The sequence below is a fragment of the Sphingomonas sp. M6A6_1c genome (assembly GCF_053345135.1).
The window spans coordinates 331,275-514,607 of sequence record NZ_JBKEZO010000004.1 but is presented as its reverse complement, the minus strand read 5'-3'; the positions used below and the strand labels follow the sequence as shown (position 1 = coordinate 514,607).

General features: G+C 67.3%; 183 protein-coding genes, 2 tRNA genes, 1 pseudogene and 1 riboswitch (1 of these 187 cut by a window edge). Of the genes and pseudogenes, 114 read left to right on the top strand and 72 right to left on the bottom strand.

The genetic code is table 11. The annotated features are described in order from the left end of the window. Both ACLBWH_RS11130 and ACLBWH_RS11125 read right to left on the bottom strand, forming a co-directional pair. Positions 1 to 320: pseudogene (locus ACLBWH_RS11130) on the bottom strand (TonB-dependent receptor); the annotation flags it as partial. 506 nt (positions 321 to 826) lie between these two features. Next, on the bottom strand, positions 827 to 1,576 hold the full coding sequence (locus ACLBWH_RS11125) for a FadR/GntR family transcriptional regulator (RefSeq protein ID WP_447798800.1): 750 nt from the start codon (positions 1,574 to 1,576) through the stop codon (positions 827 to 829). A 304-nt stretch (positions 1,577 to 1,880) separates the two neighbouring features. Between ACLBWH_RS11125 and ACLBWH_RS11120 the strand changes: the two genes are divergently transcribed. The 3 genes from ACLBWH_RS11120 (at position 1,881) to ACLBWH_RS11110 (ending at position 5,774) form a co-directional block, all read left to right on the top strand. Beyond that, positions 1,881 to 3,116, top strand: coding sequence for an MFS transporter (locus ACLBWH_RS11120; protein WP_447798798.1), 1,236 nt, complete (start codon positions 1,881 to 1,883; stop codon positions 3,114 to 3,116). Positions 3,117 to 3,156: 40 nt separating this feature from the next. Further along, on the top strand, positions 3,157 to 4,317 hold the full coding sequence (gene uxuA / locus ACLBWH_RS11115; protein ID WP_447798797.1) for a mannonate dehydratase: 1,161 nt from the start codon (positions 3,157 to 3,159) through the stop codon (positions 4,315 to 4,317). Positions 4,318 to 4,562: 245 nt separating this feature from the next. Further along, on the top strand, positions 4,563 to 5,774 hold the full coding sequence (locus ACLBWH_RS11110) for an IS256 family transposase (protein WP_447798795.1): 1,212 nt from the start codon (positions 4,563 to 4,565) through the stop codon (positions 5,772 to 5,774). Positions 5,775 to 5,902: 128 nt separating this feature from the next. On the opposite strand, the gene ACLBWH_RS11105 is transcribed toward ACLBWH_RS11110, so the two are convergent. Then, positions 5,903 to 6,712 (bottom strand): FadR/GntR family transcriptional regulator, encoded by an 810-nt coding sequence (locus ACLBWH_RS11105; protein ID WP_447798793.1) that lies wholly within the window; start codon positions 6,710 to 6,712, stop codon positions 5,903 to 5,905. A 731-nt stretch (positions 6,713 to 7,443) separates the two neighbouring features. Between ACLBWH_RS11105 and ACLBWH_RS11100 the strand changes: the two genes are divergently transcribed. From ACLBWH_RS11100 to nhaA, 5 genes are all read left to right on the top strand, one after another. Beyond that, complete coding sequence (locus tag ACLBWH_RS11100) at positions 7,444 to 10,374, top strand: TonB-dependent receptor (protein ID WP_447798791.1); 2,931 nt, start codon at positions 7,444 to 7,446, stop codon at positions 10,372 to 10,374. Positions 10,375 to 10,436: 62 nt separating this feature from the next. Next, entirely contained in the window at positions 10,437 to 10,745 is a 309-nt protein-coding gene (locus ACLBWH_RS11095; RefSeq protein ID WP_447798789.1) for a hypothetical protein, read from the top strand. A 408-nt stretch (positions 10,746 to 11,153) separates the two neighbouring features. Beyond that, positions 11,154 to 11,648 carry a hypothetical protein gene (locus ACLBWH_RS11090; protein WP_447798787.1) on the top strand — a complete coding sequence of 165 codons (495 nt, stop codon included), beginning with the start codon at positions 11,154 to 11,156 and terminating at the stop codon, positions 11,646 to 11,648. Positions 11,649 to 11,911: 263 nt separating this feature from the next. After that, entirely contained in the window at positions 11,912 to 12,352 is a 441-nt protein-coding gene (locus ACLBWH_RS11085) for a hypothetical protein (RefSeq protein WP_447798785.1), read from the top strand. An 891-nt stretch (positions 12,353 to 13,243) separates the two neighbouring features. Further along, positions 13,244 to 14,425 carry a Na+/H+ antiporter NhaA gene (nhaA, locus tag ACLBWH_RS11080; protein ID WP_447798783.1) on the top strand — a complete coding sequence of 394 codons (1,182 nt, stop codon included), beginning with the start codon at positions 13,244 to 13,246 and terminating at the stop codon, positions 14,423 to 14,425. Positions 14,426 to 14,427: 2 nt separating this feature from the next. Here nhaA and ACLBWH_RS11075 read toward each other — a convergent pair whose 3' ends face one another. Together ACLBWH_RS11075 and ACLBWH_RS11070 are read right to left on the bottom strand one after the other, a co-directional pair. Continuing rightward, the gene (locus ACLBWH_RS11075; RefSeq protein ID WP_322850248.1) at positions 14,428 to 14,634 is read right to left on the bottom strand and encodes a hypothetical protein; all 207 of its coding nucleotides are present in this window, start codon (positions 14,632 to 14,634) and stop codon (positions 14,428 to 14,430) included. 74 nt (positions 14,635 to 14,708) lie between these two features. After that, positions 14,709 to 16,868, bottom strand: coding sequence for a TonB-dependent siderophore receptor (locus ACLBWH_RS11070; RefSeq protein ID WP_447798781.1), 2,160 nt, complete (start codon positions 16,866 to 16,868; stop codon positions 14,709 to 14,711). 247 nt (positions 16,869 to 17,115) lie between these two features. Here ACLBWH_RS11070 and ACLBWH_RS11065 point away from each other — a divergent pair, with 247 nt between their 5' ends. From ACLBWH_RS11065 to ACLBWH_RS11040, 6 genes are all read left to right on the top strand, one after another. Beyond that, positions 17,116 to 20,199 (top strand): TonB-dependent receptor, encoded by a 3,084-nt coding sequence (locus ACLBWH_RS11065; RefSeq protein ID WP_447798779.1) that lies wholly within the window; start codon positions 17,116 to 17,118, stop codon positions 20,197 to 20,199. Between the two features lie 67 nt (positions 20,200 to 20,266). Then, entirely contained in the window at positions 20,267 to 21,847 is a 1,581-nt protein-coding gene (locus ACLBWH_RS11060) for a GH39 family glycosyl hydrolase (protein ID WP_447798777.1), read from the top strand. A gap of 53 nt (positions 21,848 to 21,900) precedes the next feature. Continuing rightward, the gene (locus ACLBWH_RS11055) at positions 21,901 to 24,066 is read left to right on the top strand and encodes a WD40/YVTN/BNR-like repeat-containing protein (protein ID WP_447798775.1); all 2,166 of its coding nucleotides are present in this window, start codon (positions 21,901 to 21,903) and stop codon (positions 24,064 to 24,066) included. Between the two features lie 61 nt (positions 24,067 to 24,127). Then, positions 24,128 to 24,928: an SDR family oxidoreductase gene (locus ACLBWH_RS11050; protein ID WP_322850243.1), complete on the top strand. Its 801-nt coding sequence runs from the start codon at positions 24,128 to 24,130 to the stop codon at positions 24,926 to 24,928. Further along, positions 24,921 to 26,744, top strand: a complete 1,824-nt coding sequence (locus ACLBWH_RS11045) for a glycoside hydrolase family 15 protein (RefSeq protein ID WP_447798773.1) — start codon at positions 24,921 to 24,923, stop codon at positions 26,742 to 26,744. The genes ACLBWH_RS11050 and ACLBWH_RS11045 overlap by 8 nt, the downstream gene beginning before the upstream one ends. Before the next feature lie 86 nt (positions 26,745 to 26,830). Beyond that, positions 26,831 to 28,114, top strand: coding sequence for a hypothetical protein (locus ACLBWH_RS11040; protein ID WP_447798771.1), 1,284 nt, complete (start codon positions 26,831 to 26,833; stop codon positions 28,112 to 28,114). Here the strand turns inward: ACLBWH_RS11040 and ACLBWH_RS11035 are convergent. Beyond that, on the bottom strand, positions 28,086 to 28,256 hold the full coding sequence (locus ACLBWH_RS11035) for a hypothetical protein (RefSeq protein WP_447798770.1): 171 nt from the start codon (positions 28,254 to 28,256) through the stop codon (positions 28,086 to 28,088). The genes ACLBWH_RS11040 and ACLBWH_RS11035 overlap by 29 nt on opposite strands. Before the next feature lie 56 nt (positions 28,257 to 28,312). Between ACLBWH_RS11035 and ACLBWH_RS11030 the strand changes: the two genes are divergently transcribed. Further along, positions 28,313 to 30,979 (top strand): bifunctional [glutamine synthetase] adenylyltransferase/[glutamine synthetase]-adenylyl-L-tyrosine phosphorylase, encoded by a 2,667-nt coding sequence (locus ACLBWH_RS11030; RefSeq protein WP_447798768.1) that lies wholly within the window; start codon positions 28,313 to 28,315, stop codon positions 30,977 to 30,979. Next, entirely contained in the window at positions 30,972 to 31,436 is a 465-nt protein-coding gene (locus ACLBWH_RS11025) for a peroxiredoxin (RefSeq protein WP_447798767.1), read from the top strand. The genes ACLBWH_RS11030 and ACLBWH_RS11025 overlap by 8 nt, the downstream gene beginning before the upstream one ends. Positions 31,437 to 31,471: 35 nt before the next feature. Here the strand turns inward: ACLBWH_RS11025 and ACLBWH_RS11020 are convergent, their stop codons facing one another. Continuing rightward, entirely contained in the window at positions 31,472 to 31,957 is a 486-nt protein-coding gene (locus ACLBWH_RS11020; RefSeq protein ID WP_447798765.1) for a hypothetical protein, read from the bottom strand. Positions 31,958 to 32,060: 103 nt separating this feature from the next. Between ACLBWH_RS11020 and ACLBWH_RS11015 the strand changes: the two genes are divergently transcribed. The 5 genes from ACLBWH_RS11015 to ACLBWH_RS10995 all read left to right on the top strand — a co-directional run bounded on the left by ACLBWH_RS11015 (position 32,061) and on the right by ACLBWH_RS10995 (position 35,433). Further along, the gene (locus ACLBWH_RS11015; RefSeq protein WP_322850236.1) at positions 32,061 to 33,341 is read left to right on the top strand and encodes a multidrug effflux MFS transporter; all 1,281 of its coding nucleotides are present in this window, start codon (positions 32,061 to 32,063) and stop codon (positions 33,339 to 33,341) included. Between the two features lie 62 nt (positions 33,342 to 33,403). Beyond that, positions 33,404 to 33,745, top strand: a complete 342-nt coding sequence (locus ACLBWH_RS11010) for a DNA primase (protein ID WP_322850235.1) — start codon at positions 33,404 to 33,406, stop codon at positions 33,743 to 33,745. A gap of 91 nt (positions 33,746 to 33,836) precedes the next feature. After that, on the top strand, positions 33,837 to 34,070 hold the full coding sequence (locus tag ACLBWH_RS11005) for a hypothetical protein (RefSeq protein ID WP_447798762.1): 234 nt from the start codon (positions 33,837 to 33,839) through the stop codon (positions 34,068 to 34,070). 268 nt (positions 34,071 to 34,338) lie between these two features. Next, positions 34,339 to 34,992 carry an outer membrane protein gene (locus tag ACLBWH_RS11000; protein ID WP_038663583.1) on the top strand — a complete coding sequence of 218 codons (654 nt, stop codon included), beginning with the start codon at positions 34,339 to 34,341 and terminating at the stop codon, positions 34,990 to 34,992. Positions 34,993 to 35,097: 105 nt separating this feature from the next. Continuing rightward, complete coding sequence (locus tag ACLBWH_RS10995; RefSeq protein ID WP_447798760.1) at positions 35,098 to 35,433, top strand: HNH endonuclease; 336 nt, start codon at positions 35,098 to 35,100, stop codon at positions 35,431 to 35,433. A 297-nt stretch (positions 35,434 to 35,730) separates the two neighbouring features. Here ACLBWH_RS10995 and ACLBWH_RS10990 read toward each other — a convergent pair whose 3' ends face one another. The 4 genes from ACLBWH_RS10990 to ACLBWH_RS10975 all read right to left on the bottom strand — a co-directional run bounded on the left by ACLBWH_RS10990 (position 35,731) and on the right by ACLBWH_RS10975 (position 38,821). Further along, positions 35,731 to 35,925: a hypothetical protein gene (locus tag ACLBWH_RS10990; RefSeq protein ID WP_447798758.1), complete on the bottom strand. Its 195-nt coding sequence runs from the start codon at positions 35,923 to 35,925 to the stop codon at positions 35,731 to 35,733. 130 nt (positions 35,926 to 36,055) lie between these two features. After that, positions 36,056 to 37,456 (bottom strand): hypothetical protein, encoded by a 1,401-nt coding sequence (locus ACLBWH_RS10985; RefSeq protein ID WP_447798756.1) that lies wholly within the window; start codon positions 37,454 to 37,456, stop codon positions 36,056 to 36,058. Between the two features lie 56 nt (positions 37,457 to 37,512). After that, positions 37,513 to 38,571, bottom strand: a complete 1,059-nt coding sequence (locus ACLBWH_RS10980) for a ribonucleotide-diphosphate reductase subunit beta (RefSeq protein ID WP_322850228.1) — start codon at positions 38,569 to 38,571, stop codon at positions 37,513 to 37,515. A 49-nt stretch (positions 38,572 to 38,620) separates the two neighbouring features. Further along, positions 38,621 to 38,821 carry a hypothetical protein gene (locus tag ACLBWH_RS10975; protein ID WP_322850227.1) on the bottom strand — a complete coding sequence of 67 codons (201 nt, stop codon included), beginning with the start codon at positions 38,819 to 38,821 and terminating at the stop codon, positions 38,621 to 38,623. Positions 38,822 to 38,907: 86 nt separating this feature from the next. Here ACLBWH_RS10975 and ACLBWH_RS10970 point away from each other — a divergent pair, with 86 nt between their 5' ends. Next, positions 38,908 to 39,159 (top strand): DUF2171 domain-containing protein, encoded by a 252-nt coding sequence (locus ACLBWH_RS10970; RefSeq protein ID WP_322850226.1) that lies wholly within the window; start codon positions 38,908 to 38,910, stop codon positions 39,157 to 39,159. A gap of 74 nt (positions 39,160 to 39,233) precedes the next feature. Here ACLBWH_RS10970 and ACLBWH_RS10965 read toward each other — a convergent pair whose 3' ends face one another. From ACLBWH_RS10965 to ACLBWH_RS10955, 3 genes are all read right to left on the bottom strand, one after another. Further along, positions 39,234 to 39,674 (bottom strand): endonuclease domain-containing protein, encoded by a 441-nt coding sequence (locus ACLBWH_RS10965; RefSeq protein WP_447798754.1) that lies wholly within the window; start codon positions 39,672 to 39,674, stop codon positions 39,234 to 39,236. Between the two features lie 144 nt (positions 39,675 to 39,818). After that, positions 39,819 to 41,750, bottom strand: a complete 1,932-nt coding sequence (locus ACLBWH_RS10960) for a ribonucleoside-diphosphate reductase subunit alpha (RefSeq protein ID WP_322850224.1) — start codon at positions 41,748 to 41,750, stop codon at positions 39,819 to 39,821. A 398-nt stretch (positions 41,751 to 42,148) separates the two neighbouring features. Next, on the bottom strand, positions 42,149 to 44,800 hold the full coding sequence (locus ACLBWH_RS10955; protein WP_447798752.1) for an EAL domain-containing protein: 2,652 nt from the start codon (positions 44,798 to 44,800) through the stop codon (positions 42,149 to 42,151). A 309-nt stretch (positions 44,801 to 45,109) separates the two neighbouring features. Here ACLBWH_RS10955 and ACLBWH_RS10950 point away from each other — a divergent pair, with 309 nt between their 5' ends. Together ACLBWH_RS10950 and ACLBWH_RS10945 are read left to right on the top strand one after the other, a co-directional pair. Further along, entirely contained in the window at positions 45,110 to 46,645 is a 1,536-nt protein-coding gene (locus ACLBWH_RS10950; protein ID WP_322850222.1) for a fumarate hydratase, read from the top strand. A gap of 106 nt (positions 46,646 to 46,751) precedes the next feature. Next, a complete protein-coding gene (locus ACLBWH_RS10945; RefSeq protein ID WP_447798750.1) occupies positions 46,752 to 47,186 on the top strand; it encodes a DUF2501 domain-containing protein in 435 nt (144 codons plus the stop codon). On the opposite strand, the gene ACLBWH_RS10940 is transcribed toward ACLBWH_RS10945, so the two are convergent. Both ACLBWH_RS10940 and ACLBWH_RS10935 read right to left on the bottom strand, forming a co-directional pair. After that, positions 47,161 to 47,715: a GNAT family N-acetyltransferase gene (locus ACLBWH_RS10940; RefSeq protein ID WP_447798748.1), complete on the bottom strand. Its 555-nt coding sequence runs from the start codon at positions 47,713 to 47,715 to the stop codon at positions 47,161 to 47,163. The two genes, ACLBWH_RS10945 and ACLBWH_RS10940, sit on opposite strands and share 26 nt — an antisense overlap. 428 nt (positions 47,716 to 48,143) lie before the next feature. Beyond that, positions 48,144 to 48,668, bottom strand: coding sequence for a hypothetical protein (locus ACLBWH_RS10935; RefSeq protein WP_447798746.1), 525 nt, complete (start codon positions 48,666 to 48,668; stop codon positions 48,144 to 48,146). A 101-nt stretch (positions 48,669 to 48,769) separates the two neighbouring features. On the opposite strand from ACLBWH_RS10935, the gene ACLBWH_RS10930 reads away from it, so the two are divergent. Further along, positions 48,770 to 49,150, top strand: coding sequence for a PRC-barrel domain-containing protein (locus tag ACLBWH_RS10930; RefSeq protein ID WP_322850217.1), 381 nt, complete (start codon positions 48,770 to 48,772; stop codon positions 49,148 to 49,150). On the opposite strand, the gene ACLBWH_RS10925 is transcribed toward ACLBWH_RS10930, so the two are convergent. From ACLBWH_RS10925 to uvrB, 3 genes are all read right to left on the bottom strand, one after another. Further along, positions 49,147 to 49,467: a HigA family addiction module antitoxin gene (locus tag ACLBWH_RS10925; RefSeq protein ID WP_447798744.1), complete on the bottom strand. Its 321-nt coding sequence runs from the start codon at positions 49,465 to 49,467 to the stop codon at positions 49,147 to 49,149. The genes ACLBWH_RS10930 and ACLBWH_RS10925 overlap by 4 nt on opposite strands. Next, positions 49,439 to 49,723: a type II toxin-antitoxin system RelE/ParE family toxin gene (locus ACLBWH_RS10920; protein ID WP_447798742.1), complete on the bottom strand. Its 285-nt coding sequence runs from the start codon at positions 49,721 to 49,723 to the stop codon at positions 49,439 to 49,441. The genes ACLBWH_RS10925 and ACLBWH_RS10920 overlap by 29 nt, the downstream gene beginning before the upstream one ends. Positions 49,724 to 49,788: 65 nt before the next feature. Further along, positions 49,789 to 51,987 (bottom strand): excinuclease ABC subunit UvrB, encoded by a 2,199-nt coding sequence (uvrB, locus tag ACLBWH_RS10915; protein ID WP_447798740.1) that lies wholly within the window; start codon positions 51,985 to 51,987, stop codon positions 49,789 to 49,791. Between the two features lie 136 nt (positions 51,988 to 52,123). Here uvrB and ACLBWH_RS10910 point away from each other — a divergent pair, with 136 nt between their 5' ends. Continuing rightward, positions 52,124 to 52,945 (top strand): ferredoxin--NADP reductase, encoded by an 822-nt coding sequence (locus tag ACLBWH_RS10910; RefSeq protein WP_322850213.1) that lies wholly within the window; start codon positions 52,124 to 52,126, stop codon positions 52,943 to 52,945. A gap of 212 nt (positions 52,946 to 53,157) precedes the next feature. Here the strand turns inward: ACLBWH_RS10910 and ACLBWH_RS10905 are convergent, their stop codons facing one another. Next, positions 53,158 to 54,396 carry an MBL fold metallo-hydrolase gene (locus ACLBWH_RS10905; protein WP_447798738.1) on the bottom strand — a complete coding sequence of 413 codons (1,239 nt, stop codon included), beginning with the start codon at positions 54,394 to 54,396 and terminating at the stop codon, positions 53,158 to 53,160. A gap of 120 nt (positions 54,397 to 54,516) precedes the next feature. Here ACLBWH_RS10905 and ACLBWH_RS10900 point away from each other — a divergent pair, with 120 nt between their 5' ends. Then, the gene (locus ACLBWH_RS10900) at positions 54,517 to 56,103 is read left to right on the top strand and encodes an amidase (RefSeq protein WP_447798736.1); all 1,587 of its coding nucleotides are present in this window, start codon (positions 54,517 to 54,519) and stop codon (positions 56,101 to 56,103) included. A gap of 141 nt (positions 56,104 to 56,244) precedes the next feature. Further along, entirely contained in the window at positions 56,245 to 57,144 is a 900-nt protein-coding gene (gene argB / locus ACLBWH_RS10895) for an acetylglutamate kinase (RefSeq protein WP_137899096.1), read from the top strand. An 18-nt stretch (positions 57,145 to 57,162) separates the two neighbouring features. Here the strand turns inward: argB and ACLBWH_RS10890 are convergent, their stop codons facing one another. Further along, entirely contained in the window at positions 57,163 to 57,570 is a 408-nt protein-coding gene (locus ACLBWH_RS10890) for a DUF4345 domain-containing protein (RefSeq protein WP_447798734.1), read from the bottom strand. Next, positions 57,567 to 58,019 (bottom strand): DUF2721 domain-containing protein, encoded by a 453-nt coding sequence (locus ACLBWH_RS10885; RefSeq protein ID WP_322850209.1) that lies wholly within the window; start codon positions 58,017 to 58,019, stop codon positions 57,567 to 57,569. The genes ACLBWH_RS10890 and ACLBWH_RS10885 overlap by 4 nt, the downstream gene beginning before the upstream one ends. Positions 58,020 to 58,114: 95 nt before the next feature. On the opposite strand from ACLBWH_RS10885, the gene ACLBWH_RS10880 reads away from it, so the two are divergent. The 3 genes from ACLBWH_RS10880 to ACLBWH_RS10870 all read left to right on the top strand — a co-directional run bounded on the left by ACLBWH_RS10880 (position 58,115) and on the right by ACLBWH_RS10870 (position 60,126). Beyond that, a complete protein-coding gene (locus ACLBWH_RS10880; protein WP_447798732.1) occupies positions 58,115 to 59,203 on the top strand; it encodes a GNAT family N-acetyltransferase in 1,089 nt (362 codons plus the stop codon). A 36-nt stretch (positions 59,204 to 59,239) separates the two neighbouring features. After that, positions 59,240 to 59,785 carry a 3'-5' exonuclease gene (locus ACLBWH_RS10875; protein ID WP_447798730.1) on the top strand — a complete coding sequence of 182 codons (546 nt, stop codon included), beginning with the start codon at positions 59,240 to 59,242 and terminating at the stop codon, positions 59,783 to 59,785. A gap of 164 nt (positions 59,786 to 59,949) precedes the next feature. Beyond that, complete coding sequence (locus ACLBWH_RS10870) at positions 59,950 to 60,126, top strand: DUF4169 family protein (protein WP_447798728.1); 177 nt, start codon at positions 59,950 to 59,952, stop codon at positions 60,124 to 60,126. 6 nt (positions 60,127 to 60,132) lie between these two features. On the opposite strand, the gene ACLBWH_RS10865 is transcribed toward ACLBWH_RS10870, so the two are convergent. The 5 genes from ACLBWH_RS10865 to cyoA are packed head-to-tail and all read right to left on the bottom strand — an operon-like array spanning position 60,133 to position 65,059. Next, entirely contained in the window at positions 60,133 to 60,777 is a 645-nt protein-coding gene (locus ACLBWH_RS10865; protein WP_447798828.1) for an SURF1 family protein, read from the bottom strand. Between the two features lie 38 nt (positions 60,778 to 60,815). After that, positions 60,816 to 61,223 (bottom strand): cytochrome o ubiquinol oxidase subunit IV, encoded by a 408-nt coding sequence (gene cyoD, locus ACLBWH_RS10860; protein WP_447798726.1) that lies wholly within the window; start codon positions 61,221 to 61,223, stop codon positions 60,816 to 60,818. Further along, positions 61,220 to 61,849 (bottom strand): cytochrome o ubiquinol oxidase subunit III, encoded by a 630-nt coding sequence (gene cyoC, locus ACLBWH_RS10855; RefSeq protein WP_322850204.1) that lies wholly within the window; start codon positions 61,847 to 61,849, stop codon positions 61,220 to 61,222. Before cyoC ends, cyoD begins: the two co-directional genes overlap by 4 nt. A 5-nt stretch (positions 61,850 to 61,854) precedes the next feature. Next, complete coding sequence (gene cyoB, locus ACLBWH_RS10850) at positions 61,855 to 63,867, bottom strand: cytochrome o ubiquinol oxidase subunit I (protein WP_322850203.1); 2,013 nt, start codon at positions 63,865 to 63,867, stop codon at positions 61,855 to 61,857. A gap of 10 nt (positions 63,868 to 63,877) precedes the next feature. After that, positions 63,878 to 65,059: a ubiquinol oxidase subunit II gene (gene cyoA, locus ACLBWH_RS10845; RefSeq protein ID WP_447798723.1), complete on the bottom strand. Its 1,182-nt coding sequence runs from the start codon at positions 65,057 to 65,059 to the stop codon at positions 63,878 to 63,880. A gap of 168 nt (positions 65,060 to 65,227) precedes the next feature. Between cyoA and ACLBWH_RS10840 the strand changes: the two genes are divergently transcribed. Further along, positions 65,228 to 66,556 (top strand): MFS transporter, encoded by a 1,329-nt coding sequence (locus ACLBWH_RS10840; RefSeq protein WP_322850201.1) that lies wholly within the window; start codon positions 65,228 to 65,230, stop codon positions 66,554 to 66,556. Positions 66,557 to 66,817: 261 nt separating this feature from the next. Here ACLBWH_RS10840 and ACLBWH_RS10835 read toward each other — a convergent pair whose 3' ends face one another. Further along, a complete protein-coding gene (locus ACLBWH_RS10835) occupies positions 66,818 to 67,561 on the bottom strand; it encodes a hypothetical protein (RefSeq protein ID WP_447798721.1) in 744 nt (247 codons plus the stop codon). Positions 67,562 to 67,686: 125 nt separating this feature from the next. Here ACLBWH_RS10835 and ACLBWH_RS10830 point away from each other — a divergent pair, with 125 nt between their 5' ends. Continuing rightward, the gene (locus ACLBWH_RS10830) at positions 67,687 to 68,418 is read left to right on the top strand and encodes a response regulator (protein WP_416222429.1); all 732 of its coding nucleotides are present in this window, start codon (positions 67,687 to 67,689) and stop codon (positions 68,416 to 68,418) included. Continuing rightward, the gene (locus tag ACLBWH_RS10825; protein WP_322850198.1) at positions 68,415 to 69,761 is read left to right on the top strand and encodes a sensor histidine kinase; all 1,347 of its coding nucleotides are present in this window, start codon (positions 68,415 to 68,417) and stop codon (positions 69,759 to 69,761) included. Before ACLBWH_RS10830 ends, ACLBWH_RS10825 begins: the two co-directional genes overlap by 4 nt. A 27-nt stretch (positions 69,762 to 69,788) precedes the next feature. Here the strand turns inward: ACLBWH_RS10825 and ACLBWH_RS10820 are convergent, their stop codons facing one another. Together ACLBWH_RS10820 and ACLBWH_RS10815 are read right to left on the bottom strand one after the other, a co-directional pair. After that, a complete protein-coding gene (locus ACLBWH_RS10820; protein WP_156143830.1) occupies positions 69,789 to 69,956 on the bottom strand; it encodes a hypothetical protein in 168 nt (55 codons plus the stop codon). Positions 69,957 to 70,164: 208 nt separating this feature from the next. Then, on the bottom strand, positions 70,165 to 70,638 hold the full coding sequence (locus ACLBWH_RS10815; RefSeq protein ID WP_322850197.1) for a GreA/GreB family elongation factor: 474 nt from the start codon (positions 70,636 to 70,638) through the stop codon (positions 70,165 to 70,167). Between the two features lie 99 nt (positions 70,639 to 70,737). Between ACLBWH_RS10815 and ACLBWH_RS10810 the strand changes: the two genes are divergently transcribed. Continuing rightward, complete coding sequence (locus ACLBWH_RS10810; RefSeq protein WP_322850196.1) at positions 70,738 to 70,905, top strand: hypothetical protein; 168 nt, start codon at positions 70,738 to 70,740, stop codon at positions 70,903 to 70,905. A gap of 7 nt (positions 70,906 to 70,912) precedes the next feature. Here ACLBWH_RS10810 and ACLBWH_RS10805 read toward each other — a convergent pair whose 3' ends face one another. Continuing rightward, the gene (locus ACLBWH_RS10805; RefSeq protein WP_447798718.1) at positions 70,913 to 72,202 is read right to left on the bottom strand and encodes an MFS transporter; all 1,290 of its coding nucleotides are present in this window, start codon (positions 72,200 to 72,202) and stop codon (positions 70,913 to 70,915) included. A gap of 293 nt (positions 72,203 to 72,495) precedes the next feature. Here ACLBWH_RS10805 and pgsA point away from each other — a divergent pair, with 293 nt between their 5' ends. From pgsA to ACLBWH_RS10790, 3 genes are read left to right on the top strand one after another with little or no spacing between them, the layout of a single operon-like run. Further along, on the top strand, positions 72,496 to 73,062 hold the full coding sequence (gene pgsA / locus ACLBWH_RS10800; RefSeq protein ID WP_038663498.1) for a CDP-diacylglycerol--glycerol-3-phosphate 3-phosphatidyltransferase: 567 nt from the start codon (positions 72,496 to 72,498) through the stop codon (positions 73,060 to 73,062). 3 nt (positions 73,063 to 73,065) lie between these two features. Further along, the gene (moaD, locus tag ACLBWH_RS10795) at positions 73,066 to 73,323 is read left to right on the top strand and encodes a molybdopterin converting factor subunit 1 (protein WP_447798717.1); all 258 of its coding nucleotides are present in this window, start codon (positions 73,066 to 73,068) and stop codon (positions 73,321 to 73,323) included. Continuing rightward, positions 73,320 to 73,778: a molybdenum cofactor biosynthesis protein MoaE gene (locus tag ACLBWH_RS10790; RefSeq protein WP_447798715.1), complete on the top strand. Its 459-nt coding sequence runs from the start codon at positions 73,320 to 73,322 to the stop codon at positions 73,776 to 73,778. The genes moaD and ACLBWH_RS10790 overlap by 4 nt, the downstream gene beginning before the upstream one ends. A gap of 149 nt (positions 73,779 to 73,927) precedes the next feature. On the opposite strand, the gene ACLBWH_RS10785 is transcribed toward ACLBWH_RS10790, so the two are convergent. The 5 genes from ACLBWH_RS10785 to ACLBWH_RS10765 all read right to left on the bottom strand — a co-directional run bounded on the left by ACLBWH_RS10785 (position 73,928) and on the right by ACLBWH_RS10765 (position 78,842). Then, the gene (locus ACLBWH_RS10785; RefSeq protein WP_447798713.1) at positions 73,928 to 74,542 is read right to left on the bottom strand and encodes a fasciclin domain-containing protein; all 615 of its coding nucleotides are present in this window, start codon (positions 74,540 to 74,542) and stop codon (positions 73,928 to 73,930) included. Positions 74,543 to 74,558: 16 nt separating this feature from the next. After that, on the bottom strand, positions 74,559 to 75,461 hold the full coding sequence (locus ACLBWH_RS10780; RefSeq protein WP_447798711.1) for a hydrogen peroxide-inducible genes activator: 903 nt from the start codon (positions 75,459 to 75,461) through the stop codon (positions 74,559 to 74,561). A gap of 201 nt (positions 75,462 to 75,662) precedes the next feature. Continuing rightward, positions 75,663 to 77,249: an alkyl hydroperoxide reductase subunit F gene (gene ahpF, locus ACLBWH_RS10775; protein WP_447798709.1), complete on the bottom strand. Its 1,587-nt coding sequence runs from the start codon at positions 77,247 to 77,249 to the stop codon at positions 75,663 to 75,665. 103 nt (positions 77,250 to 77,352) lie between these two features. Further along, the gene (gene ahpC / locus ACLBWH_RS10770; RefSeq protein ID WP_322850189.1) at positions 77,353 to 77,916 is read right to left on the bottom strand and encodes an alkyl hydroperoxide reductase subunit C; all 564 of its coding nucleotides are present in this window, start codon (positions 77,914 to 77,916) and stop codon (positions 77,353 to 77,355) included. Between the two features lie 152 nt (positions 77,917 to 78,068). Beyond that, a complete protein-coding gene (locus ACLBWH_RS10765; RefSeq protein ID WP_447798706.1) occupies positions 78,069 to 78,842 on the bottom strand; it encodes a sulfite exporter TauE/SafE family protein in 774 nt (257 codons plus the stop codon). A 183-nt stretch (positions 78,843 to 79,025) separates the two neighbouring features. Between ACLBWH_RS10765 and epsC the strand changes: the two genes are divergently transcribed. Both epsC and ACLBWH_RS10755 read left to right on the top strand, forming a co-directional pair. Then, a complete protein-coding gene (gene epsC / locus ACLBWH_RS10760) occupies positions 79,026 to 79,718 on the top strand; it encodes a serine O-acetyltransferase EpsC (RefSeq protein ID WP_447798704.1) in 693 nt (230 codons plus the stop codon). Beyond that, positions 79,718 to 80,056: a DUF2794 domain-containing protein gene (locus ACLBWH_RS10755; protein WP_447798702.1), complete on the top strand. Its 339-nt coding sequence runs from the start codon at positions 79,718 to 79,720 to the stop codon at positions 80,054 to 80,056. The genes epsC and ACLBWH_RS10755 overlap by 1 nt, the downstream gene beginning before the upstream one ends. A 39-nt stretch (positions 80,057 to 80,095) precedes the next feature. Here ACLBWH_RS10755 and ACLBWH_RS10750 read toward each other — a convergent pair whose 3' ends face one another. From ACLBWH_RS10750 to ACLBWH_RS10705, 10 genes are all read right to left on the bottom strand, one after another. Then, the gene (locus tag ACLBWH_RS10750; RefSeq protein WP_447798701.1) at positions 80,096 to 81,121 is read right to left on the bottom strand and encodes a hypothetical protein; all 1,026 of its coding nucleotides are present in this window, start codon (positions 81,119 to 81,121) and stop codon (positions 80,096 to 80,098) included. A gap of 194 nt (positions 81,122 to 81,315) precedes the next feature. Beyond that, complete coding sequence (locus ACLBWH_RS10745) at positions 81,316 to 82,218, bottom strand: SDR family NAD(P)-dependent oxidoreductase (protein WP_322850184.1); 903 nt, start codon at positions 82,216 to 82,218, stop codon at positions 81,316 to 81,318. A gap of 88 nt (positions 82,219 to 82,306) precedes the next feature. Beyond that, positions 82,307 to 82,732, bottom strand: a complete 426-nt coding sequence (locus tag ACLBWH_RS10740; RefSeq protein WP_447798700.1) for a hypothetical protein — start codon at positions 82,730 to 82,732, stop codon at positions 82,307 to 82,309. 175 nt (positions 82,733 to 82,907) lie between these two features. Then, on the bottom strand, positions 82,908 to 83,600 hold the full coding sequence (phoB, locus tag ACLBWH_RS10735; protein ID WP_322850182.1) for a phosphate regulon transcriptional regulator PhoB: 693 nt from the start codon (positions 83,598 to 83,600) through the stop codon (positions 82,908 to 82,910). Then, positions 83,600 to 84,304, bottom strand: a complete 705-nt coding sequence (gene phoU, locus ACLBWH_RS10730; RefSeq protein WP_322850181.1) for a phosphate signaling complex protein PhoU — start codon at positions 84,302 to 84,304, stop codon at positions 83,600 to 83,602. The genes phoB and phoU overlap by 1 nt, the downstream gene beginning before the upstream one ends. Positions 84,305 to 84,320: 16 nt before the next feature. Then, positions 84,321 to 85,082: a phosphate ABC transporter ATP-binding protein PstB gene (gene pstB / locus ACLBWH_RS10725; protein WP_447798827.1), complete on the bottom strand. Its 762-nt coding sequence runs from the start codon at positions 85,080 to 85,082 to the stop codon at positions 84,321 to 84,323. After that, positions 85,076 to 86,332: a phosphate ABC transporter permease PstA gene (pstA, locus tag ACLBWH_RS10720; protein WP_447798699.1), complete on the bottom strand. Its 1,257-nt coding sequence runs from the start codon at positions 86,330 to 86,332 to the stop codon at positions 85,076 to 85,078. Before pstA ends, pstB begins: the two co-directional genes overlap by 7 nt. Then, the gene (pstC, locus tag ACLBWH_RS10715; protein ID WP_322850178.1) at positions 86,325 to 87,701 is read right to left on the bottom strand and encodes a phosphate ABC transporter permease subunit PstC; all 1,377 of its coding nucleotides are present in this window, start codon (positions 87,699 to 87,701) and stop codon (positions 86,325 to 86,327) included. The genes pstA and pstC overlap by 8 nt, the downstream gene beginning before the upstream one ends. A 229-nt stretch (positions 87,702 to 87,930) precedes the next feature. Continuing rightward, on the bottom strand, positions 87,931 to 88,998 hold the full coding sequence (locus ACLBWH_RS10710) for a substrate-binding domain-containing protein (protein ID WP_447798697.1): 1,068 nt from the start codon (positions 88,996 to 88,998) through the stop codon (positions 87,931 to 87,933). Positions 88,999 to 89,052: 54 nt separating this feature from the next. Further along, positions 89,053 to 90,279: a sensor histidine kinase gene (locus ACLBWH_RS10705; RefSeq protein ID WP_447798695.1), complete on the bottom strand. Its 1,227-nt coding sequence runs from the start codon at positions 90,277 to 90,279 to the stop codon at positions 89,053 to 89,055. A gap of 351 nt (positions 90,280 to 90,630) precedes the next feature. Here ACLBWH_RS10705 and ACLBWH_RS10700 point away from each other — a divergent pair, with 351 nt between their 5' ends. Genes ACLBWH_RS10700 through ACLBWH_RS10685 form a run of 4 tightly spaced genes read left to right on the top strand, consistent with a single transcriptional unit; the run spans position 90,631 to position 93,164 of the window. Then, positions 90,631 to 91,068, top strand: a complete 438-nt coding sequence (locus ACLBWH_RS10700) for a hypothetical protein (protein WP_322850175.1) — start codon at positions 90,631 to 90,633, stop codon at positions 91,066 to 91,068. Positions 91,069 to 91,072: 4 nt separating this feature from the next. Continuing rightward, a complete protein-coding gene (locus tag ACLBWH_RS10695; RefSeq protein ID WP_322850174.1) occupies positions 91,073 to 91,339 on the top strand; it encodes an HPr-rel-A system PqqD family peptide chaperone in 267 nt (88 codons plus the stop codon). After that, positions 91,336 to 92,190 (top strand): HprK-related kinase A, encoded by an 855-nt coding sequence (locus ACLBWH_RS10690; RefSeq protein WP_447798693.1) that lies wholly within the window; start codon positions 91,336 to 91,338, stop codon positions 92,188 to 92,190. Before ACLBWH_RS10695 ends, ACLBWH_RS10690 begins: the two co-directional genes overlap by 4 nt. After that, positions 92,175 to 93,164: a nucleotidyltransferase domain-containing protein gene (locus ACLBWH_RS10685; protein WP_447798691.1), complete on the top strand. Its 990-nt coding sequence runs from the start codon at positions 92,175 to 92,177 to the stop codon at positions 93,162 to 93,164. The genes ACLBWH_RS10690 and ACLBWH_RS10685 overlap by 16 nt, the downstream gene beginning before the upstream one ends. Here the strand turns inward: ACLBWH_RS10685 and ACLBWH_RS10680 are convergent. Further along, entirely contained in the window at positions 93,161 to 93,874 is a 714-nt protein-coding gene (locus ACLBWH_RS10680; RefSeq protein WP_447798689.1) for an HAD-IA family hydrolase, read from the bottom strand. The genes ACLBWH_RS10685 and ACLBWH_RS10680 overlap by 4 nt on opposite strands. Before the next feature lie 61 nt (positions 93,875 to 93,935). On the opposite strand from ACLBWH_RS10680, the gene glmU reads away from it, so the two are divergent. From glmU to ACLBWH_RS10630, 10 genes are all read left to right on the top strand, one after another. After that, positions 93,936 to 95,288, top strand: coding sequence for a bifunctional UDP-N-acetylglucosamine diphosphorylase/glucosamine-1-phosphate N-acetyltransferase GlmU (glmU, locus tag ACLBWH_RS10675; RefSeq protein ID WP_447798687.1), 1,353 nt, complete (start codon positions 93,936 to 93,938; stop codon positions 95,286 to 95,288). A gap of 25 nt (positions 95,289 to 95,313) precedes the next feature. Continuing rightward, positions 95,314 to 95,664 carry a ribbon-helix-helix protein, CopG family gene (locus tag ACLBWH_RS10670; protein WP_322850169.1) on the top strand — a complete coding sequence of 117 codons (351 nt, stop codon included), beginning with the start codon at positions 95,314 to 95,316 and terminating at the stop codon, positions 95,662 to 95,664. Further along, positions 95,661 to 96,029, top strand: coding sequence for a PIN domain-containing protein (locus ACLBWH_RS10665; RefSeq protein ID WP_322850168.1), 369 nt, complete (start codon positions 95,661 to 95,663; stop codon positions 96,027 to 96,029). The genes ACLBWH_RS10670 and ACLBWH_RS10665 overlap by 4 nt, the downstream gene beginning before the upstream one ends. Positions 96,030 to 96,044: 15 nt before the next feature. After that, positions 96,045 to 97,868, top strand: coding sequence for a glutamine--fructose-6-phosphate transaminase (isomerizing) (glmS, locus tag ACLBWH_RS10660; RefSeq protein ID WP_447798685.1), 1,824 nt, complete (start codon positions 96,045 to 96,047; stop codon positions 97,866 to 97,868). 65 nt (positions 97,869 to 97,933) lie between these two features. Further along, positions 97,934 to 98,113 (top strand): hypothetical protein, encoded by a 180-nt coding sequence (locus ACLBWH_RS10655; protein ID WP_447798683.1) that lies wholly within the window; start codon positions 97,934 to 97,936, stop codon positions 98,111 to 98,113. Between the two features lie 44 nt (positions 98,114 to 98,157). Then, entirely contained in the window at positions 98,158 to 99,072 is a 915-nt protein-coding gene (locus tag ACLBWH_RS10650; RefSeq protein WP_447798681.1) for an ROK family protein, read from the top strand. A gap of 48 nt (positions 99,073 to 99,120) precedes the next feature. Then, the gene (locus tag ACLBWH_RS10645; RefSeq protein ID WP_447798825.1) at positions 99,121 to 101,031 is read left to right on the top strand and encodes a putative bifunctional diguanylate cyclase/phosphodiesterase; all 1,911 of its coding nucleotides are present in this window, start codon (positions 99,121 to 99,123) and stop codon (positions 101,029 to 101,031) included. Positions 101,032 to 101,084: 53 nt separating this feature from the next. Continuing rightward, positions 101,085 to 102,908, top strand: coding sequence for an ATP-binding protein (locus tag ACLBWH_RS10640; RefSeq protein ID WP_447798679.1), 1,824 nt, complete (start codon positions 101,085 to 101,087; stop codon positions 102,906 to 102,908). A gap of 165 nt (positions 102,909 to 103,073) precedes the next feature. Next, positions 103,074 to 105,689, top strand: coding sequence for a TonB-dependent receptor (locus tag ACLBWH_RS10635; protein WP_447798677.1), 2,616 nt, complete (start codon positions 103,074 to 103,076; stop codon positions 105,687 to 105,689). A gap of 73 nt (positions 105,690 to 105,762) precedes the next feature. Continuing rightward, positions 105,763 to 106,965, top strand: coding sequence for a histidine-type phosphatase (locus tag ACLBWH_RS10630; RefSeq protein ID WP_447798675.1), 1,203 nt, complete (start codon positions 105,763 to 105,765; stop codon positions 106,963 to 106,965). Here ACLBWH_RS10630 and ACLBWH_RS10625 read toward each other — a convergent pair. Together ACLBWH_RS10625 and ACLBWH_RS10620 are read right to left on the bottom strand one after the other, a co-directional pair. Beyond that, positions 106,962 to 107,279 carry a hypothetical protein gene (locus ACLBWH_RS10625; protein ID WP_447798673.1) on the bottom strand — a complete coding sequence of 106 codons (318 nt, stop codon included), beginning with the start codon at positions 107,277 to 107,279 and terminating at the stop codon, positions 106,962 to 106,964. The two genes, ACLBWH_RS10630 and ACLBWH_RS10625, sit on opposite strands and share 4 nt — an antisense overlap. A gap of 60 nt (positions 107,280 to 107,339) precedes the next feature. Further along, positions 107,340 to 109,304 (bottom strand): beta-N-acetylhexosaminidase family protein, encoded by a 1,965-nt coding sequence (locus tag ACLBWH_RS10620; RefSeq protein WP_447798671.1) that lies wholly within the window; start codon positions 109,302 to 109,304, stop codon positions 107,340 to 107,342. Between the two features lie 139 nt (positions 109,305 to 109,443). Beyond that, a riboswitch (SAM-I-IV-variant riboswitch) is annotated at positions 109,444 to 109,553 on the top strand. A 50-nt stretch (positions 109,554 to 109,603) separates the two neighbouring features. Between ACLBWH_RS10620 and ACLBWH_RS10615 the strand changes: the two genes are divergently transcribed. Further along, positions 109,604 to 110,668 carry a threonine aldolase family protein gene (locus ACLBWH_RS10615; protein WP_447798669.1) on the top strand — a complete coding sequence of 355 codons (1,065 nt, stop codon included), beginning with the start codon at positions 109,604 to 109,606 and terminating at the stop codon, positions 110,666 to 110,668. A gap of 134 nt (positions 110,669 to 110,802) precedes the next feature. Here ACLBWH_RS10615 and nusG read toward each other — a convergent pair whose 3' ends face one another. From nusG to ACLBWH_RS10595, 4 genes are all read right to left on the bottom strand, one after another. Then, a complete protein-coding gene (nusG, locus tag ACLBWH_RS10610; protein WP_322850158.1) occupies positions 110,803 to 111,339 on the bottom strand; it encodes a transcription termination/antitermination protein NusG in 537 nt (178 codons plus the stop codon). 10 nt (positions 111,340 to 111,349) lie between these two features. Continuing rightward, positions 111,350 to 111,547, bottom strand: coding sequence for a preprotein translocase subunit SecE (gene secE, locus ACLBWH_RS10605; protein WP_322850157.1), 198 nt, complete (start codon positions 111,545 to 111,547; stop codon positions 111,350 to 111,352). A 192-nt stretch (positions 111,548 to 111,739) separates the two neighbouring features. Beyond that, positions 111,740 to 111,883, bottom strand: coding sequence for an LPXTG cell wall anchor domain-containing protein (locus ACLBWH_RS10600; RefSeq protein WP_322850156.1), 144 nt, complete (start codon positions 111,881 to 111,883; stop codon positions 111,740 to 111,742). 98 nt (positions 111,884 to 111,981) lie between these two features. Then, positions 111,982 to 112,057, bottom strand: a tRNA-Trp gene (locus ACLBWH_RS10595). Between the two features lie 129 nt (positions 112,058 to 112,186). On the opposite strand from ACLBWH_RS10595, the gene ACLBWH_RS10590 reads away from it, so the two are divergent. The 37 genes from ACLBWH_RS10590 (at position 112,187) to guaA (ending at position 138,950) form a co-directional block, all read left to right on the top strand. Then, on the top strand, positions 112,187 to 113,203 hold the full coding sequence (locus ACLBWH_RS10590; RefSeq protein ID WP_447798666.1) for an alpha/beta fold hydrolase: 1,017 nt from the start codon (positions 112,187 to 112,189) through the stop codon (positions 113,201 to 113,203). A 218-nt stretch (positions 113,204 to 113,421) separates the two neighbouring features. Then, entirely contained in the window at positions 113,422 to 113,793 is a 372-nt protein-coding gene (rpsL, locus tag ACLBWH_RS10585) for a 30S ribosomal protein S12 (RefSeq protein WP_010185487.1), read from the top strand. Positions 113,794 to 113,853: 60 nt separating this feature from the next. Continuing rightward, positions 113,854 to 114,324 carry a 30S ribosomal protein S7 gene (gene rpsG / locus ACLBWH_RS10580; protein ID WP_322850154.1) on the top strand — a complete coding sequence of 157 codons (471 nt, stop codon included), beginning with the start codon at positions 113,854 to 113,856 and terminating at the stop codon, positions 114,322 to 114,324. Between the two features lie 30 nt (positions 114,325 to 114,354). Next, positions 114,355 to 114,612, top strand: a complete 258-nt coding sequence (locus tag ACLBWH_RS10575; RefSeq protein ID WP_322850153.1) for a hypothetical protein — start codon at positions 114,355 to 114,357, stop codon at positions 114,610 to 114,612. A gap of 45 nt (positions 114,613 to 114,657) precedes the next feature. Continuing rightward, complete coding sequence (fusA, locus tag ACLBWH_RS10570; protein WP_322850152.1) at positions 114,658 to 116,754, top strand: elongation factor G; 2,097 nt, start codon at positions 114,658 to 114,660, stop codon at positions 116,752 to 116,754. 180 nt (positions 116,755 to 116,934) lie between these two features. Continuing rightward, the gene (gene tuf / locus ACLBWH_RS10565) at positions 116,935 to 118,128 is read left to right on the top strand and encodes an elongation factor Tu (RefSeq protein WP_262828828.1); all 1,194 of its coding nucleotides are present in this window, start codon (positions 116,935 to 116,937) and stop codon (positions 118,126 to 118,128) included. A 270-nt stretch (positions 118,129 to 118,398) separates the two neighbouring features. Beyond that, positions 118,399 to 118,707: a 30S ribosomal protein S10 gene (gene rpsJ, locus ACLBWH_RS10560; protein WP_007406109.1), complete on the top strand. Its 309-nt coding sequence runs from the start codon at positions 118,399 to 118,401 to the stop codon at positions 118,705 to 118,707. Between the two features lie 358 nt (positions 118,708 to 119,065). Beyond that, positions 119,066 to 119,815 (top strand): 50S ribosomal protein L3, encoded by a 750-nt coding sequence (rplC, locus tag ACLBWH_RS10555; protein WP_322850151.1) that lies wholly within the window; start codon positions 119,066 to 119,068, stop codon positions 119,813 to 119,815. 2 nt (positions 119,816 to 119,817) lie between these two features. Further along, positions 119,818 to 120,444: a 50S ribosomal protein L4 gene (rplD, locus tag ACLBWH_RS10550; RefSeq protein WP_322850150.1), complete on the top strand. Its 627-nt coding sequence runs from the start codon at positions 119,818 to 119,820 to the stop codon at positions 120,442 to 120,444. After that, on the top strand, positions 120,437 to 120,748 hold the full coding sequence (locus tag ACLBWH_RS10545) for a 50S ribosomal protein L23 (protein ID WP_038663397.1): 312 nt from the start codon (positions 120,437 to 120,439) through the stop codon (positions 120,746 to 120,748). The genes rplD and ACLBWH_RS10545 overlap by 8 nt, the downstream gene beginning before the upstream one ends. Before the next feature lie 5 nt (positions 120,749 to 120,753). Next, on the top strand, positions 120,754 to 121,593 hold the full coding sequence (gene rplB / locus ACLBWH_RS10540) for a 50S ribosomal protein L2 (protein WP_037534170.1): 840 nt from the start codon (positions 120,754 to 120,756) through the stop codon (positions 121,591 to 121,593). Positions 121,594 to 121,595: 2 nt separating this feature from the next. After that, positions 121,596 to 121,871 carry a 30S ribosomal protein S19 gene (gene rpsS / locus ACLBWH_RS10535; RefSeq protein WP_017979490.1) on the top strand — a complete coding sequence of 92 codons (276 nt, stop codon included), beginning with the start codon at positions 121,596 to 121,598 and terminating at the stop codon, positions 121,869 to 121,871. Further along, complete coding sequence (gene rplV, locus ACLBWH_RS10530) at positions 121,871 to 122,248, top strand: 50S ribosomal protein L22 (RefSeq protein ID WP_038663392.1); 378 nt, start codon at positions 121,871 to 121,873, stop codon at positions 122,246 to 122,248. Before rpsS ends, rplV begins: the two co-directional genes overlap by 1 nt. Further along, positions 122,248 to 122,955, top strand: coding sequence for a 30S ribosomal protein S3 (gene rpsC / locus ACLBWH_RS10525; protein ID WP_037534164.1), 708 nt, complete (start codon positions 122,248 to 122,250; stop codon positions 122,953 to 122,955). Before rplV ends, rpsC begins: the two co-directional genes overlap by 1 nt. Positions 122,956 to 122,968: 13 nt before the next feature. Then, the gene (gene rplP, locus ACLBWH_RS10520; protein WP_037534163.1) at positions 122,969 to 123,403 is read left to right on the top strand and encodes a 50S ribosomal protein L16; all 435 of its coding nucleotides are present in this window, start codon (positions 122,969 to 122,971) and stop codon (positions 123,401 to 123,403) included. Positions 123,404 to 123,405: 2 nt separating this feature from the next. Then, entirely contained in the window at positions 123,406 to 123,609 is a 204-nt protein-coding gene (rpmC, locus tag ACLBWH_RS10515) for a 50S ribosomal protein L29 (RefSeq protein ID WP_447798662.1), read from the top strand. 10 nt (positions 123,610 to 123,619) lie between these two features. Then, on the top strand, positions 123,620 to 123,892 hold the full coding sequence (gene rpsQ / locus ACLBWH_RS10510; protein ID WP_037534161.1) for a 30S ribosomal protein S17: 273 nt from the start codon (positions 123,620 to 123,622) through the stop codon (positions 123,890 to 123,892). A 164-nt stretch (positions 123,893 to 124,056) separates the two neighbouring features. Then, complete coding sequence (gene rplN / locus ACLBWH_RS10505; protein WP_037534160.1) at positions 124,057 to 124,425, top strand: 50S ribosomal protein L14; 369 nt, start codon at positions 124,057 to 124,059, stop codon at positions 124,423 to 124,425. Beyond that, positions 124,425 to 124,742: a 50S ribosomal protein L24 gene (rplX, locus tag ACLBWH_RS10500; RefSeq protein ID WP_038663384.1), complete on the top strand. Its 318-nt coding sequence runs from the start codon at positions 124,425 to 124,427 to the stop codon at positions 124,740 to 124,742. The genes rplN and rplX overlap by 1 nt, the downstream gene beginning before the upstream one ends. After that, positions 124,735 to 125,322: a 50S ribosomal protein L5 gene (gene rplE, locus ACLBWH_RS10495; protein ID WP_038663381.1), complete on the top strand. Its 588-nt coding sequence runs from the start codon at positions 124,735 to 124,737 to the stop codon at positions 125,320 to 125,322. Before rplX ends, rplE begins: the two co-directional genes overlap by 8 nt. Positions 125,323 to 125,363: 41 nt before the next feature. Continuing rightward, a complete protein-coding gene (rpsN, locus tag ACLBWH_RS10490; RefSeq protein WP_038663377.1) occupies positions 125,364 to 125,669 on the top strand; it encodes a 30S ribosomal protein S14 in 306 nt (101 codons plus the stop codon). A gap of 9 nt (positions 125,670 to 125,678) precedes the next feature. Then, the gene (gene rpsH, locus ACLBWH_RS10485) at positions 125,679 to 126,074 is read left to right on the top strand and encodes a 30S ribosomal protein S8 (RefSeq protein WP_037534152.1); all 396 of its coding nucleotides are present in this window, start codon (positions 125,679 to 125,681) and stop codon (positions 126,072 to 126,074) included. Continuing rightward, entirely contained in the window at positions 126,074 to 126,607 is a 534-nt protein-coding gene (gene rplF / locus ACLBWH_RS10480; protein ID WP_038663374.1) for a 50S ribosomal protein L6, read from the top strand. Before rpsH ends, rplF begins: the two co-directional genes overlap by 1 nt. Further along, positions 126,607 to 126,963 (top strand): 50S ribosomal protein L18, encoded by a 357-nt coding sequence (gene rplR / locus ACLBWH_RS10475; RefSeq protein ID WP_038663371.1) that lies wholly within the window; start codon positions 126,607 to 126,609, stop codon positions 126,961 to 126,963. The genes rplF and rplR overlap by 1 nt, the downstream gene beginning before the upstream one ends. A gap of 1 nt (position 126,964) precedes the next feature. Next, positions 126,965 to 127,744, top strand: coding sequence for a 30S ribosomal protein S5 (rpsE, locus tag ACLBWH_RS10470; RefSeq protein ID WP_038663369.1), 780 nt, complete (start codon positions 126,965 to 126,967; stop codon positions 127,742 to 127,744). Between the two features lie 5 nt (positions 127,745 to 127,749). Next, positions 127,750 to 127,926 (top strand): 50S ribosomal protein L30, encoded by a 177-nt coding sequence (gene rpmD, locus ACLBWH_RS10465; RefSeq protein ID WP_038663366.1) that lies wholly within the window; start codon positions 127,750 to 127,752, stop codon positions 127,924 to 127,926. Positions 127,927 to 128,117: 191 nt separating this feature from the next. Next, positions 128,118 to 128,660 (top strand): 50S ribosomal protein L15, encoded by a 543-nt coding sequence (gene rplO / locus ACLBWH_RS10460; protein ID WP_322850149.1) that lies wholly within the window; start codon positions 128,118 to 128,120, stop codon positions 128,658 to 128,660. 128 nt (positions 128,661 to 128,788) lie between these two features. Then, complete coding sequence (secY, locus tag ACLBWH_RS10455; protein ID WP_322850148.1) at positions 128,789 to 130,153, top strand: preprotein translocase subunit SecY; 1,365 nt, start codon at positions 128,789 to 128,791, stop codon at positions 130,151 to 130,153. A 39-nt stretch (positions 130,154 to 130,192) separates the two neighbouring features. Further along, the gene (locus tag ACLBWH_RS10450) at positions 130,193 to 130,837 is read left to right on the top strand and encodes an adenylate kinase (RefSeq protein ID WP_447798656.1); all 645 of its coding nucleotides are present in this window, start codon (positions 130,193 to 130,195) and stop codon (positions 130,835 to 130,837) included. Positions 130,838 to 131,202: 365 nt separating this feature from the next. Next, complete coding sequence (locus ACLBWH_RS10445) at positions 131,203 to 131,898, top strand: winged helix-turn-helix domain-containing protein (protein ID WP_038663357.1); 696 nt, start codon at positions 131,203 to 131,205, stop codon at positions 131,896 to 131,898. A 40-nt stretch (positions 131,899 to 131,938) separates the two neighbouring features. Continuing rightward, the gene (locus ACLBWH_RS10440; protein WP_322850145.1) at positions 131,939 to 133,279 is read left to right on the top strand and encodes a sensor histidine kinase; all 1,341 of its coding nucleotides are present in this window, start codon (positions 131,939 to 131,941) and stop codon (positions 133,277 to 133,279) included. Positions 133,280 to 133,508: 229 nt separating this feature from the next. Further along, on the top strand, positions 133,509 to 133,709 hold the full coding sequence (locus tag ACLBWH_RS10435; RefSeq protein ID WP_322850144.1) for a hypothetical protein: 201 nt from the start codon (positions 133,509 to 133,511) through the stop codon (positions 133,707 to 133,709). A 453-nt stretch (positions 133,710 to 134,162) separates the two neighbouring features. Beyond that, entirely contained in the window at positions 134,163 to 134,531 is a 369-nt protein-coding gene (rpsM, locus tag ACLBWH_RS10430) for a 30S ribosomal protein S13 (RefSeq protein WP_038663341.1), read from the top strand. A gap of 87 nt (positions 134,532 to 134,618) precedes the next feature. After that, positions 134,619 to 135,008, top strand: coding sequence for a 30S ribosomal protein S11 (rpsK, locus tag ACLBWH_RS10425; RefSeq protein ID WP_037534130.1), 390 nt, complete (start codon positions 134,619 to 134,621; stop codon positions 135,006 to 135,008). An 83-nt stretch (positions 135,009 to 135,091) separates the two neighbouring features. Beyond that, the gene (locus ACLBWH_RS10420; protein WP_322850143.1) at positions 135,092 to 136,159 is read left to right on the top strand and encodes a DNA-directed RNA polymerase subunit alpha; all 1,068 of its coding nucleotides are present in this window, start codon (positions 135,092 to 135,094) and stop codon (positions 136,157 to 136,159) included. Positions 136,160 to 136,400: 241 nt separating this feature from the next. Beyond that, positions 136,401 to 136,823 carry a 50S ribosomal protein L17 gene (gene rplQ / locus ACLBWH_RS10415; protein WP_322850142.1) on the top strand — a complete coding sequence of 141 codons (423 nt, stop codon included), beginning with the start codon at positions 136,401 to 136,403 and terminating at the stop codon, positions 136,821 to 136,823. A gap of 570 nt (positions 136,824 to 137,393) precedes the next feature. Continuing rightward, positions 137,394 to 138,950 (top strand): glutamine-hydrolyzing GMP synthase, encoded by a 1,557-nt coding sequence (gene guaA / locus ACLBWH_RS10410; protein WP_447798652.1) that lies wholly within the window; start codon positions 137,394 to 137,396, stop codon positions 138,948 to 138,950. A 46-nt stretch (positions 138,951 to 138,996) separates the two neighbouring features. Here guaA and ACLBWH_RS10405 read toward each other — a convergent pair whose 3' ends face one another. The 7 genes from ACLBWH_RS10405 to ACLBWH_RS10375 all read right to left on the bottom strand — a co-directional run bounded on the left by ACLBWH_RS10405 (position 138,997) and on the right by ACLBWH_RS10375 (position 149,429). Continuing rightward, positions 138,997 to 141,465, bottom strand: coding sequence for a TonB-dependent receptor domain-containing protein (locus ACLBWH_RS10405; RefSeq protein ID WP_447798650.1), 2,469 nt, complete (start codon positions 141,463 to 141,465; stop codon positions 138,997 to 138,999). A gap of 346 nt (positions 141,466 to 141,811) precedes the next feature. Continuing rightward, positions 141,812 to 142,888 carry a VWA domain-containing protein gene (locus ACLBWH_RS10400; protein ID WP_447798649.1) on the bottom strand — a complete coding sequence of 359 codons (1,077 nt, stop codon included), beginning with the start codon at positions 142,886 to 142,888 and terminating at the stop codon, positions 141,812 to 141,814. 88 nt (positions 142,889 to 142,976) lie between these two features. Then, on the bottom strand, positions 142,977 to 145,217 hold the full coding sequence (locus ACLBWH_RS10395; protein ID WP_447798647.1) for a DUF5682 family protein: 2,241 nt from the start codon (positions 145,215 to 145,217) through the stop codon (positions 142,977 to 142,979). 4 nt (positions 145,218 to 145,221) lie between these two features. Next, a complete protein-coding gene (locus tag ACLBWH_RS10390; protein WP_447798645.1) occupies positions 145,222 to 146,301 on the bottom strand; it encodes an ATP-binding protein in 1,080 nt (359 codons plus the stop codon). Beyond that, on the bottom strand, positions 146,298 to 147,704 hold the full coding sequence (locus ACLBWH_RS10385; RefSeq protein ID WP_447798643.1) for a DUF5691 domain-containing protein: 1,407 nt from the start codon (positions 147,702 to 147,704) through the stop codon (positions 146,298 to 146,300). The genes ACLBWH_RS10390 and ACLBWH_RS10385 overlap by 4 nt, the downstream gene beginning before the upstream one ends. Further along, on the bottom strand, positions 147,697 to 149,058 hold the full coding sequence (locus ACLBWH_RS10380; protein ID WP_447798641.1) for an SWIM zinc finger family protein: 1,362 nt from the start codon (positions 149,056 to 149,058) through the stop codon (positions 147,697 to 147,699). The genes ACLBWH_RS10385 and ACLBWH_RS10380 overlap by 8 nt, the downstream gene beginning before the upstream one ends. A gap of 294 nt (positions 149,059 to 149,352) precedes the next feature. After that, positions 149,353 to 149,429: transfer RNA gene (locus ACLBWH_RS10375), tRNA-Arg, on the bottom strand. A 60-nt stretch (positions 149,430 to 149,489) separates the two neighbouring features. On the opposite strand from ACLBWH_RS10375, the gene ACLBWH_RS10370 reads away from it, so the two are divergent. Beyond that, positions 149,490 to 150,230: a queuosine precursor transporter gene (locus tag ACLBWH_RS10370; protein WP_447798639.1), complete on the top strand. Its 741-nt coding sequence runs from the start codon at positions 149,490 to 149,492 to the stop codon at positions 150,228 to 150,230. 290 nt (positions 150,231 to 150,520) lie between these two features. Here the strand turns inward: ACLBWH_RS10370 and purQ are convergent, their stop codons facing one another. Genes purQ through purC form a run of 3 tightly spaced genes read right to left on the bottom strand, consistent with a single transcriptional unit; the run spans position 150,521 to position 152,202 of the window. Further along, the gene (gene purQ / locus ACLBWH_RS10365; RefSeq protein ID WP_447798637.1) at positions 150,521 to 151,189 is read right to left on the bottom strand and encodes a phosphoribosylformylglycinamidine synthase subunit PurQ; all 669 of its coding nucleotides are present in this window, start codon (positions 151,187 to 151,189) and stop codon (positions 150,521 to 150,523) included. A gap of 1 nt (position 151,190) precedes the next feature. Then, positions 151,191 to 151,421, bottom strand: a complete 231-nt coding sequence (gene purS, locus ACLBWH_RS10360; RefSeq protein WP_447798635.1) for a phosphoribosylformylglycinamidine synthase subunit PurS — start codon at positions 151,419 to 151,421, stop codon at positions 151,191 to 151,193. Between the two features lies 1 nt (position 151,422). Next, complete coding sequence (gene purC / locus ACLBWH_RS10355; protein WP_038663332.1) at positions 151,423 to 152,202, bottom strand: phosphoribosylaminoimidazolesuccinocarboxamide synthase; 780 nt, start codon at positions 152,200 to 152,202, stop codon at positions 151,423 to 151,425. A gap of 167 nt (positions 152,203 to 152,369) precedes the next feature. Between purC and ACLBWH_RS10350 the strand changes: the two genes are divergently transcribed. Genes ACLBWH_RS10350 through ACLBWH_RS10340 form a run of 3 tightly spaced genes read left to right on the top strand, consistent with a single transcriptional unit; the run spans position 152,370 to position 153,508 of the window. Beyond that, positions 152,370 to 152,552, top strand: coding sequence for a hypothetical protein (locus ACLBWH_RS10350; RefSeq protein ID WP_447798633.1), 183 nt, complete (start codon positions 152,370 to 152,372; stop codon positions 152,550 to 152,552). A gap of 18 nt (positions 152,553 to 152,570) precedes the next feature. Continuing rightward, complete coding sequence (locus ACLBWH_RS10345) at positions 152,571 to 152,840, top strand: hypothetical protein (protein ID WP_447798631.1); 270 nt, start codon at positions 152,571 to 152,573, stop codon at positions 152,838 to 152,840. A gap of 5 nt (positions 152,841 to 152,845) precedes the next feature. Next, the gene (locus ACLBWH_RS10340; RefSeq protein WP_447798630.1) at positions 152,846 to 153,508 is read left to right on the top strand and encodes a DUF2490 domain-containing protein; all 663 of its coding nucleotides are present in this window, start codon (positions 152,846 to 152,848) and stop codon (positions 153,506 to 153,508) included. Positions 153,509 to 153,553: 45 nt separating this feature from the next. Here the strand turns inward: ACLBWH_RS10340 and kynU are convergent, their stop codons facing one another. Continuing rightward, positions 153,554 to 154,768, bottom strand: coding sequence for a kynureninase (kynU, locus tag ACLBWH_RS10335; protein ID WP_447798628.1), 1,215 nt, complete (start codon positions 154,766 to 154,768; stop codon positions 153,554 to 153,556). Further along, the gene (locus ACLBWH_RS10330) at positions 154,765 to 155,592 is read right to left on the bottom strand and encodes an alpha/beta hydrolase (protein ID WP_447798626.1); all 828 of its coding nucleotides are present in this window, start codon (positions 155,590 to 155,592) and stop codon (positions 154,765 to 154,767) included. Before ACLBWH_RS10330 ends, kynU begins: the two co-directional genes overlap by 4 nt. 331 nt (positions 155,593 to 155,923) lie before the next feature. Here ACLBWH_RS10330 and ACLBWH_RS10325 point away from each other — a divergent pair, with 331 nt between their 5' ends. From ACLBWH_RS10325 to ACLBWH_RS10315, 3 genes are all read left to right on the top strand, one after another. Further along, on the top strand, positions 155,924 to 157,096 hold the full coding sequence (locus tag ACLBWH_RS10325; RefSeq protein WP_447798625.1) for a glycosyltransferase: 1,173 nt from the start codon (positions 155,924 to 155,926) through the stop codon (positions 157,094 to 157,096). Between the two features lie 213 nt (positions 157,097 to 157,309). After that, positions 157,310 to 159,562, top strand: a complete 2,253-nt coding sequence (parC, locus tag ACLBWH_RS10320; RefSeq protein ID WP_447798623.1) for a DNA topoisomerase IV subunit A — start codon at positions 157,310 to 157,312, stop codon at positions 159,560 to 159,562. A 96-nt stretch (positions 159,563 to 159,658) separates the two neighbouring features. Further along, positions 159,659 to 161,344 (top strand): putative bifunctional diguanylate cyclase/phosphodiesterase, encoded by a 1,686-nt coding sequence (locus ACLBWH_RS10315; RefSeq protein WP_447798621.1) that lies wholly within the window; start codon positions 159,659 to 159,661, stop codon positions 161,342 to 161,344. On the opposite strand, the gene ACLBWH_RS10310 is transcribed toward ACLBWH_RS10315, so the two are convergent. The 4 genes from ACLBWH_RS10310 to ACLBWH_RS10295 are packed head-to-tail and all read right to left on the bottom strand — an operon-like array spanning position 161,269 to position 164,201. Then, positions 161,269 to 162,483 carry a CCA tRNA nucleotidyltransferase gene (locus tag ACLBWH_RS10310; RefSeq protein WP_447798619.1) on the bottom strand — a complete coding sequence of 405 codons (1,215 nt, stop codon included), beginning with the start codon at positions 162,481 to 162,483 and terminating at the stop codon, positions 161,269 to 161,271. The genes ACLBWH_RS10315 and ACLBWH_RS10310 overlap by 76 nt on opposite strands. Then, a complete protein-coding gene (locus ACLBWH_RS10305; protein ID WP_322850122.1) occupies positions 162,477 to 163,070 on the bottom strand; it encodes a CoA pyrophosphatase in 594 nt (197 codons plus the stop codon). The genes ACLBWH_RS10310 and ACLBWH_RS10305 overlap by 7 nt, the downstream gene beginning before the upstream one ends. Further along, complete coding sequence (locus tag ACLBWH_RS10300; RefSeq protein WP_447798618.1) at positions 163,067 to 163,633, bottom strand: DUF1285 domain-containing protein; 567 nt, start codon at positions 163,631 to 163,633, stop codon at positions 163,067 to 163,069. Before ACLBWH_RS10300 ends, ACLBWH_RS10305 begins: the two co-directional genes overlap by 4 nt. Positions 163,634 to 163,673: 40 nt before the next feature. Continuing rightward, complete coding sequence (locus ACLBWH_RS10295; protein WP_447798823.1) at positions 163,674 to 164,201, bottom strand: GNAT family N-acetyltransferase; 528 nt, start codon at positions 164,199 to 164,201, stop codon at positions 163,674 to 163,676. A gap of 121 nt (positions 164,202 to 164,322) precedes the next feature. Between ACLBWH_RS10295 and ACLBWH_RS10290 the strand changes: the two genes are divergently transcribed. Next, the gene (locus tag ACLBWH_RS10290; RefSeq protein WP_447798616.1) at positions 164,323 to 164,694 is read left to right on the top strand and encodes a dihydroneopterin aldolase; all 372 of its coding nucleotides are present in this window, start codon (positions 164,323 to 164,325) and stop codon (positions 164,692 to 164,694) included. Between the two features lie 36 nt (positions 164,695 to 164,730). Here ACLBWH_RS10290 and ACLBWH_RS10285 read toward each other — a convergent pair whose 3' ends face one another. Next, complete coding sequence (locus tag ACLBWH_RS10285) at positions 164,731 to 165,603, bottom strand: hypothetical protein (RefSeq protein WP_447798614.1); 873 nt, start codon at positions 165,601 to 165,603, stop codon at positions 164,731 to 164,733. Positions 165,604 to 165,820: 217 nt separating this feature from the next. Between ACLBWH_RS10285 and ACLBWH_RS10280 the strand changes: the two genes are divergently transcribed. From ACLBWH_RS10280 to ACLBWH_RS10255, 6 genes are all read left to right on the top strand, one after another. Continuing rightward, the gene (locus ACLBWH_RS10280) at positions 165,821 to 166,495 is read left to right on the top strand and encodes an energy transducer TonB (RefSeq protein ID WP_447798612.1); all 675 of its coding nucleotides are present in this window, start codon (positions 165,821 to 165,823) and stop codon (positions 166,493 to 166,495) included. Between the two features lie 75 nt (positions 166,496 to 166,570). Continuing rightward, entirely contained in the window at positions 166,571 to 167,365 is a 795-nt protein-coding gene (locus ACLBWH_RS10275) for a MotA/TolQ/ExbB proton channel family protein (RefSeq protein WP_322850117.1), read from the top strand. A gap of 92 nt (positions 167,366 to 167,457) precedes the next feature. Further along, on the top strand, positions 167,458 to 167,937 hold the full coding sequence (locus ACLBWH_RS10270; protein WP_038663274.1) for an ExbD/TolR family protein: 480 nt from the start codon (positions 167,458 to 167,460) through the stop codon (positions 167,935 to 167,937). A gap of 30 nt (positions 167,938 to 167,967) precedes the next feature. Continuing rightward, a complete protein-coding gene (locus tag ACLBWH_RS10265; RefSeq protein WP_038663270.1) occupies positions 167,968 to 168,396 on the top strand; it encodes an ExbD/TolR family protein in 429 nt (142 codons plus the stop codon). Between the two features lie 1,181 nt (positions 168,397 to 169,577). Then, positions 169,578 to 171,437 (top strand): ABC transporter ATP-binding protein, encoded by a 1,860-nt coding sequence (locus ACLBWH_RS10260; RefSeq protein ID WP_322850115.1) that lies wholly within the window; start codon positions 169,578 to 169,580, stop codon positions 171,435 to 171,437. An 88-nt stretch (positions 171,438 to 171,525) separates the two neighbouring features. Beyond that, the gene (locus ACLBWH_RS10255) at positions 171,526 to 171,870 is read left to right on the top strand and encodes a tetratricopeptide repeat protein (RefSeq protein ID WP_447798609.1); all 345 of its coding nucleotides are present in this window, start codon (positions 171,526 to 171,528) and stop codon (positions 171,868 to 171,870) included. 245 nt (positions 171,871 to 172,115) lie between these two features. On the opposite strand, the gene dcd is transcribed toward ACLBWH_RS10255, so the two are convergent. After that, the gene (gene dcd / locus ACLBWH_RS10250) at positions 172,116 to 172,670 is read right to left on the bottom strand and encodes a dCTP deaminase (protein WP_322850113.1); all 555 of its coding nucleotides are present in this window, start codon (positions 172,668 to 172,670) and stop codon (positions 172,116 to 172,118) included. 87 nt (positions 172,671 to 172,757) lie between these two features. On the opposite strand from dcd, the gene ACLBWH_RS10245 reads away from it, so the two are divergent. The 6 genes from ACLBWH_RS10245 (at position 172,758) to ACLBWH_RS10220 (ending at position 179,499) form a co-directional block, all read left to right on the top strand. Further along, positions 172,758 to 173,219, top strand: coding sequence for an NUDIX domain-containing protein (locus ACLBWH_RS10245; RefSeq protein ID WP_447798607.1), 462 nt, complete (start codon positions 172,758 to 172,760; stop codon positions 173,217 to 173,219). 59 nt (positions 173,220 to 173,278) lie between these two features. After that, complete coding sequence (locus tag ACLBWH_RS10240) at positions 173,279 to 173,578, top strand: putative quinol monooxygenase (RefSeq protein WP_447798606.1); 300 nt, start codon at positions 173,279 to 173,281, stop codon at positions 173,576 to 173,578. A gap of 383 nt (positions 173,579 to 173,961) precedes the next feature. Then, the gene (locus tag ACLBWH_RS10235; protein ID WP_447798604.1) at positions 173,962 to 175,611 is read left to right on the top strand and encodes an NAD(P)/FAD-dependent oxidoreductase; all 1,650 of its coding nucleotides are present in this window, start codon (positions 173,962 to 173,964) and stop codon (positions 175,609 to 175,611) included. 176 nt (positions 175,612 to 175,787) lie between these two features. After that, entirely contained in the window at positions 175,788 to 176,414 is a 627-nt protein-coding gene (locus ACLBWH_RS10230; protein ID WP_322850276.1) for a TetR/AcrR family transcriptional regulator, read from the top strand. A 5-nt stretch (positions 176,415 to 176,419) separates the two neighbouring features. Further along, positions 176,420 to 178,180, top strand: coding sequence for a sensor histidine kinase (locus ACLBWH_RS10225; protein ID WP_447798602.1), 1,761 nt, complete (start codon positions 176,420 to 176,422; stop codon positions 178,178 to 178,180). Continuing rightward, a complete protein-coding gene (locus tag ACLBWH_RS10220; protein ID WP_447798600.1) occupies positions 178,177 to 179,499 on the top strand; it encodes a sigma-54-dependent transcriptional regulator in 1,323 nt (440 codons plus the stop codon). Before ACLBWH_RS10225 ends, ACLBWH_RS10220 begins: the two co-directional genes overlap by 4 nt. Positions 179,500 to 179,501: 2 nt before the next feature. On the opposite strand, the gene ACLBWH_RS10215 is transcribed toward ACLBWH_RS10220, so the two are convergent. Further along, positions 179,502 to 180,092, bottom strand: a complete 591-nt coding sequence (locus ACLBWH_RS10215) for a TetR/AcrR family transcriptional regulator (protein ID WP_322850107.1) — start codon at positions 180,090 to 180,092, stop codon at positions 179,502 to 179,504. A gap of 144 nt (positions 180,093 to 180,236) precedes the next feature. Between ACLBWH_RS10215 and ACLBWH_RS10210 the strand changes: the two genes are divergently transcribed. Beyond that, positions 180,237 to 181,427: an efflux RND transporter periplasmic adaptor subunit gene (locus ACLBWH_RS10210; RefSeq protein ID WP_322850106.1), complete on the top strand. Its 1,191-nt coding sequence runs from the start codon at positions 180,237 to 180,239 to the stop codon at positions 181,425 to 181,427. Positions 181,428 to 181,433: 6 nt separating this feature from the next. Next, positions 181,434 to 183,333, top strand: partial view of an efflux RND transporter permease subunit gene (locus ACLBWH_RS10205; protein WP_322850105.1) — the 5' portion only. 1,319 nt of this gene lie beyond the right edge of the window; only the first 1,900 of its 3,219 coding nucleotides appear in the window; its start codon is at positions 181,434 to 181,436; its stop codon lies beyond the right edge, outside the window.

The following is a 183,333-nucleotide window of genomic DNA, read 5'->3' as shown; positions in this document are numbered from 1 at the left end:
ATGTTGGTGTCGGGGAACTTGCCGATGTCCTCGGCGAAGATCGAATCGGTAAAGCCGGTCGAGGCGCGCTTGGACTCGGTCGACTTGGCAAGGCTCGAACGATAGCCGGTGACGACGATGTCCTCACCCGGCGCGCCCTGGCTCTGGTCGGTCTGCGGCACGGGCGCGACGGCAGGGCCGTTGTCCTGGCCATCGGCGGGGGTCTGCTCCTGCGGCGGCGGCACGGCCTGCGCCGCGGCCATCGACGCGCCGAGCGAGCCGAGCGTGGTAGCGCACAACAAGGCGATGCGGCGCAGACGGAGGGTACGAACGGTGCTCAACTTCAGGTTCCTCTCTGGTGACACGCTGCCGTCGTCGCGGCATACGCAATAGCGTCGAATTGGTCTTAACTGCGGCCGACCTTTTTGTGCGCGCGCCGGCAGGAATCGCATGCGAGGCCTAGCCGCAGAAACTATGGGCTGGAGGCGAATTGCTTGCTACGAGAGCTGCCGGTGAAGGCATTCGCAGTGCCTTGTTCAACCGCGACCATTCATTTGGGTATGAAGATGTCAAAGCCATGCCGCTCCTCACCGGTTGTCTAGGCAGCCGTGATATCGCTACCCTTCGCGGCTATTGGTAAAAGAGTCAACCGGATTTCGGACTGGCCAGTGACTGATGTCAATCTTCCTAAGGGCTGCTGGCGGAGCGCCCCGTGCGGAGGGCTGTGGCGTCTAAAGTTGATGCGCATCATGTTCGCGGAATGCCTCCTGACGAATAAGTTAAAATAGCTACTTCTTATTCGCTCTCACAGAGGAGGTTGCTCCGAATCTATGTTGTATGCCGAAGATCAAATGACCTTTTTAAGATCATCGTACCTTTGTTTGATTGCTGCGGTTGAACGTCGAGCCTCATCCATCTCCGAGCGTTCGTGAAAGTCAAGCAGGCGCAACATAGATTGAAGAAGATGGTTTCGCATTGCCGTTCTGGCTTTGGCGCTATCCCTTAACTTAAGAGAATCTAAAATAGTTCTATGCTCAAAATCCAAAGTATAATGATTAGAATCACTATTGTGGAGATCTAAATATGAAAAGCCCTGTGATACGAGCCTTGAGTTCCAAAGATCTGCAACCATTTTCTTGACGATTATGTTCCTGGTAGCGGAGGCTATCCCTAGGTGAAAATCTCTATCCGCCACCTCGGTTGCTTTTGATCTAACGCCCTCAATCGACGTTAGTGCGACAAGATCCTCTAGCTGGTTGACCTCTTGAGATGTGATGCACGTCGCCGCAAGCGCCGCAGCCTCACCTTCGATCATCATGCGCGCTTGCGTCAATTCGTATATATGCTCGGACGCTTGAGGTAGGCTATCTACATTTGGAAGACGACGAACAAACGTTCCTGATCCTACTCGAACATCTACAAAGCCTTGCACCTCTAATGATATTAGAGCCTCACGCACAATGGAGCGACTGGAATCATATTCAACGGCAAGGTCGCGCTCGGCAGGTAGTCGGTCTCCTACAGAGTAGCAACCAGACCTAAGCTGCTGCAGTATCTTGTTAGCAACATGTTGATAATAACGGTGATCTGCCGTCATATCACGCTGTCCGGAGCAGCGTTCTGACTTGTCGACTAACGGGCGACGCACAAGACTACTTCGTATTGGCAAAAACCTAATTCGACAGCTGGAATGTTTCTACGATAGTCGTTAAGGCCGATGTGGTCCTTGCACGGGCGCCGTTCTGTTTTTAACATCGTATCTTTCATGCTGGCCATCCTTACCATGGTGATTTGCCCGCTGGTCAGACCGGTTTGCCCACATTATCATAGCGGATCAAGAGGAGAGGAACGCATGCAAGTACGAGGGCGGCCTGCCGATATTTCGGCCGAGATGCTATAGGGTGGGGCGCGCCATACCGTTGCGCTGGCGGCTGATAGGCTTGGTCACGTTGGGGACGATCCTCAACTATCTCGCGCGATCGACGCTGTCGGTCGCGGCACCGCAGCTGAAGACTGAATTCGGCATGACGACTGAAGACTACAGCTGGGTCGTGCTCGCGTTCCAAGCAAGCTACACGGTGATGCAGACGGTGGCGGGCAGCGTGCTCGACGCGCTGGGCACGCGGCTCGGCTTCTTCCTTTTCGCGATCGGCTGGGCGCTTGCCAACATGGCGCACGCGCTGGCGACGGGCTGGCCGAGCCTCGCCGCGTTCCGCGCCTTGCTAGGAGCCAGCGAGGCGGCGGCGATTCCCGCTGGCGCGAAGACGGTGTCAGAATGGTTTCCACCGCGCGAACGTTCGCTGGCGACCAGCGTGTTCCAGATGGGCACCAGCGTCGGCAACATGATCGCGCCGCCGCTCGTCGCGTTCTGCATCCTGGCGTGGAATTGGCAGGCGGCCTTCCTCGTCACTGGCGCGCTCAGCCTCGTCTGGGCGTTCCTGTGGTATTGGACCTACCGCAGTCCGGCGGATCATCCCGCGCTCGATGCAGCGGACCGTGCCGCCATGGAGTCAGCGGGTGGCGAGGATCTCGGCACCAAGCCGGCGACACGCCGCGATCTGCTGAGAAGTAGGGCCTTCTGGGGGATCGCGGTGCCGCGCTTCTTCGCCGAGCCGGCGTGGCAGACATTCAACTTCTTCATCCCGCTTTACCTCGCGTCAGTCTGGCAACTCGACCTCAAGAGCATCGCCCTTTGGGCATGGATGCCGTTTCTCGCCGCCGACTTCGGAAGCCTTGCCGCCGGGTTGCTGCCGAGCTGGCTAATGCAACGCGGGGTGCCGCTCGTCGCCTCGCGCAAGATCACCATGACAATCGGCGCGTTGTGCATGATCGGCCCGGCGGGCATCGGGCTGGCCGGCTCCTCGGGAGTCGCGATTCTGTTGTTCTGCGTCGGCGGCTTCGCACATCAGATGCTGAGTGGTGCTCTGATTACGTTGTGCGCGGACATGTTCGACAGCCGCACCGTCGGCACCGCTAGCGGCATGGCGGGCACCTCCGCATGGGTCGGCGGCATGCTGTTCACGCTGCTGATCGGCCAGAGCGCCGACGCCTGGGGCTATGATCCTTTGTTTGCAGCACTCGCCGCGCTCGACCTGTTGGCGGCGGCGGTGCTGTGGAGCCTGCTGCGCGGCCGATAGCGCGGCCATGATACATTCGAGGAAGGTCAGTGACGTGTTGATGACGCAAACGATGCGGTGGTTCGGTCCGGCGGATCCGGTTCGCCTCCATGAGATACGACAGGCGGGCGCGACCGGGATCGTGACCGCGCTGCACGAACTGCCGAACGGTGCCGTCTGGGAGCGAGATGCGATCGCCGCACGCAAGGCGATGATCGAGGCAGCCGGCCTCGACTGGCGGGTGGTGGAAAGCCTGCCTGTAGACGAGCGGTTGAAGACGCGCTCGGTCGACTGGGATCGCCTGATCGCCAACTATCGTAAAAGCCTGACGAACCTCGCCGCCTACGGCATCGACGTGGTGACGTACAACTTCATGCCGCTCCTTGATTGGACGCGGACGGATCTGGCTTGGGAACTGCCCGACGGCGCCCGCGCGCTGCGCTACGAAGCGATTGCGGTGGCGGCCTACGATCTGTTCATCCTGCGACGTCCCGGTGCGGCGGCGAGCTACGATGCCGCTACCCAAGCCGCCGCCGAAGCGCGATATTCGACAATGACAGCCGCCGACCGGCACCGACTCGAGCGTACGATCATCGCCGGGCTGCCGGGAAGCGAGGAAGGTTTCACCTCCGCCCAGTTCCTCCACGCGATCGACAGCTATGCGGACATCGACGCCGCCCGACTTCGCGACAATCACGTCGCGTTCCTCGAGGCGGTATGTCCTCTGGCGGACAATCTCGGTATCCGGCTGGTGGTCCACCCGGACGACCCGCCCTTTCCGATCTTCGGTCTACCACGGGTCGTGAGCACCGAGGCGGATGTCGTCGACCTTTTCACGCGCGTGCCGAATGCTTCCAACGGGCTGTGCCTGTGTACTGGGTCTTTCGGCGTCAGGGCGGACAACGATCTGCCCGGCATGGTGACGCGTCTTGGCAACCGCATCGGCTTCCTTCACCTTCGGTCCGTGCAGCGGGAAGCCGACGGGGCCTTCCACGAGGCCGAGCATCTGGGCGGAAACGCCGACATGGCAGCCATCGTCGCTGCGGTTCACCGCCTCTCCCTGAAGGAAGGGCGCAGTATTCCCATGCGGCCTGACCATGGCCATCAGATGCTCGATGATTTAATGCGGTCGACCAATCCCGGCTATTCGCTGCTTGGAAGGATGCGCGGGCTTGCGGAATTGCGCGGTCTCGAAAGGGGGCTCGCGCACGCCGGCGAATGATGACCACGGACATCGTGAGCCGTAGGCAACCGGAAATCGATCTTGCCCCTGTATGATCGTGTGGAACACTAAATGGCCACAATAGGGTAGCGTCCGCGCTCGTGGTGTAATTTCCCGGTGTAGATGACGGTGTATGCCGGGGTGGGGCCGAGGCCCCACCCCGGCTTCGGCGCCTCGGTGGCCACCGGGCTCATCGGTTAAGGTGGAAGTGTCGAGCTTCACCAACATCCGAGGAGTTTTTCCCGATGACCGACGACAGACTACCGCTTGCCGAGTTGATGGCGAAGACCGGAGACGGCGATTTCCTGCGCAGCGTTGCCGAGAGCGTGCTGCAGATCATCATGGAGGCCGACGTCGACGGCCTCATCGGCGCCGGCCGCCACGAGCGGTCCGGCGAGCGTAGCACGTGGCGCAACGGCTACCGTGACCGCAGCCTGGATACCCGGCTGGGCACGCTCAACCTGAAGATCCCCAAGCTGCGCACCGGCGCCTACTTTCCCGGCTTCCTGGAGCCGAGGAAGACGGTCGAGAAGGCGCTGGTCAGCGTCATCCAGGAGGCCTGGATCGCCGGCGTCAGTACGCGGCGCGTCGACGATCTGGTCCAGGCGATGGGGATGAGCGGCATCTCGAAGTCGAGCGTGTCGAAACTGTGCAAGGACATCGACGAACGGGTGAACGCCTTCCTGAAGCGCCCGCTCGCCGGCGAGTGGCCGTACCTCTGGCTCGACGCCACCTACCTCAAGGTCCGCGAGGGCGGCCGCATCGTCAGCGTCGCCGCCATAATCGCTGTCGCCGTCACCACCGAGGGCAAGCGCGAGATCGTCGGCCTGCACATCGGCCCGAGCGAGGCCGAGCCGTTCTGGTCGACCTTCCTGCGCGATCTCGTCCGGCGCGGGCTCAAGGGCGTGAAGCTGGTCATTTCCGACGCGCACGAGGGGCTGAAGGCCGCCGTCACCCGCGTCGTCGGCGCCACCTGGCAGCGCTGCCGCGTCCACTTCATGCGCAACGCGCTGGCGCACGTCCCCAAGGGCCACAACACCATGGTCGCCGCCGCGATCCGGCAGGTCTTCCTCCAGCCGGACCATGCCGCCGCCACCCGAACCTGGCGCCATGTCGCCGACCAGCTCCGCGCCAGATGGCCGAAACTCGGCGCCTGCATGGACAACGCCGAGCACGACGTGCTCGCCTACATGACCTTTCCCGAGCAGCACCGGGTGAAGCTGCACAGCACCAACCCGCTCGAACGGCTCAACAAGGAGGTGAAGCGCCGGGCTGACGTGGTGGGCATCTTCCCCAACGAGGACAGCATCACCCGGCTCATTGGCGCCGTGCTCCTCGAGCAGAACGACGAGTACCAGCTCCAGAACCGCTACATGCAGATCGAGGGCATGGTCGCTCTCGCCACACCACAGATCGAGGAGGTGACGCCGCTACAGATTACACCCAAGGCCGCCTGAACGATGCAGCCCGGGGCCACACCCCAAATTACACCACGTTGACGGACACGACCCACAATAGACCGGCGGGGGCGGTATGCCTTGAGCTTCGGCCGTCGAGGCCGGCGTAGTTAGCCGAACCGACTTGCTCAGACCGGAAGGGCCCCGCCGTAACGGCGTCGTGCGCTTGCAACGGAGCGCCGAGCCTCTTCTATTGCCAGTTCCTCGGTCGTGAATAGTAGGTGATCCATGACAGCTGTCAGGTGCGCGCGCATTGCCGTCCGTGCACGGCTGACGTCTCGGGCACGCAATGCATCGACGATCGCCGCATGTTCCGCGATGACCGGTCGGACCTTCGCATGACGTGCCTTGGCATGTAGGAGGGCGCATTCCGGAGAGGTGGATCTAAGATGCCATAGATCTTCTATGGTGCGAAGCACGCCTGCATTCCGCGTCGCGGCCGCGATGGTGAGATGAAAATCCCGGTCTGCCTCCTCGGTGACTTCCGGCTGAAGGTTTTCCGCAGCGATTGCGTCCACTAGAGCGTCAAGACGGGAAATCTGCTCTTCAGTGATGTGGACGGCAGCCAACGCTGCTGCTTCGCCTTCAAAGAGAAGGCGTGCCTCAGTCAGCTCGAACGCTGTAATCGCGAATGCTGGCTCCTCATCCTGGCCAGGTATCCGGCTAACATAGGCGCCGGATCCGACGCGAACCTCAATGAATCCTTGAACCTCCAACGCGATGAGGGCTTCCCGTATAACCGGGCGGCTTACGTTGTAGATCGTTGCGAGCTCACGTTCGGCTGGCAGCCGTTCGCCCATCGCGAATACGCCGGATGCGATTTGCTCGAAAATCGTCCGAGCCAAGCGCTGGTACATACGATCATTGATTGGCGTTTCACGTAAAGCACCCGAGCTAATCAGGTGACGCGTCGCGTGTCTTGCCATCGGCGTCTTCAACCCCATCACTATTCAAGCTCGCAAGAATTATAATAGCCGTCGAAGCCAGCACGGTCGTTTTTTCCGTGACCGTTCAGCTCCTAGGATCATCAACCCATCGTAGGGCTTCCGACGTTAATAGACCAAGCAGGAAATATGCGACGTCAAAATGTAAAATTGGTGCGCCGCACAATCATTCGGGCCGCGCTTGCCCATGTCGAGGTCTGCCATGCCTTACGTCCGGTAAGGCATTAAAGCGCAGCAGATGTCGTCCTCGAAGCACGCCGACTTAAGCACTTAAGTGGCGGCCGCAGCCCACCCGATCTTTTTTGCGGATGTGCCTTGCGTTATGTAGGAGTAAAATGCACGATCCTAGTCGAGCCAATTAGAAAAACTGGCCATACAGGAGAGGGAATATGCGTAGGGGAATTACACTTGGCAGCTCTTGCAGCCATTGGTTGGCAGCTTCGAGTTCGAGCGTTCTCGCGATAATGGTAGCCCAAAGCGCTGAAGCGCAGAGTGCCAGTTTGCTCGACGGAAGTTCGGGTCAGTCTCGCGTGCAAGCCGATCCGCCAGCTACGACCAGCCGAACAAAACCGGGCGTGCAGCATGGTGGGAGCTCCATTACGCCGGAAACGGACGCATCAACTCAGTCTGTGACGGGCGCATCGCCGGGTGGGGGCACGGCTCAGGAGGATGGCGGCGTGGGCCGGCAGGTTGCGTCAGGCGACTCGCAACCCGGGGATATCGTCGTGACCGGATATCGCCGCTCGTTGGAAGACTCAGCCAACGCCAAGAAGAACGCGACCAACTTCATTGACTCGATCTACGCCGAGGACATCGGTAAGTTTCCGGATCTCAACCTCGCCGAATCGTTGCAGCGACTGCCCGGCGTGCAGCTCAATCGCGACAACACTGGTGAGGGCACTACGATTAACGTTCGTGGCCTAAGCGCGGGATTCACCGTGACCACGCTCAATGGGTTCAACGTCACCACCTCCAGCCAGGGCGTCAACGAAGGGCGCGGATCGAGCCTCGACATCCTTCCGTCCGAACTATTCCGCCGCGTCACACTGAGCAAGTCGCCGACCGCGAGTACGGTGGAGGGCGGCACCGCCGGCGTCGTCGACCTGCAGCCGGTTCGCGCCTTCGACCAGAAGGGCTTCAGCGTCAGCGTCCAGGGGCAGGGCCAGTATCAGGACGCTAATGGTACGACGACGCCGCGCGGCGCGGTGATCGTCAGCGACCGGTGGAGAACCTCGATCGGCGAGTTCGGTCTTCTACTGGGGGGCGCCTATGCGCAGCGCGACTACCGCAGCGAGATATTCAACACGGTCGGCTATACGACACTGAACGTCAATCCGTTCTGTCCGGCGACGCGATCCGGGTGCAACACCGGCAATATCGCGACGGGGGGCTATGGCCGCGGCGCGGGCGCGCTGCTGACGACGGTTCCCGGCAATGTGCCTTCCGAACTGGGGCTCGGAGCGGCGGGCTCCCCGCTGTCGATCTGCGGCAACGGCGCGCCCGGCGGGACGTCGGGGCTGAGCTGTCAGGACCTCAGTAACGCGATCGTGCCGCGGCTCGTCCGGGCCGAGCAGATCGTCGGCAACCGCACTCGCAAGACCGGCATGGTCAATTTCGAATATCGCCCTACAGAGGCGATCCGCTTCCGCGTCGACGCGATCAAGAGCCAGTCGAACAACGACTTCGGCCAGTACGACGTGATGCTGGCGGTGCGCAGCTACAACAACACCATTCCGATCGGGTTCACGCTCGATAAGGACAAAGTGCTGACCGACGGCACGTTCGGCAACGCCTATTTCCTCAACCAGAGCACCGATCAGCAGAACAGCACCTCGCTGTTCTATCGGTCACTGGCGGCGGAATGGGACATCGCCGACAATTTCCGATTCTCTGCGCAGGTGATGAAGAACAGCGGGCGGTTCAAGGATTCGCAGCTGCAATATACGATGCAATCGGCCGCACCGCGGATCGCTCCCGCAGTGTACCCTTCCGGCGTGCCGTCACCAGCGACGCAGCCGGCGTCCGACCTCACCCCGGTCAACACCGGGCAATATGCGCAATATAGCTATAAGCCGGGGGACATCACGCCCTCGATCTCGACCAATATCGATCTGCCGACGTTCACCAACTGGTCGTGGAACAGCATCTTTCTCGCCGAAAATCGGCAGAAGCTCGATCAGGATGCCTATCGCTTCGACCTCGTTGGCGGCGACGTACAGCGCCTGCAATTGTCGACCGGCGTCATGAAGCAGCGATTCCGACGCACGATCGCAGGTTGGCAGGCGCTCGACTGCGCGAGCCGCGGTGCGTGCACCAGCACCTTCACCTCGACCGAGCCGTCGATTCAGGAGGTGATCCCCAACGCGGCGATCCCGCAATATCTCACCGAGCTGCCCTCGATGCAGCTGTTCAAGGGCGCACCGTTTAACGCAGGCCTCAACAACGGCTGGCTGGTGCCGGACTTCGCCAAGATCCGGCAGGCGGTGAACCTCGACTATTTCCGCTACGAGCTCAATCCGGGAACGCAGCCCGCCAACTACCTCAACACCTATTCACCGCGCGTGCTTGAAGAGGACACGGTCGCCGGCTACCTCATGGCAGACGGACGGCTGCAGCTATTCCGACGCGACCTGCGCTTCAACGCAGGCATCCGCTACACTAGCAATCAGCAGGCGGTGGCGGGTTTGGTTAACGACTTTATTTTGATCGGCGGGGCGGGGACCCGAAGCGTGCCGCGGTTCACATCCAAATCTTCTAACTGGCTGCCGAGTCTAAATCTGTCCTACTTCCTCACGGACACGCTGATCGTGCGCGGTGCAGGGGCGCGGACGGTTACGCGTGCTAACCCCGCGGATCTATCGCCACGCTACGAACTCAGTCTCGACGCCGACTCCTACACGATTGGTAACCCCGCGCTGCGGCCCTTCTATGCCGACAATTACGATTTTGGCGTCGAATGGTATCCCCGCTCGCGCTCGGTCCTGACGTTCAACGGCTGGTTCAAGAAGATCTACGATTATCCGTTCGTCCTCCCGACGCAGATGCCGTTCTCGCAGTTGGGCATCGACCTGACACGCTTATCGGACCGTCAGCGGACGGGCCTCGCCAACCTTGGCGGCGGCAACACCGACAACGCGGTGATCAACGTGCTGCAGCGGCTGAACTCGGATACGGTGATCAACCTTTTCGGTCAGGAATTCCAGTGGATCCAGCCGCTCGACTTCCTAGTGAAGGGCGTCGGCTTCAACGCCAACGTCACCCACATCAAGCAGTGGCTGAGCGGCGCCGCCGTGCCGGCCGGATTCAATCCGAATGCGTTGCTGTCGGGGCTCGCACCGTGGACGTATAACGGTACGATCTATTACGAAACTAAGGATTTTCAAATCCGCGTGTCCTACACTCACCGCGACGCCAACATCTCAAACGTCTGCCCGTGTAATAATATACCGGGCGACCTCTACACGACGGCGACAGACTACATGGATGCCCAGATCTCGTTTCCGCTTCCTTGGTACAAGCGCCTACAATTCACTATTCAGGCGCAAAATCTGCTGAAGCAAGTACAATACAATCAATATGAGAACCGCGAATCTCAGCCCGACGGGGCGACCTATGCCGGACGCAACTTCGTTGTCGGGCTACGCGCAAACTTCTAAGTTCCACAGCTAGGGCGGCGTCTAAGGGCGCCGCCATCCTTGCGTGGACAGCGTCAATCGTCATGCGATACCCGCTGTTCACCGCTTCTGTGAAGAAAATTGCCGTAACATTGCCACTCTTTAATTCGGGCCCCGAGAACTCGATCGATCAGACCTGCCTCACCGTCGATCCTGCTCCGATGGTCAATGGCGGCATGGTCTATGGCTACGCCCGCTACCAGGAGAATGACGCCGACGAGTTCAAGGGACCCCGCGGAGTCAAAAGCTTTGGCTGCGTGATGCTGGGGCAGGGGGGCCGGGGGAGCGCCTCGTGCTCGCAAGCCAGTCATGCCGCTACTTCAACTCTTCTCCCGAGGTCATCGGGCTCGTGATGTTGATGTACGTCCGCCTCCGAATGTCGTTGCGGAACGTGGAAGACCTGCTGTTCGGACGGGGATCAGCATCTGCCTCGAGATGTCACGGCTCTGTAGCAGCCCGTTTTGGACCGTTCTTCACCTGCGACATTCACCGCCAGCGGGTAAGTTGAAAGCTTCCGTCCACGTTAACGCGCAAAGCCAATTCAACCTGAAGCGTAACCTCATCGTTCGAGAAGCCTACAAGGAACGACGCTCCACCGCGCTCGGGTGCCGGCAGGGTGCGCCAGCTAGGTAGGTAAGCTCGAAGGCCGACATGCTCTACGTGGACCCCTAATCCCCTGCCGGCTGACCGATGCGGCCGTTGCCGGCAAGCGGATTTGCGAGGCGGAGGCGACCTGTCTGATCCTGGATGCCGATTTCGTCGTGGCCCACAACAGCGCCTTCGATCGACCGTTCGTCGAAGCACGGCTGCCCGGCGCGGTAGGCCGACCTTGGATCTGCTCGATGCAGGACGTGGAATGGCGCGCACTGGGCTTCGAGGGGCGCTCGCTGTCGCACCTCCTGACCCAGGTGGGCTTGTTCTACGACGCACATCGAGCGGACATCGACGTCGCGGCGCTTCTACACCTGCTGGACCATCAACCGGTCGGTCGCTGCCGTACGATCCTCGGTGATGCCTTGGGCAATGGCTCCAAGCCTAAGTGGCGCGTGGAAGCCACGTCCGCTCCGTTCCGAGCGAAGGATTGCCTTAAGGCGCGAGGCTACCGTTGGGACGCACAGCAGAGGCACTGGTGGCGTGAGGTGGTGCCCGAGATGTTCGATGATGAACTCCGGTGGTGCGCCGAAGAGGTCTATGGCGGCGATGGCGAGCCGCGGTGTCGCCTGGTCGACTGGACCGAACGGTACGCCGCGGCCTGAGCGGCCTCGCTGTCGATGAGGTTTGGAGAGCGGTGGTGCATGGTGAGGGTCGAGACGAACGCCCAGCACGGGGATTGTACGTCGTTAAGCTGACGGTGGGTAGAGCCCAATCTGAGGTCGCCCTTGCCCAAGTCCGTGGACCCTCTTCCGATGAAGGCGGAACGCGGGTGGTCTGGAGCCACGACTTCAACAATCAGGAGAGTGCCAGGATCGTCGCTAGTCTCATGATGCGGCTGTCGGATCGTTGGCCGACGTGGGCACGCATGGCGACGCTTCTGGGCGCAGACTTCCTGACGGGTGTGTTGGAAAACGAGGTTTTCCGGGCTGCGGAGGAACAACTGAACGGTGAGATCGACGACGGCGTCGAGGCGGAGTCTGAGGCACAGGCCCATCGTGCAGACCCGGTGTACTTCTCGCTCGTGCTCAAGGGGCATCCGCGTCTCGTGGGCATCCGCAGGGGCCGGCGGTTTCTCGTGCTGGAACTTGATACCGCACTCGCTGCGTTGCGTGTCTGGGATTGGGTCAGGTGGCAGTCGCCGGCCTTCGCAGGGTGGTATGCATTCGCCGAAGCAAAGGGACCCATCGCTCTCGAGATCATGATCCTGGACTCGACCCGACTGGCGGAAGAGCGCGCGAGGTTAGAGGGATACGCCGCAGACGGTGCCAGACCCTTGCGGAACTGGCGTCCTGATCTGCGAGATTGATTCTAAAGCCGAGATGCTCGCACGCGGAGCGTCAGGCGAAAGGCTCGGATCGAGCCTTACCAGAAAATTTACGTAGTGCTGATTTCCGAGGGCCGGAGAATCCCAACGCTAACGGGCGAGGCTAGGGCTGCGCTCGTCAATCTCAAAATCTGCGTCATGGCCACATCTCTCCTGTCAGATAGCGAGAGCGGAGCGCGGCTTTGCTCACAGCGAAGACGGGGGACAACTATGTGGGACTCCGTTTGAGACCAATCGACAATCGAGTCAGCACGATCCGGTGCAAGACCCATCACCGATCAGTTCACGGACCAATCGGGCGCACATAACCCACTGGTGCAGACGTGCTGATCGAGTAGCGAGCAGTGTGCGAATGCCCACGAGGCGGCATGACCGGCGATAGCGGCGCGGACGCAGTCCCTGCCCAGCTTGTCATCTATTTTTAGGTGCTCGTGGCCACGCCGATGGTGATTGGCAGTCCGGCATCAGCCGGCCACTCGCCGTCTGCTTTACCCAAAAGAGCCCGGTTTCGGCTTGCGTGAAACTTGCGTGTATTCGGCGCTCCTAACCGTTCTGTTCTTACGGTGTTGTCGTTCTTGAAAGGGAGAAAAGCGCAGCAAAGTAGGATTTTCGCCCTTTTGCACTGCGTTGACATCGCAGGGGTCGCAAGTTCAATCCTTGCCACGCCCACCATTCTGATTTGGCTCTATCCGTCACAGGACCCTCCACCCCAGAGGGATCGGATAGAGCCACTTCGGCCTCCCGGTGCCGCGGCATCGGGTCTTCGCATCTCATAAACGCGACAATCGGCTTGGTTACGGCGGCGTGCCGGTCCAGAAGCGGGCAGGGTTTCGCGTCGGGCGGACCTGCCGCCCGCCTTCGGACGATGATCGCATGACCTCTATCACACGTGCGCGGACCAGCGCGATCCGCGCCTTCCTCGCCGCGCAATCCTCCGCCGGGCTGGTGCTGATGGCGGCCGCGGTCGTCGCATTGGGCATCGCCAATTCGCCGCTCGGGCCGGGCTATGCCGCGCTGCTGCATGCCGGCATCGGCCCACTGTCGCTCGGCCATTGGATCAACGATGCGCTGATGGCCGTCTTCTTCCTGCTCGTCGGGCTGGAGATCAAGCGCGAGATGGTCGACGGGCAATTGTCGACCTGGCCGCGCCGCGTGCTGCCCGGCATCGCCGCCGCGGGCGGGATGATCGTGCCCGCCTTGCTGTTCCTCGCGGTCAACCGCGGGCCGACGGCATCGGGCTGGGCGATCCCCGCGGCGACCGACATCGCCTTTGCGCTGGGCGTCATCGCGCTGCTCGGCGAGCGCGTGCCGGCGTCGCTGCGCGTGTTCCTCGCGGCGCTGGCGATCCTCGACGATCTCGGCGCGGTGCTGATCATCGCGATCTTCTATACCGCCGGCCTGTCGTGGCCCGATCTTGCCGGCGCGGCGGTAGCGGTCGCGCTGCTGGTCGGCTGCAACCGGTACGGGGTGCAGCGATTGTCGATCTATCTGGCGATCGGCGTGGTCCTCTGGGTGTTCGTGCTGCGCTCGGGTGTGCATGCGACGCTGGCCGGGGTGGTGCTGGCGCTGACCATCCCGATGCGGCCCACCCAGGGACGGTCCGACGCGGACGATCCCAGCCCGCTGCACCGGCTCGAACACGCGCTGCACCGGCCGGTGGCGTTTCTGGTGGTGCCGGTGTTCGCGCTGGCCAATGCCGCGGTGCCGCTGCTCGGGCTGCCCGCGGGGGCGCTGACCGCACCGGTGACGCTCGGGGTGCTGGGCGGGCTGGTGATCGGCAAGGTCGCCGGCGTGTTCGGCTGCGCGATGCTGGCGATCCGGCTCGGCCTCGCCGACATGCCCGCGCATGCCGGGCGGGGTCAGCTGTTCGGCGTCGCCTTGTTGTGCGGGATCGGCTTTACGATGAGTATCTTCATCACGCTGCTCGCCTTTGCCGATGCGCCGCTGCTGCAGAGCGAGGCGAAGCTGGGCGTGCTACTCGGCTCGCTGCTGTCGGGGATCGCGGGCTATACGGTGCTGCGAGTGGCGCGGCGTCAGGACGCCGCGCCGGAATAAGGTCAGTCGCGCGGGACGCCGCGGCCGGCGACCTTCTCATAGCCAGACAGTTCGTCGCCGATCGCCACCTTCGCGGCGAGATCGTCGGCGCGGGCCTGATCCTTGGCGGCGCGCTTGGGATCGTCGGGGTCGCCGTCGGGATCGGCGGCGCCGACATTGGGGCTGTCGGGCATGTAAAGGACGGGCTTTTCGTGGTTTTCATCGGGCAATGCACATCTCCTTTGCTGCTGATGAAAACGTCCGGGGGCGAGGGCGGTGCCATCGCCCGCCTGCGCCCCGTCGCTCAATAGCGTAGGCTGATCGTGCCGAGGATCGCACGCGGCGCGGCGTAGCGGCTCTGGTCGAAGGTCAGCGCGGTGAGGTATTTGGCGTTGGTGACGTTCTGCAGATTGACGCCGACCGAGACATTCTCGGTGAGCGCGTAGCGGCCGAACAGGTCGACCGTCGCCACCCCGCCTTGCGTGATGCGGATCGGCTGGCCGGTGGTCGAGGACAGCGAGCCGGGCTCGAAATAGAAGCGGCCCTGATATTGCACCGAAGCGCCGAGCTTGAGCGCCTTCAGACCCTGCGGCGTGTAGGAGAGGTTGAGGCGGCCGGTGTTGCGCGGCACGAAGGTGCGCACCGGCTGGTCGTCGTCGCCGCGCACGCGCATCACGGTGAAGCCGCCGGTCACCTGCACGCCGGGGACGGGCTGGCCGCTCGCCTCGATCTCGATACCCTGCGACGTGGCGTCGACCGCGTCATAGGTCTGCCGGCCGTTGAGGAAGGCGCCGGCCTGCGCGGTGTTGTTCTGACGCGCTTGGAAGACGGCGGCGCTGGCGTTGAATCGGCCGCCGAACCACGCGCCCTTCAGCCCCGCCTCCAGATTGTCGCCGGTGATCGGCGCGAGCTGGCGGAGGTTGGCATCGAATTCGGTCTGCGGATTGAAGATCGTCGCATAGCTCGCATAGGCGCTGATCGTCGACGTCAGGTCGTAGGTGGCGCCGACGAACGGCAGGAAGCGCGTGCGGTCGAAGTCGGTCGCTTCGCCATAGGAGGTGCCGTTACTCTGCGCGTGCGTGTAATTGCCGCCGAGCATCACCTTGAACGGATCGGCGAGGTTGAGGCGGACGAGGCCATAGACCGTCTCGCGCTGCCGATGCTGGTCAAGGCTTAGGTCGTAGGGCGTGGGGAAGGTCGTCTTCGGGAAATTTCCGTCGAAGAAGGTGTCGAGCGGCAGCAGCAAGCCGACTTGGCTATAGTCATAGCTGGAATATTGCCGGTAGCGTTCGGCACCGCGCATGACGCCGACCATGACGTCGTGCTGGCGCCCGCCGACCGATACCGGGCCACCGATATAGGCGTCGAGCGTCAGATTGCGCGCCTCGCCCTTGAATGCGCCGGGATAGCTGCGGATACCGATGTCGTCCGCCGTGGTCGCCGTGCCGAGCGTGTCGATGCCGCCCGGCGCGCCGCGCACCGGATTGCCATAGACGTAGAAGAGCGTGTCGTTCTCGCTCGTCGCCTTGCGCAGCACCGACACCTTGCCGGTCCAGCCGTTGCCGAAATCGTGCGTGAGGTCGCCGAAGATCTGGCGGTCGATGACGTTCCAGCCCGACCAGCGCGGCGCGTAATTGGCGGAGCGGGCGAAATCGATGCGCGAGCCGTCGGTGTAATAGAGCGGCGTCGCGCCCCACATCGCGCCGCGGCTCTGATGGTCCTGGTGGCCGTAGCCGGCGCTGATCACGGTGTTGGCGCCGAGATCGGCCTCGACGATGCCATAGCCGGTCCAGCGCCGCAGGCTGTAGCGATCGAGATAGCTGTCGGTATCGAGCAACGCGCCGACCGCGCGGGCGCGGATGCTGCCGTCGGTGGTGAGCGGTATGCTGACGTCGCCGTCGATCCGCTTGTTGTCGAACGAGCCATATTGCGCGCTCGCCGAGACTTTGAGCTCGTGATACGGGCGCTTGCGGATGAAGTTGATCACCGCCGAGGGGTTGCCGGTCGGCGACAGCAGCCCCGGCGCGCCACGCACCACCTCGACCCGGTCGTAGATCGCGGTGTCGATCGACCCGGTCTGGATACCGAACGAGAAGGGCTGGCCGATCCCGTCGATCTGGAAGGTCTGGATGTCGAAGCCGCGCGCCGAGAAATAGACGCGATCGGTCTCGCCGGCGAGCACGTTGATGCCCGGCACCGTCGCGAGCAGCGCGTTGACGTCGTTGAGCTGAAGATCGTCGATCTGCGCGCGGGTGACGACACTGACCGATTGCGGCGTTTCGCGCTGGCTGAGCGGCAGGCGGGTCGCGGTGCGTTGCGTCTTGACGCCGTAATCGTCGCTGCCTTCGCTGCGCTGGCCGGTGACGATGATGTCGTCGCTGCTGCGCTGCGGATCGGCGGCGCCCGTGTCGCTCGCCGGCGTCACTGCAGCGGTGGCCGCCATCAGCGCCATGAAAGCCGTCATCTCTCTAACTCCTTGAACTCACTGGCCGCATAGCGTGACGCTCTGCTGTTGCAAGTGACTATCAATATCGCAGAGGGAAATTGTTGCCGGCACTGTTACACAATTGTCACAGAGCGACCGTCTCGGAGTCGATGTGCCAAAATGGTAATTGCTGCTGATAGCAAAATCCACTAATGAAAATGCTAGCGCTAACATAAAGCGTGAATTCAAGGTTTATCGCCATTTGGGCGACGGAGAGGGTCTGGGGATGACGAACATCGCGAGCACGGACGGATATCGTCCGGCATTCAACGCCGCCCTTCGGGCAGGCGTATCGGGTCTCGTGCTGGGGATGATCGCGGTATCATCGCCGGCAGCGGCGGCCGGCATCGGCCAGGCCGACACCAGCGCCATCCCCCAGACCACCGGCCAGCCGGCGACCACCGCCGGTGACCAGAGCAGCGACCAGCCGGGCGGCGAAGAAATCGTCGTCACCGGCCGCCGCGCCGCGTTGCAGGCCGCCGACGAGCGCAAGCGCCGCAGCGAGACGATCATCGATTCGGTCGTCGCCGACGAGGCGGGCAAGCTGCCCGACAACAGCATCACCGAAGTGCTCCAGCGCGTCTCGGGCGTGTCGATCGTGCGCTTTGCGGCGCTCGGCGATCCCGACCACTTCTCGGTGCAGGGTTCGGGCGTGCAGGTGCGCGGTCTGACCGGCGTCGCCTCGCGCCTCAACGGCCGCGAGATCTTCAGCGCCAACAACGGCCGCGCGATCCTGTGGAGCGACGTCACCCCCGAGCTGATGGCAGCGGTCGACGTCTACAAGGCGTCCACCGCCGACCTGATCGAGGGCGGCACCGGCGGCCAGATCGATCTGCGCACCAAGATGCCGTTCGACTTCAACGGCAAGTTCCACATGGCCGCGACCGGCGAACTCGGCATGGGCGACATGGCGCAGAAGGCCGATCCCGTCGCCTCGGTGCTCGCGACCAAGACCTTCGACACGCCGATCGGCAAGATCGGCATCCTCGCCGACGTGGCGTACAGCCAGTTCAGCTCGCTGTCGCAGTTCATCCGCACCGAGCCGTATTTCAAGACGAACATCAGCGGCAAGGATTACTATATCCCCGGCGGCTTCACCTATGGCGACGAGGCGTTCCAGTATCGCCGTTACGGCATCTATGGCGCGGTGCAGTGGGCACCGACCGACGATTTGACGTTCAGCGGCACCTTCTTCCAGTCGCGCTACAAGAGCCAGTCCAGCGATTACGGCGCGCAGGTCAGCTCGCAGACGCTGGCGGTCGATCCGGCGAGCAGCAGCTTCGACAGCAATGGCGTGCTGACCAAGACCAGCTCGCTGTTCAACCGCGACACCACCACCTTCCTTCCCAGCGCCAACACCGTGACCAGCTCGGGCAACAAGGGCTTCGTCGACAGCAACACCCGCACCCGCGACTATTCGCTGGCGTTCAATTATGCGCCGACGGACAGTCATCTGTCGCTCAAGGGCGCATTGCAGCGCGTCGATTCGCGCCAGATCTACGATCGTCTCGACATCTTCCGCGACGTCAGCTTCGGTACCGGCTTCGGCATGGACCTGACCAACGACCTGCCGCAGATCACCACGACTGCCGCCGCACAGGCGGGCTTCGCCAATCCCGCCAGCTATTTTTGGTCGGCGTCGATGCCGCATAACGAGCGCAACAAGGGGCGGCTCGATTCGGCTAATCTCGACGCCGAATATTCGTTCGACGACAGCTTCCTGAAGGCGATCAAGGTCGGCGCGCGTGCGGCGGAGCGGACCGAGCGCGACCTGGGCAACGGTTACAATTGGAGCGCGCTGGGCCGCGGCTGGAACGGCGATCCGCAGCTGACCTATGCCAATGCCGCCCCGGGCGACACGACCTATCACGCGTTCAAGGACTTCTTCCGCGGCGAGACGGTGCTGCCGGGCAATCTGATGTTCGCGAGCGAGGATCTGGCGAAGCGCTTCGTGGCGAATCGCACCGGGCTGGTGGCGTCGCCGCCGGCGGGCTTCTGCCCCGCCACCGCGCAGTTCGACTGTTCGGTCGCGGGCCCGCTCCCGGCCGGCAGCGGATATGGCGGTGGTTCGGCGATCACGCGGCCTGCCGGCTTCGTGCTGCCGGGCGATCAGGTCGACAACAAGACGATCACCAAGGCGGCCTATGCGCTGGCGCGCTTCGGCCGGCCGGAGGGCGGCATCTCGGGCAACGTCGGCGTCCGCGTCGTCAATATCCAGAACGAGGGCAGCGGCTACATCCAGCAGAACGCCAATACGTTCATCCGCAACGGCCAGACGCAGACGCTGGGGCAGACGTTCCTGGCCCGTGGCGGCAAGGCGGAGTTCACCCGCTGGCTGCCGTCGATCAACGTCGACTATGCGCCGAACGAGAAGATCAAGATCCGCGGCGGTTACAACATCACCATGGATCTGCCGACGTTCAACGCGCTGCGTGCGTCGGGCAGCATCGGCGTCGCGACGACGAGCAACCCCGGCAACGTCAACGGCGGCAGCAGCCTGCCGAACATCTTCACCAACTTCACCGCGGACACGGGCAATCCGTTGCTCAAGCCGACGATGTCGAACAACTTCGATCTGTCGTTCGAATATTATGCGCGTCCCGGTACCGCCTTCCACCTCGCGCCGTTCTACAAGCGGCTGACCGATCTGCCGATCTACTCGCTGACCCAGCGCCAGGTGACCGTGGTCTATACCGACGGCACCAGCGAGAACGTCAGTGCGGCGGCGACCGATTACATCAACGCCACCAAGGCGGCGACGGTGAAGGGCGTCGAGGTCGGCGGTCGTGCCTTCCTCGACATGCTGCCGGGCGTGCTGTCGGGTCTCGGCTTCGAGGCGAACTATACGTTCATCGACAGCAAGAACCCGGGCGATCTGTATCGCGACATCAACGGCGTCCAGCGTGCCGACGCGCCGCTGATCGGCCTGTCGAAGCATAATGCCAACGTCACCTTGCTCTACGAGAAGCAGGCGGTGTCGTTCCGCGTCGCGTATTCGTGGCGCTCGCGCTACCTGCAGACGACCAACAGCAACGGCACCAACCCGACCTATACTTACTATTCAGCGCCGGGTGCGACCGGACAGGCGATCCAGATCGCGCTGCCGGTCTATGGCGACGCCTATGGCACGGTCGATGGCGGGGCGCGGTTCAAGGTCACCGACAATTTCTCCTTCGGTGTCCAGTTCACCAACATCCTCGGCGCGACGCAACGCACGCTGATGGGCGGCTATCCGGGCGGCAAGCTGTACGGCCGTAGCTGGTTCCAGAGCGATCGCCGCATCTCGACCGGGATCAGCCTCGCTTTCTAGTGACCCAGCGCCCCGCTCGCCGACCGGCGGGCGGGGCGTCTGCCATTTCCCGATCCGAAGGACCGCCATGACCACGCTCCCGTTCCGTTTCGGCGCCGGTGCGCTGCTCTGTCTTGCTGCCGCAGCGTCCGCGGCACCTGCGCCCGAGCCGGTCCGGGCGATCGAGGTCGACGTCGCGCGGGCGGCTGCGCCGATCGATCGCGCCTTCGATCTGTCGGTGGGATCGGACTTCGCCGGGACGCTGATCCGCCCGGACAGCCTCGCGCAGCTCGACACCGCGGTGCGCGAGCTCGGCTTCCGTTACGTCCGCTTCCACGACGTGTTCACCGATGCGCTCGGCACGGTGAAGATGCGCGACGGCCGCATCGTCTACGACTGGACGAAGATCGACCAGCTCTACGACGCGTTGCTCGCGCGCAAGATCAAGCCGTTCGTCGAACTGGGCTTCACGCCGGACGCGCTCAAGACCTCGAACCAGACGATCTTCTACTGGAAGGGCAATACCTCGCACCCGCAGGCCGAGGGCTGGGCCAGGCTGATCGACGCCTATGTCCGCCACCTGCGCCAGCGTTATGGCGCCGAGGAGGTGCGCAGCTGGTATTTCGAGGTGTGGAACGAGCCCAATCTCGCCGGCTTCTGGGAGAAGGGCGACAAAGCGGCGTATCTCAGCCTGTACGAATCGAGCGCACGAACGATCAAGGCGATCGACCCGGCATTGCGCGTCGGCGGGCCGGCGACGGCGGGGGCGGCGTGGGTGCCCGACCTGCTCGATTATGCCGCGGCGCGTAAGGTGCCGATCGATTTCGTCACGACGCACACCTATGGCGTCGACGGCGGTTTCCTCGACGAGAAGGGCGAGGACGACAATCGCCTGTCGACCAATCCCGATGCGATCGTCGGCGACGTCCGGCGCGTCCGCGCGGAGATCGCGGCGTCGAAATTCCCGGGCTTGCCGCTGTACTTCACCGAATGGAGCGCGAGCTACAATCCGCGCGACCCGGTGCACGATTCCTACGTCAGCGCGCCCTATATCCTGACCAAGCTGCTCGCCACGCGCGGGATCGCGCAGGGGATGAGCTATTGGACCTATAGCGACCTGTTCGAGGAGGCCGGGCCGCCGCCGACGCCGTTCCACGGCGGCTTCGGGCTGATGAACCGCGAGGGCGTCCGCAAGCCGGCGTGGTTCGCATATAAATATCTCCACGCGCTCAGCGGGCCGGAGATCGCGCTCGCCGACGCGCAGGCGCTGGCGACGACCGAGGGCGGGCGGACCAATGTGCTGGTCTGGAACTGGCAGCAGCCTAAGCAGACGCTGAGCAACCGGCCGTTCTTCACCCGGCAATTGCCGGCGACGGCGGCCGCGGCGGCGGACCTGCATCTGACCCATCTAGCGCCGGGGCGCTATCGGCTGACGGTGCACCGGACCGGCTATCAGAAGAACGATGCGCATTCGCGCTATCTGGCGATGGGATCGCCCAAGACGCTGACACCGGCGCAGATCGCCGAATTGCAGGCGCTCACCACCGACACGCCGGAGATCGCGCGCGTCGTGCAGGTCGGTCGCGACGGCGGCTATACGCTGCGGCTGCCGATGCGCAGCAACGATGTGGTGCTGGCGACGCTGCAACCGGTGGCGTCGGGGAATTGAGCGGGTTGCGCCAACGGGCTGGGAGACGAAGCCGCGTCGGACGGGCGCTGCTGATGGCCTTGGCGGTGCTGGCGATGCCGGCGGCGTCGCCTGCGCAGCCGGCGGCGCGCTATCGCTGGACCAACGTCACCGTCGGCGCGGGCGGCTATGCGCCCGATATCGTGTTCAGCCCGGTCGAGCGCGGCCTTGCCTATCTGCGCACCGACATGGGCGGCGCCTATCGCTGGGATGCCGCGGCGGCGCGCTGGTTGCCGCTGCAGGATGGCAACGCCGTCTCCAGTTATATGGGGATCGAGAGCATCGCGGCCGATCCGGTCGATGCGGACGTCGTCTATCTGGCGGCGGGGATGAACGCCGGCGCGCCCGCGGCGATCCTGCGCTCGGGCGATCGCGGGCGGACGTGGCGGGTGGTGCCGGTGCCGTTCGCGATGGGCGGCAACGAAGCGGGGCGCGGCCTCGGCGAGCGGCTGGCGATCGACCCCAACGACCATCGGCGGCTGTTCTTCGGGTCGCGGCACGACGGCCTGTGGCAGAGCCGCGATGCGGGGCAGAGCTGGTCGCCGGTGGCGGGTTTCCCGCACAAGGGGCTGGGCCAGCCGCCGCGGCGCACCAGCCACGGTGGCGTCTCCTTCGTCGCGATCGATCCGACCAGCGGCAGGGCAGGCGCTTCGCAGCGCATCTGGGCCGGGATCGCCGATCCGGGCGGGCCGGCGCTGTATCGCTCCGACGACGGCGGGGTGCATTGGATCGCGGTGGCGGGGCCGGCGCTGTTCGCCGCCAAGGGCGTGGTCGACGCACGCGGCGTGCTGTGGGTTGGCTTCGCCAGCGGGATCGGCCCCAGCGACGTCAAGACCGGCGCGGTTTGGCGCTACGACCCGCAGGGGCATGGCCGCGACGTCACGCCGCCGGCGTGGCGGGCCGCGGGGGCCGAGGGCGGCTTCCTCGGCGTCGCGGTGGCGCGCTCGGCGCCGGGCACCGTCGCGGTCTCGACGATCGATCGCTATCGTGCGGGCGATTCGCTGTGGCTGAGCCGCGACGACGGTGTGCATTGGGACGACGTCGGCGCCCGTAGCCGCCGCGACGTCTCGACGACGCCGTTCCTGCTCCACGAGGGCAAGGGCGCCGATTTCGGCCATTGGATCTCGGGCCTGGCGATCGACCCGTTCGACGCGGGGCATATCGCTTATACCACCGGCGCCACCGTCTATGCGGCGCAGCGCCTGCCGGCACGCGGCACGGTGGATTGGGCGCCGTGGGTGCGCGGGATCGAGCAGACCGCGGTGATCACGTTGATCTCGCCGACCGGTGGCGCACCGGTCGTGTCGGGGTTCGGCGACCTCGCCGGCTTCGTCCACGACGATCTCGATCGCTCGCCGCAGCCGACGTTCGCGAACCCGTATCTCTCCAACACCAACATGCTCGATTATGCCGGCAAGGCGCCGAACGTGATCGTCCGCAGCGGCAGCCTGTATCTCGACCGCCCCCGCGACGCGAGCCTCGCCCGATCCGAGGACGGCGGCCGCCACTGGACGCCGGTGCGATTGCCGCCGCAGGGCGATCCGCCGGCGCGCGACGACCTCAACGGCGAGGCGGCGATCACGGTATCGGCCGACGGCGCGACGATGATCGTTGCGGCGCGGCTGCCGCAGGTGACGCGCGACCGCGGCCGGACGTGGTCGCCGGTGCGCGGCCTGCCGCCGCGGACGCGCGCGGTGTCCGACAAGCTCGATCCGGCGGTCTTCTACGCGGTCGACGCGGCGGGCGGGCGACTGCTGGTATCGCGCGATGCCGGGGCGAGCTTCGCGCCGGTGGCGGGACGCGGCCTGCCGCGCGACCTCACCGCGGCGCAGGCGCGCAACCGCGAATCGCAAAGCGCGCTCGTCGCTGCGCCCGACGCGACGGGGCGGCTGTGGCTGCAGGTCGGCAGCGCGCTGTTCCGCAGCGAGGATGCGGGCGCGTCGTTCGTGCCGGCGAGCGGCGGACTGGCGGTCGAGCTGTTCGGGCTCGGCAAGGATGCGGTGTTCGCGATCGGCAGCCGGGCCGGCGTGCGCGGCGTCTGGCGTTCGACCGATCGCGGTGCGTCATGGCGGCGGATCGACGATGCCGCGCATCTTTGGGGCGGGCGCTATCGCGTGGTCGCCGGCGATCCGCGCCGTGCCGGGCGCGTCTATGTCGGCACCGACGGGCGCGGGCTGTTCTACGGCGATCCGATCGACTGATACGCATCCCCTGGCGCGCTCGACCGTTCAGGAGCGATTCGAAGCCATTGGAGATGCGTCCTTGTCCGTCCTTGCAGGTCATACTGCCATCGTCACCGGCGCCAGCTCGGGGATCGGCCATGCCGTCGCGGTGGGGCTCGCCGATGCCGGCGCAGCGGTCGTCGTCAACTATCGCTCCGACGAGGAGAGCGCCGAGGAACTGGCGCAGCGGATCACCGGCGCCGGCGGCAAGGCGATCGCGGTACAGGCCGACGTGTCGCAGGAGCCGGACGTCGCCCGCCTGTTCGACGCCGCGGCGGCCGCGTTCGGCCGGATCGACGTGCTCGTCTCCAATTCGGGCGTGCAGAAGGACGCGCCGGTCGCCGACCTGACGCTCGCCGACTGGAATACGGTCATCGACATCAACCTGACCGGCCAGTTCCTCTGCGCGCGCGAGGCGATCCGCCGCTTCCGCGCGCAGCCGCAGGACGGCCGGCCCGCACGCAGCGCCGGCACGATCATCGCGATGAGCTCTGTCCACGAGCTGATCCCCTGGGCCGGCCACGTCAATTACGCCACCGCCAAGGGCGGGGTGCGGATGCTGACGCGCACGCTGGCGCAGGAGGTCGCGGCGGACGGCATCCGCGTCAATGCGATCGCGCCCGGTGCGATCCGCACGCCGATCAACAAGGAGGCGTGGGAGACGGAGGCGGCATTGACCAAATTGCTGAAGCTGATCCCGTACGGCCGGATCGGCGAACCCGAGGACGTCGCGCGCGCCGCGGTGTGGCTCGCCTCCGATGCCGCCGACTACGTCACCGGCACCACCGTGTTCGTCGATGGCGGCATGTCGCTCTATCCCGAATTCCGCGACAATGGATGATGCGGGGGGCGGGCCGCTCCGGCGCATCGGCGATCACGGCATCATCGGCGACATGGAGACCGCGGCGCTGGTCGCCGCCGACGGGACGATCGACTATCTATGCTGGCCGTCGCTCGATAGCCCCAGCGTGTTCGCCGAGCTGCTCGACGCCGAGCGCGGCGGCGCGTTCGAGATCCGGCCGGCGCTCGACGCGGCCCGGGTAATCCAGATCTACGTGCCCGATACCAACGTGCTGACGACGCGCTGGATGGCGACGGACGGCAGCGTCGAGATCGTCGACCTGATGCCGCACCCCGACGCGCGCGTGCATCCGGAGCATCGGGCACGCTGCCTGATCCGCCGGGTCACGGTGACGCGCGGCACGGTCGCCTTCGCCGCACGCTGTCGGCCGCGCTTCGATTACGCCCGCGAGGTGCCGCAGGCGGCGGCGGCGGACGGCGGCGTGCGCTTTGTCGGCCGCGACCTGACGCTCCGCCTGCATGCCTCGGTGTCGCTGACCTGCGGCAACGGCACGGCGGACGCCGACTTCACCCTCGGCGAGGGCGAAAGCGCGTGGTTCGTGTTCGGCGAGGAGGCTCTGGAGCGTCCCGACGACGCGACCGTCGCCGCCGAGATCGCCGCGACCACGGCCGCCTGGCGCGGCTGGCTGTCGCGCACGAGCTATCGGGGTCGCTGGCGCGAGGAGATGATGCGCTCGGCGCTCGCCCTCAAGCTGCTCACCTCGAACCGCCACGGCTCGATCGCCGCGGCGGCGACCTTTTCGCTGCCCGAGGCGGTGGGGGCGGGGCGCAACTGGGATTATCGCGCGACCTGGATCCGTGACGCGTCGTTCACCGTCTACGCCTTCATGCGATTGGGCTTCATCGACGAGGCCGAGCATTTCCGCCGCTGGGCCAGCGAGCGGGTGATGGCCGCCGACCGCGAGCATCCGATCCGCATCATGTATGCGATCGACGGATCGGAGGCGGCGGACGAAGAGGAACTGCCGCATCTCGCCGGTTATGCCGACAGCAGGCCGGTGCGGATCGGCAACGGCGCCCACGCGCAGAGCCAGCTCGATATCTTCGGCGAGCTGATGGACAGCGTCTATCTTTCGAACAAATACGGCGCGGCGATCGATCACGCCGGCTGGCAGCACGTCCGCGGCGTCATCGACTATGTCATCGCCAATTGGGACCAGCCCGATGCCGGCATCTGGGAGATGCGCTCGGAACCGCGTCACTTCCTCCATTCGCGGCTGATGTGCTGGGTGGCGCTCGATCGCGCCATCCGGCTAGCCAAGAAGCGCTCGCTGCCCGCGCCGCTGGTCGCGTGGAGCGAGGCGCGCGACGCGATCGTCGAGGATATCTGGAGCAACTTCCGTCATCCCGACCACGGCTATTTCGTCCAGGATCGCGGCGGCACCGAACTCGACGCGGCGTTGCTGATGATGCCGCTGGTGCGGTTCGTCTCCTCGACCGATCCGGTATGGCTCAAGACGCTCGATGCGATCGGCACGCATCTGCGCGACGACGGCCTCGTCTATCGGTACCGCGGCGACGACGGGCTGGAGGGGACGGAAGGCGCGTTCACCACCTGCACCTTCTGGTACGCCGAATGCCTCGCGCGCGCCGGCCGGCTCGACGAGGCGCAGATGATCCTCGCCAAGGGCATCGCTTATGCCAACCCGCTCGGCCTGTTCTCGGAAGAACTCGACCTGCGCGGCGAGCCGATCGGCAATTTCCCACAGGCACTCACCCACCTCGCCTTCATCAGCGCCGCCTATTTCACCGACCGCCGCCTGGACCCGAGTTACCGGCCGAACTGGCAGCCGTAAGTTTTTTGCGTCGCCTGCGCATGATCATTCATCGACAAGCCAGTTTGTCGCCTTAGAAGGATCATGTGGGGCGATTTCGGCGGGTCTTGCTGTGGGCGTTTATGCTGGGGGCGGGTGGTCCTGCGGTGGCGCAGTCGCTCGCGCCGCCGCCACCGCCACCGGTTGTTGCCGCGGCGGCGGTGCAGTCGCCCGAGGCGGCGCGGGCGCAGGATGCGGCGGCGGTGGCCGAGCGGCTCGGCGTGACGGTGGAGGAGGCGATCCGCCATCTCCGCTTGCAGGAGGCGAGCGTGCCGGTGACCGATGCGATCGCCGATCGCTTCGCCGATCGGTTGACGGGAATCGCGGTCGAGCATCGCCCCGATTTCGAGATCGTCGTGACGCTGACCGGCGACGCGCCGGTCGCCGAACAGATCGTCGATCTGGACGGCAGTGCGGTGCGCGTGACCTTCCGGACCGGCGCGGCGGTCGATCATACCGGGCTGGTGCAGGCGATCACCGCCTATCAGGCGACGATCCGCGCTAGCCTGATCGCGCCGCCGGGCCTCGGCATCGACCAGCGTAGTGGTGAGCTGGTCGCGGTCGTCTCGGGTCGCGACGTGGCGCGCGAGGGCGCAGGGCCGCTCGCCGAGCGGCTTGCGGCGCTGACGCATGTGCCGGTGCGGCTGCGCGTGGTCGATCAGCCGGCGCTTGACATGGGGGGCATCCAGGGCGGCGCGCGGGTGGTCGGGCAGGTGCCGGGCGATACGCATCGCTATCTGTGCACCGCCGGTTTCGTCGTCACCGACGGCTTGCGCACCGGGCTCGCCACCGCGGCGCATTGTCCGGACGAACTGACCGGGCGCGACGCCGACGGGCACGAGCAGGCGCTGCCGTTCGTCGGGCAATGGGGCTGGGGGCATCAGGACGTGCAGATCAATGCGAGCGCGTCGCCGCTGGCGCCGCTGTTCTTCGCCGATACCGCCAAGACGATCAGCCGGCCGGTCGTCGGCGCGCGCGGGCGTGCGGGGATGCGCGCCGGCGACGTCGTCTGCCATCGCGGTGAGCGGACCGGCTATAGCTGCTCGCAGGTCGAGCTGACCGATTTCGCGCCGGCGGGCGATCTGTGCGGCGGCGCGTGCCTGCCGACGTGGACGACGGTGGCGGGGCCGGTGTGCAAGAGCGGCGACAGCGGCAGTCCGGTGTTCCTCGGCGATACCGCTTACGGCATCCTCAAGGGGGGCAGCTATCGGCCTGACGGCAGTTGTGCCTTCTATTTCTATATGTCGACGGACTACCTTCCCAGCGGCTGGCGGTTGCTGACGGCCAATCCCGCAGGGCACGAAACCATGCCGGCGCCGTCGCTTAGTGGGTTGGTCGGTCGAGTCGGTTGAGCAGCGCCTGCAGATCGTCGGGCATCGGCGTTTCGCCGAACACGCCGCGTAGCGCATTGCCCAGCGGGTCCGCCGGACGCGGAAGGCGGACGACATAGTCGCCGCTGCGGCCCTTCCCAGACGTGTGCATGGCGGTATTCATGAAGGCTAGAACGATCGTCCGGCGGAAACGTTGCGCCCGACAGCAAGGATGAGCCGATGCCGCCGCCCGTCACCGATGTTCTGGACCGCGCCCGCGCCAATGCGCCGTTCCTCGCGCTGTTGCTCGATCGCGAGCCGGTGCTGGCGGAGCGGCTCGCGGCGGGGCGGTTCGACCTCGGCTATACGACGGCGACGCCGGATATGGCGGTCGCGCGGCAGTTGCGCCTCGACCGGCGGGCGCTGGCGCTGACGGTCGCGATCGGCGACCTCGCCGGAATGATGGACCTCACCGCGGTGACGCAGGCGCTGAGCGACTTTGCCGACCGCGCGCTCGACCGCGCGATCCGCGCGGCGATCGAAGAGCGGACTCCCGGCGCCGAGCCGCGCGGCTTCGCGGCGATCGCGCTCGGCAAACAGGGCAGTCGCGAGCTCAATTATTCCTCCGACATCGATCCGATCCTGATCTTCGATCCGCGGACGCTGCCGCACCGGGCGCGCGAGGAGCCCGAGGCGGCGGCGGTGCGGATCGCCAAGCGCGTCGTCGAGCTGCTCCAGGCGCGCGACGGCGATGGCTATGTGCTGCGCGTCGACCTGCGGCTGCGGCCTTCGCCCGAGGCGACGCCGATCGCGTTGCCGGTCGACGGCGCGATCGGTTACTATGAATCGCAGGCGCTGACCTGGGAGCGGGCGGCGTTCATCCGGGCGCGGGCGGCGGCGGGTGACCTCGAACTCGGCCGGTATTTCCTCGACGCGATCCGGCCTTTCGTCTGGCGGCGCGGGCTGGATTTCGGCGCGATCGGCGAGATCCGCGACCTCTCTCGACGCATCCGCGACCATTATGCGAGCGGTCAGGCGTTCGGTCCCGGCTACGACCTCAAGCGCGGGCGCGGCGGCATCCGCGAGGCGGAGTTCTTCGCGCAGATCCACCAGCTCATCCATGGCGGCCGCGACCCGGCATTGCGCGCGCCGGCGACGCGCGATGCGCTTGCCCGGCTCGCCGAGGCGGGGTGGATCGGCGCGGACGAGGCGGCGGCGCTGACCAGCTCTTATGCCTTGCTGCGGACGATCGAGCATCGCGTCCAGATGATCGACGATCGCCAGACGCATAGCCTGCCGACCGGCGACGCGCTCGACCGGGTGGCGCGATTGCACGGACTGGACGAGGGCGGCGCGCTGATCGACCTGCTGCGCGGGCCGGTGGAGCGGGCGGGGCGTATCTACGACGCGCTCGACGACGGGCGCGAGACGGGCCTGCCGCACGAGCCGCAGGCGCTCGCCGAACGGCTGCGCGAGGCGGGCTTTCCCGACGGCGAGGCGGCGGCCGTGCGGATCGCGGGCTGGCGCGCCGGCCGCTATCCTGCGCTGCGCAGCCCGGCGGCGCGCGCGGCGCTGGAGGCGGTGCTGCCGGTGCTGATGCCCGCGCTTGCCGGTGCGCCCGATCCCGCCGCGGCGCTGCTGCGGCTCGACGTGTTGCTCGAACGGCTGGCGAGCGCGATCAACATCCTGCGACTGCTCGAGGCGCGGCCCGGCCTGGCGAGTTTGCTCGCGACGATCCTCAGCCATGCCGCGCCGCTCGCCGAGGCGCTGGCGACGCGGCCCGAGCTGATCGACTGGCTGATCGATCCCGGCGCGTTCGAGCCGCTCGGCGACGTCGCGACGCTCGCCGCCGAGATGACGCGCGGCGAGGGGCGCGACTATCAGGCGCTGCTCGATCATGTCCGCCGCATCGTCGGCGAGAAACGCTTCGCTCTGGGATCGCAGGTGGTGGCGGGGGCGGCCGATCCGCTGGATGCGGCGGCGGGCTATGCGCGGCTCGCCGAAGCAGCGATCGCGGTGCTCGCCGAGGCGACCGTCGCCGAATTCGCGCAGGCGCATGGCCGGGTGCCGGGCAGCGAGCTGCTGATCCTCGCCTTCGGACGGCTCGGCGGCGGCGCGCTGACGCATGCCAGCGACCTCGACCTCGTCTATCTGTTCACCGGCGATTTCACCGCGGAATCGGATGGCGCGAAGCCGCTGGGCGCGACGCTTTACTACAATCGTCTGGCGCAGCGGGTGACCGCGGCGCTGTCGGTGCCGACCGCGGCAGGGCCGCTCTATCCGGTCGACACGCGGCTGCGGCCGTCGGGGACGCAGGGGCCGCTGGTCGTGTCGCTCGATTCCTTCGCGCGGTATCAGCGCGAGGAGGCGTGGACCTGGGAGCATATGGCGCTGACCCGTGCGCGGCCGGTGTTCGGATCGGCGGCGGCGCGGGCGGCGGCGGCGGCGGTGGTCGCCGAGGTGCTCGCCGGCGCGCGACCGGCGCGCGATCTCGCCGGCGAGGCGGTGGCGATGCGCGCCGAGATGGCGCGGCACAAGCCGCCGACCGGACCGCTCGACGCCAAGCTGCTGCCGGGCGGGCTGGTCGATCTGGAATTCACCGTGCATCTGACGCAGCTGCGGCATCGCACCGGGCTCGATCCGCATCTCGACACGGCGATCGCCGCGCTGGTGGGCGAGGGGCTGTTGCCCGCCGGGCTGGCGGCGGCGAACGATCTGCTGACGCGGTTGCTGGTCGTGCTGCGCCTCGTCGCGCCGGATGCCGCCGAGCCGCCGCCGGCGACGCGCGAGCTGATCGCGCGGGCGCTACGCCGGGAGGATTGGGCCGCGGTGCTTGCCGCGCTGACCGCGACGCGGCAGGAGGTCGGGGCGGCATGGACCCACGCGACAGGAGACGGACATGGATGACGGCGCGACGATCCCGGCGGTGACGGTGATCGCCCCCGACGGCTCGCCGGTGCGGCTGGACGCGCTGGCGTTGCCGGCGGTGATCTATTTCTATCCCAAGGACGATACGTCCGGGTGCACGCGGGAGGCACAGGACTTTTCGGCGCTGTCGGCGGATTTCGCGGCGGCCGGGGTGAGCGTGCTCGGGATCAGCAAGGACCCGCCCGCCAAGCATGGCAAGTTCATCGCCAAATACGACCTCACCGTCGGACTGGCGAGCGACGAGGACGGCAGCGCCTGCGATGCATTCGGCGTGTGGGGCGAGAAGCAGACGTACGGCAAGACCTATATGGGGATCGAGCGGGCGACTTTCCTGTTCGGTGCCGACGGCCGGCTGGCGCAGGCGTGGCGCAAGGTGAAGGTGCCCGGCCATGCCGAGGCGGTGCTGGTGGCGGCGCGGGAGCGTAGCGCAACCTGATCCCTCCCCCGCTAACGCAGGGGAGGAATTGGCGGTCAGCTCCCCACCATGATCGTGCCCTTGGCGCGGGCGCCGTCGTTGGCGAGGTCGAGGTGGAAGGGCTGGTGGTCGTCGGTGGTGCCGGTGAGGCCGGCGCCGTCCTGCTTGAGCGTGAAGCCGGCCTTGGCGAGCCGGTCTTGGAACCAGCCGCGGACCTGATCGGCGGGGGCGGGGCTGGTGAAGCGGACGCGCAGGCTGCCCGCCTCGTCCTTGCCGGCGACGTCGAGCTTGTCGATCGTCGAGCCGGGATAGAGGTGGACGCCGTTGAGATCGAAATTGTCGGCGTCGAGCTGGATTTTGGGCAGCTTGATCTGGCCGGAGAAGCCGGGGACGGCGATCTTCACCTGACCCGACTTGGCGTCGACCGCGCCGAGGACGTTGCCGCCGTCGGCGTTGATCGACACCGACGTGCCCTCGCCCGAACGGTCGCAGGCGGTGAGCGGCAACGCAAGCAAAGCGGCGCAAAGCAGCAGGCGGGTCATGGCTAGCCTCGTGTGTTGATCGGGCAATACACGTAGGCCGTCGCGCGGCGGCGATCAAGCAGGGTTCCGAGGGCTGCCGCTTGCGGGTAGGGGAGGCGCCATCGTGACCCGCTCCATCCCCACCTCCGCGCCGGCGCTCGACGGCGCTGCCCCTGCTCCTGCCCCTTATGTCGCCGGCGAGCCGGCGGGCGCGCCGATCGGCTTCGTCGAGTTCGTCGCCTTGGTCGCGGCGCTGATGTCGCTCGCCGCGCTCGGCATCGATTCGATGCTGCCCGCGCTGCCGGCGATCGGGCGGTCGCTGGGCATCGCCACCGAGAACCAGCGGCAGTTCATCGTCACCGCCTTCGTGCTCGGCTTCGGCATCGCGCAGCTCGCGCACGGGCCGCTCGCCGACCGGTTCGGGCGGCGGACGGTGCTGTTGTGGGCGATCGGCGGCTATGTGATCGCCAACATCGCCTGCGCGGTGTCGGCGAGCTTCGTGCTGCTGCTCGCCGCGCGGGTGTTCGGCGGGGCGATGGTCGCCGCGACCCGCGTCGCCACCGTCGCGATGGTGCGCGACTGCTATCACGGCCGGCCGATGGCGCGGGTGATGTCGATCGCGTTCATGGTGTTCATGATCGTCCCCGTGCTCGCCCCCGCGTTCGGCCAGACGGTGCTGCTGTTCGCCAATTGGCGCGGCATCTTCTGGGTCGTCGCCGGGCTGAGCCTGGTGATCTGGACGTGGTTCTTCGTGCGCATGCCCGAGACGCTCCACCCCGATGCGCAGCAGCCGCTGTCGGTGCGGCGCGTCGCCGGCGGGTGGAAGCAGACGCTGAGCGATCGCTGGTCGCTGGGCTATACGCTCGCCTCGACCTCGCTGATGGGGGCGCTCTACGGCTATCTCAATTCCGTCCAGCAGATCATGTTCGATACGTTCCGGCACCCGCAGCTGCTCGCGGTGATGTTCGCGGTGACCGCGGCGCTGATGGCGGGTGCCAATCTGACCAACGCGCGGCTGGTGATGCGGCTCGGCACGCGGCTGATCAGCCACAGCGCGGTGATCGGGCTGGTCGTGCTGAGCGCGATCCATCTCGCCGTCGCGCTCGCCGGTTACGAGACGCTGGTCGGCTTCGTCGTCCTCCAGGCGCTGACGATGGGCTGTTTCGGGCTCGCCACCTCCAATTTCTCGTCAATGGCGATGGAGAATATGGGCGGCATCGCCGGCACCGCCTCCAGCGTCCAGGGCTTCACCAGCGTCACCTTCGGCGCGGTGATCGGCGTCGTCATCGGCCAGGCGTTCGACGGCAGCACCGCGCCGCTCGCCGCGGGCTTCCTGATCTGCGGCGTGGTCGCGCTGAGCGTCGTCGCGGTCACCGAGCGCGGCCGGCTGTTCCGCGCCGCCTGACCGACATGGCGGAACCGCCGCCGCCCCCCGCCGTTCGCACCGGGTAACACGAGGAGGTTTCGATGGGTGGACATCAGGTCACGGGTCATGGTTCGGGCGACGACGGCTATGACGAAGAGGGCTATGACGAGAGCCAGCGCGCCGAGATCCTGGAGGCGACGCGCAACGGCCCCAGCGACGGGCTGGTGCTGACCGACCTCAACCCCGATCTCGGCGACGACGACGAGGAGGACGAGCCGATCGACGAGCTCGACATGGATTCGGAAGAGGTCGGCGAGAGCGACCCGACCGTCGATATGGACGAGGCCGACATCGACGAGGACGACGCCCAGGACGATTTCGATGCCGGCACCACGCCGGACGAGGATCTGGACGACGCCGACGACGTGGCGTTGCGCCCCTGACCCCGAGCCGGCATCTTTCCCCAGTGCCTGCGCCGGGGGAACGATGCCGGCGGGGCGGCGTTGGCGGTCCCCCTGAGTAATCGGACGAGTTATGCGTATCCTGCTGCTGCTGCCCCTGTCGGGGGCGATGAGCCTGACCGCCTGTTCGCGCCCGGCGGCCCATCAGCCCGGCAATGCGGTCGACGTCGAAGCGGCGGCGTCGCGGGCGCAATCCGACATCGCCAATTACGCCGCCGGTAGCGGCCATCGTACCGTACGGACGGCGGCGCGGCCGTCGCCGCGGCCGAGTGGGGCGCTGGCCAAAATAGCGCCGCGCGCGCCCTGACCGGATCGACTGTGCTCCCGGCCTTCGCACTGGCGGGATGAACGCGCGCGCGCCCGCGCCGGGCCGCCGTCGACCCGCCGCCGCAGAACGCCGTGGGTTCGTTCATCCGGGTGACAGGAAGTGTGACGCGAAAGCCACAGCGGCGGACGTTCCCGCCAAAAGTGACTTCGCGGTGCAACAAAGGTCCAAAATCGCAGTTTGGACGGACCTGGGTTGCACGACGCTGCGGTGTCGTCGCCCGAGTTGAGGCAACACAAGGTACATTCATATGCGTAAGCTCGCCCTCGCGGCCGCCGTTGCGGCAGCGTCCTTCGCCGTCCCCGCCTTCGCGCAGGACATGTCGACCACCGGCACGACCGACACGACCGTCGCCACCGACGCGCAGGTCGACACCGCGCCCAAGGCTCCGGACGGCACGCGCGCATTCGGCATCGAGCCCTATGTCGCCGTGATGGGCGGCTGGGAGCAGTTCGACCGCCAAGCCGTCGCCGGCATCCCCGCGCAGCCCAAGGGCTACAACCTCGACGGCGCGCTGGTCGAAGGCATCGTCGGCTTCAACGTGCCGCTCGGCCCGGTGTTCGTCGGCGCCGAAGGTGCGGTCGCCAAGGGCGTGTCGGGTGACATCGACTGGCAGTATGGCGCATACGGCCGCTTCGGCTTCCGCGCCGGCGACAGCGGCCTGTTCTACGGCAAGGTCGGCTACCGCTGGAACAACTTCGACAAGTTCGCTCCGGGCGTGGCCGGCGACCTGAACCGCGACTATCACGCGACCGTGTACGGCATCGGCGCCGAAGTCGGCCCGAAGGACATCGGCCTCGGCGGCCTGACCGGCAATTCGGGCCTGCGCCTGCGTATGGAGGTTTCGACCTTCGACGACGCGCACAGCTTCCGCCCGATGGCGGGTGTGGTCGCACACTTCTAATCGTTCGACGGAACGGTTCGAACGGGGCGGGTCTGCTGATGCAGGCCCGCCCTTTTTCGTTGTGGCGGCGGTGGTTGCCCGCCGGCGCCTGCCTATATCGGCGACATGGTCGGACGGGTGAAGCGCAAGGCGGGACTGGCGGAGGCCGAGGCGCGCGCCGCGCGCGAGGCGCCGTCGCCGCCTTGCCCGATCTGCGGCCGGCCGCTCGGCGCCAAGGTGGAATGGCACCATCTCGTCCCCAAATCCGAAGGCGGGCGCGTCACCGCCGCGGTCCATCCGATCTGCCACCGCACCGTCCATGCGCTGATTCCGAATGCCGATCTGGCGCGGACCTATGCCGATCCGGCCGCGCTCGCCGCGCATCCGGGGATCGCGCGCTTCGCCCGCTGGATCGCCGACAAGCCCGCCGACTTCCACGCACCGACCCGCCGCAGCCGCTGAGCGTGCTGGAGGGGCATAGCGTGGCCGTTCAGGTGGTTGGACGCCGAACATGGACAAGTTGGACACCTTAATCGAAACGATCGCCTCCCATCGTTTCCGTTTCTGCACCAATGGCAAAGAGCGTCGCGTTGCCCGGCATTGGCGATCGGCGAGGACGGCAGCCTAGCCGGCGGCGATGCGTGTAGGACAGCGCGGATCGGCATGGCGGGAGGATCGGCGTGCGTTCAATGGCTTGGCGGCGTTATGGACGGAGGCCGGGGGATCGCGATCCTATTGCGACGCGGCGGCGCGCGCGACTCACTCGCCGATAAGGTTGGCGACCGCGGCGAGATCGGCGGCATTGGCGACGTCTCCCGACGCGTCGGTGATCGCGGTGTTGCCGTCGGCGCTGTTCGATGCGGATCCGGCATAATCGACCGCCGCCCAGACGATCCCCCCGGCCCAGAGCAGCGCCGCCCAGCGGCTGCGGAAGATGCGCGGGGTGGGGAGCATAATTGCTCTGTAACGGCAGGGCGTTGCCGCCGGGTTGCGCAACAGGGTTAAGCGCGACGCGCAGACTTGACGTTGGTCAGCGAGCTGGGATTTTGCGTGGAACGAGACAATGGTGGGGTAAGGCGCGAGGTTATGCTTTACTAGCTGAAGCGCGAATTTTTGCGTCGATTAGGATAAGTTCTGGGGCCGAACCTAGAGCGGCGATTTGTGCTAAACGGGCAGCTTCGACCTGATGAAATCTTTTGCCCATTCCACCTACGTCTAAGACAATATATTTGCTTGCAACGGCTTTCTCGGTGGAATTGTATATTTGGATTTGCTTAGTATAGCCCTGCAGCATTTTCGGATTTTTTGATAGTTTTAGTTCGACCAAAACTCGATCGTTGGCGCCGGTCGAAAATTTAAAGTCGACCGGTCCGCGTCCGGTATCTGCTTCGGGGGTAATATCAAGGTTATTAGCTTCGCAATATGACAGGGCAGTCATATAGAATAAGCGTTGTGCCGCCTTTTCCACTCGTGGCTGGCCATTTTCCGTATGGAACTCCCGCCATAAGTCTCTATTTTCAACTAAGTGTTGAAATTGAGATACGATCTTATCGACGATATCTATCGTTGAAGCGGCGTTATTAACTATCGGCCTCTGGATAGGAAAAGGGTGTTGCGTAATAAGCCGGTCAGCGAACGTTCTCCAGACAAACTCACCTAGTCTATCATTAACAAAATCATATGGCTTTCCATCCATGCCATGGATCATGTCCAGCAGGTCGCCGAATGCCTCTTTGCCAGAAATTGCCCACTGCTTCAGATGTGATTTGCTTTCCAGAGTCTTTCTAGACCACAAGCTGGATACGCTAGAATTTAGGCTGTCACGAAAGCGTTTATTATCTTCGCTGACAGTTTGAATGCCCGCCCAATCTAATGCTACGGGAAGTTCTCGCAAAACGTCAAGAGGCATAAGAATAACTGGAATGCGGCGATTCTGAAACAAGGGATTAACGGCAAAATGGCCTTCATATCGAAGGCCATTTTTTAGCATGATGTCAAAGTGTTCTGTTGGAACATTAATAGCGTTATATATTCGTGAATTGAATTTTGCGATTTCTCCAAAACATACATTGGTGAACATGTCACCAATCATATCTGGCCCGAAATCTTCTTCAAATAAACCAACCGCCATGAATAAGTCGGGATCATCAATGCCCATCTGTGCGACCTGAAGACCAGTTGTGGCTAGCCTTCCTGTCATTTTCGGGCCGGAACCCGATCCCGAAATGGAGCCTGAGCCGTAGCCTAAGCATGTGCCTTGTATCTCAGGAAATGAAAGTCTTTGAAACGCCGCCTTCCAAGCGGCGTGGTCTTTTTGACCGTTGCTATGCAGGAGAAGACGTCTAACCTGTTCGAAATAATTATCGAATGTCGTTCGCGCTTCCCGCATCTCAGAATGATCGCTGGCATCAAGCAAAATCGGATCAGGAAACAATTTCGTGTCAATGTTGAGCGTTGGGTCAAAGACGCCGGCAGCTGCTAACACTGACGGGCTAACGCCGAAGTGCTTACTGAAGAGATGAGGCTTGATACCGCTTTGTTTCACTCCGCCGCGACGCCAGCTTGCGAGAACATATCCCCGCTGGCCTCGCCTGCATCCTCGTTCGCCGGGCGGCCGATCTTCGCCTTCTGGCGCTTGTCGAACGAATCCCAGACGTCGTTCCACTGGCCCTTGGTCGCGGCCTTCGAATATTCGGTCGCGCGCTGTTCGAAGAAATTGGCGTGCTCGACGCCGTTCAGCATCGGCGCCAGCCACGGCAGCGGGTGTTCGTCGATCATGTAGATCGGCTTGAGGCCGAGCTGCCCCATCCGCCAGTCGGCGATATAGCGGATGTACTTCTTGATCTCCTTGGGTGTCATGCCGTTGACCGGGCCCATCTCGAACGCGAGGTCGATGAAATTGTCCTCGAGCCGGATCGTCGTCTGGCAGACGTCGGCGATGTCGTCCTTCACCGCCTTGGTCAGGCACTGGCGCTCGTGGCAGAAGGTGTGGAACATCTTGATGATGCCCTCGCAATGCAGGCTCTCGTCGCGGATCGACCAGGTGACGATCTGGCCCATGCCCTTCATCTTGTTGAAGCGCGGGAAGTTCATCAGCATCGCGAAGCTGGCGAAGAGCTGCACGCCCTCGGTGAAGCCGCCGAACATGGCGAGCGTGCGCGCGATGTCCTCGTCGCTGTCGACGCCGAAGTTCTGCATGTAGTCATGCTTCTCCTTCATCTCGGCATATTCGAGGAAGGCGCCATATTCGCTCTCGGGCATGCCGATCGTGTCGAGCAGATGGCTGTAGGCGGCGATGTGCACCGTCTCCATGTTGCTGAACGAGGTCAGCATCATCTTGATCTCGGTCGGCTTGAACACGCGGCCGTATTTCTCGTGGTAGCAATCCTGCACCTCGACGTCGGCCTGGGTGAAGAAGCGGAAGATCTGGGTCAGCAAATTGCGCTCGTGATCGGTCAGCTTCTGCGCCCAGTCGCGGCAATCCTCGCCGAGCGGGACCTCCTCGGGGAGCCAGTGCAGCTGCTGCTGGCGCTTCCAGAATTCGAACGCCCAGGGGTATTCGAACGGCTTGTACTGCTTCGATGCGTGAAGGAGGGACATGGGGGCTACTCCGTGGGATCTGTAGAAATAGGGTGTGTTGCGAAAGAGGTTAGGGCTGGCCGCTCCATTGCCACATCGCATGCGCCGAAAAGGCGAGGACGATGGCGAGGCTGACGGCCATGATGCCGGCCATGCGGTAGACGTAGACGCGCGCCGGCCCCTGCGGGCGGCGCAGCTCGAACAGCATCCACGCGCCGCCGAGGCCGAACACCGCGGCGACCGCGAACATGATGAGGCTCTGCAGCGGCATCAGCGCGGGTATCCGGGGTTTGCGCGCGATGCATCCAATTCGGGATCGGCTCGTTGGACCGCCGAACCCCTTGCAGGAGCATTGTCATGCACGATCACAGCAACATCAAAGAGCATATGAAGGTCATCGGCGCCGACGGCGTCCATGTCGGCACCGTCGACCACGTCCAGGGCGAGCGCATCAAGCTCACCAAGAACGATTCGCCGAGCACCCAGGACGGGCAGGGCGGCAAGCACCATTACCTGCCGGCCGGCCTCGTCGCCGAGATCGAGGGCGATACGGTGCGGCTGAGCGCGACCGCCGCCAATGCGGTGGACATGTTCGAAGAGGCGGAGTGATCCGCACTTTCCCTCTCCCAGCGGGAGAGGGAGGGAGCCGCCGCTAGGCGGCGGAAGGGTGAGGGCGGTGCCGGTCATGCGGTGCCGCCCTTTTCTTGTGCGTGGTCACCCTCATCCTTCCCAAACGGCTTTGCCGTGCGGGGCGCCGTGCACCCAACGCTCTTCTCCCGGAGGAAAAGGGAGATTTGAGTCAGAACGCCGTCGAGGTTCGTCATCACATCAGGGTTGGCGAAGCGGATCACGGAAAAGCCTTGGCGTTGGATGAAGCGGGTACGGATGGCGTCGGCTTCCGGCGTGTCGGCGTGGGTGTCGCCGTCGACCTCGATGACGAGACGTTCGGAGAAGCACAGGATGTCGGCACGGTAAGGTCCGATGGGTGTCTGATGGCGCCATTTCAGCGCCGGAAAGGCCTCGCGCAATCCATACAACAGACGACGCTCGGGTTCCGATGCGGCACGGCGGAGTTGCCGGGCATGCTGGACCGTACCGGAAGGTTGGTTTTTGTAGAGACGCATCTCACCCTCACCCTTCCGCCGCTGCGCGGCTCCCTCCCTCTCCCGATGGGAGAGGGAATGGTGGCCGCCTCACCCCTCTCCCTCCGGGAGAGGGAGGGGCCCGCCCGAAGCAGTCGGGTGGGAAGGTGAGGGCGACCTATGCGTTTACTGACACGCCAGACATTCGTCATAATCCGTCGTCTCGCCGATCTCGAACTTGGGTGCGGCGATCGTATTGTCCGCCTCGACCCCGCCCGACCCTGCGAAACCCGCGCGCTGTACCGACTTGGAGCGCAGGTAATAGAGCGACTTGATGCCCAATTCCCAGGCGCGGAAGTGGAGCATCAGCAGGTCCCACTTTTCGACGTCGGCGGGGATGAACAGGTTCAGCGACTGCGCCTGGTCGATATAGGGCGTGCGGTCGCCGGCGAGTTCGAGCAGCCAGCGCTGGTCGATCTCGAAGCTGGTCTTGTAGCAATCCTTCTCCTCGGTCGACAGGAAGTCGAGGTGCTGGACCGACCCGCCGTGTTCGAGGATCGAACTCCACACCGCCTCGCTGTTCTTCGATTTCTCGATGAGCAGCTTTTCGAGATAGGGGTTCTTGACCGAGAAGCTGCCCGACAGCGTCTTGTGCGTGTAGATGTTCGCCGGGATCGGCTCGATGCACGCGCTGGTGCCGCCGCAGATGATGCTGATCGACGCGGTCGGCGCGATCGCCATCTTGCAGCTGAACCGCTCCATCGCGCCGGTGTCGGCGGCGTCGGGGCAGGGGCCGCGCTCGATCGCGAGCTGCATCGAGGCTTCGTCGGCCTGACCCTTGATGTGCTTGAACATCCTCAGGTTCCACGACTTCGCCATCGCCCCCTCGAACGGCAGGCCGCGCGCCTGGAGGAAGGAGTGGAAGCCCATCACGCCGAGCCCGACCGAACGTTCGCGGCCCGCGCTATAGGCGGCGCGCTCCATGCCCGGCTCGTGGCGCTCGATATAGTCCTGCAGGACGTTGTCGAGGAAGCGCATCACGTCCTCGATGAAGCCTTTCTCGTCCTTCCACTGGTCCCACGTCTCGAGGTTGAGGCTCGACAGGCAGCAGACCGCGGTACGGTCGTTGCCGAGATGGTCGACGCCGGTCGGCAGCGTGATCTCGCTGCACAGGTTCGAGGTCGACACCTTGAGGCCCAGCTCGCGGTGATGCTTGGGCATGTTCGAATTCACGTGGTCGGCGAAGACGATATAGGGCTCGCCGGTCTGCAGACGGGTCTCGACCAGCTTCTGGAACAGCGAGCGCGCGTCGACCGTCTGGCGGATCGTCTGATCCTTGGGGCTGCGCAGGTGCCATTCCTCGCCGTTGCGCACCGCCTCCATGAACGCGTCGGTGATGAGCACGCCGTGGTGGAGGTTGAGCGCCTTGCGGTTGAAGTCGCCGCTCGGCTTGCGGATCTCGAGGAACTCCTCGATCTCCGGGTGGCTGATGTCGAGATAGCAGGCGGCCGAACCGCGGCGCAGCGAACCCTGCGAGATCGCGAGCGTCAGGCTGTCCATCACGCGGACGAAGGGGATGATGCCGCTGGTCTTGCCGTTGAGGCCGACCGGCTCGCCGATGCCGCGCACGTTGCCCCAATAGGTGCCGATGCCGCCGCCGCGGCTGGCGAGCCAGACGTTCTCGTTCCAGGTGTCGACGATGCCGTTGAGGCTGTCGGGGACCGAGTTGAGATAGCAAGAGATCGGCAGGCCGCGCCCGGTGCCGCCGTTGGACAGCACCGGCGTCGCCGGCATGAACCACAGACGCGAGATATAATCGTACAGGCGCTGCGCATGCGCGGCATCGTCGGCATAGGCCGAGGCGACGCGGACGAAGAGGTCCTGATAGCTTTCGCCCGGCAGCAGATAGCGGTCGTTGAGCGTCTCCTTGCCGAAGTCGGTGAGGAGCGCGTCGCGGCTATGGTCGACCTCGACCGGATAGGGGCGCGCGCGGACCGCCTTGCTGCCGGTGCCGACCGCCTCGGTCGCGGGGGAGGCGGTGGTGGTGCCGGTTTCGCCCATCGTCGCTTCGATCGTGTCGCTGGTCATTGCTTCACCCTGCGTGTCCCTGAAATCCATCGAAACCGATCCTTCGTTCTCTAAGTGTTCGAATCGGCGGCGCATTTTCTTGTACCACCAAGGCGGCCCGAGGAAGAGAACAAAATGAGCACATCGCGATGCCGCGGCTTGCCCGGTGTCGATGCCCGATATGGGGATCGACGGTGTTCTCTACCAGCAATTGGGTCCGCCCCCGAACTCAACCCCCACAAGTTGTGGCAAACCGGCGCGGCAGGCAAGGGGGTAATGCGGCGGAGCGAGGCCGGTTCCACCCCGCCGCTGCGCCCCGGCGGCGGGCGATGCCGCACGACGCGCGGACTTCCGCGGGTTACGGAAAGCGCAAGGGAACGATGCGGGAACGAAAATTTTTAGTCGGCCGATTCCGGACATGAATCGCGGGAGTCGTGGGTGTGACGGACCTATGTCGCGCGGCGGGCGATGCGGCCGGGCTGGGGTTGCTGGAGACGATCGAGGTTGAAGCTTTCGGCGAAATGCAGCCCCGCCTTGCCATCCTGCGCCCAGGCGACGCGCGCGGCGAACATCTGGTTCTCGACCAGTTCGATCAGCACGTCGAGCCCGACCGCCTCGTCGTCGATCGCGACGCCGTCGATCATCGCGCCGCTCGCCGAGATGTTGCGGATGCGCACGTCGCCCTGCGTGCGGCCGACCGCGAGCCGCGCCGAGCGCAGCATCTTGGTGCGCGGCGCGCGGCTGACCTTGTGGCCGACCGGCGCGGCCTGCACCGCGCCGCCGAGCTGCGTCACCACATCCGCATCGGCGATGCCGGCGCCGTAGACGAAGCCCTGGATATGGCTGCAACCCAGCGCGCGGACGAGTTCGATCTCGTCCTGGATCTCGACGCCCTCCGCGGTCGTCTCCATGTCGAGCGTGTCGGCGAGCGTGACGATGGCGCGGATGATCGCCGCGTTGCGGTTGCCCGGCTGCGCGGCGCCGCGGACGAAGCTCTGGTCGATCTTGATCTTGTCGAACGGCGCGGTGCGCAGATAGCCGAGGCTGGAATAGCCGGTGCCGAAATCGTCGAGCGCGAGGCGGACGCCGAGTGCCTTCAGCGACCGGAACATCGCATCGGTGGCGCCGGATTCGTCGAGGAACACGCCCTCGGTGATCTCCAGCTCGAGCCGCGAGGCGGGCAGGCCGCTGCGCGCCAGCGCCGAGGTGACGATCGCCGGGAAGGCGGGGTTGGCGAACTGGATCGGCGAGACGTTGACCGCGACCCGCACCGCGCGCGGCCAGCGCGCCGCGGCGTCGCAGGCGGTGCGCAGCACCCATTCGCCCAGCGCCTCGATCAGCCCGCATTCCTCCGCCACCGGAATGAAATCGGCGGGCGAGATGCGGCCGCGCACCGGATGCTGCCAGCGCAGCAGCGCCTCGTAGCCGGTGATCGCCTCGGTCGCGGTCGAGACCACGGGCTGATAATGAAGGTGGAAGCCGCCCTCCGCCAGCGCGGTGCGCATGTCGTCCTCCAGCGCCTTGCGGCTCTTCGCCCCCGACAGCATCTCCTCGGAGAAGAAGCGGTGGACGCCGCGGCCGTCGGCCTTGGCGGCATAAAGCGCGAGATCGGCGTTGCGGACCAGCTCCTCGGCATTGTCGCCGTGCTGGGGGGCGATGGCGATGCCGATCGAACAGCCGATCGTCACCGTCGCGCCGGCGATGAAATAGGGCTGCGACAGCGAGGCGATCAGCTCCCTGGCGAGCGTCGTCAGCGTGTCGCGATGGTCGATCGCGGGCAGCAGCACCTTGAATTCGTCGCCGCCCAGCCGGCCGACCAGCCCGACCGCACCGACGCCGCGTTCGAGCCGCTGCGCCACCTGCTTGAGCAACGCGTCGCCGGCCTGGTGGCCGAGCGTGTCGTTGACCGCCTTGAACCGGTCGAGGTCCATCAGGAACAGCGAGGCGGGGCGCAGCACGCCGCCCTGCGGTTGCAGCGTCTTGTCGAGGCTCTGGCGCATGCGCTGGCGGTTGGCGAGGCCGGTGAGGCCGTCGAACAGCGCGAGGCGGGTGATCTCGGCATCCGACTTGCGCTTCTCGGTGAGGTCGCTGCCCGAGCCGATGAAGCCCTGGAAGCGGCCGAGATCGTCGATCACCGGCCGGCCCGAGATCGACCACCAGCGATCGGGCTCGGCGCCGTCGGCGCTGCCGGTGGCGCAGACGGTGTAATCGGCGAACGAGGTGCGCGACGAGATGTGGAAGGCGAGCGTGCGCTCGGTGCCCGGCGAGGCGCTGTCCATCCGGAACACGTCGGTGAGCAGGCAGCCGATGGGATCGCGATAATGCGGGGCGAGCGCCGCGGCGACCTTGGCGGACAGATAGGTGATACGGCCCTGGCGGTCGGCTTCCCAGAACCAGCCGGTGCCATGGCCTTCGAATTCGGCGATCATCTTGACCGCGAGGCTGCCCTCGCGCGCGGCGGAGACGCGGCGCTGCACCGCGAGGCCGTCGAGCCGGGCGAGCCGCGCGGTGGCGACCGCGAGGCAGAAGAGGAAGGCGAGCGCGACCAGCGCCGGCAGCACGCTGTCGGACAGCAGCGCCAGCATCAGCACCAGCCCGGCACCGAAGCCGAGCGTCGCGGCGCGGACCGGGTGGAGGGCGATGCTGGTCATGCCGATCGCGCCGGCGAGGCCGACGAAGCAGCCGAGCTGGACCGGGCTGATCGGCAGCCGCGTCGACGCCCAGAGCAGCCAGAGCAAGGCGGCGGCGGTGACGGTGGCGCTCGCGACGAGGCAGCGGGTGCGGACGTGCGGCGGCCAGCCGCGCGGTCGCGACGCGGCGAGCACCGCATAGACGGCGAGCGAGGGCAGCAGCAGCGCCGCGATCGCGACGACGATGCCGACCGGCGCGCCGTTGCTCGCGACATCGCCGAGTGCGGCCCCCAGCAGCACCGCGCTGGCGATTCCCTGCGCGGCGAGCGCGAACGGCCAGATCGTGCGGACATGCGCGAGATGGCCGGCGTGCATCTGTGCTTCGTGATCGCTCTGCTCGCTGCCCAGGCCGAGCAGGCGCAGCACCGGGACGGCGGGGGGCTGATCGGGCGTGGGGGAGGGTAGCGACATGGCGCGGGAAATAACGTGTGATGGTTGAGAAAGCTTTGCGATGGTTGGGGTTTTGGTGCTCTCGGTACCGGCTTTCGTCGCCTTGGGTCAGAGGCATAACCGCGCATTTGCGTGGCCACGTCGACGCCGTCACACCGCCTTTGCGAGACGGCTGTAAAGCCGGCACGGTTCTCCCAAGCCTGTACCCCGGCCTCCGCCGGGGTACACGAGGCGTCTTGCAGGACTCTTGGCCGGTGCCGTCCGCCGTCCGAAACGTGCCTTGGCGGCCATCCCTCCGGTCTTTAAGGCGGGCGCAAAGGAGCCCGCCCCGTGATCACGACCATCCGCGCCACCGACCTGATCGACAGCGTCGCCGATGCGCTGCAGTTCATCAGTTACTATCATCCGATGGATTACATCCGCGCGCTCGGCGACGCCTATCGGGCCGAGCGCAGCCCGGCGGCGAAGGATGCGATCGCGCAGATCCTCACCAACAGCCGGATGTGCGCCGAGGGGCATCGGCCGATCTGTCAGGATACCGGCATCGTCACCGTCTTCGTCAAATGGGGCCAGGATTGCCGGCTCGACGGCGACCAATCGTTGCAGGAGGTGATCGACGAAGGCGTGCGGCGTGCGTACCTCCACCCCGAGAACAAGCTGCGCGCCTCGATCCTCGCCGATCCGGCGTTCACCCGGCGCAACACGCGCGACAACACGCCCTCGGTGCTCCACGTCGAGATGGTGCCGGGGTCGCGCGTGTCGGTCGACGTCGCCGCCAAGGGCGGCGGGTCGGAAAACAAGTCCAAGTTCAAGATGATGAACCCGAGCGACAGCATCGTCGACTGGGTGGTCGAGACGGTGCCGCAGATGGGTGCGGGCTGGTGCCCGCCGGGGATGCTCGGCATCGGCATCGGCGGCACCGCGGAAAAGGCGATGGTGCTCGCCAAGGAATCGCTGATGGGCGCGATCGACATGGGGCAGCTCAAGGCGCGCGGGCCGAAGAACGATCTCGAAGCGCTGCGCATCGAATTGTTCGACAAGGTCAATGCGCTCGGCATCGGCGCGCAGGGGCTGGGCGGGCTGTCGACGATCCTCGACGTCAAGATCCTCGACTGGCCGACGCATGCCGCGTCCAAGCCGGTCGCGATGATCCCCAATTGCGCCGCGACGCGCCACGCGCATTTCACGCTCGACGGGACGGGGCCGTCCTATCTGGAGGCGCCGAACCTCGCCGACTGGCCGCAGGTCGACTGGCAGCCGGACAGCGCCGCGATCCGCGTCGACCTCGACACGCTGACGCCCGAGGTGGTGGCGCAGTGGAAGCACGGCGACCGGCTGCTCCTGAACGGCAAGATGCTGACCGGGCGCGATGCCGCGCACAAGCGCATCGCCGACATGCTGGCTGCCAAGGAACAAGGGGGGGGCGAGCCGCTGCCGGTCGATTTCCGCGGGCGCGTGATCTATTACGTCGGGCCGGTCGATCCGGTCGGCGCGGAGGTCGTGGGACCCGCGGGGCCGACGACGGCGACGCGGATGGACAAATTCACCCGCATGATGCTCGACCAGGGGCTGCTCGCGATGGTCGGCAAGGCCGAGCGCGGCCCGGCGGCGACCGAGGCGATCCGCGATGCGAAGAGCGCGTATCTGATGGCGGTCGGCGGCGCGGCGTATCTCGTCGCGCGGGCGATCAAGGGGTCTAAGGTGGTCGGCTTCGAGGACCTCGGCATGGAGGCGATCTACGAATTCGAGGTCAGCGACTTCCCGGTCACCGTCGCGGTCGACAGCGAAGGGCAGAACGTCCACCAGCTCGCACCCTTGGTGTGGCGCGAGAAGATCGCGCGCGAGGGTCTGCTGACGCCGGCATAAGTGGAGGTGGCGTGAGCGGGACGGGGCGAGCCATCCCCGCGGGCACCGGCGGAACGGTGCGCGCGGCGGGTGGTTGGTTCGCCATCATGACGATGGGAGCCCTGCCATGAAGACGATCCTTGCCGCCGCGCTGATCCTCGCGCCGACGCTGGCGATCGCGCAGACCGCCGATCCCGCCCCCGCGACGACGGAACGTGGCGGTGGGTTGCTCGGTCAGATGGGCGGATTGCTCGGCGGCGGCGGCGCGGCCGGGGCGCTGCCGCGGATCGGCTCGATCGGCGCGGGCAATGCCGCCGGGCTGCTGGGCTATTGCGTCAAGAACCGGCTGCTCGGCACGGGTGGCGGGACGTCGGGCGCGGCGGGCGTGCTCGGGCGGCTGACCGGGCAGAAGGACGTGCAGAGCCAGCCGGGTTATGCCGCTGGACAGGCGGGGCAGGTGCAGGCGCCGGGCGGGCAGGCGCTGTCGCTCGACGGGCTGCGCGGGCAGGTGAAGAACCAGGTGTGCAACCTGGTGCTCAACCGGGCGAAGGCGTTCCTCTGACCCGGCCGCGGCCGCCGGCTCCGGCGGTCGTCGCCGTCTGGGGGACCGCGAGATGGAAGAATTTGCGGTCCACCATCATCACCGGGAAATTCACCGGCAGCCCCATCCGCGAGATCTCGCGAAAGCCGCTCTTCTTGTAGAAACGGTGCGCGGCGAGGAATTCCCGCGCGGTGCCGAGATAGATGTTCTGCATCCCGGCCAGCCGGGCATGCTGCACCAGCGCTTCGAGTAGCCCCACCGCGACCCGATGCTCGCGGCCGCGGGCATGCGCGGCGACGAACATCTTGCGCAACGCGCCGTTCCGCCTCGCGATGTCCTTGAGGCCGATCGTGCCGACGATCTCGTCGTCGCGCTCCGCCACCCAGAAGCCGCCGGCGCCGGTCTGATAATAATCGTCGATCGTCAGCAGGTCGGGCTGATCCTCCGCGGTGACGGGGATGCCGAACTCGACCTGCTGGATCGGCAGGATCAGTGCCGGGATCCTATCCCTATCCGGCGCGGCATAGGGGCGGATGATCGTTGCAGCCATGATCCCGTTATAGGATGGCGCGCGATCATGCGATCGTTCGGCGCGCGAACGGCCTTGTGCCGTTGCACCTGCCCCAGATGTGAGAAGAGGGTGCCGTGCGCCTCCCGGCAGCCCGACACCCTCCAAACATGGTCAGCGGCCGGAGAGCTCCAGCCCGGGAAACCATGGGACCTCTTTCATCCTCGTCATGCCGTTGATTGGGGGAGGATACCCCCCGACACGATTCAAACAGACGTTAGAAGCCGGTCCCCCGAACGAACCGAACCGAACTCACTGCTGAACCATGAGACATCGGATCACCTCCTTTCGCTTGTTGATAGCCATGTGACCGGACCCGGCCACGTCCGCAATGTGCACATGCTCCGCGGCGGAAACAAGTCTTGTAATGCAGGGGATTTTACGCGACGATTCGAACCCTCGCCGCCGCGTCAGCCGCGGCAGTCCTCGGTCACCCGCTCGATCTCCGCCCAGGCCGGCACGACCAGCGTCGGCGCGCCCGGCCGCTCGATCACGAACCGGCCGCGGCTGAACCCCATCGCATCGAGCAGACCGTCGTTGGTCGCCAGCGTCGCGGCGAGCGACGGCGGATTGCCGCCGTTCGGCTGCACCGGAAGCGCGCGCGCGATGCTGGTGGTGCGCACGGTGAGCGTGGTCGCGGTGCTGCCGTCGACCGACAGGATGATCTGACGCCGGTCGCGGTCGCAGCGCAGCGCGAGGCGCGCGGGGCCGCCGGCGGGGGCGAAGCGCGCGATGCTGCCGCGCGCGTCGCGCTGCCAGCTCCAGTCGCCCGGGGTCAGCGGCCAGTCGCGCCAGTCGGCGCCGCGCGGCACGGCGGTGACCGGCGGCGCGGGCAGCGCGACCACCGGCTTGGGTGCGGGGGCGGGCGGCGCCACCGGCTGGGGCACGCAGGCGCTGGCGGCGAGCAGCAGGGCGGTGGCGGAAAGGATGCGCATCCGGCGGCTTATGCGGGAAGGGCGGCGATGCCTCAAGCGGCGCGCGCGTGGAACCGGCGCGGGCAACGGGCGGTTCACCCGTCAACAACCAGGAGCATCCGATGTCGACCGACGGCCAGTCCACCACCGCTACCCAATTGCTCGTCCAGGCGAACGTCGCCCACACGCTGAAGGTGGAGAGCCGCGACGGCGATCAGGTCGGTTCGGTCTATGCGCTGATGGTGCACAAGGGGACGGGCCGGTCGACGCATGCGGTGCTCAGCCTCGGCGGCTTCCTCGGCATGGGCAAGAGCTTCTATCCGCTGCCGTTCGAGCTGCTGCAGTTCGATCCGGTACGCGATCTCTACGTGGTGACGATCGACCGCCGCCTGCTCGAGGGCGGGCCGAGCTGGTCCAACAACGCGCCGGTGTTCGACCAGGCCTATGCCGACCGCGTCGCGAGCTATTACGGGGTAAGCGCGGCGAATTTGACGACCGGCTAAGCCGCGCGGCGTACGATCCGATCGAGCTCGGCCCGGTAAGCTGACCGGGCCTCTTCGAGATCATGGTCGTTCTGCAAGCCGAGGAAGAACGTCTCACCCATACCGAAATAGCGCGCGAGGCGAAGCGCAGATTCGGCATCGACCGGTGCTCGCTCGTCCAACAGCGCCTCAAGTTTTTCAAGCGCGATGCCGGCTCCCGCGGCCACCTCGGCGACCGGTATCGCGCTGCCGATCAGGAAGTCCTCGCGGAGGATCTCACCGGGATGGATGTTCGGCAGCCGTTCGGTATCATCGATGATAATCCTCGATGCGGACATCGATTGCGCTCCCACCCTCCCAGCGGAAGGTAATCCTCCACTGATCGTTGACCCGGATACTATATGTCCCCTTACGATCGCCCTTCAACTCCTCGAATCGGTTTCCGGGCGGGACCAGCAGGTCGAGAGGCTTGTCGATGCGGTTGAGCTGACGCAATTTACGAAGCCCCGGGCGCTGGATGTCCGGCGGCAGCTTGCGACTACGCTCGCGGTTCCAGATACGTTCGGTTTCGACGTCGGCGAAGCTGCGGATCATGGGGCCATCCTTTCACCCGATCCGTAGCCACTTCCCACACCTCTATTACGGCTGATCGACGCCGATCACCGGCCGCCGCGCTTGCCGCCCATCCGCATCGCCTGCGCCTTGCCATAGCGGGTCTTGCGCGTCCCCGGCTTGCCTTCGTTCGAGCGGCCCATCACCGGCGCCTTGTGTTCGGCGGCGGGCAGTCCGAGCTCCTCGTTCTCCAGCTGGCGGATCTCGTCGCGCAGGCGCCCGGCCTCCTCGAATTCGAGGTCGCTCGCCGCCTTGCGCATCCGCTTTTCGAGATCCTCGATATAGGCGCGCAGATTGTGGCCGACCATGTGCGGCCGATCCTCGTCGATGGGCACGGTGACCTGATCGCCCTGGCTCACGTGCGCGATGATGTCGCCGATGTTGCGGCGGATCGTCGTCGGCGTGATGCCGTGTTCGCGGTTATATTCCTCCTGCTTCTCACGGCGGCGCGCGGTCTCGTTCATCGCCCGCTCCATCGAGCCGGTGATGCGGTCGGCGTAGAGGATGACGCGGCCGTCGACGTTGCGCGCGGCGCGGCCGATCGTCTGGATCAGCGACGTCTCGGAGCGCAGGAAGCCTTCCTTGTCGGCGTCGAGGATCGCGACCAGCCCGCATTCGGGAATGTCCAATCCCTCGCGCAGCAGGTTGATGCCGATCAGCACGTCGTAGACGCCGAGGCGCAGATCCCGGATCAGCTCGATACGCTCCAGCGTCTCGACGTCGCTATGCATGTAGCGGACCTTGATCCCCGCCTCGTGCATATATTCGGTCAGATCCTCCGACATGCGCTTGGTCAGCGTCGTCACCAGCGTGCGATAGCCGGCGGCGGTGGTCTTGTGGCATTCCTGGATCAGGTCCTGGACCTGTTCCTCGACCGGCTTGATCTCGACGGGCGGATCGATGAGGCCGGTGGGGCGGATGACCTGTTCGGCGAAGACGCCGCCGGTCTGCTCCATCTCCCAATTGCCCGGCGTCGCCGAGACGCTGACCGTTTGCGGGCGCATCGCGTCCCATTCGTTGAAGCGCAACGGCCGGTTGTCGATGCACGACGGCAGGCGGAAGCCATATTCGGCGAGCGTGATCTTGCGACGGTGATCGCCGCGCGCCATCGCGCCGATCTGCGGCACCGTCTGGTGGCTCTCGTCGACGAACAGCAACGCATTCTCGGGGAGATATTCGAACAGGGTGGGCGGCGGCTCGCCGGGCAGGCGGCCGGTGAGGAAGCGGCTGTAATTCTCGATCCCCGCGCACGAGCCGGTGGCGGCGATCATCTCGAGGTCGAAATTGGTGCGCTGCTCCAGCCGTTGCGCCTCGAGCAATTTGCCCTCGGCGACCAGTTCCTTGAGCCGCTCGGCGAGTTCGTGCTTGATCGCGTCGCCCGCCTGTTTGAGCGTCGGGCCGGGCGTGACGTAATGGCTGTTGGCGTAGACGCGCACGCTGTTGAGGCTGGCGACCTTCTTGCCGGTGAGCGGGTCGAATTCGATGATGTCTTCGATGTCGTTGCCGAAGAAGCTGATCCGCCACGCGCTGTCTTCGTAATGCGACGGGAAGATTTCCAGCGTGTCGCCTTTCACGCGGAAATTGCCGCGCGCGAAGCCGGCGTCGTTGCGCTTGTACTGGAGTGCGACGAGCTTGCGGACGATCTCGCGCTGGTCGACGGAGGCGCCCTTCTTGAGGTCGAAGATCATCGCCGAATAGGTTTCGACCGAGCCGATACCGTACAGGCACGACACCGAGGCGACGATAATGCAATCGTCGCGTTCGAGCAGCGACCGCGTCGCCGAATGGCGCATCCGGTCGATCGATTCGTTGGTCGACGATTCCTTCTCGATATAGGTGTCCGAGCGCGCGACATAGGCCTCGGGCTGGTAGTAATCGTAGTAACTGACGAAATATTCGACGGCATTGTCGGGGAAGAAGCTCTTGAACTCGCCGTAGAGCTGTGCCGCGAGGATCTTGTTGGGGGCGAGGATCAGCGCCGGGCGCTGCAATTCCTCGATCACCTTGGCCATGGTGAAGGTCTTGCCCGAGCCGGTGACGCCGAGCAGCACCTGATCCTTCTCGCCGGCGCGCGCGGTCGAGGTCAGTTCGGCGATCGCGGTCGGCTGATCGCCGCTCGGGCTGTATTCGCTGACCAGCGTGAACCGCTTGCCGCCCTCGACCTTGTCGGGCCGGGCGGGGCGATGCGGGACGAAGGTCTCGCCGGTTTCGGGTTCGGCGAGGCTGGTGCGGATCTGGATGGCCATATCGGGAACGGATATGGGGTAGCGGCGCAGGCTCGGCAATGACCGCGCAGGGGCGTCACAAGCTTTGCTTTGGTTGACCCGGCGGCGCAGGGTTCATAATGCGATCCCTTCGCAAACAACCCGAAGCCCGTCGCGCATGACCGATCTCCGTTCCCCCAAGACCCTGCCCGAAACCAAGGCGTTCGTGAACGTTAAGGTCCTGTGGGTGCGCCACTGGAACGACCGGCTGTTCAGCTTCGCGGTCGAGCGGCCGGCGAGCTTCCGCTTCCGCTCGGGCGAGTTCGTGATGATCGGCCTGCCCGGCGACGGTGAGAATGCGAAGCCGATCATGCGCGCATATTCGATCGCCAGCCCGCATTATGCCGAGGAGATCGAATTCCTGTCGATCAAGGTCGAGGACGGGCCGCTGACCTCCAAGCTCCAGCTGATCGAGCCGGGCGACGAGGTATATATGGGCAAGAAGCCGACCGGTACCCTGGTCACCGACGCGCTGGTCGGCGGCAAGCGCCTGTTCTTCTTCTCGACCGGCACCGGGCTGGCGCCGTTCCTCAGCCTGGCGCGCGATCCTGACGTATACAGCATGTTCGATCAGGTGATCCTGGTCCATTCGGTGCGGCAGGTCAGCGACCTCGCCTATCACGACGAATTGCACGCGCGGCTGGCCGAGGACCCGCTGGTGTCGGACGAAGCGGCGACGCAATTCCATTATATCCCGACGGTGACGCGCGAGCCGTTCCGCACCACCGGCCGGATCGGCGACCTGATCGAGAGCGCGGCGCTGTTCGGCGATCCGGTGCAGGGGGCGAAGCGGCTCGACCCCGAGACCGACCGGATCATGCTGTGCGGATCGATGGCGATGATCCGCGAGACCGCGGCGATGCTCGACGGGCTGGGGTTCGAGGAAGGCTCGAACGCCAAGGCCGGGACGTATGTGATCGAGCGCGCGTTCGTGGATTGAGCTAAAAATCCTCCCTCGCTTTAGCGGGAGTGCAGGGTCGATCATGCCCCCGGCATGATCTTGGATTGCCGGGGGCCATCCAACCCTGCGCTGGGGACCGCCCGCGTAGCGGGTGGTGGAGGGGGCGTTCCCGCATACGGCGAACTCACCGTATCCTCCCCCTCCGTCACGCCCTTCGGGCGCGCCACCTCCCCCTGGCGGGGGAGGAATGTTCAACGTAGCGCCCTCACCTGCGGCGTATCGAGGCAGCGCATCATCTCGGGCGCGGTCATCGGCTTGCCCGTCACCGGCTTCGCATAAGGCGCCACCTCGAACGGCACGCCGAGCCGCTCCGCCGCGAAGCCGCGGCCGCCGGTGCAGCGCATCGCCGCGGTGAGCAGTTTCGGCGGCGTGTCATAGCCTTCGTACGACAGGCGGAACGTGCCCCAATGGATCGGCAGCGAGCGCGCCGCGCCGAGCCGCTGATGGATCAGCGCCGCCTCGGCCGGGCCGACGTGGCTGCCCGAGCGCATCTCGCCGGGCTGGAAGCGGAAGGCGCCGATCGGGATCATCGCGAAACGGACCGGGCCGTAGGCCGCGGCCTCGGCGGGCCACAGACCGTCGCCGAAGCCGGTGTCGCCGGCGAAGAAGATGTTGCCGCCGCTCGGCAGGCGGACAACGAAGCTCGACCAGAGCGCGCGGTTGCGATCGGTGAACCAGCGGCTGCCCCAATGATGGTTGCGGGTGACGAACACCTGCGCGCGGTCGCCCGGGCACCAGCTGTCGGGATCGCAGCGGATGTCGCGGCTGGTGTCGCGCAGCCCCGCCGCGGTCAGCGTCGCGCTGCCGCCCCAGTCGAGCGCCAGCGCCCTGGCGCCGACCTGCCCGATGACGCTGTCGTTGCCGAGGCTGGTGACGATCCCCGGCCGGTCGCGCTGCCACAGCCGGCGCAGCGCCGCCTGGTCGAGATGGTCGTAATGATCGTGGCTGACGAGGACGAGGTCGATCCTGGGCAGATCCTCAAACCGCACGCCGGGGGCGGCGACGCGGCGCGGCCCGAAGCCGAGCGGACCGGCATGGTCGGCGTAGATCGGGTCGGTGAGGATGTTGAGGCCCTGCGTCTGGATCAAGACGGTGGCATGGCCGATCCACGTCACCACCATCCGCTCGCCCATCACGCGGGCGGCGGGTCGCGACGGGGCGACGGGCACCTGCGCCGGCCATGGCGGGCGTCCGTCGCGACCGGTCAACTGGCGCCACAGGAAACCGGCGCGGCTGCCGCCGCCGGGCAGGCGCTGCGTGTCCTGGTCGCCGTCCGGATTGTAGAAGCGCGCGCCGTCGTAATGATCGCTCGCCGGGCCTTCGTAATACAGGCGGTCGAGGAAGCGCGGGACGATCGTCACCGCGAGGCCGACGACGACGATCAGCAGCACCAGGATCGCGGCGGCCGATCTTGCTATGCGCGCTGTCATCGTCCTGATCCCGATCAATATGGCGGAGGCGTGGGGTGAAACGGTGGATAGTCGGCGTTGCGGAGTGCTTGCGCGCCGCCGCTACGGCCCTAGCATCGCTCGAAAAGCACAGGGGGTTCCATGTATCGGCTCTTTTCAGCGGTTCTGCTCGCCGCAACCGCGCTGCCCGCAACGACGCTGCCCGCCGCGGCCAGGACGCCGCGGGTCGAGGAGGCGTCGCTCGAACAGGTCCAGGCGCTGATGACCGCGGGCAAGGCGTCGAGCGTCGAGGTGACGCACGCCTATCTCGACCGGATCGCCGCGATGGATCGCAAGGGGCCGACGCTGCGCAGCGTGATCGCGGTCAACCCGGACGCCCTGGCGCAGGCCAAGGTGCTCGACGCCGAGCGCAAGGCGGGGCGCATCCGCGGCCCGCTGCACGGCGTGCCGGTGCTGATCAAGGACAATATCGAAACCGCCGACCCGATCGCGACGACCGCGGGCAGCCTCGCGCTCAAGGACAATGTCACGCGGCGCGACGCACCGGTGGTGGCGGCGCTGCGCGCGGCGGGTGCGGTGATCCTCGGCAAGACCAACCTGAGCGAATGGGCCAATATCCGGTCGAGCCATGCGATGAGCGGGTGGAGCGCGGTCGGCGGGCTGGTGCGCAATCCCTATGCGCTCGACCGCACCGCGTGCGGATCGTCGTCGGGATCGGGCGCGGCGGTGGCGGCGAGCTTCGCCGCGGCGGCGGTGGGGACGGAGACCGACGGGTCGGTGGTCTGTCCGTCGTCGATCAACGGGCTGGTCGGGCTGAAGCCGTCGATCGGGCTGGTCAGTCGCACGCATGTCGTGCCGATCAGCCATTCGCAGGACACGCCGGGGCCGATGGCGCGCAGCGTGCGCGACGCGGCGATCCTGCTGTCGGCGATGGTCGCCGCCGATCCCGCCGATCCCGCGACCGCGGGGGCGGTGCGCCGCGACTATGCCGCGGGGCTGTCGGTGAGCGCGCTGTCGGGCGTGCGCGTCGCCGTGGTGCGGCCGGAGGGACTGTCGGTCGAGGTGACGGCGACGTTCGATGCCGCGCTCGCGGTGCTGAAGGCGGCGGGGGCGGTGCTGGTGCCGGTCGATCCGCCCAAGCTCGACGGGATCGGCGACGCCGAATTCACCGTGCTCAAGACCGAGCTGAAGGCCGATCTCGACGCCTATCTGGCGACCACCCCGCCGGCGGTGACCGCGCGGACGCTCGACCAGCTCATCGCCTTCAACCGCGCGCATGCCGCCGAGGAAATGCCGTTCTTCCAGCAGGAGACGTTCGAGGCGGCGGCGCAGACCAAGGGGCTCGGCGATCCCGCCTACAAGACGGCGCGGGCGACCTCGCTGCGCCAGGCGAGCGAGGCGATCGACGGCATGCTGCGCCGCGCCGGCGCGCGGCTGCTGGTCGAGCCGACCTATGCGCAGGCGTGGCTGAGCGATCCGGTGCACGGCGACCAATATGGCGGGCCGTCGTCGTCGGAACTGCCGGCGATCGCGGGCTATCCCAATCTCACCGTGCCGATGGGGCTCGCCAAGGGGCTGCCGGTCGGGCTGTCGTTCATCGCCACCAAGGGCGGCGAGGCAACGGTGCTGGGCGCGGGCTATGCCTATGAGCAGCGCGCGCAGGCGCGGGTGGCGCCGCGCTATCTCGCGCAGGCGGATGTGGGGGAAGGGCTGGAGGGGCGGCGGTAGCGCGCTGCCGTCCTCACCCATCATCGCCTTCGGCGTCTCTCCCTCTCCCGATGGGAGAGCGCATCAGGTGAATATGATCTACATCGAAGCACTTGCCACAGAGGCTTTGAAGCCGCGCGATCCGCGGGTAAAGGCGCGCGCATGACCGACTCGATCGCCACTGCCGCGCTGCTCGCCAAGGCCGAAACGCTGACCGACGCGTTGCCCTATCTGCAGCGCTATGCGGGCAAGACGTTCGTGGTGAAATACGGCGGCCATGCAATGGGCGATCCCGAGCTGGCGCGGGACTTTGCCGAGGATGTCGTGCTGCTCAAGGCGGTCGGCATCAACCCGGTCGTCGTCCATGGCGGCGGGCCGCAAATCGGCGCGATGCTCAAGCGGCTGGGCGTCGAATCGCGGTTCGTCGACGGGTTGCGCGTCACCGATGCCGAGACGGCGCGGATCGCGGAGATGGTGCTCGCCGGGTCGATCAACAAGGAAATTGTCGCCTGGATCGGCCAGGCCGGCGGCCGTGCGGTCGGCATCTCGGGCAAGGACGCCAATCTGGTCACTGCCAAGAAAGTCGGCCGCGAGACGCCGGACACGTTGCAGGGGATCGAGCGGCACGTCGATCTGGGCTTCGTCGGCGAACCGGTCGCGGTCGACCGGACGATCATCGACACGCTGTCGGCGAGCGGCATCATCCCGGTGATCGCACCGATCGCGATGGGCGCCGACGGCCAGACCTACAATATCAACGCCGATACGATGGCGGGGGCGATCGCCGGCGCGCTCGGCGCGGCGCGTTTCTTCCTGCTGACCGACGTCGCCGGCGTGCTCGACAAGCAGAAGACGCTGCTGACCGATCTCGATCCGGCGCGGATCGCTGCGCTCAAGGCGGACGGCACGATCTCCGGCGGGATGATCCCCAAGGTGGAGACCTGCGTCGCCGCGGTCGAGGCCGGGGTCGATGCCGCGGTGATCCTCGACGGCCGCGTGCCGCATGCGATGCTGCTGGAAATCTTCACCTCGGAAGGCGCGGGGACGCTCGTCCACGCCTGACCCCGGCAGGCGGCTGGATCAGTGCGCCGCGCGCCAGCGCCGCGCGAACGCCGCCTGCCAGAGCATCAGCAGCGGCACCGCGCCCAATTCCATCGCGAAGCCGAACAGATGGCCCGGCGATGGCGGGCCGACCGCGATCAGCGAGACGACGCGCGACAGGCCGCCCGCGACGACGAGCGCGCCGAGCAGGCGGAAGCGCGGGCCGGTCGCCTCGATCCGCGGCACGCAGCTCGCGAAGGCGATGCCGACGCCGAGGAAGATGCCCGAGATATAGCGGAAATGGCTATCGAGATCGTTGGGGATCACCGGCGGATGGCCGAGGAAGCCGGGACCGTGCAGCACGCTCTGCCCGCCGACCGACAGCGGCACCAGGCAGGCGAGCGCCACCACCGCCTGCAACAGGCGGCGCTCGACGGCGTGGCTCACGACAGGATCTCCTTGCGGACGTGGATCGCGCGCAGCGACACGCGCACCTCCCACATGAAGGCGGTGAGGCAGCAGATCAGCAGCGCCACCGCGACGATGAAGACCAGGGCGATCCAGGTGCCGATATGGAATTTGGCGATATTGGCGATGAACAGCAACGCGATGACGACGCAGGCCATCACCGCGCTGGACACCGACAGGAACAAGGCCGCGTTGATGATCGACATGCGTTCGTCGAGCAATTTGAGTTCCCAGACGTCGCGCGCGCGGTCCGCGCCGCTCTCGGTGCCGAGCACGCGCTCTTCGAGGATGCGGGCGCGGTCGATGACGCGGGCGAGCCGTCCGGCGAGGACGTTGAGGATCTGGCCGATCGCCGCCAGCATGAACACCGGCGCGAGCGACAGCTGGATCGTCTGGGCGATCGTCGAAACCTGGAAGAACACTGGCATGGCCCCATCATAGGGCGCGTCGCGCGAGGCGAAAGGGTGCACGGCTCGCCGCAATCTGCACCGATTGGTAAGGCGTGGCGATTAGATGCGCCGGGGTGACCGAAGCGATGCTCCTTGCCGAATTCCAGCGGCTGCCCCCGGTGGCGCGCGCCACCGTCGGCGACGGGCTGTCCGCGGGGATCGACGACGTCGCCGCGCGTGCCGCGGCGAGCCACGGTTTCCTGCGCTACGGCTGGTTCGCCGCGGCGCTCGGCGCTTACGGCGGGCGGGCGCGGACGCTGCTGGTCGAGGAGGACGGCGTGCCGACCTGCGCGCTGCCGTTCGTCGGCGTCGGGCCGGGCTGGGCGCGGCTGGCGGCGGTGCCGGGGAGTTATTGGCCGTTCCGCAGCTTTCCGCTCGCTACCGGGGCGGGCGAGGCGACGCTGCGCGCGGCGCTGGCGACGCTCGCCGGGGCGGTCAACGGATTGCGGATCGGCCCGGTCTATGACGACGATGCGGCGGCGGCACCGCTGATCGCGGCGGCGCGGGCGAGCGGCTGGGCGGTGCTCGACCGGTTCGTCGCCGACAGCTGGCTGCTCGACATGGCGGCGCTGCAGGCGGAGGGCTGGCCGCGCGGATCGACGCTGCGCAAGAACCGCTTCCACGAGAAGCATCTCGCCAGCCACGGCGCAACGGACTGGCGCTTCCTCAGCGGCGCGGACTGGCCCGCGGCGTTCGACATGCTCACGCAGATAGAGGCGGTGAGCTGGATCGCAGCGCGCACCGACGGCTCCGACGCCAAATTCACCACCACCGGCCACGGTGCGTTCTGGCGTGCGGCGGCGGCGGACCCGGTGATCGCCGGCATGCTGCGTGCGGCGTTGCTGACGATCGACGGCAAGCCCGCCGCCTTCTCGTTCGACATCGATGCGGGCGACCTCAAATATGCGATCGCCAACAGCTACGATCCCGCGTTCGCCAAACATTCGCCGGGCAAGTTGCTCTATTATCGCAATCTCGTCGAGGCGCTGGGGCGGGGCATCGCCCGCGTCGACTGGGGCGCGGGGGACAGCGGCTACAAACAGGTGATCGGCGCCGACAAGGGGCCGGCGATCCGCGACTGGCTGCTGCTGCGGCCCGGACTGCCGGCGCTGGTCGGGCGATGGGCGCGCGGCGCGTGGCGGCGATCGGGGCAGGGCGGCTAGACGCACCCCTTCCGCCCGCTTAGGCGTTGGCGGATCATGCTCGTATTCCTCGATTTCGAAGCCTCGTCGCTCGCCAAGCTGAGCTATCCGATCGAGGTCGCCTGGGTGTTCGAGGACGGGCGCGAGGAAAGCCATCTGATCCGCCCGGCGACGCAATGGACCGATTGGGACGCGGCCGCCGAGGCGATCCACCATATCCCGCGCGCGCGGCTGGAGGCGGAGGGGACGCCGCACGATGTCGTCGCGCGGCGGATGATCGAGACGCTCACCGGGCATGAGCTGTTCGCGAGCGCGCCGTCGTGGGACGGCAAATGGCTGAGCGCGCTGCTCCGCGCGGCGAAGCTGCCGCGCCACGCGTTGCGACTGCGCGACACCGAGGAGGCGCAGCGCGACACGGCGACCGCGATCCTGCGCGACGTCGTGCCGACGGAGCTGCTCGGGCGCGCGGTGGCGGAGGTGGTGACGCTCGCCGAGGTGCGCGACCGCGACGTGCCCGCGCATCGCGCGCTGGCGGATGCACGCGACGAATGGGAGCGCTGGTGTGTGGTGAAGAAGGCAGCGGAAGCGCGGGCGGCGGCTTAAATCCTCCCCGCAAGGGGGAGGGGGACCGTTCGGCGTCAGCCGAATGGTGGAGGGGGAGGATAGGGTGGAAGCTTTGTGACGAGGCTCCCGCCCTGTTCTCCCCCTCCGTCACGGCTTCGCCGTGCCACCTCCCCCTGGCGGGGGAGGAGTGGTATGGGTCGTCTATGGCCGAGATCATCAATCTGCGTCTGGCGCGCAAGGCGCGCGATCGGGCTGCGGCGGCGCGGATCGCCGAGGCCAATCGCGCCAAGTTCGGGCGGAGCAAGGCCGAGCGCGCGGCCGATGCCGCCGAGCGCGACCGGGCCGAGCGGATCGTCGACGGCGCGAAGCTGGACGACTGACGCGGGTCAGCGCGGACGGCGGACCCGCCATGCCATCAGCGCGACCAGTGCCGCCATTCCGAACCAGGTCAGCGCATAGACCAGATGGCTGTTGTGGAAGCGGACGACGGTGAGGCCACCGCGCGGCCAGCCGGTCTTGGGTTCGCTGGCGTCAATGAAATAGGGGGCGACCGGGCCGAGATGCTTGGCCGCGGCGATGCCGGCGACGTCGCGCGAATACCAGCGGTCGGCGGCGGGATCGTTGCTGCGCAGGAAGCCGCCGCCGGGTTCGCCGAGACGGAGCAGGCCGCGGACGGTCTGCGGCGCGGCGGAGGGGGCGACGCGGCCGCGCTGCTCGCCGGGGACGAAGCCGCGGTTGATCAGCACGGTGAAGCCGCGATCCGTGACGAAGGGGGTGAGTATCCAGATCCCGCCGCCAAGATCGGTGACCGCCTGCACATAGGTGTCGGCGCCGGTGCGGTAACGGCCGGTCGCGAGGACCGGGCGATAGGCGTCGTCGTTGCCGACGCCCGGCCAAGCCGCCGGCCCCGGTGCGGGGAGGGGCGGGCTGGCGAGTTGCGCTTCGGTGTGCGCGATCAGCGCGAGCTTCCACGTCCGCCGTTCGAGCTGCCAGATGCCGAGGCCGATCAGCAGCGCGATGACGACCAGCATCGCGCCGGTCGCCCATCCACGGCGGGACGCGGGATGGCTCACATCGCGCTCGCGTCCATGCTCGGCATCATGTTCGTGTTCATGTGATACATGACCCAGAGCGAGCCGGCGAGACAGATCGTCAGGACGATGATCGTGAAGATCAGCGCCATCAGCGTCCAGCCATTCTCCGACTTGGAGTTCATGTGCAGGAAGTAGATCATGTGGACGACGATCTGCACCAGCGCGAACACCATGACGACGCCCGCGGTGATCCGCGCGTCGGCGATGACGCCGCTCATCACCAGCCCGAAGGGAATCGCGGTGAGGATCACCGACAGGACGAAGCCGATCACATAATCCCTGCGGCTGCCGTGCGCGCCTTCGGACGAACGGCCGTGGCCATGCGCATTGTCGTGCGCATCGTGACCGTGCGCGTCGTGACCGTGATGCGTGTCCGCGCTCATCGCAGCACTCCCAGCAAATAGACGAAGGTGAAGACGCCGATCCAGATCACGTCGAGGAAGTGCCAGAACAGCGACAGGCATTGCAGGCGGCGCTGGTTGGCGGCGATCAGCCCCTTGCGGCCGACCTGCACCATCAGCGTCACCAGCCAGATCAGGCCGAAGGTGACGTGCAGACCGTGCGTGCCGACGAGGGTGAAGAAGGACGACAGGAAGGCGCTGCGCTGCGGCCCGGCGCCTTCGTGGATCAGCGTCGAGAATTCGTAGAGCTCGATGCAGAGGAAGGCGAGGCCGAACAGGCCGGTGATCGCCAGCCAGCCCTGCGTCGCACGCACCTTGCCGTCGTTCATCGCCAGCATGGCGAAGCCGTAGGTGATCGACGACAGCAGCAGCATCGAGGTGTTCAGCGCCACCAGCGGCAGCTCGAAGATCTCGTGCGGCTGCGGGCCGCCGGCATAGCTGCCGCCGTAGACGCCATAAGCCGCGAACAGCATGGCGAAGATCAGGCAGTCGCTCATCAGGTACAGCCAGAAGCCCAGCATCGTGCTGCCGCCGGCGTCGTGATGATGTTCGTCGGTCTCGTAGAAGACCGGGGCCTGTGTGCCCGGTGGGATGGTTGCTTCGCTCATGGTCCTCAGGCCCCCGCGACCGCTGCGTGCGTGGTCAGCTGCCGGGTATGTTCGTCCTCGGCGGCGGTGACTTCGGCGGCGGTGATGTAGAAATCGCGGTCATAGTTGAAGGTGTGGCCGATCGCGACCGCCAGCAATCCGACGAACGCCAGCGCGGCGAGCCACCAGATGTACCAGATCATCGCCAGTCCGATGACCATCGAGAAACCGGCCAGGATGATGCCGGCGCCGGTGTTGCGCGGCATGTGGATGTCGCGGAACCCGGTGATCGGCCGTTCGGCGCCGTTCGACTTCATGTCGTACCAGGCGTCCAGATCGCGGACGACGGGCGTGAAGGCGAAATTGTACGCCGGCGGCGGCGACGAGGTCGCCCATTCGAGGCTGCGGGCGTTCCACGGATCACCGGTGAAGTCGCGCAGCGCCTCGCGGTTGCGGAAGCTGACGTAGAACTGGATCAGGAAGGCGGCGATGCCGACCGCGATCATCGCGGCACCGATCGCGGCGATGATGAACCAGATCTGCAGCGACGGGTCCTCGAAGTGGCGCAGACGACGTGTCACACCCATCAGGCCGAGCACGTAGAGCGGCATGAACGCGACGTAGAAGCCGATGACCCAGAACCAAAAGCTGATCGTGCCCCACTTCTTGTCGAGCTTGAAGCCGAACGCCTTCGGGAACCAGTAATTGATCCCCGCGAACATGCCGAACAGCACGCCGCCGATGATCACGTTGTGGAAGTGCGCGATCAGGAACAGCGAATTGTGCAGCACGAAGTCGGCGGGCGGTACGGCGAGCAGCACGCCGGTCATGCCGCCGATGACGAAGGTGATCATGAACGCGATCGTCCACATCATCGGCAGTTCGAAGCGGATGCGGCCCTTGTACATGGTGAACAGCCAGTTGAAGATCTTGGCCCCGGTCGGGATCGAGATGATCATCGTGGTGATGCCGAAGAACGAATTGACGCTCGCCCCCGACCCCATGGTGAAGAAATGGTGCAGCCAGACGAGATAGGCGAGGATGGTGATGACCAGCAGCGCGTAGACCATCGACGTATAGCCGAAGAGCCGCTTGCCGCAGAAGGTCGAGGTGACCTCGCTGAACACGCCGAACGCCGGCAGGATCAGGATGTAGACCTCCGGGTGGCCCCAGATCCAGATCATGTTGACGTACATCATGGGGTTGCCGCCCATGGTGTTGGTGAAGAAGTGCGTGCCGATGTTACGGTCGAGGCTGAGCATCGCGAGCACCGCGGTCAGGACCGGGAAAGCAGCGACGATCAGCACGTTGGTGGCGAGCGCCGACCAGGTGAAGATCGGCATCTTCATCAGGCTCATGCCCGGTGCACGCATCTTGATGATCGTCGCGAGCAGGTTGACGCCCGACAGCAATGTCCCGACGCCGGCGATCTGCAACGACCAGATGTAATAATCGACACCGACATCGGGCGAATAATCGAGCCCCGAGAGCGGCGCCATCGCCAGCCAGCCGGTGCGGGCGAACTCGCCGACGAACAGGCTGGCCATGACGATCGCGGCACCCGCGGCGGTCATCCAGAAGCTGAAATTGTTGAGGAACGGGAAGGAGACGTCGCGCGCGCCGATCTGGAGCGGGACGACATAGTTCATCAGACCGGTGACGAAGGGCATCGCCACGAAGAAGATCATGATGACGCCGTGCGCGGTGAACACCTGGTCGTAATGGTGCGCGGGCAGGAAGCCCTCGTTCGGGCCGAACGCCATCGCCTGTTGCGCGCGCATCATGAGCGCATCGGAAAAGCCACGCAGCAGCATGACGATGCCGAGGATCATATACATGATCCCGATCTTCTTGTGATCTACCGAGGTGAACCATTCCTTCCACAGATAGCCCCAGACCTTGAAATAGGTCAGCGCGGCGATCAGCGCGGCACCACCCATCGCCACGACGGCGAAGGTGCCGATCAGGATCGGTTCGTGAATGGGGAAACTCTCGAGCGTCAGGCGCCCGAAAATCGTCTTGAGCAAAGCATCGGACATCAGGTCGGTCCTAGGAACGGGCGGCGGCGGTGAGGCCGGTCAGCATGGCGGGCAGCGGGGCGGCGGAGGTCATCGAGCGATTGTCTTCGGCGCCGGGTTTGTTGCTGCCGGGCGGGGCGGGACGGGGGGCGTTACGGTGCGGGCTGCTGCCCTTCTCCTCGGGAGCCTTCTCCAGGGCGCCCTTCGATTCGCTGCCGCGCATATGGCCGCTGTCGTTGACCGGGGCGCCATGGCCGCTGTCGCGATGCGGGTCCCTGGCGCCGTCCTTCATCATCGTCGCCTGCATGCAGGTCTCGCCCGGCTTGGTGCACATGCCGAGGATGCGGTCGAACAATTGCGGCTGGAACGCGGCGTAGCGGATCGCCGGCACCTTCTCGCTCGGCTTTTCGAGCTGGACATAGGTCGGCATGTCGAGCTTCGCCGGCGCGCTGCGTGCCTCGGAGGCCCATTTGGCGAAGCCGGCATCGTCGACGCTGTCGACGGTGAAGTGCATGTCGGAGAAGCCGGCGCCGCTGTAATTGGCGGACAGGCCCTCGAACCGGCCCGGCTTGTTGAGCACGGCGTGCAGCCGCGTCTCCATGCCCGGCATCGAATAGATCATGCCGGCCATCGCGGGGACGTAGAAGGTGTTCATCACCGACGACGAGGTGATCCGGAAGCGAACCTGGCGGTTCATCGGCAGGACCAGCTCGTTGACCGTCGCCACGCCCTGTTCGGGGTAGATGAACAGCCATTTCCAGTCGAGCGACACCACCTGGATCTCCAGCGGCTTGTCGTTCTTCGCCAGCACCTTGCCCGGCTCCAGCCGTGCCAGCGGGCGATAGGGATCGAGCGCGTGGGTGCTGATCCAGGTCAGCGCACCAAGCGCGATTACGATCATCAGCGGCGCCGACCAGATGATCAGCTCCAGCCCAGTCGAATGGTCCCAATGCGGCTCGTAATCCGCCTCCTCGTTGGTGTGGCGATATTTCCACGCGAACAGGATGGTGAGCGCGATCACCGGCACGATGATGAGCAGCATCAGGCCGGTCGACCACAGGATCAGATTGGCCTGTTGCCGCGCGACGTCGCCGGACGGGTTCATCACCACCCAATTGCACCCGCCCAGCAGGGCAGGCGCCAGAAGCGCGGCGGCGGTGCGCAGGGCACGCGCTGAACGGGGCGGGAGAGGGGAGAACGGGAAGGTTCGCATCGTCAGGTCCGGTACGCCTGTGTGCCGCACCGCAAAATAGGACATTTTGTCCTATCCCCGTGCGCGACCGGCTGCGGTAAGGGGTCATGCTGGCGCTGCGTCCGAAACCGGGTGCGGCGCGTTGATGACCGACGGCCCTCGGGCTGCGAGACGACAGGACTGCGATACATGTCAGTGGCTTCCGCCCATTCCGGATCGCTCGAACGCGATGCACGTGCCGTCAACACACGGGGAGACCATGAGGTCCGCCCGGGTGAGATCGCGATCGGCGTCATCATCGGGCGCACGTCGGAATTCTTCGACTTCTTCTGCTACGCGATCGCCTCGGTCATCGTCTTCCCGGCGCTGGTATTCCCCTACGTCGACCGGCTGACGGGGACTCTCTATTCGTTCGCGCTGTTCCCGCTGGCGTTCATCGCGCGGCCGATCGGCACGCAGATCTTCATGTGGGTCGATCGCGAGCACGGCCGCGGCACCAAGCTGACCATCGCGTTGTTCCTGCTCGGCACCTCGACCGTGTCGCTCGCCTTCCTGCCCGGCTATGCCGAGGTGGGGATATGGTCGGCGATCCTGCTCGCCGCCTTCCGCATCGGCCAGGGCCTCGCGCTCGGTGGTGCCTGGGACGGGCTCGCCTCGCTGCTGGCCTTGAATGCGCCGCCGGAGAAACGCGGCTGGTATGCGATGGTGCCGCAGCTCGGCGCGCCGCTCGGCCTGATCGTGGCGAGCGCATTGTTCGCCTTCCTGCTCGCCAATATGGAGGGCGTCGACTTCCTGTCGTGGGGCTGGCGCTATCCGTTCTTCGTCGCCTTCGCGCTCAACGTCGTGGCGCTGTTCGCCCGACTGCGCATCGTCGTGACGCCGGAATACAGCCGGCTGTTCGAGACCCGCGAGCTGACCCCGTCGCGCGTGTCGGCGACGGTCAAGGCGCAGTGGCGCAACATCATCATCGGCGCCTTCGCACCCCTCGCCAGCTTCGCGCTGTTCCATATGGTGACGGTGTTCCCGCTGTCGTGGATCGCGCTCTACACCAACGAGGATATCGCGCGCTTCCTGGGGATCGAGATCATCGGCGCCTTCTTCGGATTGGGCGCGGTGGTGATCTCGGGCCTGCTCGCCGACCGGATCGGGCGACGTTCGGTGCTCGGCTATACCGCGGCGGCGATCGCGGTGTTCAGCGGCTTCGCGCCGCAGCTGCTCGCCGGCGGCGATGCGGGCGAGCTGGCGTTCATGATCGGCGGCTTCGTGCTGCTCGGCCTGTCGTTCGGCCAGTCGTCGGGCGCGGTGACCAACAATTTTCCCAAGCGCGCGCGCTACACCGGCGCGGCGCTGACCTCGGATCTGGCATGGCTGTTCGGTGCGGGCTTCGCGCCGCTCGCCGCGCTGGTGCTGGCGAGCCAGTTCGGGCTGCTGGCGGCGGGCGGGTATCTGCTGTCGGGCGCGTTCGCCACGCTGGTGGCGCTGGGGCTCAACAAGGAGCTGGCGCGGCGGCTGGATTGATCCGTCGGCGGGGGTGACCGTCGACGCCGTTCTCCGGCGGCTTTGCGGGGCGCTACCTTAATTCCTCCCCGCCGGGGGGAGGTGGCAGGCCGAAGGCCTGACGGAGGGGGAGGATACGGTGCGCTTACCGTATGCGGAGACGCCCCCTCCACCACCCGGCTGCGCCGGGCGGTCCCCAGCGCAGGGTTGGATTGCCCCCGGCAATCCAAGATCATGCCGGGGGCATGATCGACCCTGCACTCCCGCTTCGCGAGGGAGGATTTAGTCTCTGCCCAAGCCGGTCATGTCGCCGCCGGGGCCCGTACCGGCGCCGCCGAAGCCGCTGCCGGCGCCGCCCATGCCGCCACCGCGGCGGCCGCCGCCACGATGGCCACCACCGCCACCGCCGCTACGCCCGCCGCCACCGCCGCGGCTCATCGCGGCCGCGCGGCCGGTGACGTGGGGCAGTTCGTCCCAGCTCAATTTGCCGTCGTGGTTCTTGTCGAGCGAGGCGAAGCGCTTGTCGGCGGCGTCGGCGAATTCGCGCGCATCGACGCCGCGGTTGAAGTTGCGGTCGGCGGCGGTGACCGGCTCGGGGAGCTGGAAATAGCTGAAGCGCGCCGCGCCGAGCTTGCCGGCGTCATAGGCGGGCGCCTTGCCGCCGCCGTCCGAATCGGAACCGCTGGCGATCACTCCCGGCCCGCCGCTGCCCGATCGCACCTCCGGCGCGATCGTGCTCTCGTAATAATCGATGTCGTCGGGGTCGATCTCGCCGTCGTGCTTGCGGTCGAGCGTCGCGAAGAAGCGGCTGGCGTCGGCCTGGAATTCGACTCGGGTGATCGCGCCGTCCTTGTTGGCGTCCGCCGCGTCGAACCACGCGCGTTCGGGGTCGGGCGCGGCGTCGTCGCCGTGGAAGGGCTGGCCCATCGGGCTGATGAAGGTGCGGTGGTTGCCGTGCGCGGGCGGCTGCTGGGCGGCGGCCGGTACGGAGCAGGCGAGCAGGGCGATGACGATGGTGCGGTTCATGGCTGTTCCCCGAGTGATCGACGTTGTGAACCAGCTCAATGTTGCGGTTGGATGTCCACGACCGCCGCAACCCGGTATCATGCGGTTATCCGGCGGAAACAATTCGACGCCATGAGAGGGCGATGATGAGCCAACAGCATAATGCAGGGGCATCGGGGGACGAACCGGCGGCGATCCTGGTGGTCGACGACGATCGCGAGATCCGCACCCTGCTGACCCAGAGCCTCGGCGCGCGTGGCTATCGCGTGCAGGCGGCGGCCAATACCCGCGAAATGGACGCGGTGCTGGAGCGCGACCGGATCGACGCGGTGCTGCTCGACGTGATGATGCCGGGCGAGGACGGTATCTCGGCCTGCCGCCGCATCACCCGCGACGGTGGCCCGGCGGTCATCATGCTGAGCGCCTTGGGCGAGGAGCGCGACCGCATCGTCGGGCTGGAGATTGGCGCGAGCCATTATCTGACCAAGCCGTGCAGCGCGCGCGAGGTGATCGCCACGGTCCGCGCGGCGCTGCGCAGCCGCCAGCAGGCGGAGCCCGCCGACCGCTCGCGGCTGAGCTTCGACGGCTGGACGATGGACCTGATGGCGCACGAATTGTTCGATGCGCAGGGCGTGCTGGTCGGGCTGACCGACGGCGAATTCGCCCTGCTGCGCGTCTTCGCCGAGCGGCCGCGGCGGGTGCTGTCGCGCGAATGGCTGCTCGAGGCGGCGCGCGGCCCCAACAGCGAGGCGTTCGATCGCGCGATCGACGTGCAGATCAGCCGGCTGCGGCGCAAGCTGCGCAGCGGCGGCGACGACATCATCCGCACCATCCGCAACGAAGGCTATCTGTTCGTGCCCGCGGTGGCGCGGGCATGAGCTGGCGGCCGGCGTCCCGGCTGGGGATAAGCTGGGTCGCCAAGTCGCTGTTCTGGCGCGTCTTCCTCGTGATGCTGCTGAGCGTCGCGACGGTGCAGGCGCTCAACGTCGCGCTGGTCGTGTTCATCACCCCGCCGACGCCGCGCATCTTCTCGGTGCCGCAGGTCGCCACCGCGCTGCGCACCGGCCGCGACGCGACCGGCGAGGTGCTGGTGACGCGCGAGGCGAGCAACCCCGCGCCATACGATGCGCGCAGCGTCCGCATCCGCCGGCTGATGGCGGCGCAGCTCGAACTGCCGCTCGACCTCGTCCATGTCCATTTCGGCGGGCCGCCGCCGATCGTCTTCGGGCCGATGCCGCGGCGCGAGGGCTATCCCGAACGGGCGCGCTCGCCCGATGCGCGCAACCAGATCCTGTTCGGGCGCTTCACCGTCTCGGTGCATCAGCCCGACGGGAGCTGGCGGATCGCGCGCGCGGCGCGCACCGGTTTCGAGAGCTGGCGGTGGCGGGCGTTCCTGTGGCTGCTCGCGGCCCTGGTCGCGATCGCGCCCTTCGCCTGGCTGCTGGCGCGGCGGCTGACCAAGCCGATCGCCGCGTTCGGCGCGGCGGCGGAGCGGCTCGGCCGCGATCCGCGCGCGGCGCCGTTGCCGCTCGGCGGGCCGGCGGAGATCGCCGACGCGGCGGCGGCGTTCAACCGCATGCAGGCGCGGCTCAACCGCTATGTCGAGGATCGCACGATGATGATCGCGGCGATCGCGCACGATCTGCGCACGCCGCTGATGCGGCTCGGCCTGCGGCTGGAGCGCGCGCCCGAGCCGCTGCGCAGCGCCAGCGAGGCGGACATCCGCGACATGCAGGCGATGATCCAGGCGGCGCTCGCCTTCTTCCGCGACGGCAACCAGATCGGCGAGCGGCGCCGGCTCGACCTGCGCTCGCTGGTCGAGAGCGTCACCGACGAGCTGGAGGACCGCGGCGAGCCGGTGACGCTGCACGAGGGCGAGCCGCTGGTGATCGAGGGCGATGCGGCGGGGCTGAAGTCGCTGATCGCCAACCTCGTCGGCAACGCGTTGAAATATGGCGGCGATGCCGAGGTGATGCTGAGCCGGATCGACGGCCATGCGCTGATCGCGGTGCGCGATCACGGCCCCGGCATCGCGCCCGAGGACCTGCATCGATTGTTCGAACCCTTCTTCCGTGGCGAACGCTCGCGCAACCGTGATACCGGCGGGATCGGTCTGGGGCTGAGCAGCGTGCGCGGCGTCGCGCGGGCGCATGGCGGCGACGCGACGATCGCCAACCATCCCGACGGCGGCGCGATCGCGCGGGTGACGTTGCCGGTGTGACGGGGGCGGGCGGCCCCCGTGCCTCCGTCACCCCAATTGGTCGGCGATGATCCAGCGGCGGCTGATCGCGGTGCGCATCAATTGCATGCCGCAGCAGACGCAGCGCGCGCGGCGGACGCCACCGATCTCGCTCTGTTTGCGGCCGGGGCGGTGGCGGGTCGCAAGGCAGGTGGCGATCATCGGCGATGCCGGCATGGGCTGGGCTCCTTCTCGCGCGGTCATCACGCCGGCGCATTGCCTGCGGATGTCTCGAACGGTCCAAAGCGGAAATATCGCCGCAATATGGCGTGGCTAGCGATGCGCGCGTCGGTGGCGTTCTCTCCCACACTCGACCCACCGACATCCGGGCGCTCCCCGGTGCCCGACGGGCGAGCTACGGGATCCCCCCGGTCCCGTAGCTCGCCTAATCCTCCGGCGGATCGATCGGTTCGACCGCGAGCACCTCGATCGCCGCGTCGCGACCATTGAAGGCGAGGACGTCGTCGGGCTCGGCGCCGATCAGCGCATGCGCCAGCGGCGCGCCGTAGGCGAGCCGGTCGGCGTGCGGGTCGGCCTCGTCGTCGCCGACGATCGCGATCGTCCGGGTCTTGCCGGCGAGGCGGATCGTCACCCGCGTGCCGAAGCCGGCGCTGCCGTCGGCGGGCGCGGCGGTGGGCACGGCGGTGGTGCGGCGCGTCTGCCAATAGCGCAGGTCGCGGCGCAGCGCATCCAGCGCCGCCGCATCCGCCGCCGCGATCGCCGCCTCCAGCGTGGCGATCCGCTCCTCGATCAGCCGCTTGCCGGTGGCGGTGACGAGGTTGGGCGCGCTGGGGATGGGCAGCTCGAACTTGGGCTCCAGATGCTCCTCGTCGCTCTCGCGGCGGAACGCGACACTCATCACACGGTCCTCATCGTTAACGTCCCATCCGTGGACAGGTCGGGTTTAACCACCTTTGGCGCTGGTCGATATCGTAAACGAGGCGTTAACACCCTCGCCATGACCAGACGCCTCGTCCTCACCAATGAATCGGCCCGACACCCGTTCCGGCGGACGCTGCCGCCGCCGGTGCTGCCCGACATCAGGAAAAGCGACGACGAGGATTGGAAGCTGTTCCTGCTCAGCTTCGCCGCCTTCTTCACCTGCTTCTACACATTCCTGTTCTAGCGCCGGCTCAATCGCAGGCGCGGTGCAGCCGCTGTGCGATCCAGGCCGAGATCAGGCACATCGCGGCGACGAGGAACAGCATGTCGACCGGCTGGACGCCGGCGATGTTGATCCCGATCGCGGCGATCGACCCCAGCGTCATCGCGCCGGAATTGACGACGTTGTTCGCCGCGACGGTGCGCGCGGTCTGGTCCTTTTCCACCGTGGTGGTGAGGAAGGCGTAGAGCGGCACGACGAACATGCCGCCGGTGGTGGCGATCGCCAGCAGGCACAGCATGATCGGGATCGCGCGCGGCTGCGCGACGAAGTCGGTCCAGTCGTAATATTGGCCTGCCGCCGCCGGCACCCAGGTACGGCAGAGCAGCGAGAAGACGACGACGAAGCCGCCCATCGCGATCACCGACAGCGGCGAGTAGCGCGCGCTGATCCGCCCTTTGAGCATTGTATTGATCACCACCGATCCGATCGCGACGCCGACCGAAAAGACCGCGATCGCGCCGCTCGCCACCATCTTGTCGGCGGTGAGCACGTTCTTGACCAGCGGCGGGAAGATGATGATCAGCACCGCGCCGATCGTCCAGAAGAAGCTGATCGCGCAGATCGCCAGGAACAGCCGCGGGATGTGCATCGTCGTGCGGATCAGCCGCCACGATGCGGTGAACGGATTGTAGTTGAGCTTGAGCCGCGGCCCCTCGCGCGGCGCCGGCGGGATCTGGCGCGCGGCGAACCAGCCGATGACCGCGACGACGAGCACGAGGATCGCCGCACCCTCGATCGGCACATAGCCGGCGACGATCGTACCGAGCAGGATCGCCAGATAGGTGCCCGCCTCGACCAGCCCGGTGCCGCCGAGCACGTCGTGCGCTTTCAGATGCTGCGGCAGGATGGCGTATTTGATCGGCCCGAAGAAGGTCGAATGGACGCCGAGGAACAGCACCGCGCCCAGCATCAGCCCGACGCCGAGCGTCGGCAGGCCAGCACGCGCGACCATCAGGCCGGCCGCGCCGAGCAGCATGATGCCGATCTCGGCGGTCTTGACGATACGGATGATCCGCGCCTTGTCGTGGCTGTCGGCCAATTGCCCGGCGAGCGCCGAGAACAGGAAGAACGGCAGGATCGCGATGCCGGTCGCCAGCGCGTTGAAATTCGTCTCCATGTGCGGATCGTTGAAGATCGCATAGGTCGCGAACAGCACCATCGACGTCTTGAACAGATTGTCGTTGAAGGCGCCGAGGAACTGGGTGGTGAAAAGGGGCAGGAAGCGGCGCTGCTTCAGCAACCCCATGGCATTCAACATGCGATTAACGGCCTTCGATCGTGGCGGTATTCCCCGCGGCATAGCGGTTTGCGCAGAGCGCGCCAACGGGGAAGGTGGCCGCGCATCGCCCCTCCCTTGCCGGGGCAGTCGCATACGACCGATCGGCGTGTCGCAACGGCGCCTATGGCTTCCGTCATGCCGGCCTCGATCCGGCATCCCGCGTTTTTGCGCCATCCAGAGAAGCGGGACCCCGGCGCAAGGCCGGGGTGACGGAGTGGGGTCAGGGAGGGGAGGGGTTCCGCCCGCTCCCGCGCCGGGGTAGGAAGGCGGCGATGCTGACCTTGCCCAACCTCCTGACGCTGTCGCGGATCGTCGCGGTGCCGCTGCTCGTCGCCTTCTTGTGGTGGCCGCGGTGGGAGGCGGGGTTCGGGATCGCCTTCGCGCTCTATTGCCTGATGGGGATCACCGATTATTTCGACGGCTATCTCGCCCGCGCGCAGGGCGCCGTGTCGAAGCTCGGCGTGTTCCTCGATCCGATCGCCGACAAGATCATGGTCGCCGCGGTGATCCTGATGCTGGTCGGTACGCGGCACGACGACAGCGCGCTGATCACCGGCGTCCATCTGATCGCCGCGCTGATCATCCTGCTGCGCGAAATCGCGGTGTCGGGGCTGCGCGAATTTCTCGCTGGCCTGCAGGTGTCGCTGCCGGTGTCGAAGCTCGCCAAGTGGAAGACGACGCTGCAGCTCGTCGCGTTCGGTGCGCTGATCCTGGCGGGTGCGCTGCCTGCGCAGGCGTGGATCAAGGTGACCGGGCTCGGCTGTCTGTGGGCGGCGGCGGCGCTGACGCTGGTGACGGGCTGGGATTATCTGCGCGTCGGCCTGAAGCATATGGACTGACCGATGCGACTCGAGATGCTCTATTTCGCCTGGGTGCGCGAGCGCATGGGCCGGTCGCAGGAAACGGTCGACGTCCCGGCGGCGGTGACGACGGTGGCGGCGCTGGTCGACTGGCTGGCGGCGCGCGACGCGGTCGGCGCCGAGGCGCTGGCCGATCGCGGCCGGCTGCGCGCGGCGGTCGATCAGGCGTTCGTGGCGATGGACGCGACGATCGTCGGCGCGCGCGAGGTGGCGCTGTTCCCGCCGGTGACCGGCGGATGATCCGTATCGTCGTCACGCCCGAGGCGATCGACATCGCCGCCGAAATGGCCCTCGCCGAGGCGGCGGCGGGGACCGGCGCGGTGGCGACCTTCACCGGGCTGGTCCGCGCCGACGAGGACGAGGCGGGGGGCGTCGGCACGCTGGAACTGGAACATTATCCCGGCGCCACCGAGGCGGCGCTGTTCCGTGTCGCCGCCGGGGCGGTGGAGCGCTGGTCGCTCGGCGGCGCGACGATCGTGCATCGCGTCGGGCCGATGACGCCGGGCACGCGGATCGTCTTCGTCGCGGCCTCGTCCGCGCATCGCGCCGCGGCGCTGGAGGCGTGCGCCTATCTGATCGACCGGCTCAAGACCGACGCACCGTTCTGGAAGCGCGAAACGCGCGCCGGCGAAACACGCTGGGTCGAGGCGCGCGACACGGACACGGATGCGGCGAAGCGCTGGGAAGACACTTAGTTCCTCCCTCGCTTTAGCGGGGGAGGGGGACCGCCCGGCGCAGCCGGGTGGTGGAGGGGGCGTTTCCACAAACGCGAAGCTCGCCGTATCCTCCCCCTCCGTCACGCCCTCCGGGCGCGCCACCTCCCCCTGGCGGGGGAGGAATTCAATTACTGCGGCAGGTTCGGCACCAGCACGCCGTTCACCACATGGATTACGCCATTGGCCTGCGCGACGTCGGCCGCCTCCACGTAGCTGCGGTTCCCCGTCACGCTGGTCAGCGTGATCACGTCGCCGGTCAGCGTCGCGGTGATCGGCTGGCCGCCGAGCGTGGTCAGCATCGTGCGGCCACCGCCGGCGCGGATGCGGGCGGTGAGCTGTTCGGTGGTCATCGTTCCCGGCACGATATGATAGCGCAGCAGCGCAACCAGCGCCGCGCGATTTTCCGGCGCGAGCAGGTCGCGCGCGATCCCCGGCGCGAGCCGGGTGAACGCCGTGTCGGTCGGTGCGAACAATGTGTACGGGCCGTTGCCGGCGAGCAGCGCATCCAGCTCCGCGGTATGCAGTTCGGCCGCCAGCGTGCCCAGCCCCGGCGTCGCGGCGATCGAGGTGGCGATCATCGCATCGGATTCGATGTGCGAGGGGTCGACCGGCACGACGGCGGCGGCGGGCGATGGCGGCGGTGCGCTCACCGGCGCGGTCGCCGGCGGCACGCAGCCGGCAAGGCCTGCGGCGAGGAGCAGGACGGCGGCACGCCGTGCGGAGGTCTGCAAGGATCGGATCACATCGGCTCCTATGGGGTCACCGCGCTTCGGCGAGCGCCTCGGCAAGCAATTGGAAGTCCTTTTCGCGCGGCGATGCGCGACGCCAGACCAGCGCGATCCGCCGCACCGCATTGTCGGCGTCGAGCGGCCGCGCGACGATATTGGTATGGTCGAGGATACCGGCCTTCAGCGCCATCTCCGGCAGCATCGTCATGCCGAGGCCGTTATCGACCATCTGCACGATCGTGTGCAGCGAGGTGCCGAGCATCGTCGCCTCGGCGCGCAATTCGGGGCGGTTGCACGCGGACAGCGCATGATCCTTGAGGCAATGGCCGTCCTCGAGCAGCAGCAGCCGCGTCTCGTCGATCAGCGATGCCGGGATCATCGGCGGGTCGCTCGGCATGTCCTGCGGCTGATAGGCGACGAACAACCGATCGTCGAACAAAGCGTGGCTAGCGACGTCGCCGCAGGCGAAGGGGAGGGCGAGCAGCACACAATCGGTGCGGCCGTTGTGCAGCCCCTCGCAGGCGGCGCCCGAGGGCTCCTCGCGCAGGAACAGCTTGAGATCGGGATAGTCGCGGCGCAGCCGCGGCAGGATATGCGGCAGCATGAACGGCGCGATCGTCGGGATGACGCTCATCCGCATCTCGCCCGACAGCGGCCGGCCGGCGGCGCGGGCGATGTCGCCAAGCTCCTCCGCCTCGCGCAGCACGCGCCGCGCCTTATCGGCGATCCGGTCGCCCAAAGGCGTGAAGCGGACGACGCGGCGGGTGCGCTCGACCAGGGTCACGCCAATCAGCGTTTCGAGTTCGCGCAGCCCTGCGGACAGCGTCGACTGGGTGACGAAGCACGCGTCGGCTGCACGGCCGAAATGGCCCGCGTCCTTCAGCGCAACGAGATATTGCAGCTGTTTCAGCGTCGGGAGGTAGGTCGCTGCCATGGGGGCGGGAGATAGGGGGGCGCGGCGGAGGGCGCTACCCCCTTATCCCTTAAGTCCTCCCCCGCCAGGGGGAGGTGGCACCGCGAAGCGGTGACGGAGGGGGAGGATACGGCACGTTCGCCGTATGCGGAAACGCCCCCTCCACCACCGGCTGCGCCGGCGGTCCCCCTCCCCCGCTAAAGCGAGGGAGGATTTAGGCGGTTACTCCGCCGCTTCTTCCCAGTCGTGCGTCTCTTCCGCAGGCAGGCGGATGAGGTGGTCGAACGCGGCCAGTGCCGATTTCGAGCCGTCGCCCATCGCGATCACGATCTGCTTGAACGGCACCGTGGTCGCGTCGCCGGCGGCGAAGATGCCGGGCTGCGAGGTGTGGCCGCGGTCGTCGACCTCGATCTCGCCGCGCGGGGACAATGCGATCGATCCCGCCAGCCATTCGGTGTTCGGCACCAGCCCGATCTGGACGAAGATCCCCTCCAGCTCGACGCGGTGCATCGTACCGTGGGCGCGATCGCGATAGGAGAGCGCGGTCACCTTGTCGCCGTCGCCATGCACTTCGGTGGTCAACGCCGAGGTGATGACGCGCACGTTGCTCAGGCTGGCGAGCTTGCGCTGGAGCACCGCATCGGCGCGCAGATCGGTGTCATATTCGATCAGCGTGACGTGCGCGACCAGCCCGGCGAGGTCGATCGCCGCCTCGACGCCTGAATTGCCGCCGCCGATCACCGCGACGCGCTTGCCCTTGAACAGCGGACCATCGCAATGCGGGCAATAGGCGACGCCCTTGTTCTTATAGGCGTCCTCGCCCGGGACGTTCATCTGCCGCCAGCGCGCGCCGGTCGACAGGATAACGGTCCGCGCCTTGAGCGACGCGCCATTCTCCAGCACCAGCTCGTGCAGGCCGCCCTCGGGTGCCGGGATCAGCTTCTCGGCACGCTGCAGGTTCATGATGTCGACGTCGTACTCGCGGACGTGGCGTTCGAGGTCGGCGACCAGCTTCGGCCCCTCGGTGTGCGGCACCGAGACGAGATTCTCGATCGCCATCGTGTCGGCGACCTGACCGCCGAACCGCTCGGCGAGGATGCCGGTGCGGATGCCCTTGCGCGCGGTGTAGATCGCCGCCGCGGCACCGGCGGGGCCACCGCCGACGACGAGCACGTCGAACGCATCCTTGGCGGCGATCGACTTTGCGGCGCGTGCCGAGGCGCCGGTGTCGAGCTTGGCGACGATCTGCTCCAGCTCCATCCGGCCCTGGCCGAACACCTCGCCGTTGAGGAAGACGGTGGGCACCGCCATCACCTTGCGGTCGGCGACCTCGTCCTGGAACAGCGCGCCGTCGATCGCGGTGTGCGTCACGCCCGGGTTGAGGACCGCCATCAGGTTGAGCGCCTGCACGACGTCGGGGCAATTGGCGCAGGACAGCGAGAAATAGGTCTCGAAGCGATACTCGCCGTCGAGGTTGCGGACCTGGTCGAGCAGCTCCTGCGCCGCCTTCGACGGATGGCCGCCGACCTGGAGCAGCGCCAGCACCAGCGAGGTGAATTCATGGCCCATCGGCAGGCCGGCGAAGCGCACGCCGATGTCGGTGCCGGCGCGGCGGATGAGGAAGCTGGGGCGGCGCGCATTGTCGCCGGTGGTCGTGGTGATCTGGTCGGAGAGCGCGGCGATCTCGTCGATCAGCTCGCGCATCTGCCGCGACTTGGCGTCGTCGCCCAGGCTGGCGACCAGTTCGATGGGCTGGCGGATGTTGACCAGATAGGCCTTCAACTGCTGCGTCAGATTGGCGTCGAGCATGGGGGCACTCCGAAAAATATGCGTCTTCGAAAACAAGCGGCCCGGGGCGGAGGGAACCACCCCGGGCCGCGATCACCTGCCACGGGGAGGGGCAGGGATTCGCTTAGATCTTGCCGACGAGGTCGAGGCTGGGGGCGAGCGTTTCCTCACCCTCTTCCCACTTCGCCGGGCAGACTTCGCCCGGATGCGCGGCGATATATTGCGCGGCCTTGATCTTGCGGAGCAGCTCGGCGGCGTTGCGGCCGACGCCTTCCGAGGTCACTTCGATCAGCTGGATCACGCCCTCGGGATCGACCACGAAGGTGCCGCGATCGGCGAGGCCCTGGCCTTCGCGCAGGATCTCGAAATTATTGCTGATGCTGTGGTTCTGGTCGCCCAGCATGAAATAGTTGATCTTGCCGATCGCCGGCGAGCTGTCGTGCCACGCCTTGTGGCTGAAGTGCGTGTCGGTCGAGACGCTGTACACTTCGACGCCCATCTTCTGAAGCGTCGGATAGACGTCGGCGAGGTCTTCCAGCTCGGTCGGGCAGACGAAGGTGAAGTCGGCCGGGTAGAAGAAGAAGACTGCCCACTTGCCCAGCACGTCGGTGTCGCTGACGCTGACGAACTTGCCTTCCTTATAGGCCTGCGTGGTGAACGGCTTCAGTTTGCTGCCGATGAGGGCCATGTCGGGTCTCCGGTTGAATGACGTGGACCGGATATAGGCGCTCATGCCGCAGTGCAAAATCAATCTGTTCGCATCCTGTGATCGAATGGGCCGATCAAAGGGCAAAAGCCGCGTGTTTGTGCGTATTTAATCGTGCTGCGGTCGCGTCGGATTTATTTCGCGAGTGCGGCGTAGATCGACCAGGCGCTGGTCAGGGTCAGCAGAACGCCGACCATCGCCATCAGTCCGCGAGTCGGTACGCGCTTGGCGAGGATGCCGCCGAGCGGCGCGGCGACGAGCCCGCCAATCAGGATGCCGAGCGTGTGCAGCGTGAACGCCGACCAGCCGAGCGCGATGAAGAAGGTGATCGAGGCGGTCGCGGTGAGGAAGAATTCCGCGGTGTTGACGGTGCCGATCGTATGCCGCGGCGTCGCGCCCTGGATCAGCAGGTTGGAGGTGACGACCGGCCCCCAGCCGCCGCCACCCGCCGCATCGAGGAAACCACCGACGAGGCCGAGCGGCGCGATCACCTTGGGCGTCCGCGGCTCGATCCGGCCCTTCACCGCGCGGAACAGCAGATAGAGGCCGATACAGGCGAGATAGGCCATCACGAACGGCTTGGCGATCGAGGCGTCGACGTTGCTGAGCAACGTCGCGCCGAGCGCCGCACCGATCACGCCGGGGATCACCAGCCGGCGGAACAGCTTCCAGTCGACGTTGCGATGCGCGATGTGGCTGATCCCGGAGGCGGCGGTGGTGAAGGTCTCGACCGCATGGACGCTGGCGGAGGCGACCGCCGGCGGCACGCCCATCACCGTCACCAGCAAGGTCGAATTGATCACGCCGAACGCCATGCCGAGGGCGCCGTCGACCACCTGCGCCGCGAAGCCGATCGCGATGAACGGCAGCACCTGGGTCCAGTCGATGGCGAGGAGGAAGTCGGGCATCGGCAATCGTCTCTCCGGCAGAATGTCGGGTTCGAGATTACCCGCTATCGCTCTCATCGTGCACGGTGGCGCCAAATCCTACAACAAAGCTGGGCTTTGTCGCACCCAAGCTTCGCGGGCCGGGCATGGCAATTTGCCCAACGAGAGGCTACATTCGCGCATCTGCTCGGGAGACGTTGGCGCATGTTCGGACGCTTGGCCGCCTATCTGGATTCGATCAAGGCCCGCGATCCGGCTCCGCATTCGCGCGCCGAAATCCTGCTTTATCCCGGCGTTTGGGCAGTCGGGCTTCATCGCATTGCGCATGCCCTCTACCGGCGCCGCCTGTTCTTCCTCGCCCGGCTGGTCAACCACATCGCCCGCGCCTGGACCGCGATCGACATCCATCCCGGTGCGACCATCGGCCGCAACTTCTTCATCGACCACGGTTTCGTCGTGATCGGCGAAACGGCGGAGATCGGCGACGACGTCACCATCTACCAATGCGTGACGCTCGGCGGGACCAGTCCCGACAATGGCGTCGCCGGCAAGCGCCACCCGACACTGGCCGATGGCGTGATCATCGGATCGGGCGCGCAGGTGCTCGGCCCGATCCTGGTCGCGACCCGCGCGCGCGTCGGCGCGAATGCGGTGGTGACGCGCGACGTGCCCGAAGGCGCGGTGATGGTCGGCATCCCCGCGCGCGCGACGATGGTGGAGGGCGGCGCCGCGACGACGCCGGCGCGGTTCGTCCCTTATGGCACGCCGTGCAGCGACATGTTCGATCCCGCGACGCAGAAGATGGAGATCATGCGCTGCGAGCTGGAATCGTTGCGCAAGCGGCTCGATGCGCTGCTTGGGGAACAATTGCCCGAAGCGGAGCGTGATCGCGCCTGATGGGTATCGTCACTCCGTTTCCGCATGCCGGCAAGCCGTCGCAAATCGGCTTCGAGCGGCTCGAACTCAACCGCATCCTCGATCTCTACGGCCGGATGGTCGCCGCGGGTCATTGGAAGGACTATGCGCTGGAACTCGGCAAGGACGCCGCGGTCTTCGCCGCCTTCCGCCGTGCCGCCGAACGTCCCGAGTTCCGCATCGAGAAACGCCCGGCGTTGCGCGGCAAACAGGGGATGTGGGCGCTGATCGGCGAACAGGGCGTGGTGCTGAAGCGCGGCCACGAGCTTGGCCCGGTGCTGGCCCCGGTCGAGCGCCGGCTGATGAAGCTGGTGGAGTGACGCCACGGGCGGCCTGACGGCCGCCCCGTTCTTCCCCCGTCAGGCGGCGTGCACCGGCGGCAATCGCAGGCGCAGCGACTCCGGCAGGCGGTCGACCAGCGCGCGTCGCATCGGCTGCCAGAAGGCCGACAGGCTGAGCAGCGCCGAACCGATGACGAAGGCGGTCAGCGCCGCGCCCAATTCGATCGCGCCGGCGCTGCGGAACAGCGCGTAGAGCGCCGCCAGCACGTAGGCGAGGCCCGACACCAGCAGCGCGCGGCGGTCCACCGCGAGCGCGATGCCGGCGAAGCCGACGTAGAGCGCCAGCACCACGATCGCCATGCCCGCGCCGATGTCGCCGCGGAATACGCCGAGCATCTGGAAGATCGAATGCGCGATCATCGGCGCCGCGGTGAGATGCAGCCAGAAGGCGACGTCGGCGCGGCGCGTCCGGCGTTCGGTGTCGCTCATGTCCCAGCGCATCGCGAAGGCGAAGACCGCGATGCCGCCGACGAGGAGCAGCGGCCATTTCGCCGCCTCGATATCGGGAAAGGCCGCGAGCACCAGGGCAATGCCGGTGCCGGTCAGTGCCGCCGCCCCCGCCGCGACCGTGATCGGCACCATGAACCGCCGCCAGTGCAGCCACGCGCCGCCCGCCATGCACGATGCGACTCCCGCCGCGACCAGCGCGGTGGCGCGATCGCCGAGGTGCGGCGCGACGGTCATCATCACGCCGACCAGCGCCCAGCCGATGCCGCCGACGAAGGTGAGCAACAGCAGGATGCTCGGCAGCGCCATGCGGCGGCGCGCGGTGAAATATTCCGCCAGGCCCCAGGACGCCGCGGCGAGCAACAGCCCGCCGAACGGCTTGGCGATCGATCCGCCGATCTGGCCAAGCGCGACGAGCAGCAGGACGAGCGCGATCGACACGAAGATGTCGTTGAAGCCGGTGAGCAGCCGGAAATGCTCCTCGTCCACCGCCGGCGTCGCGTGGCGCGCGGCAACATGCGCGCGCAGCGCCGCGGCCGCCGCCGGCGTGATCGCGCCCGCGCTCACCGCCGCGTCTATGTCGCTTTCGCTGTACATGGTCGTTCCCCCCGTTGCGGATGTGGAACGTATCAGGCGTGTGTTATCTATTCAATACACGCACGTCACTTCATCCTGCGAGCCTTCTGCGAAAGCCGGCCGGTACGCACGAACATGTACCCCGGCGGAGGCCGGGGTACATCAGGAGTGTTGGGGAGGTCCCGCGTTCGCCCGAATGGCGGATGGACGAGCCCTCATCTGCCCTGCAGCAAGGCGCCGATCGTCATCGCCTGTTCAGCGCCGGTCTTCGGCACGATCTCGCCGGTGCGGTCGGTGATCGCCGCCCAGTGCGCGGCGACGCCTTCGGGGGACAGATCGTCGCCGGTGAGCAACGCGCCGGGGGTCAGCGTCACGTACGAGGCCTGGAACGCGCCCGCGCCGGCGCCGAGAATGACATTGGTCGGCGCGTCCTCGCTGACGAGATAGAGCGCGCCCGGCGCGACCTTTTCGGGGGCGAAGGCCTGGAAGGCCGCGGCGGGGAACAGGTCCTCGGTCATCCGCGTGCCGGCGGTGGGGGCGAGCGTGTTGACGCGGATGTCGTGCTTCGCGCCCTCGATCGCCAGCGTCTTGGTCAGGCCGGCGAGGCCGAGCTTTGCCGCGCCGTAATTCGCCTGGCCGAAATTGCCGAACAGGCCGCTCGACGACGAGGTCATCAGCACGCGGCCGTAATTCTGTTCGCGGAACGTCTCCCAGCAGGCCTTGGTGGCGAAGGCGGAACCGAGCAGGTGGACGCGGACGACGAATTCGAAATCCGCCGGCTCCATCTTGGCAAAGGTTTTGTCGCGCAGGACGCCGGCATTGTTGATCAGGATATGGACACCGCCCCAGGCCGCCTTCGCCTGCGTCACCATATCGGCCATCTGCTCGTATTCGGCGACGTTGCCGCCGTTGGACATCGCCTCGCCGCCGGCGGCGCGGATCTCCTCGACCACGGCGAGCGCGGCGTCGCTATGGCCGGTGCCGTCCCGCGCCCCGCCGAGGTCGTTGACCACGACGCGCGCGCCGCGCCGGGCGAGGTCGAGCGCATAATGGCGACCGAGGCCGCCGCCGGCGCCGGTGACGATGGCCACGCGGCCGTCGAAGCGGATGGGGGACATGGAAAAGGCGCTCCTCGTGGTGATGGAGCGCCTTTCCCTAAACGTTAAGTGGCATCTGGCAACCGGTCATGCCAGCCGCCGCACCGGCTTACTTCTTGCCGCCGCGCTGGATGCACTGATCGTATTGGCCCTTCTTGCAGACCGGATATTTGGCGAGCGGCGCGGGCGCCGGGAAGGCCTGGTCGGGGCTCGGCGCGGGACGGAACACCGGCGGCAGGCTGGCACCGGGCGTACCGCCGCTGACTGCCGAACCGCTCGGCGCATAGCCGCCGGCCGGGGTCGCGCCGCCGGTCGAAGCGGGGGCGGGCGTGCTCGCCTGCGGCGTGGGCGCGGGGGCTGCAGCGGGATCGGTGGGCGCCGGCGCGGCCGCAGGATCGGCAGGAGCCGCGGCGGGATCGGCTGGGGCGGCGGGATCAGCCGGCGCGGTCGTCTGGGCGTCGGTCGGCGCCGGGGTGGTCTGCGCCAGGACGGGGGCAGCGATCAGGGCCGTGGCGGCCAGCAGAATGAGCTTCATCGCGGGATCTCCTATCGAATCTCATGCGTCATCTTGTGTCAACGCCTGCGCCCAACGTCCCAATGCGGACTTTTATCCATCGTTTCGCGTCCGATTCTATTTCGGGCGACGCGGGGCTATGGAGAATCGACTGCAACGGCATCAGTCGCACGTCACTCCAGCATCGTTCCCCCCGTCAGGCCCCCGAATCGAGCGAATAGCCCGCCGAGCGGACGGTGCGGATCAGGTCGGGACGGTTGCCGATGTTGATCGCCTTGCGCAGGCGGCGGATGTGGACGTCGACGGTGCGGCTCTCGATGTCGCTGTCGTGGCCCCAGACCGCGTCGAGCAGGCGCTCGCGGCTGAACACCCAGCCGGGATGCTCGAGGAAATGCTTGAGCAGCCGGAATTCGGTCGGCCCCAGCGGCACGACCTCGCCCGAGCGGCGGACCTTGTGGCCGACCGTGTCCATCTCGATGTCGTCATAGGTCAGCGCCTCGCCGGCCAGCGCGGGCCGCACGCGGCGCAGCACCGCGCTGACCCGCGCGACGAGTTCGCGCGGGGAGAAGGGCTTGGTGACGTAATCGTCGGCGCCCGTCTCCAGCCCGCGGATGCGGTCCTCCTCCTCGCCGCGTGCGGTCAGCATGATGATCGGCACGTTCTGCGTTTCGGTCATCCGGCGCAGGCGGCGGCAGACCTCGATGCCCGAGAGCCCCTCGACCATCCAGTCGAGCAGGACGATGTCGGGCGCCTTCTCCTTGGCGAGCAGCAGCGCCTCCTCGCCGTCGGGGGTATGCGCGACGTCGAAATCCTCGCGCTTGAAGTGATAGATGAGCAATTCGGCGAGGGCAGCATCGTCCTCGACCAGCAGCATGGAGGCGCGGGCCATCAGCGTATGTCCTTGTCCGGGCCGCCGCGGTCGCGGTCGGCCATCTGGGTGCCGGTTGCGGCGAAATAGACCATTTCGGCGACGTTGGTCGCGTGGTCGCCGATCCTCTCCAGGTTCTTGGCGACGAACAGCAGGTGCGCGACCTGGCTGATCGTGCGCGGGTTCTCGACCATGTAGGTGACGAGGGTGCGGAAGATGCTGTCGTAGAAATCGTCGAGCGCGGCATCGCTGTGGACGACGCGCACCGCCGCCTCCGCATCGCGCGCGGCGAAGGCGTCGAGCGCGTTGCGGACCATGTCGCTCGCCATCCGCGCCATGGACGGCAACAGCGAGATCGGCTCGATGCGATGCCCGCCGCCCTCGTTGGCGGCCTCGATCAGCGGCACGCGCTTGGCGATGTTCTTGGCATAGTCGCCGATCCGCTCGACCACCGCGGCGATCTTGAGCGCGGCGACGACCTCGCGCAGGTCGACCGCCATCGGCGCGCGCAGCGCGATGATCCGCACCGCGAGCCGCTCGACCTCCGCCTCGATCGCGTCGATCGCCTTGTCGTCGGCGCGGACGCGCGCGGCGAGCGCGGGATCGGGGCGGGCGAGCGCCTGCATCGCCTGCGCGATGGCATCCTCGGCCAGACCGCCCATCTGCGAGATCATACCCCGCAGCTGGCCGATATCGGCATCGAATGCCTTGACGGTATGATCCATTGGCATGTCCGTCCTCTCAGCCGTAGCGGCCGGTGATGTAATCGCGGGTGCGCTCTTCCCGCGGATTGGTGAAGATGTCGCTGGTCGCGCCGAATTCGACCAACTGGCCGAGGTGGAAGAAGGCGGTCTGTTGCGAGACGCGCGCCGCCTGCTGCATGTTGTGCGTGACGATCACGATCGCATAGCGGCCCTTCAGTTCGTGGATCAGCTCCTCGATCTTGGCGGTGGCGATCGGGTCGAGCGCGCTGCACGGCTCGTCCATCAGGATCACCTCGGGTTCAACCGCGATCGCGCGGGCGATGCACAGGCGCTGCTGCTGGCCGCCCGACAGCGCGGTGCCGCTGTCCGACAGGCGGTCCTTGACCTCGTCCCACAGGCCCGCGCGGCGCAGCGATTGCTCGACCAGCGCATCGAGATCGGCGCGCGCGGTGGCGAGACCGTGGATGCGCGGGCCGTAGGCGACGTTCTCGTAGATCGACTTGGGGAAGGGATTGGGCTTCTGGAACACCATGCCGACGCGCGCGCGCAGCTGCACGACGTCCATGCCGCTGGCGTAGATGTCCTCGCCGTCGAGCAGGATCTCGCCGGTGACGCGCGCCGACGCGACGGTGTCGTTCATCCGGTTGAGCGTGCGCAGGAAGGTCGACTTGCCGCAGCCCGACGGGCCGATGAAGGCGAGGACATTGTCCTGGTCGACGTCGATCGAGACGTGGTCGATCGCCTGTTTGGCGCCGTAGAAGACGCTGATGTCACGGGCGGAAATCTTCGGGGTCACCAGCGGGTCTCGAATCTGTTGCGGAGATAGATGGCGAGCCCGTTCATCGCGAGCAGCACGACGAGCAGCACGATGATCGCCGCCGAGGTCTTCTCGACGAAGCCGCGGTCGATATCGTCCGACCACAGGAAGATCTGCACCGGCAACACGGTGGCGGGATCGGTGAGCCGCGACGGCGGTGCGGCGATGAAGGCACGCATGCCGATCATCAGCAGCGGCGCGGTCTCGCCGAGCGCGCGTGCCATGCCGATGATCGTGCCGGTCAGGATGCCGGGCAGCGCGAGCGGCAGCACATGGTCGAACACCACCTGCACCGGCGAGGCGCCGACCGCGAGCGCGGCGTCGCGGATCGACGGCGGCACTGCCTTGATCGCGTTCCTGCCGGTGATGACGATCACCGGCATCGTCATCAGCGCCAGCGTCAGCCCGCCGACCAGCGGCGCCGAGCGGGGGAGATGGAAGGTGCCGAGGAACACCGCGAGGCCGAGCAGGCCGAAGATGATCGACGGCACCGCGGCGAGATTGTTGATCGACACCTCGATGAGGTCGGTCCAGCGGTTCCGCGGCGCATATTCCTCGAGATACAGCGCGGCGAGCACGCCGATCGGGAAAGCGAGGACGATCGTGACGGCCATCGTCAGCAGCGAACCCTTGAGCGCGCCCCAGATGCCGACGCGGGTCGGATCGGTCGAATCGGCGGCGGTGAGGAAGCCGCCGCTCCAGCTGGTGGTCAGCAGCCCGCGTGCCTGCAACCGCGCCACCGCGGCCTCCGCGGCGGGGGTGCCGTCGTGCTTGGCGGCGACATCGATCGCGCTCGCCACCGGCACCGCGATCGTCGTGCGGCCGCGCAGCAGCGCCGGATCGCGCTTTACCGCATCGCGCACCACCAGCCAGGCGCCGTCCGAGATCAGGTCCGCGCCACCCGGCCCGAACGCACGCGTCGCGGCGCCGTCGACCGCGTTTTCCAGCCCCGCGCCGGCGAGCGCGAGATCGGCGCCGCGGCCGTGCAATTGCGCCGGCGTCACCGCCAGTTTCGCGGCGGCGAAGTCGATCGGCAGCGCGATCCGCGTCTGGCGGAATCCGCTCAGCCCCTCCCACACCATGCTCGCGAGCAGGAAGGCGAGGAACGCCGCCGACAGCCACACCGCGGCAAGGCCCATCAGCCGGAACCGCCGCTCGGCCGCATAGCGTCGCCGGGTGCGCCGCTGCACCGCCGTCGCCGTCCAGTCGGTGGGCAGGCGCGACTTATTCATAGGCTTCCCGATAGCGTTTGACGACGGTCAGCGCGACGATGTTGAGCGCCAGCGTGATGACGAACAAGGTGAGGCCGAGCGCGAAGGCGGCGAGGGTCTTGGCGCTGTCGAACTCCGCCTCGCCGGTGAGCAGATCGACGATCTGCTTGGTGACCGTCGTCGTGCTGGCGAAGGGATTGGCGGTGAGCGTCGCGACGCCGCTTGCCGCCATGACGACGATCATCGTCTCGCCGATCGCTCGGGAGACCGCGAGCAATATGCCGCCGACGACGCCGGGCAGCGCGGCGGGCAGGATGACGCGGCGGATCGTCTCCGACTGGGTCGCACCCATCGCCAGGCTGCCGTCGCGCATCGCGGCGGGGACGGCGGCGATCGAATCGTCCGCCATCGACGAGACGAAGGGGATGATCATGATCCCCATCACCGCGCCCGCCGCCAGCGCGCTCTCCGAGGAGGCATTGGCCACGCCGAGCGCGACGCCGAGCTGGCGCACCGCCGGGGCGACGGTGAGCGCCGCGAAATAGCCGTAGACGACGGTCGGCACGCCGGCGAGCATCTCCAGCACCGGTTTCATCCAGGCGCGGGTGCGGACATGCGCATATTGGGTGAGATAGATCGCGCTCATCAGCCCGAACGGGATCGCCACCGCCATCGCGATCACCGCGCCGATGAAGAAGGTGCCCCAGAACAAGGGCACCGCGCCGAGGCTGGCGCCGGGATCGCGCGCGTCGATTACCTGCGGGCTCCAGTGCATGCCGAACAGGAAGTCGCCGATCGGCACGATGCGGAAGAAACGCGCCGATTCGTAGAGCAACGACGCGACGATACCCACCGTGGTGAGGATCGCGATCAGCGACGCGGCGAGCAGCAGCAGCATGACGACGCGCTCGACCTGCGTCCGCGCGGCGAAATCGGGGCGCACCCGCGTGAAGGCGAGGCCGCCGCCGGCGAAGGCGAGCAGCAAGGCGATGACGGTGGCGATCCAGTCGTAGCGGGTCTGCGCGGTCGCATAAGCGGGGGCGAGCGTGGCGGAGAGGTCGTGGAACGCGCCATAGCCGCGCCCCGCGCCGAGCTCGCGCGCTTCCGACAGGATCGAGGCGCGCTCGAAGCCCGGTGGCGGCAGTGCCGCCGCGGCGGGGGTGGCGAGCACCGCGTCGGTGACCAGCGCCGGTGCGGTCAGGCTCCATATCGCGAGGAAGACGAGCGGCGGAACGAGCGCGCAGACGGCGACGAAATAGCCGTAATGCACGGGCAGGGCGGTGAACCGCGCGCGTCCCGGCGTGCGGAACGTCGCGGCGCGCATCCGCGCGGCAAGCCAGCCGATCAGCGCGAGCCCGAACACGACGATGGCGACGGCAAGCGCGCTCATGACACCCGGCCCGCCACATCCATCCCGTCGCCCCGGACGTGATCGAGACCTGTCCAAAACTCCCCAAGTGCTCCTGCGAAAGCAGGAGCCCAGGAGTCCCGAGCGCCAGACGTTGGTTTGCTCCTGCTTTCGCAGGAGCATCGCGCTGCTCGTACGGTGCTCCTTGCCGCGGCGCGGACCCAGGAACGAGTCCGGGGCGACGGCGTGGGTGGGGGAAGCATAGTGCGCATCACGACGGCAGCTCCGCCGGATCGAGCGGCGTTTCGTGCGCGACCACCGCGGCGGCCTTCGCGCGGATCGCCGGCGGCGCGGCGATCAGGCCGCGGCGGACGAGCGGACCCTCCGGTCCCCAGGCGCGGGTATAGCTTTGCAGGAAATCCTTGAGGCCGGGGATCGCCTTGAGATGCGCGATCTTGACGTAGAGGTACAGGGCGCGCGACCCCGGATAGGCGCCGGCGGCGATCGTCGCATAGCTCGGCTTGACCCCGTCGATCGCGACGCCGTCCACCGTGCCGGCATTCTGTTCGAGATAGCTGTAGCCGAAGACGCCGATCGCATCGGGATTGGCGGCCAGTTTCTGGACGATCAGATTGTCGTTCTCGCCGGCGTCGACATAGGCGCCGTCCTCGCGCACCCGCGTGCACAGGATTTTGTGCGCCTCCGGATCGCTGCGGGCGAGCGCCTTGGCACGCGGATCGATCGCCTCGCAACCGCGGGTCAGGATCAGTTCGGCGAGCGCGTCGCGCGTGCCGCTGGTCGCGGGCGGGCCATAGACCTGGATCGGCGTCGCTGGCAGCGCCGGATTGACGTCGCGCCAGACGCGCGCGCGGTTGGCGACGCCGCCCGGCGCCGCGGCGAGCGCGCGATAGAGATCGGCGGGGGTCAGCATCATCCCCGGTCCGCTCCCCGCGGGTCGCCGTGCCTCGGCGAAGGCGATGCCGTCGATGCCGATCTGCACCTCCATGATCGGGCCGACGCCATTGTGCGCGCAGATGCGATATTCGCTGCGCTTCATCCGTCGCGAGGCATCCTCGATATCGGGATGCGCCGCGCCGAGCCCCGCGCAGAACAGCCGCATCCCCGCGCCGGTGCCGGTCGATTCGATCACCGGCGCCTTGGCATCGGGCTGGTTGGCGACGAAGGTCTCGGCGACGAGCGTGGTGAACGGATAGACGGTCGACGATCCCACCGCGGTGATCTGGTCGCGCGCACCGCCGCCGCCGCCGTTCGCCTGATCCTGGCAGCCGGCGAGGCAGAGCGCCCACATCAGCAGCGGGCCAAGAATTCGAACGCGCATCATGTCCCCGCGAGCGACTCGACGTCGCCACGATCCGCCTGTGTGACGGTTACGTTACCCTTTGATGACACCGGCTTCGGCGAGCGCATCCGCCGGCGGCAAGGCGACGGTGACGCTGGTGCCGATTCCGACCCGGCTGACGATGTCGAGCCGGCCGCGATGCCGTTCGACGATATGCTTGACGATCGCGAGGCCGAGCCCGGTGCCGCCGACGCTGCGGCTGCGGCCGGGATCGACGCGATAGAAACGCTCGGTCAGCCGCGGGATGTGCTGCGGCGCGATGCCCTCGCCCTCGTCGCTGACGGTGAGGCGCAGCAGGTTCGACGGATCGAGCCCCAGCACCACCGTCACCGGCGACCCCGCCCGGCCGTATTTCATCGCATTGCCGATCAGATTGTGCAGCAACTGCGACAGTTGCGCCTCGTCGCCGACGACCTCGGGCAGGTCCGGCTCGATGGTCACGCCGACGTCCTGCGCGCGCGGGCTGTGCGCGGCGGCGATCTCGGCGGCGACATCCTCGAGCAATTCGCTCAGCGACAGCCGTTCGCCGGGCAGCCGGTATTTTTCCGCCTCGATCCGGGAGAGCGAGATCAGATCCTCGACCAGCCGCTGCATCCGCCGCGCCTCGGCGAACATCACGTCGAGGAAGCGACGGCGCAGACCCGGGTCCTCGCCCGCCTCTTCGTTGAGCGTCTCGATGAAGCCGAGGATCGAGGCGAGCGGGGTGCGCAATTCGTGGCTGGCGTTGGCGACGAAATCGACGCGCATCTTCTCGGCGGCGTAATTGCCCGATTGGTCGACGAGATGGACGATGCGCGCACCGTCGGCGGTTTCGCCGGTGCGCATTTCCCAGCGCTGGTCGGGGGTGCCGAGGCCGACCAGTTCGACCGGCCGGCCGGGCAATGCCGCGCCCGAGGTCAGCCGGTCGGCGGCGGCGGGATGGCGGATCGCGACACGCACGTCCTCGCCGACGATATGGCGGCCGAGCAGCGCGCGCGCCGCGGTGTTGGCGCAGGTGACGACGCCGCCGCGGACCAGCAGCACCGGCTCGGCGATGACGTCGAGCACCTCGCCGAGCAGCACATTGGCATCCGGCCCGGCATGGCGCGCGGCGGCGATCCCCTGGTCGCCGCGCCCCATCGCCGCCAGCGCCGCCGCCACCGCGCCGACGCAGGCGATCGTGGCGCCGTCGGGCCGCCCGTCGACGAGGAACACGCCCGCACCGGTGCCGAAGGCGATTCCCAGCGCGCCGCTGAGCCGTTGGACGAATCGGGAAGCCATGACGCGTGGCTAGCCGAGCTTGGCCGCGGCGGGGAGGGGGGATGTGGTCCCAGACCTCGGGATGATCGAGCCGCCGGGCTCCCGCCCCATCCTCCCCCTCCACCACTCGGCTGACGCCGAGCGGTCCCCGTCCCCTTGGCGGGGGAGGTATGAGGCGGACGTAATTCCTCCCCCGCCAGGGGGAGGTGGCGCGGCGAAGCCGTGACGGAGGGGGAGGGCAGGGCGGGAGCCCCGCGACGTCATCAACCCCGACCGTCGCACCGGAATTCCCCCTTCGTCCCGGCACCGCACATTTCCTGCGCTTGCCAGTGGTTAGCGAATGTGAAAGGCAGTGGCGGTAGCAGGGGTGCCATGAGTGACGAAACGCCGGTCGACGGCTACAATCCAGCGCAGGCGGGACCGGCGGAGCCGGACGATGCCGCCGTCGCCACCCGGCGCCGCGTCCTGATGCTCGGCGCGGTGACCGCCGGTGCGGTGGTCTCGATCCGTCCGGCGCTCGCGCAGACCGCAGGTTCGGTGATGACCTGCGAGATCCCGGTGCCCGATCTGGGGCGCGCCGGCCGCTTCATCGATCCGGCGGGCAACGTCGTCGCGCCCGGCACCAAGGGCGCGTTCCCGCCCGCCTCGCGCCCGTTCAAGGGCGAAGAGGTCAAGCGTGCGCTCGCCGGCGCGCAACTGCCCGGCACGACATATGAGAGCAACCGCGCCTATGTGAGCTATATCCGCAGGTTGCAGCGCGGGCAGGGCGGCTTCACCTGCTTTGCCTCGTTGCAGATGCCGCGCGGCTGACGCCTTGCGCTACCGCGCCCCGGCCGACGCGGCGCTGCTGACCGCCGAACTCGACGCCTTCACCGCCGTCTTCCATCGTCCGTCCGGGATCACGCATCTGCTGGTCAGCCCCGCGCCCGAGATCGTCGCGTTGCTCGCCGACACGCCGCTCGATCTCGATACGCTGCTGGTCCGATTGGGCGAGCGCTACGATCTCGCCGACGCCAGCCGCGATGCGCTGGCGGCGCGGCTCGACGAGCTGGTCGCGGCGGGGCTGGTCGAGGCTCTATGAGGCACGTCTTCACCGTGCGGATCGGCCCAATCGGCTTTCGCGTCGGCAGCGACTGGCGGGCGCCGATCGACGCCTTGCGCGAACTCTATCGTTATTATCCCTCGCCCAATCTGCCCGATTTCACCGTACGGCTGGAGGCGACGCATTGGTGGCGGCGCTGGCTGCGCCCGTCGATCCGCATCGCCGGCGACTATACGCTGCCGGAGGCGGCGCCGCTGCCGCTCGCGCAGGGGCTGCTCGCCGCCGAAATGGCGATGAACCTGCAACTGGCGCTGGGTGGCCGCCGCTATCTGCTGCTCCACGCCGCCTGCGTCGAGCGCGACGGGCGCGCGCTGCTGCTCACCGGCGAATCGGCTGCGGGCAAGTCGACGCTGGCGACGCTGCTGGCGGCGCGCGGCTGGCGGTTCATGAGCGACGAATTCGCGCTGATCGATCCCGAGACCGGACTCGTCCACCCGTTCCCGCGCCTCATCAGCCTCAAGAACGAAGCGATCGCCGCCGCGATCGCCGCGCGGCCCGATGCCAAATTGGGGCCGCTGCTCACCGGCACGCCCAAGGGCGACATCCGCCATATGGTGCCCGACGCGCTCGCGGTCGGCGCGATGGACGAGCCCGCGGCGCCGGTGATGCTGCTCTACCCGCGCCACGGCTTCGCGGCGGAGACGCGCGGCGTGCGGCCGTCGGAATCGTTCGTCCGGCTGACCCAGGCGTCGACCAATTACGTCGCGCTCGGCGAGGCGGGGTTCGGCGCGCTGACCCGGCTGGTGCGCGCGACGCCGGCACACGCGATCGACTATCCCGACGGCGCGGCGGCGATCGCGCAGGTGGAGGCGTTGTGGCGGACGCTCTGATCCTCGCGCGCGCGCTCGCCGACCCGCAGTCGCTGGCGCTCGACACCGACTGGATCGGCCTCGTCACGACGGCGCGCGCGGAGCAATTGCTCGGCACGCTCGCCTATCGCCTCGATGGCCTGCCGCTGCCCGAGGATGTCGCGCTGCTGCTCGCCGATGCCCGTGCCGCCGCCGAAAACGGCCGCCGCGCCGCTTTGTGGGAGGCGGATATGGCGCGGCGTGCGCTCGCCGGACTGGAATGTCCGGTGGTGCTGCTCAAGGGGACGGCGTTCGTCGCCGCCGGCCTGCTCGCCGGGCGCGGCCGCTCGATCGGCGATCTCGACATCCTCGTGCCGCGCGAGTCGCTCGACGCGGTCGAGGCGGCGCTGCTCGCGGCGGGGTGGGAATGGGTCAAGCCCGATCCCTATGACGACAGCTATTACCGGCGGTGGATGCACGAGCTGCCGCCGCTGATCCATCGCACGCGCGACCGGATGATCGACGTCCACCATACCATCCTGCCGCTCACCGCGCGGATCACACCCGATGCGGCGGCGCTGCTGGCGCAGGCGCGGCCGCTCGGCAACGGCCTTGCCGTGCTGTCGCCCGACGACATGCTGGTTCACGCCGCCGCGCATCTGTTCGCCGATGGCGACCTGGCGGGTGGCCTGCGCAACCTGTGGGATATCCACTGCCTGATCGACGATCACGGCAGCGAGGGCGCGCGGGCGCGGGCGGCGGAGCACGGCCTTTCGCGCGAGGTCGCACGCGCGTTGCGGCTCACGCACCGGGTGTTCGCGACGCCGGTCGATCCGGCCTATCGTACGCTGGCGCGGGGCGACGCGCTCTACCTGCGCCGGCTGCTCGCGCGCGACGACTGGGGCCGGCCGATCCGCCCGGCGACGCGGCTGGCCTTCTACGTCCGCTCGCACTGGCTGCGCATGCCGCCGGCGATGCTCGCGCGCCACCTCTGGGCGAAGTGGCGGCGGGGCTAGCCGCCGAGTCGGTGTCCCAGCCGCTCCAGCGTCGGGATCAGTTCGTCATAGCCGTCGATGATCGCATCCGCGCCGAGGTCCGCAACCGGCTGCATCAGGAAGCCGAACGAACAGGCGACCGTCGGCAGGCCCGCCGCCTTGCCCGCCTCGATATCGAAGATCGAATCGCCGACGAACGCCGCGGTGCCGCCGCCGCAGCGCGCCAGCATCTCGTAGATCGGCTTGGGGCTGGGCTTGGCGTTGCCCGGCCCCATCGTGTCGCCGCCGATGATGCAGGCGAAGCGGCCGGTGAGATCGAGCGCGCCGAGCAGCTTGCGGGCCAGCCCCTCCAGCTTGTTGGTCACCACCGCCAGCCGCGCGCCGCGTGCGGCGAGCGCATCCAGCGCCTCGAGCACGCCCGGATAGGGCTGGGTCAGATCGGCGATATGCGCCTCGTAATGGTCGAGCAGCCGCCGGTGCAGCACGTCGAGCGTCGCCTCGTCGCAGCCGCCGGTCGCCGTCATGCCCTGCGCGAGCATGCGGCGCGCGCCGCCGCCGATCATCGGCTTGACCTGCGCGACGCCGAGCGGTGCCCGCCCGACCGAGGCGAGCGCATGGTTGACCGCCGCGGCGAGGTCGCCGCTGGTATCGAGCAGCGTCCCGTCGAGATCGAATCCGACGATGTCGAACGGAGCGTCGGGAGACGGACGGGGCGGTGAATTCGACGTCATATCCGTGCGCCGGTGACGCGTCGGTATGGAATTGGCAAGTCTTCCGTGGCAGCAGGACGGCATGACCACATCTCTCGCCGTCATCATCCTCGCCGCGGGCAAGGGCACGCGGATGAAGTCCGATTTGCACAAGGTGCTGCATCCCATCGCCGGGCGGCCGATGCTGCTCCACCTGATCGACAGCCTCAATCGCGCCGGCGCGACGCGCCGCGTCGTCGTGGTCGGCGCCTCGGGCGAGCAGGTCGAATCGGCGGTGGCGTCGACCGGGGTGGAGATCGCGTGGCAGCGCGAGCAGCTCGGCACCGCGCATGCCGCGTTGCAGGCGAAGGCGGCGCTGGCCGATTTCGACGGCATCGCGATCGTCTGCTTCGGCGACACGCCGCTGCTCGGCAGCGACACCGTCGCGCGGCTCGCGGCGCGGCTCGAGGCGCCCGACGCGCCGATCGTCGCGGTGCTCGGCTTCCGCCCCGCCGATGCGCGCGCTTATGGCCGGATCATCGCGGCGAGCGACGGCACGATCCGCAAGATGGTGGAATATAAGGACGCCAGCCCCGCCGAGCGCGCCGTCGAATTGTGCAATTCGGGCGTCACGGCGGTGCGCACGCGCGACCTGTGGCGGCTGCTCGAAGCCGTCGGCAACGACAATGCGGCGGGCGAATATTACCTCCCCGACGTGGTGACGCTGGCGATCGCCGGCGGCGGCCGCGCGGTGTGTATCGAGACGGGTGAGGACGAGGTCGCCGGCATCAACAGCCGCGGCGAGCTGGCGGCGGTCGAGGCGGGTTGGCAGGCGGCGCGGCGGGCGCAGGCGATGGCCGACGGCGCGACGCTGATCGCGCCCGAGACGGTGTGGTTCAGCCACGACACCGTCGTCGGTCGCGACGTGGTGATCGAGCCCAATGTCGTCTTCGGCCCCGGCGTCACGATCGCCGACGGCGTCGTCATCCACGCCTTCAGCCATATCGAGGGCGCGACGATCGGCGCGAAGGCGGAGGTGGGACCCTATGCCCGGCTGCGTCCCGGCGCGACGCTGGGCGTCAAATCGAAGGTCGGCAATTTCGTCGAGATCAAGAAGGCGGTGCTCGGCGAGGGCGCCAAGGTCAACCATCTCTCCTATATCGGCGATGCCGAGATCGGCGCGGCGGCGAACATCGGCGCGGGCACGATCACCTGCAATTACGACGGCTTCTTCAAATACAAGACACAGATCGGCGCCGGCGCGTTCATCGGCTCCAACTCGGCGCTGGTCGCGCCGGTGTCGGTCGGCGACGGCGCGATCGTCGCGGCGGGATCGGTGCTGACGCAGGACGTGGAGGCCGGCGCGCTGGCGCTGGTCCGTCCGCCGCAGGTGGCGAAGCAAGGCTGGGCGACGCGCTTCCGCGAGCGGATGGCGGCGCGCAAGGCTGGCCAGTGATATCGGCGTGTGATATCATCGGGGCATGACTCGCATCCTTGCCGATCTGCCCGACGACGACGTCAAATGGCTCGATGCGCGTGCCGCCGAGCAGGGCAAGTCGCGCGCCTCGCTGCTGCGCGAGGCGGTCGCCAGCTATCGTGCCGAAACGCCGCCGTCGAAAGATACGAGCTGGCTCGACGATGCCTTCGGCCTGTGGAAGGACCGGACCGACATCGGCGATGCGGTCGAATGGCAGCGCCGCGAGCGGGCGTCCTGGACCCGCCCGTGGGATGACGATTACGAGGACGTGAAAGCCGAATTTCCGGACCTGTTCGATGCGGAGGACGATCGTCAGCGCCAGATTTATCTGGATATGAAAAACGGTCGTTTGTGATCGCGCGCTCGTTCGACAGCAATATTCTGATCGACGCATTGAACGGGCACGAGCCGGCGCATGCCGAGATCGCTTCCGCGACCTATCTGCACATCAGCCGCGTGACGTGGATCGAGGTGCTGTCGAAGGTCGAGGAAGATCAGCTGCCGGTGGTGCATCGCTTCCTCAACCGCTTTGAGATCGACGAACTCGACCTCGTTATCGCACAGCGCGCGGCCGCGCTCCGCCGGGAACGGCGGCGACTGAAGCTTGCCGACGCGGTCATCCTCGCCTCGGCGCAGGAACACGGCCGCATCCTCGTTACTCGAAACATCAAGGATTTCCCGGCGACCATGCCGGGCATCCGTGTTCCCTACCTCCTCTGAAGGCAGACCCCGATCATGTGTGGAATCGTTGGAATCGTCGGCGCGGAAGACGTCGCGGATCGCCTGCTCGACGGGCTCAAGCGCCTCGAATATCGCGGCTACGATTCAGCCGGCATCGCCACCGATCATGACGGCGCGATCGAGCGCCGGCGTGCCTCGGGCAAGCTCGTCAACCTCGCGCGCGAGCTTGCCGCGCATCCGCTGCCCGGCACCACCGGCATCGCGCACACGCGCTGGGCGACGCATGGCGGTCCGACCACCAACAACGCGCATCCGCATGCGACCGAGGAGGTCGCGGTGGTCCACAACGGCATCATCGAGAATTTCAAGCCGCTGCGCGACGAACTGATCGCCCGCGGCCGCGTCTTCACCAGCGAGACGGATACCGAGGTCGTCGCGCACCTCATCAGCGAGAAGGTCGAGGCGGGGATCGATCCCGTCGGTGCGGTGCGCGAGGTGCTGCCGCGCCTGCACGGCGCCTTCGCGCTCGCCATCCTGTTCCGCAAGCATCCCGAATTGCTGATCGGCGCGCGGCTCGGCTCGCCGCTCGTCGTCGGCCATGGCGACGGCGAGACCTATCTCGGCTCCGACGCGCTGGCGCTGGCGCCGCTGACCCAGCGCATCGCCTATCTCGACGAGGGCGATTGGGTCGTCTGCACCGCGGAGGGCGCGCAGGTCTACGATCGTGAGAACCATCCGGTCGAGCGTGCGATCACCATCTCCGGCGTCACCGGCGAGCTGATCAGCAAGGGCAATCACCGCCATTACATGCTGAAAGAGATTTACGAGCAGCCGATCGTCGTCGCCCAGACGTTGCGCTCGTACCTCCAGCGGATGGAGGAGCGCGTCACGCTGCCGATCCCCGAATTCGACCTGTCGAGCATCAAGCGCGTCACCATCGTCGCCTGCGGCACCAGTTTCTACGCCGGCATGGTCGCCAAATATTGGTTCGAGCAATTCGCCCGCGTCCCCGTCGACCTCGATGTCGCGTCCGAATTCCGCTACCGCGCGCCCGTGATGGAGCCGGGCGGGCTCGCGCTGTTCATCAGCCAGTCGGGCGAGACCGCCGACACGCTCGCCGCGCTGCGCCACGCGCGTTCCGAAGCGCAGACGATCGCGGTCGTTGTCAACGTGCCGACCAGCAGCATGGCGCGCGAGGCCGACCTTTTGCTGCCGACGCATGCCGGTCCGGAGATCGGCGTCGCCAGCACCAAGGCGTTCACCTGCCAGCTTGCGGTGCTCGCCGCGCTCGCCGCCAATCTCGCCCGCGCCAAGGGCAAGCTCAAGCCGGGCGAGGAGCGCGACATCGTCCGCCACCTCGCCGAGGCGCCCGCCGCCCTGAATGGCGCGCTCGCCTATGACGAGGCTATCCAGGCGATGGCCGGCGTGATCGCGAGCGCACGCGACGTCCTCTATCTCGGCCGCGGCACCGATTATCCGCTGGCGCTGGAAGGGGCGCTCAAGCTCAAGGAGATCAGCTACATCCACGCCGAAGGCTATGCCGCCGGCGAGATGAAGCACGGCCCGATCGCACTGATCGACGAGAACGTGCCGGTGATCGTCATCGCCCCCTCCGGCCCGCTGTTCGACAAGACGGTGAGCAACATGCAGGAGGTGCAGGCGCGCGGCGGCAAGGTCGTCCTCATCAGCGATTACGACGGTATCCAGGCGGCAGGCGAGAATTGCGTCGCGACGATCACGATGCCGAAAGTCCATCCGCTGATCGCGCCGCTCGTCTATGCGGTGCCGGTGCAGCTGCTCGCCTATCATGTCGCGGTGGCGAAGGGGACGGACGTCGACCAGCCCCGCAACCTCGCCAAATCGGTGACGGTGGAATAGCCGCGCCCCGGGACATCGCGGTCGCCGGTTGCGGGCCGGCGGGGCTCGCCGCGGTACTGCTACCGGTGCGCGATGGCCACCGCGTTACTCCGGTCTACCAATCCGACAGCCGCGTCCTGCCGTTCGTGCGCGACCGGCTGGTCGGGCTATCGTCCGGGCGCTGGCGGGCAAGTCGCATACAGGCGGCGATGGCCGGCGGTCTGATCGGGCGGTTGCTTGCGTCGCTTGCGCTGGCCCTCGCCTAACCTGCTGTTGTCGGCTAACGCCCGCGCCCTAAGGAGAAACGATCGTGGTTAGCGTCCCCCCTCTGGTAGCCGGTATCGAATTGGGTGGGACCAAGATCGTCTGCCTGCTGGCGCGCGGGCCCGATGCGATCGAGGATCGCGTGCAATTGCCGACCACGCGGCCCGAAGAAACGCTGGCGGCGATCGAGCATGTCCTCGACGGCTGGGGCAAGTTCGATGCGCTCGGCATCGCCAGCTTCGGCCCGATCTCGATCGACCGGCACGCCGCCGATTACGGCCATGTCACCTCGACCCCCAAGCCGCATTGGGCGGGGACCGACGTCGCCAAGCGGCTCGCCGCGCGCTACGAGGTGCCGACCGGTTTCCATACCGATGTCGTCGGCGCGGCGCTGGCGGAGGCGCGCTGGGGCGCCGCCGAGGGGCTCCGCGATGTCGCTTACGTGACGGTCGGCACCGGCATCGGCGTCGGCCTGATCGCCGGCGGCGTGCCGGTGGACGGCCTCACCCATAGCGAATTGGGGCATGTCCGTCCCGACCGGCTGGCCGGCGACGACTGGATCGGCATCTGCCCGTTCCACGGCGGCTGCCTCGAGGGGCTCGCCGCCGGTCCCGCGATCGGTGCGCGCGCCGGCAAGAAGGGCGAGGACATCGCCGCCGACGATCCGGTCTGGGAGCCGGTCGGCCATGTCCTTGCACAGCTCTGCCACACGCTGGTGCTCACCGGCGTGCCGCGGCGGATCGTGATGGGCGGCGGCGTGATGGTCGGCAACGACCATCTCTTCCCGCGTATCCGTGCCGCGATGGTCAAGAGCCTCGCCGGATATATCGCCTTGCCCGAGATTTCAGAGCCCGCGTTCGTCGTCCCGCCGGCGCTCGGCGGCAATGCGGGGCCGCTCGGCGCGATCGTGCTCGGCGGCCAGGCGCTCGAAGATCAGTTAAAGTCGTTCACGGCCCTTTAACCGTATTTGCTTACCTCTCCGCCAACGAGGAGAGGGAAGTTCGTGTCGATGACTGCCGCCGCACCCGAACGCCTGCCGCGCAAGCGCCTGCTCGTCGTCGACGACGAACCGGCGATGCACGACAGCTACGTGCGCAGCTTCGCCCGCCGGCGCGGCGCGGACGAGGATGCGCTCGGCGTGATGGCGGCGGATCTGTTCGGCGCCGATGCCGCGCGCGATCCGGACGAGCCCGAGCCGTTCGAACTCACCTTCTGCCACCAGGGGCATGAGGCGGTCGCCGCGGTCGAGGCGGCGCAGGCGGCCGGCGCGCCTTATACCGTCGCCTTCATCGACATCCGCATGCCCCCCGGCATCGACGGGCGCGAGACCGCGCGGCGCATCCGCGCGATCGATCCCGAGATCAACCTGTGCATCGTCACCGGTTTCTCCGATTTCTCGCCGATCGAGATCAGCAAGGTCGCCGGTCCCGCCGACAAGATCTTCTACATCGCCAAACCCTTCGAGGTCGCCGAGATCATCCAGACCGCGACCGCGCTGGCGCGCCGGTGGGAGGTGGACCGCGAACTCGCCGCCGCGCGGACGCAGCTCGCGCAGCAGATCGTCCAGCTCGAGGAACAGGCGGCCGAACTCGCCGCCAACGAGAGCCGCGCGCTCCACATGGCGACGCACGATTCGCTCACCGATGCCCCCAACCGGCTCGCCTTCCTGCGCGCGCTCGGCGATCGCGCCCGTCGCCCGGGCCTGTTCGCGACCGCGATGTTCGATCTCGACCGGTTCAAGATCGTCAACGACACGCTCGGCCATCTTGCCGGCGACGCGCTGATCCGCGACGTCTACGCCATCCTTCAGGCGCATGCGCCCGAGGCGGCGGTGGTCGCGCGGCTCGGCGGCGACGAATTCGGCGTGCTGTTCGATGCCGCCGGCGAGGAGGCCGCGGTGATGGCGTGCGACCGCATCGTCGCCGCCTGCGCGGGCACGCATCAGGTGTTCGGCAATTCGGTGCAGAGCGGCGCCTCCGCCGGCGTCGTCGTCGTCGAGGGCAGCGGCTGCGACCCGATCGACGCGCTGCGCCGCGCCGACCTCGCGCTCAACGACGCCAAGCGCGCCGGCCGCAGCATCACCCGCCTGTTCGACGAGAGCATGGACGAGGGCATCCGCTTCCGCCGCCGCGTCGAACAGGGCCTCGCCGCCGCGATCGAGCGCGGCGAGCTCAGCCTCGTCTATCAGCCGATCGTCGGCCGCAGCGATCTGGAGGTGATCGGCTTCGAGGCGCTGGTGCGCTGGAATACCGAGGAATATGGCCCGATCAGCCCGGCGATCTTCATCCCGATCGCCGAGGAATCGAACGTCATCCACGACCTCGGCGACTGGATCCTCGACGAGGCGCTGAAGACGGTGCAGCGCTTCCCCGGCCAATATGTCTCGGTCAATTTCTCGCCGCGCCAGTTCCGCCGCCACAATTTCGTCGGCCACGTCATGGAGAGCGTCCAGCGTGCCGGCGTGCTGCCGGGCCGCGTGCAGATCGAGATCACCGAAACCGCGATCTTCGACGATGCCGAGCGCGCCGCCGAGACGCTCTATCGCCTGCGCCAGATGGGTTTCCGCATCGCGCTCGACGATTTCGGCACCGGCTATTCCTCGCTCTACAACATCCGCAAATTCGCGCTCGACAGCCTCAAGATCGATCGCAGCTTCATCGACGGCATGGGCCGCGAGCGCGAGAGTGCGGCGATCGTCCATTCGATCATCCACCTCGGCCGCGCGCTCGGGCTGGAGGTGATCGCCGAGGGTGTCGAGACCCCCGCGCAGGTACAGGCGCTGCGCCTCGCCGGCACCAGCCATCTGCAGGGCTTCTTCTTCTCGCCGCCGGTGCCCGCCGATCTCGCGATCGCGCTCGCCGAGCGGCGGGTGATAAGCGGCGCGCTGGGCGACCGGGCGGATACCGGAACCGGCAGCTGATGCGCGCGCCCGGGCTCGCCACGCGATCCCTGCGCGCGCGATCCGGCCGGGCGATGTCGCTTGGCGCCAAATTGGTGCTGATCCTCACATTGGTCGGCGTCGCCGGCGCACTTGGCATCACCGTGCTGCTCGCCGGCATCATCACGCCCAGCTTCGATGCGCTGGAGGCGAAGGCGGTGCAGGGACATGTCGACCGCACCCGCGCCGCACTTTCCGACTATGCCGCCAAGGTCGAGACCGCCGTGCGCGATTACGGCAATTGGACGCAGGGCTATGACTATATGACGACACCGCCCCCGGCGTCGCCGGCCGCGGCGGCGTTCGAGCGCAACGGCGTCTCGCGGCTCGCGCTGCGCGATCTCGGCGTCCAGGGCATCGCCTATGTCGCTGCCGACGGCGGCGTCCGGGTCGCGCGCTGGCGCGATGCGTCCCCGGCGCCCACCCGCCGCGCGATGCAGGCGGCGCTGGCGCAGGTCGCCACCCGCACCGATCTCGCCCGCATCCTCGGCAACAGTATGTCGGCGCATTTCTACGCGCGCGTCGGCCCCGCCATCGCGGCGATCGGCGTCGCGCGGGTGCGCCGTTCCGACGGCAGCGGCGATCCGCACGGCTATGTGCTGATGGCGCGCGAACTGACGTCGCGCCAGCTCTCCGACCTGCTGCGGCTCGACGCGCGGATCGGTCCGGCCGCGGACGCCGGCGGGCGCGTCGCCTCGGCGCACGGCCGGATGACGATCGCGGTGCCGATCCGCACGCCCGACGGTCGCGCGATCGCCACCGCGCGCTTCGACGTCACCCGCGACGCCACCTCGCTCGGCCGGCGCATGCTGCTGTTCGCCGCCGCCGGATCGACCTTGCTGCTGCTGATCGTGCTCGTCGTGCTGCGCCGGGTGATCGCGCGGCTGGTGCTGGCGCCGCTGCAGCGCGTCGAGCGTCACATGCAGCGCGTTCGCGCCTCGGGATCGATCGCTTTGTTCGAGGGCGACGGCCGCCGCGACGAATTCGGCTCGCTCGGCCGCAGCCTCAACGCGATGCTGTCGCAGCTCAAGGACCTGCGCGAGCAGATCGAGGTGCAGAGCTTCGCGCTCGGCCGCAGCGAAAGCGCGGTCGCGGTGATGCACAACGTCCGCAACGCGCTCACCCCGATCAGCACCATCCTGACCCAGGGCATCGCCCAGCCGCCGCCGATCGATCGCGCCACCGTCGAGCGCGCGCTCGCCGAACTCGCGCTCGATACCCTCCCGCCCGATCGTCGCGCGCGGCTCGCCGCCTTCGTCACCGCCGCCTTCGCCGCCGAGGTCGCCGGGCGCGAGACGATGCGCGGCGAGCTGCGCGTCGGTCGCGAGGCGATGGCGCACGTGCTGGAGATCATCGGCCAGCAGCAGCAGCAGGCGCACGACCGCCCGCATCTCGAAAGCTGCGACCTCAGCGACATCGTCGCGCGCAACGCCGCGATCGCGCGTTATGCCGATGCCGCCTCGATCGCGTTCAGCTTTCCCGCCGGGCCGCATTACGTCCGCGCCAATCGCGTCATCCTCAGCCAGGTGATCGGCAACCTGCTCGGCAACGCCGCCGAGGCGGTCGCCGCCACCGGCAGCGACAGCGGCAGCATCGGCGTGTCGATCCACCAGTCGGGCGACGTCGTCACCGTCCATATCCGCGACGACGGCGAAGGCTTCGACGCGGCCACCGGCACGACCGTGTTCCAGCGCGGCTTTTCGACCCGCGCGCACAAATCCGGTGGCCTCGGCCTGCACTGGTGCGCCAATTCGATGACCGCGATGGGCGGCACGCTGCGCCTGGAGAGCGAGGGCCGGGGCAGGGGCGCGGTCGCCATCCTGACGCTGCGCGCCGCCACGCCGGATCGCGCGGCATGAATCCGAGCGTATCTGTTTGATCTTCGACGCGGATTGTCGCTGCTCCACGTCCTGTTGCAGACGGGCAACGTAACAGAACGGTTACGCCAATGCCGCCATTCTGTCATTCGGCCTGCCTAGCCCGCCCGCTTGGACGCTCCCCGGGAGCGCGAGGGGGACGTGGTGATGAAGAATGTTGCACTGATGGCGGGCGTTTCCGCGCTCGGCCTGTTCGCGGTGCCCGCGGCGGCGCAGAGCAGCGATGCGGCGCACGACACCGCGACCGCGCAGGAGGCTGCGCAGGCCGACGTGCAGACCGACGCCGATATCGTCGTCGTCGGCACCGCGCAGGGCGAGAAGAAGGCGATCGAGACCAAGCGCCGCGCCGACAATTTCGTCGAGGCGCTCTACGCCAACGATGTCGGCAAACTGCCCGACCAGAATGTCGCCGAGGCGGTGCGCCGCCTGCCCGGCCTGTCGGTCGCCAACGACCAGGGCGAGGGCCGCTATGTCATCATCCGCGGCATCAACCCCAATCTCGTCAACGTGGTGCTCAACGGCCTGACGTTGCCGGCGCCCGAGCCCGATGGCCGTCAGGTCAAGCTCGACGACATCCCCTCGGCGCTGATCAACTCGATCGTCGTCACCAAGTCGCTGACCGCGGATCAGGACGCCAATGCGATCGGCGGCGAGGTCAACATCCGCACGCTGACCGCGTTCGACCGCAACAAGCCGCTCTTCGCCGACGCGCGCATCCAATATGGCGCCTATCACATCAACGGCGGCCATCCGTGGGAGGGCGACGCGCAGGTCGGCGGCCTGTTCGGCCACGATGGCCAGTTCGGCGCGGTGCTCTCGGTCAATTATTCGAAGCGGCCGATCGAATCGGAGAATTTCCAGGGTTCGACGAGCTGGCGAGTGCCGGCATCGTCTACCGGCGCGAACCAGAGCTACGTTCTGCCCGACCAGCTCGGCCTGCGCGATTACAATCTGACGCGGACCCGCAAGGGCGTCGTCCTCAATCTCGACTGGCGGCCGAGCGACGCGGTCAAGCTGTTCCTGCGCGGCACGCTGTCGCGCTTCGACGACAATGAGACGCGCGACCAGTTCATCATCGATAACCAGTCCGCCTTCGCCAATCAGACCGCGACCACCGGCACCTTCCGCGGCCGCGGCAGCGTTCGCGTCCGCCGCCGGCAGGAGACGGACAACACCAAGTCGGTGCAGGGCGGCGGCAGCCTCGCGCTCGGCGGCGATGCGACGCTCGATCTCGCCGGCGGCTGGACCCGCGCGCAGAAGCGCGATCCGCTGCGCTCGGAATATAATTTCCGCACCGGTGGTACTGCGCTGACCGTCAATTACGACGTCTCCGACACGCCGTATGTCTTCACGCCGACGGTGCAGCCCAACGCCAACCAGAGCGCCTATGGCTTCAACAGCGTCAATTACGAGACGCGCAATGCGGTGGAGACCTTGTGGCAGGGGCGGGCCGACGTCACCGTGCCACTAGGCCTCGGCAGCGACAGCAGCATCAAGGTCGGCGCTAAATATCTCGATCGCCACAAGACCAATGCGCGCGACGTGCTCAATTACGGTCTCACGACCGGCCGCAGCTTCACGCTCGCCAACGTTTCCTATCTCGGCGACACCAGCTTCTACGATGGCGCCTATCCCTTTCCGGTGCGCATCGGCTACGATCGGGCGCAGGCGTTCCTCGCCGCCAATCCCGGCACGATCGCGGTCAACGTCGCATCGAGCCGCACCAACAGCCTCGCCAACGACTATGACGTGCGCGAGAGCATCGCGGCGGGCTATGCGATGGCGACGCTCCACCTCGGCACGCTGACGTTGGTGCCCGGCGTCCGCGTCGAGAACACCCGCGACCGGACCAAGGGCAAGCTGATCACCGCCGCCTCGGCGCTCGACGCCGATTACAACGCCTTCGGCCGCAAGAGCTACACCGACGTCTTCCCGGGCCTCAACGCGAAATGGGAGGTGACCGACGGCCTGATCGTCCGCGGTGCCGCGACCACCGCGATCGGCCGCCCGAACTACCCCGACCTGTCGCCCTATGTCGCGGTCGACACGACCACCTCGCCGACGACGGTCACGCTCGGCAACCCCGATCTCAAGCCGTACAAGGCGGTCAATCTCGACGGCGCGGTCGAATATTATCTGCCGGGGCAGGGGCTTTTGTCGGTCGGCTATTTCTACAAACATATCGACGATCCGATCTACACGGGCACGCGGATCGGCCAGACGGGGACCTATGCCGGCCAGGCGCTGACCGGCGTCAGCGTCGTCCAGCCGCTCAACCTCGACAAGGCGGAGGTGCAGGGGATCGAGGCGAACGCGCAGGTCCGCTTCACCTTCCTGCCCGGCGCGCTCGACGGCTTCGGCTTCGCGGTCAATTACGCGCATATCACCGGTCATGGCAGCGGCACCGTTCCCGGCCAGCCGCCGCGCACCGGCGACCTGCCGCTGTTCCTCCAGTCGCGCGACGTCGGCACCGCGCAAATCTTCTACGAGAAATACGGCGTCGCGATCCGCGCCGCTTATTCCTATCGTTCGCCCTATCTCGACACGATCGGCACCAGCGCCGCGACCGACCAATATACCGACAGCAACGGCCAGCTCGACGTCAACCTCAGCTATGAGGTAACGCCGCAGCTCACCTTCTTCGGTCAGGCGCTCAACCTCACCGACGCGGCCTGGCGCCGCTATATCGGATCGAAGCCGCAATTGATCGAGCGCGAACGCTACGGCTACAGCTTCCGTTGGGGCGCCCAGCTCCATTTCTAGGCGGCGGTGGACGGTGCTGCGACAGGTGCGGCACCCGACGGGTAGCGTTCGCTGCCTCAGGAGGGGACAAGACATGAAACGCCTGCTCATCGCCGCGCTGATCGCCGGTACCGCCGCGCCGGCCGCGGCGAGCGAACCCGCCCCTCCGGCGGGCCTCACGCTCGACCGCGTCGTGCTGCTGATGCGCCACGGCGTCCGCCCGCCGACCAAGTCGCCGCCACTGCCCGAGGGCAGCGCGCGCGGCGCATGGCCGCAATGGCCCGTCGCTCCCGGCTATCTCACCCCGCACGGCCGCGCCGCGCTGGCCCGCGTTGCGACCTACGACCGCGCGCGCTGGACCGCCGCCGGTCTGCTCCCGCGCCGGGGCTGCGCGCGCATCCGCATCGTCGCCGACAGCGACCAGCGGACGATCGAAACCGCGCGCACCTACGCCGCCGGTCTCGCCCCCGGCTGTCCGGTCGCCCCCGAGCACAAGCCGCAGGACGTCGCCGATCCCTTGTTCTCGCCGATCGACGCAGGCGCGGCGCCGTTCGATGCGGAGCAGGCGCGCGCCGCGGTGCTCGCCGCCGCCGGTCCCGACGGCATCGCTGCCGAGGAACGCCGCCTCGCCCCGTTGTTGACGCGGCTCGACGTCATCCTCTGCGGCAAGCCCACGCCCGGTTGCGGCATCGCCGCCACGCCGACCGGCCTCGCCCCCGCCCGGCCCGGCAAGCGCCCCAAGCTCACCGGCGCGCTCGACCGCGCCTCGACCGCGGCGCAGGTGCTGCTGCTCGAATATGCCGACGGCAAACCGATGCCCGAAGTCGGTTGGGGTCGCGCGACGCCCGCCGACATCGGCCGCCTGTCGGCGCTGCACAGCAGCGAATTCCGCCTGCTCGCCCGCCCGCGCTACGTCGCCCGCGCCAATCTCGCGCTGCTCGCGCCGCTGATCGCCGATTCGCTCGCCGGCGACGATGGCGCGGCGGTGACGATGATCTCGGGCCACGACACCAATATCGCCAGCCTCGGCGGGTTGCTCGACCTGCACTGGCGCGTCCCCGGCCTTGCCGCCGACGATCCGTCGCCGGGCGGCGCGATCGTCCTCGAACGGCTGCGCGACGCCAGCGGCGGCCGCTACGTCCGCGCGCTCTACCGATCGCAGACGCTCGCCCAGATCCGCAGCGCCGCGCCGCTCACCGCACCTTATGTCGCGATACTGCCGATCCCCGGCTGCACGACGCGCGGCGTCGCCGGCCTGTGCACCCTGGCGGACTTCCGCAAGACGCTGCTGCGCTAGCGCCCGGTCGCCCGATCGCCCGGCGTGCGCAGCGTCGCGAGGAAGCGCGGCAGCAGTCCGGTCACGCGCAATGCCGGCAGATAGGCCGCCGACTCGCAAGACGCGCGACTGCGTTCGATATTGTCGCAGCGCGCAATCCCGCCCCCAGCCGAGCGCGGCAATGCCCGGTCGAGCCGCCGCCGCTCCGCCGCGGGCAGCGAATCGCGGAAGTCGTCGAGCCGTTGCAACCGCTCGCCCGCGGGCAAGGCGACGAATCGCGCCGGCACCGCCGGGACGGCCGGCGCCGCGAGCAGCAGGGACCATAGAAAAGCCAAATCCGCCTCCATGTTCGCTCCCGGACCGCAACGATAACACGATCCGGGGCGGCGAACAGGTCAGTCGGCGGCGGCGTGTGTCGGCGGCGTCGCGATCAGCCCAGGCGCCTCGGCGACGAACCGGTCGAGCACGCCATCGGCGATCTTGATCGGGCCATCGAACCGGGTCGCGCCGGGGATCGACGGGATCGCCGCCGCTTCGGCTGCCAGCCGCTTGGCATCGGCGAAATAGCGCGTTGCCGCGCCGCTGCCGCGATTCGCCGCATCGAGCCCCGCCGCGGTCAGCTGCAGCGCGCGGCCCCAGCGTTGCAGCGCATCGAGCCACGGCCGCGCCTGCGCGGCGAAGGCGGGATCGACCGTGCCCGAACGGATGATGTCCGACGCACCCGCCAGCGCATCGGCGCGCTGCGCCAGGTCGGCGATCGCCGCCTGCCGTGCCGCCGCGTCGCCCTCGGCCAGCGTCTCGCGCACGCCGTCGAGCAGCGCCTTGAGCTGCGGCGCCTGCGGCTGCCACGGCTGACTGCCGAACGTCGGCGCCATATGCTGCGTGTCGAAGAACAGCAGCAGCGCCGCGGTCGCCTGCTCGTCGCCGCCGGCGAGGTCGCGCGCCGCGGCATGCCAGGTCAGCGTCGGGTCGTAATCCCGGTCGTTCCACGCGAAGGCGGCGACGCCGGTCACCGCGACGCGGCTCGGCGCTTCCTGGTTCATCGGGTTGGACAGGATGCCGGTCAGCTCGCCCGATAGCCCCGCCTCGCGCCGGTCATAGGGCGCGAGCAGCAGCCGCCCGGTGGTCTGGGCGTAATCGTTGACCGGGTAATTGTCCCACAGCAGCGTCTTGCGGCCGAACGCCTTGGTCGCCGCCTTGGCGTCGGGGATCGAAATGGCGGGCGGCACCACGTCGGTGCCGGTCCATTGCACGACGATGCGCGGGTCGAGGTGCTGGCGTAGCGCCGCCTTGTACGGCGTTTCCTTCGCATCGTAATATTCGGTCGGCACCATGATCAGCGGCCGCGCCTTGGAATCCTTGGCGGTCAGGTCCTTCTGCACGATGTTGAGCAATTGCGCCTGCGCGACGCCTGCCGCCTGCGCGCCGGACGGGCCGAAGGCGGCGGTGTCGCGCGCACAATTCCACTTGGTATATTCGATGTCGTCGAGCGCGACGTAGAAGCTGTCGATGCCGATCGCGCGCAACGCGTCGAACTTGCGCTCCAGCGCCTGCGCGTCGGCGGGGTCGGAGAAGCAGACGCTCGGCCCCGGCGAGATCGCATAGACGAAGTCGACGTGATTGCGCCGCGCCGTCGCCGCCAGCGTGCCGAGCGCGCTCAGCGTCGCGGCGGGGTAGGGCTCGCGCCAGCGCGCGCGTGCGAACGGATCGTCCTTGGGGCTGTAGACATAGGTGTTCGCCTTGACGCTGGCGAGGAAGGCGAGGTGCTTGGTGCGATCCGCCATCGTCCACGGCGCGCCGTAGAAGCCCTCGATCGTGCCGCGGATCGGCATCGCCGGATGATCCTGGATCACCAAGGTCGGTACGCTGGGCCGTCGGGCGAGCTGGCGGAAGGTCTGCGCCGCGTGGAACAGGCCGTCGGCGTCATGACCGGCAAGCGTGATCAGACTGCCCCTGCCGATCGCGAGGCTGGCGATCGTATAGCCCTCGGCATAGCCGTCGAGCGTCGTGCCGCTGCGCGCGAGCGCGGCGCGGATCACGCCGGCGTCGCCGGTGCCGAGGACGACATAGGTCCGGTCGAGCGCCGCCGGCACGGCGCGGGCGGTAGCGATCGTGGTGACGCCGGCGGCGGTGAGGATGCCGCGGATCAGCGCGACCGTCTCGCCCAGCGTCCCCGGCGCGACCACCAGCACCACCGAATCGCCCAACGTCACCGTGCCGCTGCCGAGCGCGATCGACGCGGGCGCGGGGAAGATCGCCGGCAGCGTCGCCGGCTCGGCCGCGCCCGCCGCGGTGGCGAGCCCCGCCAGCGTGGCGGCCAAGGCGGCATATCGGCCGATCCCACCCCTGCGTCGCGTCATCCTGTGCCTCCGGTATCCAATTGGTATTACGCAGGCTTAGGCAGATGTCGTGACGGCGGCAAGCCGCACGCCGTGCCGTCCCGCGTCGGGAAACGCTTCGTCACCCTCTTGATCGTATACGCTGCTGTCGCTAAGGGCGCGACAGCATCAAGAGTCGGGACGACGCCCGACACCAACCTGCTCCCGAGCAAGGTGGTGCCTCCATGCAGATGGAGGGATGTGGCCGGACCGGCAACCAACGGGATCACGCCACACGTCGCTTCGTCTCTGGTGCATCGAACCGGAAGAAGGACAGCGACGTGACCGACGCCCAGCAATTCGCCAGCGACAATTATGCCGGGATCTGCCCCGAAGCGTGGCAGGCCATGGACCTGGCGAATCGCGGCTCCGCCAGCGCATATGGCGACGACGACTGGACGCAGCGCGCCTCCGACGCCTTCCGCGACCTGTTCGAGACCGAGTGCGAGGTGTTCTTCGCGTTCAACGGCACCGCCGCCAATTCGCTCGCGCTCGCCTCGCTCTGCCAATCCTATCACAGCGTGATCTGCTCGGCGCAGGCGCATGTCGAGACCGACGAATGCGGCGCGCCCGAATTCTTCTCGAACGGCTCCAAGCTGCTCGTCGCGCCGACCGACAGCGGCAAGCTCGATCCGCAGGCGATCCGCAAGCTCGCGACGGGGCGCGCCGACATCCACTTCCCCAAGCCGCGCGTCGTGACGATCACCCAGCCGACCGAGACGGGGCAGGTCTATACGATCGACGAGGTCGCGGCGCTGTCGGCGGTCTGCCGCGAACTCGGGCTGCGTCTGCACATGGACGGCGCGCGGTTCGCGCATGCCTGCGCGACCTTGGGGTGCAGCCCGGCGGACATCACGTGGCGCGCCGGCGTCGACGTATTGTGTTTCGGCGGCACCAAGAACGGCATGGCGGTCGGCGAGGCGGTGCTGTTCTTCGATCCCGCGCTGGCGCAGGATTTCGACTATCGCTGCAAACAGGCGGGGCAGCTCGCCTCGAAGATGCGCTTCCTGTCCGCGCCCTGGGTCGGGCTGCTGGAAAGCGGCGCGTGGCTGAGCAACGCCGAACACGGCAACGCCTGCGCCCGGAGGGTCGCCGCCGCCGTCGCCGACCTGCCCGATATCGTGCCGATGTTCCCGGTCGACGCCAATGCCGTCTTCCTCACCGCGCCCGAAGCGGTGCTCGACGGGCTGCGCGCGCGGGGCTGGCGTTTCTATACGTTCATCGGCGGCGGCGCCCGCTTCATGTTCGCCTGGGATGCCGATCCGGCACGCGTCGACGCACTGATCGCCGATCTGCGCACCGTCGCGGGGGCATCCGCGAGCACATATGCCTGCGCGGCGGCTTAGGGGGATCGATCTGCAATCAAATTCCTCCCCCTGGCGGGGGAGGAATTTGTTTGTCGCTCTGCCCTTTGGCGCGGACACAACAAGGGCCGAAGCGTCGCCGCTCCGGCCCTTCGTGTCTCTGCGGCGATCCGCGATTACTTCGAGCGTTCGACCTGTTCGAAGTCCAGCTCGACCGGGGTGGCGCGGCCGAAGATCGACACCGACACCTTGACCTTCGACTTGTCGAAATCGAGTTCCTCGACGATGCCGTTGAAGCTCGCGAACGGACCTTCGAGCACCTTGACCGCGTCGCCGATCTCGTAATCGACCTTGACCTTGGTCTTCGGCGCCGCGGCGGCCTCTTCCTTGCTGTTGAGCATGCGCGCGGCCTCGGCCTCGCTGATCGCCTGCGGCTTGCCCATGCTGCCGAGGAAGCCGGTCACCTTGGGCGTGTTCTTGACGAGGTGGTAGACGTCGTCGTTCATGTTGAGCTTGGCGAGCACGTAGCCGGGCATGAACTTGCGTTCGACCGCGATCTTCTTGCCGCGGCGGGCCTCGGTCACCGTCTCGGTCGGCACCTCGATCTGCTCGACGAGCTGATCGAGGCCGAGCCGGGTCGCCTCGGCCATGATCGCGTCGCGGACCTTGCCCTCGAAGCCCGAATAGGCGTGAATGATGTACCAGCGCGCCATTGGAAAACCCTTACTTCGCGAGCTTGAGCAGCGCCTGGACGACCGCGTTGAAGAACGTGTCGACGCCCAGGAAGAACAGCGCGAGGATCGTGGTCATGATGACCACCATGATGCCCGTCATGACCGTCTCGCGCCGGGTCGGCCAGACGACCTTCTTGGTCTCGGCCTGCACCTGACGGATGAATTCGATGGGGGTCGTCTTCGCCACTGTTTTTTCTCAAAACCCGCTGGAATCACGAAAAATCCGTGTCGCTGAAGGCATAAGGCCGCTGCCGCTTCCCTCATGTGGGGAACCGGCGTGGCCCGTCCTCAGCTGTCGGATGGCCTGCGCAGATAGCCGCACGGGCCGGTAAAGGCAAGTCCGCCGGGATGCGGGACGCCGAGGCGCCCGCAGCGCCGGTCAATGACCGTAGGTCTTGATTCCGCGCCGCCGCAGCTTCTCACGCTTGCGCTTGCGCAAATATACGATCAGCGCCGGTACGCCGATCAGCAGCAACACGCCGATAATGGCATAAACAAGCGTAAATCGTGTGGCCTCGTCCATGGTCGCTTTATAGCAGGACGATTGTCGGCGTCACCGCCAATATGACAAAAAATTCATTGCGATGGGTCAAGGTCCGGCCGGCGCATCGCGGGCGGGACTGGCAGGAGTGCACGGACTCGAACCGTGGGCCCTCGGTTTTGGAGACCGATGCTCTACCAACTGAGCTACACTCCTGCAGCGCCGCGCCCTCTACCGCCTTGCGGAAAAAAGGGCAAGACGATCCTGCGCGATCGTCATCGCATGGGTGACGGCCGGCCGTCATCTCATTATGGGACGGTAACGAACGGTCACGGGAGACGACGGTTGGCGAAGATCATGGCGGCGGGTGCGGCACTGGCGCTGGCATGCCTGCCCGCGGTCGGCATCGCCGCCGATCCGGTCGCGGCGCCCGAGCTGGGGGCCAATCTCGAACGCTTCACCTATCCCTGGCCGGTGCAGACGATGACCTTCGACGTCGTCGGCCAGCCCGCGACGATGGCCTTCATGGACATCGCGCCGGCACGCCCGAACGGCCGCAGCGTGGTGCTGCTCCACGGCAAGAACTTCTGCGGCGCGACGTGGGAAAGCAGCGCGCGGGCGCTCGCCAACGCCGGCTATCGCGTCCTCGTCCCCGACCAGATCGGCTTCTGCAAATCCGCCAAGCCGCGCGCCGCGCAATATAGCTTCGAGATGCTGGCCTCGTTCACCCGCCGTCTGATGGAGGCGCGGGGCATCCCCCGCGCTGCCATCGTCGGCCATTCCTTCGGCGGCATGCTCGCGATGCGCTTCGCGATCCTCTATCCCGACGCGGTCGAGCGGCTGGTGCTGATCAATCCGCTCGGCCTCAAGGACCGGTCGGAGGAGGGGCTGCCGTACGTCGACGTCGACACTTTGTGGGCGGGCGAGCGCAAGGCGAGCTATGCCTCGATCAAGGCCTATCAGCAGCAGAATTACTATCACGGCACCTGGAAGCCCGCCTACGACCGCTGGGTATGGATGCTCGCGGGCATGTACCAGGGGGCAGGGCGTGACGCCGTGGCGCTCGCCCAGGCCAAGACCAGCGAGATGATCAAGACGCAGCCGGTCGCGCACGAATTGTATCGCCTGAAGCCGCCGACGACGCTGCTCATCGGCACGCTCGATCGCACCGCTTTCGGACGGGCGCAGACGCCGTCCAATTTGCGCCAGTTCCTCGAGGCGATCCCGGTCGTCGCCCGCAAGGCGGTGACGCAGATGCCCAACGCGACGCTGATCCCGCTCGACGGGCTCGGCCATTCGCCGCAGGTCGAGGATCCCGCGCGATTCGAGAAGGTGCTGCTCGCCACGCTCGCCCGGCGCTAGCCGGCGCGGGTGCGGAAGGGGCGCCCCGTTGACCCGCGCCCCGACTCTGCGTATAGGCCCGCCCCGTCTGTCGGAGCGATCCGGCGGACATGCTTGAACATTGCTGGATGCAAAGTTGTGGGGCCGGGGTGGTGCATGCGCCGCCATCCGTCCCTTTTTGTATTCCGAAGTGCTGTGAAGGCTCCAGCAAAGTAACCCACATACGAGGTGAAGGCTTCATGCCGACGATCAACCAGCTGGTCCGCAAGGGCCGCGACCCGCAGAAGGCCAAGTCGAAGGTCCCTGCGATGGAGCAGAACCCGCAGAAGCGCGGCGTCTGCACCCGCGTCTACACGACGACCCCGAAGAAGCCGAACTCGGCGCTGCGCAAGGTGGCCAAGGTCCGCCTGACCAACAGCCGCGAAGTCATCAGCTACATTCCGGGCGAAGGCCACAACCTTCAGGAGCACTCTGTGGTCCTGATCCGCGGCGGCCGTGTGCGCGATCTTCCCGGCGTCCGCTACCACGTCCTGCGCGGCGTGCTCGATACGCAGGGCGTCAAGGATCGCCGTCAGTCCCGCTCCAAGTACGGCGCCAAGCGTCCGAAGTAAGCCGGTTGGCCCCGTCGCTCGGGGCTCGACCATCAGGCTGAAGTTAGAAAGGTTTTTGAAATGGCACGTCGTCGTCGTCCCGAAAAGCGGGTCATCCTGCCTGATCCCAAGTTCGGGGATGAGGTTCTCTCCAAGTTCATGAATTCGGTCATGCTCGACGGCAAGAAGTCCGTCGCCGAACTGATCGTCTACGGTGCGCTCGAAACCGTCGAAAGCCGCGCCAAGCGCGAGCCGATCGGCGTGTTCCACGACGCGCTCAACAACATCAAGCCGGGCATCGAAGTGCGCTCGCGCCGCGTCGGTGGTGCGACCTACCAGGTCCCCGTCGAGGTCCGTCCGGAGCGCGCCCAGGCGCTGGCGATCCGCTGGCTGATCACTGCCGCCCGTGCGCGCAGCGAGAACACCATGTCGGCACGCCTGTCGGGCGAGCTGATGGATGCCGCCAACAACCGCGGCAACGCGGTGAAGAAGCGCGAAGACACGCACCGCATGGCCGAAGCCAACCGCGCCTTCTCGCATTATCGCTGGTAGGTGATTATATAGGCGGCGAGGAGGCGGCGGATGGCGACGATACCCGATACATCGGACGACGACATCCGCCGCCTTAATCGCGATTCTGCGAAGCTCGAAGCCGAAACGCGAAAGCTGATGGCGGAAGCCGGCAAGCGCACCGCCGAAGAATACAAACTTCTGGCGGAGCGCTTGAAGCTGGAGCGGGATAGAATGATTTCGCCCTGGCTGCTTCTCGCCCAGGGTCTGGTGGCAGGCGCCGCGCTCGTGGGGGCCGGCGCCGCGCTTGCCAAAATGCTGATCGGCTAGACAGCCGGCCTGCCTACTACCACTCAAGTCCGAAGGACCACGATCATGGCCCGCAGCCATCCGCTCGACCGCTACCGCAACATCGGCATCATGGCGCACATCGACGCCGGCAAGACGACCACGACCGAGCGCATCCTCTATTACACCGGCAAGTCCTACAAGATCGGCGAAGTGCACGAAGGCACCGCGACGATGGACTGGATGGAGCAGGAGCAGGAGCGCGGGATCACGATCACGTCCGCCGCAACGACGTGCTTCTGGTCGGCTGAAGAGGGCAAGGGCCCCGAGCACCGCATCAACATCATCGACACCCCCGGCCACGTCGACTTCACCATCGAAGTCGAGCGTTCGCTGCGCGTGCTCGACGGTGCGGTCGCCTGCTTCGACGGCGTCGCCGGCGTCGAGCCGCAGTCCGAGACCGTGTGGCGCCAGGCCGACAAATACGGCGTGCCGCGCATGTGCTTCGTCAACAAGCTCGACCGCACCGGTGCCGATTTCTACTTCTGCGTCGATTCGATCATCGAGCGCCTCGGCGCGCGTCCGGCCGTGCTCTATCTGCCGATCGGCATCGAGGGTGGCTTCAAGGGCCTCGTTGACCTGGTCGAGAATCGCGCGATCGTCTGGCTCGAGGAGAGCCTGGGCGCCAAGTTCGAATATCAGGACATCCCTGCAGACATGGCCGACAAGGCCGCCAAGTATCGCAGCGAGCTGATCGAGATGGCCGTCGAGCAGGACGATGACCTCATGGAGGCGTATCTCGAGGGCAACGAGCCGTCGGTCGCCGACCTCAAGAAGCTGATCCGCAAGGGTACGCTCGGCATGGCATTCGTGCCGGTCGTCTGCGGCTCGGCGTTCAAGAACAAGGGCGTGCAGCCCCTGCTCGACGCGGTCGTCGACTATCTGCCGTCGCCGCTCGACGTGCCGGCGATCAAGGGCGTCAAGCTCGACGGCGAGACGCCGGACGAGCGTCCCTCGGACGACACCGCGCCGTTCTCGGCGCTGGCATTCAAGATCATGAACGATCCCTTCGTCGGCACGCTCACCTTCGCGCGCATCTATTCGGGCAAGCTCGAGGCGGCGTCGCAGGTGACCAACTCGGTCAAGGACAAGAAGGAAAAGGTCGGCCGCATGCTGCTGATGCATGCGAACGACCGCGAGGACATCCAGGTGGCCTATGCCGGCGACATCGTCGCGCTGGCGGGTCTCAAGGATACCACGACCGGTGACACGCTCTGCGCGATCAACGCCCCGATCATCCTCGAGCGGATGGAATTCCCCGAGCCCGTGATCGAGCTGTCGGTGGAGCCGAAGACCAAGGCCGACCAGGAGAAGATGGGCGTCGCGCTCAATCGTCTCGCCCGCGAGGACCCCTCGTTCCGCGTCTCGTCGGACGCCGAATCGGGCCAGACGATCATCAAGGGGATGGGCGAGCTCCACCTCGAGATCCTCGTCGACCGCATGAAGCGCGAGTTCAAGGTCGAGGCCAACGTCGGCGCGCCGCAGGTGGCCTATCGCGAATATCTCGCGAAGAAGGTCGACATCGACTACACCCACAAGAAGCAGTCGGGTGGTTCGGGTCAGTTCGGTCGCGTCAAGCTGACGGTCGTCCCCGGCGAGCGTGGCTCGGGCTTCCAGTTCTTCGACGAGGTCAAGGGCGGCAACATCCCGAAGGAGTATATCCCCTCCGTCGAGAAGGGCATGCGCGAGACTGCCGAGACGGGTTCGCTGATCGGCTTCCCGATCATCGACTTCGAGGTGCATCTGTATGACGGCGCCTACCATGACGTCGATTCGTCGGCGCTGGCGTTCGAAATCTGCGCGCGTGGCGCGATGCGCGAAGCGGCCCAGAAGGCCGGCATCAAACTGCTCGAGCCGATCATGAAGGTCGAGGTCGTCACCCCCGAGGATTATCTCGGCGACGTCATCGGCGACATGAACAGCCGTCGTGGCCAGATCCAGGGCACCGACAGCCGCGGCAACGCCCAGACGGTCGAGGCGATGGTGCCGCTGGCCAACATGTTCGGCTACGTGAACCAGCTCCGCTCGTTCACCCAGGGCCGCGCGCAGTACAGCATGCAGTTCTCGCACTACGACGAGGTTCCGACCAACGTCGCCGACGAGATCAAGGCGAAGATGGCCTAAGGCACACGGGGTCAAGGTGACTTGACCCCGAGATGCCGAAAGGGTCTCCCACTGGCGCTTAACGCCGGCGAGAGCCGGGCTTAGGCTGCGGGCAGGGGCTGGCGTTACCAATCATCTACCGCTAAAGGGCCGCGTTCGCGTGGCCCCGGCGGCACCGAATTCGAATCAGAAGGTAGGAAAATGGCTAAGGCAAAATTCGAGCGGAACAAGCCGCATCTCAACATCGGTACCATCGGCCACGTCGACCATGGCAAGACGTCGCTGACCGCCGCGATCACCAAGGTGCTGGCAGAGACGACCGGCGGCACCGCGGTCGACTTCGCGAACATCGACAAGGCTCCGGAAGAGCGTGAGCGCGGCATCACCATCTCGACCGCGCACGTCGAGTATGAGACGACCAACCGCCACTATGCACACGTCGATTGCCCGGGCCACGCCGATTATGTGAAGAACATGATCACCGGCGCCGCGCAGATGGACGGCGCGATCCTGGTCGTGTCGGCTACCGACGGCCCGATGCCGCAAACCCGCGAGCACATCCTGCTCGCCCGTCAGGTCGGCGTGCCGGCGATGGTCGTGTTCATGAACAAGGTCGATCTGGTCGACGACGAGGAAATCCTCGAGCTGGTCGAGCTGGAAATCCGCGAGCTGCTCAGCTCGTACGAATTCCCGGGCGACGATATCCCCATCATCAAGGGTTCGGCGACCTGCGCGCTGTCGGGTTCGAACGACACGTTCGGCAAGGACGCCGTGCTCGAGCTGATGAAGCAGGTCGACGAATATATCCCGCAGCCGGAGCGTCCGCTCGACAAGCCGTTCATGATGCCGATCGAGGACGTGTTCTCGATCTCGGGTCGCGGCACGGTCGTCACGGGCCGCGTCGAGACGGGCATCGTCAAGGTCGGTGAGGAAGTCGAGATCGTCGGTATCCACCCGACCGTCCGCAAGACCACCGTCACCGGCGTCGAGATGTTCCGCAAGCTGCTCGACCAGGGCCAGGCCGGCGATAACGTCGGTGCGCTGATCCGTGGCGTTGCGCGCGACGAAGTCGAGCGTGGCCAGGTGCTCTGCAAGCCCGGCTCGATCAAGCCGCACACCGACTTCCAGTCGGAAGTGTACGTGCTGTCGAAGGAAGAGGGTGGCCGTCACACGCCGTTCTTCGCCAACTATCGTCCGCAGTTCTACTTCCGCACGACGGACGTGACCGGCACCGTCGAGCTGCCCGAGGGCACCGAGATGGTCATGCCCGGCGACAACATCTCGCTCGGCATCAAGCTGATCGCGCCGATCGCCATGGACGTCGGCCAGCGCTTCACCATCCGTGAGGGCGGTCGTACCGTCGGCGCGGGCGTGGTGAGCGAAATCGCCAAGTAAGATCCGGTCCGGCGCCCCGGCGCCGGTCCGATCGAAAACAGCGGCCCGGCTCTCCAAAAAAGGAGAGTCGGGCCGTTGCTATTTAATGAGGGCTCCTTTAAGGGCGCTCCTCCAAGTTTTACTGAGTTACGGCTCTTTCTCGTCGTCGTGCTGCATCCGTCATAACGGGCAGCCGATCTCATCCCGCCGGTCCAGCACCAGCGGCACGAGTCCTCCGCCTACCGGCGGTGGAGACGGCCGGGGTCGTGCTCCTTCGCATCGGTAGGGATCATGGACAGCAATATCCGCATTCGCCTCAAGGCGTTCGATCATCGTGTGCTCGACCAGGCGACCGGCGACATCGCCGACACCGCGCGCCGCACCGGCGCGCTCATCCGCGGTCCGATTCCGCTTCCGACCCGCATCGAGAAGTTCACCGTCAACCGCGGTCCGCACATCGACAAGAAGTCGCGCGAGCAGTTCGAGGTCCGCACCTACAAGCGCATGCTCGACATCGTGCAGCCCACCCCGCAGACCGTCGACGCGCTGATGAAGCTCGACCTCGCCGCAGGCGTTGACGTCGAGATCAAGCTGGCCTGATTCAGGCCAGCGCGCCTTTAGCCCCCGCGAAGGCCGGGGTCCCTGTTGACGCAGTCAACAGGTTGGCGTAATGGCCCGCATCCCGCGGTCGACGTGAGTCCCGCGGGTTTGCTGTTTTCCGCCCAGGCGGAGCAGCGGTTCGGGCCCTTCGCCACGGCGGAGTACCTGACAGACACGAGATACCGCCGGCCGCTTCGGTTGCCGGGCCAGCGTCTCCCGTCATGTTCCCGGCAACGGGGGCGACCAGCCCGGGACGGGGCGACGTAGCTACAATCGGGTTGGATGGCGCCTTTAGCGAGGCGCCGCACGCACGTACGGGAATGGTCCCGGGCGTGCCTCTGTAATGGAGTAATGGATCATGCGCACTGGCGTGATCGCGAAGAAAATGGGTATGACCCGCCTGTTCCAGGATGATGGCCGCCACGTGCCGGTCACCGTCCTGCAGCTCGAAGGCCTCCAGGTCATTGCCCGTCGCGAACAAGATCGTGATGGCTACACTGCCGTTCAGCTCGGTGCTGGCGTCGCAAAAGCCAAGAATGTCGCCAAGCCGCAGCGCGGCCACTTCGGCAAGGCCGAAGTCGAGCCCAAGGCGGTCGTCGCCGAATTCCGCGTCAGCGAGGACAACCTCCTCGACGTCGGTGCGGAAATCTCGGCCGAGCATTTCGTCGCCGGTCAGCTGGTCGATATCCAGGGTCGTACCCAGGGTAAGGGCTTCGCCGGCGGCATGAAGCGCTGGAACTTCAAGGGTCTGCGCGCGACGCACGGCGTCTCGGTCTCGCACCGTTCGCTCGGTTCGACCGGTCAGCGCCAGGATCCGGGCAAGGTCTTCAAGAACAAGAAGATGGCCGGCCACATGGGCGACCGCAACCGCACGCAGCAGAACCTCGAGATCGTCGGCACCGACGCCGAGCGCGGCCTCATCTTCGTCAAGGGTTCGGTCCCTGGGTCGAAGGGCGGCTGGCTGTTCGTCAAGGACGCGGTCAAGGTCAAGGCGCATGCCGAGGCTCCCTATCCCGCCAGCCTGAAGCAGGCTGCCAACAGCAACACCGTAGCCGACACGCCCGCCGAGACGAGCGCGCCGGAAGCTACCGACGGCCAGGAGGGCTGAACGTGAAGGTCAAGGTTCAATCCTTCGCCGGCACCGCTGCGGCGGACGTCGAGCTCAACGACGAGGTCTTCGGCCTCGATCCGCGCGCCGATATCCTGCACCGCGTGGTCACCTGGCAGCTCGAGAAGCGTCGCGAGACGGCTCGTGGCACCCGCGAGCGCGCGGACGTCGCGCGCACCGGCAAGAAGTTCGGTCGCCAGAAGGGCGGCGGTACGGCACGTCACGGCGATCGCCGCGCTCCCGTCTTCATCGGCGGTGGTAAGGCTCACGGCGCCCGCGTCCGCGACTTCAACCCGGGTCTGAACAAGAAGATTCGCGCGCTCGGTCTCAAGATGGCTCTGTCGAGCCATGCCAAGGCCGGCTCGCTGATCATCATGGACAGCATCGTGGTCGAGAACAACAAGACCAAGACGCTGGTCGGCGATCTCGCCAAGGTCGGCTTCGGCAAGTCGGCGCTGGTCATCGACGGTGACACCGTCGAGACGAGCTTTGCCCTCGCTGCCGGCAACCTGCACGAGATCAACGTCCTGCCGGCGGCTGGTGCCAACGTCTATGACATCCTGAAGGCTGACACGCTGGTCCTGACCCGCGCGGCGGTCGAGAAGCTGGAGGCTCGCTTCAATGGCTAAGCAGCAGAAGGCCGTCGACAACCGTCACTATGACGTGATCGTCGCGCCGCACATCACCGAAAAGGCGACCTTGCTCTCCGAGCATAACGCCGTTGTGTTCAAGGTCGCGAACGACGCGACCAAGCCCGAGATCAAGGCTGCCGTCGAGGCTCTCTTCGACGTCACCGTGACCGGCGTGAACACGATCGTCCAGAAGGGCAAGACCAAGAAGTGGAAGGGCGCTCCTTACCAGCGCTCCGACATGAAGAAGGCCATTGTCACCCTGAAGGACGGCCAGTCCATCGACGTGACGACGGGGATCTAAGGGTCATGGCACTCAAGCATTACAACCCGACGAGCCCGGCCCGCCGCGGCCTGATCCTCGTCGACAAATCCGCGCTCTACAAGGGCAAGCCGGTCAAGGCGCTTACCGAAGGCAAGCGCAAGACCGGTGGTCGCAACAACAAGGGTCATGTGACCAGCCGCGGCATCGCCGGCGGCCACAAGCAGAAGTATCGCTACGTCGACTTCAAGCGTCGCAAGTGGGACGTCGAAGGCACCGTCGAGCGTCTGGAATACGACCCCAACCGCACCGCGTTCATCGCGCTGGTGAAGTATGCCGACGAAGAGCTGGCCTACATCATCGCGCCGCAGCGTCTGGCGCCGGGCGACAAGGTCCTCGCGGCCAAGAAGACCGACACCAAGCCGGGCAACGCCATGGAGCTGGGCCAGGTGCCCGTCGGCACCATCGTCCACAACGTGGAGATGAAGCCGGGCAAGGGTGGTCAGATCGCCCGTTCGGCCGGCACCTATGTGCAGGTCGTCGGTCGTGACCGCGGCATGGTCATCGTCCGCCTCAACTCGGGCGAGCAGCGCTACATCCGTGGCGAATGCATGGCGACGGTCGGTGCGGTGTCGAACCCGGACAACCAGAACCAGAACCTCGGCAAGGCCGGGCGTTCGCGCTGGATGGGCAAGCGTCCGCTGACCCGCGGCGTCGCCAAGAACCCGGTCGACCATCCGCACGGCGGTGGTGAAGGCCGGACCTCGGGCGGCCGTCATCCGGTTACGCCTTGGGGCAAGCCGACCAAGGGTGCTCGCACCCGTCACAATAAGTCGACCGACAAGATGATCATCCGGTCGCGTCATTCGACTAAGAGGAAGGGCTAACCATGGCTCGTTCAGTCTGGAAGGGCCCGTTCGTTGAACTGAGCCTTCTGAAGAAGGCGGAAACCGCGCAGGATGCCGGTGGCCGCGCGCCGATCAAGACCTGGTCGCGTCGTTCCACCATCCTGCCGTCGTTCGTCGGCCTCACGTTCAACGTCTACAACGGCCGCAAGTTCGTGCCGGTGTCGGTCAATGAAGACATGGTCGGCATGAAGCTGGGTGAGTTCGCGCCGACGCGCTACTTCCCCGGCCACGCCGCTGACAAGAAGGGCAAGCGCTGATGAGCAAGCCTGTATCCCCCCGCAAGGTCGGCGAGAAGGAAGCGCTTGCCGTCGCGACGCAGATCCGTGGTTCGGCGCAGAAGCTGAACCTGGTCGCGGCGCTGATCCGCAACAAGCCCGTCGGCGATGCGATGAGCATCCTTCAGTTTTCGACCAAGGCGATGGCGATCGACGCGCGCAAGGTGCTGGCCTCGGCCATCGCCAACGCCGAGAACAACCACAACCTCGACGTCGACGCGCTCGTCGTCGCCGAGGCCTCGGTCGGCAAGTCGATCACCATGAAGCGCTTCGCGACCCGCGGCCGTGGCAAGTCCACCCGCATCCTGAAGCCGTTCAGCCGTCTGCGCATCGTCGTGCGCGAGCAGGAAGAAGCATAATGGGTCACAAGAGCAACCCCATCGGCATGCGGCTCCAGATCAACCGGACCTGGGACAGCCGCTGGTTCGCCGAAGGCCATGATTATGGCCAGCTGCTGCTGGAGGATCTGAAGATCCGCGCCTTCATCATGAAGACGCTGCCGCAGGCCGCCATTTCCAAGGTCGTCATCGAGCGTCCGGCCAAGCTGTGCCGCATCTCGATCTTCGCTGCCCGTCCCGGTGTCATCATCGGCAAGAAGGGCTCGGACATCGAGAAGCTGCGCAAGACCATCGGCGCGATGACCAAGTCCGACGTGTCGCTGAACATCGTCGAGATCCGCAAGCCGGAGATCGACGCCAAGCTCGTCGCGCAGGGCATCGCCGACCAGCTCGAGCGTCGTATCGCCTTCCGCCGCGCCATGAAGCGTGCGGTGCAGTCGGCGATGCGCCTGGGTGCCGACGGCATCCGCGTCGCCTGCGGCGGCCGTCTCGGCGGCGCCGAGATCGCGCGTTCGGAGAGCTATCGCGAAGGTCGGGTTCCGCTGCACACGCTGCGCGCGAACATCGATTATGCCGAGGCCCAGGCCCACACGTCCTACGGCGTGTGCGGCGTGAAGGTCTGGGTCTTCAAGGGCGAGATCCTCGGCCATGACCCGATGGCGCAGGACCGGCTGATGATGGAGGCTCAGACCTCCGGCGTCCGCCCGGCCCGCGACGACCGTCGTTAAGGACTGACACGACATGTTGCAGCCAAAGCGCACCAAATTCCGCAAGGCCTTCAAGGGCCGCATCCATGGCGACGCCAAGGGTGGCACCAGCCTCAACTTCGGGTCGTACGGCCTGAAGGCGATGGAGCCGGACCGGATCACCGCACGCCAGATCGAGGCGGCCCGCCGCGCGATCACGCGTCACATCAAGCGCCAGGGGCGTTTGTGGATCCGTATCTTCCCGGACGTCCCCGTCTCGTCGAAGCCGGCCGAAGTCCGCATGGGCTCGGGCAAGGGTTCGCCCGAGTTTTGGGCCGCCCGCGTCAAGCCGGGCCGGATCCTGTTCGAGCTCGACGGCGTCGAAGGCAAGATTGCCGCAGAGGCATTCGAGCGCGCCGCGATGAAGCTCCCGATCAAAGTCAAGGTCGTCGCCCGCCTGGGTGACACCAGCCACCTCGGAGGCGAGTGATAATGGCCAAATCCGATTTTCTTAGCCAGAGCGACGATCAGCTGTCCGAAAGCCTCGGCCAGCTGAAGCGCGAGCAGTTCAACCTCCGCTTCCAGGCGGCGACGAACCAGCTCGAGAAGCCGAGCCGCGTCAAGGTAGTCCGTCGCGACATCGCGCGGATCAAGACCCTCCAGGCGCAGCGCACCAGCGCCGCGGCTGCCAAGTAAGGAACATCAGATGCCGAAGCGCGTGCTGACCGGACTGATCGTGTCCGACAAGGGCGACAAGACGGTGGTCGTGAACGTGGAGCGCAAGGTCAAGCACCCGCTCTACGGCAAGATCATCCGTCGCTCGAAGAAGTACCACGCCCATGACGAGGCGAACGAGTACAAGCAGGGCGAAACCGTGCGGATCGAAGAGACCGCACCGATCTCCAAGCTGAAGACCTGGAAGGTCGTCGATCGGGTGAACACCCATGCGACGCCCGAGCGGGTCGACGTCGACGCATAATTCGCCGCCGGCCTCGGCCGGCGGATGAAGATGGCGGGGCTTGCGTCCTGCCAGCGGAGTGGTTACAGGGCCGCTCCCCCGGTGCAGTCCGCTGCGCCGGGGTCGTTATTTTAGGCGGGGCTGGGTCGGTATCCACCCCATGAGCAGAGAAGGAAGATGGATCGATGATCCAGATGCAATCCAATCTCGACGTCGCTGACAACAGCGGCGCGAAGCGGGTGCAGTGCATCAAGGTGCTGGGCGGTTCGAAGCGTCGTACCGCCACGGTCGGCGACATCATCGTCGTCAGCATCAAGGAAGCACAGCCCCGCGGCAAGGTGAAGAAGGGTGACGTGCATCGCGCCGTCATCGTCCGCACCGCCAAGGACATTCACCGTGCCGATGGCTCGACCATCCGCTTCGACGGCAACGCCGCCGTCCTGGTCAACAAGAACGAGGAGCCGATCGGCACCCGTATCTTCGGCCCGGTCGTGCGCGAGCTGCGTGGCAAGAAGCACATGAAGATCATCTCTCTCGCTCCCGAGGTGCTGTAATGGCCGCCGCGAAGATCAAGAAGGGTGACCAGGTCATCGTCCTGTCCGGCAAGGACAAGGGCAAGACCGGCACCGTGACCCTGGCGATGCCGAAGGACGGCAAGGTCGTCGTCGGCGGCGTCAACGTCGCGACGCGTCACCGCAAGCCGACCCAGGCGAATCCGCAGGGCGGTCTCGAGAAGATCGAGGCGCCGCTGCACATCTCGAAGGTCGCGCACGTGACCGCCGACGGCAAGCCCACCCGCGTTCGTTTCGAAACGCAGGACGGCAAGAAGGTCCGCGTGGCCGTGAAGACGGGGGACAAGATCGATGGCTGATGCAGCCTACAAGCCCCGCATGAAGGGCATCTACGAGGACACGATCGTTAAGGCGATGGTCGAGAAGTTCGGCTATAAGAACGTCAACGAGATCCCCCGGATCGAGAAGATCGTCCTCAACATGGGCGTCGGCGAGGCCACCCAGGACAAGAAGCGCGTCGATCAGGCCGCTTCCGAAATGGAGCTGATCGCCGGCCAGAAGCCCGTGATTACCAAGGCGAAGAAGTCGATCGCGCAGTTCAAGCTGCGTGAAGGCATGCCGATCGGCGTGAAGGTCACCCTTCGCCGCGAGCGCATGTACGAATTCCTCGACCGTTTCATCACGATCGCTCTTCCCCGCGTCCGCGATTTCCGCGGCCTCAACCCGAAGAGCTTCGACGGCCGTGGCAATTATGCCTGCGGCATCAAGGAGCAGATCGTGTTCCCCGAGATCAACTATGACCGCATCGACAAGGTGCGCGGCATGGACGTGATCGTCACCACCACGGCGAAGACCGACGACGAGGCGCGCGAGCTGCTCCGTCTTTTCGGTTTCCCGTTCCCTCAGCCCGAGGCTGAGCAGCAGAAGCAGGCTGCGTGAGCAGCCTCGCTTTCCTGAAGTAAGGAAGAGAGCTTAAGTCCATGGCGAAACTGAGTTCGATCAACAAGAATGAGCGTCGCAAGAAGCTTGTGAAGCAATATGCTCCCAAGCTCGCGAAGCTGAAGGCGATGGCGAATGACCAGAGCCTCGACGAGAGCGAGCGTCTGATCGCTCGCCTCAAGATGGCGGAACTGCCGCGCAACGCGAACCCGACCCGCATCCGTAACCGGTGCGAGATCACGGGCCGCCCGCGCGCGTACTACCGCAAGTTCCGTCTCGCCCGCGTGATGCTCCGTGATCTGGCCAATAAGGGCATGATCCCCGGTCTCACCAAGTCGAGCTGGTAAGGATTCATCATGGCAGTGACCGATCCCCTGGGTGATTTGCTCACCCGCATCCGCAACGGCCAGCGCGCGAAGAAGGACTCCGTCCTTTCGCCGGCGTCGAAGCTGCGCATCCGCGTGCTCGACGTGCTGCAGCGCGAGGGTTATATCCGTGGCTATAGCGACGAGCAGATGGGCCCCGCAGCGGGCGTCCGCATCGAGCTGAAGTATTTCGAGGGCCAGCCGGCGATCAAGCACGTCGCCCGCGTCTCGAAGCCCGGCCGCCGCGTCTATTCCGGCTCGCAGGAACTTCCCCGCGTCCGCAACGGCCTCGGCATCACCATCGTCTCGACGCCGCGTGGCGTTCTGTCCGACGCGGAAGCGCGCGAGCAGAATGTCGGCGGCGAAGTGCTCGCGGAGGTCTTCTGATGAGCCGCATTGGTAAGAAGCCGATCGCTTTGCCGGCCGGCGTGACCCCGACGATCAACGACGGCATCATCAGCGTGAAGGGCCCCAAGGGCACCCTCACCATGCCGCTCCGCGACGAGATCAGCTACACGCTCGAGGACGGCGGCATCCAGGTGCAGCCGGCCAACGACACCAAGCGCGCTCGCGCGTTCTGGGGCATGCAGCGGACCATGGTGCAGAACCTGGTCACCGGCGTGACCGACGGCTTCACCAAGAAGCTGCTGATCACCGGCGTCGGCTATCGCGCCGCCGCGCAGGGTCGTAACCTCAAGCTGCAGCTCGGCTACAGCCACGACGTCAACATCGACGTGCCGGAAGGCATCGAGGTCAAGACGCCGGACGCGACGACCGTCGAGATCAGCGGTTCCGACAAGCAGAAGGTCGGCCAGTTGGCCGCCGAGATCCGTCAGTGGCGCAAGCCCGAGCCGTACAAGGGCAAGGGCATCAAGTACGACGGCGAGTTCATCTTCCGCAAGGAAGGGAAGAAGAAGTAATGACCAAGGGTCTCTCTCTTTTCGCGAAGCGCCGTCGGCGCAATCGTACCGCGCTGAAGGCACGTTCGGGCACCCGTCCGCGGCTGTCGATCCATCGCTCGGGCAAGCACATGTATGCCCAGGTGATCGACGACGTCGCCGGCAAGACCGTCGCTTCGGCCTCGACGCTGGAAAAGGACGTGCGCGACACGTCCGGCGCCAACATCGCGGCGGCGACCGCAGTCGGCACCCGCGTGGCGGAAGCGGCGAAGGCCGCCGGCGTGACGCAGGTCGTGTTCGATCGTGGCGGCTTCCTGTTCCACGGCCGCGTCAAGGCGCTGGCTGAAGCGGCGCGTGCCGCCGGATTGGAGTTCTAATATGGCTGACGAGAACAACGTGCAGCCCGCAGCGGCTGAAGGCGCTCCCCAGGAGGCCAATTCGGCGCCGCAGGGCGGCCAGCAGGGCGGCTTCGGCGGTCCGGGTGGCGGTCGCGGCGGCCCGCCGCGCGGCGGTCGTGGTGGCGGCGGCGGTGGCCGTGGCCCCGGCGGCCCCGGTGGCAATCGCGGTGGTCGTGACGGCGGTCGCGGTCGCGACAACCGTGGCGGTCGTCCCGGTCAGGACGACGGCGGCGAAGAGCTGATCGAGAAGCTGGTTCACATCAACCGCGTCTCGAAGACGGTGAAGGGCGGCAAGCGCTTCGGCTTCGCAGCACTCGTCGTCGTCGGCGACGGCAAGGGCCGCGTCGGCTTCGGTCACGGCAAGGCGCGCGAAGTGCCGGAAGCCATCTCCAAGGCCACTGCGGCCGCGAAGAAGGCGATGGTTCGCGTTCCCCTGAAGGACGGTCGTACGCTGCATCACGACGGCAACGGTCACTTCGGTGCCGGTCGCGTGACGCTCCGTTCGGCGCCGCAGGGCACCGGCATCATCGCGGGTGGCCCGATGCGCGCCATCTTCGAGAGCCTCGGCGTTGCCGACGTGGTGACCAAGTCGGTCGGCACGTCCAATCCCTACAACATGATCCGCGCCACGTTCGAGGCACTGGGTGAGCAGACTTCGCCGAAGTCGGTCGCGCAGCGTCGTGGCAAGAAGATCGCCGACCTGCTCGGCCGCGGTGGTTCGCAGACCGCCGAGGCGGACGCAGCGGCCGTCGTGGAGTAACTGACATGGCGACGATCAAGATCAAGCAGACCGGTTCGCCGATCCGCCGCACCAAGGATCAGCGCGCGACGCTGATCGGCCTCGGCCTCAACAAGATGCACAAGGTCTCGGAGCTGGAAGACAGCCCCGAGGTCCGCGGGATGATCCGCAAGGTTGCACATATGATCGAGGTCCAGGGCTGATACGTCGTCCGTCACCCCGGACTTGATCCGGGGTCCCGCTCCTTTCGTTTTGGAAGAAGCGGGACCCCGGCTCTTCGTCCGGGGTGACGGAACGGTGGCGGTCCCGACCTAGTGACAAATACGGGGAAGGGGGCTAAGCGGCCCCCTTCCTTTTTCCATCAGCGCGACAAAAGCGAAAGCGAGTGCATATCATGAAGCTCAACGAACTCCGCGACAACCAGGGTGCCCGCAAGTCCAAGATCCGCGTCGGACGCGGCATCGGCTCGGGCAAGGGCAAGACCGCCGGCCGCGGCCAGAAGGGTCAGAAGAGCCGCGAGGGCGTCAGCATCGCCGGCTTCGAAGGCGGCCAGATGCCGCTCCACATGCGTCTGCCCAAGCGCGGCTTCAACAACATCTTCGCCAAGGACTACGCCGAGGTGAACACCGGCGCGATCCAGAAGGCGATCGACGCGGGCAAGCTGTCGACCGACGGCACGATCGACCAGGCGGCGCTGAAGGCGGCCGGTCTCGTTCGTGGCGGCAAGGACGGCGTCCGTCTGCTCGCCAAGGGTGAGCTGACCACCAAGCTCGCCTTCCATGTCGCCGGCGCTTCGGCGGGTGCGCGCGCGCAGGTCGAGAAGACCGGCGGCTCGCTCGACATCCCGACGGTCGTCCCGGCCGCCGAGAAGGCCGCCGCCAAGAAGGGCGTGCAGTACAAGGCGCGCCAGGAGAAGAAGGCGTCGTTCAAGGCGTAACTTTGGGTGCCCCCGCCGCGCGCGGGGGTACAAAGCGCCGGACCGATTAGACAAGGCGCGCCTAGCGCCTATATGAGCGGCGGGGCGGTTCAAACGCATCCCGCCGTTTTTGTTTCCAGGACACACGCATGGCATCCGCAGCCGATCAGATGGCGCAAAGCATCAGCCTCGCGAAATTCGCGCAGGCGACCGACCTCAAGAAGCGCTTGTGGTTCACGATCGGCGCGCTGATCGTCTTCCGGCTGCTGAGCTACGTGCCGCTGCCGGGCATCGATCCGACCGCCCTCGGCCTGCTTAGCCAGCGCACCACGGGCGGCGTGCTCGACTTCTTCAACACCTTCTCGGGCGGTTCGCTCAGCCGCATGTCGCTGATCGCGCTCGGCGTGATGCCCTATATCACCGCCTCGATCGTCGTGCAGCTGTCGACCTCGCTGTCGCCGCAGCTTGCCGCGATCAAGAAGGAAGGCGAATCGGGCCGCAAGAAGCTCAACCAATACACCCGCTACGGCACGGTCGCGCTGACCGCGATCCAGGGCTATTTCATCGCCGTCGGGCTGGAAGCGCTGAGCGCCAGCAACGGCCTCGCCGCGGTGATTGAGCCGGGCATGACCTTCCGCATCGCCGCGGTCGTCTCGCTGATCGGCGGCACGATGTTCCTGATGTGGCTAGGCGAGCAGATCACCAGCCGCGGCATCGGCAACGGCGTCAGCCTCATCATCATGGCCGGCATCGTGGCGCATCTGCCGACGACGCTCGTCAACCTGCTCGAAGGCGGCCGGTCGGGTTCGATCGACGCGGTGCGGCTGATCGGCATCATCATCGCGGTCGTCGCGCTGATCCTGTTCATCTGCTTCATGGAGCGCGCGCAGCGCCGCATCCTGATCCAATATCCCAAGCGCCAGACGCAGCGCGGCATGCAGGCCGACCGCAGCCATCTACCGCTGAAGATCAACACCGCGGGCGTGATCCCGCCGATCTTCGCCTCGTCGCTGCTGCTGATGCCCCTGACGATCAGCCAGTTCGCCGGCCAGCGCGTCGCCGGCCAGTCGAAATGGGGTGACTTCATCATCACCCTCAACCAATATCTGGCGCACGGCCAGCCGGTGTACATGGCGCTCTACGCCGCCGGCATCATCTTCTTCTCGTTCTTCTACACCGCCGTCGTCTTCAATCCCGAAGAGACCGCGGACAACCTCAAGCGCTATGGCGGGTTCATCCCCGGCATCCGCCCGGGCAAGAATACCGAGAATTACTTCGACTATGTGCTGACCCGCATCACCGTGATCGGCGCGGCCTATCTGACGATCATCTGCCTGTTGCCCGAATATCTGGTGTCGGCGCTGTCGATTCCCTTCTATCTCGGCGGCACCAGCCTGCTGATCGTCGTCAACGTGACGATGGATACGGTGACGCAGATCCAGAGCCATCTGCTCGCGCATCAATATGGCGATCTCATCAAGAAGGCGAAGCTGAAGGGCGGGCGTCTCCGCTAACTTCGGTCCAGGTCCACGAGCCAAACAGGGAGAGCTCGCGTGAACATCATCCTTCTCGGACCGCCAGGGGCGGGCAAGGGCACCCAGGCGCAGCGGCTGATGGCGGTGCGCGGGATGCAGCAATTGTCGACCGGCGACATGCTGCGTGCCGCGGTCAAGGCGGGGACGCCGGTCGGCCAGCAGGCCAAGGCGGTGATGGAGGCGGGCGAGCTCGTCTCGGACGCGATCGTCTCCGCCTTGATCGGCGAGCGGCTCGACCAGGGCGTCGGCGGCGGCGCGATCTTCGACGGCTATCCGCGCACCGCCGCGCAGGCCGCCGCACTCGACGAACTGCTCGAAGCGCGCGGCCTGACGCTCGACCATGTCATCGAGCTGGAGGTCGACGAGGCCGCGCTGATCGAGCGCGTCGAGGGCCGCTACACCTGCGCCAATTGCGGCGAGGGCTATCACGACCGCTTCAAGCGCCCGAAGGTCGAGGGCGTCTGCGACGTCTGCGGCTCGACCGCGTTCAAGCGCCGCCCCGACGACAATGCCGAGACGGTGCAGACGCGCATGGCCGAATATCGCGCCAAGACCGCCCCGATCCTGCCGATCTATCAGGCGCGTGGATTGGTCGAGCGCGTCAACGGCATGGCCGACATCGACCACGTCTCGCAAGCGATCGCGGCGATCCTCGACGGATGAGGGGGGGGGGCGTGCGCCCACCCATTCATCGTCATCCCGGCGCAGGCCGGGACCCATGGTCGCGATGCGCGTGCGGTGGCGCGCTGTCATCGGCCACGCGTGTCCATGGGTCCCGGCCTACGCCGGGATGACGAACGGTGGTGCAGCCGCACATTGACATAACCCGTTACAAGCATGACGCTTTTGTCATCTGACGGTCACCGCATCGCTACCACCGCTCCGCTACACCGTAACCCACGGTCGCAGCGGCGATCGGCAGGTTTGTCGAGATCGGTACCCGTCACTCCCGGGGGTGCCGTAGGGGCCGGCGGAAGGGATGCTTTCCGCCGGCCTTTCCTGTAGTGAGGAAGCGTGAGCAAGACACCGTGAGCCGCAAGATCCTGATCGTCGAGGATGACAGCTCGACCGCCGCCTATCTCGCCAAGGGCCTGTCCGAGGGCGGCTATTCCGTCGAATCGGCACGCGACGGCCGCGACGGCCTCTTCCTCGCCAGCGAGGGCATCTTCGATCTCATCATCGCCGACCGCATGCTGCCGGGGCTCGATGGCCTCTCGATGGTCAGCGCGATCCGCGCCGCGGGCATCGCGACGCCGGTGCTCGTCCTCTCCGCGCTCGCCGCGGTCGACGATCGCGTCGACGGGCTCAAGGCCGGCGCCGACGATTATCTCTGCAAGCCCTTCTCCTTCGCCGAACTCTCCGCGCGGATCGAGGCTTTGGTCCGCCGCAGCGACCGCGTCGCGACCGAACCGACCAAGACCAAGCTCGCGGTCGGCGATCTCGAGATCGACCTGCTCGCCCGCCACGTTACTCGCGCCGGCCGCAACATTCCGCTCGGCGCGCGCGAATTCAACCTGCTCGAATTCCTCGCCCGCCACGCGGGACAGGTGGTGACGCGGACGATGATGCTCGAAAAGATCTGGAACTACCATTTCGATCCGGGCTCGAACGTCGTCGACGTCCATATCGGTCGCCTGCGTCGCAAGCTCGAAGACGGCTTCGCCTCGCCGATCCTCCACACGGTTCGGGGCGCCGGCTATCGGCTTGCCGCCGATCCGGTCTGATCCGGATTCGCATTTGGTGGTTGGTCGGCTAGGACGGGCCATGCGTCTGTCCGTCACCGCCCGCATCGCCCTGTTGTCGATCGCGCTCGCGCTGATCTCCAATCTGGTGCTCGTCGGCTTCGTCTGGAAACAGACCGATGCCGCGGTGGTCGGCACCGTCCGGCGCGAGACGATCGAGCAATCCGACGCGATGCGTGCGATCTATCGCGCCGACGGCCTCGCCGCGGTGATCGAGGCGATCGAGCACGCCCGCGTCGCCGGCGACACGGCGCTGCTGCTCGCGGTGCTCGACGGCAAGGGCGATCGCATCGCCGGTTATGCCCCCGCCCACGTCGGCATCCCGCTCGTCTCCAGCCAGTTCCGCATCGCCGATTTCGACACCAGCGAGGCGACCAACGACATCGGCTATACGCTGCGCCCGATCGGCGATCACTGGCTGCTGACCGGCCGCCGTCTCGATCTGGTCGAGGCGGAGCGCAACGCGATCGAGGGCGCGCTCGCCGTCGCGGTGCTGCTGTCGCTGATCCTCGGCGTCGGCGCCGGGCTGGTGCTCGCGCGCTACGTCGGCTTGCGCCTCAACCGCATCGCCGCGGTGATCGAGGCGGCGGGGGAGGGCGACCTGTCGCGGCGCGTGCCCGTCGCCCCCGCGCGTCGCGATGCGTTCGACCGGCTCGGCCATCAGCTCAACCTGATGCTCGGCAAGCTCGAACGGCTGATGGTCGAATTGCGCGTCGTCACCGACAGTATGGCGCACGACCTGCGGTCGCCGCTCACCCGGTTGCGCACCAAGACCGAACAGGCGGTGCTGATCGCCGATCCCGCCGCGCGCGAGGCGGCGCTCGGCGGCCTGCTGGTCGAGACCGACCTCGTCATGCGCATGCTGACGATGGTGATCGAAATCAGCCGTTCCGAGTCGGTGTCGCGCGACCGTTTCATCCTCGTCGAGCCCGCCGAGCTGGTCGAGGAGATCGCCGAACTCTACGAACCGGTGGCGGAGGAGGCTGGCCTCGACTTCACCGTCGCGATCGATGCCTCCGCCCCGGCGATGCCGCTTCATCGCGAATTGCTCAGCCAGGCGATCACCAACCTGATCGACAATGCGCTCAAACATGCCGCCAGCGGGGGCGTACTGACGTTGCGCCTCGTCTGCCACGCGCAGGAGATCGCGATCCAGGTCGAGGATCGCGGCACCGGTATCGCCGAAGCCGACCGTGCACAGGCGCTCAAACGCTTCGGCCGACTCGACGCGGCGCGGACGACGCCCGGCGCCGGCCTCGGCATGGCGCTGATCGAGGCGGTCGCCCGGCTCCACAATGGCCGGTTCGAACTCGCCGACAACGTCCCGGGCCTCGTCGCGCGCATCGTGCTGCCGGTACATTGACCGCCTAAAGAGGCGGGACCTCTGAAGAGCGCCCGACGTCACGCGCCGCGCACAGGACGTGCTGGCGCCTGCAACCGACGCTCGTCGCATTTCCCGCCCGGCCGACGGTTAACCTCTTGTCAGCCCCGGGCCGATAGGGTGACGGCGCAAGGAGCGGCCGGGGGGCCGCGTCGAACAGGCGGCGTCGCGCCGCGGGGGCTTTGCGCCGGAAACGGCAAGAAGGAGCATTATGCTGGGCTCGATCGTCTTTACGTATGGCATGCTCACGAGCTTCGTGTTGCAGGGCGCAACCCGCAACGCGCGGCTCGCGCGGCCCAATCCGCCGATGCTGCAATATATCGGCTACGTCCTGTGCGGCCTGTCCGCCGGCCTGTCGATCTTGCTGCTGATCATGGCGGTCACGGCCAGGGCGCCCTTCCCGCTGATGTGACGCGCCTCCTGCTGGAAGGGGAGGGGGATCGGATATGGTTGATTGGGTCGTGGCGACGGCTCTTCCATCGCCGTCGTGCCGGACGTGATCCGGCATCCTGCTTCTTCCCGCCGATCGAAGAAGCGGGACCCCGGCGCAAGGCCGGGGTGACGGAACGGGTTTGGCGACACGTCCGATTCCCATGGATGCCGGCATGCGCTAATCCTGCCCTGAAGTAGGAACGTGACCCGGACCCGGGCCCCCGCTGACCCGCCGGGAACCAGTCGCTTGACACGGCGTTTGCGCCCGCCTACCTGCACTCCTCTCCGAAATACCGGCTTCCGGCGACGCTCGTTTGCGCTCGTCGCGCTTTGCGTAGATGCAAGGTCTTGGAAGGCGGTGTTGGGTCGGAGGATGCGACGAGATGGGGGCGTGCGGCCATGCCGTTCCCCGTGGAGCTAGGAGAAACATTTCATGGCACGTATCGCGGGTGTTAATATCCCGACCAACAAGCGCGTGGTGATCGCGCTGACCTACATCCACGGCATTGGCCTGACCAAGTCCAAGGAAATCATCGCCAAGCTGAACATCGCGCCGGAACGCCGCGTGCAGGACCTGACCGATCAGGAAGTGCTGCAGATCCGCGAAACGATCGACGCCGACCACACGGTCGAGGGCGATCTGCGTCGTGAGACGGCGATGAACATCAAGCGCCTGATGGATCTCGCCTGCTATCGTGGCCTGCGTCACCGCAAAGGCCTGCCGGTCCGCGGCCAGCGCACGCATACCAATGCGCGCACCCGCAAGGGCAAGGCGAAGCCGATCGCAGGCAAGAAGAAGTAATTCGTCCGGGGGACGAATTACTCCGCCGGAGGCAGGCTCGAGGCCGATTGCCCGGCGATTTCCGTATTAGGGTCAGGATTTCAACCAATGGCACGTGAACCGCAGCGTATTCGCCGTCGCGAACGCAAGAACATCACCGCCGGCGTCGCCCATGTGAACGCCAGCTTCAACAACACCATGATCACCATCACCGACGCGCAGGGCAATGCCATTTCGTGGTCGTCGGCCGGTGCGATGGGCTTCAAGGGCAGCCGCAAGTCGACCCCGTATGCCGCTCAGGTGGCCGCGGAAGACGCCGGCAAGAAGGCCGCCGAGCACGGCGTCCGTACCCTCGAAGTCGAAGTCAAGGGTCCGGGTTCGGGCCGCGAATCGGCGCTTCGCGCGCTGCAGGCGGTCGGGTTCCAGATCACTTCGATCCGCGACGTCACCTCGATCCCGCACAACGGTGTGCGTCCGTCGAAGCGTCGCCGCGTCTGATCTTCCACGTGCCGGCTGACGAGTCGGCGCGTTTTTCTCCCGGCTGGAGCTGCCCCCGTTCCGGCCCAAATTAGGGGACACCTGTGTCTGTCAATGCAAAGAACTGGCAGGAACTGAAGAAGCCCAACGGCCTTGAGAAAAAGGGCGGCGACGGCAAGCGGAAGGCGACCTTCGTGGCCGAGCCGCTGGAGCGTGGCTTCGGCCTGACGCTCGGCAACGCGCTGCGTCGCGTGCTGCTCTCCTCGCTGCAGGGCGCGGCCGTGACCTCGATCAAGATCGAGAACGTGCTGCACGAATTCTCCAGCCTGGCGGGCGTCCGCGAGGACGTCACCGACATCGTTCTGAACGTCAAGCAGATCGCGATCCGCATGCAGGGCGAGGGGCCGAAGCGCCTCCAGCTTTCGGCGACCGGCCCCGGCGAAGTCAAGGCCGGCGACATCGCCGTGTCCGGCGACATCGAGGTGATGAACCCCGAGCTGGTGCTGTGCCATCTCGACGAAGGCGCGACGCTCAACATGGAGCTGACCGCCGACATCGGGAAGGGCTACGTCCCTGCGACCGCCAACCGTCCGGCCGATGCCCCGATCGGCTTGATCCCGGTCGACGCGCTCTACTCGCCGGTGCGCCAGGTGTCGTACAAGGTTGACCCGACGCGCGTCGGTCAGGACCTCGATTACGACAAGCTGACGCTGACGATCGAGACCGACGGCACCGTGACGCCCGAGGATGCGGTGGCCTATGCCGGTCGTATCCTGCAGGACCAGCTCGCGCTGTTCGTCCACTTCGACGATTCGGCGATCGCCCGTTCGTCCGCTCCGATCGGCCAGGCGGCCGCTCCGGCGGCTGGCGGCGATGCGGCCGGCGATACGCAGCAGATCAATCGTTACCTTCTCAAGAAGGTCGACGAGCTCGAACTGTCGGTGCGTTCGGCGAATTGCCTCAAGAACGACAACATCATCTACATCGGTGATCTCGTCGGCAAGACCGAGGCCGAGATGCTCCGGACCCCGAACTTCGGCCGCAAGTCGTTGAACGAGATCAAGGAAGTTCTCTCGTCCATGGGCCTGCGCCTCGGCATGGAAATCCCGGGCTGGCCGCCCGAGAACATCGAAGAGATGGCAAAGAAGCTCGAGCAGGAAATCATGGGTTGATCGCAGCGGATTAGCGCAAGCTAATCCGCGCCTCGGCGATCAACTCGGCCGACGGGCGGGGGAAGCGACGCAGTCGCGACACCGTCCCGTTCGACGTGACCGGTGCGGCTTCGCCGCACCGCCACCCGGCCAGCTTTCTACGACTTTCCTCCAAGGGGCCGATGGCGGTGGCCCCGTTCTCAACACCGCCTGGTCTGGGGATCTCCGTAAAACGGCCCCTTAACGAACGAAGGAAGTTACCATGCGTCATCGCGTCGGCGGCCGTAAGCTGCAACGTACCTCGGCCCATCGTATTGCGCTGTTCCGCAACATGTCGGCCGCGCTCATCAAGCATGAGCAGATCACCACCACCGTCGCCAAGGCGAAGGAACTGCGTCCCTACGTCGAAAAGCTGATCACGCTGGCCAAGAAAGGCGGCCTGTCGAACCGTCGTCTCGCCCATGCGCGTCTGCTCGACGATGCGCAGCTCGTGAAGCTGTTCGACGTCCTCGCCGCGCGCTACGCCGACCGCAACGGCGGCTACACCCGCATCATCAAGGCCGGCATCCGCGCCTCGGACGCTTCGCCGATGGCGATCATCGAGTTCGTCGACCGCGACGTCTCGGCCAAGGGCCAGGATTCGGGCCCCGTCCAGTCGGACGAGGATTTCGACGAAGCCGCCTGATCGGCATCGTCGGGAAACGATCGAGGGGCGTGCCGGCGACGGCGCGCCCCTTTTTCGTGGCGTTCAGAATCATGTCAGCATCGGACTTATATATCAGACTGCGCAATGCGACTCCAGAGGGAGACGATTAATGCGGGGCGTCCGGATCATCGCGATATTGGCTCTGGCTGCTTCGGCGACCGCGCGGGAGCGGCATCCGCAGCATAGGGTGATCTCGACCCCGACGTCGGAAGCACTGGAGTTGGAGCGTCGTCGCGTGCGGCCAGATGCTTTTGGCGGAGCCTTGCTAGCTGGCGCGGCTGGAGCGCTGGCGCTGGGCTGGCGACCCGCTTCTTCGCGCGCCAAGCGCGAGGAGACGCGGCTTATCCGCCCCGGAGCGTATGAAGATGTACGCCGGACCGACGACAGCGCGGTCCCGCTCACCGCGTCCAGGCCTTCCCCATCGGCAACGGCATATCGACCGTCGCCGCCGGCCCCGCTCGAGGTGAAGCTGCCCACGCCTTGATCCTCGCTCTCAAGCCGCGCGGAAATCGACTGGCATGGCGCGCCGGCTTTGCTATGCGGGCGGCCATGCAGCATACCGACACCATCCTGATCGTCGACTTCGGCAGCCAGGTGACCCAGCTCATCGCCCGCCGCGTCCGCGAAGCCGGCGTCTATAGCGAGGTCGCCCCCTTCCAGTCCGCCGAGGCGGCGTTCGACCGGCTCAAGCCCGCCGGCATCATCCTCTCGGGCGGCCCAGCCTCGGTGACGCTCGCCACCAGCCCCCGGGCGCCGCAGCGCTTCTTCGAGGCGGGCATCCCGATCCTCGGCATCTGCTACGGCCAGCAGCTGATGAGCGCGCAGCTCGGCGGCAACGTCGTCGTCTCGGGCGATGGTGGCGAGTTCGGCAAGGCCTATGTCGAAGTGAAGACCCCTTGCGCGTTGTTCGACGGGCTGTGGGCCGAGGGCGAGCGCCATCAGGTATGGATGAGCCACGGCGACAAGGTCGATGCGATCCCGCCCGGCTTCACCCCGGTCGCGACATCGGAAGGCGCGCCTTATGCGATCGTCGCCGACGAGGCGCGCCGCTTCTACGGCGTCCAGTTCCACCCCGAGGTCGTCCACACGCCCGACGGCGGCAAGCTGATCGCCAATTTCGCCCGCCACGTCTGCGGCCTCGCCGGCGACTGGACGATGGCGGAGTTCCGCGAGGCGAAGATCGCCGAGATCCGCGCGCAGGTCGGCAGCGGCAAGGTGATCTGCGGCCTGTCGGGCGGCGTCGATTCATCGGTCGCCGCCTTGCTGATCCACGAGGCGATCGGCGACCAGCTCACCTGCGTCTTCGTCGACGGCGGCATCCTGCGGGCAGGGGAGGCCGAACAGGTCGTCAGCCTGTTCCGCGGCCATTACAATATCCCGCTCGTCCATGTGGAGGCGCAGGATCTGTTCATGGACGGCCTCGCCGGCGTCACCGACCCCGAGGCGAAGCGCAAGTTCATCGGCAAGACCTTCATCGACGTGTTCGAGGCGGAGGCGAAGAAGATCGGCGGGGCGGCGTTCCTCGCGCAGGGCACGCTCTATCCCGACGTGATCGAGAGCGTCAGCTTCACCGGCGGCCCGTCCGTGACGATCAAGAGCCACCACAATGTCGGCGGGTTGCCCGAGCGGATGAACATGAAGCTGGTCGAGCCGTTGCGCGAGCTGTTCAAGGACGAGGTGCGCGCTTTGGGGCGCGAACTCGGCCTGCCCGACGTCTTCGTCGGCCGCCATCCCTTCCCCGGACCCGGCCTCGCGATCCGCATCCCCGGCGAGGTGACGCGCGAGCGCTGCGACATCCTGCGCAAGGCGGATGCGGTCTATCTCGAGGAGATTCGCAACGCCGGCCTGTACGATGCGATCTGGCAGGCGTTCGCGGTGCTGCTGCCGGTGCGGACCGTCGGCGTGATGGGCGACGGCCGTACCTATGACCATGTGCTGGCGCTGCGTGCGGTGACCTCGACCGACGGCATGACGGCCGAGGTGTTCGATTTCCCCAGCGACTTCCTGCCGCGCGTCGCCACCCGGATCGTCAACGAGGTCAAGGGCGTCAACCGCGTGGTCTACGACTATACGTCGAAGCCGCCCGGCACGATCGAATGGGAATGACCGGGCGCTGAAACGGCGCGGGCAGCGATGCCCGCGCCGTTCGCGTTCAGAGGCCGACGCGCAGCGACAGCGAGGTGGTGCGGCCGTTGATCGAGCGGGCGCGGACGATGCCGTTGGCGGGGATCGTGCCGTCTTCGGCCTCGGTGAAGCCGCGTACGTCGAACAGATTGTTGGCGTTCAGCGAGAGCAGCAGCCGGTCGGTGCAATGCCATTGCGCGAAGCCGTTGACCTGGGTGAAGCCGGGCAGTCGCAGGTCGCCGACGTCCTGCGCGTAGCTGCTCGTCGTGCCGACGACATTGGCGCCGATGCTGAACCGTTCGATGGTGACCTGCGGCGTCGCCTGGAAGATCAGCGCGGCCTGCCGCCGCGGCGTGCGGCCGACGCTCTGCGGGCTGAGCGCGTCCTCGGTGACTTTGGCATCGGTATAGGTCGCGCCGACGGTGAGATTGAAGGGTCCGTAGCCATAGCCGCCATCGAATTCGAGGCCATAGGCGCGATATTTGCGGTCGATGAAGGTCTGGCGCGTCGCCTCGAAATTCTGCTCCTCGGTGCCGGCCCAGAAGCCGGTCAGATTGGCGGTGAGGCCGTCTTGGCGATATTTCAGGCCGGCTTCCGCCTGACGGACATAATCGACGCCGGCATCGCGGTTGGTCAGCGATCCGTCGACGGTGCTGACCTGCGGACCGAACAGCAGGCGGTCGGCGTTGGCGCGGGCGCCGCGGCTGTAGCGGGCGAAGACGGCGAAGGGTTCGGACACGCGGAAGTTGATGCCCGCCGAATAGGACAGGTAGTGCCAGGTGTAATCGACCGGTGCCGGGCTGGCCAGCGGGATCACCGCCACCCGTCGCTCGGCCGCGGAGAGGGTGCCGTCGCGATTGAAATCGAAGCCCGTCGTGCCGATGCGGTTACCGCCGAGGTCGGCGCCGAAGATCGACCCGCGCGCGCTGCCGTAATCGTAGCGGAGGCTGGCGCCGAGCGCGATCCGGCCGATCTTGTAGTTGAGCGAGCCGAACGGCGCGTTGATGCCGTAATCGACGCGATAGCTGCGCCGGCAGCAGTCGCCGAACCACGCCGCGCCGAAACCGTAATAGCCGTTCTGCGTGACGGCGCGACCGCGGCCGTCGAACACGTCGACCAGGGCCGCGCGTCCGTCGCCGCGCACGTCCATCAGCGTAGAGGTCCACAGCCAGTCGGTGTCGATCGTCTGGCGCGCGGCGTAGAAGCCGGCGGTGGTGGTCAGGTCGCCCTTGCCGATATGGTCGACGCGGCTGACGCGCAGATCGTTGGTGACGTTGTTGAGGCTGTTGAGCTTGGTGTCGAACACGACGACGCGGGCGAGCAGGCCGTTGCCGTTGAGGCCCAACGGGTTGGTGATCGTCTCGCCGGCGGCCGGGCCGGTGGCGTAGCGCAGCGTCGCGCCGGTGCCGCCGAGGTCGGTCGCGGTCGCCGCCGCGCCGTCGACCGCCGACGGGAAGTTCGAAATATACCGGCCCGAAATGTCAGCGTACCGGAAGCGTTCGGTCAGCGTCCAGCCCGACAGATCGGCCTGCGTCTCGAAACCGATCGCCTTGACCACCGGATGCTGGCCATCGCGCAGGTCGTCGACGACCGGGTTGTTATGGCCGTCGAGCGTGACGTTGCTGGTGATATAGCGCGAGAGCAACGCATCGTGCGCGATCGAGAAGCCGGGGACATCCTCGTAATGCGGATTGGCGTCGCTGCCGGTGACGCGCACCGGATTGGGCAGATAGCCCGCCGACCGGTCGTCGAGCAGCTTGCCGTACAGGCGGACGTAGCCGCCGGCGAAGGTCTTGGTGACGTTGAGCTTGATCTGGCCGCCCTTGGTGCCGTCGTAGCCGACGCGGCGCGGTCCTTCGCCCTGATGGTAGAAGCCGCCGACCTGGAAGCGGGTGCCCTCGGCGACCGTGCCGCCGTAGGTGAAGTCGACGCGATGCTCGTTATAGTCGAGCCCGGTCGTCGCCTGGATCGCGCCGCCGGTCACCTCGCCGGTCCTGGAGATCAGGTTGACGACGCCCCCGGGCGAGTTGGACGAGAAGGTCGAGGCGGACCCGCCGCGGATCGCCTCGACCGAGGCGAGGTTGAGGTCGGCGCGCAGGAAGATGTCGGCATTGCCGAAGGTGATGTCGCCGAATTCGAGGACGGGCAGGCCGTCCTCCTGCAATTGCAGGAACTTGGCGCCGCCGGTCGCGATCGGCAGGCCGCGGATCGAGATGTTGGCATTGCCGTCGCCACCCGAGCTTTCCGACCGGATGCCGGGGATGTTGCGGAAGATCTCGGCGGTCGAGCGCGGCGCGATCTTGAGGATCTCGGTCTCGTGCAGCGAGCTGGTCGAGATCGCGCTGTCGAGCCGGTCGCGGCCGCGTGCGACCGCGGTGACGATGATGTCGCTATTGCCCCTGTGCGCATCCGTCTTGTCGGCCGCGACGGTGCCGGCTTTGGCCGGCTCTTCCTGCGCACTGGCCGCCTGCGGCAGGAAATTCGCCAAGGAAATCATCGTCAAGCTTAGGCGCGCAAAAAACACGAGGACCTCCATTTTGTACGAGTATATGGAGGCATCTTAGGGAATAATTCGAAATAGCGGCCCGCGCGCGCGAAATTCTTAAAAGCATGTAAAGCGTTCGTAACATGACTATGGTGAGAACAAGCTGCCGCTATACTGGCGCGTCGCGCAAATGACTGCACCAGCATGCCATTTTATCGGCGGCAACGGTCTACAGGGTGCGACGTGGTGCCTCGGGCGGGTGACGGCAGCTTTGCGGTGATCCGCCAGAGTAGCGCCCGCTCCGCGCGGAGGACGGCGGGCGTGCGCGAGATCGTTCACCGGCATATCGTCGCCCGCCTCATCCATCCGAACGAACGAGCTTGATATCGCGATCGGCGGCCCAGCCATGTACGTCCTCGCAGCGCAGTGCCGTGGCCATCAGTTCGGGAAACTGGTCGGGCGTGCAGGCGAACACAGGAATGCCCAGCGATGCCACCCGCGCCGAAAGATGCGGATCATAGGACGGCCGCCCCGTATCGGTGAGCGCAAGCAGGACGATGACGTTGACGCCCGACACCGTTATCCGTGCAAGCCGGTCGACCAGCGCTTCGGCATCGCCGCCTTCGTAAAGGTCGGTGATGAGCAATAGATGCGCCTTGCCGGGCCGTTCGATCCGGTCCTCGCAATAGGCGACCGCCCGGTTGATGTCGGTACCTCCGCCGAGTTGGACGCCGAACAGGACCTCGACTGGATCGGTCAGTTCCTCGGTCAGATCGACGATCGCGGTGTCGAAGCAGACGAGCTTGGTGGCGATCACCGGCAGCGACGCCATCACGGCCGCGAAGATCGAGGCATAGACCACCGAACTGGCCATCGATCCTGACTGGTCGACGCACAGGATCACCTCGTCCAGATCGACGATGCGCCGTTGCTGGCGCATGAAGCCGATCAGGCGTTCGGGGACCACCGTGCGATGCTCGGGCTGATAATGACCGAGATTGGCGCGAATGGTGCGCGGCCAGTCGATGTCGGCGAAACGCGGGCGACTGGTCCGGCGCGACCGATCGAGCGCGCCGCGGATCGCATCCGCCACGCGCGCCTCCAATCGTGCCAGCAATGCCGCGACGACCTTCGCGATCACGACGCGCGCCGTCTCCTTCGTCTTTTCCGGCATGACCCCGCGCAGGGCGATCAGATCGGCGACGAGGCCCACGTCCGCCTCGACCGTCGCCAGGAACTCCGGCTCCAACAGCATCTGGCGCAAGCCCTTGCGGTCGAACGCATCCTTCTGGATCACCTGGACGACCGGCGCGGGGAAGAATTCGCGGATGTCGCCCAGCCATCTGGCGACGCGCGGCGCCGATCCGCCGAGGCCGCCGCGTCCCTTCTTCCCCTCTTCACCGTCGCCATAGAGCGCGGAGAGCGCTGTCGACATGCGGTGATCGCGGTCGGACAGCGGGACGCCTTCTCCGTCGGCACCTTCGGCCCCCAAAGCGAGCGTCCAGCGCCGTCCGCGTTGATCCTCATCCATCGCCGCCCCCCGTCATCAGCGCGATCACGCGGGCTTCGTGCGCGGGCCAGATCGCGGCGGCACCCGGCAACAGCCGATAGCCGCGTGCTCCGTCACCGGACCGCCCGAGCGCCGCGTCCATCAACCGGCGGCGCTCGTTGCGGTCGAGGGCGGAAAAGACCCTGCGGAACAGCGGCAGGTTGGCGACGAACGCCTCTTCGTCCAGCGCCGACAGCCAGGCATCGACGGCCTCGCGCAACGCGGTGTCATGGATCAGCCGCTGTCCCGCGCCTTCCAGAAAGCCTTCAAAATAACCGGCAGCCTCGCCGACCGGCGTTCCCGGCGACAGCATCCGGGCGAGCAAAGCGGCGGCTTCGTCGGCGGACAGTTCCTCCGCCTCGTAGAGCAGGCGCGCGGCAGACCCGGCGATCAGGCGCGTCGTCTGCTCGTCGTCGAACAGCTTGCGCAAACCCTCGTGCCAGGTCGCGACCACGTCCGGCGCCAGCTCTGCCAGCTGGATCGCCCCTTCTGCCGCCAGGATCACGCCACGCAACGCCCCGGCCGCGTCGGCATCCAGGTTCCGCGCGGCATAAGGGAAGGCCAGCGCCGCCTGCACCACGATCCGCGGCATCAGCCCGGCGAGATGCTCGACCGTTCCGCTGCGCGCCTCGCCATAGCGGAGGATATCGGCCATCGGCGGGAGCGCAGCGAGCAGCGCCTGGCAGTCGCTGGTAAGGGCAGCCCGGTCTTCGAGCCGGGCGATACCGGTTCGGGTCGCGCGTGGCAGGTCGGCGATCATGGCACGGCGCACCAGCTCTGCCAGCGCGCCGAGCTCGGTCTCCACCCGCATCGCGTCACGCAGCCGCCCATCGGCCGCTTCCGCGATGGTCGACCCATGAACGAGATTCTCGACCAACCGGACGGCGAATTCGGGCTGCCACGCCAACACCCAATTCTCGCGGAACGTGCCCCGACTGCGCCCGACATCGGCCAGACGACCCCATGGCACGTCGAGTGCGTCGAGCCGGTGAAGCAGCGTCGAGCGCGCCAGTCCGCTGTCGCTGCGCAGGTCCAGCGTCAACGCACGTTCCAGTGCTTCGGGTTTCAGCCGCATGGCCTTCTGCTGGCGTTGGAGATCCTCCAGCAGTGGCGCCAGCGGCGTGTCGGCAGGGATCACCCCAACCGCAGACCCGATCAGCAGTTCGGCGGCGATATCGTCCCATATCGCGCGTTCGCCCAGGCACAGGCAGGCGATCGCCGCATCGCGCAATTCCTCGAAGCCGGGATGTGGCCGCTCGCGCAAGGCAGCCAGCGCATGTCCCAGCCGCTGCGCTTCGATCACCGATGCCGTCGAGACGAAATGACCGCATTCGCGCATCGTCCGCGCGATGCGGGCGAGCCAGATCGTATCGCGGTCGGTGGCGTGGCGCGTGTCCCACAGATGCGCAAACCACCCCGGTGCGACGACTCCCGCGCCATAGCCGCTCGCACGGGCGAGACGGGGCGCGGTCCAGGGTGCCCAGGTCGCTTTCGTCTTTGTCTTGGGGCGTCCCTTCAGCAAGGCACGATCGGCGGACAGGCTTGGCCCGGCGGCGAGGGCGGGGACGTGCCACGCGCCGCACACCACGGCGACCGGGCCATCACTCTCCTTGGCGGCGCGTGCGATCTCGATCCGCATATGCGCCTCGCGCGCCGCCTCGCGCGCGGAGGGGGGACAGGCTTCGCCGCGCAGCGCGGTCATCGCATCGGCCACCGCGGCGAACACCGGCGTCGAGGCGGGGTTCTCCTCGATGACGTCGGCCCACCAGGATTCGCCATCGTCATAACCCGCCGCCATGGCCAGCGTGCCGATCGGATCGCGGGCGATCGGATCGTCGTCGGCAACGACCTCCAGCGCCTCGTCGTCCGCGGTGCTCCGCTCGCCCTGCCGCTCGCCCAGCCGGTCTGAGGCGGGCAGGTCGATGAAGCGCACCGCTGCGCCATGCGCCACCGCCCAGCGCACCGCCTGATATTCGGGAGAATAGTCCGCAAAGGGGAAGAAGCTGGCATCCGCGGGATCGTCCTCGGCATAGGTCAGCAGCGCCACCGGCGTCGCCATCGCCGGATCGGCGAGCATCGGCAGCAGGTGCGAGGCATCCGCCGGTCCCTCGATCAGCACCGTCGCCGGCCGGAGCGCGTCGAGCGCCTCCACCAGCCGGCGCGCCGAACCGGGGCCGTGGTGGCGAATGCCGAACAGCGATACCGCGGCCGCCATCGCGTCAGATCAGCCCGGTCAGCGAGGCGTAATAACCCTCGAACCCGCGTCGCTTCTTGAGCACGGTTTCCAGATATTCGCCCAGTACCGCTTTGTCCTGCACCGGGTCCTTCACCACCGCGCCGATGATGTTGGCGGCCAGCATGTCGGGTGTGAGCTGCCCGTCGTTGAAGAAGGTCGCCTGGCTGATGCCGCCGATCATCACGCCGATCGCCTCGGCAGTCGAGAGCCCGCCCGAGGGGGATTTGAGCGCGACCTTCCCGTCCTCGGTCGCGCCGGAGCGCAATTCGCGGAAGATCGCGACGACCCGCGCCACTTCCTCGGCAACGTTCTTCGGCGCGGGCAGGTCAAGACTGTGCGCCATCTCGCCGACACGCTTGACGATGATCGCCACTTCCTCGTCGGCATCGGCCGGCAGCGGCAGGACGACGACGTTGAAGCGCCGCTTGAGCGCGGAACTCAGTTCGTTGACACCCTTGTCGCGATTGTTGGCGGTGGCGATGATGTTGAACCCGCGTTGCGCATAGACCGCGCCGTTCAACTCGGGGATCGGCATCATCTTTTCTGACAGGACGGTGATCAGCGTGTCCTGCACGTCCGATCCCATGCGGGTCAGCTCCTCCATGCGGCACAGCTTGCCCGTCTCCATCGCGCGCATCAGCGGGGTCGGGACCAGCGCCTCGCGGCTCGGCCCGTGGGCGAGCAGTTGCGCATAGTTCCAGCCATAGCGGACCTGGTTCTCGTCGGTGCCGGCGGTGCACTGGATCACCATCGTCGAATCACCCGTGATCGCCGCCGACAGATGCTCGGACACCCACGATTTGGCGGTGCCGGGCACGCCGAGCAGCAGCAGCGCCCGATCGGTGGCGAGCGTCGCCGCCGCCGTCTCGATCAGCCTCCGGTCGCCGACATATTTGGGCGTGATCGCGGTGCCGTCGGGTGCGGTGCCGCCCATCAGATAGGTCACGACGCGCTTCGGCGACAGCGCCCAGCCGGATGGGCGGCGGTCGACATCGCCCACCGCGAGCGCGGCGAGCTCACCGGCATAGATGGCCTCGGCGGGCATGCGCAGCTTCTCGCTCATTCGGTCGGTCTCCTGTTTTCGAGTGCGGCATTGAGCCGCAGCATGTCGAGCCGCGGATCGGAGGCGATCAGCCCCGTCGCCGCCAGCTGGTCGAGGGCCTGGCGGGCAGCGCTGCGCGAGGCGATCAGGCCCAGCACCAGCAACTCGTCCGCTCGATCCCCGGACCGCACATCCTCCGCCTTCAGCGCGTCGAGCAACGCCCTGCCGGCGGGCGTCAGGATCGCATCGTCGATCCCGCCGTCGCCGCCGGCGATCAACCGCACCGTCGCAAAGCTGGCGTTCGGCGCGTCCAACAGGCGCGTCGCGACCTGACGGCGGCGCGACGGAGACAGACGGGGTAGAAGCTGGACCAATATGTGGCTGTCGATCGACCTGCCGGTGGTGGGCGCGTCCGCTATCGCGTCGAGGATCGCATCGCTGGCGGAGCGGGCCGCCATGGCCGCCAATTGGTAATCGCCGGCGATATCCTGACCCCAGGGCCACGCGGCAACCAGTTCCGTCGAGGCGAGACCAAGCGCCTGCGCAAGCCGGTCGAAGGCAAGCGCCTGGAACAAGGTGTCGCGGCGATGCCGCTGGGCGGTGGTCTTCGCCGCCTGCGGCACGATTACGCGGGTGCGGCGCAACAGCCCTGTGGTCTGGACGGAGTAGAAGGCGGCGAGTTCCGCGGCATCCTCATCGTCGCGCCCGCCATAGCCCAGGCGCGCCAGCAGCGCGGTGGCCAGCGCCTTGACGCGCGGCGCCCGATCGCCGGTCAGCCCTTCCAGCAGCGGCCGATCGGCATCAGACAGCCCCGTCGCCAGCATGTCGAGCAGGCGCAGGCGACGGTCGGCGGGTTCACCGGCGATCTTGTCCGCCAGCATGATGCTTGCCTGTGCGGGGTGCCGCCGTCGCAAGGCGGCGAATGCGGCATGCCGGGCGGCGGGGGGAAAGTCGTCCCAAGTGTCGGCGCTCAGCGCGTCAGGGGCCGCCGATGGCGATCCCGATGCGGCGGCCCAGTCCGGCCACGCCGCATACATCTCCGGCACTGCCAAATCACCACCGGGCATCCAGTCGCCAGGGTGCAGCGTCCAGCCGCGCGCATCGATGAAATCGAGCAGATGCCGTCGCGTCTGCGCGTCGCGCATCTGCTGGAGCAGGCGCCGCACGCGAGGCCGGAGGGCGTCGGGAAGCGGCGGCTGGGCCAGCGCCGGAATGTCGCCACGGGAACGAACCTCGCCCGTCGGCTGCGGAACCGCGAGCGTGCCGAGCAAGTGGCCGGACAGCGCCAATAGCCGCAGTTCCGCTTCACGCGCATCGCTGCCCAGCGCATCGCGCCAGGCAACGGGGGCATGAGAGGCCGCGCTGCCGCCCATGGTCCAGCGCGTCAGCACCGGGCCGAGCGCGTCGAGGATCGCGTCAGCCATGACCGATACGCCCCCATGCCGTCTGCATGGCCAGCAGCTCCAGCCGGTTGCCCGACCATAAGGCGGCGGTGCGGGTCAGGTCGGTTCCGGTGGCCAGCCCTTCGACATCGCCCGCCAGTGGCAAGAGCGCGGCCCCCTCACGCGGTTGCCACCACGATGCGCCCGCCCGATCGAAACCGATGCGTCCCGGCGGAAGCAGAACCGGCCGCTCGGCGGCCCATGGCTCGGCGAGCAAAGGTGTGGTCAGCGCCCTCTCCAGCGATTCGGCAGTCGGCGGCCAGTCGAGCGGTGGTCCGTCGACGAGCGCCGCTTCCCGCTGGATCAGCAAGGCGCGCAGCGGCATTCGTGCCGGATAGAAGATGAGTTCGCCGACGAATTGTTCGCCCGACCGGAACGCGGAGTTGCGCCGCCCGGCGCTGGCCGGGAAGAAATCGAGCAGCATCGCAAAGCGCGGCCCCGCGGTCAGGTTCAGCAGCCAGGTCGTCTGCGACACCAATCCGTCGCGGCGCGTGCGAACGCGCTCCGCGAGCACTTCCCAGGCGGCACTCACCCGCGGCGCCGACGGATCGGCGAGCAGCGTCTCGCGATTTTCGACCGAGGCGACCGCGCGGCGTATTTCGGGGTCGCGCGGGTCGCCCCGGAAGGCACGGACGAGCAAGACCAGTCGCGCCAGTTCCACCGTCGCGCCGCGGACCCTGTCGCCGCTCGGCAAAGCCAGCAATCGCGCGGGCATCTCATCGACATGGCCCGCCAGGGCGGCGGCCTTGCCATCGACCAACCGCGCGCCGATCCTGCGACAGCGCGCGGTCACATCATCGACAAAACCGCCGAGCCCCAGGCGAAGTTGATCGCTGACCCATTGCTCCAGCGCGTCGAGTGCGTCGAGGATCAGGCGCTCGGTGTCTTCAGCCCGTTTCGCGCTGGCCGCGTTGCGTCGCGCCACAGCCTTGGCATCGTCGACCGGCTCGGCTTCGGCGGACCGGGCAGCGTGCAGATCCTTGTCCGCGTTCGGCTTTGCCGAAATGGGCGCAACACCGGTCGGGCGTCGACGCGCCAGCCATTCGCCCACCCATGCCGGTGCCTCCGAAACGGCGAAAGGAACGATCGCCTCCGCCCTCAGCCAAAACAGCGCAAGGGCATGTTTGCACGGGAATTTGCGCGAAGGGCAGCTACACTTGCTGCCCATGTCGCGCAGGTCGGCCATCACCCGATAGGGATTGGCTCCGGACCCCGCGCATTCGCCCCAGATCAGCGCCCCGTCATCGCTGATGCCGACTCCCGACCATTTTCCGGGCTTCGCGAGTCCGGCGGCGGCCTTGAGCGATGCCTGGTCGGTGGCGAGATTTTCCACCACCGCTAAATCGATCGCCACACAGCCCCCGAACCACCGTCCCCGATCCGATGATATGGGCCGATAAGAAAAGTTCAACTCGCTTCGCGTCCTTCAGGACAGATAAGCGTCGGGACATTTGGCAAGGTCATGAAATCAAAGGGCGCGGTATGTCTCTTCTTATCAGCCAACACTATTTGTGGGTCGCACACGATGAAAGCAGGCGGCGCGACAAAACTCGGGCGAAGCAAAGTCGGCACCCGTATTTGCTCCAAGCGTGGAATAGGGAGCGGCCGAAGATCAGCGTCTTACGGCGATTGGCGCGCCCGGCTGGATTCGAACCAGCGACCACAAGCTTAGAAGGCTCGTGCTCTATCCATCTGAGCTACGGGCGCGCGCGGCAGACCGATTAGCGCGGTTTGCGCGGGACGGGAACCGCCATATAGTGCGCCGCCATGGGCGAGCGGAGCGAACGGGCGATCGATGCCGCGGCGATGCGCGGACAGGCGTTCCGCTATTACGACTTCGTGATGGCGGCGTTCGTCGCGATCCTGTTGCTCTCCAACGTGATCGGCGCGGGCAAGGTGGCGCAGATCGTGCTGCCCGGGATCGGGCCGTGGCCGTTCGGCGCGGGCATCCTGTTCTTTCCGGTGAGCTACGTCATCGGCGACGTGCTGACCGAGGTCTATGGCTATGCGCGGGCACGGCGGGTGATCTGGGCGGGCACCGCCGCGGTGGTTTTCATGGCGTTCATGAGCTGGGTGGTCGTCGCGCTGCCACCGGCGCCGAGCTGGGGCAATCAGGCCGCCTATGCGACGATCTTCGGCCAGGTGCCGCGGATCGTGCTGGCGAGCGTCTGCGCCTTCTGGGCGGGCGAGTTCGTCAATTCCTACGTCATGGCGCGGATGAAGGTGCGCACCGCGGGCAGGCATCTGTGGATGCGGACGATCGGGTCGACGGTGCTGGGCGAGGGGGTGGACAGCCTGATCTTCTACCCACTCGCCTTCCTCGGCGCGGTGGGGTTCACGCCCGCGCTGGTGGTGACGGTGATGCTGACGCAATGGGCGCTGAAGGTGGCGTGGGAGGTGATCCTGACGCCCGTCACCTATGTGGTCGTCGCGGCGCTGAAGCGCGCCGAGGGGGTCGACGTGTTCGACCGGGCGACCGACTTTACGCCGTTCAGGACGGGGGTGTGACGGCGCGCCTGTCGGTCGACATGGACAACATGGACACCTTAACGGAAACGATCCACTCCTATCGTTTCCGTTTTGGGGGTGATGGATCGACGATGCGAAAGAGCCGTCGGCAGCAATAGCAGGTGGGGGGCGTGTAGGACAGGCGATCGGGGCGATCGGCGGTAAGGTGCGGAGTGCGGGCGTGATTCCCGGAGTGCCTATTCCTCCCCCTCCGTCACCGCTTCGCGGCGCCACCGCCCCCTGGCGGGGGAGGAATTGCGGGAATTCGCGATCCGCGTCGGCTGTCGCGCTTACGCTCCGATCGTCTCCAGCACGCCTTCGAACAGGCGCAGGCCGTCGGTGCCGCCGTGGGCGGTTTCGATCTTGCGTTCGGGATGGGGCATCATGCCGAGCACGTTGCCCGCGGCGTTGAGCACGCCGGCGATGTCGCGCGCCGAGCCGTTGACCGATTCGCCGTAGCGGAAGGCGACGCGGCCTTCGCCTTCGAGCCGGTCGAGCGTGTCGGCGTCAGCGAAATAATTGCCGTCGTGGTGGGCGACGGGGACGCGGATCGTCTCGCCGGCGTCATAGCGCGCGGTGAAGGCGGACTGCGCATTGTCGATCGTCAGCGCGACGTCGCGGCAGACGAAGTCGAGCCCGGCGTTGCGCATCAGCGCGCCGGGCAGCAGCCCCGCCTCGGTCAGGACCTGGAAGCCGTTGCACACGCCGAGCACGGGCAGGCCGCGGCCCGCCTGCTCGACGATCGCGCGCATGATCGGCGAGCGCGCCGCGATCGCGCCCGAGCGCAGGTAATCGCCGTAGGAGAAGCCGCCGGGTACCGCGACGAGGCCGACGCCGTCGGGCAGTTCGCTGTCGCCGTGCCAGACCATCGCCGGCTTGCTGCCGGTCACCTGTTCCAGCGCCACCGCGAGATCGCGGTCGCAATTGGAGCCCGGAAAGACGACGACCGCGGTTTTCATGTCAGACGCGCTCCACGCGGAAATTCTCGATGACGGTGTTGGCGAGCAACTGGCGGCACATGCCGTCGACCGAGTCGTCGGTCGTCGCATCGGCGACCTCGAGTTCGAACATCTTGCCGGCGCGGACGTCCTCGACGCCTTCGAAGCCGAGCGACCCGAGCGCGTGATGGATGGCGCGGCCCTGCGGGTCGAGCACGCCGGGCTTGAGCGTCACGAAGATACGCAGCTTCATCTTACTTACCCCGGCGCTTGCGATGGCTGTCGAGGTCGAGCACGGCGCCGTCCTCGCCCTCGGGCATCAGGCCGAGGCGACGTGCGACCTCCTGATAGGCCTCCGCCTCGCCGCCGAGATCGCGGCGGAAGCGGTCCTTGTCCATCTTCTCGTTGGTGTCCATGTCCCACAGGCGGCAGCCGTCGGGGCTGATCTCGTCGGCGAGGATGATCCGGCCGAAATCATTGTCCCAGATGCGGCCGAATTCGAGCTTGAAGTCGACCAGCCGGATGCCGACGCCGGCGAACAAGCCGCTGAGGAAGTCGTTCACGCGGATCGCGAGGTCGGCGATGTCGTGCATCTCCTCCTGGCTCGCCCAGCCGAAGGCGGCGATATGCTCGTCGGTGATCATCGGATCGCCGAGCGCATCGTCCTTGTAATAATATTCGATGATCGTGCGCGGGAGCTTGACGCCCTCCTCGATCCCGAGCCGCTTCGACAGCGAGCCGGCGGCGACGTTGCGCACGACGACCTCGATCGGCACGATCTCGACCTGGCGGATCAGCTGTTCGCGCATGTTGAGCCGGCGGATGAAGTGGGTCGGCACGCCGATCGCGTCGAGCATCGTGAAGATATGCTCGGAAATCCGGTTGTTGAGCACGCCCTTGCCGTTGATCGTGCCCTTCTTCTGGGCGTTGAACGCGGTGGCGTCGTCCTTGAAATACTGGATCAGCGTGCCCGGCTCGGGACCCTCGTACAGGATCTTGGCCTTGCCTTCGTAGATCTGGCGGCGCCGAGCCATGCGCGTGTCCCCTGAAATAGAGCAGCCCCGGCGGCGCGATGGATCGCGGGCCGGGGCCGGAATGGTCGCGCCTATAGGGGAAGGGGGGCGGGGGTGCAATCGGCAGGGATCATGCGGGTTCGTCGTCGGCAAATTGCGTTTTGCCGATTCGCGGCTACATTACGGACATGGCTACGGGACGCATCAACTCGCCGGAATCGATCCGCACCGCGACGGAGGTCCTCAGGGCCTTCGGTGGGAGTTGGCAGGCGGTGGAACGCGCCGCACGGGTCAACGCCGATGGTGTCCATGTCATCCGACGCAGCGATATCGAGCGCGCCCGTCGGGGTGAGATCGTCGAACGCAATTGATCGTTCGGCAATAGGTTGATGGGTCTGACCTTGCTTGCAGTGCTGGTAACGGCATTGCTGTTGCCGGGGATCATCGCCGCCAAAGCCTTCTATCAAGCCGCGCAGACCAAAGAGGTGGAACCTGCCGTTCCGCCGCTGACCAGTGTCGATGGAATTGCGCAGGTCGGTCTGTTCAGCGTTGCCCAATATCGCGTTCAAGGTCTTCAAGGTCGACAACGAAGAGGGGAATATGGGGGATGGCGAAGCGATCGACGCGGAACAGGCGGACTGAGTCGTACGCGGCGCTAAGCCTGGTGCCGCTGCTCGCCGTCGCCACGCCCGCGGCCGCGCAGCAGCAGGATGCGCAGCTGTGGACGCAGATCAACACCAACGTGCCGCTGACCGACGAGGTGCGCGTCACGCTGGAGCAGATCGCGCGGTTCAGCGATCGGCAGGACGGATTGTACCAGACCGAATTCGGCGCGCTGCTCGGGGTCAGGGCGACCAAGGGCATCGAACTCGGCTTCGGCTATCGCAAGGTCGGCGCGCATAACGGCAATAGCGCCGCCGACGAGGATCGCATCCGGCAGCAGGTGGTGGCGACGTTCGGCGGCTTCACCTCGCGCTTCCGCGTCGACGAACGGTTCAATCCAGGCGGGCGGGAGATCGGGTTCCGCATCCGGCCGCTGCTGCGCTACAACCAGCGGCTGGGGACAGGAAGATGGGCGCTGTTCGTCAGCCACGAAAGCTTCTTCCTGCCCAACAGCACGCGCTGGGGACAGCGCAGCGGTTACGAGCGGATGCGCAACATCGTCGGCTTCGTCGTGCCGATCGGGCGGCTGATGACGGCGGACGTGGGCTATCTCAACCAGTTCCGTCCCGGACGCAGCGCGACGCGGGCGCAGATGGATCATGCGCTCAATCTGCAGTTGACGATCAACCTGCAAGGGCAGGTGTTCCCGCATCTCAACGACTGACGGCGTCGGCGGGACGTGTCCCGCGGTGACGGAGTGGACGGCCGGTCAGGTCACCGCATTGCGTTCGGCATAAGCTGGGTCGCGCCATGCCTCGGTCGCGATGACGTCGCGGAGGTGTTCGCCGGCCTGCCAGACGTCCTCGTGGCTGAGGTAGAGCGGGGTCAGGCCGAGGCGCAGCACGTCAGGCGCGCGGAAATCGCCGATGACGCCGCGGGCGATCAAGGCCTGCGTCACCTCATAGGCGTGGTCGTGGCGGAAGCTTATGTGGCTGCCGCGTCGGGCCGGGTCGGTCGGGCTGACGCAGGGGAGGCCGGCGGCGGCGCCTGCCTCGGCGAGGATCGCGAAGAGCGCGGCGCTCTTGGCGGCGATCCGGGTCAGGTCGATGTCCTGCCAGAGGTCGAGCGCGGCCTCCAGGCTCGCCATCGCGAGGATCGAGGGGGTGCCGACCAGCCAGCGCTTCATCCCAGCGGCGGGGCGATAGGCGTCGGTGAAGGCAAAGGGCTCGGCATGGCCCATCCAGCCGCTGACCGGATTGGCGAGCGCGTCGTGCAGCCGGCGCGGGACGTAGAGGAAGGCGGGGGCGCCGGGACCGCCGTTGAGATATTTGTAGGTGCAGCCGACCGCCATGTCGGCGCCGGCGGCGGTGACGTCGATCGGGACGGCGCCGACGCTGTGGCTGAAGTCCCACAGGACCAGCGCGCCCGCGGCGTGTGCGCGCGCGGTCCAGCCGGCGAGGTCGAAGCGCTCGGCGGTCTTGTAATGGACGTGGGTGAGCAGCAGCACCGCGGTATCGTCGTCGAGCGCGGCGGCGAGGTCGGCGCGCGCGACGACCTTCAGCCGCGCGTCCGGGACGCAGGCGACCGCGCCCTCGGCGATGTGGAGGTCGGTGGGGAAATTGCCTGCCTCGCTGACGATGGTGCGGCGGGCGGGATCGTGGCGCAGCGCGGCGACCAGCGCCTTGAACAGATGCGTCGAGGTCGTGTCGCCGACGATCACCTCGTCCGCGGCGGCGCCGATCAGCGGCGCAATCTTCGCGCCGAGGCGCTGGGGCGCGTCGATCCAGCCTTCGTTCCAGCTGCGGATCAGCCGCTCGCCCCATTGCCGCTGGACGGTGTCGGCGAGCGCCGGAGCGACCGCGCGCGGCAGCACGCCGAGCGAATTGCCGTCGAGGTAGAGGAGGCCTTCAGGCAGCGCGAAGCGGTCGCGGACGCCGGCGAGCGGATCGGTGCGGTCGAGGGTGCGGGCGTCGTCGCGGGTCATGCGGTCTCTCGGATCAGGGCGGACTTCACCAGGCTGCGGGCGTGCGCCCAGGCGGGGGTGCCGGGGGCGATCAGCTCGACGTGGCCGGTGTCGGCGATGGTGTGGAGGCGGATCGCGTCGCCGGCGGCACGGGCGCGGGCGACGTAATCCTCGGCGAAGCGATAGGGGACGATGCGGTCCTCGCGGCCGTTGACGAGGTCCTGCACCGTGCCGAGCGGGAGGAGCGGCGGGACCGAGGTGTCGGCATAGGGGCTGGGCCGATGCGGGTCGGTGAGCTGCGCGATCACCGCGGTGCCGCAGCCATTGTCGGGGCTGGCGGCGACCGCGGCGAGATCGGGCAGGCCGCCGAGGCAGACGACATGGTCGAGGCGCAGGGGGTCGGGATCGTGGAGCGGGCTGTCGGCGGCGATGCGGTGTCGCGCGGCGAGCCACAAAGCGAGATGCCCGCCCGCCGAATGGCCGAGCGCGACGCGGCGGGTGAGGTCGAGGCCATGCGCGGCGGCGTCGCTGCGCAGCCGGTCGGCGGCGGCGGCGACGTCGCGGAAGGTGCCGGGATAGCCGCCGCCGGCGCGGTCGACGCCGCGATAGTCGATGTTCCACGCCGCGATGCCGTGTTCGCGCAGGTCGGCGGCGACCCAGTCCATCAGCCGGCGGTCGGCGATGCTCGTCTGCCAGCAGCCGCCGTGCACGATCAGCACCACCGGATGCGGCCCGGCGCCGACGGGCCGCCAGAGGTCGATCACCTGCAACGGGTCGGGTCCGTAGGCGATGGTCGCATCGGGCGTGTCGCGCGGGCGGCTGGTGAGGTCGGGCCAGGTGAGCATGCGGGGGTAACGCTAGCGGGGGGCAGATGGGCGCGCGATCCCCGGTGTCGGCGCAAGGGAATCGCCTATGGCTGCGGTGATGAGGCTCGATCGGTCTTTTCATCGGATTCGTCACCCCGGCCCTACGCCGGGGTCCCGCTTCTTCTCGACGGCGATAAGAAGCGGGATGCCGGATCAGGTCCGGCATGACGGGAGCCGGGGGGCGTTGTCACGCCGCCGCCGCATCCCACTCACCGGAGTGTGCGGAACTGGGGCAGGGGTGGCCGCGCGCGGCATGGCCAGATCGGCCGCAGCCGGTTAGGGCGATGTTTCCTTAGCGGTCGGGGGGCGCGTGAAGATCCTGGTGCTGTCCAGCCTGTACCCCAATGCCGCGCAGCCGCGGCACGGCATCTTCATCGAGCATCGCGTCGCGCATCTCGCCCGGCCGGGCGACGAGATCCGCGTCGTCGCGCCGGTGCCGTGGTTCCCCAGCGCGCATCCGATGTTCGGCCGCTATGCGGAGTTCGGCCGCGCGCCGCAGGTCGCGACGCGGCGGGGACTGGCGATCAGCCATCCGCGCTATCCCGTGCTGCCCAAGATCGGGATGGCGGCGGCGCCGTGGCTAATGGCGACGGCGCTGTACCCGCATATCGCCCGGCTGCGGCGGACGTTCGATTTCGACGCGATCGACAGTTATTATCTCTACCCCGACGGGGTGGCGGCGGGGCTGCTGGCGCGGATGTTCGGACGGCCGTTCCTGATGAGCGCGCTCGGCACCGACGTCAGCCTGATCCCGCAGCATCGCGCCGAACGGCGGATGATCCTCGCCGCGGTCGCCCGCGCCGCGGCGGTGACGACGGTGTGCGGCGCGCTGCGCGACGAATTGCTCGCGCTCGGCGCGGCGCCGGACAAGGTGCGCGTCGTGGAGCATGGCGTCGACCTGATGCTGTTCCGGCCGCCGGCCGATCGCGACGCGCTGCGCCGGTCGCTGGGGCTGGACGGGCCGGTGGTGCTGTCGGTCGGGCATCTGATCGATCGCAAGGGCCATGATCTGGTGATCCGCGCGGTTGCGGCGCTGCCGGGGGTGACGCTGATGATCGCCGGCGACGGGCCGCGCGAGGCGGCGCTGCGCGCGCTGGCGGCGGCGCTGGGCGTGGCGGCGCGGGTGCGCTTCCTCGGCCATGTCGATCAGGCGCGGCTGCCCGATCTCTACGGCGCGGCGGACGTGGCGGTGAACGGCGCGGATCGCGAGGGGATCGCCAACGTGCTGCTCGAGGCGCTGGCCTGCGGGACGCCGCTGGTCGCGACGCCGGTCTGGGGCTCGCCCGAGGTGGTGCGGGTGCCCGAGGCGGGGCTGCTGAGCGCGGACCGGTCGGCCGGCGCGATCGGCGCGGCGATCGCACGATTGCTCGCCGCGCTGCCGGAGCGGGCGGCGACGCGGCGTTACGCGGAACGCTACGACTGGCGCGAGACGGGGCGGCTGCATCGCGCGCTGTTGGCGGCGGCGGTATCCGCGCGAGAATAGTGGCTTGGCACGAGGCGGCCGTGTCCGTCATGCCGGACCCGATCCGGCATCCCGCTTCTTCGACGGCGGGCGAAGCGGGACCCCGGCTCGAGGCCGGGGTGACGGAAGGTATGCACCCGATGCAAGCGGGTGCGACACCTGCCCGTGCCGCCCGCGTCAGCTCTTCACCCCCGCCCGTTGCCGTTTAGACCCCCACGGACTAGTGTTCCCGATATGGCCACCGACTTTCAGGAACCCCCGATCGGCATCCTCGATGCGCCGTTCGATACCGCGCTGTCCGATCGCTATCTGGTCTATGCGCTGTCGACGATCACCGCGCGGTCGCTGCCCGACGTGCGCGACGGGCTGAAGCCCGTCCACCGGCGGCTGCTGTGGGCGATGCGGCTGCTGAAACTCGATCCGAGTCAGGGCTATAAGAAATGCGCGCGGGTCGTCGGCGACGTCATCGGCAAATATCACCCGCATGGCGACCAGTCGGTCTACGACGCGATGGTCCGCCTCGCGCAGACCTTCTCGCTGCGCTATCCGCTCGTCGACGGGCAGGGCAATTTCGGCAATATCGACGGCGATAACGCCGCCGCCTATCGCTATACCGAGGCGCGGCTGACGCAGGTCGCGATCGACCTGATGGACGGGCTCGACGAGGATGCCGTCGCCTATCGGCCGACGTATAACGGCGAGGATCAGGAGCCCGAGCTGTTCCCCGGCCTGTTCCCCAACCTCCTCGCCAACGGCGCGAGCGGGATCGCGGTGGGCATGGCGACGAGCATCCCGCCGCACAATGCCGCCGAATTGCTCGATGCGGCGATCATGCTGGTCGACAAGCCCGACGCGCCCGACACCGCGGTGCTCGACTTCGTCAGGGGGCCCGATTTCCCGACCGGCGGGCTGGTGGTCGATCCGGCGGCGGTGATCGCGGAAAGCTATGCGACGGGCCGCGGCAGCTTCCGCGTCCGCGCGCGCTGGGACATCGAGCGCGAAAAGGGCGGCGGCTGGCAGTTGGTGGTCAGCGAGATTCCGTATGGCGTGCAGAAGGGCAAGTTGATCGAGCAGATCGCGGGCCTGATCAACGACAAGAAGTTCCCGATCCTCGCCGACGTGCGTGACGAATCGGACGCCGAGGTGCGGATCGTGCTCGAACCGCGCAGTCGCACCGTCGATCCGCAGGTGCTGATGGACGGCCTGTTTCGCTTCTCCGATCTGGAGACGCGGATCAGCCTCAACCTCAACGTGCTCGACAAGGATCGCACGCCGCGGGTGATGTCGCTCGGCGGCGCGCTCAAGGCCTGGGTCGAGCATCAGTTCGTCGTCCTCGAACGGCGCACCCGCCACCGGCTCGGCAAGATCGCCGACCGGATCGAATTGCTCGACGGCTATCTCATCGCCTATCTCAACCTCGACCGGGTGATCGAGATCATCCGCACCGAGGACGAGCCCAAGGCGGTGATGATGGAGGAATTCCGCCTGACCGACCGGCAGGCGGAGGCGATCCTCAACATGCGGCTGCGCAGCCTGCGCCGGCTGGAAGAGTTCGAAATCCGCGGCGAGCGCGACAAGCTCGACAAGGAGCAGGCCGAGCTGGAAGGGTTGCTCGCCGATCCCGCCAAGCAGAAACGGCGGATGAAGCGCGACCTCAAGAAGGTGCGCGACCGCTACGGCCCCGAGACGGCGCTCGGCGCGCGGCGGACGACGATCGAGGAGGCGGCGCCGACCCGCGACATCCCGCTGGAGGCGATGATCGAGCGCGAGCCGATCACCGTGATCCTGTCGCAGCGTGGCTGGATCCGCGCGATGAAGGGCCATGGCGATCTGGCGTCAGCCGAGACGCTCAAGTTCAAGGAAGGCGACGGCCCCGCCTTCGCCTTCCACGCGCAGACCACCGACAAATTGCTGCTGGCGGCGGAGAACGGGCGGTTCTTCACGCTGGCGGCGGACAAATTGCCCGGCGGGCGCGGCTTCGGCGAGCCGGTGCGCGCGATGATCGACCTCGACGGATCGATCGGCGTCGTCGCCTTCCTCAACGCGCGGGGGCAGGAGCAATTGCTGATCGCTGCCACCGACGGCCGCGGCTTCCGCGTGCCGGTGGCGGAGGTGATCGCCGAGACGCGCAAGGGCAAGACGGTGATGACGCCCAAGGTCGGCGCCAAGCTGCTGATCGTCCGCCCGGTCGCGCCCGATGCGGATTATGTCGCGGCGATCGGCGACAATCGCAAATTCCTCGTCTTCCCGATCGCCGAGCTGCCGGTGATGACGCGCGGGCAGGGCGTGCAATTGCAGCGCTTCCGCGAAGGCAATCTGTCCGACGCCACCACCTTCGTCTTCGCGGAAGGGATGAGCTGGCCAATGGGCGGCGATTCGGGGCGGACGCGCACGGAAAGCGACCTGTCGCTCTGGCGCACCGCGCGCGGCGCCGCAGGTCGAACGCCGCCGACCGGCTTCCCGCGGGACAATCGGTTCGGGGGGTAGAAACCGATTTTCATCTACGGATGATACGTGCTGATATATATCAATATGAACGTATACTTTCAGGGCGCTTTAACGAACGGCGTCTAAAACATGGATATGGCCACCGCTTCGCCTGACCTGTCGTCCATCACGCGCGCCGCGCGGGAGCTGTTCGAGCGCGATCTCGAGCTGATCCCGATTCCGACGGTGCAGGTCGTGCGCGATGGCGACGGGTTCGACTTTCTCGCGGTCAATCGCGCCTATCGGCTGGCCGGGCTGGGGGTGATCGCCGACCGGTCGCCGATGCTGGCGCTGCTCGGCAGCCGCATCGACGCCTTCCTGCGCACCACCGACCTGCGGATCGATTTCGACTGGTCGATCGGCCAGGTGATCGATTCGCGTTACTATCGCGTCACCATCGCGCGGCCGACGCCGACGCTGCGCGACCGGTGCCAGATCGCGTTCATCGACCTCACCGCGCAAATCCACACCGAACGCTCGCTGCGCCGCGAGATGACCACCGACAGCCTGACCGGCCTGCCCAATCGGGAAGGCTTCAGCGACATGATCGAGGCGGTGCAGGCGGAGCGGAGCTGCCATGCGGTGCTGGTCATCGACATCGATCGCTTCGGGCGGCTCAACGCCTGCCTCGGCGGCCTCGCCGGCGACGAATTGCTGATCACCGTCGCGCGGCGGATCAAGGGCGTGCTGCGCGCGCGCGATTCGCTCGCGCGGATCGGCGGCGACGAATTCGGCATCCTGATGGCGGTGGACGACGATCCCGCCGAGGCCAACCGCCTCGCCGAGCGCATCCGCTCCGCGCTGTCGGCGCCGTTCCGGCTGAGCGATTACGAGATCGGCGTCGAATGTTCGATCGGCATCGCTTACGGCAATGACGCGATCGACGACGTCGAGGAATTGATCCGCAACGCGCAATTCGCGGTCAAGCGCGCCAAGACCGGGCGCCAGGTCGAAAGCTATCAGACGCAGGCGTTCACGCTGGCGCGCGAGCAATTCGCGATGGAGACGGCGCTGCGCCGCGCGATCGACGACCGGCAACTGCGCCTCGCCTTCCAGCCGATCTGCGATCTGGCGACGGGCGCGGTGGTGTCGTTCGAGGCGCTGGCGCGCTGGCGCGATCCGCAGGGCGTCGAGCATATGCCGAGCGACTTCATCCCGGTCGCCGAGGAATCGGGGCTGATCGTGCCGCTCGGCCGCTGGGCGATGGACGAGGCGGCGCGGACGCTGCGCTGGTGGGACGAGGAATGCGGCGGCAACTGCGGCATGCGCGTCGCGGTCAACCTGTCGGCGATCCAGATGCAGCGCGACGACATCACCCCGGTGGTGGAGGCGGCGCTGATCCGCCACGATCTTGCCGGCGAACGGTTCGTGCTGGAGCTGACCGAGAGCGCGATCGTCACCGACCCGGATCGGATCGCCGGGATCATGCACGGGCTGAAGGCGCTCGGCACGACGCTGGCGATGGACGATTTCGGCACGGGCTATTCCAACCTCGCCTATCTGCAGAAGCTGCCGATCGACATCCTCAAGATCGACCGCAGCTTCGTCTCCGGCATGCTCGCCGACCGCGACAAGATCGCGATCGTGCGCGCGGTGCTGAGCCTGGCGCAGGCGCTGGGCATGCGGACGACGGCGGAGGGAATCGAGAGCAACGAGCTGGCGCAGACGCTGGCGGCGCTGGGTTGCACCTATGGCCAGGGTTATCTTTATGCGCGGCCGCTGGAAGCCTCGGATGCGCTGGCGATGGTCCTCGCGGCGCGGACCGCTTCGTCGGCGAGCTGAGCGACGCGGGTCTCGTCGGGGAAACCCTCGGCGATCCATGACGTCTCGATCCCGCGCAGCACCGCCGCCACGTCCGGCCCCCTGCGCAGGCCGCGCTCCACCAAGCCACCGCCGCCGATCGGCAGCGCCGGCGGCGTCCAGTCGCGAAGCGGCGCGACGTCCGCGCCGGCGAGCAGCAACCGGTCGATCGCACTCGTCATGCCGACGCGATAGGCGAGCGCGCGCGGACCTTCGTCGCCGGGACCCTGGTGGGCGGCGACCAGCCGCTTGCGATCGGCGTTCGACAGTTTGAGCCGCGCGCCGACGCTCTCCGCGGTGTCGGGCGGGAGCAGCGCGGCGAGGCGGCGGATCGCGTCGGGGGCGACGCCGGCGGCGGCCTCGCGGGCGGCGAGCGTCGCGAGCAGGCCGGCATCGGCGATCTCGGGCAGCACCGCGCGGAAGATGCCGCGGTCGATCATCAGCGCGATCACCGGCACCGCATGGCGCGCGACGAGCAATTTGAGCAATTCGGCGGCGATCCGCTCGCGCGACAGCGCCATCAGGTCGTTGGCGCGCGCGGTACAGGCGTCGAGCCCCTCCGCATCGATCGCGGTCTGATCGGCGGCGCCGAACCGCGCGTGGAAGCGGAAGAAGCGCAGGATGCGCAGATGATCCTCGGCAATGCGGCGATAGGCGTCGCCGATGAAGCGGACGCGGCCGGCGTCGAGATCGGCGAGCCCGCCGAAATAATCGATCACCGCGCCGCTTGCCGGATCGGCGTAGAGCGCGTTCATCGTGAAGTCGCGGCGTGCGGCATCGTCCTGCCAGACGTCGGTGAAGGCGACGACCGCGTGGCGGCCATCGGTCGAGACGTCGTGGCGCAGCGTCGTCACCTCGATCGGGCCGTCGGGCAGCACCGCGGTGATCGTGCCGTGCGCGAGGCCGGTCGGCACCGCACGGATATCCGCCGCCTTGAGCCGTGCGAGCACATCCTCGGGCAGCAGGCGGGTGGCAAGGTCGATGTCGGCGGGATCGAGGCCGAGCAACGTGTCGCGCACGACGCCGCCGACCAGCCGCGTCTGTTCGGGGCCGCCGAGCGCGTCGATCAGCGCGGCGAAGCCGTCGCGCGCGGCGATCCGGTCGAGCGGCAGCGTCACCATGCCAGCCGCCGCGACAGGTTGACGATCATCGCCGCGGTCGCGCCCCAGATGCGGCGGTCCTGCCAAAGGATCTCGTAATAATGGCGGGTGCGGCCGCGCCATTCGGCGCTGCCCTGGACCTGATTGGCGGGATCGAGCAGGAAATCGAGCGGCACCTCGAAGACGCTGGCGACCTCCGCCTCGCTGGCGACGAGCGGCACGTCGGCGGGGACGATGCCGAGCACCGGCGTCACCGTATAACCGGTGATCGTGCGATAGCGGTCGACCGCGCCGATCACCTGCACCTGCGTGCGGGGCAGAGCGATCTCCTCCTCCGCCTCGCGCAATGCGGCGGCGACCGCATCCTCGCCGGGGTCGAGCCGGCCTCCGGGGAAGGCGATCTGGCCGGCGTGGTGGCGCAGCGTGTCGGTGCGCTGGGTGAGCAGCACGCCCGGCCGCGCGCGATCGGTCACCGCGACGAGCACCGCCGCGGGGGTGAGATCGGCCTCGTCGCGGCCCTCCAGCTCGCGGTCGTCGCCGGTCAGCAGGACCGGGCTGGTGCGGTTGCCGTCTTCCCATGCACGCACCAGCCGTTCGGCCAGGCTCATGCGGCGGGTTCCAGCGGGAAGAAGGCGCCACCGCTCCACACGCCGGGCCGCTCGGCGTCACCGGCGAGCGCGCGTTCGGCGAGTTCGTAATAGACCGGCCGCGCGACCAGCGCCTCCAGCCCGCCGCGGACGTGGAGATAGGGGCGGGGGCCGTCCGTGCCCTCGGTGAAGCGCAGGGGGTGATCGGGGCCGGCGGTGACGAGATCGCCGGTGTTGAGCCGGAAGGCGAGGCGCGCGTCGGCGCGTTCGCCCTCCGCCTTCATCTCGACCGCGACGAAGGGCGCGTCCTCGACCGCGATGTCGAGCTTCTCGACCGGGGTGACGAGGACGTAGCGGCCGTCGGGCTCGCGGCGCAGGATCGTCGAGAACAGCCGCACCATCGCCGGCCGGCCGATCGGCGATCCCTGGTGATACCAGGTCCCGTCGCGCGCGATGCGCATCTCGCTGTCGCCGCAATGCGACGGCGTCCATTGCTCGACCGGCGGCAGCCGCCGCTGTTCGACCAGCGTCGCTATCTCGGCGAGGCTGAGGCTGGCGAGATCGGGAAGCTCCTCCATCGGCATCGCCGCGAGGTAGGCGCTCCGGGTGCCGGCGTAAAGGCGCTCAGGCCCCCGCCGGGATCGCCGGGATCGCCGGGCCGAGCTGGCCGGCGATCGCCGGCACCCGATCGCCGCGCGACAGCAGCCGGTGGCGCTCGACCGGGCCGGGCAGGCGCCAGTCGGCGGTGCGGCTGGCGTCGAACGCGAAGAAGCGGCCGTAATATTCGGGATCGCCGATCAGCATCAGCACGTCGTCCAGCCCCTCGGCCTGCGCGGCGTCGAGCGCGCGGCGCATCAACTGGCGGCCGATGCCGTCGCGCTGGCGGCCGGGTTCGACCGCGACCGGGCCGATCATCACCAAAGGATGCGCCGCGCCGTCGTCGCCGTGGAGCAGGATCGGCCAGCATTGGATCGTGCCGATCAGCGCGCCGTCCTCGACCGCGGCGAGGCTGAGCGCGGCGATCGGCAGCGCACTGCCGCGCACCTTATAGGCGGTGCGGCGGTGGCGATCCGGCCCGAACGCGCGATCGAGCAGCGCTTCGACGGCGGCATGGTCGACGGTGGCGAGCGGCACGAAGGCAGGCGCAGGCAGGGGCACGGGCGGGGGTCCTCACGTCCGGAACGGACGGGCGCGGCGCATGCGGCGGCGCCGCGCCGAACGCAATAGGCAATGCGATTGGCGCTTCGTGGTGTGGCTGCTACAGGCCCGCGCCATGCAAGACAGTCTTCAACTGGAGGTCCACGACCTCGAGGTCCAGGTGCTCACCGGTATCTATTCGGAGGAGACGCACCTGCCGCAGCCGCTGCGCATCGACCTGACGGTGGATCTCGCCTGCCCCGACCATTTCGCGCCGGATACGCCGCTGTCGGCGTCGAAGAACTATCTCGACCTCAAACATGCCGCGACCGGGGCCTTGCCCGAGGGACTGCATTTCACGCTGATCGAGGCGGTGGCGGACCATATCTGCGAGACGCTGTTCCTCACCGACCCGCGGGTGCTGCGCGTCAGGGTCAAGATCGTCAAGCTGGCGATCGCCGAGGCGGGGGAGTCGATCGGGATCACCTTGGTCCGCCACCGCCGCTGACAGCCGGGGTCCCGTGCGGCGCGATCCGTCCCGCGGTTACTGGCGGATCGTCCGCGTCCGCCGGCATGGCCCGAGCTGTTGCAGGACATAGCCATAATCCTCGCGCGCGAGCGTCGCGTCCGACGCGGCGAGCGACGCGGTGCTGCGCTCGGGCAGTTCGGCGGGCAGCGCGCAGGCGAGGCGATACCAGAGCAGGGTGTCGCGCGCCGGCGGGGCGGCCGCCTCGTCGACGATCTCGGACAGGGCCACCGCCCAGCGCGGCTGTTCGCCGGGGCGGCGCAGCACGGTCAGCGACACCGGCGCGCCATTGGCGGTGGTCAGGAAAACCTGCGTCTCGCCCTCGCCCGGCAAGGCGCCGGGGACGTGGAAGACGTTACCGATACCAGTGATCACCGGCGGCGCATCGGCGGCGACCAGCGCGGTCGCGATCGTGCGAATCCGCGCGTCGTCCGCGGGCGTCCAGACAATCTGCGCGTCCGGCGCGGCCAATTGTATCTGATCGGGACGCCCCACGACCGGGCGGCCGAACAGCAGCACCCTCAATTTCTTCAATTTGGGCAAACGGCCCGACGAATCGGGTGCAATATCCAAGAGATAGCCGATTCGTGGCGGCAATCCGCCGGTGCCGCGGACCAGCGCACCGAGATCAGCCTCGACATAATAACGCGTAAATCCAGGAGCTACGCCCAATGCGTCGGCGCCTTTGAGGCGCACCGCCGAGCGGATCGTCGCGTCGGCGATGACCGGGGAGGCGATCACCAGATCGGTGAGGTCGGCATAACTGATACCGCTCCCAATATTCGCTGAACCCACGGAAATCGGGGCGCTTTGGCCCAGAATCGCGGCGGCGGCGGGCGATGCGGTGAGCGCGACGGCGGCGAGCAGGGCGGAGCGGAATCGCGGTATCATGCCGAAATCGCTAGCCGAATGCACCTGAACGATACAGAAATAAAAGTGTCGCTAAACGATTGTACGTTTGTTGCGTCCGACAAAGCGTTTGCGCGGCGGGAAACGGGGCGATAGGGTTTGCGGACTGTCACACACGGCGCCAGCCGGGGCAGGGACCTACGCGCGCTCTTCCCCCGGGCGCTGCGAGGACCGAGAGATTAGGGAGTGTCGTTGCTGAATGGCCTATGCTGACCAGAAGATGTCCGGTGGCAGGGTGGTCGCGATCGTCATCGTCGTGCTCATCCATGCGGCGCTGGGCTACGCCTTCGTCACCGGGCTCGCGTACCAATACGTGAAAAAGGCCCAAGAAAAACTTAACACGTTCGACGTGGAGGAGCCGCCTCCCCCGCCGCCGGACGAGCCGCCGCCCCCGCCGCCCGATACGCCGATGACGCCGCCCCCCGTGGTGTCGCCGCCGCCGATCGTGCAGAATCCGAATCCGCCGCCCGTGGTGATCCAGACGGTTTCGACGCCGCCGCCCGCCGTCAATCTGACGCCGATCGCCGCGCCGCCTGCACCGCCGGCTCCGCCTGCGCCGCCGGCCGTCTCGACGGTCAGCAAGGCAGCGGGTGCCAAGGGCAATCCCGCGGACTGGATCACGAACGACGATTACCCGCCGAGCTCGCTGCGTAACAACGAGGAAGGCACCAGCGTAATCGCCTGGACGATCAATGCGCAGGGGCGCGTCGAAAACTGCCACACCACCCAGTCGAGCGGTTCGACCGCGCTGGACCGGGCGGCATGTGCCGCGATCACCCGGCGGGGACGTTACTCCCCGGCGACCGACGTGGCCGGCAACCCGCTCGCGACCACCCAGTCGCGGCGCGTGGTCTGGAAGATCCCGAAGGAATGATGCGGTCTCCGCCCGCCGCGACGGCGGGCGGATCCTCCCCGAACTTCTACACCGTTTGATAAGGACGAAATTCCAATGCTCACCACCATTCTCGCGGCCGGCGGCACCGCGGCAGCCGAAAACCAGTTCGGCCTCCAGGCCGCTCTGAAGGAAGGCGGCCTCATCTCGCAGTCGGTGTTCACGATCCTCGTGATCATGTCGATCGTGTCGTTCTACATCCTGTTCTCGAAGCTGTTCGAGCAGCAGAAGATCATCAACCAGGCCAAGCGCGTCCGTCAGGGCTTCTGGAGCTCGCCGAACCTGCGCGAAGGCGCCGCCAAGCTCGACAAGAACTCGGCGTACAAGCAGCTCGTCGACGACGGCCTGCAGGCGCAGGACCAGCACGCCAAGCTGACCGATCCGGTCGAGGCGCACGACTGGCTGCACGGTTCGCTCGCCCGCTCGGAAGCAGCGATCAACTCGAAGCTGGGCGGCGGTCTCGCCTTCCTCGCGACGGTCGGCGCGACCGCGCCGTTCATCGGCCTGTTCGGTACCGTGGTCGGCATCTACCGCGCGCTGATCAAGATCGGTGCGTCGGGCGATCCCTCGATCGACAAGGTCGCCGGTCCGGTCGGTGAGGCGCTCATCATGACCGCACTCGGCCTGGTCGTCGCGGTTCCCGCGGTGCTCGCCTACAACTGGCTGCAGCGTCGCAACAAGTCGATCGCGGAAGACCTGTCGGCCTTCTCGAACGACGTGCTGGGCTTCCTCGCCTCGAACGGTGCGGTCAAGCCGACGGTCGCCGGTGCGCCGGTCGCCAAGGCTCCGGTGAAGCCGGCAGCGGCAACCACGACCGCCGGCCAGACCGGTGGCGTGCAGACCCGCCCGTAACGATAAGGCTGCGGGGCCGCCTTCGGGTGGCCCCGCGACCAGCCGGCGACGTTCGGTCGCCGGCTAGATTGAATGGATAGGATAGCTCGCACATGGCGATGAGCGCTGGCGGAGGAGGAGGTTCCTCCGAAAAACCCTTGTCGGACATCAACACCACGCCTCTCGTGGACGTGATGCTGGTGCTTCTGATCATCTTCCTGATCGCCGTTCCGGTGGCGATCCAGACGGTCAAGGGCATCGTCCTGCCCAAGGTCCGTTTCGATCCGACGACGACCAAGCCCGAGAACGTCCTGCTGTCGGTGACGACCAAGCCGGACGGCAGCTGCCTGGTCTATTGGGGCACGTCGCCGATCACCAGCAAGGACCTGCTGACCCGCGCGGTCGACAAGCTCAAGCTGGAGATCGATCGTCAGGGTGGCGCAGGCAACCCCGATCTCGAACTGCCGGAAGTCCATATCCGCGGTGACGTGAACACCCCCTACAAGTGCATCGGCGGCACGGTCTACACGATGCAGCAGGCCGGCTTCGCCAAGGTCGGCTTCATTTCGCAGCCGCCGCCCGCGGGTGGCTAATCCGCCCCGCCCGACCCAGGAGTATCTGACATGGCAATGAGTGGTGGCTCGGAAGATGGCGAGCCGATGATGGAAATGAACACGACGCCGTTGATCGACGTCATGCTCGTGCTCCTCATCATGTTCATCATCACGCTTCCCATCCCGACGCATGCGGTCAAGGTCGATCTGCCGGTCAATGACCCGCGGAACGTCAAGCCGCCGGTCGATCCGCAGAAGAACAAGATCATCATCGATGCCGCCGGCACGGTGTCTTGGAACGGCGTTCCCGTCGACGAGGTGACGCTGCGCACCTATCTCGACGCCGCTGCGGCGATCAACCCGGAACCGGAGCTGCACTTCCAGCCCGATCCGGCGGCGAAGTACGACAAGGTCGACCAGACGCTGGCGGTGATCAAGCGCTCGGCGGTGACCAAGCTCGGTTTCATCGGCAACGAACAATATCGCAACGACTTCTGATCGCGATCGGATGACGGATGACAGGGGCGGTTCCGCAAGGAGCCGCCCTTTTTGCGTTCAGGGGCGGGCGTTTCTAAGACTCGCGATGCCGTGCGGGCGGGGTTTCTGGTTCGGCCACCAAGGTGAGCGTCGTCGGAGCAATTCTGATATCGGACGGCAGAACGAGGCGTCGAAAAGAAGGATTGTTCGCGCGGAGGACGCGGAGGACGCGGAGGGGCAGCGCACCCGGTGGCCTCACTTACATCATGGGCCGTAGGAAGAGTCTCAGCAGCGCCGAACGCACCATCCCTTCGCGCCTTCGCGCCTTCGCGCGACATGATCTTTTCTATGTGCTCCCGCAGGCTCTACGGCGATCTAGGCGGGATCGACATTCACCGTCGTAACGTCAGGACCCGCCCTTTTGCGTATGGGGGCGGTGGGATCGGTAGGAGTGTTGCCGCGGGCGGGGTTCGAGCAATGCCGTACAAGCGGGAGTGTCCCGCAGCGCGGCATCAAGCTAGGCAACATCCGAGCGATTTGGCACGGGGCGGCATAACGAGGTGTCGTAAAGAAGATTGTTCGCGCGGAGGCGCGGAGGACGCAGAGGTGATGCGTTTGCCGTGGTCGTGGACCGATACTTCGGTCCATTATGACGGGTGAGGCCCCCGTGGGCGCTACATCTCCGCGTCCTCCGCGCCTCTGCGTGACACCATCCTTCTTTTGAAAGCTGCGATGGGCGCGACGGCGATCGGGCCTGATATCGGTGAGGATGCGCCTGGGGGCGGGGCCGGGCCGCGCAGGGGTCGCCGGCGGGTTGGCTCGGTGAACCGGAGAATGTCGTCGCGGTGGTGCGCTTCCTCGCCGGTGAAGGATCGTGCGACGTCAACGGCGTCGAAATGTCCGTCGACGGCGGGTTGGCGCAGATCTGAGTGCAGTGTCTGCGGGAGGTGTCGGCGTCGGTCGGGCGGGTGGTCGAGCTGCAATTATCGTCGCTCTGCTTGGCCCTGGGTTCCGGCGTTCGCCGGAACACGGTTGGGGTGCGGATCGGGCTGGATCGGGGCGATATAGAGCTGCGTGCCGTTCGCCCCGTCCGCCTCGTCTGATCCGGCACCTGTCCGGCCATTCCATCCCCTCGCCTCAACCGGATTGCCAAGATCGTTGCTGCGGCGCAACATCGGGTCATATCCGGGAGACTATCTGCCGTGCCCTATCTCCGCAGTCCGTTCCGGTTCCTGCTCCATTATATCCGCGTCCGTCCCTGGACCTTCCTGTTGCTCGGCCTGCTGGTCGCGGGCTCGTCGGTCAGTTCGATCGGGGTGCAATATGCGTTGAAGCTGCTGATCGATGCGATGACCGGCTCGGATCGCGTCCGTGCCGCCGTCTATACGTTTCTCGGCGTCTTCCTCGCTCTGGTGGTGGTGGAAAGCGCGTTGCAGCGTGCCGCGGCGCTGACGCTCGGTCATGCCACCGTAGTGTCGGGCGTCGATATCCGGCTCGACATGGTCGATTACCTGACCGGGCATCAGATGCCCTTCTTCCAGAACCAGCGCGCCGGCTCGCTCGGGCACCGCGTGTCGGGGCTGGCGGGGATCTTCGGCGCGATCGTCCACCGGTTGTTGCAGGAGGTGACGCCGCCGCTGATCGCCTTCGTCGGCGCGATGATCATCTTCGTCAGCATCGATCCGGGCATGGCGCTGGTGCTCGGCATCGTGTTCGTGATCGTCACCGTCGTTCTGGTGGCGCTGGGGTTGCAGGGGCACGTCCACCACAAGGCGTTCGCCGAACATGCCGGCACCGTCGGCGGCGAGCTGGTCGATCTGATCGGCAACATCTGGGTGGTGAAGGCCTTTGCGGCGCACCGCCGCGAATTGTCGCGGTTGCAGGGCTTCCTCGACGACGAGGCGAGCGCGCAGCGGCGCGGCTGGTTCTTCGTCGAGCAGATGCGCGGGCTGCACGATCTCGCGCTGGCGATCCTGGTCGGCGGCACGTTGATCTGGGCGATCGGCCGCTGGTCGGCGCATGCGATATCGACCGGCGACGTCGTCGTGATCAGCACGATGACGTTCCGCATCCTCCACGGTTCGCGCGACCTCGCGATGGCGCTGATCGATACCAGCCAGCAGTTCAGCTATCTGCGCGAGACGCTCGACATCATCGGCGTACCGCAGACGTTGAGCGATGCGGAGCAAGCCGCCCGGCTGCGCGTCGGCGAGGGGCGGGTGGAGCTGTCGCACGTCACCTTCGGCTACGATCCGTCGCATCCGGTGCTGCACGATCTGTCGCTGGTCATCCCGGCGGGGCAGAAGGTCGGCATCGTCGGCCCATCGGGCGCGGGCAAATCGTCGCTGCTCCAGCTCATCCAGCGGTTCCACGATCCGCAGGGCGGCCATGTCGCGATCGACGGCCAGGATATCCGCGAGGTGACGCAGGAGAGTCTGCGCGATGCGCTCGCGGTGGTGCCGCAGGAGGTGATGCTGTTCCACCGCTCGGTGATGGAGAATATCCGCTTCGCCAAGCCGGATGCGAGCGACGAGGAGGTCTATCGCGCCGCGCAGACTGCCGGCTGCGACGATTTCATCCGCCGCCTGCCGCACGGCTATGACAGTATCGTCGGTGAGCGCGGCACCAATCTGTCGGGCGGGCAGCGCCAGCGGATCGGCATCGCGCGCGCCTTCCTCAAGAACGCGCGCGTCGTGCTGCTCGACGAGGCAACCTCGGCGCTCGATTCCGAGTCGGAGCTCGAGGTGCAGAACGGGCTGGAGGCGCTGATCGAGAACCGGACGGTGATCGCGGTGGCGCATCGCCTGTCGACGATCGCCGGCTTCGACCGCGTCGTCGTGCTGGTCGACGGCCGCGTCGTCGAGGACGGGCCGCCGCAGCATCTGCTCCGCCAGAAGGGCGGCGCGTTCCGGCAATTGTGGGTGATGCAGGTCGAGGGACTCGATCGCAGCACCGGCATTTCCGCCGCCGGCGAGCGGCTGCGCCACCTCTCGGATCGCAGCCGTGAGCATCTCGGCCGGATGGTCCGTAACGCCTGGCAGGGGGTGACCGAACGGAACTGAGCCGCCGCTTGCATCATTGTCTTCGAAGTGACACAACAGTGTCACAAAAATGAAACCTGCCGTTCAGGCGGGAGAAGGAGACGATGCAATGCGTATGATTGTCGCGACGATGCTGGCGGGTGCATGCCTGACGACGCCGGCACTGGCCACGGACCGGACGGGCTATCAGGCGATCGCTGCGGGGGATTTCACCGCGGCGGCGAAACGACTCGAAGCGGAGCGGCGGATTTTTCCGGATCGCCCCGAACTGATGCTGAATCTGGCGGTGGCCTATGCGCGGATCGGCCGCACCGCCGAGGCGCGGAGCCTGTACGACGACGTGTTGCGGCGGCCGGTGGTCGCGATGGATATGCCCGACGGCGCGGTGGTGTCGTCGCACGACGTCGCGACGCGGGGCCGGTCGCGGTTGCAGACGCAGATCGCGACGCGGTGAGCGCGCTGGTGCGTTCGGGTCAGTCCGAATGCACCGTCACCGCTGAACGAGTCGCGATTTCTGCGAAAACCGGCTCGTGACACTCCAAGTGTGTACCCCGGCGGAGGCCGGAGTCCAGTTGGGCGGAGTGTGTGATACCTTACCAAGGCTTTCCCGCCTGGGCCCCGGCCCTCGCCGGGGTACAGAAGGTGTTTTGCCAAGATCTCGAACGAGGCCGATGCGTAAAGGAGCGTCGTCCCGCCCCCTCAAAGCCGCGGCAGGGTGACCCCGCGCTGGCCCATATATTTGCCCGCGCGGTCCGCGTAGCTCACCTCGCACGGCTCGTTGCCGCGCAGGAACAGGAACTGGCACGCGCCCTCGTTGGCGTAGATCTTGGCCGGCAGCGGCGTCGTGTTCGAGAATTCCAGCGTGACATGCCCCTCCCAGCCGGGTTCGAGCGGGGTCACGTTGACGATGATCCCGCAGCGCGCATAGGTCGACTTGCCGAGGCAGATGACCAGCACGTCGCGCGGCACCCGGAAATATTCGACCGTGCGCGCCAGCGCGAAGCTGTTCGGCGGGATGATGCAGACGTCGGTCTTGCGGTCGACGAAGCTGTTCGAGGCGAAGTCCTTCGGGTCGACCAGCGCATTGTCGACGTTGGTGAAGATCTTGAACTCGTCGGCGACGCGCGCGTCGTAGCCGTAGGAGGACAGGCCGTAGCTGATGCAGCCTTCGCGGCGCTGGCTCTCGACGAACGGTTCGATCATCTGCTGGGTCAGCGCGGCCTCGCGGATCCAGCGGTCGGACAGGACGGACATTCGGCTTCCCCTTTGCCGCGCCTCTTCGCCGGTTCGGGGCGAGGAGGCAAGCTGGTCAGCGTGCGCGCCATTGCCTAAGCTGAGGCGATGCGCCCGCTGATCGACCTCGCCCACCGCACGCGCCGCCGGACGATGGCGCTGCTCGGCTGGCGGACCAAGGGCGTGAAGGTGATGGCGTTCGATCCCGGTGGCCGGCTGTTGCTGGTGCGGCATCGGTATGGCCGGTCGGACCTGTGGATGCTGCCGGGGGGCGGCATCGGCCGGCGCGAGGCGCCCGCTGCCGCCGCGGTGCGCGAGCTGGCGGAGGAGACCGGCTGCGTCCTCGCCGATGTGGTGGCGGTGGCCCGCTACGAGGCGCGCGCGGAGGGACGGCGCGACACCGTCTTCCTGTTCCGCGGGACGACCGGCGATCCTCCGGTGGCGGATGCGGTCGAGCTGGCCGAGGCGCGGTTCTTCGCACTCGATGCGCTGCCCGATGCGGTTTCGCCAGCGACCGCGCGGCGGATCGCCGAACATCGCGGCGTCGCGGCACCGGATGGTCGCTGGTAGGCTTGCCGCCCCGGCGAAACGCGCCCACGTCGTTCGCTCGCAGCACAGGGACAGAAGCTATGACAATCAAGGTGATCGCATTCGTCACGGTGAAGCCGGGGCAGGAAGACGCATTCGTCGCCGCGGCGAAGATCTGCGTCGCGGCATCGCGCGCCGAGCCGGGAACGCTGCATTACGAGCTGTGGCGCGAGACAGAGGGCGCGCGGCGCTTCGTCTTCAACGAACTCTACGCCGATCAGGCGGCGGTGCAGGCGCATATGCAATCGGAGCATTTCAAGGCGTTCGGGATGGCGGCGCGCGATCTGGCGGCGGCACGGCCTGAGATCATCGTGACCGAGGCGGTGGACGTGGCGGGGTAGGGGCGGTCCGTTACCCCGGATTCTTTCGCGATCGCTGCGAACGTCAGTGCCTTGCGCCGGCGTTGTACCCCGGCGGAGGCCGGGGCCCAGTTGGGCGAGGGTTCGTAATGACTTACACCGGCTTTCCCAACTGGGCCCCGGCCTTCGCCGGGGTACATCCGGTGTTTTGCAGGGGTCTCGACCGGTTCCGGGGTCTCCGCGGCGAGGGCATATGCTCCAACGGCGAACGTACCCTTGCGACAAGGTGGGCCTTGGGGTGACGGTCCGTATGAGGAAGCCGCGCGAGCTTCGTCGTCTCGGCCGTGGGGATAAGTTGCCCGGGCCCGCAGCGGAACGCCCCAAGCGCCGCTGGCCGCAACCCCGCAAATCCGCTATCACGCGCCATGCTCCGCATCACCGAATTGAAGCTGCCCCTCAACCATCCGGAGGAGGCGCTGGCTGCCGCGATCCGCAACCGGCTGCGGATCACGCCGCGCGATCTGGTCCGGTACACCGTGGCGCGGCGGGCGCATGACGCGCGCGACAAGATGGACATCCATTTCGTCTATTCTGTGGACGTTACGGTGAAGAACGAGGCGCCGCTGCTCGCCAAGTTCAAGCGCGACCGCCACGTCAATCCGACGCCCGACACCGGCTATCGCTTCGTCGCCAAGGCGCCCGCCGGTTACGCCGGGCCGCGCCCGATCGTGGTCGGTGCCGGGCCGTGCGGGCTGTTCGCCGGGCTGATCCTCGCGCAGATGGGCTTCCGGCCGATCATCCTCGATCGCGGCAAGGTGGTGCGCGAGCGGACCAAGGACACCTGGGGCCTGTGGCGGCGCAGCGAGCTCAACCCCGAATCGAACGTGCAGTTCGGCGAGGGCGGCGCCGGCACCTTCTCCGACGGCAAATTGTGGAGCCAGATCAAGGACCCGCGCCATCTCGGCCGCAAGGTGCTGACTGAATTCGTCAAGGCCGGGGCGCCGCCCGAGATCCTCACCGAGGCGCATCCGCATATCGGCACGTTCCGCCTCGTCACGATGGTCGAGAGCATGCGTGCGAGCGTCGAGGCGCTGGGCGGCGAATATCGCTTCCAGCATCGCGTCGACGATCTGGAGATCGACACCGATGCGGCGGGCAACCGTCGCGTCGTCGCGCTTCGCCTGCAGACCGGTGAACGGCTGGCGGCCGAGGGGCCGGTGGTGCTCGCGCTGGGCCATAGCGCGCGCGACACCTTCCACGTGCTGCACGAACGCGGCGTGTTCCTCGAAGCCAAGCCGTTCTCGATCGGAGTGCGGATCGAGCATCCGCAAAGCTGGATCGACGAGGCGCGCTTCGGGCCGTGCGCGGGGCATCCCGATCTCGGCGCGGCGGCGTACAGCCTGTCGCACCACTGCAAGAACGGGCGGACGGTCTACAGCTTCTGCATGTGTCCGGGTGGTACGGTGGTCGCCGCGACCTCCGAGCCGGGGCGGGTCGCGACCAACGGCATGAGCCAATATTCGCGCAACGAGCGCAACGCCAATTCGGGGATCGTCGTCGGCATCGATCCGGCGCGCGACTATCCCGGTGATCCGCTCGCGGGGATCGCGTTGCAGCGGCATTGGGAAACGCGCGCGTTCGAGGTCGGCGGCGGCGGCTATATGGCACCCGCACAGCGACTGGGCGATTTCCTCGCCGGGCGGCCATCGACCAGATTGGGCAGCGTCATTCCGTCCTATCGGCCGGGCGTGCATCTCACCGACCTCGCGGCGTGCCTGCCCGATTTCGCAGTGACCGCGATGCGCGAGGCGCTGGTCGCGTTCGGGCAGCAGATCCCGGGCTACGATCACCCCGATGCGGTGATGACCGGGGTCGAGACGCGGACCTCTTCGCCGGTGCGGATCACGCGGGGGGACGATTTCCAGAGCGTCAACACCGCCGGCCTGTATCCGGCGGGCGAGGGGGCGGGTTATGCCGGCGGCATCCTGTCGGCCGCGGTCGACGGCATCAAGATCGCCGAAGCGGTGGCGCGGGATCTGATGGGGATGCGGCCGGCTCTGGCCGACGCGGCTTAGGCCAGATCGACATCCGTGCAATTCCTCCCCCTGGCGGGGGAGGAATTTCAACAGACTGAGCGTCGACCGATCCGACGAATTCCTGCGAACCCCTTCGAATCCGGGCAAAAGGGTTTCAGTCCGCAACTGCCTTGTTTGTGCCATCCGCGAGTTCTATACTAAGCGATATGGAAAGCATGACCCTCTCGCTCGCCGATCCGGCACCGCTGCCCCCGAAAGGGCGGCCGCGCGAGTTCTGCACCGACACGGCGCTGGCGGCGGCGCTGCGCGTGTTCTGGAGCAAGGGCTATGAGGGGGCGTCGCTCGCCGACCTGACCGAGGCGATGGGGATCACCCGGCCGAGCCTCTATGCCGCGTTCGGCAACAAGGAAGCGTTGTTCCACAAGGCGCTGGACCTCTACGAGGCGGAGAAGCTCGCCTATACCCGGCAGGCGCTGGAACAGCCGACCGCGCGCGGCGTGGCGGAATGTTTCATGCGCGGCGCGTTGGCGATGCAAACCAGCCAGTGCGGCGACCCCAAGGGCTGTCTCGGCGTGATCAGCGCGATGCCGTGCGGCGCCGAGGCCGATTCGATCAAGGCGGACGTGATCGCGCGCCGCGCCTCGTCGCAGGCGGCGCTGGTCGAGCGGTTCGAGCGCGCCAAGGACGAGGGCGATCTGCCCGCGCATGTCGATGTCACCGGGCTCACCTGCTATCTCTATGCGCTGTTGCAGGGGATGGCGGTGCAGGCCGGATCGGGCGCCAGCCGCGCCGATCTGGAACGGCTGGTCGAGACGAGCCTGGCGATCTGGCCGACGCGCTAGGTCGCGTGCCGCGACGGCTGACGTGGCTGCTGCTGGTGGCCGGGCTGGTCGCGCTGGTGGTCGCGGCCGGCGCGCGCTGGGCGGATGGCGCGGCGCGCGCCGCCGCCGATCGCGAGGCGACGGCGCTGGCGCGGACCCACGCCGGGCTGCTCGCCAGTGAATTGCAGAAATTCCGGCTGCTGCCGCTGGTGCTCGCCGAATATCCCGACGTGCCGCGCGCGCTCGCCGGCGGCGATGCGGCGGCGGTCCGCGGCCTCGACGAGACGCTGGAGCTGCTCGCGACGCGCACCGATGCCGCGGTGCTCTATGCGATCGACGCGCGCGGTCGCGCGGTGGCGGCGAGCAACTGGCAATTGCCGACCAGCTTCGTCGGGCAGGATTATACCTTCCGCCGCTATTTCGACGAGGCGATGGCGCGTGGCGCCTCCGAATTGTTCGCGCTCGGCACCGTGAGCGGCCGGCCCGGCCTGTATCTGGCGCGGCGGATCGATCGCGGCGGGCGCAAGCTGGGCGTGATCGTCGTCAAGGTCGAGTTCGACCGGCTCGAACGCGAATGGGCGCAATCGGCGGGGGCGACGGTGCTTACCGATGCGCGCGGACTGGTGCTGATCACCAGCGTGCCGGGCTGGCGCTTCCATCCGACCCGGCCGGTCGATGCCGCGACGCGCGCGGCGCTGCGGCGGTCGCGCCAGTTCGGCGACACGCCGCCGGCGACGCTCGCCTTCGCCGCGAACGGTCGCGATATCCGCGTGCGGCAGGACAAGCGGATGGTGCGCTATCGCCTCGCGGCGGTCGCCGCGCCGCTCGCCGGCAGCCGCGTGCTGCATCTGACGCCGCTCCGCCCGTCGCTCGCCGCGGCACGCGCGCAGGCGGCGTTATGGGGACTCGGGCTGATCCTGCTGCTCGGGCTCGCCGGCGGTATCGGGCTCCGCGCCGCGAATCGGCGACGATCGCAGGCGCGCGCGCGCGAATCGCTCGAGCGCGAGGTGGTGCGGCGCACCGCCGAATTGCGCGAGGCCAATGCGCGGCTGATCGTCGAATCGCAGGAGCGCGGCGAGGCGGATCGCCGCTTCCGCGCCGCGCGCGAAGAACTGGCGCAGGCCAACCGTCTGGGGTCGCTCGGCCAGATCACCGCCGGCGTCGCGCATGAGATCAACCAGCCGCTCGCCGCGATCCGCACCTTCGCGGAGAATGGCGCGATCCTGCTCGATCGCGGCGCCGCCGACCGGGCGCGCGAGAATCTCGGCCGGATCGTCGATCTGACCGCGCGGATCGCGACGATCACCGGCGAATTGCGCGCCTTCGCCCGCCGCCGCACGCCATCGCGCGGCGCGCCGACGCTGGGTGCGGCGATCGAGGGGACGCTGCTGCTGATCGGCGAGCGCGCGCGCGGCGTCGTGGTCGATGCGGTCGCCGACGATCTGCGCGCGCGCCGCGTCGTCGCCGACCGCATCCGGCTGGAGCAGATCCTGGTCAACGTGATCGGCAATGCGCTCGACGCGGTGGCGGCGCGCGATCATCGCCGCGTGACCATCGATGCGGTGGTGGAGGAGGATCAGTTGATCGTGCGCATCGCCGACACCGGCCCGGGTATCGATCCGAGCCTCGACGATACGTTGTTCACCCCCTTCGCCTCCGCCAAGCCCGAGGGGCTGGGCCTCGGCCTCGCGATCGCGCGCGATATCGCACGCGAATTCGGCGGCGAGCTGGCGCTGGCGCCGGGCGGGCCGGGCGCGACCTTCCTGCTGACGCTGCGGCTGGCATGAGCGGGCAGGCCGTCCTGTTCGTCGAGGATGACGAGGCGCTGCGCTTCGCGACGGTGCAGGCGCTCGAACTGGCCGGCCTGTCGGTGCGCGCGTTCGCCGGGGCGGAGGCGGCGCTCGCCGCATTGCCCGCCGATTTCGACGGCGTGATCGTCTCCGACATCCGCATGCCGCGGATCGACGGGCTGCAATTGCTCGCCCGCGTGCGCGCGCTCGACAGGGATCTGCCGGTGATCCTCGTCACCGGCCATGGCGACGTGCCGATGGCGGTGTCGGCGCTGCGCGACGGCGCGTTCGACTTCCTGACCAAGCCGTTCGCCACCGATCATCTCGTCGCCGCGATCGCCCGCGCGCTGGAGCGGCGCGCGCTGGTGATCGAGAACCGCCGGCTGCGCGCCGCGGTCGAGATGGGCGAGGCGGACAGCCCGCTGGTCGGCGAGAGCGCGGCGATGGTGCGGGTGCGCGCGGCGATCGCGCGGCTGGCGGCGGCGGATCTCGACGTGCTGGTCGAGGGCGAGACGGGGACGGGCAAGGAACTGGCGGCGCTGCTGCTGCACCGGCTGGGACCGCGGCGGGGGCGGCCGTTCGTCGCGGTCGACTGCACCGCGCTGACCGAGGACGGGGGCGCCGCCGATCTGTTCGGCCATGCCGCCGACAGCGTCGCGCATACCCGGTTGTCGCGGGCCGGCGCGATCGCGGCATCGAACGGCGGCACGCTGCTGCTCGACGCGGTCGACGATCTGGCGCCGGCGATGCAGGCGGCGCTGTCGCGCGTCATCGAGGAGCGCGAGGTGCAGCCGATCGGCGCCGAGCGTGCCGAATCGGTCAACCTGCGCGTCGTCGCCACCAGCCGCGGCGATCTGGCGGCGGCGGTGGCGGCGGGGCGGTTCCGCGCCGATCTCTACCACCGGCTGGCGATGACCCGGCTCCACCTGCCGCCGCTGCGCGAGCGCGAGCACGACCGGATGCTCCTGTTCGTCGCCTTCGTCGATCAGGCGCGCGAAGCGCTCGCGCGGCCCGATTATGCGATCGGCGAGGCGGAGCGGCATCACGTGCTGGCGCACGGCTGGCCGGGCAACGTGCGCGAGCTGCGCAACTACGCCTTCGCCTGCGTGCTGTCGGCGGACGACGCCCCCGGCGAGGACCGGCAGGACCTGCCGAGCCGGGTCGCCGAATTCGAGACGCGGGTGATCGTCGATGCGTTGCGCGCCAGCGCGGGCAACGTCGTCAAGGCGGTCGAGCTGCTCGGCATCCCGCGCAAGACGCTCTATTACAAGCTCGGCCGCTACGGCATCAATCCCGACGCCTTCCGCCGGCAGTGACGTCAGGCGGCCATGGTTTCCGCCGCCCGGCGCAGCGAATCGATGTCGCGATCGATCGTCGCGGTGAGCGCGTCGACCAGCGGCTGATCGTCCTCTTCGGGCCGCATCATGCCGTGGTGCAGCATGCCCAGCGACATGATGAGGATGACGTCCGCCAGCGCCGACCGGCGGTCCGCCAGCGCCGCGCCGGGGGCCAGCATCTCCAGTGCTTCGAGCATCAACTGCCGTACGTCGCGGTGCGTGGCGTTGAAGATCGACGCGATGCGGACGTTGCGCGCGGCTTCGGCCAGGATCTCGGCGAACAGGCGGGGGTCGCCTTCGTCCTTGTCGGGGGTGACGAGCTGATGGACCCAGGTCACCACTTGCCCCACGTCGCCGTGCTGGATCGCGTGGCGCAGCGTTTCGGCACCGAGGAACGAGCGGCAGTCGGAATTGACGATCGCCGCGACGATATCCTCCTTGGCGGAGAAATCGCGGTAGAGTTGGCCGACCGCAACGCCCGATTCGCGCGCGATCTGGGCGATGCCGGTGGCATGGAAGCCGTTTTCGATGAACAGCCTGCGCGCGGCCTCGATCACCCGAAACCGGCGCATTTCCGCATTGTTTCGTTGTGCACCGCAACAAATATTCGAGTCGATCATTCCATCCTCGTCGGCGAGCCTTGACGCCTGTTCATAACTGGTTGTAGCAGGGCGTGAGTGATCGATCACTCACATTCTTACTAGCGGACAATTTGCATGGCGAATATGCGACACGGGGTGGCGGTGCTTGCATTGGCACTGGCACTGGCGGCGTGCGGCGGCGGCAACCAGCAGCAGCAACAGCAGGCGCCGCAAGGCCCGCCGCAGGTCGGTTACCTCGTGGTACGTGAACAGCCGGTGACGCTGACCACGGAACTGCCGGGGCGCACCACGGCCTATGAAACGTCGGACGTGCGTCCGCAGGTCAACGGCCTGATCCTGAAGCGCCTGTTCACCGAGGGCGACATGGTCCGCGCCGGACAGCCGCTCTACAGCATCGATTCGGCCCCCTATGAGGCGCAGGTCGCCAGCGCGCGTGCCGCGCTGACCCGCGCCCGGGCCAACATCGCCTCCACCGCCGCGCTCGCGCGCCGGTATGGCGAACTGGTCAAGATCAACGCGATCGCCCGCCAGGAATATGAGAATTCGCAGACCACCGCGCAGCAGGCGCAGGCCGATGTCGCCGCGCAGCAGGCCGCGTTGCGGACCGCGCAGATCGATCTGGCGCGTACGACGATCCGCGCGCCGATCTCCGGCCGTATCGGCCGCTCGCTGTTCACCACCGGCGCGCTCGTCTCAGCCTCGCAGACGCAGGCATTGGCGACGATCCAGCGGCTCGACCCGATCTATGTCGACATCCAGCAGTCGAGCGCCGGCCTGCTCAAGCTGCGCCAGCAGATCATGAGCGGCCAGCTGACCCGCGACGGCAACGCCCGCGTCAAGCTGACGCTGGAGGACGGCACGGCCTATGGCCCGCAGGGGACGCTGCGCTTCGCCGACGTCACCGTCGATCCGACCACCGGCTCGCAGACGATCCGCGCACTCTTCCCCAATCCCAACGGCCTGTTGCTGCCCGGCATGTTCGTCCGCGCCGCGCTGGTCGAGGGCACGCAGGCCAAGGCGCTGCTGGTGCCGCAGCGCGCGGTCAGCCGCGACGAAAAGGGGCAGGCGACGACGATGGTCATCGGCAGCGACGGCAAGGTCCAGCCGCGCACGCTCCAGACCAGCCGCACGATCGGCGATAACTGGCTCGTCACCGGCGGCATCAAGCCGGGCGACAAGGTCATCGTCGAGGGCGGCATGATGCTGCGCCCCGGCATGGCCGTCCAGGGCAAGCCCTGGGACCCCAATGCCAAACCGGCCGCCGCACCGCAGGGTGCCGGCGCGCCCGCAGCACAGGCGAAGTAACCCGTCATGGCCCGCTATTTCATCGACCGGCCGATCTTCGCCTGGGTGATCGCGATCATCCTGATGCTCGCCGGCGTCCTCGCGATCCGCTCGCTGCCGATCGCGCAGTTCCCGGCGATCGCGCCGTCGGCGGTGTCGATCACCGCCACCTATCCGGGTGCCGACGCGACCACGCTCGAAAATACGACGACGCAGATCATCGAGCAGCAGATGAAGGGGATCGACAACCTTCGCTATTTCTCGTCCTCCTCGTCGTCGGCGGGCACCGTCACCGTCACGCTGACCTTCGAACAGGGTACCGACCCCGACGTCGCGCAGGTGCAGGTCCAGAACAAATTGCAGGCGGCGACGCCGCTGTTGCCGCAGGAGGTGCAGCGCCAGGGACTGGTCGTCGCCAAGGCGACGCAGAACTTCCTGATGTTCGTCGGCCTCTATTCGGCGGACGGCAGCCACAGCGACATCGATCTGTCCGACTATGTCGCGTCGAAGCTGCAGGATCCGCTCGCCCGCGTGAACGGCGTCGGCGATACGCAGGTGTTCGGCTCGCAATATGCGATGCGCATCTGGGTCGATCCGATCAAGCTCAACAATTACGCGCTGACGATGACCGACGTGACGTCGGCGATCACCGCGCAGAACGCGCAGGTCTCCGCGGGCCAGATCGGCGCGCAGCCCGCGCCCAAGGAGCAGATGCTCAACGCCACCGTCTCGGTGGAATCGCGCCTCACCTCGCCCGAGCAGTTCGCCGCGATCCGGCTGAAGAGCAACACCGACGGGTCGGTGGTGCGGCTCGGCGACGTCGCGCGCGTCGGGATCGGCGCGGAGAATTACGGCTTCTCGGCGCAGTGGAACGGCAAGCCCGCGTCGGGCATCGGCATCAAGCTGGCGCCGGGCGCCAACGCGCTCGACACCGTCGAGGCGGTGAAGACCCGCGTCAACGCGATCGCCAAGCAATTCCCGCCCGACGTCAAGGTCATCTACCCCTATGACACGTCGCCGTTCGTGCGGCTGTCGGTGGAGCAGGTCGTCCATACGCTGATCGAGGCGGTGATCCTCGTCTTCCTCGTCATGTTCCTGTTCCTCCAGAACTTCCGTGCGACGCTGATCCCGACGATCGCGGTGCCGGTGGTGCTGCTCGGCACGTTCGCGATCCTCGGCGTCGCCGGTTTCTCGATCAACACGCTGACGTTGTTCGGCATGGTGCTCGCCATCGGCCTATTGGTCGACGACGCGATCGTCGTGGTCGAGAACGTCGAACGCCTGATCCAGACCGAGGGGCTGAGCCCCAAGGAGGCGGCGCGCAAGTCGATGGACGAGATCACCGGCGCGCTGATCGGCATCGCGCTGGTGCTGTCGGCGGTGTTCCTGCCGATGGCGTTCTTCGGCGGATCGACGGGTGTCATCTATCGCCAGTTCTCGATCACGATCGTCTCGGCGATGGTGCTGTCGGTGACGGTCGCGCTGATCCTCACCCCGGCGCTGTGCGCGACGATCCTCAAGCCGCACGATCCCGGCAAGGCGGAGGGCAACGGGCCGCTCGCCCGCTTCTTCCGCTGGTTCAACGACAAGTTCGAACGTGGCCAGAACCGCTACGAAAAGGGCGTGCGCAGCACCGCGCGCAGCTGGAAGCGGTCGATGCTCGTCTATCTGCTGATCGTCATCGGCATGGCGGTGCTGTTCGTCCGCCTGCCCACCGGCTTCCTGCCGGAAGAGGATCAGGGGATCATGATCGCGCTGGTGCAGGGGCCTCCGGGCGCCACCACCGCGCGGACGCAGAAGGGCCTCGACGCGATCAAGGACCATTTCCTCAAGAACGAGGGCAGCAACGTCCAGGGCGTCTACACGATCAACGGCTTCAGCTTCGCCGGCCAGGGCCAGAACAGCGGTATCGCGTTCATTCCGTTGC

What these genes read in the sequence shown, in the direction of transcription:
- ACLBWH_RS11125 (WP_447798800.1), bottom strand. Translation starts at nt 1,576, where the DNA reads ATGACGGCAGATCACCGTTATTATCAACATGTTGCTAACAAGATACTG.
- uxuA (WP_447798797.1), top strand. Translation starts at nt 3,157, where the DNA reads ATGACGCAAACGATGCGGTGGTTCGGTCCGGCGGATCCGGTTCGCCTC.
- ACLBWH_RS11110 (WP_447798795.1), top strand. Translation starts at nt 4,563, where the DNA reads ATGACCGACGACAGACTACCGCTTGCCGAGTTGATGGCGAAGACCGGA.
- ACLBWH_RS11095 (WP_447798789.1), top strand. Translation starts at nt 10,437, where the DNA reads ATGCGATACCCGCTGTTCACCGCTTCTGTGAAGAAAATTGCCGTAACA.
- ACLBWH_RS11085 (WP_447798785.1), top strand. Translation starts at nt 11,912, where the DNA reads ATGGCGACGCTTCTGGGCGCAGACTTCCTGACGGGTGTGTTGGAAAAC.
- nhaA (WP_447798783.1), top strand. Translation starts at nt 13,244, where the DNA reads ATGACCTCTATCACACGTGCGCGGACCAGCGCGATCCGCGCCTTCCTC.
- ACLBWH_RS11070 (WP_447798781.1), bottom strand. Translation starts at nt 16,868, where the DNA reads ATGACGGCTTTCATGGCGCTGATGGCGGCCACCGCTGCAGTGACGCCG.
- ACLBWH_RS11065 (WP_447798779.1), top strand. Translation starts at nt 17,116, where the DNA reads ATGACGAACATCGCGAGCACGGACGGATATCGTCCGGCATTCAACGCC.
- ACLBWH_RS11060 (WP_447798777.1), top strand. Translation starts at nt 20,267, where the DNA reads ATGACCACGCTCCCGTTCCGTTTCGGCGCCGGTGCGCTGCTCTGTCTT.
- ACLBWH_RS11055 (WP_447798775.1), top strand. Translation starts at nt 21,901, where the DNA reads ATGGCCTTGGCGGTGCTGGCGATGCCGGCGGCGTCGCCTGCGCAGCCG.
- ACLBWH_RS11045 (WP_447798773.1), top strand. Translation starts at nt 24,921, where the DNA reads ATGGATGATGCGGGGGGCGGGCCGCTCCGGCGCATCGGCGATCACGGC.
- ACLBWH_RS11035 (WP_447798770.1), bottom strand. Translation starts at nt 28,256, where the DNA reads ATGAATACCGCCATGCACACGTCTGGGAAGGGCCGCAGCGGCGACTAT.
- ACLBWH_RS11030 (WP_447798768.1), top strand. Translation starts at nt 28,313, where the DNA reads ATGCCGCCGCCCGTCACCGATGTTCTGGACCGCGCCCGCGCCAATGCG.
- ACLBWH_RS11025 (WP_447798767.1), top strand. Translation starts at nt 30,972, where the DNA reads ATGGATGACGGCGCGACGATCCCGGCGGTGACGGTGATCGCCCCCGAC.
- ACLBWH_RS11020 (WP_447798765.1), bottom strand. Translation starts at nt 31,957, where the DNA reads ATGACCCGCCTGCTGCTTTGCGCCGCTTTGCTTGCGTTGCCGCTCACC.
- ACLBWH_RS11010 (WP_322850235.1), top strand. Translation starts at nt 33,404, where the DNA reads ATGGGTGGACATCAGGTCACGGGTCATGGTTCGGGCGACGACGGCTAT.
- ACLBWH_RS11005 (WP_447798762.1), top strand. Translation starts at nt 33,837, where the DNA reads ATGCGTATCCTGCTGCTGCTGCCCCTGTCGGGGGCGATGAGCCTGACC.
- ACLBWH_RS11000 (WP_038663583.1), top strand. Translation starts at nt 34,339, where the DNA reads ATGCGTAAGCTCGCCCTCGCGGCCGCCGTTGCGGCAGCGTCCTTCGCC.
- ACLBWH_RS10995 (WP_447798760.1), top strand. Translation starts at nt 35,098, where the DNA reads ATGGTCGGACGGGTGAAGCGCAAGGCGGGACTGGCGGAGGCCGAGGCG.
- ACLBWH_RS10990 (WP_447798758.1), bottom strand. Translation starts at nt 35,925, where the DNA reads ATGCTCCCCACCCCGCGCATCTTCCGCAGCCGCTGGGCGGCGCTGCTC.
- ACLBWH_RS10980 (WP_322850228.1), bottom strand. Translation starts at nt 38,571, where the DNA reads ATGTCCCTCCTTCACGCATCGAAGCAGTACAAGCCGTTCGAATACCCC.
- ACLBWH_RS10975 (WP_322850227.1), bottom strand. Translation starts at nt 38,821, where the DNA reads ATGCCGCTGCAGAGCCTCATCATGTTCGCGGTCGCCGCGGTGTTCGGC.
- ACLBWH_RS10970 (WP_322850226.1), top strand. Translation starts at nt 38,908, where the DNA reads ATGCACGATCACAGCAACATCAAAGAGCATATGAAGGTCATCGGCGCC.
- ACLBWH_RS10965 (WP_447798754.1), bottom strand. Translation starts at nt 39,674, where the DNA reads ATGCGTCTCTACAAAAACCAACCTTCCGGTACGGTCCAGCATGCCCGG.
- ACLBWH_RS10960 (WP_322850224.1), bottom strand. Translation starts at nt 41,750, where the DNA reads ATGGATTTCAGGGACACGCAGGGTGAAGCAATGACCAGCGACACGATC.
- ACLBWH_RS10955 (WP_447798752.1), bottom strand. Translation starts at nt 44,800, where the DNA reads ATGTCGCTACCCTCCCCCACGCCCGATCAGCCCCCCGCCGTCCCGGTG.
- ACLBWH_RS10945 (WP_447798750.1), top strand. Translation starts at nt 46,752, where the DNA reads ATGAAGACGATCCTTGCCGCCGCGCTGATCCTCGCGCCGACGCTGGCG.
- ACLBWH_RS10940 (WP_447798748.1), bottom strand. Translation starts at nt 47,715, where the DNA reads ATGGCTGCAACGATCATCCGCCCCTATGCCGCGCCGGATAGGGATAGG.
- ACLBWH_RS10935 (WP_447798746.1), bottom strand. Translation starts at nt 48,668, where the DNA reads ATGCGCATCCTTTCCGCCACCGCCCTGCTGCTCGCCGCCAGCGCCTGC.
- ACLBWH_RS10930 (WP_322850217.1), top strand. Translation starts at nt 48,770, where the DNA reads ATGTCGACCGACGGCCAGTCCACCACCGCTACCCAATTGCTCGTCCAG.
- ACLBWH_RS10925 (WP_447798744.1), bottom strand. Translation starts at nt 49,467, where the DNA reads ATGTCCGCATCGAGGATTATCATCGATGATACCGAACGGCTGCCGAAC.
- ACLBWH_RS10920 (WP_447798742.1), bottom strand. Translation starts at nt 49,723, where the DNA reads ATGATCCGCAGCTTCGCCGACGTCGAAACCGAACGTATCTGGAACCGC.
- uvrB (WP_447798740.1), bottom strand. Translation starts at nt 51,987, where the DNA reads ATGGCCATCCAGATCCGCACCAGCCTCGCCGAACCCGAAACCGGCGAG.
- ACLBWH_RS10910 (WP_322850213.1), top strand. Translation starts at nt 52,124, where the DNA reads ATGACCGATCTCCGTTCCCCCAAGACCCTGCCCGAAACCAAGGCGTTC.
- ACLBWH_RS10905 (WP_447798738.1), bottom strand. Translation starts at nt 54,396, where the DNA reads ATGACAGCGCGCATAGCAAGATCGGCCGCCGCGATCCTGGTGCTGCTG.
- ACLBWH_RS10900 (WP_447798736.1), top strand. Translation starts at nt 54,517, where the DNA reads ATGTATCGGCTCTTTTCAGCGGTTCTGCTCGCCGCAACCGCGCTGCCC.
- argB (WP_137899096.1), top strand. Translation starts at nt 56,245, where the DNA reads ATGACCGACTCGATCGCCACTGCCGCGCTGCTCGCCAAGGCCGAAACG.
- ACLBWH_RS10885 (WP_322850209.1), bottom strand. Translation starts at nt 58,019, where the DNA reads ATGCCAGTGTTCTTCCAGGTTTCGACGATCGCCCAGACGATCCAGCTG.
- ACLBWH_RS10875 (WP_447798730.1), top strand. Translation starts at nt 59,240, where the DNA reads ATGCTCGTATTCCTCGATTTCGAAGCCTCGTCGCTCGCCAAGCTGAGC.
- ACLBWH_RS10870 (WP_447798728.1), top strand. Translation starts at nt 59,950, where the DNA reads ATGGCCGAGATCATCAATCTGCGTCTGGCGCGCAAGGCGCGCGATCGG.
- ACLBWH_RS10865 (WP_447798828.1), bottom strand. Translation starts at nt 60,777, where the DNA reads ATGCTGGTCGTCATCGCGCTGCTGATCGGCCTCGGCATCTGGCAGCTC.
- cyoD (WP_447798726.1), bottom strand. Translation starts at nt 61,223, where the DNA reads ATGAGCGCGGACACGCATCACGGTCACGACGCGCACGGTCACGATGCG.
- cyoC (WP_322850204.1), bottom strand. Translation starts at nt 61,849, where the DNA reads ATGAGCGAAGCAACCATCCCACCGGGCACACAGGCCCCGGTCTTCTAC.
- cyoB (WP_322850203.1), bottom strand. Translation starts at nt 63,867, where the DNA reads ATGTCCGATGCTTTGCTCAAGACGATTTTCGGGCGCCTGACGCTCGAG.
- cyoA (WP_447798723.1), bottom strand. Translation starts at nt 65,059, where the DNA reads ATGCGAACCTTCCCGTTCTCCCCTCTCCCGCCCCGTTCAGCGCGTGCC.
- ACLBWH_RS10840 (WP_322850201.1), top strand. Translation starts at nt 65,228, where the DNA reads ATGTCAGTGGCTTCCGCCCATTCCGGATCGCTCGAACGCGATGCACGT.
- ACLBWH_RS10835 (WP_447798721.1), bottom strand. Translation starts at nt 67,561, where the DNA reads ATGAACCGCACCATCGTCATCGCCCTGCTCGCCTGCTCCGTACCGGCC.
- ACLBWH_RS10830 (WP_416222429.1), top strand. Translation starts at nt 67,687, where the DNA reads ATGAGCCAACAGCATAATGCAGGGGCATCGGGGGACGAACCGGCGGCG.
- ACLBWH_RS10825 (WP_322850198.1), top strand. Translation starts at nt 68,415, where the DNA reads ATGAGCTGGCGGCCGGCGTCCCGGCTGGGGATAAGCTGGGTCGCCAAG.
- ACLBWH_RS10820 (WP_156143830.1), bottom strand. Translation starts at nt 69,956, where the DNA reads ATGCCGGCATCGCCGATGATCGCCACCTGCCTTGCGACCCGCCACCGC.
- ACLBWH_RS10815 (WP_322850197.1), bottom strand. Translation starts at nt 70,638, where the DNA reads ATGAGTGTCGCGTTCCGCCGCGAGAGCGACGAGGAGCATCTGGAGCCC.
- ACLBWH_RS10810 (WP_322850196.1), top strand. Translation starts at nt 70,738, where the DNA reads ATGACCAGACGCCTCGTCCTCACCAATGAATCGGCCCGACACCCGTTC.
- ACLBWH_RS10805 (WP_447798718.1), bottom strand. Translation starts at nt 72,202, where the DNA reads ATGTTGAATGCCATGGGGTTGCTGAAGCAGCGCCGCTTCCTGCCCCTT.
- pgsA (WP_038663498.1), top strand. Translation starts at nt 72,496, where the DNA reads ATGCTGACCTTGCCCAACCTCCTGACGCTGTCGCGGATCGTCGCGGTG.
- moaD (WP_447798717.1), top strand. Translation starts at nt 73,066, where the DNA reads ATGCGACTCGAGATGCTCTATTTCGCCTGGGTGCGCGAGCGCATGGGC.
- ACLBWH_RS10790 (WP_447798715.1), top strand. Translation starts at nt 73,320, where the DNA reads ATGATCCGTATCGTCGTCACGCCCGAGGCGATCGACATCGCCGCCGAA.
- ACLBWH_RS10780 (WP_447798711.1), bottom strand. Translation starts at nt 75,461, where the DNA reads ATGGCAGCGACCTACCTCCCGACGCTGAAACAGCTGCAATATCTCGTT.
- ahpF (WP_447798709.1), bottom strand. Translation starts at nt 77,249, where the DNA reads ATGCTCGACGCCAATCTGACGCAGCAGTTGAAGGCCTATCTGGTCAAC.
- ahpC (WP_322850189.1), bottom strand. Translation starts at nt 77,916, where the DNA reads ATGGCCCTCATCGGCAGCAAACTGAAGCCGTTCACCACGCAGGCCTAT.
- ACLBWH_RS10765 (WP_447798706.1), bottom strand. Translation starts at nt 78,842, where the DNA reads ATGCCCGACTTCCTCCTCGCCATCGACTGGACCCAGGTGCTGCCGTTC.
- epsC (WP_447798704.1), top strand. Translation starts at nt 79,026, where the DNA reads ATGTTCGGACGCTTGGCCGCCTATCTGGATTCGATCAAGGCCCGCGAT.
- ACLBWH_RS10755 (WP_447798702.1), top strand. Translation starts at nt 79,718, where the DNA reads ATGGGTATCGTCACTCCGTTTCCGCATGCCGGCAAGCCGTCGCAAATC.
- ACLBWH_RS10750 (WP_447798701.1), bottom strand. Translation starts at nt 81,121, where the DNA reads ATGTACAGCGAAAGCGACATAGACGCGGCGGTGAGCGCGGGCGCGATC.
- ACLBWH_RS10745 (WP_322850184.1), bottom strand. Translation starts at nt 82,218, where the DNA reads ATGTCCCCCATCCGCTTCGACGGCCGCGTGGCCATCGTCACCGGCGCC.
- ACLBWH_RS10740 (WP_447798700.1), bottom strand. Translation starts at nt 82,732, where the DNA reads ATGAAGCTCATTCTGCTGGCCGCCACGGCCCTGATCGCTGCCCCCGTC.
- phoB (WP_322850182.1), bottom strand. Translation starts at nt 83,600, where the DNA reads ATGGCCCGCGCCTCCATGCTGCTGGTCGAGGACGATGCTGCCCTCGCC.
- phoU (WP_322850181.1), bottom strand. Translation starts at nt 84,304, where the DNA reads ATGGATCATACCGTCAAGGCATTCGATGCCGATATCGGCCAGCTGCGG.
- pstA (WP_447798699.1), bottom strand. Translation starts at nt 86,332, where the DNA reads ATGAATAAGTCGCGCCTGCCCACCGACTGGACGGCGACGGCGGTGCAG.
- pstC (WP_322850178.1), bottom strand. Translation starts at nt 87,701, where the DNA reads ATGAGCGCGCTTGCCGTCGCCATCGTCGTGTTCGGGCTCGCGCTGATC.
- ACLBWH_RS10710 (WP_447798697.1), bottom strand. Translation starts at nt 88,998, where the DNA reads ATGCGCGTTCGAATTCTTGGCCCGCTGCTGATGTGGGCGCTCTGCCTC.
- ACLBWH_RS10705 (WP_447798695.1), bottom strand. Translation starts at nt 90,279, where the DNA reads ATGGCTTCCCGATTCGTCCAACGGCTCAGCGGCGCGCTGGGAATCGCC.
- ACLBWH_RS10700 (WP_322850175.1), top strand. Translation starts at nt 90,631, where the DNA reads ATGAGTGACGAAACGCCGGTCGACGGCTACAATCCAGCGCAGGCGGGA.
- ACLBWH_RS10690 (WP_447798693.1), top strand. Translation starts at nt 91,336, where the DNA reads ATGAGGCACGTCTTCACCGTGCGGATCGGCCCAATCGGCTTTCGCGTC.
- ACLBWH_RS10680 (WP_447798689.1), bottom strand. Translation starts at nt 93,874, where the DNA reads ATGACGTCGAATTCACCGCCCCGTCCGTCTCCCGACGCTCCGTTCGAC.
- glmU (WP_447798687.1), top strand. Translation starts at nt 93,936, where the DNA reads ATGACCACATCTCTCGCCGTCATCATCCTCGCCGCGGGCAAGGGCACG.
- ACLBWH_RS10670 (WP_322850169.1), top strand. Translation starts at nt 95,314, where the DNA reads ATGACTCGCATCCTTGCCGATCTGCCCGACGACGACGTCAAATGGCTC.
- glmS (WP_447798685.1), top strand. Translation starts at nt 96,045, where the DNA reads ATGTGTGGAATCGTTGGAATCGTCGGCGCGGAAGACGTCGCGGATCGC.
- ACLBWH_RS10645 (WP_447798825.1), top strand. Translation starts at nt 99,121, where the DNA reads ATGACTGCCGCCGCACCCGAACGCCTGCCGCGCAAGCGCCTGCTCGTC.
- ACLBWH_RS10640 (WP_447798679.1), top strand. Translation starts at nt 101,085, where the DNA reads ATGTCGCTTGGCGCCAAATTGGTGCTGATCCTCACATTGGTCGGCGTC.
- ACLBWH_RS10635 (WP_447798677.1), top strand. Translation starts at nt 103,074, where the DNA reads ATGAAGAATGTTGCACTGATGGCGGGCGTTTCCGCGCTCGGCCTGTTC.
- ACLBWH_RS10630 (WP_447798675.1), top strand. Translation starts at nt 105,763, where the DNA reads ATGAAACGCCTGCTCATCGCCGCGCTGATCGCCGGTACCGCCGCGCCG.
- ACLBWH_RS10620 (WP_447798671.1), bottom strand. Translation starts at nt 109,304, where the DNA reads ATGACGCGACGCAGGGGTGGGATCGGCCGATATGCCGCCTTGGCCGCC.
- nusG (WP_322850158.1), bottom strand. Translation starts at nt 111,339, where the DNA reads ATGGCGCGCTGGTACATCATTCACGCCTATTCGGGCTTCGAGGGCAAG.
- ACLBWH_RS10600 (WP_322850156.1), bottom strand. Translation starts at nt 111,883, where the DNA reads ATGGACGAGGCCACACGATTTACGCTTGTTTATGCCATTATCGGCGTG.
- rpsL (WP_010185487.1), top strand. Translation starts at nt 113,422, where the DNA reads ATGCCGACGATCAACCAGCTGGTCCGCAAGGGCCGCGACCCGCAGAAG.
- rpsG (WP_322850154.1), top strand. Translation starts at nt 113,854, where the DNA reads ATGGCACGTCGTCGTCGTCCCGAAAAGCGGGTCATCCTGCCTGATCCC.
- ACLBWH_RS10575 (WP_322850153.1), top strand. Translation starts at nt 114,355, where the DNA reads ATGGCGACGATACCCGATACATCGGACGACGACATCCGCCGCCTTAAT.
- fusA (WP_322850152.1), top strand. Translation starts at nt 114,658, where the DNA reads ATGGCCCGCAGCCATCCGCTCGACCGCTACCGCAACATCGGCATCATG.
- tuf (WP_262828828.1), top strand. Translation starts at nt 116,935, where the DNA reads ATGGCTAAGGCAAAATTCGAGCGGAACAAGCCGCATCTCAACATCGGT.
- rpsJ (WP_007406109.1), top strand. Translation starts at nt 118,399, where the DNA reads ATGGACAGCAATATCCGCATTCGCCTCAAGGCGTTCGATCATCGTGTG.
- rplC (WP_322850151.1), top strand. Translation starts at nt 119,066, where the DNA reads ATGCGCACTGGCGTGATCGCGAAGAAAATGGGTATGACCCGCCTGTTC.
- ACLBWH_RS10545 (WP_038663397.1), top strand. Translation starts at nt 120,437, where the DNA reads ATGGCTAAGCAGCAGAAGGCCGTCGACAACCGTCACTATGACGTGATC.
- rplB (WP_037534170.1), top strand. Translation starts at nt 120,754, where the DNA reads ATGGCACTCAAGCATTACAACCCGACGAGCCCGGCCCGCCGCGGCCTG.
- rpsS (WP_017979490.1), top strand. Translation starts at nt 121,596, where the DNA reads ATGGCTCGTTCAGTCTGGAAGGGCCCGTTCGTTGAACTGAGCCTTCTG.
- rplV (WP_038663392.1), top strand. Translation starts at nt 121,871, where the DNA reads ATGAGCAAGCCTGTATCCCCCCGCAAGGTCGGCGAGAAGGAAGCGCTT.
- rpsC (WP_037534164.1), top strand. Translation starts at nt 122,248, where the DNA reads ATGGGTCACAAGAGCAACCCCATCGGCATGCGGCTCCAGATCAACCGG.
- rplP (WP_037534163.1), top strand. Translation starts at nt 122,969, where the DNA reads ATGTTGCAGCCAAAGCGCACCAAATTCCGCAAGGCCTTCAAGGGCCGC.
- rpmC (WP_447798662.1), top strand. Translation starts at nt 123,406, where the DNA reads ATGGCCAAATCCGATTTTCTTAGCCAGAGCGACGATCAGCTGTCCGAA.
- rpsQ (WP_037534161.1), top strand. Translation starts at nt 123,620, where the DNA reads ATGCCGAAGCGCGTGCTGACCGGACTGATCGTGTCCGACAAGGGCGAC.
- rplN (WP_037534160.1), top strand. Translation starts at nt 124,057, where the DNA reads ATGATCCAGATGCAATCCAATCTCGACGTCGCTGACAACAGCGGCGCG.
- rplX (WP_038663384.1), top strand. Translation starts at nt 124,425, where the DNA reads ATGGCCGCCGCGAAGATCAAGAAGGGTGACCAGGTCATCGTCCTGTCC.
- rplE (WP_038663381.1), top strand. Translation starts at nt 124,735, where the DNA reads ATGGCTGATGCAGCCTACAAGCCCCGCATGAAGGGCATCTACGAGGAC.
- rpsN (WP_038663377.1), top strand. Translation starts at nt 125,364, where the DNA reads ATGGCGAAACTGAGTTCGATCAACAAGAATGAGCGTCGCAAGAAGCTT.
- rpsH (WP_037534152.1), top strand. Translation starts at nt 125,679, where the DNA reads ATGGCAGTGACCGATCCCCTGGGTGATTTGCTCACCCGCATCCGCAAC.
- rplF (WP_038663374.1), top strand. Translation starts at nt 126,074, where the DNA reads ATGAGCCGCATTGGTAAGAAGCCGATCGCTTTGCCGGCCGGCGTGACC.
- rplR (WP_038663371.1), top strand. Translation starts at nt 126,607, where the DNA reads ATGACCAAGGGTCTCTCTCTTTTCGCGAAGCGCCGTCGGCGCAATCGT.
- rpsE (WP_038663369.1), top strand. Translation starts at nt 126,965, where the DNA reads ATGGCTGACGAGAACAACGTGCAGCCCGCAGCGGCTGAAGGCGCTCCC.
- rpmD (WP_038663366.1), top strand. Translation starts at nt 127,750, where the DNA reads ATGGCGACGATCAAGATCAAGCAGACCGGTTCGCCGATCCGCCGCACC.
- rplO (WP_322850149.1), top strand. Translation starts at nt 128,118, where the DNA reads ATGAAGCTCAACGAACTCCGCGACAACCAGGGTGCCCGCAAGTCCAAG.
- secY (WP_322850148.1), top strand. Translation starts at nt 128,789, where the DNA reads ATGGCATCCGCAGCCGATCAGATGGCGCAAAGCATCAGCCTCGCGAAA.
- ACLBWH_RS10440 (WP_322850145.1), top strand. Translation starts at nt 131,939, where the DNA reads ATGCGTCTGTCCGTCACCGCCCGCATCGCCCTGTTGTCGATCGCGCTC.
- ACLBWH_RS10435 (WP_322850144.1), top strand. Translation starts at nt 133,509, where the DNA reads ATGCTGGGCTCGATCGTCTTTACGTATGGCATGCTCACGAGCTTCGTG.
- rpsM (WP_038663341.1), top strand. Translation starts at nt 134,163, where the DNA reads ATGGCACGTATCGCGGGTGTTAATATCCCGACCAACAAGCGCGTGGTG.
- rpsK (WP_037534130.1), top strand. Translation starts at nt 134,619, where the DNA reads ATGGCACGTGAACCGCAGCGTATTCGCCGTCGCGAACGCAAGAACATC.
- rplQ (WP_322850142.1), top strand. Translation starts at nt 136,401, where the DNA reads ATGCGTCATCGCGTCGGCGGCCGTAAGCTGCAACGTACCTCGGCCCAT.
- guaA (WP_447798652.1), top strand. Translation starts at nt 137,394, where the DNA reads ATGCAGCATACCGACACCATCCTGATCGTCGACTTCGGCAGCCAGGTG.
- ACLBWH_RS10405 (WP_447798650.1), bottom strand. Translation starts at nt 141,465, where the DNA reads ATGATTTCCTTGGCGAATTTCCTGCCGCAGGCGGCCAGTGCGCAGGAA.
- ACLBWH_RS10400 (WP_447798649.1), bottom strand. Translation starts at nt 142,888, where the DNA reads ATGTCGACAGCGCTCTCCGCGCTCTATGGCGACGGTGAAGAGGGGAAG.
- ACLBWH_RS10395 (WP_447798647.1), bottom strand. Translation starts at nt 145,217, where the DNA reads ATGGCGGCCGCGGTATCGCTGTTCGGCATTCGCCACCACGGCCCCGGT.
- ACLBWH_RS10390 (WP_447798645.1), bottom strand. Translation starts at nt 146,301, where the DNA reads ATGAGCGAGAAGCTGCGCATGCCCGCCGAGGCCATCTATGCCGGTGAG.
- ACLBWH_RS10385 (WP_447798643.1), bottom strand. Translation starts at nt 147,704, where the DNA reads ATGGCTGACGCGATCCTCGACGCGCTCGGCCCGGTGCTGACGCGCTGG.
- ACLBWH_RS10370 (WP_447798639.1), top strand. Translation starts at nt 149,490, where the DNA reads ATGGGCGAGCGGAGCGAACGGGCGATCGATGCCGCGGCGATGCGCGGA.
- purQ (WP_447798637.1), bottom strand. Translation starts at nt 151,189, where the DNA reads ATGAAAACCGCGGTCGTCGTCTTTCCGGGCTCCAATTGCGACCGCGAT.
- purS (WP_447798635.1), bottom strand. Translation starts at nt 151,421, where the DNA reads ATGAAGCTGCGTATCTTCGTGACGCTCAAGCCCGGCGTGCTCGACCCG.
- purC (WP_038663332.1), bottom strand. Translation starts at nt 152,202, where the DNA reads ATGGCTCGGCGCCGCCAGATCTACGAAGGCAAGGCCAAGATCCTGTAC.
- ACLBWH_RS10350 (WP_447798633.1), top strand. Translation starts at nt 152,370, where the DNA reads ATGGCTACGGGACGCATCAACTCGCCGGAATCGATCCGCACCGCGACG.
- ACLBWH_RS10345 (WP_447798631.1), top strand. Translation starts at nt 152,571, where the DNA reads ATGGGTCTGACCTTGCTTGCAGTGCTGGTAACGGCATTGCTGTTGCCG.
- kynU (WP_447798628.1), bottom strand. Translation starts at nt 154,768, where the DNA reads ATGACCCGCGACGACGCCCGCACCCTCGACCGCACCGATCCGCTCGCC.
- ACLBWH_RS10330 (WP_447798626.1), bottom strand. Translation starts at nt 155,592, where the DNA reads ATGCTCACCTGGCCCGACCTCACCAGCCGCCCGCGCGACACGCCCGAT.
- parC (WP_447798623.1), top strand. Translation starts at nt 157,310, where the DNA reads ATGGCCACCGACTTTCAGGAACCCCCGATCGGCATCCTCGATGCGCCG.
- ACLBWH_RS10315 (WP_447798621.1), top strand. Translation starts at nt 159,659, where the DNA reads ATGGCCACCGCTTCGCCTGACCTGTCGTCCATCACGCGCGCCGCGCGG.
- ACLBWH_RS10310 (WP_447798619.1), bottom strand. Translation starts at nt 162,483, where the DNA reads ATGGTGACGCTGCCGCTCGACCGGATCGCCGCGCGCGACGGCTTCGCC.
- ACLBWH_RS10305 (WP_322850122.1), bottom strand. Translation starts at nt 163,070, where the DNA reads ATGAGCCTGGCCGAACGGCTGGTGCGTGCATGGGAAGACGGCAACCGC.
- ACLBWH_RS10300 (WP_447798618.1), bottom strand. Translation starts at nt 163,633, where the DNA reads ATGCCGATGGAGGAGCTTCCCGATCTCGCCAGCCTCAGCCTCGCCGAG.
- ACLBWH_RS10290 (WP_447798616.1), top strand. Translation starts at nt 164,323, where the DNA reads ATGCAAGACAGTCTTCAACTGGAGGTCCACGACCTCGAGGTCCAGGTG.
- ACLBWH_RS10285 (WP_447798614.1), bottom strand. Translation starts at nt 165,603, where the DNA reads ATGATACCGCGATTCCGCTCCGCCCTGCTCGCCGCCGTCGCGCTCACC.
- ACLBWH_RS10280 (WP_447798612.1), top strand. Translation starts at nt 165,821, where the DNA reads ATGGCCTATGCTGACCAGAAGATGTCCGGTGGCAGGGTGGTCGCGATC.
- ACLBWH_RS10275 (WP_322850117.1), top strand. Translation starts at nt 166,571, where the DNA reads ATGCTCACCACCATTCTCGCGGCCGGCGGCACCGCGGCAGCCGAAAAC.
- ACLBWH_RS10270 (WP_038663274.1), top strand. Translation starts at nt 167,458, where the DNA reads ATGGCGATGAGCGCTGGCGGAGGAGGAGGTTCCTCCGAAAAACCCTTG.
- ACLBWH_RS10265 (WP_038663270.1), top strand. Translation starts at nt 167,968, where the DNA reads ATGGCAATGAGTGGTGGCTCGGAAGATGGCGAGCCGATGATGGAAATG.
- ACLBWH_RS10255 (WP_447798609.1), top strand. Translation starts at nt 171,526, where the DNA reads ATGCGTATGATTGTCGCGACGATGCTGGCGGGTGCATGCCTGACGACG.
- dcd (WP_322850113.1), bottom strand. Translation starts at nt 172,670, where the DNA reads ATGTCCGTCCTGTCCGACCGCTGGATCCGCGAGGCCGCGCTGACCCAG.
- ACLBWH_RS10245 (WP_447798607.1), top strand. Translation starts at nt 172,758, where the DNA reads ATGCGCCCGCTGATCGACCTCGCCCACCGCACGCGCCGCCGGACGATG.
- ACLBWH_RS10240 (WP_447798606.1), top strand. Translation starts at nt 173,279, where the DNA reads ATGACAATCAAGGTGATCGCATTCGTCACGGTGAAGCCGGGGCAGGAA.
- ACLBWH_RS10235 (WP_447798604.1), top strand. Translation starts at nt 173,962, where the DNA reads ATGCTCCGCATCACCGAATTGAAGCTGCCCCTCAACCATCCGGAGGAG.
- ACLBWH_RS10230 (WP_322850276.1), top strand. Translation starts at nt 175,788, where the DNA reads ATGACCCTCTCGCTCGCCGATCCGGCACCGCTGCCCCCGAAAGGGCGG.
- ACLBWH_RS10220 (WP_447798600.1), top strand. Translation starts at nt 178,177, where the DNA reads ATGAGCGGGCAGGCCGTCCTGTTCGTCGAGGATGACGAGGCGCTGCGC.
- ACLBWH_RS10215 (WP_322850107.1), bottom strand. Translation starts at nt 180,092, where the DNA reads ATGCGCCGGTTTCGGGTGATCGAGGCCGCGCGCAGGCTGTTCATCGAA.
- ACLBWH_RS10210 (WP_322850106.1), top strand. Translation starts at nt 180,237, where the DNA reads ATGGCGAATATGCGACACGGGGTGGCGGTGCTTGCATTGGCACTGGCA.